The organism is Saccharothrix sp. BKS2 (assembly GCF_047689505.1).
Taxonomy (GTDB): domain Bacteria; phylum Actinomycetota; class Actinomycetes; order Mycobacteriales; family Pseudonocardiaceae; genus Actinosynnema; species Actinosynnema lopnurensis.
The window spans coordinates 285874-515131 of sequence record NZ_JAUQOL010000002.1 but is presented as its reverse complement, the minus strand read 5'-3'; the positions used below and the strand labels follow the sequence as shown (position 1 = coordinate 515131).

Genomic DNA, 229258 nt, shown 5'->3' with positions numbered 1-229258 from the left:
GAGCCGCGTCCCCGGGAAGCGATCCAGAGCGGCAGCCCGGAGCAGGACGGGGTCCACCCGCGCGGCAGCGGGTGGACCCCGTTCTCGGTCGGTGGGGTGGAACTGTGAACCCGCTTTGAACCCGGGGGCGGAACTCCCGTGGTTGGGGGTTCAGCAGGGCTCCAGCCCAGCCAGGAACCCCACCCAGCTCTCCGCCAGTTCGACCAGGTCCTCCTCCGCCGGAGGCCGCCCCTCATCAGCTTCTTCGTGGTCCCAGAACCACACGGTTCCGCGGTCGCCCGACCTCAGCGAGATGGCGTAGAGGTTGCCCGCGCCATCATCGGCGACCGGCAACAGCCACGAGGGCACCCGGTCCCGGTAGATCTCCAGGACTTCCCACGTGCTCGTCTGATCGGGCACCGGGCCCAAACCGAAAACCGAATCAACCCCGCGGTCGTTCTCCTCCAGCTGACCGCCGTCCTGCTCCAGCAGGTAGTCGCGGTACTCGTCCGGCAGGGCGTGACCGATTCGTTCTTCCAGCCGTGCGAGCAACCCGGGCTCAACCGGGGGCTCGCGGCGAAGGTACTCGACCGGCATGGCTGACCACTTCCCCTTCTTCACCGGGCTCGCACCCCGGAGTGCCGAACCGTCGAGGAGCGGACCGCGACCACAGAGCCACCAAACGCCAGAGCCCCGGTTGCCGTGATCGGCAACCGGGGCTCTGAGCAGCGGTGGCGGTGGGATTTGAACCCACGGAGGCTTTCACCTCACACGCTTTCGAGGTCTGCGACCGTCCGTCCGCCACCATTCCTCAGAGTTCGTGTCCGCAGGTCAGAGCCTATTGGTACCTGATCCAGGGAGCTCAGCGAACGGCGCTGAACAGAGCTGGACGCACGACAACTGAGACGACCCGTCACCACTACTGTCCATTATGGACATCCTGCTTGCTGTACTTCTCGCTCGTGCGGCCGGCCTGGAAGTTGGTAACAGTAGCGCCAGCCGACTTCGGTCACCCTACCTGCAACCCTCCACTCGCTACCTCAACTGGTAGCCCGTTTGGACCGCCGGGTTCCCACACTTGGCCACCGAGACGTGACCCGGGCCTTGAGAGACCCACGCGCCGTAGTGATGGTCCCCGTTGGGGCACAGGTTCACCGCACGGAACTCGGTGCCGGGCATGTCCGCTGTGCAGCGCCATGTCCATGTCGCCCCTTGCCAACTAGGGGTCCCCTCGCAGGACGCCATCGGAGACACTTCGCCGGCCACCGCCGACGCCGAAGCCGTTCCAGTACCCAGCAATGCCGCAGCCGCGACAAGTGGAAGCACGGTCAACAAAGCTAAACGAGCCATCACTGTTCCCCGTTTCAGCGCCCGCACCGTGCAGGCAGCAGTAACCACTTTCCACTATTTTCGCGCTAATTCCAGAAATCTGAACGATCTCTACCCAATCGGCTCAGTCGGTCCCGAAAGTTTGCAACGGACGGTAGAACCGTGTCCCGGTAACTGCGGCAACCGTGCAGGTCAAAGGATTACCTTTGATCACGAGGTTACCGATCGAAACGGTACAGAGGTTGAATTCGCGTTGGCGGGCGGAACTGGCCCCGTGACGTTTCTTGATCGTCGCGGTATGCCGAGTGGATGAGGTATGCGCAGGGTGGTGGCCTGACGCCCCGTGAGCAGCGGGCGCGGGAGCGGATACGGCTTCAGGCCGGTGAGTGGTTCGCCCAGGGGAAGAGGACCGCGGTGGTCGCCGCGGAGTTGCGGGTCGGGGTGCGACAGGTGGAGAAGTGGCGCCGGTCCTGGCGCGAGGGCGGCCTGGAGGCGCTGCGCTCGGCGGGGCCGATGTCGGTGGAGCGGCTCTCCCCTGCCCAGTGGGAGCGGCTGGTGCGGGAGTTGACGCAGGGTCCGTTGGCGCACGGTTGGGACGAGGGCGGGGGTTGGACCCTGGGCCGGGTCAGGACGGTGATCGGCCGGTTGTTCCGGATCGGCTACACCGTGCAGGGTGTCTGGCGGCTGTTACGGCGGCACGGCTGGTCGGTGCAGGTCCCCGCGCATCGGGCGATCGAGCGTGACGACGGGGCGGTCGGGGTCTGGCACGAAGAGGTGTGGCCCTGGGTAAAGACTCGCGGCGGACCTGGGCGCCGTCATCTGCTTCGAGGACGAAGCGGGCCAGGGGCTGAGACCGCCGAAGGACGCAGCTGGGCGCCACGCGGTCGGACCCCGGTGTTCACGGTGCGCGGCCGTCGTGCGGGTTGGGTGTCGATCGCCGGGGTGCTGTGCTTCACGCCCGACGCCAGGCCGCGTCTGCTCTACCGGCTGCGTCTGTGGCACGGGCGCAAGGGCGAGCGGCGCGGCTTCACCTGGAGCGAGTACCGCGACCTGATCGTGGCCACCCACAATCAACTCCACGCCCCGATGGTGTGGATCTGGGACAATCTCAACGTCCACAAGACACACGAGCTGACCGAGTTCATCGACGCGAACCGGGACTGGTTGCACGTGGTGCACCTGCCCTCCTGCGCGCCGGAGTTGAACCCGACCGAAGGGGTGTGGTCGCTGCTCAAGCGGTCACTGACCGACTTCGCCGCCGCCGACCTCGACCACCTGGTCCGCGTGGTCAAACGCAAACTCAAGAAGATCCACTACCGGCCCGACGTACTCGACGGCTGCCTCGCCCAGACCGGCCTGATCCTCACGACAACAGCATGATCACACCAACCGCCATCGCTCTTTTAACCTCTGTATCGACGGGTTCTACAATACCGAACGCATCCAGAAGGACCTCGGCCGGCTCAGTCCCGACGAGTACGAAGCCGCCTGGCACGCCGCCCAAACAGAGCCAACTACCATCCCGGCATCACCGACCCGATCCAGGTAACAACCACCTCGGGTTATCGGGGGAAGCTCAGCTGTTGCCGCTCGGAGTCCCGGACCGGACGGTCATGGGCATTATGGGCTGGTCCAACACCGCGATGGCTGCGCGTTACCAGCACATCACCGCTGCCATCCGTCGGGATGTAGCTCAGCACGTTGGAGGGCTGCTATGGAAGCCCGCCGATGCAGACGGTGAGTCGGACAGTAGCGGGCGTGCAGACAAAGCCCTAGGACAGTAGGCCATATGGCGTAACACACAGACACTTGTCTACGACGGACAGGTCGTGAGCATCAGCGTCAGAAACACCGGCACCAGTGTCCCGGACGTCTACGAGAGCGGGCACAAGATCAAGGTTCACGATGGGCAGTTGCAGGTGTACGACGGCGACAGCACCGTCATCGCGATCTACGCCCAGGGGCACTGGCGTGCTGCGGCACAGGACGACAGCACAGCGAACTGAGACTACAACTGAGACGAGACGTCAGAGCCCCGGTTGCCGTGATCGGCAACCGGGGCTCTGAGCAGCGGTGGCGGTGGGATTTGAACCCACGGAGGCTTTCACCTCACACGCTTTCGAGGCGTGCTCCTTCGGCCGCTCGGACACGCCACCGCCGAGAACAATACAAGACCGGCCGGGGGTGATCCAAATAGGGGTCGGTTCGCATCGGAGGTGCTGGTCAGAGGGGTGGAGCGGAGGTCAGGAGGCACGGAGCGGGGGCAGAAGGGCGGGGCGGGGACAGAGGTGTGGAGCGGGAGCGGAGGTCAGAGGTTGCGGAAGAAGGACTCCATCAGGGCCGCGCACCTGGCCTCCAGGACGCCACCCACCACCTCGGGTCGGTGGTTGAGCCTTCGGTCGCGGACCACGTCCCACAGGGAGCTGACGGCGCCCGTGCGGGGTTCCCAGGCTCCGAAGACCAGCCGGTCGACCCTCGACAGGACCAGGGCGCCGGCGCACATGGTGCAGGGTTCGACGGTGACCGCCAGGGTGCAGCCGGTCAGGCGCCAGCCGTCGCCGTGTGCGGCGGCGGCGGCTCTCAGGGCCAGCACCTCGGCGTGGGCGGTCGGGTCGCCCAGGGCCTCGCGGGCGTTGCAGGCCCTGGCCAGCTCCCGGCCGTCCGGGCCGTAGACGACCGCGCCGATGGGGATGTCGCCGGTCTCCGGAGCCCGGGCGGCGACCTCCAGCGCGGCCTCGACCATGGCCTCGTACGGCTTGCCGGTGGTCACGCCTGGATGGTGTCCAGGACCTTGGTGAACTCGTCGGCGAAGCCGCACCGCTGGGCGACCATCTGGAGCTGCTCGTCCGGGTACAGCTCGACCTCGTCGACGATCACCTGCAACTCGTGCTGCGGCATCCCGACGTCGGCCAGGACGGCGAGGTCGCCCTCCGGCCACAGCTCGTCGTCCTCCTCGTCGGGCGGGTCCACCCGGAGCAGGTCGAGGACGTCGGCGGCGATGTCGTAGTCCAGCGCCGCGGCGGCGTCGGACAGCAGCAGCGCCACGCCGCCCGGGACCGGGCGCAGGATGATGAAGAACTCGTCGTCCACCGCCAGCATCCCGAAGACGGCACCCGTCGAGCGCAGTTGGCGCAGTTCCGTGATGGCCGCGTCGAGTTCTGACAGCGCGGAGCTGTCCATCTTGCTGCACCGCCAACGACCGTCCTCGCGGACCACCGCGACAGCGAAGCCGTTGACCGGCTCCTGGTGTGCCATGTGCACACCGTAGGGCCACGGCCACCACGTAGGTAGCACGGGGGCCGCAGGCGCGGGCGACCGGGGCCGAGCGGTGCCACTATCGTGGGATGAGCACAACTCTGCCGCACACCTCGACGACCGCTCCCGAGCCCAGGTTCACAGGGCTGGTGGAGGCCGCCCGAGCCCTCCAGCCGAGGACCGTGGCGCTGCGCCGACAGGTGCACCGGCACCCCGAGCAGGGCTTGGACCTGCCCGCGACCCAGGCCGCGATCCAGCACTCGCTGTCCGGCCTGCCGCTGGAGGTGACCACCGGCAGCTCCAGCACCTCGGTCACCGCCGTGCTGCGCGGGGCCAGGCCGGGGCCGACCGTGCTGCTGCGGGGCGACATGGACGCCCTGCCGCTCCAGGAGGAGACGGGCCTGGCCTACTCCTCCGAGGTCGACGGCACCATGCACGCCTGCGGCCACGACACGCACGTCGCCATGCTGGCGTCGGCCGCGCGCCTGCTGTCCTCGCGGCGCGAGGCCCTGTCCGGTCAGGTCGTGTTCATGTTCCAGCCGGGCGAGGAGGGCCAGCACGGCGCCCGGCACATGCTCGACGAGGGCGTGCTGGACGCGGCGGGCACGCCGGTGGAGAAGGCGTTCGCCCTGCACATCACCTCGACGCTCCAGTCCGGCGTCGTCATCAGCCGCCCCGGCCCCACGATGGCCTCGGCCGACACCTTCCACGTCACCGTCACCGGCCGCGGCGGGCACGGCGGGATGCCGCACGACGCGGTCGACCCCGTGCCGCCCGCCGCCGCCCTGGTCGGGGCGCTCCAGACGATGGTCGCCCGGCGGGTCAGCGTGCACCAGCCGGCGGTGGTCACGGTCGGCCGGATCGCCGCGGGCACGACCACCAACATCATCCCGGAGACCGCGCTCGTGGAGGGCACGATCCGGACCCTGTCGGAGGAGACCAGGGACCTGGTGCACCGCGAGCTGCCGAAGGTCGTCGAGCACGTGGCCGCCGCGCACGGCTGCACCGCCGAGGTGACGATCGTGCCCGGCTACCCCGTCACGGTGAACGACGACGAGGTCGGCCGGCACGTGGTGGACGTGACGGCGTCCGCCCTCGGCGCGCGGTGGGCGGCGCCCATGGAGGACCCGCTGATGGGCGCGGAGGACTTCTCCTACGTGTTGCAGCGGGTGCCGGGCGCGATGGCGTTCCTGGGCGCCTGCCCGCGCGGGGTGGACCTGGCGCGGGCGGAGCCGAACCACTCCAGCCGGGTGCTGTTCGACGAGGCCGCCATGGAGCACGGCGTGGTCGTCTACACCGCTTTCGCGCTGGACGCCCTGCGGTGACGGGGCGAGCGGTGGGCGGGCGCCGACGCTGAGGAGACCGGCGCTGGGGAGACCGGCGCTGGGGAGACCGGCGCTGGGGAGACCGGCGCTGGGGAGACCGGCGCTGGGGGAACCGGCGCCGAAGGGACCGGCACTGAGGAGACCGGCGAGCGGCGCGGTCGGGGTCGTGGTCATGGCTCCGACCGTGCCGGCGGCCGGGTGGGGGTGCGAGCGGCGATCCGCGATCTGTGGACAACTGCCCGGGGCTCGGACGAGTAGGGCTCGGGCGGCGTCGCCGGCAGGATGTGGGTCGTGCGAAGCGTGTGCGTGGTCGGGCTGGGGTTGATCGGCGGTTCGGTGCTGCGCGCGGCGGCCGCGGCGGGTGCCGTGACCTGGGGCGCGACCGCCTCGGACGAGGACGCGGAGGCCGCGCGCCGGGACGGTCACGACGTCCTGGACCTCGCCGCGGCCCTCGAACGCGCGGTTGTGCAGGACGCGCTCGTCGTCGTGGCGGTTCCGCTGCCGGCTGTGGAGAACGTGCTGCGGGCCCTCCCGGGGGGCGTCCGCCTCACCGACGTCGTCAGCGTCAAGGGCCCCGTCGCCGACCTCGTCGCGCGCCTCGCCCCGCACGCCCGCTACGTCGGCGGCCACCCCATGGCGGGCACGTCCCGGTCCGGCTGGGACGCGGGCCGCGCCGACCTGTTCCACGACGCCGCCTGGGTCGTCACCGCCGAGGACGGCACCGACCTCGACGTCCTCGCCGACGTCGTCGGCCTGGCCCTCGCCGCGGGCGCCCACGTCGTACCCACCACCGCCGCCGAGCACGACGCCGCGGTGGCCCGCATCTCCCACCTCCCGCACCTGCTCGCCGCCGTGCTGGCCAGCGTCGGCGCGGACGGCGGCCCGCTCGCCCTCGCCCTGGCCGCGGGCTCGTTCGGCGACGGCACGCGCGTCGCGGGCAGCCGCCCCGAGCTGGTCCTGGCGATGTGCCAGGGCAACCGCGCCGCGCTGCTGGGCGCCGTGGACGACGCGCTAGGCCGGCTCGGCGCGGCCCGCGGCTCGCTCGCCTCGACCGGTGGCCTGGCCAAGACCGTGGAGGCGGGCCACGCCGCCCGCCTGGCCCTGGAGAACGGCCCCGAGCTGACGGGCACCACCATCGACCTGACGTCCCCGGACGCCCTGGAAGCCTTGCGCGACCTGGGTTCCCGCGGCGGTCGCGTGGTTGGGCTGAACGGCTCAACCGCGCGCGTACTCACACCGCGAGCACACGACCGGCCATAAAGTCGGCCCGTGGAGCGCCGCGAGCTCATCGCCCTGGTCGGCGGTATCGCCCTGCTCGGCGGCACGGTCGCCCTCCTGCGCGACGAGTCCGCTCCACCGCCCCCACCGGTCTTCGAGCGCTTCCTCGCCGACGGCGTCGAGCACGTCCCGGACGCGCACGAGCCGGGCGCGCCCACCGACCTGGAGCTGACCGCCCTCGACCGCACCAGCCTGCGCGCGAGCTGGACCGCCACCGGGGGCCTCGGCCACGGCGGTTTCGAGGTCCGCTGGAACGGCGGCACGCGCCTGGTCCAGGGCACCGAGACCGAGCTGACCGATCTGGACGTGAACGCCGACGTCGCCGTGGAGGTCCGCGCGGTCGACGGGCTGGGCAACCGCTCCGGACCCGCCACCGCGACCGCCGTGCCGCGCCTGGCGCACGACGCGGCCCCGGAGGACGGCCTGTTCGAACCGGTCGACCGGTTCGACGGCCCGGAGTCCCTCTCGCCGCGCCGCTGGCGCGTCCTGCCCGCCACCATGCCCTACGACACCCGCGGCGCGAGCACCGACTGCCTCGGCCGGCGCCCGTTCAACGGCGGGCGGCTGGAGGTGGCCTGCGACCTGCTGGAGCTCCAGTCGAACGTGCCGCTGGCGCTGGGCGAGCCCCACCCCGGGGACGGCGCGGTCGGCAGGGCCGTCCTCACCACCGACGGTCCGCTGACCTCCGACGGCGAGGTGTCGATCGCCCTGCTGCCCGAGCCGTTCCAGGACCTGGCCGCGCTGGGGGACAGCCTGCCGCCGGGTGCGGTCGTCCTGCGCGTCACGTCCACCGCCGTGCGCTTCGACGTCGGCGCGGGGGTGCCCGCGACCGGCGGGGTGGTGCCCGCGGCGGGCACGTTCACGCTGCCCTCCTCGGGCGTGCGGCACCGCTGGGAGCTGCGCGTGCTGCCCGACGCCGTGGTGGCGCTGCGCGACGGCGTGGCGCTGGCCGGCGCGCCGGTCGCGGTGCCCTGGCGGGTCGCCCACCCGCGCCTGGTGTTCCGGGAGTCCCGCGGCACCCTGCTGGACTCGTTCGGCACGGGCGGCGTCCCGGCGGGCCCGCGGCCCGCCTCGGTGGTGGCGCTCGGCCGCAGTCGCGTGGACCTGGGCATCGCGACCCCGGCGCAGCTGGCGGGCGGCACCTCGGTGCGCGTGGTCGCCACCCTGTTCGCCGGTTCGGGCCCGCCGGCGACGCTGGAGTTCGGCTCGCTCTCCGCGCCCGCGACGCCCATGCCGCCCGAGGACGCCTGGTCTCACGAGACCGTGGTCTACGCCGACTTCCCGCTGGAGGAGAGCGACGAGCTCCGGAGCGTGCGGCTGCCGACGGGCAACATCGGGTACCTGGCCGGCGCCCACCTCGTGGTCGCGGACGGCCTGGACGCGCGCCGCCCCCTGCCCCGGGTCACCGATCGCCCGTCGCCCGCGCCGGAGGTCCCCGCGCCGACGGTCACCGTGGTGCGCGAGGGCGACGTCGCCCGGGTGGTCGTCGAGCTGGCCGACCCGACCGCGCGCGAGGTGGCCGCGGTGAAGGGCGTCGAGGTCGACTTCGACGGCGAGCGGATCGCCACGCTGCCCACGAACGGGTCGGCCGGCGGGCGGCACGAGTTCGCGCTGCGGCTGGACGACGTGCCCACCGGCGGCCACGACGTCGTGGCGCGGGTGCTCCCGGTGGACGGGCGCGGCGAGGTGCGCCGGGCGCAGCACAGCTTCCAGATCCGACCGCTGTAGGTCTCGGCTCCGCAACGACGTGGTGACCGGCGTCACGCGGGCACCTAGCTTTGCGCCATGGACCGTCGCCGGATCGCGCTGATCGCCGCGGGCGTGGTGCTGTTCGGCGGGGTCGTCGGGGTCCTGCGGACCGCCGGCGCCGGCGAGCCGGGCCCGCCCACCCCCACCTCCGCGCCACCACCCACGTCGCTCGCGCCGTTCGCGGCCGAGGGCGTGCTGGTGCCGACCGCGGGCGCGCCACCGGAGGCGCCGCACGACCTGGTCGTGACGGCCGGGTCGCGGCGGTTGCAGCTGCGCTGGGCGGGCGGCGCGCCCGGCTACGAGGTGCGCTGGGGCGTCGACCGCGCCGACCGGTCGAGGCTGGTCACGCGGTCCGCGATCCAGCTCGACGGCCTGGAGGACGAGCGGTCGCACGTGGTCGAGGTGTACGCGGTGGACGCGTTCGGGCAGCGCTCCGCGCCCGCGAGGTCCTCGGGCACCCCGCACGACCGGCCGCTGGGCGGCTACGCGTCGGTCGACCGGTTCGACCGGGACGACTCGCCCGACCCGACGCGGTGGCGGCTGGTGTCCCGGCCGAACTGCGCCCGCGTCACGCCCGGCCGCGACGACGACGGCCGGCGGCTGGTGCTCAACAGCAATTGCGCGGCGGCGCCGGCCACTCTGCGCGCGCGCACGCCGTTCGCGCTCCGGGACGCCGACGAGCTGGGCCGGTTCGCGGTGGAGACCGACGCGCCCGGCTCCGACGGCGAGCTGGCGCTGGACCTGGTGCCCGGACCGGTGTCGGTGGTCGGCGGGGACGGGCTGCCGCCGGGGACGGTGCGGCTGCTGGTCGAGACCGGCAACGGGACCACGTCGGTGCGGGTGCGGACGTCGGCGGACGTGCCGACCGAGGCGGTGCGCGAGGTGCCCGCGCTCGACCCCGGTTTCACCCACCGGTGGGAACTGGTGCTGCGGCGCGACGGGGCGCGGGTGCTGCTCGACGGCGAACTGGTGGCGACCAGCCCGGTCGTGCCGACCTGGTCGGAGGCGACCGCGCTGGTGTCCGTCTCCGGGCCGACCGGGCAGCGGGTGGCGTTCGACCTGGTCGCGGTCGACGCGGCGCCCGCCTCGCCGCCGCCGCTGGTGCCCGCGCCCGCGGTCGAGGCCGCGGTGGCCGCCCAACCCCGGCGCGGCGGGGCGGGCGAGCCGCCGCTGCCCGGGGTGACCGGCGGGCAGCTGCGGATGGCCCTGCTGCACACCGACGCGGCGCCGGAGGCCCCCGCGCTGACCGCCTGGGTGGCCGGGGTGGAGGTGCCGCTGCGACCGGCCGTGCCCGGGACGCCGTGGCGGGCCGGCGTGGCCTACCCGGTGGTGGCGGACCTGCCCGTGGAGGCGTTGAGGACGATGTCGGGCGACCTCGTCGTGACGGTGCTGAGCGGGCTGCGGATGCAGGTGACGCACGCGGAGCTGGAGCTGCGCGGGACACCGCCCCCGGTGGCGCGGACCACCGCGGCGGGGCCGGGCGCGCCGGGGCCGGAGCTGGCCCGCGTCGACGGGGCCGTGCTGGACGCGGGCGGGCGGGCCGTGGCGCCCGGCGCCGCCGTGCGACCCGGGCGGCTGGTGTTCGACCTGACCCTGAACGGCCGGTCCGGCGCGCCCGTGGCCGGGTTGGCGGGGTTCAGCGTGCGGGTCGACGACCGGCAGGTGGCGGTGGTGCCGACCGACCGGGGCGGGCCGGGCATCGCCGGGCGGTACCGGTTGGCGCTGAACACCTCGGGGTTCTCGGCCGGGCCGCACATGATCGAGGTCCGGCTGTTCGGCACCTCGGGTGAGACTCGACCCACCTCGGCGTTCATCCCCTTCTTCATCGGCCGGTGAGAGGATGGGGTCATGCCACGGCCCCTCATCCTCGACGCCGCCCGCACCCCGTTCGGCCGCTACCGCGGTGGGCTGTCCGGGGTGCGCGTGGACGACCTGGCCGCACTGCCGATCACCGAGCTGCTGCGCCGGCACCCCGCGCTGGACCCGGCGCGGATCGACGACGTGCTGCTGGGCAACACCAACGGGGCGGGTGAGGAGAACCGGAACGTCGGGCGGATGGCCGCGCTGCTGGCCGGGCTGCCGACCTCGGTACCCGGGGTGACGGTCAACCGGCTGTGCGCGTCGGGCGGCGAGGCGATCGTGCAGGCCGCGCGGGCGCTGGCGATGGGCGACGCGTCGCTGCTGCTGGCCGGGGGCGTGGAGGGCATGACGCGGGCGCCGTTCGTGGTGCCGCGGCCGGACCGGGCGTTCGCCGACCGGCTGGAGACGGTGTCCACGGCGCTGGGGTGGCGGCTGGTGAACCCGCGCATGAAGGCCGAGTGGACCACGCCGCTGGGGCGGGCGGCCGAGGACGTCGCCGTGGAGCTGGGCATCACGCGGGAGCGGATGGACGCGTTCGCGCTGCGGTCGCACCGGCGGGCGTCGGCGGCGTGGGACGCCGGTGTGCACGACGGGTTCGCGTTCCCGGTGCTGCTGCCGGACGGCTCGCCGGTGCGGCGGGACGAGTCCGTGCGGCCGGAGACCTCGCTGGAGAAGCTGGCGAAGCTGAAGCCCGCGTTCTCCGGGGACGGCCCGGTGACGGCCGGCAACGCCTCGCCGCTCAACGACGGCGCGGCGGCGGTGCTGATGGGCGACGAGGTCGTGGCGGCGGAGCTGGGGATCACCCCGCTGGCGGAGTTCCTGGGCTCGGCGGTGGCGGCGGGCGACCCGGGGCGGTTCACCCTGGCGCCGGTCCCGGCGATCCGGAAGCTGCTGGCCAGGCTGGGCGTGGGCGCCGCCGACGTCGACCTGTGGGAGATCAACGAGGCGTTCGCGGCGATGGCGCTGTCGGTGCTGCACCACCTGCCGGAGGTGGAGCCGGAGAAGGTGAACGTGCACGGCGGCGCGATCGCCTACGGGCACCCGCTGGGCGCCTCGCTGCCGCGCGTGGTGGTGGACCTGTGCCGGCACCTGCGGGCGCGGGGCGGCGGCCTGGGCGTCGCGGCGGCCTGCGTGGGCGTCGGGCAGGGGATGGCGATCGCCGTCCGGGTGTGAAGATCCCCCGATCGGGCGAAGCCCTGGCCGACCCGCCGAACGGCGGGAGCCAGGGCTCCGTGCTCCTGCGGACGCCTTTCGGCGCCGTCAGATGCGGTAGGCGATGCGCGGGTAGTCGACCACCAGGCCGGTCCGGTCGACCGTGATGTCCTGCTGGAACTCCCCGTGCGTGAAGGAGACCACCGAGCGCTCCGCGCCCAGCGAGACCGTGCGGTAGCGCTGGCGCACCAGCTGCACGGACAGGTCCGGCAGGGTCACGTAGACCATCGGGACCTCGTGGTCGCCCTCCTCCAGGTGCAGGTTGAGCCGGCGCACCGGGATGGAGTTGAACAGGACCGCGAACTGCACGTCCACGTCCTGCGCACCCTCGAAGTCGGCCCGTTCCGCACCCTGGCCGTGGTCGACCAGCCACGCGCCCTCGGACGAGCGGGTGATCGACACGTGCCGCTCCTCCGACAGCGTCGCGGTGCGCAGCAGGACCCTCTTGACCGCGCCGGTCTCACCGACCGACACCTCGTACGAGCCGCTGAACTGCTCGGCCGGACCCGCCGTCACCAGTCGGCCGGACGCGCGCATCTTGCACTCCGGCAGCAGCAGCCGCACCTGCTCCAACCTGGGCACGTCGTAGCCCTGCCAGGTCACCATCTGCGCGGCCGGGGAGCGGGTCTCACCCGCCGGCGGCGCCTGCTCGGCCGTGCTCACCGTCCACCCGGGAGGATGTCCTTGGCCAGTTCGGCCACCGACCTGACCTGGTCCTCGTGCCCGAACCGGCCGGCGACGAACCCGGCGGCCCGGTCGATGCCGGCGTCCACCTTCTCGTGGTTCTGCTCCAGCAGCCCGGACGCCTTGTCCTTGATCTCATCGAAGTTCATGGTGCTCCTTCGCACTCCCCCGGGCAGGCTACCCGAACCGCCCGGTCACCCCCAGGCGCAAACGGCGAAGGCCCCCTCGGCATTCCCGAGGGGGCCTTCGCTCAGCGACCAGGTGTCACGCGGTGCGCTTGCGGCGCACGATCAGCAGGGCGGCCGCGCCGGCGCCCAGCAGGCCGAGGCCCACCAGGAGCGGCACGAAGATCGACGCGCCGGTGTTGGCCAGGTCGTCGGTGTCGCCGCCCGAGGCCACGACCGCGGTGGTGGTCGTCGTCGGGGCCGCGGTGGTGGTGCTCGTCGGCGTGGTGGAGGAGGTCTGGGACGGGGTGGTCGTCGTGGTCTCGACCGCGGCCTCGGTCCACTTGGCCTTCGCCTTGGCGGTCACGTTCGACGCCTCGGAGGAGGCGATGACCAGCGACTGGACCTGCTGGCCCCGCTTGGCCGACACGAACAGGCGACCGGTGCGCAGCTCGGCGCTGGCGGAGGCGGTGAACTCGACCTCGCCGGGCGCGGTGTCCCGGTCGACCTGGACCCAGAACTCGCTGATCCGCTGCTGCGGGGCGGCGCTGCGCGCGTTCGCCTGCGCGATCTGGAGGGCCTTGCCGTCCTTGTCCACGAGGGTGACGCCGGCCGGCAGGTCGGCGGTCAGCGCGAACTCGGTGGCCGTGGTGGAGACGGTGAACGGGCCGATCTTCTTGCCGGCCTGGCCGGACAGCTCGACCGGGTCGATCCCCAGCGTCGGCTTCGGCTCGTCGAGGTCCTGCGCGTTGTCGATCAGGTACTTGTACGCCTTATAGACCTGCTCGTCGACGTGGCCGCCGGGGAGGTTCTCGTCCTCGACGGTCGAGTCCTGCTCGCGCAGCACGGCGCCGTCGCTGAAGTGCCAGATCGCGGCCTGGGCGGCGACGACCACGGCGCTCTTCTTGGTGCCGCCGATGCCGTAGAGCTCACCGGCCTCGGCCACGGACAGCGCCGGGTAGCTGTTCTGGAGGATCCAGTTGATCCGGCCGGCGTTGTCCTTGAACTTGGTGCCGGGGTTGGGGTGCTTGTCCCAGTCGACCTCTTCGAGCTCCTTGCCGTGGTCCAGCGAGGTCGGCAGCTCGACGCAGTACGCCTTGGCGGTCTGGGCGCCGTCCCCCGTGGTGATCTTCAGGCCGAGCAGGCCGGCGTGGTGGGCCTGGACGCCGTCCTTCCACTTGTCGCCGTCGAGCAGCTTGCCGGAGCCGTCCTCCAGCCAGATGCCCATGCCCCTCTCGCCCTCGTTGTCGAGGGCCTCGTCGAAGCGCTCGACCTTCGGCTTCTCGGCGGCGGCGGCCGGCAGCACCGGCAGCAGGACGAGGCCGGCGCCGAGGATCGCGGCGCCGAGGCGCTTCACAGTCGACCGGGATGCCATGTGTCTCCTTGAGGCTCGCGAAAAGTAGCCCGTGGTGTGGTGCAAGGCGGCGGTCTGCCGAGGACGGTGGAACGCCTGCGTGGGTTCGACACCGGATCGACAGGATCGGGCGAACCTTATCCGATCCGGCGTCACCCGATCCGGCAAGCCCGAGGACACCTTGAAATCGGCCTTGATCAGCGAAAATGTGGCGCTCCAGTCCACTGTGGATGATCCAGCGGATCGACGCCGCGTCGAGAACCGCCCGCGGAAGTCCGTTTCGGGGCAAGGCGAACCGGCGGGCCGACCCCTGTGGACAACTCGGTTTCCGCAGTTCAGCGGCTCGGTCCACAGAAGACACGTATTACCCTGGATCTCCGCTTCGAGACCACACCGTTGTGGAACGGTTACCTAGGCGACCAAAGCGGACGGTGCGACCGGCCGGATGTCCCCCACCCGCAACGAGGTGCCGGGCAGGCACAGGTCCTTCGCCGTCGGCGCCTGGCCGGTCAGCACCCACCGCACCAGCGCCGCCAGCTGGAACGAGATCAGCGGCGGCACCGCGTCGCCCAGGTGCCGGTAGGCGTTGCCGATCACCGACACGTCGAACCGGAACCGGCGCGGGAAACCCTGGAGCAGCGCCATCTCCCGCACCGTGCACAGCCGGTGCTGCTCGGGGTGCGCGTACCGCCCGTTGCCGACGTGGCCGCACTCCCGCTTGATGGTGCGCGCGGGCTCGTCCCACCACATCCGCCCGTACACGTCGGGGTGCGAGCCCCACTTGCCCTCTTGGATGATCTTGCGCTGCGCCGGGTTCAGCAGCAGCTCCGACGCCGACCCCACCAGGTCGCCCCACGACCCGCCGTCGGCCGGGATGGCCCGCATCCGCTCCAGCGACCGGTCCCGCCGGAACGACGGCGACACGTGCATCGCGTCCTCCCCGTGGGCCTCGCCCGCCTCGACGAGCGGCAGCCGGCCGATCGCCCGCCGCACGGTCGTCGCGCCCGGCTTGACCTCCCAGCCGGCCCACACGTCGTCCAGCGTGCGCAGCGGCACGCCCGAGTCGACCGCCACCACCATGGCCCGCTCGCGCAGCTGCGGCAGGCCGAAGCGGGAGAACACGTGCGTCGAGGCGTCCACCTCGTAGCCCAGCTCCAGCAGCTGGTCGGCCAACCCCTCGAGGTGGTGCCGCTGCTTGCCCTTGACCAGCTCGCGCGCGTTCTCCAGCACCATCACCCGGGGCCGGAACTCCGCCACGTAGGCGGCGACCCGGCCCACCAGCGAGTTGCGCGGGTCGTCGCGCAGGTGGTTGTTGGGCGAGATCCGGGTGAACCCGGAGCACGGCGGGCACGCCACCAGCACGTCCAGCTCGCCCCGCTCCAGGCCCCACACCTGCCGCAGCACCGCCGGGTCGAGCCGGCCCAGGTCCACCTGGAGCGGGTCGACGCCGATGTTGTCCCGGTAGATGCCGTTGCAGCGCAGGGACCCCAGCCGGGAGGACGGCTTGCCGATCTGGGCGTCGGCCGCGCCGACGACGGTGAAGTCCCGGTGCGCTTGGAAGCCCAGGCTCATGCCACCGGCACCGGAGAACAGGTCGACGACCTTGAAGTGGGGTCCGCGCACGGCGCGATCGTACGGCCGGCCGGCCGTTCCGCTGACGAGTGATCCCACCGGTACCGGTTCGCCGAATCGCGTAGCTTGCGCGGCATGGAGCTCCCACCTGCATGGCAGAGGCCCGACCCGTTGCGCGGCTTGGAGGACGTGCCCTGGTCGGTCCTCTCCCGCGGGACGGGTGTGGACGACCTGCTGCGGGACGCCGCGCACCACGACCGCGCGGTGCGCGAGGCCGCCTGCGTCGAGCTGGCCGGCCGGCTGCTGGACGACGACACCGTGTCCGAGGCCAGCGCGCGGGCGGTGCCGTTCCTGGTGGAGCTGGGGGCGAGCTACCGGGTGCCCGCCGACACACGCGATCGGATGATTTTCCTGCTGGCCGCGATGGCGTTGGCGGGCGCGGGTTTCACCGACGACGGCAGGCGCACCCGGCGCCGGTGGAACGCGCTCGGCCGCGAGCTGCCCCGGCAGCCGCCGGACTGGATCACCCAGACCCGGTACGACGTCGCCAAGGGCGCGCCGAAGGTGTTCGAGACGCTGGCCGGCGCCGAGGTGGCGTGCTCGATGGCGCTGGCCATCGCGGTGCCCGAGGTGGTGCCGCCGCACGTCTCGGACGTGGCCGAGGCCATCGCCGCCGACGACCACTCGCCCCGGCTGCTGGCGCAGGCCGCCCGGGTGGCGCGCCACCTGGTGGGCGGCGCGCCGACCACGCCCCTGCTGCTGCGCACCACCGCGCAGGGCCACCCCGAGCTGCTGCGCGCGTACCGGGGCAAGCGGTACCCGGTCAACCAGCCGCCCGAGGTGACCCTCCAGCTGATGGGCTACCGGTACGCCTACCTGGCCGCGTACGGCGACCAGGAGTGCTTCACGCCGTGACGGCGGCCGGCTCCACCACGGGGGCGAGCAGCTCGTCGTCGACCGGGACGGCCGGTTCCAGGGGGCCCAGCGACGTGCCCCAGTCCTGGTCGGCCAGCGCGAACGCGGCCACGGTCAGCGCCACCACGGGCCGGCCGTGGGGCAGCTGGTCGGCCACGAGCTCCAGCTCCAGCCGGGCGCCCAGCGGTGACGGGCGCAGCCGCAGCACGGCGTGCGGCGCCTCCTCCGGGTGGGCCCACCGGCACGACCACTCGGTGAACACGACCGGGCGTTCCACCATCTCGATCGGGTGAACCGTGCGCACGTTCGCACCGACCGACCCGTGCCGGTAGCTGTCCGCCGCCGAGACCAGCAGCTCCTCGAACTCGATCGACGACACGCCCAGGTCGTGCCCGGCGACCAGGGCGACCTGCACGAGCGCCAGCGGCAGCTGCGGCAGGGCGTCCTCGAAGCACACCATCGCGCCGCCGTAGCGGGTGTTGATCTCGGTGGGCAGGAAGCCGTCGGCGGTGGCGATGCCGTCCAGGGTGAAGGTGCCCCGGTAGTCGACGGTCTCGCGCAGCCGCTCCCCGACCCGGCGGGCCAGGTTGCGCATCTGCTCGCGGATGCGGGTGGGCGGGTCGTAGTGCGAGGCGCAGCCCGCGTACAGGAACCGGGCCTGGCCCGCGCGGCGCGGCACGACCATCTCGATCGGCCGCAGCACCGCCGTGCCGTCCGGGAACACGATCCCGTGCACGCTCACCGGGATGCCCTCCAGGAACGGCATCACCCGGATGAACTCGCACTTGGGCGCGAGCACGTCGAACGCCTCGCGCGCCTCGGCCCGGTCTCGGACCCGGCGCACGAAGTTCGCGCCGCCGTTGATCGCGGGGCCGTCGCCGGACCACACCGCGCCCGCGCCCCGGTCGAGCCGCAGGCTCGCGTCCCACAGCGCGTCGAAGTCCATGCCCAGCACGACCGCCGGCGCGCGCGGCGCGGACAGCTCGTCCCACAGCGCGTCGATGGTGGTCTTGTTCTCCAGCTCCACCCACTCGGGGCGGCGGGCGTTGAGCACGGGCCGGCCCGCGAACTCCGGGACTTGCGCGTACGGGGTGCTGATCACCAGCGCCTCGCCGTGCGGGTCGAAGTCGGCCAGCACCTCGCGGACCGCCCGGTTGGGCGAGGTCAGCAGCCTGGTGAGCCGGTTCTGCTCGGTGGCGACGAAGCCGCCGATGCCCAGCGGCACCCAGCGGGCGATCTCCGAGTCGTGCAGCGGAGCGTGGTCGTCCGTCGAGAGCACGAGCGTGCGACGGGCCCCCGACTGGTGGAGCTCGCTCACGCGACTGCTCAACCGGGTGCCGCCCGCGAGCACGACCAGCCGGTCGCCGAAAAGGGTGCACAGGCGCGCTTGAAGCGCGCGGAAGACGTGATCCATCGCCGAGAACTCGCTTTATGAGAAGCAGACGAGACAACCGGCGAGCGCCGGGTGCCACGCACTGTAGAGGCAGGCGATGGACGTGGCCCAGCACGGTCGGGCAACGACCGGATGAAAGTTGCCGACGGGCTCGGCGGTGGGCTCAGCCGCGGGTTCGGCGGTGGCTCAGCGGTGGGCGCGCGAGATCATCGGGCGGCCTCGCGGAGCACCTGGTCAACCCGGCTGAGGAAGGCCCTGGCGCCCCGGGGACCGGGGAAGGGCAGGGTCAGGAGGCCCAGCAGCGTGTCGTCGACCGACGGCGGCGCGGCGGCCACGATCGCCGCCGCCGTCTCCAGGAAGCGCTGCCGCTTGGCCTCGTGCACGGCGTGCTCCGCGAGCACGACCTCGATGCTCGTGCGCATGACTGGGTGCGGGTAACTCACTCGGGTTGTATCGGTCCCGTTGGTCTCCACCTTTAGGGTCAATTTTTCCGGATCGCCCGCTCGCCGCCCGGCCGGGCCGTGCTGGGATGTCGACCATGCGCGTGCTGGTCAGCGGGGCCTCGGGGTACATCGGTCGGGTGGTCGTCGCCGAACTGGCGACCGCCGGTCACACCGCCGTCCCCCTGGTGGGTGATGTGCGGACGTGCGGGGCGGTCCGGGACGTGGACGCGGTGGTGCACCTGGCGGGCCTCGGACGCGTGCGCGAGTCGTTCGAGGACCCTGTGCGGTACTACGACGTGAACGTGGGCGGCACGGTGAACCTGCTGCGGTCCGCGCCGCCGCGCTTCGTGCTGGCCTCCACCGCCGGGGTGTACGGCGCGCCGCCCTCCGGCCCGGTCGCCGAGGACCGGCCGCGGGCGCCGGTCAACCCGTACGCGGCCTCGAAGGCCGCCGCGGAGGACGTGGTCGAGTGGGCCGCTCGGGCGGGGCTGGTGTCGGGGGTGGCGCTGCGGCTGTTCAACGTGGCGGGCGGCGGGGACCGGGACGACACCCGGATCGTCACCCGGGCCTGCGGCGCGGTGGCCGGGCGGCTGCCCGCGGTGGAGGTGTTCGGCGACGGGTCGGCGGTGCGGGACTTCGTGCACGTGCGGGACGTGGCGCGGGCGTTCGTGACGGCGGTCGAGCGGTCGGTGACGGGGTACGAGGTGCTCAACGTGGGCTCGACGCCCGCGTCCGTGGCCGACGTGCTGGCCTCGGTGGAGCGGGTGACCGGGCGGGAGGTGCCCGTGGTGCGGCGGCCCGCGCACCCCGGCGAGGCGCGCGAGCTGCGCGCGGACACCGGCCGGCTGCGCGCCCTGGGCTGGGCGCCGCGGCACTCGGACCTCGACGACGTGGTGCGCGACCAGTGGGCCGTCGAGGTGTCGGCGGGGACGTGACCGGTCAGGCGTCCGGCTCGTCGTCCCAGGGGATCCAGGCCCGCCACTCGCCGTTCAAGCCCTCCCCGGCGGCGCCCTCCCGGTGCGTCGGCGCGATGGCGCGGACGCGCTGCTCGCGCTCCAGGAACGGCTCGCGCTGCGCGGCCGCCGTCTCGGCCAGGACGCGGACCCACCCCGCGTTGCCCGGCGCGGGCTCGTCGAACTCGCGGAACGCGCGCGGGAGGGGGCCGTCATCGGCGTGCTCGGGCTCAGGGGCCCGCGGCAGGTCCACGGCGCTCACCCACCTCGACGGCTCCCCCTCGGCGGCACCGGCGCCCGGCCCGCCCGCCAGTGGGCGATCACGAGGGCCGCCTGCTCGACGACCAGCTTGTCCGTCGTGCCCTTGCCGTGGTCGGTCGGCTCGAGTGCGGCCGGCACCGCCAGGCGCTCACCCCGGGTGCGGCACCGGTTCAGCTCGGCGTCACGCGGCGCGTTGAACGCGTGGAGGAGCAGCTTGCGGTCACGCCGCGAAAGCCCGACCTCGGTGACCGCCTCCTGGACCTGCCGCTCGCCACGAACCGGACCGCCCTGCTGAGCCTGCTGCTCGGCCTCGCCACCGCGGTGGGGATCGCCACCGGCGCGCTGTTGCTGCTCGGTGACGTGGAGGTGGAGTTCCGGGAGTTCGCCGTCGAGCACCGGGTCGCGCCGACCCTCCTGCTCACCTGCGTTTCGGCATGACCACCCGGTCCAGGTCGGCGGCCACCACCAGCTCGCCGTCGAACACCTCGGCCGCCTCGGCGCGGAACGCCTCCGGGTCCGGGTAGCGCTGCGAGAAGTGCGTGAGCACGAGCTTGCGCACACCGCTCTCGGCCGCCACCCGCGCGGCCTGGCGGGCGGTCAGGTGGCCGTGCTCGGCGGCCAGGCGCTCGTCGGCGTGCAGGAAGGTCGACTCGATCACCAGCAGGTCCGCGCCCTCGGCCAGCTCGTACGCCCCGTCGCACAGCCGGGTGTCCATGACGAAGGCGAACCGCTGGCCCCGGCGCGGCACGCTGACCTCGTCCAGCAGCGGCGGTTCGAGGTCGCGGACCGCGGGGCCGCCGATGCCGCGCGCCGCCAGCAGCTCGGGGACCACGGTGCGGCCGTCCGGCTCGACCACCCGGTAGCCGTAGGCGGGCACCGGGTGGTCCAGGCGGCGCGCCTCCAGCACGCCGAACGCGCCCTCGGCGATCACGCCCGGCCCGGTGACCGGGTGCTCGCGGACGTCCGCCACGTCGTGGAACGAGGTGGCGTGCCGGAGCCGGTCGAAGAAGTGGGCGCCCTCGGCCGGGAAGTGGGCGTGCACGGGGTGCGGCACCCGGTCGAGGGACAGGCGCTGCACGATCCCGGCCACGCCCAGGCAGTGGTCGCCGTGGAAGTGCGTGACGAGCAGCCGGGTGATGCCGCTCGCCGCGACACCCGCCAGCAGCATCTGGCGCTGCGCCCCCTCGCCCGGGTCGAACAGGAAGCCCTCGGCGTCCCAGCGCAGCAGGTAGCCGTTGTGGTTGCGGGTGCGCGTCGGCACCTGGCCGGCGGTGCCCAGGACGACGAGCTCTCGGGGTGACACGTGGCAGAGTCTGCGGCATGGAGAGCTTGCGGGTGGTGTCGTCCTGGCCGGTGAGCACCGCGGCGGCGGCGGTGGTGCGCGCGGACGGGGAGGTGCTCGGCACGCACGGCCCGGTCGACCACCGGTTCCCCCTGGCGTCGGTGACCAAGCCGCTGGCCGCGTACGCGGTGCTGGTGGCGGTGGAGGAGGGCGCGGTCGAGTGGGACCGGCCCGCCGGACCCGCGACGATCAGGCACCTGGTCGCGCACGCGTCCGGGCTGGCGTTCGACTCCGACGACGTGCTGGCCGCGCCCGGCCGGAGCCGGATCTACTCCAACACCGGGTTCGAGGTGCTGGCGGGCGCGGTGGAGGAGGCGACGGGGATCCCGTTCGCGGAGTACCTGCGCCAGGCGGTGTTCGAGCCGCTGGGCATGACCTCGTCCTCCCTGGACGGCTCGGCGGCCGCCGCCGCCACGTCGACGGTGTCGGACCTGGTGCGGTTCGCGGCCGAGGTGCAGGCGCCGAAGCTGGTGTCGGCCGAGCTGGTGGCGGAGGCGACCTCGGTGGTGTTCCCGGGGCTGCGCGGGGTGCTGCCCGGCTTCGGGTCGCAGGAGCACAACGACTGGGGCCTGGGGTTCGAGGTCAAGGCGGACAAGTCGCCGCACTGGACGGGGGCGTCGTGCTCGCCGCGCACGTTCGGGCACTTCGGGCAGAAGGGGACGTTCCTGTGGGTCGACCCGGACCCCGGGGTGGCGTGCGTGGTCCTGACCGACCGGAACTTCAGCCAGTGGGCGGTCGAGGCGTGGCCGCCGTTCAGCGACGGGGTGCTGGCGGAGGTGGCCGGGGCCTGAGAGGTGCCCCCTCCCGCAAATAGTCGACAAGAGCACGAAAAAACTTGGCAGAACCTTGTGACGGGGGCCACAGCGCGCCTAAGGTCGGCTCGCCCGCCCGCCGACAGGAACGAGGTCGCCCGATGATGCGGATCGCCCGAGCGAGGTGGGTCGCGGTCGTCGCGGCCGCCATCTGCCTCGGCGTGGCTCCGGCGCCGGTCGCCGGAGCCGCGCCCGCGCCCGTCGTCACCCGAGCCGCGCTGGACCCGGCGCTCGTCGCCGGTCGCGGGGCCGACGTGCCGTTCCTGGAGCAGGAGGCGGAGCACGCGCGCACGACCGGCGCCGTCATCGGCCCCGACCGGACCGCCTACACGCTGCCGTCCGAGGCGTCCGGCCGGCGGGCCGTGCGGCTGCTGCCCGGTCAGCACGTCGAGTTCACCCTGCCCGCCGCGGCCAACGCGATCACGGTCCGCTACAGCATCCCGGACGCGGAGACCGGCGGCGGCATCACCGCGCCGCTGGAGGTGACCGTCAACGGCCGCCACCGCCGGACCATGACGCTCACCTCGCAGTACTCCTGGCTCTACAACCAGTACCCGTTCACCAACGACCCGGGCGCCGACCTGCTGCACCCCGACTGGTGGATCACGGAGTGCCAGTGCGTGCCGGCGCAGACCTCGCCCGCGCCGGTCGTCCCGAAGCCGTTCCGGCCGCACCACTTCTACGACGAGCAGCGGCTGCTGCTCGACCGGGCGCACCGGGCGGGCGACGTCGTCCGGCTCACCGCGCCGAGGGGCACCGACGCCGCGTGGACCGTGATCGACCTGCTCGACTCGGAGCTGGTGGCCCCGCCGCGGGTGTCGCTGATCGCGGCCAACGTGCTGCTGTTCGGCGCGGACCCGACCGGGCGGCGCGACTCGGCGGACGCGTTCGACCGCGCCATCGCCTTCGCCCGGCGGCACCGGCTGGAGGTCTACGTCCCGCCGGGCACCTTCCAGGTCAACCGTCACGTCGTCGTCGACGACGTGACCATCCAGGGCGCGGGCAGCTGGCACACGATCGTCAAGGGGCGCCAGGTCACCCTGCCCGCGCCGCTGCCCGACGGCTCCGTCCACACCGGGGTCGGCTTCTACGGCAAGCCGGCCGCCGAGGGCGGCAGCCGCAACGTGCACCTGCGCGGGTTCGCCATCGAGGGCGACGTGCGCGAGCGCGTCGACACCGACCAGGTCAACGGCATCGGCGGCGCCCTGTCCGACTCCTCCGTGGACGGCCTGTACATCCACCGCACCAAGGTGGGGCTGTGGCTGGACGGGCCGATGTCCGGGCTCTCGGTCACGAACAACGTGATCGTCGACCAGGTCGCCGACGCGCTGAACTTCCACAGCGGGGTGACCGACTCGGTGGTGCGCGGCAACTTCGTGCGCAACACCGGGGACGACGGCCTGGCCATGTGGTCGCAGCACGCGCAGAACGCGCGCAACCGGTTCGAGCGGAACACCGTGCAGTCGCCCGTGCTCGCCAACGGGGTCGCGCTGTACGGCGGCACGGACAACGCGGTCGAGGGGAACCTCATCGCCGACCCGGTGCGCGAGGGCAGCGGCATCCAGCTCGGGTCCCGGTTCGGCGCGCTGCCGTTCACCGGCCACGTGCGGATCACCGACAACACCACGGTGCGGGCGGGCACCTTCGAGCTGAACTGGCGGATCGGCCTGGGCGCCATCTGGTTCTACGCCCTGGAGCGGGACCTCGACGCGGAGGTCCGCGTGGTCGGCAACCACTTCCTGGACAACACCTACAACGCGATCATGCTGGTCAGCGAGTGGTCGGTGAAGGACCTGCACTCGATCACGAACGTGCACTTCGCGGACACCAGGGTCGACGGCACGGGCACGTCGGTGGTCAGCGCCCGCGCCGCCGGGTGGGCGACGTTCGAGGGCGTGACCGCCCGCAACACGGGCGCGGTGCCGGTGAACAACTGCGGCTCGTTCGGCTTCCCCGCGTCGGGCTCGGAGTTCTCGCTGACCGACCTCGGCGGCAACGGCGACTGGCTCGCCCCCTGGCTGCTGCCGAACACGATCACCTGCGACGACCGGCCGCAGGTGGTGCCGCCGCCACCGCCGTCGGCCTGGTGAGGGGCGGGTCCGGGGTCAGGGCGTCACGACGGCGTGGCCCCGGACCCGCCCGCGCCGCACGTCCTCGACGGCGGTGGCGAGGTCGGCGAGGGGGTAGGTCCGGTCCAGCACGGGCCTCAGCCGCCCCGCCTCGACCAGGTCGCGCAGGAGCACCAGGTCCTCCAGCCGGTCCCGGTGCACCAGCGGTCTCGCCCGGAACCCCAGGAAGGGCGCGGCCACCAGCGCGCGCAGCCAGCGGTCGGTGCCCATGAACCAGCGGCCGCCCGTGCCGCCGACGAACACCACCACGCCACCCCGGCGCACCAGCCGCCGGCACGCCCGCAGCGTCGGGTTGCCGTAGAGGTCGACCAGCACGTCGAACCCGCCGGGCGGCTCGCCGGTCGCGTAGTCGTGCACGTGGTCGGCGCCCAGCTCGCGGGCCAGGTCGGCCTTCGCCGCCCCGCACACCGCCGTGACCTCGGCCCCGAACGCCTTGGCCAGCTGCACCGCGTACGTGCCCACGCAGCCGGTCGCGCCGGTGACCAGCACCCGGGTCCCCGGTCCGACCCGGCCCCGGTCGCGCACGGCCTGGAGCGCGGTGAACCCGGCGATCGGCACCGCCGCGGCCTGCTCCGGCGTCAGGTTGGCCGGCTTGCGGGTCACCTGGCCCTCGGGCACCGCGACCAGCTCCCCGAACGCGCCGGAGCACCAGCCGAACACCTCGTCGCCGACGTCGAGGGAACCGACCCCGGGCCCGACCCGCTCGACGACGCCCGCCAGCTCCAGGCCGGGCACCCGGTTGCGGGGCCGGCGCAGGCCGGTGATCGGGCGGGAGAGGTAGGGCAGCCCGCGCATCAGGTGCCAGTCGCTGCCGTTGACCGGCGCGGCCCGGACGCGCACCAGCACCTCGCCGGCACCGGGGGCGGGGTCCGCCACGTCCTCCAGGCGCAGGACCTGGTCGAGCTCGCCGTAACCGTCCTGGACGATCGCCTTCACGAGTCCTCCTCGGGACCTTCGGGGTACTGGAAGACCTCGCCGAGCGGCACCCCGAACACCCCGGCGATGAGGAAGGCCATCTCCAGCGAGGGCGAGTACCGGCCCTGCTCGACGGCGATGATCGTCTGCCGGGTGACGTTCACCCGGCGGGCCAGCTCGGCCTGGGTCATCTCCCCGTGCGCGAAGCGCAGCGCCCGGATCGAGTTGGTGATCCTCGTCGGCCGGCCCACTCAGAACCCCCGCCGGTAGGCGACGAGCTTGACCGAGGCGCCGACCACGGCCCACAGCGCGAACACGGCGTAGATGGCGTTGGCGATCCAGAAGTGGGGCGCCCCGGCCATCGTCAGCGCGAACGGGAGCACCATGCCCACGCCCAGCACGCCGGCGGCCACCTGCTCGCCGTGCCGGTCGATGCCCCGGTCGCGCTCGTCGGCCCGGTGCCCGTCGCTGGGGCGGGCCGCCTCGACCCCGATCCGGACCACGACCGCGAGTACGACCGACGCCCCGATCGACCACAGCATCGGCGCCACGTAGGGCGTCGCGGCCAGGTCTCCCCCGGCCCGCGCCGCCATCACGACCACGTACCCGAGGTACGTCGCGGCCGTGACCACCAGGTAGACCCAGGTGCCCTTCTCCTCGTACGTCACCACTCACCCCCGATGTAAAGCGAACTTGACATCGCTAGTGTCAGGGCAGTTTGACTCGATGTCAAGAAGTTTTGACATGATCGGCACCCCCTAGACTGCGCGGGATGAGTTGGGTGATCGTTCGCCAGTTCCGCTGGACGACCCGGACCGGCGCGGACGACTACCCGCGCGTCGAGGAGGTCCACCCGCTCAGCGGGCGCAAGAGGCTGCCGGTGAACGTGGCCGAGGTCGTCCACGTCAACGCCGTGGCCCCGGCCGGTTCGGCGCGGGTCAGGTTCGACACGCGGCTCGACGAGCTGCGGCTGCTGGCGAACTACCTGGGCGTGCGGCCCGGTCGGCCCGTGACGCTGCGCCAGGACGGGTTCCGGGCGAGTTCGCCGCACGTCCGGCGGTTCGTCAGCGAGTCGTTCGGCCTGGGCATGCTCACCGCCGCGGTCCAGGCGGCCTACGAGTGGAACGACGGCGACCCGGCCGACTTCAGCGCGCTGCCGATGACGCTCGCCGCGTCGTCGGCCAAGCGGGGCGTGCGGCCGGACCTGCTGTTCCAGGCGCCGGGCCTGCTGCTCGCGGGCGAGGCCCGGGGTCGGTCCGGCAAGCCGCCGGGCTCGACGAGGCTGCCGCGCGAGCGCCTGGACCGGCTGCTGCCGTGGGCGCACGTGCACCGCCATCCGCTGGTCATGACGTGGGCCTACCTGGACGGCGACGGCGTGGTGGTCGACTTCTTCGCCCCGGCGGACGGGGTCGAGTGGCTGAGCGGCGCCATCGGCGTCCCGGACCCGGCCGCGGCGCTGCGCCTGCCGCGGGCGGAGCAGGTGGCGCTGCGCGAGGTGGACCCGGCGCCGGCGCAGCAGGAGCTGTTCCCCCGGCCGCGGCCGGACCAGCTGTCGCCGTTGAGCCTGTTCGAGGTCGGCACGGGCGCGCTGGGGGCGGTCGAGGAGCAGCTGTTCGACACCGCCCCGCCGGCGCCGGTGACCCTGGCCGGGCGGACCGCGCGCGGCCGGTGGGCGCCGGTGGACCCGGTCACCGGCGCCCGCGGCTCGGTGCTGCTGGCCGTCCTGGACGAACCGCTGCCGCCCGCCGAGGCGGCGGAGGTGGCCCGCGGGTGGCGGCGCGCGGCGGCCGGCGGCGGCGCGGCCGGCGGGCTCGGCGACGACGTGGAAGACCGCTCGGACGACGGCGCGGACGACCGCTTCGCGGCCGGCGACCTGTCGGTGACCGTCCACGGCCGGACCGTCGTGGCCCTGACCCCCACCCGCGACGGCCAGCCGTGGGACGTGCTGGCCGACTGACGCCGGCCGTCGCGGGGGATTTCGCCGCTACCGGGGCGCCGGTGCTCCGCCGGCGGTCCCCGGTTCCCGGATCAGCGCCCGGCGGCCTCCGGAGAGTCGGCGCACCGGGCCCCGACGGGCAGGCCGGCGTACTCGTCCCCGACGAAGTAGACGGCGCTGGACCACAGGTCGCCGCTGTCCTCGTCGGCGTCGTCGACCTGGAGCCAGACGTCGTTGGTGATGCCCGCGTCCGTCACCGGCTCGCCGCGCACCCAGCACTCGACCTTCCTGCGCTGGCCCGCCACCAGCGAACCCACCTTCCGGCAAGCCGACGAAGGACAGGTCCGGATGTTCACCTCGTGCCAGGTCGTGACGGTGTAGAGCGCGCCCCGCGTGCCGACCTCGGCCTGAGCCGTCGCCGCCGTGGTGCTGCCCACCACCACCGCGGCCACCAGCGCCACGACGGCGGTCGGCTTGACGATCCCCATGTGCCCTCCCGGTGATCAGGGTTGATCACCGGTTGTACGCCGCGGACCACCCCCGGCGTTGCCTCGCGGCCGTTCGGCGGTCCGGTTCACCGGCGGCGGAGGTCGAGCAGCCCTCCCCGAGCAGGCAACCCCTGCCGAACCCGCCGGTGTCGGCGACGAGGACGGCGGGTCGACAGGACCTGTGACGCACCGCACGAGAATGCGCAGCGGAACACCCGAGGGACAACCGATGACAATGCGGTGGGAAACGCCCAGGAGCAGCTCCGACCGTTCACCCACAAACCGAGGCCGGCAGGACGGCCGGTTCCCGACTTCCCACGAACCCGTCCCGGAGAGCCGCTACCCGTGTCACGCGGATACCCGGCCACCGCTGCGGGGCCGCAGCCGACCACACGACCGTCTGCGGCCGGCAGTCGGGCTCCCTGGTCCCAGGGCTTCACGGCGTATGACGCACCACACGGTGAGCGGGCTCCCGGTCGCCTGTACTCCACAGTTGCGCATGACTCACGCCTTACGCGCGCTGGCGTGATGTTCAACGCCACCGGGAAGTGACAACTGTCCCTGGTGGGCCCCTACCCGCTCGGCGAAGCGAGCGTCGTCAGTCATCCGACCGCTCGGAGCCACCCGGCTCGCGCCGACGACGGAGCCCGACTACCACTGCGGCAGTAGTGACCAGCAGGTTAACGACGGTAACCACGTGTACCGCGGCTTCGATGGCGTTCACTGTTGCATCCTTCCGACATGGACCGACACAACTGGTGTAGATGTGGGCGGAGCCGATCTGAGGTGATCGCGAACGTTCGCCGAACAACGCGGAGCGGTCCGGTAAGGGGGCGGAGTGGTACGGCAGTTGGCACCGATCGAAACAGCAGGTCCCCGCGAGGTGCAGGCGTTGGCCGAGAGGCTGCGCGAGTGCATGATCAAAGCTGGCTACTCTGGTGTTCGCGAACTGGCTGGCGCCGCGAAGTTGGCGCCCTCCACCGTGTCCGACGCGCTCAGCGGTGCCAGAACCCCCTCGTGGAAAACGGTGTCGTCGTTGCTGCGCGCCTGCGACGTACCGGCCACTAGCGGGTGGGTCAGGTTGCGGGACGACGCCAAGACGGCCGAGCAGCGGTGGCGCCAAACCGCGTCGTCCGAGGAGCTGACGCCTCGCCCCGCCCTGCCGGAGATCTATTCGATCCGACCACCCACCGGTGACCTGCCTCCGCGGGTCCGCGGCCGTGACCCCCTGCTCAGTGCCCTCGGTGACCTGCGGTCGGAAGCCGAACCGCACGTCCGGGTCCTCCACGGTCTCGGCGGCTGCGGGAAGACGACCATCGCCCTCGAACTGGCGCGGACCGCTGGAAGGAACGGTCACCAGGTCTTCTGGGTCTCCGCCCACCAGCACGAACGCCTGATCACCGGCATGCGGGTGATCGCACGGGAACTGGGTGTTCCGGAGAACGAGGTTGAAGACGCCTGGTCGGGCCACGGCAGTGCGCCGGATCTGCTCTGGCACCACTTGGACCAAGCGCGCAGGCGTTGGCTACTCGTGATCGACAACGCTGACAAGCCGGATTTCCTGGCGGTGGCCGACGGGAGTCCGGGCGATGGCACGGGCTGGGTGCGCGCGAGCCCGGCCGGTACCACCGTCATCACCACCCGCGTCGGCAACCCGCAGGTGTGGGGCAATCAGGCCGAGTTGTACCCGGTCGACGTGCTCGCGGTCGACGACGCCGCCGACGTCCTGATCGACATAGCCGGTCACGCCGGCGACCATGAGGACGCGCGAGCCCTGGCCGACCGCCTGGGCGGGCTTCCCCTGGCGCTGGTGTCCGCCGGGCGCTACCTTGCCAGGACCGCTCGCGGAGGCGGGCTGCTCAAGCGCGGACCCGGTTCCGATCGGCTCCGCATCACGACCTTCGATGACTACCGTCGCGCCCTCGGCGACATCGGCACGGATTTGCTCGACCAAGGGCTCGACCACACCCCGGACACCACGAGCCTGGAGCGGCTGCACCGCAAGCTCGTTGGCCGGACCTGGGAGATGAGCCTCGATCTCCTCGACGCTCAGGGGATCGGCCACGCACGCCGCCTGATGCGGTTGATCTCCTGCTTCGCGCCCTCGCCTTTACCCGCGGAACTGATCGACCCCCTTGCACTGGAAGGCAGCGACGCGACGCTGGCGGCCCTGGACGACCCGGACCGGGCGCTTATGGCGCTGGTCGACCTTCACCTGCTTAACATCACCGAGAGCGGTGAGCTGTCCGCGGTCCCCGAGGGGTTCCCTGAACCGCCGCTGCCCTGCCTGGTGGCGCACCGGCTGGTGCTCGAAGCCACCGCGTTCAGGGTGCGATCCCTCCGTCGGGCGGAGCAGGACGCGGTGTGGCGGGCGGCGGCGCACGTCCTGTGGACCGCCGCAGCGCCCGAACCCGAAGAGCACCCGAACTGGGATTGGTGGCAACTCGTCACACCACACGTCAAGGCGGCTGTCGGTGTGGTGCCCGACGACGACCCGGAGACCCTGGCCCGCGTCGCCGAGGCGGGCCTACGCTGCTTCGCCTACCTCGTCTTCGCCAGCCGGTACGACGAGGCCGTGCCCTTGGCCGCATCGCTCCTGGCGCGGACCTCCATCCTGCCGGATGACGACCCGACGCGATTGGCGATCCGGCACCGGCACGCGTTCACCGCCGGTCCGCCAGCCCCCGAGGCTCTGGAAGCGGAATACCGGGACATCCTTGATCGCCAGAGGAAGGTGCTCGGACCGGAACACCCCGAAACCCTGATAACCCACTACAACTGGGCGGTCGCATTGACCCACAGCAGGGACCAAGCTGCAGCGGAAGTGGAACTTCGGTGGGTGGCGAAGACCCGAGTCCGCGTTCTCGGGCCCACCAACCCGTACAGCCTGATCTCACGGCACGCATGGGCCGAGTCGCTGAGCGCCCTGGGGCTCGACGGAGAAGCCGAGGCCGAGATGCGCTCCGTGGTCGCCGACTGCCGGCGCGAGCGGGGCGACCTGGACCACCACACCATCATGCAGCGCTCCTCCCTGGCGGGTTTCATGACCGCGCACGGCCACGGGGAGCAGGCCAACGCCGAGTTCAGTGACATCGTCGAGCACTACGGCTCACCCGCATTGTCCGACGGCACGCACTTCTCCGCCTACACGCGGCATCAGATGGCGCACGCCCTCGACCGGGCGAAGAGGTACGCCGACGCGGAGGTCGAGTACCGGGCCGCGTTGGAGGACATGTCGGCGAACGGCCTCACTGAGCAATCCGACTACCGCCACCTTGCTCAGTGGTTGGGCAAGAACCTGCGCGCCCAGGAGCGGCATGATGACTCTCTCGCGCACTTCGAGGCGTTGATCGCTGACTGCTCGGACCTGCCAAACCACGACGCGTTCCTGCTGAACCTGCGCCACGACTACGGCGACGGGTTGCGCCGTGCCCAGCGCTCCGAAGAGGCGTTGAGCGTAATTGACGACGTCCTGACCTTACGGGAGGGCAAAGGCGAGGGTGAGAGTCTCGACACCATGCGCGAGCGACACTGCCGAGCACACACCCTTCAACGACTGGACCGGTCCGAGGAAGCCCTCGAAGAACTGCGGGTGGTCTCCACGGCCCTTGTCGACCTGCTCGGAGTCGAGTCGCCGGAAGCGCGACGCGTGATGTGGTGCCACGCGATGGCGCTGCACCGCGCCCAGCGCCTCGGCGAGGCGCTGGAACGCCTGGAGGCATGTCACTCGGCGGAAGTGAGCGCGCTGGGAAGTGAGAGCTACGACGCGCTCGTGTCCTCGCGGTACATCACGGAGACGCGGTTTCGGCTTGGTCTGGTGAGCGCTGCGGAGACCCTGGCGGAGGTCGAGGCGCTCCTGCCCAAACTGGTGCAGCAGGACGGGCAGGATGGGAAGTACGTCGCCGCGGTGCTCGCTCTTCGGAGCGAGGTGGAAGGCCGTCAGAGGTGAGTCCTAGAGGTGCTCGGGTTGCGGTGGGACGAGGACGTGGACTTCGGCACATTCGCCAAGGTGTGCGGCAGGCACGAGGTGAAGTGGTGCGTGGACTGCTACGTCGAGGGCGCGGCCACGGTGTACGTCCAGCAGGCCCGGGTTTTGGTCGAGGGCAAGGTGTTGATCGTCCCGCCCAAGTCGGAGAACGGGTTCCGCAAGCTCCCGCTCGACCTCGCGGCGGCGTCAGCCCTGCACACGTTCAAGGTCAAGCAGGCCGAGGAGAAGCTGTCGGTCGGCGAGGGCTACCGGCAGAGCGGCTACGTCGTCGCGGACGAGGCTGGTGAGCCCGTCCACCCCGAGTGGTACTCGGACGAGTTCGGCCGGTTGTCTAAGCGAGCCGGCGTGAAGCGGATCGTCCTGCACGAAGGGCGGCACACGGCGCTGAGCCTGATGGGAAAGGCCGGGGTGCCGATCTCGATCGTCAGCAAGTGGGCCGGGCACTACGACACCGCGTTCACGTACTCGACCTACGTCCACGCGAGTGATGAGGATCTCCACACGGGCACCGAGGCGCTCGGCAAGCTCTACGGCTGAGCAGCAGTACGGGGCAGGTTCAGGCGGTGGAAGCATCCGCTTCGAGGAGTTCGGTGAATACCTCGCTGGGTTTTCTCCAGTCGTGGATTTTACGGGGTCGGTCGTTGATCTCGGCGGCGATGGCGGCCAGGTAGCGGGGGTCGGAGGGGATGTCGACGCCCTTGGGCAGGAACTCGCGCACGATCCGGTTGAGGTTCTCGTTGCTGCCGCGTTCCCACGGTGAGTGGGGGTGGGCGAAGAACACCGGCAACCCGGTGGCGGTGACCGCTTCGTGCAGGGCCATCTCGGAGCCGCAGTCCCAGGTCAGGGAGCGTTTGACCGAGGCAGGGAGGTCGCCGACGGCGGCGATGATCGCGTCGGTGACCGTGAGCGAGTCGCGTCCGCGCAGCGGGACCAGGACCAGGAAGCGGCTGGTGCGCTCGACCAGGGTGGCCACCGCGCTGCGGCCGCCCTTGCCGATGACCAGGTCGCCCTCCCAGTGACCGGGCACGGCCCGGTCGTCGGCCTCGGCGGGACGTTCGTCGAGGTAGCGGGGCTCGCGAATGCGGGGCGCGGGTGCCGGGCGTGGCCCGCGGCGGGCCGTGCGGCCGGTCCGCAGCGCGATCAACTCCCGGTTCAGCGTCGCGACAGGCTGGGCGTAGACCCACTGGTAGACGGCCTCGTGGCTCACCCGCACAGCGTCCTCGCCGTTCTCACCCCGTGCCAACCGGCCCGCGATCGACGCCGGTGACCAGCCCCCGCGCAACTGTTCGACCACCCGTGCCCGAACAGCCGGGTCCCGGTCGACCGCCAACGACTTCGGCCTCGACCGGGCCGCGCCCGCGGCCTGTTCGGCCACCACGGCCCGACAACCCCCGCGACCACCGTGGCGACCGACCTCACGAGAGACCACCGAGGCATCACGACCGATTCGAACCGCGATCTCCTTGTACTCCAACGACTCGGCCAGCCCTCGGGAGATCTCCTCCCGATCGGCCAAGGTCAGCATCCGACGCACGGCGGGCAATCCTTCCCCACCGAACACCACGATCACATGCTACGACCGTCTGAACCTGCCCGGGCGTTCGTGTGAAGATGTGAGACAGCAGCCCCCCACACAACAAATCAGGACCCCGTTCCGTTAACCGAAACAAGGCCCTGACCTGGGCTTACTCTTGCGCGCTCGGCAGGATTCGAACCTGCAACCTTCTGATCCGTAGTCAGATGCTCTATCCGTTGAGCTACGAGCGCATCGTTCTTCAGTTGTCACCCTACCGTAGCAGGGTGTTGCGGAGGCTCCGGGATTTGAACCCGGGATGGGGGTGAACCCAAACCGCATTAGCAGTGCGGCGCCATAGACCAGACTAGGCGAAGCCTCCCGGAGCCCTCGGCTACGACGCATAGATTACACATGCCCCCGAGCGCTTAGCAAAACGCCCCCCTCCTTACCGGATCACCGCAGGTCAGAGCGGGTCTCCGGCAGGTGGGGGGCGTTCACCGCCCGTTCAGCCTGCGGGCGGGGCGGCGAGGTCGAGGAAAGGTCGCAGGGACTCCGGGTTGCGCAGGGCGTCCCGGCTCACGGCCCGCTCGGGCGGGGTGCCGGCCAGGATCTTCTTGACCGGGACCTCGCACTTCTTGCCGTTGAGGGTCCTGGGGATCTCCTCGACCACGATGAACCTGTTCGGGACGTGGCGGGGTGAGAGGTTGGTCCTCAGGTCGGCGCGGAGGACCGGTTCGAGCTCTGTGAAGTTCGTCTCCCCGTCCAGCACCAGGAAGCACAGGAGTTCGCCGTCGGTGCGGCCCGCGCCGGACGTGTCGATCACCAGCGAGTCGAGGACGCCGGGTGTGCTCTCCACCACCCGGTAGAACTCGCTGGTGCCCATGCGAACCCCGCCGCGGTTGAGGGTGGAGTCGCTGCGGCCGTAGATGACCGCCGAGCCCCGCTCCGTGACGCGGATCCAGTCGCCGTGCCGCCAGACGCCCTCGAAGGTGGCGAAGTAGGCGTCGTGCAGCTTGGTCCCGTCCTCGTCGCCCCAGAAGAACACCGGCATGGACGGCATGGGCCTGGTGATCACCAGTTCCCCCACCTCGTCGACGACCGGGGTCCCGGCCTCGGAGTAGGACTCGACGGCGGCGCCCAGGGCCCGGCAGGACAGCTCGCCCAACCAGACCGGCACGTCGGGGGCCGCGGCCACGAACGCGGTGCACAGGTCGGTGCCGCCGGACACCGAGGCGATCTGGACGTGGTCGCCCACCTCGGCGGCGATCCAGCGGAAGCCCTCGGGGGTCAGCGGCGCGCCGGTGGAGCCCACGGCCCGCAGGGACGACAGGTCGTGCGCCGCCGCGGGCTCCAGGCCCTCCTTGAGGCACGACTGGATGTAGGGGGCCGACGTGCCGAAGTACGTCACCCGGTGCTCCTCGGCCAGCCGCCACAGCACGTCGAGGTCGGGGTGCGCGGGGCTGCCGTCGAACAGCACGACGGTCGAGCCGACCAGCAGGCCGGAGACGAGGTAGTTCCACATCATCCAACCGGTGGTGGTGAACCAGAAGAAGCGGTCCTCCGGCCCCAGGTCGCTGTGCAGGGCCAGCATCTTCAGGTGCTCCAGCACGATGCCGCCGTGCCCCTGGACGATGCCCTTGGGCAGCCCCGTCGTGCCCGACGAGTACAGCACCCACAGCGGGTGGTCGAACGGCACCGGGTCGAAGGCGAGCTCGGCCCCGTCGTGGTCGGCGAGCAGGGAGTCCCAGGTCACCGCGTCGGGCAGCGGGGTGCCGCCGACGTAGTCGACCGCCACCACGGCCCGCAGGGACGGGATCGCCGCCGCCAGCTCCGCCACGACCGGCCGCACGTCGAAGGCCCGCCCGCCGTACCGGTAGCCGTCGACCGCGACCAGGACCTTGGGCTCGACCTGGGCGAACCGGTCGGTCACCGCCCGGACGCCGAAGTCCGGCGAGCACGACGACCAGGTCGCGCCGAGGGACGCCGCCGCCAGGAACGCGATCAGCGCCTCCGGCGAGTTCGGCACCAGGGCCACCACGCGGTCTCCCACGCCGACGCCGAGCGACGCGAACCCGGCCCGCACGGCCGCCACGCGCCGCCTCAACTCGCCGCGGGTCAGCTCCGCGGTCACCCCGTCCTCCCGGTGGAAGACGACCGCCAGGGCGTCCTCAGGGCCGCGCAGGGCGTGTTCGGCGTAGTTCAGGGTCGCGCCGGGGAACCAGGTCGCCCCGGGCATCACCTCGACCGGCAGCACCCGGTCGTACCCGTGGTGGAACACCACCCCGAAGAACTCGGCCACGGCGCCCCAGAACGCCTCCAGGTCGGAGGTGGACCACTGCCGCAGCGACTCGTAGTCGGGCAGGTCGAGGTCGTGGCGATCGGCCACGAAGGAGCGGAACGCGGTCATCCGGCTCGCCGCGACCCGGTCGGGGTCCGGCCGCCACAGGACTTCCGCCTCGCCGGCGGCGGTGCCGGCACGCATCTCGGTCATACCTGGAGTTCCTAGCCGAAGAACCGCCCCGGAACCACAGCGACCGACCACACACCGGGTCAGACCCGGGCGGGGGTGGACAACAACCGCTCGACCGCGGAGGTCAGCCTGGGGGCGTCGGTGGGGGCCACCACGAGCCACCCGTCGTCGCGGCGCACCAGGTAGCGGCCCTCGGCCGTGTCCAGCCACGACACCACCGCGCCGGTCGGGTGCAGGTACCCGGCGCGGTTGCGGGCGATCACGCCGACCTGCCCGCCGCCGCTGCGCGTGGTCACCGCGCGCATCAGGGTGTTCGCCTCCGGCTCGCGCAGGCCGACGCCGCGCAGCACGTCCAGGAAGCCCTCCGAGCCGTCGACCTCGCCGGCCCGGCCCGCGGCCAGGTAGTCGTCCCACCGCACGTTCACCGACCGGCCGCCGCCGGGTGGCGCGGGCGGCAGGGTGTTGACCGTGGTGGCGGCGAGCGCGGTCGGCCGGAACCCGGTGACCTGCACCTGGTCGCCGAGCCGGCCCGCGAACGCGCCGTGCCACGCGGCGGTGGCCAGGCCGCGCGCCTGCGCGCCGCGCAGGGTGAAGAAGACCTCCAGGCCCACCTCGAACTCGGCCAGGCCGCGCAGCAGCCCGTACAGCTCGCCGTCCGGGCGCGGCACGGTGCCGAGGCCCCGCGCCGCGAGCGCGCGGGACGTCGTCTCGACCAGGCGCTCGCGCTCCTCCCGGGTGTGCCCGAAGTGCCTGGTGCCCAGCGGCACCGGTTGGGCGTCCCCGTGGACCGACCGCCAGAGCAGGAAGAACTCCAGTTCGCTGAGCCGGAAGACGCGCTCGGTCACAGTCCGATCACCGGTGGTGCGGCCTTGCGGTCGGCGGCGAACAGGTTGTCGTCGTCCTCCAGGTAACCCGGTCGGTTGTGGTCCCGCTCGGTGCTCCCGCCCGCGCCGGCGACGGGCGGCGGCGCGGCGATCGGCGCGGCGCCGATCATGCCCGCCTGCGGCGTCACCGACTTGGGCGCCTGGAACTGGCTGGTCACGCTGCCCGGGTTGGCGGGGGCGCCGCGGTCGCCGAGCGCGCCGCTGACCACGCCGGGGCTGCTCGGGCCGGCGCTGCCGCCACCGCCACCCGCGACCACGGGCGACGGCACGCCGCCACCACCGCCACCGCGGCCGCCGCCGTAACCGCCCCGGCCGCCCGCGAAGCCGCCGCGGCCGAACGGGGTGGGCGCCGCGGGCGCGCCGCCGGGCCGCTGGTTGTTCTGCTGCTGCTGGGACGCGGTGTTGTTCACCACGACCGGGTTGCCGTCCGCGCCCGTCGTCGGCGCCGTGGGCGGGATCATCGTCACCGGGGGCGGCGTGGGCGGCGCGACCGGGTTGGTCGGCGGGCTGAACGACGGCACGGTCCGGTCGACCGCGTAGGAGTTCTGCTGGAACATCGCCATGACCTCGGCGGCCTGGCGGTGCGTCGCGTCGGCGACCACCACGGACTCGACCGCGGGCGCGGCGATGGTGTCGATGCCGGCGAACGCGCTCCGCCCGGTCGGGACGCCGTGCCCGGTCGTGGTCGCGTGGTGCCCGGCAGAGGTCCCGAGGACGGGGCCGGCCGAGTCGACCGAGGTCGGCGACCCGTACGCCAGGCCGCCCGCCAGACCACCCGAGGCGCCCCCGGCGACCAGCGGCGACCGGGGCGTGGCGGCGATCGGGGCCGGCGTGCCGGCCACCTCGCCGACCGGGGTGACCACCGGCGGCGCGGGCGCGGGCGGCGGCATCATCTCGCGCGCCGTCTGCACGTGCTCGATCTCGGTGCCGATGCACTTGGCCACGTTCTCGGCGTGCTCGCTCGTGTTGAGCGCCCACTTCTCCACCGACTCCAGCGCCTCGCGGGCGCGGTCGGCCGTGCCGCCCTCCCACGCCTGGGAGGAGCGGGTGATCGCGGTGGCCAGCAGGTCGCGCACCTCGGCCAGCGCCTGGCCGACCGCGGTCCAGTCGGCCTGGGCGGTGCCGGCGGCCCGGAGGTCCACGCCGGTGTTGATCATGTTCCACAGCGCCTGGTGGGAGTAGGTCATCCAGTCGACCGGCTTGCCGAGGTCGCTGGGCTTCTCCTGGCCGGCGCCCTGGTTGCCGCCCTGACCGCTGCCCTGGTTGCCGCCCTGGCCGCCGTTGTGGTGGCCGTGACCGCCGTTGTGGTGGCCGCCGCCCCGGTGACCACCGTGGTTGTTGTCGCCCATCAGCCCCTGGCCTCCCCGGCGGAACCGAAGGTGTCGGCCGCCTCGTCGTCGGCTTCCTGGAGGTTGCGCGCCGCCTTGCGGATGGTCTCCTCCACCTCGAACAGCACCTTCATGAAGTCACCGATCACGTTGACCGCCGACGACTCGTCGCCCACCGCGACCTCGCGCAGCCGGCGGCTGATCGCCTCGCTCACCCAGTTGTTGCCGAACTTCAGCTCGATGTCGAGGTTGCTGACCGCCTTGGCGTGCACGCCGTCGACCAGGTTGCGCGCCTGCGAGACCAGCTTGAGCAGGTCCTCGACGCCCTGCCGGTCCAGGTCCAGCTGCACGGCCTGCTTGTCCACCGCGTCCAGCGCGACGTTCGCCTTGTCCAGGTCGGTCTTGGCCGCCCCGGCGAAGGTGTCCGCGAGCACGGGCGGGGCGGGCTCGGCCGTCGCGGGGCCGGCCAGCGCGGGGCCGGCCGTCACCGGGCCGGCGGTCACCGGATCGGCCGCCACCGGCGGGGCCGCCGCGGGCTCGGGCGCCGGGGCGCTCGCCGGCGCGCTCGTGCCCGGCGCGGCCGCGACCGGCGCGGACAGCGTCACGGTCGTCGCGCCGATCGGGTCGGGCGGTGGCACCGCGCCCGGCTGCGGCGCCGCGGACGGCGTGAAGCCGGACGGGACCTGCACCGTGGGTGCTCCCGCCGTCGAAGGAACCGTGTTCCCGTCGCTCATCACTTACCCCCTGCACTGCGATTCGCCGCGGCGGCTCCGCGCGTTAGCCGACCGCGACCGAACCGGGCGTTCCGGACGCTCTCCTTAGATGTACCGGGAAGGCCGTCCGGTTCCAAGACCCGACGAGAGGCTCAACGCAGGTGCGAGTCGAACCAGTTCAGCGCCCGCTGCCACGCCTCCGCGCTGACGCCCGGATCGGTGTCGAAGCGGTGCCCGGTGTCGGCGAACACGACCACGTCGGTGGCGACCGGCGCCGCGGCCGCCGCGTCGCGCAGCTTCTCCACGTCGCTGAGGGGGATGGCGGGGTCGTCGTCGCCGTAGAGCCCCAGCCAGGGGCAGGTCAGCTCCTCCGCGACCTCCACCAGCGACGGCAGCCCGCCGGCCAGCGGTTCGACGATCCCACCACCACCGACGGTGACCGCGGCGCCGATGGTTCGGCTTCCCGCAACGACCATCGCGACCGCCCCGCCGAGGTCGAAGCCCATGACGCCGACGCGGTCCCGCCCCACGCCGCGCTGCTCCAACCAGACGAACGCCACGTCCGTGTCGGCCAGCACCTCTTCCCCCGACAGGGCGCTCACCACGGCGGGCGCCTCCTCGCCGGACACCTCCTCGTAGAGGTGCGGCGCCACCGCGAGCCACCCCTCGGCGGCGAGCCCGGCCACCAGACCGCGGACGGTGTCGGTCACGCCGCGCGCCTCGTGGAGCACGACCAGGCCGCCGCGGACGGCGTTCTCCGGCTCGGCGACGGTCAGCGTCAGCTCGCGGCCGTCGGTGAGGGAGATCGTCTCGGTGCGGGTAGGTGTCATGGCCCAACCCTTCCACGAGGGGGTGAACGCGAGTCAACGTGAGCAACCAGACCGCGATGTGCCCGTTCGGCGCGGCGGGGGGATAACGTCCAGCTCAGAATCCCGAAGGGAGCCCTTGGATGACCGTGCGAACCCGCGCCGACCTCGGTGCCCTGCCCAGCTACGTGCCCGGCCGGAGCGTGCCCGGCGCCGTCAAGCTGGCCAGCAACGAGGTGTCGGCCGGACCGCTGCCCAGCGTGGTGCGGGCGATCGCGGACGCGGCCACCGCCGTGAACCGCTACCCCGACACCGCCGCCACCGACCTCGTGGCGCGCCTGGGCGACAGGCTGGGCGTGCCCACCGACCAGCTGGCCGTCGGCTGCGGCTCGGTGACGCTGTGCCAGCAGCTCGTGCAGGCGACGTGCACCGAGGCCGACGAGGTGGTGTTCCCCTGGCGCTCGTTCGAGGCGTACCCGATCATCACCGCGGTGGTCGGGGCGGGGCAGACCAGGGTGCCGCTGACCGCGGGCCACGGCCTGGACCTCGACGCGATGGCCGGGGCGGTCACCGACCGGACGCGGCTGGTGTTCGTGTGCAACCCGAACAACCCCACCGGCACCGCGCTCACGACGGCCGAGCTGGAGCGGTTCGTCGACCGCGTGCCCACCGACGTGCTGGTGGTGGTCGACGAGGCGTACAAGGAGTTCGTCGACGACCCGGACGTGCCGGACGGCGTGGAGTTCGCCAAGGCCCAGTGGGCGGCCGGGCGGGACAACGTGGCCGTGCTGCGCACCTTCTCCAAGGCGTACGGGCTGGCCGGGCTGCGCGTCGGCTACGCGGCGGCCTCGCCGGCGGTGGCCGAGGCGCTGCGCAAGGTCTACGTGCCGTTCAGCGTGAACGCGCTGGCCCAGGTCGCGGCAGTGGCCTCGCTGGACGCCGAGGACGAGCTGATGGCGCGCTGCCGCGCGGTGGTGGCCGAGCGGGGCCGGGTGCGGGCGGAGCTGCTGGCCGCCGGGTTCGAGGTGCCGGTGTCGCAGGCGAACTTCGTCTGGCTGCCGCTGGGCGAGCGGACCGCCGCGTTCAACGAGCACTGCCTGGCGCACAAGGTGGTCGTGCGGGCGTTCGCCGGCGACGGCGCGCGCGTGACGGTCGGCGAGGTCGAGGAGAACGAGGCGTTCCTGGCGGCGGCCCGGTCCTTCACCGGGTGAGCAGCTGGACGATGGCCACGACTCCCACCACCACGATGACCGCGCGCAGCGCGGCCGGTGGGAGTCGGCGGCCGACCTTCGCGCCGATCTGGCCGCCCACCACCGAGCCGACCGCGAGCAGCAGCACGGCGAGCCACGCCACGTCCGCGATGAAGATGAACAGCACGCCCGCGACCAGGTTCACGAACGCGGTCAGCACGTTCTTCAGGGCGTTCATCCGCTGGATGTGCTCGTCCACCAGCACGCCCATCAGGCCCATCACCAGCACGCCCTGGGCCGCGCCGAAGTAGCCGCCGTAGATGCCCGCGAGGAACACTCCGACCCACAGCGCGAGGCCGCCGTGCTCCTGGCGCTCGCGCTCGGCCAGCTTGCGGTTGAGCCAGGGCTGGAACACCACCAGCACCAGCGCGATCGCGATCAGCACCGGGACGATCGCGGAGAACGCGTCCTCCGGCAGCACCACCAGCAGGACCGCGCCGAGCACGCCGCCGAGCACCGAGGCGGGCAGCAGCCGCTTCACCCGGCCGGCCTGGCCGACCAGCTCGCGCCGGTAGCCCCAGGCGCCGCTGAGCGAGCCGGGCACCAGGCCGAGGCTGTTGGACACGTTCGCCACCACGGGCGGGTAGCCGACCGCGAGCAGCACCGGGAACGTCACCAGGGTGCCGGAGCCGACCACGGTGTTGATGCCGCCGGCGAACACCCCGGCCAGGACGACGAGGACCGCCTCCAGCGTCGTCACGGCTGCTCCCCCTGTCGCGCGGTGGTCCGATCAGCGGACGCTAACACCGCGCCGGGTGGTGCGCGGTGTGGCACTTCCTACACCGCGCACCACCCGGTCGGGGGTCCGCGCCGGTCGCCCCGCGCTCAGCCCAGGTTGTCCGTGTCGAAGGTGTCGCAGCGCGCCGGGTCGCCCGTCTCGTAGCCGGTCGTGTACCACTTCTGGCGCTGCGCCGACGAGCCGTGGGTGAACTGGGTCGTGTCGACGTGGCCGCCGCCCAGCTCGCTCTGGATGTAGTCGTCGCCGATGCGGGCCGCCGCGTCGAGCGCCGCGTTCACGTCGTCCTGCGTCACGCCGGTGATCAGCGGCCGGCCGGACCCGGTGGGCACGGTCTGCGCGTGGTTGGCCCAGGCGCCCGCGTAGCAGTCGGCCTGGAGCTCCAGCCGCACGGAGCCGGAGGTGGCACCCGCCTCCTGGCCGACCCGGTCGGAGGTGCCGAGCAGGTTCTGCACGTGGTGGCCGTACTCGTGGGCGAGGATGTACGCCTCCACGAACGGGCCGCCGGTCGCGCCGAACTTCTGCTCCAGCTCCTGGTAGAAGGTGAGGTCGATGTAGACCTGCCCGTCGGCCGGGCAGTAGAACGGCCCGACCGCGGAGGTGGCGTTGCCGCAGCGGGTCTGCACACCGCCGGAGAAGAAGTTGGTCTGCGCGCGCTCGTAGGTGCGGCTCGAACGGGCGAACTGGTCGCTCCAGAACGCCTGGATCGAGTTGATGAACGCGACCGCCCGGCAGTCGGTCTCGCGGTTGGCGTCCGCGCCGGTCCGGCACTTGTCCGCGATGGCCTGGGAATCGACCTGCTGGTCCCGGCCCACGTCGCCGAAGCCCGAGCCCGAGGGCAGCTGCGCGCCGCCGCCGAGCTGGGACAGCACGAAGTAGATGATCAGGCCGACGATGCCGAGGCCACCGCCGCCGAGCGCGACCCGGCCCCCCACCCCGCGCTGGTCGGTGACCTGCGACGTGTCGAGCTCGGCGTTCTCGTTGAACTGCACCGCGTCCTCCAAGCAGGCCGATCGGGCTGGGCACGGCAAAGCCCGGGTGCGGAGCCCGACGTCGGGGCACCGCACCCGGGTTTTCCAGTTGTGGAGGTGGCGAAACCGTTCGGCACGAGGTCGGCGTGGACCTCGGTCGGCGCCGCCTGGACGACGACGCCCTGAGGCAACCGGGTCAACAGCGTCAAGCGCGGCGAGATCACCAGTGGTGCTGCGCGCTCGAAACCCCGTGTTCACCGCTCACGGTCGCGGAGGGACGGGCTGAGGCCGTGCCGTCCGCGAGATGCGCGGTCGAACGCGGTTCGTCACCGCGTGGTCTTGACCGCACCGCACCACCCGACCCTTTCCGGACGTGCCCCGGTGGTTCGCTCGGGCTGTCCACCGCCGGCAGGTCCTCCTTCGAGGATGCGCCTGATCGGCCCGGGTCGCAAGCCCTCGACAGGGCCCTGAACTGGTGAAACAGGATGCGCGGTGGTTGCGAAGGGTGAGCGGCCCGGCGGACCGGGCCGCTCACCCCGGTGTCACGGCGTGGTGGTGATGCGGCCGAGCGCCGGCGGTGCGGCGTTCGGGTTCGCGGTCAGGTACGCGGTGAAGGCGTCGAGGTCGATGCCGCCGCCGGTGATGTCCGTGCCGCCGGTGAAGGTGCCGAAGCCGTCGCCGCCGGCCTGGAGGAAGCTGTTGATCGTGACCCGGTAGCTCGCGGCCGGGTCGAGCGGCGTGCCGTCGAGGACGATGTTCGAGACCTTCGAGCCGATCGGCGCGGACGCCGACCAGGAGTAGGTCAGGCCCGCGGACGGCTGGAGCACGATCTGCCGCTGCGCGCCGTTGACGACCTGCCACTGCTGCTCCAGCGCCGCCTTGAGCTGGGCGCCGGTCAGCGTGACCGTCTGGAGGATGTTGCCGAACGGCTGCACGGTGAACGCCTCGCCGTAGGTCACCACGCCGTCGCCCTCACCCGCGGGCGAGGAGGCGTAGGACAGGTCCGCGCGCACGCCGCCGGGGTTCATCAGCGCGAGCACCGCGCCGTTGCCGCGGGTGGCGGCCAGCTGGGAGTCCGCGATCAGGTTGCCCAGCGGGGACTCGCCCGCCGCGTTCTGCGCCCGCGGGACGTCCTGCGCGATGGTGCCGATCCGGCGGTTGGCGATCGGGCCGGACTTCGACTTGGCCAGGTCGATGATCGACTGGACCGCGGGGTCCGGGGTGACGTCCTTGGTGACCACGTGGTTGCGCGCGACCGTGGCGGAGCGGACGACCTCGCGGGTCCTCTTGTCGATCTTCAGGTCGACCACGGACAGCTCGCGGCCGAACGCCAGGCCCTCGATGAACGGGCGCGGGTTGCCCGCCGGGTCGGTGACCGTGCAGTTGTAGTGCTGGTGGCTGTGGCCGGAGAAGACCGCGTCGATCTTCGGGCTGACCTGCTCGGCGATCCGGCGGCCGGGGCCGCCCTCGACCGTGCGGCAGTCGTCGGGGCCGCCGCCCGAGGTGTTGTCGCCCTGGTGGATCAGCAGGACGATCGACTTGACGCCCATCCAGTTCAGCAGGTCGGCGTAGCGGTTGGCGGCGGCGACCTCGTCGCCGAACTTGAGCTCCTTGATGCCGTTCGGGTCGACCAGGATCGGCACGTCCTTCAGCGGCATCCCGATGAAGCCGATCGGGACGCCGTCGCGGAACTCCACCCAGAACGGCGGCAGCGCGGGCAGGTCGTGCTTGTTGGCCAGGGTCACGTTCGCGCCGAGGACCGGGAAGTCCGCGCCCTCGTAGCGGGGCCGGAACTGGCAGCCGTCGGCCGGGTGGCAGCCGCCGTGCTGCATGCGCAGCAGCTCGCGGTAGCCCTCGTCGAACTCGTGGTTGCCGGCGGCCGTGGTGTCCATGCCGACCTGGTTGAGGACCTCGACGGTCGGCTCGTCGTGGAACAGCGCGGAGATGATCGGCGAGGCGCCGATCAGGTCGCCCTGGCCGACGACGACCGAGTTCCGGGCCTGGGCCCGGAGGTTCTTGATGTGGGTGGCGTTGTAGGCCGCGCCGCCGGCGTCGACGGTGGTGCCGTCGGCCAGCGTGACGCGCCCGGAGGAGCCCGTCGGCGGTTCGATGTTGCCGTGCAGGTCGTTGATGCCGATCAACCGGACGTCCACCGTCCGTGACGGCTTGTCGTCGGCCTGGGCTGGGGTCTGCGCGACGGTCACCGCGAGTGCCGCGGCGGCCGTGGCCGCGAGCGCGGCGACGCGCCGGTTGAACGAGGTCATGTGGGGGTCCTCCCTGGCCGCGCCCCGGTAGGAGGGCGCACTACGGCGGAGGAGTTTGCCTCCCGGAGCTGACGCGCACCAGACATCCGCGTGGATCGTCCGTTAACGGAGATGTGCGGCATAGCCTGTGGAGGTGACTGAGCAGGAGCCGCGCTGGTTGGACGCCGCGGAGATGCGCGCCTGGCGCAACTACGTGGTCGGGGCGTCGATGTTGGAGGACCGCCTGCACCGCGAGCTGCAGGAGAGGCACGGTGTGTCGCTGGCCGACTACGAGGTGCTGGTGCGGCTCTCCGAACGCCGGGGGCGGCGGATGCGGATGTCGCAGCTGGCGGACGAGGTGGCGTCGTCCAAGAGCCGGGTGTCGCACCAGGTGGCCCGGATGGAGCGGGAGGGCCTGCTGCGGCGGCGCGAGTGCCCGGAGGACGGGCGCGGGGTGTTCGCCGAGTTGACCGACCAGGGGATGGCGGTGCTGGAGGGCTCCGCGCCGACGCACGTCGAGGGGGTGCGGGAGCACATGATCGACCTGCTGTCGCGGGAGGAGCAGGAGGTGCTGGCGAAGGTGTTCGACCGGGTCATCGCGCACCTGCGCGGGGTGGACGGGTAGCCTGCTGCCGGCACATCGGGAAGCGTGGCAGAGCGGCCGAATGCACCCGCCTTGAAAGCGGGAGACGGGCAACCGTCCGGGGGTTCAAATCCCTCCGCTTCCGCAGGTCGGAGGAGGTGTGACCGCCCTCTGAGTGGCGGTCAACCCCTCTGTGTAGCAATGTATGTAGCAACACCCTCAGCCCAGCTCGTCCGTGAGTTTCTTCAGCGCCTCCCGCCGGGCCGCCCTGCGGGGTCGTGAAGACCAGGCCCGGCCCTCCTGGGTCACCGCGGACTTGCCGGGCACGGCGATCGACGCCCGCCGACGCCCCGCGCCGGCGGCCAACGGGGAGCCGGATGTTGCCGGACCGTCTATTCGCTCGGTTCGAACACCCCGCACACCCAAGACTGGGGCGGTGCCACGCTCTGCCCACACCCACGCACTGCTGCGCGCCCGCGTCCTCGGCGTGGTCAGCCGGTGGGACCCGGAAGGGCTGCTCGCCGTGGGGGCACCCGTCGACGAGTACGAGCCCGAAGCCAGGTCGTTCGCAGCGCTGCTCGACCAAGGCGTCACCATCACACCCGAGATCGTGCGGCAGGTGTGGGAGGAGTGGTTCGGGCCGGACTCCGGCTTCGTCCGCCTGTCGACCCGCGAGGTGTGGGCGGAGTTCGCCGCGGAGCTGAACCAAGCCGTCGCCGCAACCGAGGGGGCCGAACAGGTGTAGCCACCGGTACGGCGACGGAGTCGTGCTGGTGTGGCCTGGTTCGGCCGATCGCAAGTCCGTAAGCTGCGAGAACGGCGTGGACCGAACGGCTCGGAACAGCCCGGTACGGCCTTGGGGGCGGGGGAACACCGGTGGCGGACGTGGCACTGCGGCTGATCGACGATTCCGATCTCGACGCGCTGTTCGAGCAGGTGCGCGACCCCGAGTCGGTGCGGATGGCCGCTTTCACCGCCGCCGACCCGGACGACCGCGACGCGTTCGACCGGCACATGTCGAGGTTGAGGGCCTCGCCCGACATCACCCTGCGCGCGGTGACCCACCGGGGGCGCCTGGTCGGCACCATCTCCAGCTTCGTCGTGGAGGGCGACACCGAGGTCACCTACTGGATCGACCGCTCCGCCTGGGGCCGGGGCGTCGCGAGCGCGGCCCTCGCCCTCCTGCTCGACCTGGTCCCGGTCCGACCCCTGCACGCCCGCGCCGCCAGCGACAACGTGGGATCGCTCAAGGTCCTGCGGAAGGCGGGCTTCCGGGTCGTCGGCACGGAGGTCTCGTACGCGAACGCGCGGAACACCGAGATCGAGGAAACGGTCCTGCGCCTCGACTAGCCGCGGCGCCCTGCGGATCCCGGGCAGCCTTCGACCGCGCACGGGTTCGCGGCGGCGCGCGGTTCCGGTCAGCGGTCGAGTTCCTCCATCACCGCCGTCGCCGCTTTCGCGACCTCGACGCACGGGTCCGCCTCGAAGGGGCGCGTCGGCGGGTTGTCGTCCGAGAGCAGTCCGACCGCCACGGTGACGAGGCCCTCCGAGCCCTCCTCGGCGCGGTTGCGCTGGTACCAGACCAGGGAGCAGTTCTGCCGCTCGTTCCCGTGGTGGTCCACGCTCACCGGGCGACCCAACAGGGTCGAGTCGGGGGCGAACGGGGATCTGTCGTCTCCCTCGTAGCGGACCGCCACCTTGCCCAGGGGGCCGACGGCCTCGCACAGGTCGATCGTCTGCCACCAATGGGGATCACGGCGGTTCTGCCGGTTCGCCTCGCCGCCGCCGACCAGGTCGGTGAGCGCCGGCACCGCCGCGCACGGGTCCGCCAACGCCCCCTCGGGGCCGCGGGGCAGCTCGCGCAGCGCCGGCTCCAACTGCCGGAGCAGGTCGGGCACCGCCGCGCAGAGGTGCTCGTCCACCCACTCCTGCGGCGGCGGGGTGTGGGTGCCGCCTATGGCCCAGAACCTGAACCGAAGGCCGTGCCCTTCGACCAGGGGGACGTCGAAGGTCCGCCCGTACGGGGTGCACTCGTCCACGTGGGCCACCAGGTCGTCGCCCAGGTCGAGGATCGCGCACTGGTCGAGGTCGCGGAAAGTCCGCCAGCGGGTCCGAGGGCACCGTGCACGCCGCCAGCAGCAGGACCGGCAGCAGCGGGAGCAGGCGTCGCATGATCCCAAGCTGCGCACGAAAAGGGGTGGGGCCGGTCCGCCGAGGACCGGCCCCACCCCGTTCAGTTCGTCACGCCACGTCGGCGTGCGTGTGGTGCTCCTCGACGTGCATGGACCGCGCCGCGGCGGCGCGGGTCTCGGCCCGCTTGGCCCGCGGCGGGACGCCGTTGACGTCCTCGGTGCTGATCGCGTACGACGCGGTCACCCACGCGAGCGCGTCGGAGTTGCGGTCCAGCGCCTTGCGGTCGACGTTGCCCAGGTTGTCGCCCGCGCCGTGGTAGTTCGGGTCGTACGCGACGCCCGCGGTGCCGCCCCACTTGGCCGCCTGGGCCGCCGTCTTGACGCCCTCGGCGCCGGTGAACAGGCCGCCGGCCGGGATGCCGTTGAGGATGAACTCGCCGTAGTCGGAGCGGCCGGTGAAGTCCGTGCCCTCGGTCTGCACGCCCTTCTCGGTCTCCAGGTAGTCGACGAACGCCTGCTCGATCTGGCCCGAGCCGTAGGGGCCGGCGCCCGCGCCGACCGCGTCGGAGTCGTCGCCGTCGTAGACGAAGTACCCCGCGTTCGGCGAGCCGATCATGTCGAAGTTCAGGTACAGGGCGATGTCGAGCTGCTGCTCGAACGTCAGCGACTGCACGTACTTCTCCGAGCCGACCAGGCCCAGCTCCTCGGCGCCCCACCAGGCGAAGCGCACCGCGTTGTTCACCTTCGGCGAGCCGCCGAGCTGGAGGGCGGTCTCCAGCAGGCCGGCCGAGCCGGTGCCGTTGTCGTTGATGCCCGCGCCGACCTCGACGCTGTCGAGGTGGGCGCCCGCCACGACCACGTTGTTCTTGCGGCCGGTCTTGGTCTGCGCGACGACGTTGCGCGAGACGCGGTCCTCTTGGTGGTAGCGCAGGTCGACCGTGACGGCCTCGCCCGCCCGCGCGGCCAGCGCGGCGCCGTCGGCGCGGGTCACGCCGCCGGTCGGCACGACGCCGGGTGCGCCGAGCGTGACGCCGGACAGGTTGCCCTCGGCGTTGTTGGAGATGACCACGGCGACCGCGCCCGCCGCCGCGGCGTTGCGGTGCTTGATGTCGAACGTGCAGGAACCGCGCGGGACCAGGGCGATCGCGCCGGTGAAGTCCTGGCCCGCGAAGTCGGTCGCCTCGCAGCCCGGGGTGGCGTCGCTGGTGGGGATCACGCGGAGCGGGCCGGTGACGCCGCCGACGGGCGTCTGCGGCGAGAACTCCAGCGGGATGTTCTCGTAGGTCGTGGTGCCGACCTTCGCGACGGCCGCGTCGGTGATCTGGACCGGGTAGGTGAACTCCGGCGTCGTGACGTCGAACCCGGCGCCGCGCAGCTTGCCCGCGACGTAGTCGACGCTGGCGTCGTAGCCCGGCGTACCGGCCGCGCGCGAGCCGCCCGTGCGGTCGGCGATGCGCTGGAAGGCGATCAGGTGGCGGTTGACCCCTTCCAGGGTCACGCTCTTGGTGAGCTTCTTGGCCAGCTGCGGCCCGTCGGACTTCGCGGGCGCCGCGTTGCCGGTCGGGACGGCGACCAGGACGAGGGAAGCTGACGCCGCGAGGATCGCCGCGCGTCGAATCCCGGATCTTGCTGACATGATCGAGTTCCCCTTCACTCGGATGCCGAACCCTCACAAGCCGAGCGGGTGAAATCAATCCGTCAGTCGGTGGGTTGTCAGCCCGTGAGCAGCGGCAAGCACGGCGTGACGCCGCTGACCGACAGTTCCCAGTCGGGTCGGCGGAACGTCTCAGGGGTCACCAGCAGCCGCGTCTGCGTGGCCCGCTCACCGCGCCTGACCTGCACGAACCCGCCGTCCGGCAGGTAGCCGAGCTTCCGGCTGACGCCCAGCGACGGCAGGTTGTCGTCGAACGCGCTCGACCGCGCGGCGAGCGCCCCGAGGTGGTCGAACGCGAACAGGAGCACCGCCGCCCGCATCTCCGTGCCGAGGCCCCGGCCCTGGTGCGCCAGCCCGAGCCACGACCCGCTGGTGACCTCGCGCAGCACGGCGAAGTCCTCGGCGCCGAGCCCCTGCGAGCCGACGACCTCCCCGTCCAGCCGGACCAGGAAGTTCAGCGTCCAGCTCGCCGGCGACAGGGCCGCGCGCAGGCGCCAGTGGTGCTGGAGCGTGTTGCGGGCCACCCGGTCCCGGGGCTCGTCGGTCCAGGCCACGCCGAACGGGGTCCAGTCGGGCCGGTGGACGCCGGCGAGCGCCAGGTCGGCCAGCTCGGCCAGGCCCCCGTCGTCGTCGGGGCGCAGTTCCAGGCGGGGTGTGCGGAGCACCAGGTCGTGGAAGGGCCAGTGGTTCATGCGCTCAATGGTGGCGACCGCGCGGCGGCCGGGCCGGCGGATTACCGTCGGGCCCATGCGAGCGATCACCACTCGGGAACCCGGCGGGCCGGACGTGCTGGCGTGGACGGAGGTGCGGGACCCCGAACCGGGGCCCGGTGAGGTGCTGGTCCGGGTGGCGGCGACCGCCGTGAACCGGGCCGACCTGCTCCAGCGCCAGGGCCACTACCCGCCGCCGAAGGGCACCACGGACGTGCCGGGACTGGAGTGCTCGGGCACGGTGGCGGCGCTGGGGCCCGGGGTCACCGGGTGGGAGGTCGGCGACGAGGTGTGCGCGCTGCTGGCCGGCGGCGGGTACGCGGAGCTGGTCGCGGTGCCGGCCGCGCAGCTGCTGCCCCTGCCCGGCGGGGTGGACCTGGTGACGGCGGCCTCGCTGCCGGAGGTCGCGTGCACGGTGTGGTCGAACGTGGTGCTGCTGGCGCGGCTGTCGGCCGGTGAGACGTTCCTGGTGCACGGCGGCGCGGGCGGCATCGGCACGCACGCGATCCAGGTGGCGAAGGCCCTGGGCGCGCGGGTCGCGGTGACGGCGGGGTCGGCGCGGCGGCTGGCGCGGTGCGCCGAGCTGGGCGCGGACGTCCTGGTGAACTACCGCGAGCAGGACTTCGTGGCCGAGGTCGGGCGGGCGGACGTGGTGCTGGACAACATGGGCGCGGCCTACCTCGACCGGAACGTGGACGTGCTCGCCCCGGACGGGCGGCTGGTGATCATCGGGATGCAGGGCGGGGTGAAGGCCGAGCTGAACATCGGGAAGCTGCTGGCGAAGCGGGCGTCGGTGAGCGCGACCGGGCTGCGCTTCCGGCCGGTGGACGGGCCGAGCGGGAAGGGGCGCGTCGTCGCGGAGGTGCGGGAGCACCTGTGGCCGATGGTGGCGGACGGGCGGGTGAAGCCGGTGGTGGACCGGGTGCTGCCGATCCGGGAGGCCGCCGAGGCGCACCGGGCGCTGGAGGGCGGCGACGTGTTCGGCAAGGTGGTGCTGGCGGTCTGAGGGCGGGTCAGTCGAGCGCGGGTCAGTCGAGCGCGGGTCAGTCGAGCGCGGGTCAGTCGAGCGCGGGTCAGTCGAGCGCGGTCGCGGAGGCCAGGAACGTGCGCGGGGTGGCGCGGAAGCGCAGGGCGAACTCGTCGGCCCACCGCACCAGCACCGTCTGCTCGCCGGGGCGTTCGGCGTCGTCCACCAGGACCGCCGCGCCGGGCGCCAGCACGCCCCGGAAGACCGGCAGCGCCGGGTAGCGCGCGTCGCCCAGCAGGGGGCCGTCCACGAGGAGCAGGTCCACCAGGCCGTAGCGCTCGACGAAGGCCGACACCTCGTCGTGCACCAGCTGCGGGTGGTACCACTGCGCGTTGCCCAGGGCCGCCGGGTGGGGTGCCAGCGGGGCGTGGACGACCCGGGCCACGTGGCCGAGCCCCTCGCGCCGCAGCTGGCTGGCCACGAACGCCGCGGTGCGCTCGTCGTGCTCGATCGACAGCAGGTGCCCGAAGCCGCGGCGGGCCAGCAGCCGCGCCAGGACCACCGAGGACGCGCCGCAGCCGCACTCCACCGCCACCGTGCGCGAGCCGAGCAGCACCTCGTCGACCACGGCGGCCAGCGCGGCGGGCCGCAGCTCGTGCGCCGTGTTCGGCAGGTACTCCGACATCAGCGGCGCGAGGCGGTGCAGTGCGGCCAGGTCGGCGATCTCCCGAGACAGCAGGTCGTCCACCCAGCCCCGCCCCTCACCCCAGCTCGGCGACCGCCCGCACGAGCTCGTCGACTTCGACCGCGTTCGTGTAGTGGGCGAGCCCGACGCGGATGGCCCCGCCGACCTCACCCACCCCCAGCACCGAGAACACCCCGTGCTGCCCCGAGTCGGCGAACGCGCACACGCCGCGCTCGGACAGGTGCTCGACGCCGTCGGTGGCCTTCACGCCGGCAACCGTGAACGCCAGGGCGGGGACCCGCCGCATGGCGTCGCCGATCACCATGACGTGACGGAGCGATCGCAGTTCGTTGATGAGATTAGCCAGCAAACCCGCCTGGTACGCCTTCACGGACCGCAGTGACGTGAGCAGCCTCTCCCGCCGGGGGCCGACAGCCGCGTCGTCGAGGCCCGCCAGGTACTCCACCGAGGCGACCAGGCCGGCCAGCAGCGGGTAGGCGTGGGGGCCCAGCTCCAGGCGCTCCGGGCCGCGCGCGCCGGGCTCGACGGCGACCGAGGGCAGCAGGTCGAGCATGGACGGGTCGCGGAACACCAGCGCGCCCACCGGCGGGCCGCCCCAGTTGTTCGCCGAGACCGCCACCACGTCGGCGTCCATCGAGGTGACGTCCAGCGGCACGAACGGCGCGGCGGAGGAGGCGTCCACGACCACCAGGGCGTCCGTGCGGCGGGCCGCCTCGGCGATCTTGCGCAGGTCGGGGCGGGTGCCGACGGAGCCGGACGCGGCGGTGACGGCGACCAGCTTGCACCGGGGCGTGATCAGCTCGTCGTACTGCCACGCGGGCAGCTCGCAGGTCTCGATGTCGACCTCGGCCCACCGCACCACGCTGCCGGTGCGCTGGGCGGCCCGCTGCCACGGCGCGATGTTCGCCGGGTGGTCCAGGCGCGACACCACGACCTCGTCGCCGAGGAACCAGGTGTCGGACAGCGCGTCGGACAGCCGTTGCAGCAGCACCGCGGAGCTGGGCCCGAGCACGACCCCGGCGGGATCGGCGCCCACCAGGTCCGCGACGGCCCGCCGAGCCGCGTCGACGATGGCCTCGGCGCGTTGCGAGGCAGGGAATATGCCACCCGGCCCGGAGACGGGTGCGCGCAGCGCGGTGGAGACGGCCGTGGCCACCTGTTCGGGTACTTGCATCCCCGCAGGAGCGTCGAGATGAACCCAGCCGTCGCCGAGCGCGGGGAACAGGCCGCGGACTCGTGCGACGTCGAACGCCATGCCGCACACCGTACGGACGAGGTCCGCCGCACCGACAGCAGGGGCTGCGGGTTTGCCACCCGATCCGTGACCCGGTTCGCCCCACCGGGCCCCATCGAGCCAGGATGGACGGCATGAGCGAGCAGGAGAACGAGCGGCACGTGGTCGTGGTCGGCCCGGACGGGACGCCCGTGGGCGCCACGCGGTTGCCGGCCGGCGCCGGTGACGACGCGGGCGGCCAGGACGTGACCGACCTGGTCGAGCAGCCGGCGAAGGTCATGCGGATCGGCACGATGATCAAGCAGCTGCTGGAGGAGGTCAGGTCCGCGCCCCTGGACGAGGCCAGCCGGAACCGGCTCAAGGAGATCCACAAGCGGTCGATCGACGAGCTGGAGGACGGCCTGGCGCCGGAGCTGCGGGACGAGTTGGAGCGGCTGTCGCTGCCGTTCACGGAGGAGGGCACGCCGTCGGACTCGGAGCTGCGGGTCGCGCAGGCCCAGCTGGTGGGCTGGCTGGAGGGCCTGTTCCACGGCATCCAGACGGCGCTGTTCGCCCAGCAGATGGCGGCGCGGGTGCAGCTGGAGCAGATGCGGGGCCGGGCGCTGCCCGCCGGGCCGGGTGGGGCGGTCGAGAACCGGGAGGGCCCGCACCTGCGGGGCACCGGCCAGTACCTCTGAGGACGACGGGCCGGGCTGCCGGGCCGGGCTGCGGCGGGGGGCCGGGCGGCGGGTCAGGGCTGCGGCAGGGCCTGGCCGCGGGTCAGGGCTGCGGCGAGACCGGGCCGCGGGTCAGAGCCGCCGAGCCGGGCCGCAGCGGGGCCGGGCTGCCCGGAACCGCCCCCGGTGCCCCAGGCGGTCCGACCGCCCGCGGACACCGGGGCCGCCCCTGCGCGGCCCGACCCGGCGCAACCCGACCCGACCCCGCCCAGCGCGCCCCGCTCAGCTCAACGCGCCCCACAGGGACGCCATGCCGCGCAGCCCGCGCGGCTTGCTCCCGTTGCCCTCGACGACCGGCGCGGGCGGCTCCTCGGCGGGCGGCTCGGGCTCCGGCCGCACCGGCGGGGTGTAGATCCGGCGGGCCAGTTCGAGCTTCGTCTCCCGGTACTTCGCGAGCAGCTCGGGCGCGTAGCCGCCGCCGGTGGGCGCCTCGGGCACGTCGGTCACGTCCGTGGTCATCGTCCAGGACGAGCCGAGGTCGATCAGCGACCGGTGCTTGGTCGCGTAGTAGTCCGGTCGGACGCTCACCGCGACCCCGCTCGCCCCGGCCGACGCGGCGACCATGTGCAGGTGGAAGCGGGTGGACAGCCACTTCTGGCCGGCCCTGACCGGCAGCCCGTCGCGCCAGATGTCCGAGAACGGGAAGAAGCGCACGTCGGGCAGCTCGTGCTCGATCAGGCCGTAGACCTCGCGGTCCACCCTCGGGATGCCCTCGACGAAGCCGATGTTGTCCGGGGTCGCCCCCCAGGACCGCAGGGTGTCCAGGACCAGCGAGGCCAGCGCGGGCTTCGGCACCTCGATCAGGTCGGACTGGATGCACAGCATGAACTCGGGCAGGTCCTCCTCCTTGCTGTGGAGGTGCGTGCCGAGCCCCAGGAAGGCGTCGTCGACGGTCTTGCCCACGTTCTCCACCCCGGCGGCGTCGAGCAGCTCCGCCGACGGCTCGTCGCGGACGTCGACCACGTCGAACCGCTCGGAGAGCTTGCGCAGCAGCGACGCCGCCTGCGGGGCCGCCGGGTGCAGGCCCTGGCCGGTCATCACGGCCCGACCGCCCGAGCGCCGCACCGCCGCCGCGGCGCCCGCGACGAGCCCGACGTGCCGTGGCCAGATGGCGTTGACGTACCCGCCGCCGATCACGTGCACGATGTCCGCGCTGCTCAGGAGCTCGATGGCCTGCACCCACCGCGGCGCGTGGCCGGGGAACCGCACGGCGTGCTGAACCCACGAGGCGACCTCCCACGGGTCGTCGGAGGGCGCCTCCCAGCACAGCCGCCACAGCGTGTCGACGAACCGCACCCGCGGGTGCAGGCCGCCGAGCAGCACGGTCGCGGGGCCGGGGCTCGCGCAGTCCACCCACACGTCCGCCTCGGGCGCCACGGTGGCGAGGTAGCGCAACCACGTCGCGGTGATCAGCTCGTCGCCGTAGTTGGGGAACCCGGAAGTCCCGACGAGGTAGATGGTCGCTCCGGCCCACGGGGAGGAGGACATCCTCGGGGTTTCAGTCACGCGCTGATGGTAGAGATGCGGTCCGATGATCCCAACAAGGTCACGCACTCGGGCTGCGGTGCCTCCCCGTGACGGGATACGCGCTACCGCCGGTAGTCTCACACATCGTGCAACCCACGAGTACGGTCGATCGACCAGCGGCTCCCCCTGCACCCAACTCGCGCACCTTCGCGCGGGCGTTCGGCGACGTGCGCGACGCATGGCGCCAGCGTGAGCTGTGGGCGCACCTGGGCTGGCAGGACATCAAGCAGCGCTACCGCCGTTCGGTGATCGGTCCGCTGTGGATCACCATTTCGATGGGGACCACGGCGCTCGCGCTCGGGCTGCTGTACTCCCAGCTGTTCGGCCAGACGCTGTCCACCTTCCTCCCGTACGTCACCGCGGGCTTCATCATCTGGAACTTCATCCTCGGTGTCATCACCGAGGGCACCGAGGTGTTCATCGCCAACGAGGGGCTGATCAAGCACCTGCCGGCGCCGGTCACCGTGCACGTGCTGCGCATGGTGTGGCGCCAGGTGCTGTTCTTCCTGCACAACCTCGTCGTCTACGTCATCGTGATGGCCATCTTCTTCCCGGACCTCACGGCGCCGTACCGGATGGAGGGCGACGACTTCCTGCACCCGGGCCTGTCCTGGACGGCCCTGCTGGCGATCCCCGGCTTCGTGCTGATCGCCGTCAACGCCGTGTGGGTCGCGCTGCTGTTCGGCATCATCAGCACCCGGTTCCGGGACATCCCGCCGGTCATCCACAGCTTCATCAACCTCGTCTTCTTCATGACGCCGATCGTGTGGCACGTGGGCGTGCTCAACCGGGTCACCGGTGGGGAAGGCGGGGACGGCGGCGACTGGCGCGTGCTGATCGCCGAGCTGAACCCCATCTACCACTTCGTGGAGATCGTCCGGGCGCCGATGCTGGGCCACGCCCAGGACTGGCACCACTGGGTCGTGGTGGGCGGGTTCACCCTCATCGGGTGGACACTGGCGTTGGTCGCCATGCGCAACTACCGTGCCCGCGTCTCCTACTGGGTCTGAGTGAGGCCACGAATACACCATGGTCAGCATCGACGTCTGGAACGCCTCGGTCGACTTCCCGATCTTCGACGCCAAGTCGAGGTCGCTGAAGAAGCTCGCCCTGGGCAAGGTCGGCGGCAAGATCGGCGCGGAGGGTCGCGTCCCGATCATCGAGGCGCTGCACGACATCAACATCTCGCTCCAACACGGTGACCGCGTCGGCCTGGTCGGCCACAACGGCGCGGGCAAGTCCACCCTGTTGCGGCTGCTCGCGGGCATCTACGAACCCACGCGGGGCAGCTCGCGGATCGTGGGCAAGGTCGCGCCGGTCTTCGACCTCGGCGTGGGCATGGACCCGGAGATCTCCGGGTACGAGAACATCATGATCCGCGGCCTGTTCCTCGGCATGGGCCGCAAGGAGATGGAGAAGCGGGTCGACGACATCGCCGAGTTCACCGAACTGGGCGACTACCTGTCCATGCCGCTGCGCACCTACTCGACCGGTATGCGGGTGCGGCTGGCGCTGGGCGTGGTGACCTCGATCGACCCGGAGATCCTGCTGCTCGACGAGGGCATCGGCGCGGTGGACGCGGCGTTCCTGGAGAAGGCCCGGGACCGGCTGAACGACCTGGTCAAGCGGTCGGGCATCCTGGTGTTCGCCTCCCACTCCGACGACTTCCTGGTCGAGCTGTGCACCACGGCGATCTGGATGGAGGAGGGGCAGGTCAAGTCGCAGGGTTCGCTGCGCGAGGTGATCACCTCCTACAAGGGGCGTGACCCGTTCGAGCACCTGAGCCAGGAGACGCTGGATCGGATCGGTCAGCCGAGGGCTTTGAGCCGGAACGGTGGCGAGTAGGTGAGCGTGGAGAGGGCCCTGCCCCAGGGCGCGGTGGTGGGGGTCGTGGTGACCCGCCACCGGCGGGAGCTGCTGGCCGACTCGCTGAAGGTGCTGGCGTCGCAGACGCGGCCCCTGGACCACCTGGTGGTCGTGGACAACGGGCCGGACCAGCCGGTCGACGACCTCGTCGCGCAGTGCCCGATTCCCACGACGTACCTGGCGTCGCACCGCAACCTCGGCGGCGCCGGCGGCTTCGCCCTGGGGATGCTGCACGCGCTGTCGCTGGGCGCGGACTGGCTGTGGCTGGCGGACGACGACGGCCGGCCCGCGGACGAGACCGTGCTCGCGGTGCTGCTGGAGGAGGCGTCCCGGCGCGACCTGGCCGCCGTCTCGCCGGTGGTGACGAACATCGACCGGCCGGAGAAGCTGGCGTTCCCGCTGCGGCGGGGGCTGACCTGGAAGCGGAACGCGTCCGAGCTCGGCCGCGACTTCCTGCCGGGCATCGCGTCCCTGTTCAACGGCGCGCTGTTCAAGGCGTCGACGGTCGACGTGATCGGCGTGCCGGACTACCGGCTGTTCTTCCGCGGCGACGAGGTGGAGATCCACCGCAGGCTGGTGCGCAGCGGGCTGCGGTTCGGCACGTCCCTGCGGGTCGCCTACCTGCACCCGGACGGGTCGGACGAGTTCAAGCCGATGCTCGGCGGGCGGTTCCACGCGCAGGACCCGGAGAACGAGGTCAAGCGGTACTACACCTACCGCAACCGGGGGTACCTGCTCTCGCAGCCGGGGATGCGCAAGCTGGGGCTGCTGGAGGCGTTCCGGTTCGGGCTGTACTTCATCGGCGTGCGGCGGGACCCGAAGGCGTTCCTGGAGTGGCTGCGGCTGGTGCGGCTGGGTCAGCGGGAGCGGTTCTTCCGCAAGTGAGGTCCGGCCGGGGCCGGGTGGCGGGGTTCAGCCGGCGGCGGAATCGCCGTTGGCGAACCTTCCTTGCCTGGTCGGCGGGGTGCTGGTGAGCTGTGCGCATGGTTTCCGAAGCGCGTAGGACGGCCCTGGTGCTGCACCTGGCCGCGAACCCGAACCCGATTTCCATCAAGGTGCCGGAGGAGACGGTCGCCGACCTCGCGCCGCGCCTGATCCAGGTCGTGCGCAACGGCCACACGCAGGCGATCCCCACCGGGGACGGCAAGGAGTTCGTGGTGAACTTCAGCCACGTGGTGGCCGCGCACTTCGAGTGAGCGCGGGTTGTCGGCGGTTGGGCTTGCGGGCTGCCGGTTGGGCGTGCGGACTGCCGGCTGAACGCACGAACCGCCGGTTGGGCTTGCGGGCCGGCGGTCGAACGCACGGACCGCCGGCTGAACGCACGGGTCACCGGTCGAGCGGGAGCCCGACCGAACGCCTGCCGCCTCCGCTGTCCACAGGCGAACTCCGGCGACCCGAAATCGTCGTACCCCGCCGGCACAATAAAAGCAGGGGTCCCCTGGCGGGGACCCCTGCGGAGCGTTCACCGGCGCGCGGCCGGCCACCGGCTCACCGGTTCTCGAACACCTTGCGCCACGACTCCACCGAGGTCATCTCGGGCAGCGCGTCCCGGTAGGTCTTCTTCATCCGCGGCCACTCCTGGCCCAGCCGGCGGTAGTTGCGCACCACCCGCGCCATCAGCTGGCGGAACTCCTTCGGGTCCCGCTTGCGGAACGCCACGCCGCTGCCGTCGGCGTTGGACACCGTCGCGCTGTCCAGGTTGCCGAGCAGGAACCAGCGGGCGTTGGTGGCCGGCACGTTGATCTGCGGGCGCTCCTCGGTGTGCTTCTCCGGGGTGCGCAGGTTGTGCAGCAGGGCCTTCGACGCCTTCGCCGCGATCACCGCGGGGTTCACCGGCGGCTTGAGCATGGACTCGGCCCGCACCATGTCGAACGTGGGCGGCGGGAACTCGCGGGCCGACGGGAGCACCTGGGCGTCGCTGTAGGTCTTGCGCAGCCGCTGGATGTCCGGCAGGGCCGTGCGCAGGGAGTCGAACAGCCGGCCCGGACCCTCCAGGAAGTCCTCGATGGCCTTCTGCTGCACGGCCACCGTCGAGTACTCCATCGACAGCAGGTGCCGCAGCGACAGCTTCATGCCCTGCTTGACCAGGGTGGAGCGGATGTCGTACGGGCTGTGCAGCGCGGCCATGATGAGCCGGTTGCGGGTGTGGAAGTACGCCTGCCAGTCGGTGGCGTCGTTCTTGTCGGTCCACGGCATGTGCCACACCGCGGAACCGGGCAGCGAGATGGTCGGGTAGCCGTTCTCCAGCGCCCGCAGCGAGTACTCCGCGTCGTCCCACTTGATGAACAGCGGCAGCGGGTAGCCGGTGCGCTGCACGACCTCGCGCGGGAACAGGCACATCCACCAGCCGTTGTAGGTGGAGTTGATGCGCAGGTGGAGCTTGCCGGTCTCGCGCAGCGACTCCTCGCCGAAGTCGTGGTCGGTGACCGCGCCCGGCGCCGCCCGCCAGAAGCAGCTGGCCAGGTCCACGACCTCGCCCATGCTGTGCAGGCGGGCGCGGGCCTGGAGGTTGAGCATGTGGCTGCCGACGATGACCGGCTGGGCGGCGGCGCGGGCGAACGCGTTGGAGCGCAGCACCGCGTCCGGCTCCAGCCGGATGTCGTCGTCCATGAGCATGATCTGGTCGACGTCGGTGTGCTCGATCGCCTCGTACAGGCCGCGGGTGAAGCCGCCCGAGCCGCCGAGGTTGTCCTGCTCGATGACCTCGAGCTTGTCACCCAGCAGGGCGACGGCCTCGGCGTAGCCCTCGGTGTCCCGGACCTTCACCGCGCCCTGGTCGGCGACGAACACCTTCTGCACGACCGCGAGCACCTGGGGGTCCTCGCCCAGCGCGCGCAGGGCGATGACGGCGTCGACCGGGCGCATGGTGGTCATGCCGATGGCGACCTGCTGCTCCGGCAGCACCTGGTCGGTGGTCCAGGCGGCCTCGCCGATCTCCAGCGTGCTGTCGTCGGTGAACACGTCGAACCAGATCCAGCCGCCGTCCTCGAACGGCTTGAGGCTGACCCGGAACTCGACGTCCTCCCACTGCCCGCCGATGCGGACCGGGCGGCCGTCGAGGTGGATGGGGTCGCCGTTGGGCTTGGAGCGGTAGACGTCGAGGCGGCCGGCGCCGCGGACCCGCAGCCGCAGCACGACCTCCTCCACGACCGTCCAGCGCTTCCAGTAGCTGGCCGGGAACGCGTTGAAGTACGACGCGAACGAGACCTTCGCCGACGCCGGGACCGTCACCGAGCGCCGGGACGACACGTGCGCGTGCACGTTCTCCGGTTCGTCCAGGTACAGCGGGCGGACGTCAAGCGGGTCCTCTTCCCGGGGCAAGATCACGCGCTGGAGCACGTGCTTGGGATCGAGGGGGCTCTGCTCGGTCACTGGTTCCCTCCGGACGAACCGCGCGCACGGGCGGTTCGGGTGAGCTGCGGGTGAAGTCCGGCCACCTGGACGAGGTGGCCACGGTGGCACCGACGATACTCCGTCGCACGGCCCGCGCCGGCGACGGAGTACCGGCCCCGATCAGTCCAGGTTGCCGTCGAGCGGCGTGCCGTCGACCAGGTGGGGGGCGATGCGGTTGTCGAACGCGGTGAGCGCCGAGCCGATGGCCATGTGCATGTCGAGGTACTTGTAGGTGCCCAGCCGGCCGCCGAAGAGCACGTTGCGCTCGGCCGCCTCCTGCTTCGCCAGCTCCCGGTACCGCTCCAGCTTGGCGCGGTCCTCGGCGGTGTTGATCGGGTAGTACGGCTCGTCTTCCTTCTCCGCCGAGCGGGAGAACTCGCGGACGATGACCGTCTTGTCCGACGGGTACTCGCGCTCCGGGTGGAAGTGCCGGAACTCGTGGATGCGGGTGTAGGGCACGTCCGCGTCGTTGTAGTTCATCACCGGGGTGCCCTGGAAGTCACCGACCGGCAGGACCTCCTGCTCGAAGTCCAGCGTGCGCCAGCCGAGCCAGCCCTCGCTGTAGTCGAAGTACCGGTCCAGGGGACCCGTGTACACGATCGGGGTGCCGGCCGGGATCTCCTCGCGCACGTCGAAGAAGTCGGTGCTCAGCCGTACCTCGATGTTCGGGTGATCGGCCATCTTCTTCAACCACGCGGTGTAGCCGTCGACGGGCAGGCCCTCGTAGGTGTCGTTGAAGTACCGGTTGTCGAAGGTGTAGCGGACCGGGAGGCGGCTGATGACCGCGGCCGGCAGCTCCTTCGGGTCGGTCTGCCACTGCTTGGCGGTGTAGTCGCGGACGAACGCCTCGTACAGCGGGCGGCCGATCAGCGAGATCGCCTTCTCCTCCAGGTTCTTCGCGTCCTTGGAGTCGATCTCGGAGGCGTGCTCGGCGACCCACGCGCGGGCCTCCTCCGGGCCCAGGTAGCGCCCGACGAACTGCGCGATCAGGCCGAGGCCCATCGGGAACTGGTACGCCTGCCCGGCGTGCATCGCGAACACGCGGTGCTGGTAGCCGGTGAACTCGGTGAACTGGTTGACGTACTCCCAGACCCTCTTGTTCGAGGTGTGGAAGAGGTGCGCGCCGTACCGGTGCACCTCGATACCGGTCTCCGGCTCGGCCTCCGAGTACGCGTTGCCGCCGATGTGCTCCCGGCGTTCGAGCACCAGCACCCGCTTGCCCAGCTGGGAGGCGGCGCGTTCGGCAACGGTGAGGCCGTAGAAGCCCGATCCCACCACGATCAGGTCAAAACCCGCGAAATCCACGGGGTCGAGGTTACCGGTCTGGTAGGTCACGGCTCACCGACCCCCCTGGCGCTTCCAGCGGCGCCCGAACAGGGCCAGGACCAGCGCGCCGACCAGGCCGGCGGCGCCCGCGGCGAGGCCCGCGGCGAAGCCCGGGGGCGTCCACTCCAGGGTCAGCTCGCCCTCGTCGACGCCCTCCGGCAGGTCCACCTGGAGCAGCCCGGCGGGCCCGGTCGTGACGGGCACCTCGCGGCCGTCGACCAGCGCGGTGTAGCCGGGCCAGTTGAGCCGGGCGAAGGTGAGCCGGGCGGGCTCGGCGTCGTCGGTCACGCGGAAGCGCACGGCCTCGGCGGTCTCCTCGGGCGAGGTGTCGGAGAGCACCTCGACGCCCGGGGAGACGGCGCCGAGCCGGCCGTCCGGCCACGCGTGCGGTTCCTCGCGGGCGAGCACGGTCACGGCGTCGTCGCGCTCCCGCACCCGCCACCCGGGCGGGGCGGCGACCTCGTCGAGGAGGCCGCGGTCGACCACGACGGTGTCCAGGCGCATCATCTCGGCGAGCGTGGTGCCCCGGTCGTCCCTCGGCTGCCAGAGGTTCCGGTAGCCGGCCTCGCAGGACTCGCCGATGAAGCTCATGCAGAACGTCTCGGAGAAGTCCTTGAAGCCCATGCCGGTGTAGGTGTTCACCGCGTTGACGCCGGCCGCCCGGTAGGCGGTGCCGAACAGGACGTGCTCCCACGCGCCGTCGGGGCCGCGGCCCAGCCGGTCGACCGCGCGGCGGTCGGCGAACTGCATGGTGGCGCCCTGGTAGCCCGCGAACGAGTCGCGCAGGACCTGCACCGAGTGCGGGTAGTAGTACGGGTTGACGTTGAAGTTGCCGACGAAGGCGGTGGTCTGGAGCAGCAGCACGGCGGCGGTGCCCAGGTGCAGGCCGATGGCCAGCTCGGCGGTGCCGCGCTTGGCGGCCCGCACGGCCAGGGCGGTCAGGGCCGCGACCACGACCAGGGCGACGAGGTGCCAGTTGCGGTGCTGCGGCGTGCCCGCCCACGACAGGTAGGTGGAGAACAGCAGCAGCGCGCCGGAGGCGACCGCGCGGGCCCTGGCCCGGTCGGTGCGCAGGCCCTCGGACAGCACGACCGCGACGAGCACGGCCAGGCCGAGGTAGACCGACTCGATCAGGCGCAGCGGCCAGCGGAACATCCACAGCTGCGACGGGCTCAGCGTCAGCAGCAGGTAGGCGACGACGACCACGCCCACGCCGGCCAGCTCGCGCCGGCGGTCGCGCAGCACGCCCCAGCGCAGCCACGGCACCAGCGGCACCACGAACCAGGCGAAGTAGGCGACCGGGCTGTGCATGGTCGCCTGCCAGTTGCTGATCTGCGGCAGGTAGGTGGGCGCGCTGAGGTTGAGCAGGTCGCCCAGGCCGGGGACCAGCATCCCGTCGTTCCAGATGCCCTGCCCGCTGCGCCACGTCACGGACGAGCTGCCCAGCAGCGCGAAGAACACCAGGGGCACGACCGCGCCGACGCACAGACCGACCAGCACGAGCCGGACCAGGACCGCGCGGCGGCCGCGCACCAGGTTCTCGACCATCAGGCCGACCAGCACGATGCAGATGCCGAGCACGCCGTACGGGTTGCCGCCGGTCACGATGAGGGCGCCGACGAGGAAGACCCAGAACGGGTTCATCCGCCCGTCGGCCATCCGGCGCGCGGCCCACCACAGCAGGGGCACCATCGAGAACGACATCAGGCCCGAGGCCCAGCCGGCGGTGTCGAAGTAGAGGGTGAAGCCGCTGAACGGCAGCGCCACGGCCACCGCGGAGGAGGCCCACCGGGCGGCGCCGTAGTCGCGGGCGACCAGGTAGGTGCCCAGCGCCAGCAGGACCATGAACTGCGCCTTGACCAGCAGCGCGGAGACCGCGAGGTCGGGCAGCAGGGACACCAGGACGTAGTTGGCGACGTAGAGCGGGTTGTAGATGCCGAACAGCGCCTCGGCCGCGTAGTTGCCGCCCATCCAGGCGTCCACGTCGAGCAGCGGCGGCCACTGGCCGTCCCTGATCAGGGTGCCCAGGTGGTGCCAGGTGGGCAGGAACTGGGCGGCGCTGTCGTCCCAGTAGTAGAAGATCCGGTTGTTGACGAGCGGGACCAGCGCCAGCAGCGCGACCAGGGCGCAGGTGGCCAGCGGCCAGACCAGGCCGCCCCGGTCGCCCCTCGTCGCCTCGGGCGCCCGGTCGGCGTCGACCGCGGTCGCCCCGTCGTGGAGCAGGCTCACGCCGTGGCCTCCTGCGGGGAGTCGCTCTTCTTCAGGTCACCGGGCACGTTCCCGCGGAATATCAGCTGGGTGACCAGGAAGGTGATGGGGATGGCGACGACGGCGGCCACGAGGGGCGCGACCGTCTGGTTCATGTGCGCGTGCTCCACCAGCGCCCACAGGCCCGCGGACTGGATCACGAAGTTGGCCAGGGTGGACAGCGGGAACAGCAGGAAGCTCTTCCACGACGGCTTCACCCGGAAGGTGAAGTAGCAGTTGAGGAAGTACGACCCGATCATGCTGAGCACGAACGCCAGCACGTGCGCCGCGAAGTAGGGCAGGAAGGTGGTGAGGCCGACGTAGCAGAGGAAGTACGTCCCCGTGTTCACCACGCCCACGGCGCCGAACCGGACGATGCGGCCCAGGTTCACAGCTTCGCCCCGGTGGTCGGGCGCACCTCGTGCTCCAGGGTGTGCTGGAGCAGTTCCTGGCGGTCGAGACCCGGGCCGAGCGGCACGCTCACCGGGGCGTCGGAGTCACCGCTGACCTCCTTGAGCAGGAAGTGCGGCCGGCGCTTGGTCTCGTAGTAGATGCGGCCCAGGTACTCGCCCATCACGCCGAGGAACAGCAGCTGGAGGCCGCCGATGCCGAGGATGGCGGTGACCAGGGTGACGTAGCCCGGCACGTCCACGCCGCGGATCAGCGCGTCGGCCAGGATCCAGACGATGTAGCCGAACGCGAGGGCGGTGAAGAACCCGCCGAGGTAGACCGCCAGGCGCAGCGGCTGGTTGTTGAACGAGATGACGCCGTCGATGCCGTAGTTCAGCAGCTTGCGGAAGGTCCACTTGCTACCGCCCACCTCGCGGGTCACGTTCTCGTAGTCGACCACGACGGTGTCGAAGCCGATCCACGAGAACAGGCCCTTGGAGAAGCGGTTGTACTCGCCCAGCGACAGCAGCGCCCGCACCGCGCGCTGGCTGAGCACGCGGAAGTCGCCGACGCCGTCCTCCAGCTCGACGTCGACCAGGCGGTTCATCATCTTGTAGTACATCTTCGAGATCAGCGACCGGACCTTTCCGTCACCCTTCCGGGTGCGGCGGGCGACGACCTGGTCGTAGCCCTGGTCCAGCAGCGGTAGCATCCGGGCCAGCAGCTCCGGCGGGTGCTGGAGGTCGGCGTCGAGGATCGCGACGGCCTCGCCCCGGGCCTGGCTGAGGCCCGCGAGCATCGCGGCCTCCTTGCCGAAGTTGCGGCTCAGCGCCAGGTAGCGGAAGCGCGGGTCCTCACCGGAGATGCGGCGCATGACCTCCAGCGTGCGGTCCTTGCTGCCGTCGTCGACCAGGAGCACCTCGAATTCCGGGACGATCGCACTCAGCTCCTTGGTCAGCGCCTCTTTCAGCCTGACCAGACCCTGCTCCTCGTTGAAGCAGGGGATGACCACGGAAAGCATGAGTACTCCTGTGTTTGCCGCTGCGCTGTGAAAAGTGGTGACGTCATCAGGGCGTGGCCCACGGTGTGAGAGCCGGGCTACCAGTCGCGCCGCACGCTAGCACGGTTGACACCGGGCACTTCCGGCGTGGGTACCCCGGATGACCTCCCCGTACCCATCACCGGACGGGGGATCAGAACCACCGCTCCAGGACCAGCGCGACCCCGTCCTCGGAGTTCGCCGCGGTGATCTCGTCGGCCGCCTCGCGGGCCGCCGGGTGCGCGTTGGCCATGGCCACGCCGTGGCCCGCCCACGTCAGCATCGGCACGTCGTTGGGCATGTCCCCGAAGGCCAGCACCCCGCTCGCGGGCACGCCCAGCCGCTCGGCCACGGCGGCCAGGCCGGACGCCTTGGTGACGCCGGGCGCGGCGAACTCCAGCAGGCCCTCGTCGGTGGAGTAGGTCATGGTCACCGAGTCGCCGACCAGCGGCCCCACCGCCCGCGCCATCTCCTCCGAGGTCATGTTCGGGTGCCTGACCAGCAGTTTCACCGCGTCCCGGCCGAGCAGCTCGGCCCGCGCGTGGCCAGGCAGCGGCTGCGAGCCCTCCGGCCACGGGTGGAGGTAGTGCGCGTCGGAGACGAACTCGGCCTCGGCCGGGCGGCGGGCGCTCCCGCCGACCCGCTCGGAGGCCAGCGCGCAGCCCGGCAGCGCCTCGTCGAGCAGGGCGGCCAGGTCGGTCAGCTGCACCGGGGACAGCAGCTCGGCGGCGACCACGCGGTCGGCGGCCAGGTCGTGGAGCACGGCCCCGTTCGAGCACACCGCGTAGCCGGTGAGGCCGGCGGCGTCGGCGATCTCGGGCACCCACCGCGGCGGGCGGCCGGTGGCCAGCACGAACGGGACGCCCGCGGCGAGCACGCGGCCGATCGTGGCGGTGGTGCGGGGGCTGAGCCGGCCCAGCGGGCCGAGGAGGGTGCCGTCGACGTCGGACGCCACGAGGGAAGGTCTCTGCACACCCCCATGGTGCCTGGTCGGATACCGTCGCCGGGTGCGCACTGGGATTGTGATCCTCCCCGAACACCGCTGGTGGATGGCCGAACACAAGTGGAAGGCCGCCGAGGAGTACGGCTTCCACCACGCCTGGACCTACGACCACGTGGGGTGGCGGTCCCTGGTGGACGGTCCCTGGTTCGGGGCGGTCCCGACGCTCACCGCCGCGGCCGCGGTCACGCAGCGCATCCGGCTGGGGACGCTGGTGGCCTCGCCGAACTTCCGCCACCCGGTGCCGTTCGCCCGGGAGCTGCTGGCGCTGGACGACATCAGCGACGGCCGCTTCACGCTCGGCGTCGGCGCCGGTGGCCGGGGCCACGACGCGCAGGTCATGGGCGGTCCGCCGGCCGGCAGCAGGCAGGGCCGGTTCGAGGAGTTCGTGGCGGCGCTCGACCTGCTGCTGACGCGGCCGCGCACGAACTTCGACGGGGAGCACTTCCGGGTCCGGGACGCGCGGAGCGCGCCGGGGTGCGTGCAGCAGCCGCGGCTGCCGTTCGTGGTCGCCGCGAACGGGCCGAGGGCGATGGCGGTCGCGGCGAAGTACGGCACCGGCTGGATCACCACCGGGCCGGAGGCCGACGACGAGGGCGCGTGGTGGCGCGGCGTGGCCGAGCTCACGGACCGGTTCCGGGAGGAGCTGGCCCGGATCGGGCGGGCGGAGGGCACCGTCGACCTCCACCTCAACGCCGACTCGTGCCCGGTGTACTCGCTGACCGGCGTGGAGCACTTCCGGGACGTGGCCGGGCGGGCCCGGGAGCTGGGGTTCACCGACCTGGCCGTGCACTGGCCGCGCGCCGACGGCGTGTTCGCGGGCAGCGAGGCCGTGCTGGAGCGGGTGGCGGCCGACGTGCTGCCCGAGCTGGTCAGGGGCTGACGGCGTGCGACGGGTGGTGGTGGTCGGCGGCGGCATCGTCGGCCTGGCGACCGCGCGGGAGCTGGTGCGGCGCGGGCACGCGGTGACGGTCCTGGAGAAGGAGGCGCGCTGGGGCGCGCACCAGAGCGGCCACAACAGCAACGTGGTGCACGCGGGCCTCTACTACCGGCCGGGGTCGCTGAAGGCGCGCATGTCGGTGGCCGGCAACGCCTCGATCGTGGCGTTCGCCCGGGAGCACGGGGTGCCGGTCGAGGTCTGCGGCAAGCTGGTCGTCGCCACCTCGCGCGACGAGCTGCCGCGCCTGGAGGCGCTGGCCGGGCGGGCGGAGGCCAACGGCGTGCCGGTGCGCCGGGTCACCGCCGAGGAGGCGCGCGAGCACGAGCCCGAGGTGGCGGCGGTCGCGGCGCTGCGGGTGGAGAGCACCGGGATCATCGACTTCCCGGCGGTGTGCCGGGCGCTGGTGGACGAGCTGGAGGGCCACGACCTGCGGTTGGGCACCCCCGCGCTGGCGATCCGGCGGGCGCTCGCCGGCGGCGGCGTCGAGGTGGCCACGCCGGACGGGGTGGTGCGGGCGGACGCCCTGGTCAACTGCGCCGGCCTGCACAGCGACCGGGTGGCCAGGCTGGCGGGCGTGGCGCCGTCGGCGGCGATCGTGCCGTTCCGGGGCGAGTACTACGAGCTGCGGCCCGACCGGCGGCACCTGGTGCGCGGGCTGATCTACCCGGTGCCGGACCCGGAGCTGCCGTTCCTGGGCGTGCACCTGACCCGGATGCTCGACGGCAGCGTGCACGCGGGCCCGAACGCGGTGCTCGCGCTGCGCCGCGAGGGGTACGCGTGGCGCGACTTCTCGGCCGCCGACGTGGTGGACGTGGCCCGGTTCCCCGGCACGTGGCGGCTGGCGCGCCGGTTCGCCCGCACCGGCGCCGAGGAGGTGCTGCGGTCGTTCTCGCGGAAGCGGTTCGCGGCGAGCCTGGCCCGCCTGGTGCCCGCGGTCGGGCCGGACGACCTGGTCCGGGCCGAGGCGGGCGTGCGGGCGCAGGCCCTGCGCGCCGACGGCTCGCTGGTCGACGACTTCCTGGTCGACACCGCGCCGCGGCAGGTGCACGTGCTGAACGCGCCCTCGCCGGCGGCGACCTCGTCGCTGGAGATCGGCAGGCACGTGGCGGGCGAGGTGGAGCGCAGCTGGGCCTGAGGCGCGGCCGGCGTGGAAGGCGGCTGGCGCGGGCGGGCTGGCGCAGGCGGACTGGAACGCGGCCAGCGTGGGCAGGCTGGACGCGGCCGGCGTGGAGCAGGGCCGGGCGCGGGGCGGGCTGGAGCGCGGGGCGGGGCTGGACGCGGCCGGCGTGGAGCAGGGCCGGGCGCGGGGCGGGCTGGAGCGCGGGGCGGGGCTGGAGCGCGGGCGGCGTGGAGCAGGCCGGGCGCGGGCGGGGCCGGCGCGGGCTGGAACGCGCCCGGGGCGGAGCACGGCCCGACCCGGAGCGCCCCCGGCCGCGCGGCCGGGGGTGCGGGGCGCCCTAGTTGGGCTTGAGCACGTCCAGGCCGAGGAACGGCCGCAGCGCCTCCGGCACCACCACCGAGCCGTCGGCCTGCTGGTGGTTCTCCAGGATGGCCACGATCCACCGGGTGGTGGCCAGGGTGCCGTTGAGCGTGGCGGCGATCTGCGGCTTGCCGTTCTCGTCGCGGTGGCGCACGTTCAGCCGGCGGGCCTGGAACGTGGTGCAGTTCGAGGTCGAGGTCAGCTCCCGGTACGCCTGCTGGGTGGGGATCCACGCCTCGCAGTCGAACTTGCGGGCCGCGCTGGTGCCGAGGTCGCCCGCCGCGGTGTCGATGACCCGGTAGGGCACCTCGACCTTGGCCAGCATCTCCTCCTCCCAGGCCAGCAGCCTGGCGTGCTCGGCCTCCGCGTCCTCGGGGCGCACGTAGGAGAACATCTCGACCTTGTTGAACTGGTGCACGCGGATGATCCCGCGGGTGTCCTTGCCGTAGGAGCCGGCCTCCCGGCGGTAGCACGACGACCAGCCCGCGTACCGCTTCTCGCCGTCCAGGATCTCGTCGGCGTGGTAGCCCGCCAGCGGCACCTCCGAGGTGCCCACCAGGTACAGGTCGTCGGCTTCGAGGCGGTAGACCTCGCTCGCGTGCGCGCCCAGGAACCCGGTGCCGGCCATGATCTCCGGGCGGACCAGCGTGGGCGTGATCATCAGGTCGAACCCGGCCGCGGTGGCCTGGGCGACGGCCATGTTGAGCAGCGCCAGCTCCAGCCGCGCGCCCACCCCGGTGAGGAAGTAGAACCGCGAGCCGGAGACCTTCGCGCCGCGCTCCATGTCGATCGCGCCGAGCCGGGTGCCCAGGTCCAGGTGGTCCCGGGGCTCGAAGTCGAACTCGCGCGCCGTGCCCACGTGCTTGAGCACCGCGTAGTCGTCCTCGCCGCCCTCGGGCGCGTCGGGGTGGACCACGTTCGGGATGGCGCGGTGCAGCTCGGCCAGCTCCGCCTCGGCGGCGGACTGCTCGGCCTCGGCGGCCTTGACCTCGGCGGACAGCTCCTTGCCCCGGGCGAGCAGCGCCTCGCGCTCCTCGCCCCGGGCCCGGCCCACCTGCTTGCCGAACGCCTTCTGCTCGCCGCGCAGCGCGTCGGCGCGGGCCACCGCGGCCCGGCGGCGCTCGTCGGCGGACAGCAGCGCGTCGACCACGGCCTCGTCCTCGCCACGCGCGCGCTGCGACGCGCGGACGGCCTCCGGGTTGTCGCGCAGAGCCTTGAGGTCAATCACGCGGAGCAGCGTAGTACCTGGCCGCCGCGCCGACGATCGGGATTGTCGGTGCCGTCGGGCAGGATGCCCGCGTGGCTGATCGAACGGACGACACCCCCGACCTGCCCGCCGACGTGCTGGCGGAGGTCGAGGAGCACGCGCGCGACGTCGTGCACGGCGGTTTCACCTCGTTGGCGGACGCCGTGGCGGACGTGACCGACTACTTCGACGACGAGGGCCGGGTGCCCCCGGCGGCCGCGCGGGCGGTCGTGGAGCGGGTGTGGCGGGAGCGCGTCGCCGAGCAGGAGGGGTGGCCGGGGACGACGGACGTGGACCGGCTGCTCTCCGTGTTCGAGGACCTGGAGGCGGGCGGCGTGGTGGCCCGCGCCGACTTCACCTGCTGCCAGACGTGCGGGCACGCCGAGATCGGCGACGAGGCGGCGGAGGGCGCGCACGGCTACGTGTTCTTCCACCGGCAGGACACCGAGGGCGCGGTGCACGGCGGCGGGGTGTGGCTCGCCTTCGGCTCGCTGGTCGACGGCGGTGACCCGGTGGCGGCGGACACGGCCGTGGCGCGGGAGGTCGTCGAGGCGCTCACCGCGGGCGGGCTGCCGGTCGAGTGGGACGGGTCGGTCCGCACCCGCGTCAGGGTCGGGCCGCTGGACTGGCGGAAGCGCCTGCCGGTCGGCTGAGGCGCGCCGGGGGGCGCACCCGGGCCGGGTGCGCCCCGGGTGCTACGAGATGGCGACGGCGACCACGAGGCCGAGCGCGACGTGCGCGGCCGCGACCACGGCGCTGGCCGGGGCGAACCGGTCGGACTGGATCAGCGAGCCGATGTCGAGCCGGGTCACCCACTCCAGCAGCCGGACCGCGAGCACCTGCACGACGATGCCGACCAGGCCGAAGATCAGCGCCGACAGCAGGCCCTCGGCCAGCTTGCCCTCCGAGCTGTAGATGGCCACGACCACGATCAGCGCCATGCTGACCAGGCCCGCGGAGGTGACGATGACCGCGTTCGGGTGGCCGTCGCGCACCAGCGTGCTGAGCTTGCCCGGCGTGGTCCAGTCGATCGCGTAGAAGCCGAAGACCATCAGCAGCAGGCCCACGATGGCGTAGAGCGCGATGGCGCCGACGCCCTGGCCGATCGAACTGCCGAAACCGGGGTCCAACGCGAGGTTGGTGATCACTGACCCTCCAGGGGGTGCGGGTTGGGGATGTGCGCCGCCGGTGAAGGAGCCGGTGACGGGATCGGTTCGCCGGGGGACGTGCCCATCAGGCGATCCGGTGCGGCACGAACGTCGCGCCGTCGTCGGTGACGAGGCCGACGGTCTCGCGGATGCCGAGGCCCGCCGAGGCGTCGCCCACGACCCACGCGCCGAGCGCCGGCCGGTAGCCGTCGAACTCGGGCAGCGGGTCGAACAGCTGGTAGACGAAGCCCTCCTTGCCGTAGACCCCGGTGGTCTGGGTCTCGTAGCCGGGGGCGACGATCTGGATGTTGGCGCCCTCCCGGCCCAACCGCGGCTTGCGCACGTACTCGGTCAGCAGACCGGGGTCGTCCAGGAACGCGGGCAGCAGGTTGGGGTGGCCGGGGTACATCTCCCACAGGACCGCGAGCAGCGCCTTGTTCGACAGCAGCATCTTCCACAGCGGCTCGACCCACAGGGTCGCGGGCAGGCTCTCCACGGCGAAGCGGCCGAACTGCTCCTCGGTCACCCACTCCCACGGGTAGAGCTTCACCACCGTGCCCATCGGGGCCTCTTCGAGGTCGACGAACCGCTTGAGCGCCGGGTCCCAGCCGATCTCCTCGATCGCCAGGCCCACGGTGTCCATGCCCGCCTCGGCCGCGGTCTCCTGGAGGTAGGCCACGGTGACGTGGTCCTCGCCCGAGGGCTCGGAGCCGGACCAGGTGAAGTGCACCTCGTTGGACGGCAGCCGCGAGGTGATCTCCGCCCAGCGCTCGACCAGCTTCTCGTGGATCGAGTTCCACTGGTCGTCGTCCGGGTGGGTGTCGGTCTTCCAGTTCCACTGGACGACCGACGCCTCCAGCAGCGACGTGGGCGTGTCGGCGTTGTACTCCAGCAGCTTGGCCGGGCCGCCGCCGTCGTAGCGCAGGTCGAACCGCCCGTAGACGTGCGGGTCGCGGCGCCTCCACGACTCGGCGATCGCCGGCCACAGCCACTCGCCGATGCCGAAGTCGCGGTAGCGCTCGGTGAGCACGACGTTGTCGACGGCCTCCAGGCACATGCCGTGGAGCAGCTCGACGTCCGCCTCCAGGGACAGGACCTCGCTCATGTCGAACACGTAGTGCGCGGACTCGTCCCAGTAGGGGCGGGGGGTGCCGTCGGTCCGCTTGCCGGGCGCGCCGAACACCAGGCCCTGCTCGGAGACGGTGCGCTGCCAGTTCGGCCGGGGCGAGGAGGACTCGCGACGCAACTCAGCTGCTCCCGCTCTTGCTGCCGCCGGAGACGCCGAAGCCACCCCGCTGGATCACCTTGCCCGAGGACGTGCTGACGCTCGCGCCCTTGGGCAGCGTGTAGCTGCCGCCGCTGACCTTCTGGCCGACCGGCGTGCTCGGACCGCCGTAGTGGTAGCGGTAGGAGTTGCCGCCGATGTAGAAGAAGCCGCCGCTGTGGTAGCCGCCGTGGCTGTTGACGTAGTTGTCGTCGCAGTAGTCGTCGTCCACCACGACGTCGTTCATCGTGCACTGGGCGTCGACCTCGTCGGGGCTGGCGGCGGCGTACCAGATGGCCACCACGCCGACCACGCCGACGACCACGCCGCCGCTGATCAGCAGCCGTTTGCGCAGCTTCTTCTTGCGCTTCTCCTCCGCCTCGCGGGCGAGCTCGGCCTCGCGCTCCTGCTGGGCGAGCCGGGACCGCGCGCGCTGCTCGGCCACCGTCGGCGGCCGGGGCTTGGTCTTGCCCGGCTCCTGGTTGCGCACCTGGCCGCGCCCGCCCGACCGACCGCCCTGCTGCGACGTCGGTGCGGGCACGTACGGCGGCGGCGCGCCACCCGGCGCGGTCGGCACGTTCGGTCCACCCTGGCCCGGCCTGCCCTGGTCGGGCGTGCCGGTGTTCCCGGTGTTGTCGTTCTCAGTCATCAGCCACTCCCGGCGGGGACGGTACCGAGATCGGCCGCCATTTGGGTGACGAGTGTCCAATTAGCAACACTCGGCACCCGGGCGGCGGGCGTCCCGGACGGCACAGGCATCATGGAGTAGATGTCCGCGAGCGCCCGTTGGTTTCGTCGTGGTGACCACATGGTCATGCTCGGCGCGTTCGCGGGCGCGTTCGGCCTGCTCGCGCTGAGCACCTTCACCTCCTGGCCGGTGGGCGCGGGTGGTGGCTCGCTCCAGGGCGGGTCGACCCCGGTCAACCCGGTCCTGGTGGCCCAGGCGGGCGACTGCCTGAACTGGACCAGGAAGGACCTCTCGGACATCGCGAAGGTCGACTGCTCCGCCCAGCACCTGTTCGAGGTGACCGGTGTGGCCGACATCTCCTCCTCGCACGGCCCGCAGGCGCCGTTCCCGGACGACGTCCAGTGGCAGGAGATCAGCCAGGAGTACTGCGCCCGGGCGTCGCTGGAGTACCTGGGCGGCGAGTTCGACCCGTTCGGCAAGTACACCGTGGGCCCGCTCAACGCCGGCTCGCGGCTGTGGGGCGAGGGCGACCGGGCGGTGCGCTGCGGCCTCCAGGTGGCGGGCCCGGCGGGCGGCCTGCTGCCCGCCTACGGCACCGCCCGCACCCAGGACCAGTCCGACGTCTACGACCCGGGCGTGTGCCTGGGCATCACCGAGGCCCGGTCGGTCGGCGACCCGGTGGAGTGCGCCAAGCCGCACACCTACGAGATCGTCGGCGTGGTGCCGCTGGCGCCCGGCGACTACCCGGCGCCGGAGCAGCAGGAGGAGTTCCTGGCGGGCGAGTGCGACCGGATCGCCAAGGAGTACACCGGCGGCGCCGACCTCAGGGCGCGCGACCTCGTGGTCGCGTGGGACACCCGGGCGCCGGAGAGCTGGGCGGCCGGGTCGCGGCTGACCAACTGCAAGGTGGGCGCGATCCCCGAGAACAACCTGCTGGTGGCGTGGGAGGGCAGCGTCCGCAACCCGGACGCGCCGCCGCTGACCACCTCGAACCCGCCGCAGACCACCGCCGTGCAGCAGGACGAGCCGACCGGGGCGCCGCTGCACTCGCAGTCCAACTCGGCCAGTGGCTCGCCCACCCCGACCTCCTCGGGCCCGGAGACCACGGCGAGCACCGGGACGAGCACGACCGAGCCCACCACGACGAGGTGACGACGTGCCGGTGGAGATGTCCCGTCAGCGGTTCGAGGAGCTGGTCTCCGAAGCCCTCGACCTCATCCCGCCGGCCTTCGCCGGCGCGATGGACAACGTGGTGGTCCTGGTCGAGGACCGCCACCCCGACGAGCCGAGCCTGCTCGGCCTCTACCACGGCATCGCGCTGACCGAGCGGACGATGGACTACGGCGGGGTGCTGCCGGACCGCATCACCATCTACCGCGAGGCGATCCTGGACATCTGCCGGGACGAGGACGAGGTGGTGGACGAGATCGCCATCACCGTGGTCCACGAGATCGCGCACCACTTCGGCATCGACGACGACAAGCTGCACGAGCTGGGGTGGGGTTAGCCCGGTCCGTGCGGCGCCGGGGGCGCCCGGGGCCGGACCTCCCGGGCCCCGGAGCGCCGGGCGCCCGGCGCCCTCAGCCCACCAGGTCGCGGTAGAAGACCGCCGGGTCGCCCGCCAGCGACGCCTTCACGTGCGCGCTCCAGTCGTCGACCAGGACCTCCACCGCGCCCGCCTCGACCCCGTCCAGGGCGGCCCGCGCCACGTCCGCCGGCTGGTTGATCGGGTCCAGGCCCGTGCCCGCGATCATGTCGGTGTCGGCGCTGCCCAGGTGCAGCGCGGTGACCAGGGTGCCCTGACCGGCCAGTTCGAGCCGGATGCCGTTGGTCAGGCCCCACTGGGCGGCCTTCGCGGCGGCGTAGGCGCCGGTGCCCGGCGCGGAGAACCACGACAGCGCCGACAGCACGTTGACGATCGCGCCGCCGCCGTTCGCGGCCAGCACCGGGGCGAACGCCCGCACCACGTCGAGCGTGCCGTAGAAGTGGGTGTCCATCTCCAGGCGGATCTTCGCCAGGTCCCCGCCGACCAGGTCCTGCGCGGTGTTGATGCCCGCGTTGTTGACCAGCAGCGCGACGTCCCCGGCGACCTCCGCGGCGGCGGCCACCGAGCCGGGGTCGGTCACGTCCAGGCGCAGCACCTCCACGCCCGGCAGGTCCACGGTCCGGGGGTCGCGGGCCGTCGCGTACACCCTGGCCGCGCCGCGTTCGAGCAGGTGGCGGGCGAAGTGCCGGCCGATGCCGCGGTTGGCGCCGGTGACCAGGGCGGTGGAGCCGTCGATCCTCATAGCGGTAACTCCTGCGAGATCACGTCCACGCCGGTCCACGACGTGCACAGCCAACCCTCGGGGGTGCGTTCCAGGACCACGCGGCCGGTGTTGGGCAGCAGGCCGGAGCGGGCCAGTTCGGGGCCCACGTTGACGGCCAGCGCCAGCGCCGCCATGCGCAGCGAGGCGCCGTGGCTGACCAGCACCGCGGTCTCGCCGTCGCGGTGCCGCGCGGCGAGCCGCTCCACCGCGGCCAGGTAGCGGTCGAGGACCTGCCGGCCGCTCTCGCCGCCGGGCAGCGGCGCGTCCAGCTCGCCGTCGCCCCACCGCTTGGCCACCGCCAGGAACGCCTCGAACGCCTCGCGGTCGTGCCGCCCCTCCAGGTCGCCGCAGAAGACCTCCTGCACGCCCTCGACGACCTCGACCTCCAGGCCGTGGGCGGCGGCGACCGGCGCGGCGGTCTGCTGCGCGCGCACGGCCGTGCTGGCGTAGACGGCGGCCACCGGCTCGTCCGCCAGCGCCTCGGCCAGCGCGGCGGCCTGGGCCACCCCGGCGTCGGTCAGCGGCGGACCGGGCGGCAGCGAGTCCAGGGCCATCCTGACGTTGGAGGCGGTCTCGCCGTGCCGCACCAGGACCAGCTTCACGCGCCCCTCCCCTCTCGCACGGCGGCCACCCACGCGGCGGCCGAGACGAACTCGTCGTTGCCCGCGGGCGTCCCGCCCGGCTCGGCCCTCGGGTAGGAGCCGAGGAACCTCAGGTGCTGGCAGTGCCGGTGCAGGCCGGCCAGCGCGTCACCCACCCTGGGCTCGGCCACGTGGCCGTCCATGTCGATGGAGAAGCGGTACTCGCCCAGCCTGTCCTTGGTGGGGCGCGACTCGATGCGGGTCAGGTTGACGGCGCGCAGCGCCAGCTCCGACAGCAGGTCCGCCAGCACGCCGGGCCGGTCCGCGACCGTGCACACCACGGAGGTGCGGTCCCGGCCGGTCGGCTCGGGCAGCGGGCCCGGCTTGCGCAGCAGCAGGAAGCGGGTCTTGGCGTCGCGCACGTCGGCCACGTCGGCGGCCAGCACCTCCAGCGGGTAGTGCCGGACGGCCACCGGGGCGCTCACCGCGGCGTCGAACTTGCCGTGCAGCACGGCGCGCGCCGCGGCGGCCGTGGACGTGGTGGCGACCACCTCGGCGTCGGGCAGGTGCTCGGCCAGCCAGCGGCGCACCTGGCCCAGCGCGTGCGGGTGGCTGGCGACCGTGCGCACGGGCTCGTCACCCGGCCGCTTGAGCACGCTGAACCGCACCGGCAGCACCGCCTCCGCGACCGCGACCAGCGGCTCGCCCTCGGTCAGCGCGTCCATCGTCGCGGGCACGGCGCCCTCGACGGAGTTCTCCACCGGCACGCAGGCCGCCTCGGTCTCCCCGCGCCGGGTCGCGGCCAGGGCGGCGGGCACCGTGTCGAACGGGACCAGCTCCTGCTGCGGGGTGGCGAAGCCGCGTGCGGCCTGCTCGGTGAAGGTTCCGCTGGGGCCGAAGTAGGCGAGCACGACCGCAACGATACGAGGAGCACGCCAAGTGATCGGCGTTGAGGCGAGGATCACCCGCCCGGCGGGTGCCCGCCCCCGTTCCGCAGCAACGGGTTCTCCTGGAATGCTGGTGTGCGTGTCCGCCGATACGGAGGGTGAGATCAACGCTCCGGTAGCAGTTCCCCGTCTGGTGCTGTGCGCCGTCGACGAACCGCTCGCCCTTGCCTGGGGCGCGGTGGCCGACGGCAGGTCGGGCGTCGAGGTGCACCGGGGCTCGGTGCTCGACATCGTCGCCGAGGCCGTGGTGAGTCCGGCCAACTCCTCCGGCTGGATGCGCGGGGGCATCGACGCGGTCTACGCGCGGGCCTTCCCCCACGTCGAGGACCACGTGCGCAGCGCGGTCCTGGCCCTGCACGGCGGCGAGCTGCCGGTGGGCGAGGCGCTGATCGCGCCGACCGGCGAGCCCGAGCCGGAGTGGCTGATCAGCGCGCCCACCATGCGGCAGCCCGGCGAGCTGCTGCCGGGCGACACCGTGCACCCGTACCTGGCGGCGCGGGCCGTGCTGCGGCTGTGGCTCGACGGGCGGCTGGAGGACGGCAGGCCGGTGCGCGAGGTGGTGCGCACCATCGCCATGCCGGGGCTGGGTACCGGCGTCGGCGGGGTCGCGGCGACCACGTGCGCGCGCCAGGTCGCGGCGGCCTGGGACGAGGTGTTCAGCCCGCTGCCGCGGCGCTGACCTGTGGACAACCCTGTGGACAACGTGGGGATCGGTGTGGACAACTAGCGCGGGGCGACCCATCGTTCCAGGTCCAGCTCGTCGGTGATGGGGATGCCGTAGTCCCCGACGCTGGGGATCTCCGGCTTGAGGCGGCGTGATTCGCGCACCGCGTCCGGGCGCAGCGCGGCGAGCCGGAACCCGCGGCGCTGGTAGAAGCGCAGCGCGTCGAGGTTGTCGTTGGTGGTGGTGAGGCGGACGCGGTTGCAGCCGAGTTGCCGGGCGCGCCGCACGACGGCGTCGACCAGCGAGCTGCCCACGCCCCTGCCTCTTCGCAGCGCGTCGATGGTGACGATCTCCAGGTGCCCGTCGACCGCCGAGTAGGTGAGCAGCCCGACGACCTGGTCCTGCTGCTCGACCAGGAACCCGGGCAGGCTGGCGGGGAAGAACACGTGCCCGTGGGCGACCGCCGTGTGGGAACCCCACAGCTCCAGCACCAGCCGGCCGACGACGATCCGGTCCGCTTCCTCGATCGCGCGTACGAACATGTCCTGCACTGTGTTGGTGACCGGGCGTGGCCGGTACCGGCATTCGCCCTATGGTTGGTTCGTGCCGGTGCGAGTGTTGCTCGTGGACGACCACGAGGTGGTCCGCAGGGGACTGCGCGAGCTGCTGGAGGACGAGGACGACATCTCGGTGGTCGCCGAGGCGGGCGGGGTGGCCGAGGCGCTGGTCCGGGCGTCCGCCACGCGGCCCGACGTGGCCGTGGTCGACATCCGCCTGCCCGACGGCGGCGGGGTCGAGCTGTGCCGGGGCCTGAGGTCCCTGCCGGACGGGCCGCGGTGCCTGGTGCTGACCGCGTTCGACGACGAGGAGGCCCTGGTCGGCGCGATCATGGCGGGCGCGTCGGGGTACCTGCTCAAGCAGGTGCGCGGGCAGGACCTGGTGCACGCGGTGCGCGAGGTGGCGGCGGGCAGGTCCCTGCTGGACCCCCGGACGACGGCCCGCGTGCTGGACCGCCTGCGGCGGCCGGCGCAGGTCGACGTGCTCGACGCGCTGACCGAGCAGGAGCGGCGGGTGCTGGAGCTGATCGGGGAGGGGCTGACGAACCGGCAGATCGCCGAGCGGCTGTTCCTGGCGGAGAAGACGGTGAAGAACTACGTGACGGCGGTGCTGTCGAAGCTGGGGATGGAGCGGCGCACGCAGGCGGCGGCGTGGGTGGCGCGGCGGTCCCGCTGACGGGTGGCGGGTGGCGGGTGGCGCCGCGCCGGCGGTTGGCCGGGCCCTCGCCGGCGCCCGTCGCGGACCTCCTCAGCCGCCCAGCGGCACGTGCCAGTCGATCGTCGTCCCGGTGCGGGGCGACGAGGTGATCTCGCAGCCCCCGCCCGCCGCCAGCGCCCGCTCCTCCAGGTGCCGCAGCCCGCGCTTGGCCACCCCGCGCGGGATGCCGCAGCCGTCGTCGGTCACGGTCAGGTCCAACCGGTCCGGGCCCCGGCGCACGGAGATGCCCACGCGCCGCGCGCCGGAGTGCCGCACCACGTTGGACAGCGCCTCCCGCAGCGCCGCCCGCGCGTGGTCGGCCAGGTCGGCGGGCACGGCGGTCAGGTCGCCCTCGGTCCGCACCTCCGGCTCGCACCCCAGCAGCTCGCCCGCCGTCCGCGCCTCGGCCAGCACGGAGCGCCCCAGGTCGGCGTCCGACGGCCGGCCGGGGTCGGCGCTGCGCAGCGCCCGCACGGTGGCCCGCACCTCCGCCATGGTCTGGTCGAGCTGGTCCACGGCGTCGGCCAGCCGGCGCGCCTCCCGCCCCTCCAGCCTGAGCCGCCGGTCGAGGAGGTCGAGCTGCACGCCCGTGGCGTAGAGCCGCTGGATGATCACGTCGTGCAGGTCGCGGGCGATCCGCTCCCGCTCCTCGTAGACCGCCACCCGCTGCCGCGCCGTCGACCCCTCGGCCAGCACGACCGCCAGCCCGGCCTGCGCGGCGAACGCCGCCAGCACGTCCACGGTGTCGGGCCGGAACGGCGCGGCGCCCTTGCGCCGGTACACCGCCAGCGCCCCGATCCGGCGCTCCCGGGTCCCGAAGGGCGCCACCGCGAACGGCCCGTACCCGCGCAGCGCCCCGGGCACGAACGGCGCGGTGCGCGGGTCGGTGGTGAAGTCGTCGGCCACCACGGGCACGCCGGTCCGCGCGGCCCGCGCCGCCGACGACCGGCTGGACAGCACCACGCCCACCGGGTCGACGTCGCCGGAGGACGCCTCGACGGTGAGCGTGCCGTCGACCGCGGTGATCATGGCCAGCCCGAGGTCCGCGCCGGCCAGCTCGACCGCGTGCCGCACCACGAGCGGCAGCACGGCGTCCGGGTCGTCGCCGGCGAGCGCCGCCGAGGTGATCTCGGTCGACGCGGCGAGCACGCGAGCTGGGTCCACGGGGGTCAACGGTAGGCCCCGGACCGCACCCGCACCCGGCCCCCGTCGACCTCCAGCACCAGGTCGGCGCGCTCCGCCTCCTCCGACCGGTGCGTGATGTGCACGACCGTGCGGCCCTCCAGCACGTCGTCGAGCCGGTCCAGCAGCGCCCGCGCGGTGGGCTCGTCCAGGTGCGCGGTCGGCTCGTCGAGCAGCACCAGGTCCCCGTCCCGCAGCAGCGCCCGCGCCAGCGCCACCCGCTGCGCCTCGCCGCCGGAGAGCAGGGTCGGGCCGATCGCGGTGTCCAGGTCGAGCCGCACCCCGGCGACGTCCAGCGCCCACCGCAGCCGGTCGTCGTCGGCGTGCGCGTCGCCGAGCTTGAGGTTCTCGCGCACGGTGGTGGACACCAGCATCGGCTCCTGGGGGCACCACGCCACCCGCCCCGGTCGCGCGACCGCGCCCCGGGCGGGCCCCACGAACCCCAGCAGCAGCGCGAACAGGCTCGACTTGCCCGCGCCGGACGGCCCGACCACGGCCACCCTCGACCCGGCGGGCACGTGGAACGCCACGTCCTCCAGCACCGGCTCGGCGCTCTCCGGCCAGCGCAGCGCGACCCCGTCGAGCGTGATCCCCCGTGCCTCCGACACCTCGGCCACCGCCGCGGGCGGCTCGACGACCCGCCCGTACGCCTCGCGCAGCGCGGCCCGGTGCTGCGCGGCGGCCGGCAGGGCGCCGAGCACCTCGGCCAGGGCCAGCGGCACCAGGCCCAGCACCGGCACCAGCAGCGGGTCGACGCCGGCGGACAGCCCGACGCACGCCGCGGCGGCCAGCCCGGTGGTCAGGTGCACGACCCCGGTCGCCGCGCCCGCGCCCAGCGCCTGCCGCCGCGCCAGCCGGGCCAGGGCGGCGTCGCGCCGGGCCAGTTCGGCCCGCACCGCCCGGTCCGCGCCGAACGCGATCAGGTCCGGCGCGGCGGTGAGCAGCGTCAGCACCCGCTCGGACACCTCCCGCCGGCCGCGCGCCAGCACCGCCGTGGCCCGGCGCTCGGTCAGCACGGCCACCGCCGGCGCCAGCGTGCCGCCGACCAGCAGCGCCACCGCCAGCGCCACCCCGGCCCGCGGCTCGATCAGCGCGAACAGCAGCACCGCGGCCGCCGCCGCGCCCACGGCCACCAGCGGCGGCTGGAGCACCCTCGGCACCAGGTCGCGCACGGTGTCCACGTCGTCCACGAGCCTGGTCAGGTCGGCCCGCCCCGGCCGCAGGCCCCGCCACAGCCGGACCCGCAGCGCCCCGGCCTGCCGGAACGCGGCGTCGTGCGACACCAGCCGCTCCAGGTACCGCAGCACGCCCTTGGTCAGCGCGAACGTCCGCACGCCCACGACCAGCACGGACAGCGTGAGGATCGGCGGCTGGGTGGCCGCCCTGGCGATCAGGTGGGCCGCCAGCGCGGTCAGCGCCACCCCGCTCAGCGCGGCCGCCGCCCCCAGCGCCGCGCCGGCCAGCAGCCGGGCGGTGGGCCGGGGGGTGCGCGGGGTCGCCGCCCGGCGCGGCAGCCGTTCCACCCGCCGCCCGGCCCCGACCTCCTCGGCCCGCTCGACGGACCGGTGCCTGGCCAGCACGACCGCCGCCCCGCCGGCCGCCGCGCGCTCCACCGCCGCCACGACCTTCGCCGCCGTGGCCGGGTCGAGGTGGGCGGTGGGCTCGTCCAGCAGCAGCACGGACGCGCCGTCCCGCACGCGCGTGAGCGCCCGCGCCACGGCCACCCGCTGCCGCTCGCCGGTCGACAGCTCCGCGATCGGCCGCGCCACCAGGTGGTCGGCCGCCACCGAGGCCAGCACGTCGAGGTCGACGCGCCCGGTGGTCAGCTCCAGCTCGTCGGCGACCGTGCGCCCGGCGAACGCGGGCCGCTGCGGCACCCACGCGATCGCGTCCCGGTCCACCGAGACCGACCCGCCGTCGGGCCGCACGAACCCCAGCAGCACCCCGAACAGCGTCGACTTGCCCGCGCCGCTGGGCGCGTCGAGCCGGTGCACCTCGCCGGGCCGCACCCGGAAGCTCACCCCGTCCGGGGCGAACCGGCCGCGCCGCCGCACCCGCAGGTCGCGCACCTCCACCCCGGGAACGCGCGGCGAACCGGCGGGCGCGGGCGGCTCCGGGATCTCCGCGACCCGCCGCACGGCCTCCACGCCGTCCTCGGACGCGTGGTGCGCCGCGCCCGCCGCGCGCAGCGGCAGGTAGCACTCGGGCGCGAGGATGAGCACGACGAGGCCGACGACCAGCGTCATCTCGCCGGACACCAGCCGCAGCCCGATGCCGACCGCGATCAGCGCCACCGACAGCGACGCCGCGATCTCCAGCACCAGCGCGGACAGGAACGCCACCCGCAGCGTGCCCGTGGTGGCCCGCCGGTAGCGCTCGCCGACCTCGCGCACGGCCCCGGCCTGCGCCGCCGCCCGCCCGAACGCGGTGAGCACCGGCAGCGCCCGCACCAGCTCGGCCAGCCGGCCGGACAGCCGCTCCAGCGCCGACGCCGCCTTGGCCACGCGCGCCGAGGTGAACCTGCCGATCAGGACGGCGAACACCGGGATCAGCGGCAGGGTGACCGCGATGAGGAACGCCGAGGTCGGGTCGGTCCACAAAATCCACGCCCCGACCAGCACCGGCACCACCGCGGTGGTCACCAGCGCGGGCAGGTAGCGGGTGAAGTACGCGTCCAGCGCGTCCAGGCCCCTGGTCGCCACCACGGCCAGCTCGGCGGGCCCGCGCGCGACGATCCACGACGGCCCCAGCCCCAGCGCGCGGTCCAGCACCGCGGCGCGCAGCTCCTCCTTGGCGCCCGCGGCGGCCCGCGCCGCGACCGACTCGGTGGCCCACGCGAGCAGCGCCCGCACCACCACGGCGGCGGCCAGTACCCCGAGCGAACCGCCCGCCACCAGGGCGTCGGCCAGCGCGACGGCCTGCCACACCAGGGCGCCGGACGTGGCCGCGGCCAGGGCCGCGCAGACGGCCAACGCCCGGCGCGCCGAACGCGAGAGCGCGGGCAGCGCGCCGAGCGGGCCTTTCCCCGGCTTCGTGGCGGAAGGGGCTCCGGGGAAGCTCATGACCCCTGGCCGGCGGGGCGGTCGCCCGAGGGGACGACGTGGACGGGCGGGATGTGCCGGGTGCCGATCCGCCGGCGGAACACCCAGTAGGTCCACCCCTGGTAGACCAGGACGGCGGGGGTGCCGAACGCGGCCACCCAGGTGATCACGGTCAGCGTGTAGGGGCTCGACGCCGCGCCGGACACGGTCAGCGACCACGCCGGGTCCAGGGTGGACGGCAGCACGTTCGGGTACAGCGCGCCGAACAGCGCCGCCACGGTCGCCGCCACCGCGACGCCCATCAGCGCGAACGACTGGCCCTCGCGCCCCAGCACCAGCCGCCCCCAGGCGCCCAGGACCGCCAGCGCGACCACGGTCGACGCGGCCCACGTCCACGCGCTGCCGAACCTCAGCTGCACGGTCAGCAGCAGCACCAGCAGCGGCACCAGCGCGACCGGCGCGACCCGCAGCGCCAGCCCGCGGGCGCGGAACCGCACCGGGCCCTCGGTCTTCAGGGCCAGGAACACCGCGCCGTGCACCAGCGAGTACCCGGCGACGGCGACCGCGCCGAGCAGCGTCTCCGGGCGGACCGCGGCGAACGGCGAGCCGACCCGGTCGCCCGCCGCGTCCAGGGGCAGGCCGAACACGGTCGCCGACAGGACCAGGCCGACGCTCAGCGCGGCGGTCCACGAGCCGGTGACGATCACGGCGTCCCAGGCCCGCCGCCACCGCGCCGAGTCGACCTTGCCCCGGTACTCGAACGCCACCCCGCGCCCGATCAGGGCGAGCAGGAACAGCGTCAGCGGCAGGTAGGTGGCGCTGAGCAGCGAGGCGTACCAGTCGGGGAACGCGGCGAACGTCGCGCCCACCGCCACGATCAGCCACACCTCGTTGCCGTCCCACACCGGGCCGATGGTGTTGATCAGCACCCGGCGCTCGGTCTCGTCGCGCCCGAGCACGGGCAGCAGCATCCCGACGCCGAAGTCGAAACCCTCCAGGAAGAGGTAGCCCAGCCACAGCAGGGCGATCACGCAGAACCAGAGCGTCTCCACGGCTCCCCCGCTCTCAGTAGGCGAACGACAGCACGTCGTCGTCCTTCTTCTCCCCGGGCCCGCCCGGGTCCCCGGTCCGGTCCGGGTCCCGGTCCGGCAGCACGCCCGCGACACCCGCGCGGACGTACCGCCGGATCAGGAACCCCTCGACGACCGCCAGCACCCCGTAGACGAGCGTCAAGGAGATCAACGACGTCAACACCTCCCCCGGTGTCGACGACGACACGGCCCGCGCGGTGAACATCCACACCCCGTCCACCCCACCGGGGTTCGGCACCACCACGAACGGCTGCCGGCCCATCTCGGTGAAGATCCAGCCGGAGCTGTTGCCCAGGAACGGCGCGGCCACGCCGCCCAGCGCGAGCCACGGGAACCACCGGCCGCGCGGCACCCGGCCGCCGCGCGTCAGCCACAGGACCAGCACGCCCGCCGCCGCGCCCGCCGCGCCGAACCCGATCATCAGCCGGAAGCCCCAGTAGGTGACCGGCAGGTTGGGCACGTAGTCGATCGGCTGCCCCGACAGCTCGCCCAGCCGCTCGTCCACCGGGTAGTTGGCCCCGTACCGCTCCTGGTACAGCGGCACCAGCTCCTCGATGCCCTTGACCTCGGTGGAGAAGTCGCCGTGCGCGAGGAACGACAGCAGCGCGGGCACCGTGACGCTCTTGACGTCCTCGCAGTCGGGCCGGCTCACGTCGCCCACGGCGAACACCGAGAACGACGCGGGCCGCTCCGTGTGGCACAGCGCCTCGGCCGCGGCCATCTTCATGGGCTGCTGCTCGAACATCAGCTTGCCCTGGAGGTCGCCGCTCACCGCGAGGCCGGCGAACGCGGCCACCCCGACCCACGTGCCGAGCTTCACCGACGCGCGCCAGACCGCTCCCTCCTCATCGGTCCGGCCCTCCTCGGCACGCCGCCACAGGCGCCACGCCGCGATGCCCACCAGGAACGCCCCCGCGACGGCGAACGCCCCGAAGACCGTGTGCGGGAAGGCGGCGAGCACGGTGCTGTTGCCCAGCACGGCCCAGATCGAGGTGAGCCGCGGCCGCCCGTCGGCCATCTCGACGCCGACGGGGTGCTGCATCCACGAGTTCGCGGCCAGGATGAAGTAGGCCGACGCGATCGTGGCCAGCGAGAACGCCCAGACGCAGGCCAGGTGGGCCTTCTTCGGCAGGCGGTCCCAGCCGAAGATCCACAGGCCGAGGAAGGTCGACTCGACGAAGAACGCGACCAGGCCCTCCATGGCCAGCGGGGCGCCGAAGACGTCCCCGACGAACCGCGAGTAGGCGCTCCAGGTCATGCCGAACTGGAACTCCTGCACGATGCCGGTCACCACGCCCATGGCGAAGTTGATCAGCAGCAGCTTGCCCCAGAACTTGGTCATGGCCAGGTACCTGCGGTCGCCCGTGCGGACCCAGGCGGTCTGCATGGTGGCCACGAGCAGCGACAAGCCGATCGTCAGCGGCACCATGAGGAAGTGGTAGACGGTGGTGATGCCGAACTGCCACCGCGCCAGGTCGAGAACGTCCACGGCTCGAAGTTAGGCCCCGGAGCAGCCTGTTCCCAGGTACGTGGGTCCCGTCGGGGACGGGACCTAGGTCCTGTCCCCGGAATGGCCGCTGAGCTGCGGCGATGCGCCAACTGACGTCGTGGGTCCCGGTTCCCCGGCCTCTGGAGGTCCCCCGTGAGACGGAGCCTGCTCGCCCTGTCCTTCGCCGCCCTCGCGTCGGCCGCCCTCGCCCCACCGGCGAACGCCGTCACGTCCGTGGACCTGAACTGCGAGAGCGGCGGCTCGCTGCACCACTGCTTCGCCTACCACGACGCCGTCGCGCCGGCCACGATCAGGTGGTACGTCAACGGCTCCCCCGTCCCCTCGCTGAACGACCGGACGTTCACCGGTCAGCGCACCTGCCCGCGCGGCGCGGTCATCAACGTCCAGGTCGTGGTCACCGACGCGACCGGTTCCGCCACCGCCTCCGGCGGCCCGCAGTGCCACGGCGGCCCCTGGCCGTGAGCCACCCCCGTGGGTGCGCTCACATTCCCCCCGACCCCGCCCCCGGTTACGATGGTGGCGCCAGAGGGGAGTAGTTCCCTCGACCCCGCGCGGGTCGAGGCGAGGCGATCGACAGACTGATCCTCCGGGATCCGGTCCCTCACCCGTCTTCACGAGGGCGAACGAGACCTCCGGCCGGGCAGTGCACCACGCCCGGTCGGGGTCGTGCTGCCTCCGTCCGGGTCATCCCACCCCTCGGAGGTACATCCCGTGGCACCTGAGCTCATCGCGGCCGCGACCGCGTTCGCGATCATCTTCCTGGCCGAGTTGCCGGACAAGACCATGGTCGCCACCCTCGTCCTCACCACCCGCTACCGGGCGTGGCCGGTGTTCGCCGGCGTGACCGCCGCGTTCGCGGTCCAGTGCGTGGTGGCGGCGACGTTCGGCGGCGTGCTGACCCTGCTGCCCGACCGGGTGGTGGCGGGCGTGGTCGCGGTCCTGTTCGGCGTGGGCGCCTTCCTGCTGCTCAAGGAGGGCTTCTCACGCGACGACGACGAGACCGACTCCGCGTCCGGCGGACTGGGGCAGGTGACGTTCCTGCGGGCGGCGCTGACCTCGTTCGGCGTGCTGTTCGCCGCCGAGTGGGGCGACGCGTCCCAGCTGGCGACGGCGGGTCTGGCGGCGCGCTACGGCACGCCGGTGTTCGTGGGGCTGGGCGCGTTCCTGGCGCTGACCACCGTGGCGGCGATCGCGGTGCTGGTGGGCCGCAAGCTCGCGTCCCGCATCCCGACGCGGCTGGTGCAGCGGGTCAGCGGGTTCGTGTTCGCCGGGTTCGCGCTGGTCGCGCTGTGGCAGGCGCTGGTCGCCTGAGGACCCGCCCCTGAGGACCCCGCCCCCGAGGACCCCGCCGGTGCGGCCCCCGGCGCCCGCGGGGCCGGGAGCCGCGCCGGTGTCCGGCGCACCCCGCCGAGCCTCACCGCAACGCGTCGGCGACCTCCTGGGCCGCCCGCAGCACCTGCGGCCCCACCACGTCGCCGTCCAGCTTCTCCAGCGCCACCACGCCCACGCTGGCCCGCAACCCGGGCACGCCGCGCACCGGCGCGGCGACCCCGAACGCCCCCGGCTGCAACTCCCCGGTCGAGTGCACCCACTGCCGCCCCTCCGGCGACAGCCCGATGGCCTTGCCCGCCGCCCCCCGGTGCACCGGGTGGCGCGACCCCACCCGGTAGGCCACGTGGTACGCCGTCCAGGAGGGCTCCACCACGGCCACCGCCTGCGCCTCGGTGCCGTCGGCCACGGTGAGGTGCGCGGTGGCGCCCACCTGCTCGGCCAGGACCCGCAGCGCGGGCTGCGCGGCCAGCCGCAGCTGCGGCAGCACGTTGGACGCCAGCCGCAGCACGCCCAGCCCGAGCCGCACCTTGGAGCCCTCCCGCCGCACCAGCCCGCGCGACTGGAGCGGCACCAGCAGCCGGTACACGGCGGCCCGCGACGCGCCGATGGCCGCGGCCAGCTCGCTGATCGACGGCGCCTCCGACTCGGCGTCGGCCACCGCCTGGAGCAGGGCCAGGCCCCGCTCCAGGGTCAGCGAGCTCTCCTTGGAGGCGGGCGCGGGCAGCCGGCCGCGGGGGTCAGGTCTGACCAACGCCGCGCCCCTCGTCGGCGGGCGCGACCGTGCCGACCACCTCGGCCAGCCCGACGACCGAGCCGCCCTCGCCGGGTGCCGTCGCGGTGAGGCGCACGGTATCGCCGTCCTCCAGGAACGTGCGCTCCCCGTCGCCGACCCGGACCGGTTCCGCGCCGCCCCAGCTCAGCTCCAGGAAGGAGCCGCGCTCGTCGCGGGCCGGGCCGGACACGGTGCCCGAGGCGATCAGGTCGCCCGGCCGGACCGTGGCGCCGTTCACCGACAGGTGCGCGAGCTGCTGCGCGAAGGTCCACGACATCTCGCGGAACGGCGGCCGGGACACCACGGTCCCGTTCCACTCGACCTCGATGGCGATGTCGAGGCCCCAGGAGCGCTCCTCGCGCAGGTAGGGCAGCACGTCGTTGCCCAGGGGCGGCGGTGACACCCGGGCCACCGCGAACGCCTCCAGCGGCGTGATCCACGCCGACACCGAGGTGGCGAACGACTTGCCCAGGAACGGCCCGAGCGGCTGGTACTCCCACGCCTGGATGTCGCGCGCGGACCAGTCGTTGACCAGGGCCACCCCGAACACGTGGTCGGCCGCCCGCGACGGGGTCAGCCGCGAGGCGACCGGCCCGCCGCACACGAACCCGACCTCGGCCTCGATGTCCAGCCGCCCGGAGGGCCCGAACACCGGTCCGGACGACGACCGCCGCTGGCCGTGCGGCCGCACCACGGGCGTCCCGGAGACGACCACCGTGCCCGCGCGGCCGTGGTAGCCGACGGGCAGGTGCGTCCAGTTGGGCAGCAGCGGGTCGCCGTCGGGCCGGAAGATGCGGCCCACGTTCTCCGCGTGGTGGCGCGACGAGTAGAAGTCGACGTAGTCCGCCACGGTGAACGGCAGCACCGCTCCGTCCAGGCCGACCAGCGCCGCGCCGCGCGGCGCGGCCGTGGCGTTGACGACCTCCACCAGCCGCGCCCGCAGCTCGCTCCACGCGGGCCGCCCGGCCGCCAGCAGGGCGTCCAGGGAGTTCCCGGCCACCAGCGGCTCCAGGCGCTCGCCCAGGGCCAGCCCGCGCAGCGGCAGGGCGGAGTCCCCCACCCGCACCGCGACGCCGGCCGGCAGCACGCCGTAGGGCAGGGTCTGCGGCCCGAACGGCCCGTCCGGCGTGAACGCCGGGTCGTCGATCCAGCTCACAGCAGGCCCAGCTCCCCCAGGTCGGTGATCGGCTCGTCGAGCGAGCACGACCCGTAGGAGGCGAACACGCCGCGCACGGCGTGGGCGGCCTGGTCGGACAGCGCCGCGGCCTCCTCGCCGAGCGCCGCCGCGTCCGTGCTGGCCAGCGCCGCGCGCACGTCGCCGCCGGACAGCGACCGCGCGGTGGCCACCAGCAGGTTGAGGAACCCGTGGTGGGTGAAGCCGGTCTTCGGGTCGGTCTGCCGGACGGCGTGGTGCAGGCCGGCGGTCGCCTTGAAGGCCACCCCGCCGCCGCTGACCACGGCCAGGAAGTCGGCGACCTCGTCGACGCCGGGGAAGTTCTCCCGGCTCAGCCCGCCGCAGCGCAGCTTGGGCCAGCTGCCGTGCTCGATGACCCGGCGGACGCCGTCGAGCCAGCCCTCACCGCCCCGGCGCGGCTCGACGACCCGGATGACGTCCTCGGGCACGAATTCCGAGACGCGTTCCAGCCACACCTCGTCCACGTCGGACGGGGCGGGCATCTCGACCATGCGCAGCGCCAGCAGTTCGCTGCGCGATTCGACGATCGACACGGCCTTGGGCACGCCGCCCAGCCCGGTGTCGATCACCAGCGACAGGGCGACCGGTTTCACCGGCTTGACCTTGATCAGCTCGGTGATCAGCTCGGCCAGCCGCGACGCGGGGCACAGGAAGAGCCCCACGGCTCCCGCCCATTCCCCGGCGCGCGCGTCGAGGTGGCCGCGCACGGCGTCGGGCATCGACGCGTTCCCCGGGGGGAACAGGGCGGCGTCGTCTACAAGCCTCGCCAGCAGGGGCGGAGTGCCGCGTGGACCGGGCGCACGGAGTTCGAAGGCGCTTGACACGGCTGACACGCTAGTGGCGACCGGCCAATGAACAAAGATGTCCGATTATCGAACGCGTGGAGTGGACGATGGCGTACTACCGGCAGGTGGGTGAGATCCCCCGAAAGCGCCACACGCAGTTCCGCACCCCGGAGGGCGGGCTGTACGCGGAGGAGCTCATGGGCGTGGAGGGCTTCTCGGCCGACTCGGCGCTGCTCTACCACCGCCACCTGCCCACGGCGATCGTCGACGCGGTGACCGTGGAGGAGCACCGCGGCGCCCTGTCGCCGAACCTCCCGCTCAAGCCGCGCCACTTCAAGACACCCGACCTGACCTGGGACGACGCCACCGACGCGGTTACCGGACGGCGCACCCTGCTCGGCAACGCGGACGTGGTCGTCGGGTTCGTCCGCGCGTCCGCGCCCAGCCCGCTCTACCGCAACGCGGCGGGCGACGAGCTGCTGTACGTGCAGACCGGCTCGGGCGTGGTCGAGACGATCTACGGCGCCCTGCCGGTGGGCGAGGGCGACTACGTGGTGCTGCCGACCTCCTGCACCTACCGGGTGGTGCCCGGGGAGCCGATGGACATCCTCGTGCTGGAGGCGACCGGGCACGTCGGGCCGCCGCGGCGCTACCTGTCGAACAAGGGCCAGTTCCTGGAGCACTCGCCGTACTGCGAGCGCGACGTGCGCGGCCCCGCCGAACCGCTGCTGGTCGACGGCGAGGACGTGGACGTGCTGGTGCGGCACCGCGCCGGCCTGACCCGGTTCACCTACGCCAACCACCCGTTCGACGTGGTCGGCTGGGACGGCTGCCTGTACCCGTGGGCGTTCAACGTCCGCGACTTCGAGCCGATCACGGGCCGCGTGCACCAGCCGCCGCCCGTGCACCAGACCTTCGAGGGTCCGAACTTCGTGGTGTGCTCGTTCGTGCCGCGCAAGGTCGACTACCACCCGCTGGCCGTCCCCGTGCCCTACAACCACGCGAACGTGGACTCGGACGAGCTGATGTTCTACGTGGGCGGCGACTACGAGGCGCGCAAGGGCTCCGGCATCGGCCTCGGCTCCCTGTCGCTGCACCCGTCGGGCTGCACGCACGGGCCGCAGCCGGGCGCGGTGGAGGCGTCGCTGGGCGCGGAGCGGTTCGACGAGACCGCGGTCATGGTGGACACCTTCCGCCCGCTGGAGCTGGGCGAGGCCGCGCTGGCCACCGAGGACCCGGGGTACGCCTGGTCCTGGGCCCGCCGGGGGCCTGACCTGGATTGATCCACCTTTGTCGGTGGGTGGCCCTAACGTCTGCCGGCATGGACGCGCGTGCGGTGCTGGAGCTGGCGCCGGACAGCCGGGTGGCGAGCAGCGCCACCCGGCTGGCCGGCTCCTCCGGCTGGCGGGGGACGGGTCGCGACGACACGGCCCTGTGGGGCCTGTGCGCGGGCAGCGGCGCGCACCCCTACCAGGTGTCCGTCGACCTGGGCGACCGCGCGTCGAAGTGCTCGTGCCCCTCGCGCAAGTTCCCGTGCAAGCACGCGCTCGCGCTGCAACTGCGGCACGCGCGCGAACCGCTGCCCGTCGCGGAGCCGCCCGGGTGGGTGGCGGAGTGGTTGGCGCGGCGGCGGCGCGCGGAGGTCGCCGCGGCCCCCGCGGACGACTCGCCGGAGGCCGTGGCGCGGCGGGCGCGGGCCAGGGAGAAGACCGCGCTGGCGCGGCGGGACGCGGTGCGCGCGGGCGTGACCGGGCTGGCCGACTGGCTGGCGGACGTGGCGGACGCGGGCATCGCGGGGTTGCCCGCGCGCGACGCGGAGTGGTGGCGCTCGATCGGCGCGCGCATGGTCGACGCGCAGGCCGGGGGGCTGGCCTCCGCCGTCGACGAGGTGCGCCGGCTCGTCGCCGCCGGCGGGCCGGCGTGGGCGCACGACGCCGCCGACCGGCTGGGCGGCCTGCACCTGCTGACCAGGCTGGCGGACTCGCCCGGCCTGGCCGACGTGGTGCGCGGCCGGATCGGGTTCCCGGTGACCGAGGAGGAGGTCCGCGCGGGCGCGGGCTGGTCGGACCACTGGGTGCCGCTGCTGAGGCTCGAATCGGACGACGGCCTGGTGCGCACCGTGCGGCAGTGGGTGTGGGGGCGCGCGCACGGCTGGGTGGTGGCGGTGCGGCACGCGGGGGGCGGGGCGCGACCGGTGGCGCCGCTGGCGCACGGGGTGCGGGTCCGGGGGGTGCTGCACCCCTACCCCGGCGCGCCGCCGCGCCGCGTCGCGGTGGGCGAGGACCTGGTCGAGCGGCCGCCGGGACCGGTGCCCGCGCCGGGGACGTGGCGGGAGGCGCTGGCGGGCCTGGAGGAGCCGCTGAGGGCCGACCCGTGGCAGCGCCTGCACCCGCTGGGCTGCGCCTCGGTGCGGCCGACCCGCGACACCGCGCGGCTGGTCGACGGGGAGGGGCGCGGCGTGCCGGTGCGGGCCGACCTCGGACTGGACCAGGCGCTGGCCGTGACCGGCGGCGGGGTGTTCGACGCCTGGGGGCTGTGGGACGGGCGGGAGCTGCGGCTCGGCGCGGTCGCGCTGCCCGGCGGGGCGCCGGAGGTGGTCGGATGAGCACCCGGGACGCCTGGCAGGAGACCGTGCAGGCCCTCCTGGTCGGCGCGCGGCGGTCCGGCGCCGCGCCCGCCGACCTGCTCGACCGGTGCGCCGAACTGGGCCTGGCCGCCCACGCCGCGCACCTGCCGCCGGTCGTGGACGCGCCGCCGCTGGACCCGGCGCCCGCGTCCGGCGACGTGCCGGTCCACCGGCTCGCGCGGGGCGTGCTGGTGCAGGTCCTGGCCCTGGAGGACCAGGTCCTGCTGACCGAGTGGTGCGGCCTGGCCAAGGCCGCGCACGCGGTGGCCGACCACCGCGAACTGCCCGCCCTGCTCGGCCTCGGCACCGCGCACCCCGGCCTGCGCCCCGCGATCACCGCCGTGCTCGGCGCGCGGGGCCGGTGGCTGGCGGGCCTGCGGCCGGCCTGGGCGTGGGCCGCCACCGACGACGAGGGCGGCGACGTGCCCCTGGCGGAGGTCCTGGACCTGCCGGGCGCCGCCCGGTCGGCCGCGCTGCGCCGCGCCCGCACCCGCGACCCGGCGGGCACCCGGGTGTTCCTGGCCGCGCAGTTCGACCGGCAGCGCCGCGCCACCGACCGCCAGGTGCTGGTCGGCGCCCTGGAGACCAACCTCGGCCCGGACGACGAACCGCTCCTCGAACGCGCCCTGGACGACCGCGCGATCGGCGTGCACGACGAGGCGCTGCGCCTGCTGCGCACCCTGCCCGCGTCGGGGCTCGCCGACCGCGCCGCCGACCGCCTGCACCGGGGCCTGTGGCTGACCGCCGACGGGTTCGACGTGCAGACCGACGAGCTGTGGACCGAGTCCCACCCCGAGCCGGACGAGGCGCGCGACCTGCTCAAGGACGGTTCGGAGACCGGCGTGGCCGGGCGCATCCGGGGCGCGGCGGCGAGCGTGCCGCCGCGGCACTGGACGAACCGCCTGGGCACCGACGACGAGGGCGCGGCCGCGGAGCTGGCGCGCGGGGTGTGGGCGGGCGAACTGCTGCGCGGCGTGGCGCAGAACCTGCGGCTCGCCGAGGACGCCCGGCCGTGGGCCGTCGCGGCCACCCGCGCGCTGACCGGCATGGAGCAGCTGGAGATGCTGGCCGGCCTGCCCGCCGAGCTGGCCGCGCGCACGGTCGTCGAGGTGTCCGGGCAGTGGAACTACGACCTGCTCGACCACGCCTGCTCCCAGCTGCCCTCGCCGTGGAGCCCGCGGGCCACCGCCGACCTGCTCGACCGCTACGCGGCGGCCCGCGCCCCGAAGTGGCGCGCGGGCAGGCCGCCCGCCGTGCTGCTCTCCCGGGGCGACGCCGAGGTGCTCGGCGCGAACTGGGACCGCATCACCGAGCGGTGGCCCGAGCACACCGTCGACCTCGACGTCCTGCGCCTGCGGGTGCAGCTGCGCGAGGCGTTCAACCACCGGGAGGAAAGCCAGTGACCAGCGAGACCGTGCTGCGGCCCGCGGCGGAGCAGCAGTACGCCGCCGAGCTCGCCGCCCTGGCCGCCTCGGACGACCGGCTGCGCCCGCCGCGCTGGCGGCTGTCGCCCCGGGCCGTGGTCACCTACGTGCTCGGCGGCCGCACCCCGGACGGCACCGTGATCACCCCGAAGTACGTCGGCGACCGGCGGCTGGTGGAGGTCGCGGTCGGCACGCTGGTCACCGACCGGGCGCTGCTGCTGGTCGGCGTGCCCGGCACGGCCAAGTCGTGGCTGTCCGAGCACCTGGCGGCGGCCGTGAGCGGAAACTCGACGCTCGTCGTCCAGGGCACCGCGGGCACCGGCGAGGACCAGGTCCGCTACGGCTGGAACTACGCGCGGCTGATCGCCGAGGGGCCGTCCGAGGCGGCGCTGGTGCCGAGCCCGGTGATGACCGCGATGCGCACCGGCGCGGTCGCGCGCATCGAGGAGCTGACCCGGATGCCCGCCGAGGTGCAGGACTCGTTCATCACGGTCCTGTCGGAGAAGATGCTGCCGGTGCCGGAGCTGGGCATCCGGGTGCAGGCCGTGCCCGGGTTCACCGTGATCGCCACGGCGAACGACCGGGACCGGGGCGTGAACCAGATGTCGTCGGCGCTGGCCCGCCGCTTCAACACGGTCGTGCTGCCGCCGCCGGCGACCGAGGACGCGGAGGTCGAGATCGTGTCGGCGCGCGCGACGCAGCTGGGCCGGGCGCTGGAGCTGCCCGCCGAGCCGCCCGCGCTGGAGGAGGTGCGCCGGGTCGTGCGGATCTTCCGCGAACTGCGCAACGGGTCCACGGTGGACGGCCGGACCCAGCTGAAGCGGCCCAGCGGCAGCCTGTCCACGGCCGAGGCGATCTCCGTGGTGACCAGCGGCATGGCCCTGGCCGGCCACTTCGGCGACGGTCGGATCACCGCGGACGAGCTGGCGTCGGGGTTGCTCGGGGCCGTGGTGAAGGACCGCGTGTCGGACACCGCGGCGTGGCAGGAGTACCTGGAGGCGGTGGTCAAGGAGCGGTCCGAGTGGCGCGACCTGTACCGGGCGTGCCGGGACCTGGTGGGCTGATGGCGCGCGAGCAGCCCCTGCCCGAGCGGGTCACCCTGCTCGGCATCCGGCACCACGGTCCGGGGTCGGCGCGGATGGTCGTGGCGGCGCTGGAGGCCGTGCGGCCGGAGGTGGTGCTGATCGAGGGGCCGCCGGAGGGGGACGCCCTGCTGCCGCACGTGCCCCGGCTGACGCCGCCGGTGGCGCTGCTGCTGCACGACGAGGCGGATCCCGCGCGGGCGGCGTTCTGGCCGTTCGCCGGGTTCTCGCCCGAGTGGCGGGCGCTGACGTGGGCCCACGAGCACGACGTCCCGGTCCGCTTCTTCGACCTGCCGGCCGCCGCGTCCCTGGCCGACGGCCCCACCCCTGCCGCTCCCGTCCCTGCCTCTCCCGCTTCACCGGATTCCCTGCCCGCCTCTCCCCTGCCGGCCTCCCCCGCCTCTCCCCTTCCCACCTCTCCCCTTCCCACCTCTGCCCGGCCCGACTCCTCCGACGATGCCCTCGCCCCCGAGTCCCCCCTCCCCGACAGCTCCGCCCTGCCCTCCGATCCGCCCTCCGATCCGCCCTCCGCCCTGCCCGGGGACGTACCCGCCCAGGAAATCCAGCAGGAAATCCAGGCGGCTCTGGATCCCTTGGGCGTCCTGGCCGAGGCAGCGGGCTTCGACGACCCGGAGCGCTGGTGGGAGGACGTGGTCGAGCACCACACCGACCCGGCGGACCTGCCGGGCGCCGTGGCGGAGGCGATGTCCGCGCTGCGCGAGGAGTTCGCCGACCAGGTCGATGCGCGAACCCTGCGCCGCGAGGCCGCGATGCGCCAGAACCTGCGCCAGGCCCTCAAGGACTTCCCGGGCCCGATCGCCGTCGTAGCCGGCGCCTGGCACGTCCCGGCCCTGCGCACGCTCCCACCCGCCGCCGTCGACGTCGCCGCCCTGAAGGGCTTGCCGCGCAAGAAGATCTCGGGCACGTGGGTGCCGTGGAGCCACGGCCGCCTGGCCGCCGCCTCCGGCTACGGCGCGGGCGTGGCCTCACCCGGTTGGTACGCGCACCTGTGGGAGTGCGCCGAACGGGGCGACGCGGTGCCGCGCTGGTTCGCCCGCGCGTGCGCGGTGCTGCGGGCCGAGGACCTCCCGGCGTCGACGGCGAGCGCGGTGGAGGCGGTCCGCTTGGCCGACACCCTCGCGGCCCTGCGCGGCCGCCCGTCCCCCGGCCTGGCCGAGGTGATGGAGGCGGCGCTCGCGGTCCTGTGCGGCGGTGACGAGACCCCGCTGCGCCTGGTCCACGACCAGTTGGTCATCAGCGAACGCCTGGGCGAGGTGGGCGACGGCGTGCCCACCTCCCCCCTGGCCGCCGACCTGACCCGCCTGCGGCGGAAGCTCCGGATGCCGCCCCCGGACACGCGCAAGGCGATCCGCCTGGACCTGCGCAAGGACACCGACCGCGAACGCTCCAAGCTCCTGCGCCGCCTGGACGTCCTGGACGTCCCGTGGGGCACTCCGGACGCCACGCGCACCCTGGGCACGTTCGCCGAGGCGTGGCAGCTCCACTGGCAGCCGGAGTTCGCCGTGTCCCTGGCCGTGGCCGCCCGCCACGGCACCACGGTCGAGTCAGCCGCCCGCCAGGTCCTGACCACGCACGCCGACGAGGCGACCCGCGTGGTCGACGCCGCCGAAGTCCTCAGCCGAGCCGTCGGCTGCGAGATCCCCGAGGCGGTCACCGCGGCACGCCGAGCCCTGGACCGCTGCGCCGCCGCAGCCACCGACGCGCTCGAACTGCTGACCGCCCTCCCGAACCTGGCCACCACGGTCCGCTACGGCTCGGTCCGGGGCACCGACCCCGACCTGCTGCGCGTGGCCCTGCACGGCCTGCTCGCCCGCGGCGCCGTCGGCCTGCCGCTGGCGTGCCGGGGCGTGGACGACAACACGGCCGAACGAGCCCTCAAAGCCATCGACGGCGCGGAAGACGCGGTCCGCCTGGCCGCCGACGACGAACACCGCGACACCTGGCAACGGGCCCTGCGCTCACTGGTCGCGATGCCCGACGCACACGGCCTCCCCACCGGCCGGGCCACCCGGCTGCTGTGGGAGACCGGCGTGCTCGACTCCGACGCGGTCGCCGCACGCCTGCACCGGGCGGTGTCAGCGGGTGCGGCCGGGGCGGGTCGGGGCAGGTGGGCAGACACAGGGGCGGCAGGCTCGGGCTCGACGGGCACGGGCTCGACGGGCACGGGCTCGACGGGCACGGGCTCGGCAGGCACGGGCTCGGCGAAGTCCGGCTCGGCGGGCTCCGGCCCGGCAGGCGCTGGCTCGGGTTCGGGCTCGGCAGGCGCGGGCGCGGCGGGCTCGGGCTTGATCGGCTCGGGCTCGGCGGGCTTGGCCGGCACCGGCACCGGCACCGGCTCGATCAGCTCAGGTTCGGGCTCCGGCTCGACGGGGGCCACGGCGTTCGTGGCGGGCTTCCTGCGCGGCTCGGCGGCGCTGCTCACCGCTGATCCCAGGCTGTTCGGCGTGGTGGACGAGTGGCTGACCGGCCTGCCCGGTGCGGACTTCGAGGCCGCGCTGCCCCTGCTGCGCCGGGCCGTGACCGAGTTCAGCCCGGCGGAGCGGCGGATGCTCGGTGACCGGGTCCGGGGCACGGCGGCCGGGTCGTCCGCTGGTCCGGGTGGCTCGGGTGAGTGGGACGAGGCCCTGGCGGGCCGCCTCGTCGAGCACGTGCGGGTGCTGCTGGCGGAGGTGGGCGGGTGACGTGGGGGGTGGTCGGCGTTCCTCATGTTCCAACCGATGAGCGAGAACACCGTTTCCGTACATTTTCGGCCGATGATCACCCGATCGTGTCCGCCGTGGAGGGCCCGTGAACCACGATATCGCAGGTGAGCGCGAACGTCGCTGGCGTTTGCTCCTCGGCGGCGCGGCGGGCGACCTCGGGGTGCTCGGCGACGACGACCAGCGGCGCGACGGGGCGTTGACCGGCCTCTACGGCGGCGGGGGCGACGCGGCGGAGACCGGTGGCAAGCGCGGGGCCGGGCTCGGGGGCTCGTCCCCCGTCCTGCACCGGTGGCTGGGCGACATCCGCGCCTACTTCCCCTCCTCGGTCGTCCAGGTCATGCAGCGGGACGCGGTGGAGCGGCTCGGGCTGCGCCAACTGCTGCTGGAACCCGAACTGCTGTCGAGCGTCGAGCCGGACGTGAGCCTGGTCGGCACGCTCGTCTCCCTGTCCAGCGCCATCCCGGCGCGCACGCGCGAGACCGCCCGCGCCGTGGTGCGCCGGGTCGTCGAGGACATCGAGCGCCGGTTGGCCGACCGGCTGCTGGAGGCGGTCCGGGGGGCGGTCGACCACTCGCGCCGCACGCGCCGGCCCCGTCTGTCCGATGTGGACTGGAACCGCACGGTCCGGGCCAACCTGCGGCACTACCAGCCCGAGCAGCGCACGGTCGTGGTCCAGGACCTGGTCGGCAACAGCCGGCGCAGTCGGCAGGCTTCGCTGCGGGACGTGGTCCTGCTGGTGGACCAGTCCGGGTCGATGGCGGAGTCCGTCGTCTACTCGGCGGTGCTGGGGGCTTCGCTGGCATCGCTGAAGTCGATCGACACGCGACTGGTCGTGTTCGACACCGAGGTGGTCGACCTGACCGAGGACCTGGACGACCCGGTGGACCTGCTGTTCTCCACCCAGCTGGGCGGCGGCACGGACATCAACCGCGCGGTGGCCTACGGCCAGTCGCTGGTGCGCCGCCCCACGGACACGGTGATGGTGCTGATCAGCGACCTGTACGAGGGGGGCGTGGCGCGCGAGCTGCAACGCCGGGTGCGGGAGCTGGTGAGCAGCGGGGTGACGGTCGTGGTGCTGCTCGCTCTGTCCGACAGCGGCACGCCGGCCTACGACCACGAGCTGGCCGCCCGGCTGTCGGAGCTGGGGGCGCCCGCGTTCGCCTGCACGCCGGACCGGTTCCCGGACCTGCTGGCGACGGCCCTGCGCCGGGAGGACGTGGCGGCCTGGGCCGAGCAGAGCGGGATTCCGGTGGGTCGCTGACCCGACCAGCCGACCTCACCGGCCAGGCCACCAGCCAACCCCACCGGCGAGGCCCGCACGCGAAACCCGAACCACCCCGAGGTTCGTGAACCACCCCCGCGTCAGCGGATGACGACACGCCCCAGGGTCAGGAACGGGGCCCCGCGGGTCAGCACCACCGTCCGCCCCCGCGGATCGGGCCCGGCCAACCACACCTGCCCACCGCGGCGGATGTTCTCGCGCACGCGCTCGGGGATCTCGAACAGCCGCAGGAACGTCCGGTCCGACCCCTCGGTCTCCAGGTACGCGTGCCGCCCCACCCGCGCCCGTCCGGGCACGAAGTTCACCGACACGGCGTGCCTCGGGTAGGTCTCCAGCAACCGCCGCAGGCTGCGGCGCGAGCAGAAGTGCCGCAGGCCGGGCACGGCGAACTCGACGCACAGCGGGGCCAGCACGAACACCCACCGGGACCCGAGCCACTCGGACACCAACCACAGCACGACGAACGCGAGCAGCGCGATGCCGATGAACCCGACGGCACGCCGGTCCGCCTGGGCCAGGCACTTGTGCACCCACGTATCGCTCACTGCCGCTCCCCGCAAGCCAGGATCTCCGACCTGGGGATTTCCGTTCGGCCCGCCGGCGAAACTCACCCGCGCGACACCTTCGCGGGAAACAGCCTGGGCACGCCCCGGAACGTGACGGCGGTGGCGCCGGTCCGGTCGGGGGTCACCACCCAGGCCCGCCGGTGGCGGCCGATGCGGCCGCGGGCGAGCGGTCCGGCGTCGACGTCCAGCACGAGCGGCCGGGGGCCGTGGACGACGAGTCGGCCGCCGCGCCAGTGGACGCGCGCGTAGACCCACGCGCGGTCGCCCAGGAGGTCGGCGCACGACCGGCCCCGGGTGAGGGCCGGGGCGAGCACCGCGGCGGAGAACGCCAGCAGCACGACCGGCAGCGACGAGGACGACCCGCGGGCCAGGACGAGGACGAGGTGGAGCAGGAAGGCGAGCACCGCGAGGACGACCCAGCCGAACGCCCGGCGGCCCGAGGTCTCCAGGCAGTGCCGGGTCCACGGGTCTTCGAGAGCCGCGCCTTCGGTGGACGGCTTGTTCGGCACGACCACGGGTCACCTCCGCCAAGGGGGCGTGACCAGGTTACGGCGGCGGGCCGGGGACGGGAACGGCCAACCGGACCCGGTGACCTCGGCGCTGTGCCGGCGGGCCCGCGGTGGTTACGGTGGCGGACGACCCGGGTGGACGGCGGTGAGCAGTACACCGGTCGTGGGACTTCCCCCACCGGGCCCACCAAGTTAGGCTGCCCTAAGTTGGGAGGTGAGCGGTGAACGAGACGCGTCGACCGCCCGCCCCGCACCCGGCGGAGCGAGCGCGCACCATCGCCGCCCGGGGTGGGCGCGCGGCCCTGTTGCCGTCGGACGGCACGGAGAACCGGGTCACGCCGGTGCTGCACCACGTCCACCCGCGCGGCGACGCGACGGTCCTGCTGCCCGACGGGCACCCGCTGGTCGAGGCCGCGCGGCGGGCCGAGACGACCGCGGTGCTGGAGGTCGCCGACCACGCGCCGGTGCCGTTGCGGGAGCCCGTGCGGGGCCTGCTGTGGATCACGGGCTGGCTGCGCACGCTCGACCCGCGGGAGGCCCGGGAGGCCGGCCTGGAGGTCGCCGAGGACCGCCCGGACCCGCGCCTGCTCGACGTCGGGCACGGGGTGAGCGTGCTCCGGCTGACCCCGGCCTCGCTGGTGGTGGCCGACGCCGAGAGCACCACCTCGCTGCGCCTGGACCTGTTCGCGCAGGCCGAGCCCGACCCGTTCGCCACGCACGAGGACCACTGGCTGCGGCACCTGGAGCTGTCGCACCGGGACGTGGTGGGCCTGCTCGCCCAGCACCTGCCGGAGCACCTGCGGGGCGGTCACGTCCGCCCGCTGGGCCTGGACCGCTTCGGCCTGCGGCTGCGGGTGGAGATGTCCGACGAGGACCACGACGTGCGGATCGCGTTCTCCCGGTCGGTCGGCACCTCGCAGGAGCTGGCGGTCGAGCTGCGCCGGCTGATGGGCTGCCCGTTCCTCGCCCAGCGCCGTTAACGTACGCGGGTGATCGAACCACTGGACGTCCGGGAGCGCCGCGGCTACCAGGTCGAACTGCTGCTGGTCTTCGCGATGACGCTCGGCCTGTCCGGGCTGCGCAGCCTGGTCCGGCTGCTGGACAGCCTGCTCAACCCGGTGCCGCTGAACGAGCAGAAGGTCGCGATCAACGTCCCGCAGGCCCGGTTCGACCTGCTGGACCTGATCGCGCAGCTGCTCGGCGTGCTCCAGCTGGCGGCGTGGGGCGGGCTGGGCCTGTACCTGCTGTGGCGGGGCGGCATCAGGCTGGGCGCGCTCGGCCTCGACCGCACCCGGATCGGCCCGGACGCCCTGGGCAGCCTCGGCCTGGCCGCCGTCATCGGCATCCCCGGCCTGGTGTTCTACCTGGTCGCGTGGAACCTCGGGCTCAACCTGGCGGTGCAGCCGTCGACGCTGGACGAGGCGTGGTGGCGCAGCGTCGTGCTGGTGCTGTCCGCCATCGGCAACGCGTGGGCCGAGGAGGTGCTGGTCGTCGGGTACCTGCTGACCCGGCTGCGGCAGCTCGGCTGGGGCGAGCACACCGCCCTGCTGGCCAGCGCCGTCCTGCGCGGCTCGTACCACCTCTACCAGGGCTTCGGCGGGTTCCTGGGCAACGTGGTGATGGGCCTGGTGTTCGGCAAGGTGTGGCAGCGGACGAACCGGCTGTGGGTGCTGGTCGTCGCGCACACCCTGCTCGACGTGGTCGCGTTCGTGGGCTACTCGCTGCTGCGCGGGCACGTCTCCTGGCTGCCGTAGGCACCCCGGGAACGCGTCGGGCCCCCGGAAAATGCGTTGCCCGGCGGCGGGCCCGGTGAACATCATGGCGACCATGGATCGATGACCGGTGACACCCGGGGATGACGGCTCCCGTTTTCCCCGGGACATGCCCGTGGAAGCCGCGCCCGGAATCGGTGCGGACTTCCCGCACGCGACGTGGACGTGCTGCCACGTCGTGCCGGCCGGTGTGCCCCGTTCCAGGGGCCCGGCCTCCGTCACCGGATCAGGGGGCGACGCGTGGCGCGGTGAACCCGCCGCCCGGCGCCTCCGCGCGAGTTCTGGAGTTCGCCGAAACCATGAGCGATCCCCGCGGCAACCACGTGCCCGTCGACGGCGACGCGGCCGGCATCGACCGGAAAGCCCTGTGGGTGGTCAGGGAGCTGGGCCTGCCCGCCGTCGTCAAGACCTGCGTGGCGTGCCGGTCCACGCGCCACCACCCCACCGGCAAGTTCCGGGTGAACGCCAACGGCAAGCTCCTCGACGTGTGGGTGCTGATCGGCTGCGCCGGGTGCGGCCGCACGTCGAAGCTCCCCGTCCACGAGCGCGTCCACGTGCGGGCGCTCGACCACGAGCGGCTGGTGCGGTTCGAGCGCAACGACCCGGCCGCGGTGCGGGAGCTGGCCGTGGACGCGGCGCTCGCAGGGAGGGCCGGGTACCGGCTGGACTGGAGCGGCACGTGGGAGCTGGAGACCGACACGCCGTTCCGCGAACCCGCGGACCCGGCGCCGCTGGAGGTGGTCGTCCGGTTCGAGCTCCCGGTGCCCGTCCAGGTCGAGAAGCTGCTCAGGGCCGGGTTCGGCCTGAGCCGGTCCGCGATGAAGGGGCTGGTCGACTCCGGGCGGATCCGGCTACCGGCGGCCCTCGACGCGAAGGCCCGCGAGGACTTCACCTTCCTCGTGCTGGCCCCGCCGCCCGAAGCCGGCTGAGCGCCCCCGCCCGCGCGGTCCCGGGAAGCCCGGGGCCCGCGCGGGCGGGGACGACAGCACGAACCGACCGGACTCCCGCCAGTAGCCCGGGGCCCGCGCGCGGGCGGAGGCACCGTCAGGCGACCAGCAGGAAGCGGCACGCGGTGCGGGCCGCCGCGTCCACCACGACCCGCGCCACACCCGCCGAGTCCAGCAGGGACGGGTCCAGGTCCGCCGGGGTGACGGCGGCGTTGCGCGCGATCCGCTCGGCGGGCTCGGCCAGCGCGACCGCGAACGCCCGCCAGCCCGCCACCTCCTCCTCGGTCCCGGTCGCCTCGGCCGCCAGCTGCGCGCCGATGCCGGCGAGGCCGACGCCGCCGCCCCGGACCACGCCCTCGGTGGTCGCGCTGCGCACCGCGCGCACCGCCCGCTCGACCCGCTCGACGTGCCCGGCGCCCGCCCGGACCAGGCCCGCCGGGTGCTTCGCCGAGGTCCGCCCGGTGAACAGCACCGTCTCGCCCGGGGTCACCACGGCCTTCTCCACGCGCCCGAGCGACCGCGCGCTGGCCCCCGCCAGCAGGTCGTGGTCGAGGACCACGCCCTTCACCAGGTCGTGCACCCGGCGGAGCTCGACCGGGTCGACGACCACGGCGACGACCGGTCCACCGCCCAGCCGCAGCAGCTCCACCAGCACCGCGTGCGACAGCCCCTCGCACACCACGAGCAGGGCGTGGCCCTCCCGCAGCTCGTCCACCACCGCCGGACCGGCCTGGAGGGTCCCGGCGAACAGCAGCACCCGCGCCTCCACGAGCACCGCCTCGCGCCGCTCCGGGTCGGTGACGAACTGGCCGGAGGCGTACCCGGCGGGGATCCGCAGCCCCCGGCCGAACTCGTGCTCCAGGTCGAAGCCCTTGCCCTCCTCGACCAGGATCGGCCCGTCCTCGCCGATGACCGCGGCGACGTGGCCGATGACCTCGCCGACCGCCCGGTCCCCCGCGGCGGTCGCGGCGAGCGCGCCCACGTCCCGCGGCCGCAGCGGTTCGGCCGCCTCCGCGATCAGCTCGCCCGCCCGCCGCGCCGCCGCCGTCACGCCGCGCAGCAGGCGCACCGGGTCGTGGCCCTCGCGCATCGCGTCGACCAGCCCCGCGAGCGCGCCGCGGGCCACCGCCACCGCCGACGCGGCCCCGTCGCCCGCCTCCCGCCGCACCTGCCCGACCAGCTCGCGCACGTACGACGCGCCCAGCGAGTCGCGCGGGTCGTCGGGCTGGTAGGCCGCCGCGATGGCGGAGGAGTCCGCCAGCTCCACCGGCCGCCGGTCCACGAACACCACGGCCCGCCGGCCCATCGGCCCCAGCGTCCGGCACACCGGTTCGGCGGCCGCCCGGAAACCGCGCGCCACCAGCAGCTGGCCGGGCGTGTAGGAGGCGGTGCGCCGCGGCCCGCGCTCCGGGGACCCGCCGGCCCGCGCGAGGCGCAGCGGGGCGGACGCGCCGTGCGCGAAGAACTGCGGCGTCTGGTCCGGGCGGCGGACGCGCACCCCGGCCCGCGCGTAGGCGAACAGCTCGGCGGCGTCGATCCACCCGTCGCCGTCGAGGTCGGCCCCGCCGCCCGCCAGGCCCTCGATCAGCACGTCGGTGAACAGCGAGGCCACCGGCGCGTCCAGGGACAGCGAGTCCTGCTCGAAGGCGTACTCGTAGGCGTTGGACGCGGTCATCACCACGTAGCCCTCGCCGACGTCGTCCAGGCCGGCGACGTCCAGTCCCAGGAGGGTCGGCACCGTCCCGGCGGCGGCCTTGAACCCCTCGACGAACGCGCCGCTGAAGCAGCAGTCGAGGACCAGCACCCGACCGGCGGCGCGGCAGTCCTCCAGCTGCTCGTTGAGGAACGACCTGGGGATCGCGGTGCCCGCGGGCCGGTCCTGCACGGTGTCGGCCGCGGCGAAGTACAGCCGCCCGGAGGGCGAGACCAGGCCGTGGCAGGAGAAGTACAGCAGCACGAGGTCGTCGGGCGCGCGGGGCGCGAGCAGGTCCTCCACCGCGCGCCGCACGTCGGCCCCGGGCCGGTCCCGCAGCACCTCGACGGAGGTGAACCCGCCGACCTCGGGGTCCTCCAGCACGGCGGCGAGCCGTTCCACGTCCTGCTCGGGCGCGCGCAGCCGGCTCAGCCGCGCGTCGTCGTACTCCCCGGTGGCGACCAGGAGCGCGTGCCGGCCCACCCTAGCCCTCGCGCTCCCGCAGCCACGCCTCCAGCAGCGCTCTTTGGGACCCGGCGTCCAGGCCCTCGACGGTGATCTCGTCCTCGCCGGTCCTGATGGTCACCTTGCGCGCGCTGCCCCGCTGCACGAACGCGGTGACCACCGACGCCACGGCGCCCGCCGCGGCCGCGCTGAGCGTGCCGTTGAGGACGAGTTCGGCGATGGTCGCGCCCGCGCCGCTCTTGGCGCCCTCCGGCAGGTCGGCGGGCGCGGGCCGCGCGTCCACGCGGGCGCCCCGGACCAGCTCCCGGAGCAGCAGGTTCGTCGCGGCCGCCGCCCCCGCGGGCGCGTCGACCGTCATCCGCAAATCCGTCACCGGGCCTCCCCCTCGTAGATCTCCGATCATCCTCCAGGCCGCCCGGTGATCCGCCGCCGCACCTGCCTGAGCAACGTTCCCCCGGTCAGATGAGCCCGTTGCGCAACACATCGCCGTTTGAGCGCCGATCCACGTTCAATCCCGCCGGAACTGGCCGCGTTGAGCTGCTGTTACCGCCACACCCGGGTTACCCTCGGAAGCGTGACTGCGCACATCGCCCAGACCCAGACCCAGCCCGGGGCCGACCCCGCACCGGCGCCCCGGGTCGACAGCGAGGTAGGCCCCCTGCGCACGGTGCTGCTGCACCGACCCGGGGCCGAGCTCAAGCGGCTGACCCCGCGCAACAACGACCAGCTGCTGTTCGACGGCGTGCCGTGGGTGGACCGCGCCCAGGAGGAGCACGACGCGTTCGCCGAGGTGCTGCGCGGTCGCGGGGCCGAGGTGCTGCTGCTGTCGGACCTGCTGGTCAGCGCCCTGCACGACGACCGGGCGCGGATCGCGGGCATCCACAGCGCGGTCGACGAGCGGCGGCTGGGCATCGACCTGGCCGACGCGCTGCGCTCCCACCTGGCCTCCATCGGCCCGGAGCCGCTGGCGACCGCGCTGATGACCGGCATGACGTTCGAGGAGCTGCCCGCGGCCGAGGGCGCGTCGCTGGTGCGCAAGATGCACCACCCGCACGACTTCGCGGTGGCCCCGCTGCCGAACCTGCTGTTCACCCGCGACTCGTCGGTGTGGGTGGGCGACCGGGTGGCGATCACCTCGCTGGCGCTGCCCGCGCGCGACCGGGAGACCGCGCTGACCGACCTGATCTACGCCTACCACCCGCGGTTCCGCAAGACCGGCCGCGCCTACGGGGCGCACTCCGCGCCGGTCGAGGGCGGCGACGTGCTGCTGCTCGCGCCGGGCGTGCTGGCGATCGGCGTCGGCGAGCGCACCACGCCCGCGGGCGCCGAGTCGTTCGCCCGGTCCGCGCTGGCCGACGGTCTGGCGCACACCGTGCTGGCGGTGCCGATCACGCAGGAGCGGGCGACCATGCACCTGGACACGGTGTGCACGATGGTCGACCGGGACGCCGTGGTGATGTACCCGGCGGTGCGCGACACCCTGGACGCCTACCCGGTGCGGCCGGACGGCGCGGGCGGCGTGGTGGTGCAGGACCGGCGACCGTTCCTGGACGCGGCGGCCGAGGCGATGGGCATCGAGCGGCTGCGCGTCATCGACACCGGCCTGGACCCGGTCACCGCGGAGCGCGAGCAGTGGGACGACGGCAACAACACCCTCGCCGTCGCGCCCGGCCTGGTGGTGGCCTACGAGCGCAACGTGGAGACCAACGCGCGCCTGGAGGACGCGGGCGTGGAGGTGCTCCGGATCAGCGGTTCCGAGCTGGGCTCCGGCCGCGGCGGGCCGCGCTGCATGTCCTGCCCGATCGATCGCGCGCCACTCGTGTGAAATGCACTCCAGAAGGGTTGCCTAAGCTTTCTTCGGCAACCCTTCCCTTATTTTGGCAAGCCTTTCCTTGAATGCAGGGAAAAGCATCGCGGGCTATTCTTCGAGTATGGCACTCAACTTGACGAAGATCTCTTCCGCACGCGAGTCGAAGTTCCACGACCTGCTCCGGGCGCAGGTCCGCAACGAGTTGACCGCCGCGCAGCAGTACCTGGCCATCGCGGTCTGGTACGACGGCCACGACCTGCCGAGGCTGGCCGCGCACTTCTACGGGCAGTCCCGCGAGGAGCGCAACCACGCGATGATGATCGTGCAGTACCTCATGGACCTCGGGCTGCCGGTGGCGGTGCCCGGGGTGGACGAGGTGCGCAACGACTTCGCCGCGCCGCGCGAGCCGGTCGCGCTCGCGCTGGAGCAGGAGCGGACCGTCACCGAGCAGGTCGTGGCGCTGGCCAAGACCGCCCGCGACGAGGGCGACTACCTGGGCGAGCAGTTCCTCCAGTGGTTCCTCAAGGAGCAGGTCGAGGAGGTCGCCTCGATGACCACGCTGCTCACCGTGGTCGACCGGGCCGAGGGCAACCTGTTCCACGTGGAGAACTTCCTGGCCCGCGAGACCGGGGGCGGCGACGCCGACCCGACCGCGCCGCGGGTGGCGGGCGGCGCGCTCTAGGCGGCGGCGCCGCCGCTCTTCACCGCGCCGCTCTTCACCGCGCCGCTCTTCACCGCGCCGGTTTCACAGCGCCGGTTTCACAGCGCCGGCTTCACAGCACCGGCGAGGGCCGGAACGCGCCGTCGGTGTCCGGGGTGAACTCGTGCACGGCCACCACGTGGTCGACCGGCACCGGCCCGTAGACGTGCGGGAACCACGGCCCGGACTCGTCGCCGTCACCCGGCTCCCACAGCACCGGCAGGCCCTCGGGGTCGACCACCAGCAGCACCAGGTCGTGCCTGCCCGCGAACAGCCGGTTCGCGGGCAGGTGCACCGTGCCGGGGTCCGAGCAGTGCACGAACCCGTCCGGGTCGAGCGGGACCGCGCCCGCCTCGCGGTCGCGCGCCCAGTCCTGCCTGGTGCTGATCCGCAGGATCACGCGGCCTCCTGGGTTGTCCACAGGCACCTGTGGACAGGTTGGGTGGAGCCTGTGGACAGCCGGGTCAGCGCAGGGTGATCTGCCGGCCGCGCAGACCGTCGCGGGAACGCCGCTCGGCCTCGCTGAGCGGCTCGGCGTCCAGGCCGGCCAGGGCCTCGTCCAGGCGCTCGCCCAGAGCGCCGGCGCCCGGCGCCCACTCGCTGGAGTGCAGCTCGCGGTCCAGGTCCCAGACCGGCACGAGCAGGCCGTGGGCGCGGAACGAGCCCGCGTACCGGGAGCCCTCGCCGAGGTCCAGCTCGCCGCGCACGGACAGCCGGGCGAGCGCTGCGAGCAGCGCCTCCTCCGGCTCGGGGCGGACCCAGCGCAGGTGCGCCTTGTCGCCCGCGTCGACCCAGTACGCGGCCCGCACGCCCGGCGCGTCCAGGCGCTCGGTCGGCAGGATCGCGGCGTTGGCGCGCTCCAGGGACAGGGCGACGTCGCCGCCGGCCTCGGTCTCCGGCGGCAGCCACCACGCGAAGTCCGGGTGCAGCTCGGGGCTGAGGGTGGCCTCCGGGTCCAGCAGGTCCTGGAGCCGGCCGGGCTCCTCGCCGGTGTCGGGGCCGACCACGGCCAGCGCGTCGCCGGTCTCGGCGGTCAGCGCCCACCGCACGGCGCGCGCCAGGTCGCGGCTCAGGTCGCCGGAGCGGACCTGCACCTGGAGGCCGACGAACGCGGTCCCGTCGGCGCGGACCAGGCCCGCGGCGGCCATCGGCAGCACGGTGGCCAGCACGATCTCCCGCGCCGCGTCCTTGACCGGCAGCTTCGCCGTGGCCGAGGGCACGAACTCGCGCAGCGCGATCAGCTCGGCCTCGGCGGCCAGGCCCTCGAACGGGCGGGAGACGATCACGTCCGCCGCGCCGCCGGCCGCGCCGTGGCACGCCTTGTAGCGCTTGCCGGAGCCGCACGGGCACGGCTGGCGGGGGTTGACCCCGTCCACCGGCTTGTTCTTCACGGCCGTCCGCTTCGCCACCGCGCCTCCTCGTGGTCAGGGCTGGTCGGGCGTCAAGTTATCCGCAGGGCGCTCGCGCGTCTCCCCCGGGTTGTCGGTGGCGGCGAACCGGAGCCCGCGCTCCCGGCCCGACGCCGGGTCGGCAGGGTCGACGGCGGTCCGCGCGCGGGCATCCCGACCCCGATCCGGGTGACGCCTGAGCAGGTGAACTCCGGAACCCGTGCCGTCACCCGTCCGGGAGGCCACCCGGTCGTGGCCGCGGACCGGGGGCCATCCCGGGTCAGCGGCACGCCGCTGATGCTTCCGGTGGAGCGCGGGTTGGGTCATCCCGACCACGCGATGTCACGGCTCCCTGAACGTTTGCCGGAACAAGCACCGTCGGATGGACTTGAAACGAGGTCACGACCTACCGTCCGTGACCGTGACCTCGTTCGACCAGCGCGATCCGGCCTTCATCGCGGACCCGTACCCCGTCTTCGCCGCCCTGCGCGCGGAGGGCGAGGTGCACCGGCACGCGGAGGCGGACCTCGCCGTGGCGGTGTCCCACGCGGCCGCCTCGGCGGTGCTGCGGCACCGGTCCCTCGGGCGGATCTGGTCGGACGCCGAGCCGGTCGCGCGGTTCACCGCGTTCAACCTGCTGCACCGCAACTCGCTGCTGGAGAACGAGCCGCCCACGCACACCCGCCTGCGCCGGCTCGTGGCCGCCGCGTTCGGCCGGGGGCACGTGGAGCGCCTGCGGCCGTGGGTCGAGGAGCTGGCCGACCGGCTGGTGGACGAGCTGGTGGCCAAGGTCGGGTCGGAGGGGTCGGCCGACCTGCTGTCCGCCGTGGCCGCGCCGCTGCCGGTCGAGGTGATCGCCCAGCTGCTGGGCGTGCCCGCGGCGGACCGGCCGCTGCTGCAACCGTGGTCCAACGCCATCGTGAAGATGTACGAGTACGACCTGCCGGACGGGAAGCGGGCCGCGGCCGAGCGGGCGGCCGCCGAGTTCGTCGGGTACCTGCGCGAGCTGATCGCGCTGCGCCGGGTGACGCCGGGCGACGACCTCGTGTCGGACCTGGTGGCGGTCACCGACACCGACGGCGCGAAGCTGACCGAGGACGAGCTGGTCGCCACCGCCGTGCTGCTGCTCATGGCCGGGCACGAGGCCACGGTGAACGTCATCGGCAACGGCGTGCTGGCGCTGATGGAGCACCCCGCGCAGTGGCGGCGGCTGGTCGCCTCCCCGGAGCTGCTGCCGACCGCGGTGGAGGAGCTGATCCGCTACGACTCGCCGTTGCAGCTGTTCGAGCGCACGGCGACGGAACCGGTGGAGATCGCGGGGCACCGGCTGGAGCCGGGGCAGAAGATCGCCGCCCTGCTCGGGGCCGCGGCGCGCGACCCGCTGGTGTTCGCCGAGCCGGACGTGCTGGACATCGGGCGCGACCCCAACCCGCACCTGGGGTTCGGGGCCGGCATCCACTACTGCCTGGGCGCGCCGCTGGCGCGGATCGAGGTGCGGGCGGCGCTGTCGGCGCTGACCCGGAAGCTGCCCGGGGCGTGCCTGGCGGCCGAGCCGCGGCGGAAGGCGGAGTTCGTCATGCGGGGGTTGCACGAACTGCCGCTCGCGGACGGCTGACCGCCCGGCGGGCGCGTCAGCGCGCCCGGTACGACCTGGGCAGCTCGAAGCCGCGCTCGGCCATGACCTCGCGCAGGCGGTCCGGGTAGTCGGTGATGATGCCGTCCACGCCGTCGTCGATGAGCTTGTTCATGGTCGGCTTGTCGTCGACCGTCCAGGGGATGACCTCGAGACCGTGCGCGTGGGCCTCGTCGACCAGGGCCTTGGTGGTGAACGGGACGTAGTCCGGGTCGGTGACCACGCCGTTCTGCGGGTTGCCGTGCACCGGGGAGAGGGCGGACGCGCCGAAGCTCTTGACGGCCCTGACCACGCTGCCGCCGAAGTCGGCCAGTTCCAGGCCGCCCGTCCACGGGGAGCCGGGGCGCAGGAACTCGGGCTGGGTCAGGGCGACGAGCGGGATGCGGCGGTCCTTCCGGCGCCACAGCATCAGGGTGCCCCAGTCGAAGGACTGGACCGTGACGTTGCGGCGGAAGCCTGATTTGAGGATCTCGCGGTGCGTGACCTCGACGAACTGCTCGCGCGGCGCGGTCTCGTGCGGGGCGGCGGCCTCGACCTTGGTCTCGATGTTGAAGCGGACGCCGTGCGCGCGGTGGTGGCGGGCCAGCGCGAAGACCTCGGCCAGGGTGGGCATCCGGGCACCCGGCGAGAGCTCCTGGCCCGGGTGCTGGGGCAGGCGGCGGGAACCGCAGTCCAGGGTGCGGACCTGCGCGAACGTCAGGTCCTTGACGTACCTGCCCGCGTAGGGGAACGCCGGGTCGCCGGGGAACGCGGGCGCGGTGTCGACGCACTTGGCCGGGTTGGTCCTGCGGTCGTGCGTGACGACCTCGCGGCCGTCCCTGGTGATCTGGACGTCCAGTTCGAGGGTGGTGACGCCGAGCCGGAGGGCCTTGGCGAAGGCGGCGAGGGTGCCCTCGACGGTCAGGCCGAGGCCGCCGCGGTGGGCCTGGAGGTCGAACCGCTCGCGGCCGTGGGCGTGCACGACGCCGGGGAGCAGGAGCGACAGGACCAGTGCCACCGCGAGTGCCCTCATGGTGACACGGTGGCACGCGCGGGACGGGCGTCCAACCGCCGGCGGGGGAACTGCCCCTGAACGGCGGGCAACGCCCCTCCCGGGCTCGGGTGGTCACCCTCTTCGGCGGTGGACGTCGCCCGGCCTGGCTGCCCGAGAGGTCCTGAACGTTGAACTCGGGGGTCCTGAACGTACGACACGCGGGGTCTGAGCGTTCGACTCGCGCGGTTTGTCGGGTTTGGGGGGTTAGCGGGGAGAGCCGGACGGGCGGAACGGGCGCAGGGTGGGCGCGGGGGCGTCCTTGAGGCCCACCACGCGCATCCGGCGGATGGCGGCCGGGTCCACCGGGAGCAGCAGGGTGGTGATGCGGCGGACCACGACGGCGGTCAGCACGGCCGCGGCGGCGGCCAGCAGGTCCGCGACCGCGTGCAGCAGCACGCCGTCGGCCATGGCCTGCACGCTGGAGCGGAACGACCAGGCGACGGTGAACGCCGAGAACAGGGCCGCACCCGCCCACACGCCCCACCACCAGCGCAGCAGCGTCGAGGGGCGGGGTCGGGCGTCGGGCGGTTGGCGCAGGGCCGCGTGCTCCAGCTCGGCCAGCACCGAACCGGGCACGAACAGGTTCACGCCGGGGACGACCAGGCCCGCCAGCACCCGGGTGTCCGGGCGCGGCGGCCCGTAGCCGGCGGCCGACGCCGCCGCCTCCCGGGCCCGGCGCAGCCACAGCAGGGTGAACACCAGGCCCAGGACCCCGGCCACGACGGCGACCACGGCGGAGGCCACGACCATGGCGTCCGAGACGCCGACCGTGGTCGCCGAGAGCGCGCCGTAGCGGCTGAGCAGCAGCAGCGCGTAGCGCCAGATCTCGCTGCCCGCCGCCCACAGCGAGGTCAGCGCGGCCAGGCCGAGGGCGTGGGACGCGGTGCGGGCCAGGCGCTGGACCTGGTCGACCGCGTCGGCGGGCCGCTCGTCGTCGGTGGCCACCGACGTGGGCCACCGCCACGCCAGCAGCGGGAAGCCCCAGCGCGGCGGCACCGGGTAGGACGGGGGCCCGGCGTAGGGGCGGGGCGGCGCGCCCAGCCTGCGGTGCGGGTAGGCGCCCGGCGGCGGGGTCGCCACCCAGTCCACGTGCATCGGCCGCAGTGCCACGTCAGATGACCTCGGGCTCCGCGCCGTCGGCCTCGGCGACCATCGGGCGGCCGTGCGCGGCCCACACCCGCATCCCGCCGTCGACGTTGGCGGCGTCCCAGCCGTGGGCGTTCAGGTACTGCGTCACCAGCGCGGACCGCTCGCCCACGCGGCACAGGACGTAGATCTCGCGGTCGCCGGGCAGCTCGTCGAGCCGGCCCACCAGCTCGCTCATCGGGATGTGCAGGGCGCCCGGCACGTGGCCCGCCGCCCACTCGTCGCCCTCGCGCACGTCGAGCAGGACCACGCCGTCCGGGAGCCGCGCGGGCACCTCGGAGACGGCAACGCTGGGAACGGTCACGGGGACCATGCTGCCACGACCGCCGCAAATCGCGGTGAAGAGCGCGCCGGCCGCCACCCCCGCGGGGGTGGCGGCCGGCGTGACCGGGCGCTGCGCCCGGTCAGTGCGAGACGGCCTTCTCGGCGCCGACGCCGGTGAGCGCCCGCACCTCCATCTCCGCGTACTTCTCCTTGTTCTGCTCCTTCGACAGCACCGTGCCCAGGTAGCCGAGCACGAACGCCACCGGGATCGACACGATGCCCGGGTTGGACAGCGGGAACAGGTCGAAGTCGGCGTCCGGGAACATCGACGTCGGCTTGCCCGAGACCGCGGGCGACAGGATGATCAGCGTGATCGTCACCGCGAGGCCGCCGTAGATGCTCCACAGGGCGCCGGAGGTGTTGAACCGCTTCCAGAACAGCGAGTACAGGATGGTCGGCAGGTTCGCCGACGCCGCCACCGCGAACGCCAGGGCCACCAGGAACGCGATGTTCTGGCCGTTGGCCGCGATGCCGCCGAGGATCGACACGACGCCGATCACGATCGCCGTGCGGCGGGCGACCTTGACCTCCGCGTCCTTGTCCTCCACCTGGCCCTTCTTGATGATGTTGGCGTAGATGTCGTGCGCGAACGACGCGGACGCGGTGATCGTCAGACCCGCCACCACCGCCAGGATCGTCGCGAACGCGACCGCCGCGATCAGGCCGAGCAGCAGCGGCCCACCCAGCGCCTCGGCGAGCAGCGGAGCCGCCGAGTTCGCCCCACCCGGCGCCGCCCGGATCTTGTCGGGGCCGACGAGCGCCGCCGCGCCGTAGCCCAGGACCAGCGTGAACAGGTAGAACAGGCCGATCAGCCAGATCGCCCAGACCACCGAGCGGCGGGCCTCCTTGGCCGTCGGCACGGTGTAGAAGCGCATCAGGATGTGCGGCAGGCCGGCCGTGCCCAGGACCAGCGCGAGGGCCAGCGACAGGAAGTCCAGCTTCGAGGTGCCGGTCGCGCCGTACTGGAGACCCGGGCCGAGCAGCTTCTCGCCGGCCTTCGGGGCGTTGTCCACGGCCGCGCCGAGCAGGCTGGACAGGTTCAGGCCGAACTTGGCCAGCACCCACACCGTCATCACGCCGGCGCCGATGATCAGCAGCACCGCCTTGATGATCTGCACCCAGGTGGTGCCCTTCATGCCGCCGATGAGGACGTAGGTGATCATCAGGGCGCCGACGACCACGATCACGACCGCCTGGCCGAGCTTGCCGGTGATGCCGAGCAGCAGGGCGACCAGGCCGCCCGCGCCCGCCATCTGGGCCAGCAGGTAGAAGAACGACACGGCCATGGTCGACGTCGCCGCGGCGGCGCGCACCGGGCGCTGGCGCATCCGGAAGCTGAGGACGTCGCCCATCGTGTACTTGCCGGTGTTGCGCAGCAGCTCGGCCACCAGCAGCAGGGCGACCAGCCACGCGACCAGGAAGCCGATGGAGTACAGGAAGCCGTCGTAGCCGTTGAGCGCGATCGCGCCCGCGATGCCCAGGAAGGACGCGGCCGACAGGTAGTCACCCGCGATCGCCACGCCGTTCTGGGGACCGGTGAACGCGCGCCCGGCGGCCAGGTAGTCGGCCGCGGTCTTGGTGTTGCGGCTGGCGCGGATCACCACCACCAGGGTGGCGATGACGAAGATGCCGAAGATGCCGATGTTCAGCAGGGCGTTGTTGCTCACGCGCGACCCCCTTCCAGCTCTTCGCGGATCTTCTCCGCGGTGGGGTCGAGGTTCTTGTTGGCGTGCCGGACGTAGAGCGTGGTGATGGCGAACGTCGACACGAACTGGAGCAGGCCGAGGATCAGGCCCACGTTGATGTTGCCGAGGACCTTCGTCGACATGAAGCCGTGGGCGTAGTCGGCGAGGAGCACGTAGAGCAGGTACCAGGCCAGGAAGAGGCCGGCCATGGGGAACACGAAGTTGCGCAGCCGCTTGCGGAGCTGCCGGAAGTCCGGGCTGTCCTGGACCTCGACCCAGTTGTGAGCGCCCTGGGTGTTGGCGGGGTTGTGCTGCTCAGAGGTGCCCACGGTCCCCTCCTCGCGTGCTTGACGACGGTGTGAACGGCACGTAAGCCTCCTGGTCCGTTCCTGGTTCGCCGTGCACCGTAGGGAGACGTGGGTCACGCCTGAAAGACCTGCGGCGTGGACTTGCGCTCAACAGTCGAGTGATGCGATGAGCGGTAGGACTGCTGAGACGAAGTGCCACTCGGGTGATCGAAGTCGCCGGTAACCGGATAGGTGGGTCTTTCTTCACCCGTTCGAGACCTGCAACAACTCCCTGCTCCCCCTGCTCAGACCAGCCGAGAGGTCCGCGGGTCACCCGGCGGAGAATCGTGGTGGCGCCGGGTGAACCCGCGTCGATCGCCTGCCGACCGGGCGGTCGGCAGGCGTTCCGGGGGGTCAGTAGGCGTTGCCCCGGGCCACCCGGGCGGCCTCGCTGAGCGTCGGGCCCTCGCCGGAGGCCCACGGCCCCGACCCGCAGTTCAGCGTCACCCGGTAGCCGGCGGGCACGGCGACGTTGCCGGCCGTGGAGCAGACCCGGCCGGTGGCCAGCGAGTTGATGGCCAGCACCCGCGACTCGGACGCCGCGTCGGTGAGCGTGGTGCCGACCGCGAGGACCCGGAGGGACCCGGTGAACGTGCGGCACTCCAGGTCGGACTGGAAGCCGCCGGCGGTGGCGAGGCTCGACCGGCTGCTGCACGGCCGCCCGCTCGCCAGCGCGTCCACGGCCAGGGCGCGGGCGAAGAGGGCCGCCTCGGTGAGCGTCGTGCCCCGGCCGATGAGCCAGTCCAGGCCGGTGCACTCGATCGCGGCCAGGTAGCCGCCGGGCGTGGTGTTGGTCGTCCCGGTGCTGCACACCTTGCCGGAGGACATCGCGTCGGAGGCTTGGAGGTGCGCCAGGTAGGCGGCGTCGGTGAGCGTCGTGCCCTTGCCGAACACCCACGGCAGCCCGCCGCACTCCACCACGGCGAGGTAGCCGCCGGTGGTGGTGTTGACCGCGCCCGTCGTGCAGGCGCGCCCGGTGGCGGCGGAGGTGTTGGCCAGCGCCCGCGCGCGGGTGTCGGCGTCGGCGGCCGTCGTGCCCGCCCCGCTGACGTAGCCCACGCCGGGGCAGTGCAGCAGGACCCGGTAGCCGCCGGTGGTGGCGACCGGGACGCCCGTGCCGCAGGTGACCGCGGCTCGCGGCGCCTCGGCTGCCGGTGCTGGTGCCGCCGCCGCCGGACCTGCCGCCATCCCCGCCGCCGCCACGGCCACAGCCAGCGCGCACACCAGTTTCCGCACGTCACACCCCGGTTTCGGACAGTCCTGAACGATTGGTCACCGATGAGTTTGCCGGGCCGCGGGTCGCTCGGGGCAAGGCTTGGGTCGACGGGGGTGCGGGACGGGTGCCGGCCACCTGCGGGGTGCTGCGGCGGGCAACGACGGGTAGGGCGACCGGGCGCGGCAGCGGGCGGCGAGCAGGGCGGGCGGTGGCGGGTGGCGAGCCGCGGCCTCAGCGGCGAGGTGAGGGCGTCGGCCCGTCCCGGTGCTTGCCCTCCTCCAGCCGCGCCTTCTCCTCCGCCGTCCCGAAGCGCTGGACGTCGCGGTCGCGCATGAAGCCCAGCGGGTCCGGGGCGTGGAACCGCAGCAGGATCTGGTTCACGTCCTCCGGCCTCCGCCGCGCCGTCAGCTTGCTGATCATCACCATCGCCAGGAACGCCACCGGCACCGTCACCAGCGCCGGCTGCGACAGCACCGACGGCGCCCAGTGCCCCGTGTACGAACTCACCACGGTCACCACCTGCGAGCCGATCACCAGCCCACCGCCGACGACCATCCCCGCCAGCGCGCCCACCCACGTCAGCCCGCGCCACCAGATGCCCAGCAGCAGCAGTGGGCAGAACGTGGACGCCGCCAGCGCGAACGACATCGCCACCGTCAGCGACACGTCCGACCGGGGCAGCAGCACCGCCAGCCCGATCGCGACCGTCCCGGTCAGCACCGTCGCCCACCGGAAGTCCCGCACCTTGCCCGGCAGGATGTCCGTCGACACCACCCCGGCGACCGACACCACCAGCCCCGACGACGTGGACAGGAACGCCGCGAACGCCCCCGCCGCCACGATCGCGCCCAGCACCTGCCCCAGCACGTTCGGCTGCATGGTCGTCGGCAGCAGCAGCACCGCCGCGTCCGTCTTGCCGGTCACCAGCAGCTGCGGCAGGTACTGGCGCGAGATCACCCCGAGCACCGTCGGGAACAGGTAGAACAGCCCCAGCAGGTACAGCACGTGCAGCGCGGTCCGTCGCGCCGCCCGGCCGTCGGGGTTGGTGTAGAACCGCACCAGCACGTGCGGCAGCCCCATGGTCCCCAGGAACGTGGCGAAGATCAGCGAGTACGTCTCGAACAGGCCCGTCAAACCCGTGGTCTGGGGCCGCAGCCAGTCGGCGTTCTCGCCGGGCGAGCCCTCGACCACCGGCACCGGCGAGCCGGCCGTGAACCGCAGCTCGGTCTCCGCCCCGATCGCGTACAGGCCGGGCGTCCAGTACACCTCGCCGTCGGCGCGCGCGCCGTCGACCTCGCCGGTCGCGGACAGCTCCACCGCCTGGTCCACGCGCACCCGCACCGGGTCGACCGTGGTCACCGCGACGTCCTCGTGGAACCGCAGCACGCCGTCCTCGTCGACCGGCTGCGCGCCGTTGCCGGGCCCGCCCAGGAACAGCGTGAACAGCACGAAGGCGGGCGCGGCGATGGCGAACAGCTTGCCCCAGTACTGGAACGCCTGCACCAGCGTGATCGCCCGCATCCCCCCGCCGAGGACGTTGACCACCACGATCGCCGTCACCAGCGCGCCGCCGAGCCACGCGGGCAGGCCGGTGATCGTGTTGAGGGTCAGCCCGGCGGACTGGAGCTGGGGCACCAGGTAGAGCACGCCGATGCAGATGACGAAGAACGTGCAGAACTTGCGCAGCCGCAGCGACCCGAGCCGCACCTCGGCGAAGTCCGGCAGCGTGTACGCGCCCGACCGGCGCAGCGGCGCGGCGACGAACAGCATCATCGCCAGGTACCCGGCGGTGAAGCCGATCGGGTACCACAGGGCGTCGATGCCGTCCTTGAGCACGAGCCCGGCGACGCCGAGGAACGAGGCGGCGGACAGGTACTCGCCGGAGATCGCGGCGGCGTTGCGGGTGGCGGGCACGGCGCGGCGCGCCACCAGGAAGTCCGGGGTGGTGTTGGCCCGGCGGGAGCCGACGTAGCCCAGCAGGAAGGTCAGCGTCGCCACCACGACGACGAGGACCAGGCTCCACGGGTTCTGGATCACCGGTCCACCGAGTTCACGAAGTCCTGCTCGTGCCGCTCGGCGAACCTGCGGTACACGTAGCCCACGCCGTAGCACAGCGGGAACGGCAGCAGACCCAGCAGCAGCCACGGCAGGCGCACGCCCAGCAGCTGCACCTCCGACAGCGCGGGGACCGCGTAGAACACCACCGGCAGCAGCGCCAGGAACAGCAGCGTGCCGCCGCCCAGCGCCAACCCGGTGCGCAGCTGCTGCCGGATGAGGTCGCGGATCAGCTTCTCGCCGACGCTGGTCTGCTCCTCCAGCTCGATGATCGTGCGCAGCACCCGGCCACGACCGCGCGGGTCGGCCAGCACGACGCGCCGGCGGCGGTTCTTGCGCAGCGGCGTGGACTGCGGGGCGTCCCGCCCGGCGGGCTGCGGCTGGTCCGGTTGGCCGGGCGGGCCGGAGTGCCTGCTCATCACCAACCGCTCTTGGGCGGCCGCACGATCCGTTCCTTCAGGTCGCGCGTGTGCCGCCGGCTGACCGGCAGCTCCTTGGCACCCTCGCCGGAGCCGATCACCACCGCGTACCCGTTCGACGTCATCCGCAGCTCGGTCACCAGCGGCAGCGCCACCAGGAACGAGCGGTGGATGCGCACGAACCCGGCGCTCTCCCAGCGCTCCTCCAGCTGCGCCAGGGGGATGCGCACGAGGTGGCTGGAGCCGTCGCTGGTGTGCAGGCGGACGTAGTCGCCCTGCGCCTCCACGTAGCGCACGGTGGCCCGGGGCACCAGCTTGATGGTGCCGCCCAGCTCGACCGGGATGACCTCGTCGTCCTGCGGCTCGGCCGCGAGGGGCTCGGGGGTGAGCGCGGGGGTCGCCGCGACGCGCTCGACCACGCGCGAGATCGCCTTGTTCACCCGGTCCTCGTTGATCGGCTTGGTGACGAAGTCCAGCGCGCCCACCTCGAAGGCCACCACGGCCTCCGAGTGCTCGACGCCCGTGACGAACACCAGCGCCGGGGGCGCTCGGAAAGCGCCGAGTACGCGCGCGAGGTCCGTGCCGCTCAACCCGGGCATGTTGATGTCCGCGAACACCGCGTCGACCGGCGGCAGCCCGGCGTTCTGGCGGTCCATCACCTCGGGGTCGTAGTCCCCCCGCAGGATGCGCAGGGCCTCCGCGGCGTCGAAGGCCGTGAGCACCCGCCGGATGTGCGGACTGCTCTCCAGCAGGTACTTGATCTCGGACAGACCCGGTGCCTCGTCGTCCACCGCCAGAACGAGGAGGCCGGCGTCGCTGGGGTTCTTCGGTGTGCTCACTGTGCCGCGCATCTTGCCGACCGAGCGGGGTCGCTGTCTACGCCGGCGACCGGACCGCGCCGGGGCCGTGACCTCACAAGCCGAATCGCGACCAGCGCGCCCGTTCCTCCAGCGCGGCCAACCCCTCCAGCACGAGATCCCCCGATCGAGTGGTTGCGCCCGCGAGGCCGAGGCGGGACAGGAAGGGGCGGCGGGGTTCGGCGACGGCGATCTCGGCGTCCGGGTAGCGCTGCGCGACGACGCCGCGCAGGGTGCCGATGCCGTCGACGAGGCCGAGTTCGAGGGCCTTCGCGCCGGTCCACACCTCGCCGTTGAACAGCTCGTCGTCGGTGCCCTTGAGCTTGCCGCCGCGCCGCTCCCGCACCCACGCCGCGAACTGCTCGTGCAGCTGCGCCTGGAGCCCCTTGAGCCACTCGACGTCCTCGGCCTTCTCCGGCCGGAACGGGTCGAGGCGGACCTTGTTCGCGCCCGCGGTGTAGACGCGGCGCTCGACGCCGAAGCGCTCGATCAGGCCGTCGAGGCCGAACCCGGAGCTGACCACGCCGATCGAGCCGACCAGGGACGTGCCGTGGGCGTAGATCTCGTCGCCCGCGCACGCCAGCCAGTAGCCGCCGGAGGCCGCGAGGTCCTCGCAGAACGCCAGCACGGGCACCCGCTTCTTCGCCGCCAGCTCCCGGACGCGGTCGGCGACCAGCGCGGACTGGGTGGGCGCGCCGCCCGGCGAGTTGATCAGCAGGGCGACCGCCACCAGGCGCTCGTGCTCGAACGCGCGGGTCAGCGCGGTCTCCACGTTCTGCACGTTGATCGTGTTGCGGGCCATCGGCGTGGGCGTCGGGGTGATGACCCCGTGCAGCCGGACGGCGGCCACCACCGGGCCGCGCTCGGTCCGCTCGCTGACGATCCGGGGCAGCCGGGCCGCGATCTTGTCCGTCACGCTCATGCCCCCGACCTTACGTGTGTCCGGTGGATCGGTGCGCCCGGAAGGCGTGGGCCCGGAAGGCGTGGGCCCGGGGCTAACATCGGCCGGTGACGTTCAACCCGATCCGGTGGCTCGAACGCTACGTCGAGTGGTGGGACGACCGAGGCCGGCAGAACGCGGACGGCCCGAGCCCCATGCACGTCTACTGGATGTGGGTCATCTGGGCGATCTGCGCGGTCATGGTCGTCACGGTGCTGGCCGTGGCCGCCGCCTGAAAACACCTCAGGCGCGGATCGCGGCCTGCTCGGCGGTGTCCTCCAGCCTCGGCGGCACCAGCGGCAGGTTGGTCTGCACGCCCCGGCTGTACTTCGGGATCTTCAGGATGATCTTCATGCCGGCGTCCGGCGCGGTCTCCACGACCAGCGCGTAGTCGTCGCCGAACACCGCCCGCATCCGGTGGTTGATGTTGCCCAGGCCGACGTGCGCGCCGGTCTGGTGGGCGTCCTTCAGGTCCTCGAACAGGCGGTCCGGGTCCATGCCGACGCCGTCGTCCTCGACCGAGATCAGCGCCTCCGCGCCGTTGTCCTCGGCGATCACGGTGAGCAGCCCGCCACCGGGCTTCTTGGCCAGGCCGTGCCGCACGGCGTTCTCCACCAGCGGCTGGAGCACCAGGAACGGCAGCACCACCTGGAGCACCTCGGGCGCGATCTTGAGCCGCACGTTGAGCCGCGACCCGTACCGCGCCTGCTCGATGGTCAGGTAGCGGTGGATGTTGGTCAGCTCGTCGGCGAGCGTGGTGAAGAACCCGTCGGTGCGGAAGGAGTAGCGGGTGAACTCCGCGAACTCCTGGAGCAGCTCCCGCGCGTGCTTGGGGTCGGTGCGGATCAGCGACGAGATGGTGTTGAGCGCGTTGTAGACGAAGTGCGGCGAGATCTGCGCCCGCAGCGCCTTCACCTCGGCCTGCGCCAGGGCCTGCCGGGACTTCTGGAGCACCTCCAGCTCCAGCTGCGTGGAGACGAACCGCGCGGTCTCCTCGGCCATCCGGATCTGCCGCTTGTTCGCCACGCCGCTGACCACGATCAACGTGCCCGCGACGTCGTGCTCCACCTCCAGCGGCACGATCACCGCGGTGTGCATCAGGCACGGGCCGGGCAGCTCGCAGTCCAGCTTGCGGTGCTCGACGTGCTCCTTGTGCCCCCCGCCGATGGCGTGCTCGATGAACGGGCGGAGGAACTCGTAGTGGTCGTTCGCCTCGCCGTCCCAGGACAGCAGCGTGCCCTCGGCGTCGGTGATGCCGACCGCGACGCAGCGCAGCATCTCCCGCAGGTGCGGGGTGGCCTTGTTGGCGGCGTCCTCGTTCAGGCCCTCGCGCAGGTCGGCCGACGCCTTGGACATCCGGTGCAGCATGTCCATCACGGCGTCCTCGACCGACGTGCTGACCCGGCGGGCACGGCACAGCATCACGAAGAGGCCGAGCACGGCCAGCGTCGCGATGAGCCCGAGGACCGCGCGCTCGGTCAGGAGGTCACGCACGGCGTCCATGCTGTGCCGTGGGGGGCCGGTAGGCAAGGGCGGGTGCGGCCGGCGGGGTGCGCAACCGGCGTTTTGACGGCATCAGTGACGCAGCGTATACCCGATCGGGTGACGGCCGGTGGCCAAGGCCACTGAAAGTGGGCGCGTCCCGGACGGGCCGCGCCCCCGCCTCTCAGATGTCGAGGTAGTCGTTCGGCTTCGGGATGTCGAGGTAGTCGTTCGGCTTGGGCACGTAGTGGTTCGGGTTCTCCGGCTTGTACCGGCTCTCGACCGCGCCGCCGCCCCCGTTCGCGGCCGCCGCCTTCGTCGTCGTGGTGGTGGTCTCGGTCGGGTCGTCCTCGTCATCGCACTTGAGGTCGTCGAGGATGTCCGAGAGGTCGACTCCCTCCAGCCCCTCCAGCTCCTCCAGCACGCGGCAGATGACCGCGCGGGTCTCGTCGGCGGGGTCCTGCCGTTCCTCGGCGGGCGCGGCCAGGGCGACGCCCGCCAGGGTCGTCGCGCCCAACGCGGCACCGGCCAGCGCGACGGCGATGCGCTTGTTCATCAGTCCTCCAGGTGGTCGTGCGGACACCGGAGGAGTTCCCGCCGGGGGCGGGGAGCAGCGGCGCCCGGGTCAAGCCCACCCGGTCGTGTGACCTACTTGAGCAGCCGCGACAGGCGCCGGTCGGCCAGCGGCCGGCCACCCGTCTGGCACGTCGCGCAGTACTGGAAAGCCTTGTCCGCGAAGGAGACCTCGCGCACCGCGTCACCGCACACCGGGCACGGCAGACCGGTCCGCCCGTGCACCCGCAGCCCCGACCGCTTCTCACCCTTCAGGGTCGCCGCCGACTGCCCCACCGACCGCGTCACCGCGTCGGTGAGCACGGTCGTGACCGCCTCGTGCAGCCGGTCGAGGGCCTCCTCGGGCAGCCTGCCCGCGGTCGCGTACGGCGACAGCCGGGCCACGTGCATGACCTCGTCGGAGTAGGCGTTGCCGATGCCGGCGAGCAGGGTCTGGTCGGTCAGCGCGGTCTTGAGCCGCTCGGTCCGGCCGGCGAGCAGGTCCTCCAGCTGCGCGCGGGTCACCGACAGCGCGTCCGGGCCCAGGCGCGCGATGCTCGGCACCTCCGCCGGGTCGCGCACCACCCAGGCCGCCAGGCCCTTCCTGGTGCCCGCCTCGGTCAGGTCGAACCCGGGCCCCTCCCCCGGCGGGCCCAGGTGCACGCGCAGCGCCAGCGGCCCCCGGCCGGGCTTCGGCGGCGCGACCGCCAGGGTCGTCAGCCAGCGCAACCACCCGGCGCGGGCCAGGTGGACCACCAGGTGCAGGCCGCCGCAGTCCAGGTCCAGGTGCTTGCCGAACCGGGCCGCGCCGGTCACCTCCCGACCCCGGAGGTCGGTCCACGGCGGCGCGACCGTCTTGAGCACCTGCAACGACGCGACGTCCACCCGGTGCACGCGCAGTCCGACCGCGTGCTCGCGCAGGTGGTGGGCGAGCGCCTCGACCTCGGGCAGTTCCGGCACCCGACCAGTGTCGCCCGGGAACGGCGATCAGTCGACCACCCCAGGACCCGCGCGCCGGACCCGCGCGCCCGGACCCGGGGCCCGGACCTGCGAGCCAGACCCGCGAGTCAGGACCCTGGAGCCCGGACCTGCGAGCCCGGCTCCGCGCCTAGTCGACCGGCTGGAGCGGGCCGTCCAGGTCGGGCAGCGAGTACATCTCGATCTTGCGGGCCACGTTGCGCACCTCGTCGCGCACGGTCAGGAACCCGCGCACGGTGCCGACCCACCGCTCCGGCGGCAGCTCCTCGGTCTTCTTCGACTCCGCCGCGACCACCCACGGCCGCCGCACCACCCAGCGCGCCGGGAAGAACAGGAACACCAGCACCAGGGCGACCACCAGCCACGCCGGCACGACGACGTCCGCCGGCGTCCAGGCCACCAGCACCACGGACATCACCACGACGATGGCCAGCATCAGCACGCCGGGCCCGGCGCCACCGCTCACGTCGTGCTCGAAGTCCGCGTCGGCCGCCGGGTTGCGCCACTGCACCTGGCTGCGCACCGTCCACATCCGGCCGTCCGCGCCGCGCACCAGCCGCGTCATCACCGTCTCCCTACGAGGCGTCGAGCGATCACCGAGCGCGTTCCACGCTACCGGCAAAGTCTTGCACCTCGCGGGTGAAAACCCCCAGTCATGCGGGTTCGAGCCGGTCGGGTGTCACCGCGACGCCGACCGCGGGCGACTCGGCGGCGGGTGGTTCGGCCGCGGGTGGTTCGGCGGCGGTCTTCGTGGGCGCGCCGGTGGTGGTGACCCCGGTGGTCGTCGCGCCGGTGGTGGTCGTCCCGGTCGTGGTGGCGACGGACTGCTCGGGCTCGGTCCTGACCGTCTCCACCGGGGTCGTGGACGTCGGGTCGGACGGGTCGGTGGCGGCGGAGACCTCGGCCGAGGTGCCGGTGAGCACCAGCGACCGCTCCCCGGCGGGGACCTCGGCCCCGGCGTCGACCGGGACCACCGGGGGCGCCTCGTCGGCCGTGGTGGTCGGCGCGGGCCCGGTCGGCCGCACCGTCCGCGGCGCGGTCCCGGTGCGCACGGCCCGCTGCGCGGCGACGGGCGAGGGCGTGCTGGTCGCCGTGCCGGTCGCGGTCACCTCGGGCGTGCACAGGGCCAGCACGTTCCCGCCGGGCGCGCCGTCCGGGCCGGGCTGGAGCAGCGCGGGCCCGGGGGCGCCGGTGAAGGTGCCCGCCAGCACCCCGAACAGCCCCACCGCGGCGGCCGACGCGGCGGCGGCCAGCACCAGCTTCACCCGGCCGGCCAGCAGCGCCGCCTTGCCCAGCACCGCGGGCGCGACCAGACCGGGCGTGACCAGACCGGAGGTGACCAGCGCCGGCGCGGCCAGCGCCACCGCGGCCACCGGCACGGCGGTGCTCGCCGCGTGGGCCCGCAGCGTCGAGCACACCTCGGTCAGCTCGGCGTGCAGGGAGTTGCAGGAGGAGCACGTCTGGAGGTGCTTGCGGATGCGCCGGTGCTCCGCGCCCTGCACGCCGCCCGCGACGTACGTGCCGAGCTTGGCCACCACCGAGCTGCACGCCCGCGGCCCGGTGTCCTCGGCCAGGTGCGCCTGGAGGTAGGCCGCGCGCAGGCCCTCCCGAGCGCGGCGGGCCAGCGCCGCCATCGCGTTGGGGCTCAGGCCGAAGCTCGGCGCGACCGCCGCCGGCCGCGCGCCCTCCACCTCGACCTGCCACAGCACGGTGCGCCACCGCTCCGGCAGGCTGGTGAACGCGCGGGAGATCAGGACGTGCTCCGGCCGGTTCGCGGTGACGTCCGGGAACGGCTCGACGCGCCTGCTCAGCTCCTCGTCCTCCACCGGCACGTCGCGCCGCCTGCCGCTCCACTCCCACGCCACCCGGCGCGCGACGGTCAGCAGGTAGGTGCGGACGTGGTCGGTCGGGCCGGAGCCCCGGCGGATCGCCTGGAGCACACGGAAGAACGCCTCCGCGGTCAGGTCGTCGGCCTCGGCGTGCTCCCGCACGTGCCGGAGGGCGAACCGGCGGACGGCGTCGGCGTGCTGGGTGAACAGCTCGCCGAACGCGGCGTCGTCGCCGGCGCGCACCCTGGCGAGCAGTTCCCGGTCGAAATCGGCATCTCCGGCCATCCCGCCCGGCACCTCCCGCCCGCCCTGTGCTCCGTTGGTCAAGATGCCACAACCGGTGGTGGCGCGCCCGAAGTGATAGCGACCCGAGACCGAAGACCCCCCGCCGGTGTGGGCCGTTCGGCCCACGCGGCACGCCTGCCTTTCGCGCACACCGCGTTCGCGGTCGGTGACGGGGCGGTCACGGGTGGGCGTCAGGTGGTGGGCGACCCCGTGGCCCGGGACGGCACGGCGGGTAACCTCCTGCCGCGTGGTCGACTGGCGCACGAGGGCTTCCGCCCTCTTCCCCGAACTGAGCGCCGTCGTCGAGCGGGAGTCGTGGTCGTGCCACGTGTTCCTGTCCGAGCTGTGGCAGCTCGCCCTGGAGGCGCACCGGGACGACGACCGCGAGGTGCTGCACCGGGTCTACGGGTTCGCGCACTGGTGCCTCCGGCAGCCCGAGCGGTTCCTGTCGGACGCCTCGGTGGTCAGCTTCTACGAGCACGTGTTCGACGAGTGGGAGCTGCGGGACGAGGTCGCGCCGTGGCTGCCCGCCGAGGTGGTCGAGCGGGTCCGGCCGCTGTGGGAGTGGCGGTGGTCCCAGGAGCGGTTGACCGAGGTCGACCGCCTGCTGGCCGATTCGGTGCCCCCCGGTTCGAACCCCGGTTGAGGGATGGTCTATAGTTCTTCGTGTCAGGCGGATGTAGCGCAGTTGGTAGCGCATCACCTTGCCAAGGTGAGGGTCGCGAGTTCGAGTCTCGTCATCCGCTCTTCGAAAAGGCCCCCGGTGTCCGCACCGGGGGCCTTTTTTTCGCGTTCTCGATCACGCCGGCGGCGGTTTCCGGACCTGACCACTAGGTTGGTGCCGAAGGGTTTCCCTCGTCGAAGACGGAGTTTCTGACATGGCCACCACCCGCAAGGCGACCACGCACTGGGAAGGCAACCTGCTCCAGGGCAACGGCACCGTTGCCCTGGAGTCGTCGGGCATCGGCAGCTACGACGTCAGCTGGCCCTCCCGCGCGGAGGAGGCCAACGGCAAGACCAGCCCGGAGGAGCTGATCGCGGCCGCGCACTCGTCCTGCTTCTCGATGGCCCTGTCGCACGGCCTGGCCCAGGCGGGCACCCCGCCGGAGACGGTCGACACGTCCGCCGAGGTGACGTTCCAGCCGGGCAAGGGCATCACCGGCATCCACCTGACCGTCACCGCGGTCGTGCCGGGGCTGGACGCGGACGGCTTCACCGCCGCCGCCGAGGACGCCAAGAAGAACTGCCCGGTCAGCCAGGCGCTGGCGGGCACCGAGATCACGTTGACCGCCACCCTGGGCTGAGCGGCACACCGCTGGTACCGGCCTGATACCCGAAGTGTTGGGCCGGTGCCAGTTGTCGCACTCGATTTGACCCGCTCGGGTGATGCCCGGTAGTCGTGGTGGATGCTCACCGAGTTGGGCGGCCCCGGGCGGCTCGCCCTGGGCGCGCTGGTCGGTTCGGCGCTCGCGGCCCTCGTCGGCTTCTCGACGGCCGCCGCTCCCGCGCCCCCACGACCGGGCCCGTCCGACATGGGGCACATCGTGGTGGTGAAGGGCAGCGACCAGCCCAGCCGGACCGCCACCGGACCCGACACCACCGCGTCGAGCGCCTCGGACACCGCGGCGTCCTCCACGCCGGCCTCCTCCTCCAGCCAGACCTCGTCGGGCTCGGCCTCGTCCTCCGCCTCGACCACTTCGGTGACGAGCGCCACTTCGAGCATCCCCAGCACGTCCCGCACGTCCACCACTCGGCCCACCACGACGACCAGACCGACCACCACCTCGCGCCGACCGACCACCACGACCACGACGACGACCACCCGCCGGCAGTGCGGGCTGATCTTCTGCTGACCCTGCTGACCACCTGTCGATTGCCCACGAAAGGGTGACCAAGCGTGTTTTGGCAAGATCGGGCCGTGACGTCCAGCCAGGTGCCCACCCAGCCCCAGCGAAGCAACGACACCCCCACGATGCGCATCCAGCCCGTCCCCGTCGGCGAGCCCGCGTGGCCGACCGCCGAACCGATGACCGCGAGGGACCTCACGCCCGTGGCGGCGGTCACCACCAAGCTCCAGCGGATCTCCGCGCCGCCGATCGGTCAGGGGATGTCCGGCCTGCTGCCGACCGCGCCCGAGCGGCCCGCGCCGGCCGTCGCCCCGGGTGCTCCCGCGGGCTTCGGCGTCCCCGCCCCCGTCGCGACCCCCGCGCCCACCGTGGTCGCGCCGGCCGTCCCCGCGCCGCTCGTGCCCGCACCCACCGTGGTCGCGCCGCACGTGCCCGCACCCACCGTGCCCGCACCCACCGTGGTCGCGCCGCCGCCCGCGTCCGCTCCCGCGCAGCCCGCGGTCGACGTGTCGGCCGCACCCACCGTGGTCGCCGCGCCCGTCACGCCCGCCGTGCACCCCGCCCCCGCCGCCTCTGCGTCCGCCGTCACCGCCGCGAAGCCGGCGACCGCGGCGGCCACCACGTCGCGCAACCGGTGGCGCCGCATCGCCCGCAAGATCGTCGGACCCACGCTGCTCACGAAGAAGGGCTGACCCCCGGGGTGGGCCGGTCCCGGAGCGGACCGGCCCACCCCGGGCCTACGCGGACCGGGCCTGGGCCGCGTAGAGCCCGCCCGTGCGGAGCAGTTCGTCGTGGGAGCCGACCTCCGCGATCCGCCCGTCGTCCATCACCACGATGCGGTCGGCGTTGCGGATCGTGGACAGCCGGTGCGCCACGACGAACACCGTCCGCCCGCGCACCAGCCGGGCCAGCGCCTGCCGCACCAGCCCCTCGGACCGGTTGTCCAGCGCCGACGTCGCCTCGTCCAGCACGAGCACCCGTGGGTCGCGGACGAGGGCCCGCGCGATGGCCAGCCGCTGCTTCTGCCCGCCCGACAGGCGGGCGCCGCGCTCGCCGACCACGGTGTCCAGGCCGTCCGGCAGCCGGTCGATGAACTCCAGCGCGTTGGCGTCGGCCAGGGCGCGGCGCAGGACCTCGTCGGGCACGTCCTCCAGGCCGTAGGTGACGTTGTCCCGGATCGTGCCCTCGAACAGGACCGACTCCTGCGGCACCACCGACACGAACCGGCGGTAGCTGCGCAGGTCCAGCTCCTCCAGGTCCACGCCGTCGAGCAGGATCCGGCCCCCGGTCGGCCGGAGGAAGCCGATGACCAGGTTCAGCGCCGTCGACTTGCCCGCGCCGGACGCGCCGACCAGGGCGATCACCTCGCCGGGCCGCACGTCCAGGGTGAAGTCGTCGACGGAGTCGCGCGTCGCGTCGGGGTAGGCGAAGCGGACCCCCTCGAACCGGATGCCGCCCGCGACCTCGCGGACCTGCGCCTTGCCCTCGTTGTGCTCGACGTCGGGCGCCTCCAGCACCTCCCCGAGCGACCGCACGGACTCCAGGCCCTTGCTGATCAGCGGGGTGAGGCTCATCAGGGTGGTGACCGCGCCGGTCAGCGAGGCGAAGTAGGCGCTGAGCATGACCACGTCACCGGGCGTCACCCCGAGCCGGCCGTGGTAGGCGGCCAGCGCCGCGCCCGCGAGGCAGCCGACGCCCAGGGCGTTGAGCAGGATCCAGGCCAGGGCGCCGAAGCGGACGTTCAGGCCGTCCAGCCTCATGCCCGCGTGGAAGACCCGGCGCAGCGTGCCGTCCATGCGGGTGAGGGCGGTGTCCTCCAGGCCGTGCGCGCGGGTGATCGGGATGAGCGTGGTCATCTCGCCGACCCGGGAGGACAGCCGCTCGACCTCCTGGCGGAACGACTCGTTGTACGCGCGCAGCCGGCCGCGCAGCCACATCACCAGCACCGAGGCGGCGGGCACCACGAGCAGGAAGACCGGCAGGAACGCGGGCGCGCCGACCGCGATCACGACCAGCGCGCCGCTGAGCGTGGCCAGGGCCGAGAGCCCCTGGTCACCGACCTGCTGGGTGGAGGTCTCGATGCTCTCCACGTCCCGGATGACCTTCGTCTGGAGCACCCCCGCGCTGACCCGCGCGTGGTAGCCGATGGAGAGCTGCTGCATCCGGCGGCTGAGCGCCGACCGCATCCGCATCCCCGTGCGGCGGGCGCTGCCGTACCACCAGCGGGTGTAGAGGATGGCGAACGGGTAGTTGAGGGCCAGCATGAGCAGCAGCACGCCCGCGCCGACCCACACGCCGACCAGCGGCCGGTGCTCCACCACGACGTCGACGACGTGGGCGGTGACGACGGGGGTCAGCCAGGTGGGGCTGTGCTTGACGAAGAAGGCGGCGGCGCCGAGGGCGAGGCGGGTCCGGTCCTCGCGGTAGAGGTAGAGGAGGGTGCGGACGGGGTGCTCGCCGCGGTAGCGGTGGTCGAGGGGACCGTGGGACATGCGGGGGCTCCTCGGGGGGTGGGCAGCTGACGCCCACACCGCGCCGTGTGGGGGAGCGCTCTCACATCCTAGGTGCCCCGGGGTGGGGGTTCATCGCGTTTTCGCAGGCCGGGCGGGTGCCGCGGCAGTACCCGCCCGGTGGTTCAGGCGGCGGGGACGGGTTCGACGTACTCCAGTTCGTACATGCCCTGGAGGGGTTCGTCGGCGCCCTCGATCTCCACGGCCACGAACACGAGCGGACCGATGCCGAAGTCGGAGGTGCGCACCACCTCGCCCTCGTGCATGCTGCCGCCGAAGGGGACGCGGACCCTTTCGCCGAGCTTGGGCATCTTCTTCACGTGCCCTCCTCTCACCACGGTGCCTTGTTCAGCAGTTGTCGCAAGCTTTCGTTGACCACATGGTCCATGCCCCTGGCCAGGCCGTCCAGGCCACTGCGCCACCGCTTGACGGACGGGAGCGTCAGGGGCCAATCGGCCGCGACCACGTCGGCGATCTTCTTCTTGTCGTCGTGCGCGATGCCGTTGCGGGCCTTGTTCAGCATTTCGAGCCTGCGGCGCCATTCAGAGGACTTCGTCGGGTAGTGCGCGTGCAGGTTCGGCCACAGGTCCACGTTGAAGAGGCTGAAGTCGTTGCCCAGCGCACCGGGTTCGGCGTTGCCCCGGTCCAGCCTGCGGGCGGCGAGGAACGAGAACGTGAGCACCCGGCGCACCTCCGGGTCGGCGGAAGCGGTGGAGTGCACCACGAACTGGATCGCCTCGTCGTGCAGGTCGCGGCAGTAACCCTGGAACTCGCTGGCGAGTCTCAGGATGATCGCGTGGTTCAGTTCTTCGGTGGCCCAGCGGCGGCCGGCTTTCGAGCCGCCGACGGCCAGGTGGGCTTTGAGCAGGTTGTCGAGCTTCGCCTTGCGGCTCGACTGCCATTGGAGCAGTGCTGCGGAAACCACGCGGGCACGGTACGTCACCACATGTGACGTTGCGTGCGCGCCATCACGGAACCCGGTGACCGGGTAACGATCCGGTCGTCTTCACCGTGCCGGGTACCTTTGTGCGTTCTCATAACCCCGCACGGAGGTTCGGCACGGAATGGTGATGGTGAACAGGTGGCAGTAGAGGTCTTGGCCGAACGACGGGCCGAGCGGCCCCCGCGCCGCCGCGGACGCGCCGCCCCGCTGTCGCTCCACCTGCTGGCCGCCGTCCCGTTCGTGCTCGCCGTGGTGGAGGCGTTCCGCTCCCCCAGGTTGAACTACGGCGACTTCTGGCTGCTGCTGGGCCGCGTCACCACCCCGACCGGCGAGCTGCGGCCCGCCGAGCTGTTCGTGCTGCACAACGACCACCCGGCGGTCCTGGTCTCGCTGCTCTTCTGGCTCGACGCGAAGCTGTTCGACGGCCAGAACTGGCCGCTGAGCCTGTTCAGCGTGCTCATGGCGCTGGCGATCTTCGGCTGCCTGGTGAGCATGTTGCCGCCCGCCCTCACGGGTACCAAGCGCGCCGCCGTCGTCGCCGCGCTGTCGGCCCTCACCTTCTCCTCCGCCGCCACCGAGTACTTCGGCATCGGCATGAGCGGCGCGCACTGGCTGCTCGGCCTCACGCCGGCCGTGGTCGCGATCGCGCTCGCGCACCGGGGGCGCACGCTGCCCGCCGCGGCGCTGGGTGCGATCGCCTGCCTGGGGCACGGCGCGGGCTTCCCGGTGTGGGCGGCGCTGGCGCTGGTCGCCTGGTTGCGCCGGGACCGGCTGTGGCGCGTGGTGCTGCCCGTGCCGCTGGGCGCGGTCGTGCTGGTGGTCTGGTACCTGGCCGGTCGGGGTCCGGGGTACCCGGGTCCGTTCATCTCGGGGCCCGACACCTACCTCAGCGCCGCGCTGACCACGCTCGGCCAGGTGTGGGCGGCGGCGTCGGCGGACTTCGCGCTGGCGGGCGGGACGCTGACGGCGGGGCTGCTCGCGGTGCTGCTCGCGGTCGCGGTGCGGGAGCGCCTGGACCGGGAGCAGCCGGGCCGCGAGTACCCGGGTCCGGAGCGTCCGGGCCTGGAGCGTCCCGACCGGGAGCGTCCCGGCTTGGAGCGCCTCGACCGGGAACGCCTGGACCAGGGAACCGCGTCGGGCGACCCCATGCTCACCGTGCCCGCGCTGGAACCGGTGCGCGACGACCGGGGGCGCGCGTCGGCCGGCTGGCACGGCCTGGCGGCGCACATGGTCCTCGCCGCCACGATGATCGGCCTCGGCCGCGGCCGGTACGGCGCGGCGGAGGGCCTGGCCCCCCGGTACGCGGGCATCGCCCTGCTCGCGCTGGCCGCGCTCGTGGTCCTGCTGGCGGCGCGGGCGCACGCCCAGTCCGCCACCCGCGTCGTGGCGGCCGTGCTCACCGCGGCCGTCGCCACCTACGCGATCGGCGCGACGTGGGCGGTCACCACGCGCAACAAGTACCCGCTCCAACCGGTGCTGGCGGTCGCGATGCGCCTCCAGGCCGACTCCGTGATCCTGAAGAACTTCGCCTACCCGCAGTTCACACCGGTGCTGCGGGCGATGGGCGTCTACCCGTTCACCGACGACTTCACCCTCGGCTGCGGCGGCCCGGAACTCGGTTCCCGGATCGACCTGGCGAACGCGGCCGAACTGCCCCCGCCGGGCCAGGACCAGCAGACCTCCGGCGCCGTCGAGTCCGGCGCGGTGACCGGCGGCACCGAGGTCAACGGCTGGGCGATGGTCGGCGGCCGGACGCCGGACTGCGTCCTGATCACCGACCGGGGTGGGACGGTGGTGGGGGGCGGCGCGGTCGGCCTGCCCCGCCGCGACGTCCTCCAGGTCGTCAACGGGACGGGTCGGGCCGGCTGGCGGGCGGTCGCCGGGCCCGGCACCGAGGACGGCGTGGTCCTCGTCGCGTCCGGTGGGCGGCTCTACCGGATCACCACGGTCCTCGGCGGCTGATCAAGGGGACCGCACGACCGGAGGCGCACGCGGGGAGCGCTCTCGCGTACGTCACAATGACCTTTGCCTGAGCAGCACTGGAGGGGCCCACGATGTCCTGGCAAGACGATCTTCGGCAGTTGGACAGCGCCTTGGCCGAAGGCCGGATCTCGGCTGAAGACTACCGCCGTCGCAGGGATGAGCTGCTCGCGAGCGCCACGCCCGCGGCACCCCAGAACCAGCCGCAGACCCCGTTCGGCCAGCCGTTCCGCTGGGACGCCCAGCAGCAACAGCAGCAACCGCAGCAGCCCCAGCAGGGCGCCGCCGCCTCCCCGGACGCGACCCAGGTCGTCAGCGGCGCCAACAAGGCCGACGCCACCCAGGTCGTCAGCCAGTCCGGCAAGGACTCCGAGCGCACCCAGTACGTGCGCCCCGTGACGCCGCCGCCCGGCATGGAGCAGCCGCCGGTGGGGTGGCAGGCCAACCAGCCGCAGATGGGCGCGACCCCGCCGTGGGGCGGCCCGAACGACCCCTACCGCCCGATGGACCAGCCGTCGTGGATCGCGCAGGGGCCGGAGGTGTTCGACGACTCCTCCTCCGGTTCCAAGGGCAAGAAGATCGCCGTCATCGCCGGCGTGGTGGTGCTGCTGGCCGCCATCGCGGGCGGTGTGTGGTTCTTCACCCGGGGCAGCGGCGACACGCAGGGCGGCGGTGACACGACGACCAGCGCGCAGACGACCACGTCGCCGACGCCGACCGACCCGAACGAGATCCTGCTGGCGCAGATCCCGGAGCTCAACGCCAAGAAGGACGTCGACGGCGGCGTGCTCACCCCGCAGGACCTGCCCACCGACGAGGTCCTGTCCGCGGACGAGGCCGAGGTGCTGGTGCAGGCCCGGGTCGAGAACGTGGCCTGGCGCGGCGCGACCAAGAGCCCGGTGGCCGACGGCAAGGGCGCGGAGAAGTTCTCGGTGCTGGTGATCCCGGCCGAGGACGAGACGGCCGCCTCGGAGCTGGCCGAGCAGCTGGCGCTCGCGCAGCGCGCCGAGAGCTTCATCAACATCAAGGACCCGCTGCCCGGGATGCCCGCGTCGCTGGTGTTCGACAAGCGCGTCACGCCCGAGGTGGGCCGCTACCGGGGCATGTACCTGTCGGGCAGCAACGTCGTGCTCGTCGACATCACGCAGACCCCCCTGGTGCAGGAGGCGGCGCTCAGCGGCAGCTTCCAGGACCAGGTCAAGGCGGTGTTGAAGCAGTTCCCCGCGGTCCAGTGACCACCTCACCCGCCACTCCGCTGCGCGGGCTGCACCCCGAGGGGCGCTGCCCGGTGCTCGGTGGTCCCCCCGCCGTCTCGTACCTGGACGGCGGGGAGGAGATGGTCGCGGCGATCGTCGACGAGGCCGCCGATCTCGGGTCGCTGAGCGACGAGCTGCACTACGCCGGCCGCACCTGGGCCGAGCGGTACCACCTCGACCGGGGGCGCGCGAACGTGCTGCGCGCCCTCGACCTGCCCGCCGACGCGGTGGTGCTGGAGGTCGGGGCCGGGTGCGGCGCGATCACCCGGTACCTGGGCGAGCGGGTCGCCGCGGTCGACGCCGTGGAGCCCGTGCCGGCCCGCGCGGAGGTGGCGGCCGGGCGCACCGCGGACCTGCCGGGTGTGCGGGTGTTCGTCGGGCTGGTCGACGACGTGCCCGACGAGCCCGCCTACGACCTGGTCCTCGTCGTCGGGGTGCTGGAGTACGTCGGCGCGGGCGACCGGTCGGACGCGCCGTACGAGGAGTTCCTGCGGTCGGCCCGGCGCAGGCTTCGACCCGGTGGTGCGCTGGTGCTCGCGATCGAGAACCAGCTGGGCGTGAAGTACCTGGCGGGCGGCCACGAGGACCACAGCGGCAAGCGCTGGGACGGCGTGCAGGGCTACCCGGGCGGCGCGCCGGCGCGCACGTTCGCCCGCAAGCCGCTGGAGGACCTGCTGGCCCGGTCCGGGTACCGGGTGGCGCGCACGCTCGGCTGCTTCCCGGACTACAAGATCACCCGCGCGGTCCTGGACGACGGGCTGGTGCGCGCGCACCCGGAGCTGGCGTGCGGCATCCCGAGGTTCCCCAGCCCGGACTGGGGCCACGACGAGCCGCGCCCGGTGGACGAGGCCGCGGTGTGGCGCGAGTTCGTCGCGGCCGGCCTGGGCGACCAGGTCTGGAACAGCTTCCTGGTCGTGGCCGCCCGCGACGACGGCCCCGGTGACGACGGCGCGGCACCGCCGCTGTGGCCCGAGCGGCGCCTCGCGGTGTACTTCAACACCGAGCGCGCGGCGCGCTGGTGCACCAGGGCCGAGGTGGTCGACGGCGAGGTGCGGCGCACCCCGCTGCTGCCGCAGGGCGACGACCTGGTCTCGGTGCGCGCCTACGCCGAGCCGGTGCACGAGGGCAGGCCGCTGCTGTCGACCGTGCTGGACGAGCCGTGGCGGGTCGAGGACGCGCTGTGCGGCTGGCGGGACCTGCTGCGCGCCGAGGCGGACGCGCTGGGCCCGGCGATCTGGGACCTGGTGCCGCACAACCTCGTGGTCACCGCGGGCGGTCTGCGCGCGATCGACCTGGAGTGGCAGGTCGCGGGCGTGACCGTGGCCGAGGTGGAGCAGCGCGGCGTGCTGCTGACCGCCGACCAGCTGGCGGGCGCCGGGTGGCGCGGCGCGGGCGAGTGCACGACGGTCCGCGACCTCGCGGGGTGGCTGGGCGTGCTGCTCGGCCACGCGCCGAACTTCGTCGAGGAGGCGGCCGAGCGCGAGGCGCGCTTCCAGGCGACGCGGATCAGCGGCGCCTCGGCCGGGGCCGGGCTGCGGCGCGAGCAGGACTACTTGAGAGCGGCGTGGCGGACGCGGTTGGGCGAAACCGTCGCCGGGTGTTGAGGGGGAACGGTGATCGGGTACGTCGAGCTGCCGGACGGGCCGGTGGGGCACCGGTTCGAGGTGCGCGGCTGGGTGTCGGGCGTGGGGTCGGTCTCCGACCTGGTGGTGCACCTGGCGGGCCGGCCCGCGGCCGTGCGCGAGGTCGGGTTCCCCGGCGCGCCGCGCGGTGCGCTGGGCTGGGCCGCGGCCGCCGTCGAGGCGCTGCCGAACGGGGCGCACCCGATCAGCGTGCACGGGCCGGGCGGTGAGCCGCTGGCGGCCGAGGTGGTCGTGGTCGGCTCGCCCGACGGCGGGCAGCCGCTGCTGCTGGCCGACCTGGACGGCCCGGCCGCCGACTCGACCGTGAGCGGCGACCTGGTGCTGGTCAGCGGCTGGGCGATGCTGAACAGCCAGGTGCCGAGCCTGGTCGAGGTGTTCGTGGAGGGCAGCCCGGCGGTGCGGGCGCGCACGCGGCTGCCGCGGCCGGACGTCGCCGCGGCGTTCCCCGAGTTCACCGAGGCGGGCATCAGCGGGTTCGAGGCGCGCGTGCCGGTGGCGGTGCCGCCCGGCGGCGAGCGGCGGGTGTCGGTCCGGGTGCGGATGGTCACGGAGGGCGTGGGCGAGGCGTACACGCCGACCCGGTTCGCGACCGTGCGCAACCCGGCCGGCGACGCGTCCGACGACCTGCTCGCCGAGCTGCTGGAGCGGCAGAGCACCGACCTGCTGGCGCGCGTCACCCCGCGCACCGACCCCCGGCACGTCCTGGTGTTCACGCACAGCCTCGCCATCGGCGGCGGCCAGCTGTGGCTCCAGGAGCTGCTGACCGGCCTGGTCAAGAAGCACGACTGGGCCGCCACCGTGGTGACCCCGATCGACGGCCCGCTGCGCGAGGACTGCGCCGCGCTGGGCATCCCGGTGCACCTGACCTCGCACTACCGGACCGGCGACCTGGCCGCCTACGAGGGCCACGTGTCGGAGCTGGCGCTGCTGGCCGCCGCGTCCGGCGCGGGCGTCGCGCTGGTCAACACGCTGGGCGCGTTCAGCGCGGCCGACGCGGCCAAGCGGGCCGGGCTGCCGACCGCCTGGGTGGTGCACGAGAGCTTCGAGCTGGCGGACTTCTCCTTCCTCAACTGGGGCCCCGCCGGCCTGGCGCCCGCGGTGAAGCGGCGCTGGGAGCACAGCCTGGGCGAGGTGGACCGGCTGCTGTTCGTCGCCGACGCCACCAAGGAGATGTTCGCCCGCTACTCCGAGCCCCAGCGGTGCCGCACGATCCGCTACGGCACGCCGATGGTCCGGTTCGGCGGCCGGATCAGCGAGCGCAGGCGCGCCGAGGCGCGCCGGGCGCTGGGCGTGCCGGACGACGCGCTGCTGCTGCTCAACGTGGGCGTGGTCGAGCCGCGCAAGGGCCAGGCCGCGCTGATCTCCGCGGTGGAGCGGATCCGGCCGATGTTCCCGGACCTGCGGCTGGCGGTCGTCGGCCAGCACCCGACGCCCTACGGCCTGGCGCTGGACGCGCTGGTCGAGCGCCACGGGCTGGACGGCTCCGTGCGGCTCGTGCCGATCCAGCGCGACCCGACCCCGTGGTTCCACGCCGCCGACCTGTTCGTCAACAGCTCGGACGTCGAGTCGCTGCCCCGGTCGATCCTGGAGGCCGTGTGCTGCGGCCTGCCGGTCGTGGCCAGCGACGTGTTCGGCGCGCGCGAGATGATCGACGACGGGGTCACCGGCTGGCTGTTCGAGCCGAACGACGTGGACGCGCTGACCGTGGCGCTGCTGCGGGCCGTGGAGACGCCCGCGGCCCGGCGCGCCGAGGTCGCCGCCGGCGCGTTCGACCGGCTGCGCGGCTGGCTCGACCCGACCGGCTACGCCGACGAGTACTCCGAGGTGCTCAGCACCATCGCCGAACAGGGGGACGTGGCATGACCGACGAGGACCTGACCGACCTGCCCGGCCCCGTGCGCGCCGAGCTGACCAGGCTGCGGGCCGAGCGCGTGGTCTTCGTCTCCGAGCGGGAGAGGCTGCTCGAGCAGCTGCGCGAGGCCGACGAGACGACGCGCGGGCTGATGGCCGACCGCGACCGGCTCGCCGAGCAGGTCTCGGAGCTGGGCGACCGGCTCCGGACGGGCTCGGACCGCGAGGACCGGGACGAGGCGCTGAGCGCCGAGCTGGCCGGCGCGCACCAGGACCGGGAGGCGCTGCGCGCCGAGCTGACCCGGACCCGCGCGGAACGCGACCGGCTGCGGCTGCGGCTGCTGGACGCCGAGCTCGCGCTGGCCGGCACGGGCGGCGTGGAGACCGCCGGACCCGCGCCGACCACGCCCGCGGGCGAGCGGGACCGGGTGGCCGCGGCCGAGGCGCGGGCCGCGCACCTGGCCCGCGAGCTGGCCGCGACCAGGGCGACGGTGAGCTGGCGGGTGACCGCGCCGCTGCGGGCCGTGCGCCGCCGCGGGCGCCAGCCGTGAGCCCCGACCTGTGCCTGGTGTCCGCCGCCGGCGGCTCGGCGTTCATGGAGGAGCTGTTCGAGGTCGTCGCGGACGCCGTGCGGCGCGCGGGAGGTCGGGCGCGCACCGCGGTCGGCCGGTTCCCCGCGCCGGCCGACGACACCGTCTACCTCGTCGTGCCGCACGAGTACTTCTACGTGACGCCGGTGGCGGACCGGCCGTCCGCCGCGCTGCGCGCCCGGACCATCGCGTTCTGCGTCGAGCACCCCGGCACGATGACCTTCGAGCGCACCGCGGGCCTGATCCCGTCGCTGGCCGGCGCGGTGGACATCAACCTCGACTCCATCGCGGAGCTGCGCCGCCGCGGCGTCGCGGTGGAGCACTTCCAGCTCGGGTACACGCCGCTGTGGGACCGCTGGGGCGGCGACCCCGACTCCGAGCGGCACGTGGACGTGACCTACCTGGGCACCGCCGAGCGGCGCCGGTCGGTGCTGCTCAACTCGTTCTCGGCCGACCTGGACGACCTGCGGGTGCGGCTGCTGACCCCGCCGCACGAGCCGATGGGCGGGCGGCGGGTCGACTTCCTGCCCGGTGAGGAGAAGTTCCGGCACCTCGCCGACTCCCGGGTGCTGATCAACCTGCACCGCGAGCAGTCGAAGGCGCTGGAGTGGGTGCGGGTGCTGGAGGCGCTGACCAATGGCTGCGTGGTGGTCACCGAGCCCTCGTCCGACATCGAGCCGCTGGTCCCGGGCGAGCACCTGGTGGTGGCCCGCGCCCGCTCGCTGGGCGCGGTCGCGGCGGCGCTGACCGCCCGGCCGGACCGGGAGCGCGAGCTGCGGCTGGCGGGCTACGACTTCGTCCGCGACCGGCTCGACATGCTCGGCTCGGCCCGCGCGCTGGTGGACCTGGCCGCCACCGTGCTGGCCGGTCCCGGGACGCCCGCGCCGCTGCCCGCGCTGCCCACGCCGCAGGCCGAGTCGGCGCAGCCGCCGCTGGCGGTGGACACGCCGTCGTGGGACCCGAGGTTCGGCGGGGTGCCGTCGCTGGGCCGCGAGGTGCTGGACCTGGAGGTGACCGCCGCGGCGCTGGCGGTGGAGCGGACCTCGTTCGCGCAGCGGGTGTCCGGCCGCGGCTGGCACGAGCACCCGTCGACGCGCTCCGGCACGGCCGACGTGGACGTGCTGGTGGTGCACCGGCCCGGCGAGCCCGACCCGGACGAGCTGCTGCTGGACCTGCTCGGCGGCACGGTGCGGCCCGAGCGGCTGCTGGTCTGCGTCGACGGCACGTCCCCGCCCGCGCGCGGGCACGCCACCGCCGTGCTCCAGCACGAGACGCCGCTGGGGCGCGGGGTCGCGCGGAACGGGCTGCTGGAGCGGTCCGGCGCCGAGTGGCTGCTGGTGGTGGACGCGGGCCTGCGCGCCTCGCGCCACCTGCTGGAGCGGCTGCTCGCGACGGCCGCGGACGTCGCGCACTGCCCGGTCGGCGACCCGGTGGAGGGCCTGGTCGGCGCGCTGCCGCCGGAGGAGCGCAGGCTGCGCCTGCTGCCCTACCTGGGCTCCGGCTACCTGGTGCGGCGGTCGGTGGTCGACGCGTTCGGCGGGTGGACCGAGGACCCGCTGCTGGACGGCCTGGAGGACCACGTCTTCTGGTTGCGGGTGGCGACCGGGGAGGTGCCCTCGGAGCTGGTCCAGCAGGTGCTGCTGCACCGGCACCGGCCCGACGTCCCGCTCCGGCCGCTGGACCTGCACCCGCACCGCACCTGGCAGCGGTCGCTGAGCGCGTGACCGGCGCGGCCGGGCTCGGGGGTCGGGGGCGGCGGCCGGGCCCGGGGGTCGGCGGGGTCGGCGGGGTCAGCGGGGGCGCTTGGCCAGCTCGCCGACGATCGCGTCGACCGCGCCGGGGGCCAGCAGGGTGTTGATGCCGGCCACCAGGCTGCGCTCGACCGCCTCGACCACCACCACGTCCTGCTCGGCCAGCATCCGGCCGACCTTGGCGGGGTCGGTGCCGACCAGGTCGCTGTGCACCATGGACAGGTCCGCGAACCCGCCGACCAGGTAGCTGCTCATGGTGAAGGCGAAGGAGTCCCCGATCAGGCCGACCTTCGACGTCACCCCGCCCGACCCCCGCGGCTGGGTGAAGCGCTTGGGCTCCCGCAGGTCGTCCCGGACCGGGCGGCTGCGCACCGTCCCGCCGTCCGGGGCGAGGTCGTAGACCTGCACCGGGCGCTTCTGGGTGCGGCCGACCAGGGTTGGCAGGTCGCCGGCCACCTGGGACACCTGCGCCTCGGTCTGCCGCCAGCGGGTGGTGGAGCCGGGCTGCACCGCCTCAGCGACCGCGCGGACCATCACCAGGCCGCCCTCGTGCGTCCAGTGCGTGTCGATCTTGTCGTAGACGGGGCGGCCGAGCCGCTCCCCCTCCGCCCGCAGCCCGGCGCGCAGGTCGAGGGCCCCGGTGTCGGGCACGAGCCGGCGCCAGAACTCGTCCCGCGCCGCGTCGTGGCACTTGCTGCCGAGGTAGCTCCCGGGCAGGTGCTCGGGCACCGCGGTCGCCTTGTTGGGCGCGACGACCAGCACGAACCGCCTGCCGGACGCCTCGACGCCCGCGCGCAGCGCGTTCAGCCCGCCGAACACCTCGTCCAGGGACTTGTTCGGCTGGCAGGCGGCCTGGACGTCGTAGCCGAGGTAGAGCCAGTTGTCCCGCCCCTCGACCACGACCGGGAACCCGCTGGCCCGGGGGATCTCCACGCCGGTGAGCGGCACGTCCTCGGCCTCCTGGTCCGGCACCAGGCCGAGGACCGGGCCCGTGTCGTGCTTCTCCCCGAACGGGTAGGGCTCGCCGAAGACGCCCCGGCTGACCCCGTCCGCGGCGGCCACGGCCCGGTCCCGCAGCGGGAGGTGGTCGGCCGCCCAGGAGTTGAGGCCGGTGAAGAAGCCCCAGCCGGCGGTGACCGAGGGGAACGGGGCCAGCTTCCGGTTCTCGAACTCGGCCGGGCGGACGCCGACCACGAGCAGCAGCAGGGGCACGCAGAAGAACGCGGTCGCCGCGATCAGCGCGCCGCGCTGGCGGTGGCTGTGGCGCGGTCGGTAGAAGACGTGCTCGCGGGGCAGGAACGACTCGGGCACGGCGGGGAGGCCCTTGGTCCGCTCACTGCTCATGCCCGGCAGGGTAGCCGGCCGCCGGTTCGCTCGTTCGGGGGTTGGCGGCACCGGCGCGTCCCGGGCGGGTGATCCGGGCAACCCCGCGGTGGTGCCCGACGTCCACCAACGGGTTCCGCGGGCGCCACGGGATCGCCCACCCGCGGCCCGAGCCCGTGGCGCACCCGCGCGCGGGCGGCGCGACGGACCGGTGGCCGGAGGAGCGGTGGAGAACGCTGTGACCCTCGTCACCCGGTACAAGCGCATATTCGGCGTGGACCGTTCCCTCCCAGCGCCGCCCGAGCAAAAGCGGGGCGGCGGATGTCCGCATTGAAGCCGCCCCACCGGCCTAGTCCCTATGGCGGATTGTCCGCTTGCCGTACGATCATTTTCACGTTGTACGGGCTGTGCCTGCTAGGGGGCCTCGGAACAAGAGGTAGGTGCGTCATGGATCTCGCTCTGAGCAAGGTGATCGAACTGCGCGAGAGCGGGTTCCAGTTCCTCCACCTCCGGGACGAGGACGGCCAGCTCGACCGCATCATGGCGTTCAAGCAGCGCCGCGGCTTCATCGACTCCATCCTGTTCTGGTCGGAGACCGAGGCCCGCGCCGGCCGGTTGCCCGCCGTCCGGGACAGCAAGCGCGCCGCTCAGGCCGTCTGGATCTACGAGGGCCCGTTGGTCGAGGCCGTCGACCGGTTGCTCGACCTGCCGGAGCCCGGCGCGCGGAACGCGCCCTCGCTGATGCGCAAGACGGCGTCGGACCTCGCGGTCGTGACCACGCTGCCGTTCAAGCTGAAGCTGCCCCCCGGCGCGATCGCCTAGTTCACCCTTCGTTAACGTCACCCGCCGCACACAAAATGCGGCGGGTAGTTGCTTTTCCGTTACGTTCCGTGATTATTGCGCAATTGCGTGGACTTTTCCTGGGCAATACCCGGCGGTCCGCGAGGATGGCCGGCGCGGTGCGCGAGGGGGTGCGCGCGGCGGGGGCACAAGGAATATTCACCCTCGTCGCGGCGAGACCAATCCCGATTCGTAAGCGAGCACCACGAGTTGCGCGCGGTCGCGAGCGGCCAGTTTCGTCATCACCCGGCTGACGTGCGTGCGGGCGGTCGCCGGGCTGATTCCCAACTGCCCGGCGATCTCGTCGTTGGCCAGGCCGGCGGCCACCAGGGTCAGCACCTCCCGCTCCCGCGCGGTCAGCTCGCGCAGCGCCCGGGGGTCGGGGCGGCGGTGCTCCGGGCGGCTCGCGAACTCCTCGATCAGCCTCCGGGTGACGCTCGGCGCGAGCAGCGCCTCGCCGGCCGCCACCACCCGCAGGGCGCGCAGCAGCTCCACCGGCTCGGTGTCCTTGAGCAGGAACCCGGACGCCCCGGCGCGCAACGCCTCGAACACGTACTCGTCGACGTCGAAGGTGGTCAGCACCAGGACCCGGACCCCGGGCAGCTCGGCGCAGACCCGCCTGGTCGCGGCGAGCCCGTCCGTGCCGGGCATCCGGACGTCCATGACCACGACGTCCGGGCGGTGCTCGTGGGCCAGGCGCACGGCCTCCGCCCCGTCACCGGCCTCGCCGACGACCTCGAAGCCGTCCTCGGTGTCCAGCAGCAGGCGGAAGCCCGCCCGCACCAGCGCCTGGTCGTCCGCCAGGACCACCCTGATCACCACGAACCCCCCACGGTAGGACCGCCCGCACGGCGAACCCGGTGGCCGTCGGACCGGCCTCCAGCGTGCCGCCGAGCGCTTCGACGCGTTCGGCCATGCCCCGCAGCCCCGCGCCCGCGCCCTGCGCCGGCCGGTCCGCGCCCCCGGCGCCGTCGTCGGTGACGGTCAGCTCCAGGGCCCGCTCGGTGCGCCGGAACCCGACCACGACGGCGGTGGCGCCCGGCGCGTACCGCACCGCGTTGGTCAGCGCCTCCTGCACCACCCGGTACGCCGCCGCGCCCACGGAGGCGGGCACCTCGCCCGGGTCGCCCCGGACCACCGCCTTCGGCACGGGCGCCACCAGCTCGTCGAGCCGGTCGAGGCCGGGCACCGGGGCGGCGTCCCCGCCGGCGCGCAGGACGCCCAGGGTGGCGCGGAGGTCGTCCAGGGCGTGCCCGCTGGCCTCCTTGATGGCGCGGAGGGCCTTGACCGCCTCCTCGGGCCGGCGGTCGGCCACGTGCGCGGCGACGCCGGCCTGCACGTTGATCATGGCGAGGCTGTGCGCGACCACGTCGTGGACCTCGCGGGCGATGCGCAGCCGCTCCTCCTCCACCTGGCGGCCGCGCTGCTCGGCCAGGCGGGTCCGGCCCAGCGAGAGGACCGCGGCGGCGGGGGCGGCGATCAGCGGGCCCCAGTGGCCGGTGACGTAGAACAGCCACGTGGACGCCCCGGTGACCGCGACGACCGCGACCGGGAAGCGCCTGCGCCACAGCAGCGGCGCGAACGTCGCCGCGAACCAGACCCACGCAGGCCATGACATGGGCCGAAGGTACGGGACCGCGGGGTCGCCCGGCATCGGTCGGGAGGCGGCTCCCGCGGGTACGACGACCGTCGTAGGCCACCGGAGCGGGTGAACAAATCCACCTGGAGGGATTGCCGAGCTTGAACCGGTGCCCCGCATTGCGAAACTTTCCCGCCATGAACCTCAGGAAGACCATCGCGGGGGTCACGGTCGCCCTCGGCAGCACCGCTGTCGTGCTCGGCCTGGGCGGCACGGCGCAGGCGGCCGACCTCGGCCTGGAGACGCGGCCGGACGTCGACGCCGAGCCGGGCAGGCTGGTGCGCGTGGGCGACGTGCTCCGCGTCGACACGAACGAACTGGCCGGGCACGTGCGGACGATCACGCCGCGCGACATCGGCCCGGAGGGCATCGGCGAGCACGTCCGCGAGGTCGTCCCGCCGCTGGCCGAGAAGGCCAGGCGCGGCCTGCCGGTCGAGCTCCAGGTGGACCTGGGCCGCTGACCGGCGCGCCCGCCGGCGCGCACCGCCGGCGGGCCGACCACGAGCCGGAACGGTCCCGGCCCCCTCCCCCTCGGGTCGGGACCGTTCCAACCCCGTTCGACCCGACGGCGAGCGGCCCAGCCCCTAGCGACCCACCGCGTAGCCCTGGCCACCGCGCGGGTTGGCGGCGGCGCGCAGCAGACCGTCACGGGCGTCCCTCGCCACCGCCGACATGCGACCCAGCGCCCAGGGCCCCGCGTCCACCACGACGTGCCCGCGCTCGCGCAGCTCATCGGCCCCGGCGAACCGCGACTCCACCACGACCTCGCCCGGCGTCCACGACCGCGGGTAGAACGAGCTGGGGAACGCGTTGGTGTGCCACATCGGCGAGTCGATCGCGGCCTGGAGGTTCATCCCGCCCGTGGTGTGCGCGAGCCAGAAGCCCAGCTGCCACTGGTCCTGCTGGTCGCCGCCGGGGGTGCCGAACGCCATCGAGGGCAGGCCGTCGCGCAGGGCCAGCGACGGGGACAGCGTGATCCGGGGCCGCTTGTTCGGGGCCAGCGAGTTCGGCAGCCCCTCGTCCAGCCAGAACATCTGCGCCCGGCTGCCCAGGCAGAAGCCCAGCGACGGGATGGCCGGGGACGACTGGAGCCACCCGCCGGACGGGGTGGCCGAGACGAGGTTGCCCCAGCGGTCGACCACGTCGACGTGCACGGTGTCGCCCTTGACCGACCCGGTGCGGGAGACGGTCGGCTCCCCGAGCGCACCGCCCTGCTCGCCGTCCGGGGCCACCGGGCCGCGCCGCACGTGCGCCGGGAGCAGCGGCGGCGCGCCGAGGGGTGAGCCGGGGCGCAGGTCGAGCGACGCCTCCCCGGTGACGAGCGCGCGCCGCGCGTCCGCGTACTCGCGGGACAGCAGCACGTCCAGCGGCACCTCGCCGTCCCCGTACCAGGCTTCCCGGTCCGCGAACGCCAGCTTCGCGCACTCCACCGCCAGGTGCACGGTCTCCGCGGTGGGCGCGCCGTCGGCGTAGGCCAGGCGGTCCGCGAAGCCCTCCAGCAGCAGCAACTGCTGGAGCAGCACGGGCCCCTGCGTCCACGCGCCGGGCTTCGCCACGGTCCACCGGCCGAACTCCACCGTCACCGCGTCCTCGTAGGACGCCTCCCACGTGGCCATGTCCTCGCCGGTCAGCACCCCGGCGTGGTCCGCGCCCGAGTCGTCGCGGAAGGCGGTCCGGCAGAACTCGTCCACGCGCGCCGCGACGAACCCCTGCGACCACGCCCGCCGCGCGGCCTCGATCTGCGCCTCCCGGTCCGACCCGGCGGCCTCGGCGGCGGCCAGCAGCCGCTCCCAGGTGTCGGCCAGCGCGGGGTTGCGGAACCGCGAGCCGGCCACGGGCGGCTTGCCGCCGGGCAGCCACAGCTCGGCGGAGGGGGCCCAGTGCTCGCGGAACAGGTCGGCGACCGTCGAGACGGTGAACGACACGCGCTCCAGCACCGGGAACCCGTCGCGCGCGTAGCCGATGGCGTGGCCGAGCACGTCGCGCAGCGTCTTGGTGCCGTAGTCGCGCAGCAGCGTCAGCCAGCCGTCCCACGCGCCGGGCACGGTGGCGGCGAGCAGGCCGCTGCCGGGCACGAGGTCCAGGCCGAGGCCCCGGTAGTGGGCGGTGGTGGCCCCGGCGGGCGCCACGCCCTGCCCGCACAGCACCCGCGGCGACGTCTCGCCGGCCGCGGCGAACACCACCGGCACCTCGCCGCCGGGTCCGTTGAGGTGCGGTTCGACCACCTGGAGCACGAAGCCGGCGGCGACCGCGGCGTCGAAGGCGTTGCCGCCGTCCTCCAGGACGGCCATGCCCGCGCCGGAGGCGAGCCAGTGCGTGGACGCGACCATGCCGTGCGTGCCCACGAGTTCAGGGCGGGTGGTGAACATGGCCGCCAACGTACGTCGAGCGCCTCGCTTTTGTTACCCCCGCTAAGGAGATTGTCTGCTGAAGATCTACTGAAGTCGATGGTCGCTCATGCTTCGGCCGATGCGCGCCGCCGGCCCGGGTCGACCTGTGGTCGTATGCGGAGAGTGAGCCGGGTAGTCCCCCGGGTGTACCCGGGAACACCCCTCGCGGCGGACGCGGGCCCGCCGGGATCGGGGCACTGTCTTCGGCATGGAACTCGTCGTGATCCCGCTGCTGTTCGTGGGGCTGGCGCTGCTCGCGGCCGTGCCCCTGGTCGCCTTGCTGCACCTCTCGGAGGACCGGGGGCTGAACGACCGTTAACCTCCTCCCGTCGGTGGACAGGGAGGATGCATGGAGATCTCGGGTACCGCGGCGATCGTCACGGGCGGCGCGTCCGGGTTGGGCGCGGCGACGGCACGGGCGCTGGCCGCGCGCGGTGCGGCCGTGTACGCGCTCGACCTGTCGGTGGAGGCCGCGCCGGTCGTCGAGGGCGTGACCTACCTGACGGCGGACGTCACCTCGGAGGAGGACGTCCAGGCCGCCGTCGACGCGGCCGCCGGGTCCGGCGCGCCGCTGCGGGTGGTGGTGAACTGCGCGGGCATCGCGCCGTCGGCGCGGACCGCGGGCAAGGCGGGCCCGCACCCGCTGGACCTGTACCGCAGGGTGATCGACGTCAACCTGGTGGGGACGTTCAACGTGCTGCGGCTCGCGGCCGCGGCGATGGCGAAGACCGGGCCGCTGGCGGACGGGCAGCGCGGCGTGGTGGTCAACACCGCGTCGGTCGCGGCGTTCGACGGGCAGATCGGGCAGGTCGCGTACGCGGCGTCCAAGGCGGCGGTGGCGGGCATGACGCTCCCGGCGGCGCGGGACCTGTCGTCGGTGGGCGTGCGGGTGATGACCATCGCGCCGGGCATCGTGGACACGCCGATGCTGGCGACCGTGTCGGAGGAGTTCCGGGCCGGGCTGGCGGCCGGGGTGCCGTTCCCGAAGCGGCTGGCGCTGCCGGAGGAGTACGCCGCGCTGGTCCTGTCGATCGTCGGGCACGACTACCTGAACGGCGAGGTCATCCGGATGGACGGGGCGCTGCGGATGGCGCCGCGCTGAACCCGGCTCCTCCGACCGGGTCGCTCCCGCTGCCTCAGAGGTCGCCCGCGAAGGGCAGGTCGTCCATGGCGTCCGAGGTCATCCACACCCGCAGGGCGTGGGTGGCCCGGACGTCGTCCTCGTTGTAGACCAGCAGGCGGTCGCGCTGCACGGGGTTCGGCGGGTGGCCGTCCATGCCCACCGCGTCGCGGTACCAGCGCATCGAGTTCTCGCCGCCCGCCTCCGGGTCGCGCCAGGTGAAGCCGGCCGCCGGGGCGATCGTCTTCAGGCCCTTGCCGTGGGCGCACAGGAACTGGTCCTGGACGATGCCGAACAGGTCGACCCAGGCGTCGGACTGGATGAACTCCTTCACCTGGGCGGTGGTCGGGATGCCGGGGCGGCCCTTGAACCGGGCGGCCGAGCCGAGCAGCCAGCGGTTCTCGGCCAGCTCGTTGTAGCAGTAGGCGCGGAAGGTCAGGCCCCGGGCGCGGGCGCGCAGCCGGACGTCGGTGAGCCAGCCCCAGAACTCGGCGAACGAGCGGGCCTCGTCGTCGCACGGCAGCGGTTCCCAGGTGGCGAACGCCCGGTAGCCGTGCGCCACGCCCACGTCCGCGCCGGACAGCAGGCAGCCCCACATGTAGGCGCCGAGGTCGCCGAAGCTCTCCATGTCGACGTCCACCTCCACGTCGGCGCGGGGGACGTCCATCCGCGACACGCGGCGCACCACGGTCAGGTCGCGCTGCCAGGCGCGGGCCAGGATCACCGCGTCCTCGTGGAGCATCCCGACCAGCGGGGTGACCGGGGTGCCCGGGTCCAGCTCGGCCAGCCGGTCGACCGTGGTGACGCCGACCTTGCGCAGGGCGGCGGCGTCCTCGCCGCGCACGACGAGGCTGACGTCCCCGGCCCGGCGCAGGTCCTCCTCGCACACCGGCCACCACGGGCAGCTGCGGCACTCGACGATGCGCGACGGCCTGGCCAGGGGCTCGGCGCCGGTGGCCGCCGCGGCGGCCACGGCCAGGCGGTCGGCGAAGCGCGAGTCGTACTCCGACAGGGCGGTGCGGCTGTTGGGCCAGTTCGGCGCCTCCAGGTCGTGCCAGACGACGACGTCGGCGTCCATGCCGACCACGCCGCCGGTCGCGCGGCCGCGCGCGGCGAACCCGGCCGCCTGGAGCTGGCGCTGGGCGTGGGCGAGGCGGAGCTGGTCGCGCGGCTGCGGGCGCACCTTGCGCAGCGGGTCGTGCCGGGAGCCGCCGGGCAGCGGGTGGGACAGCGGCGAGGTGCGGGCGCCCTGGCCGGGGTCGCTGACCTTGTGCCGGACCACGAGGACCGGCACGTAGCCGGTGGCCTCCCGGACCAGCAGGTCGATGCCGCCGCGCCGGCCGCCCACCGGGTCGCGCGGCAGGGCGGCGCCCCAGATGAACGGCACGCCCGCCGCCATCGCGGCGGCGGTCGCCCGCTCGCGGTCCGCCGCGGGGACGTCCTGCGGGACCTCCACCAGGTCGGAGCCGACGAACCGGCCCAGGGCCGCGGCCACCGCGCGGCGGTGCTCGCCGGCGTCGGCCCGGCGCTGTTGGCCGGTCGGGTCGGGCGGCGATTTCGGCGCGTCGCGCAGCGCGGGGTCGTGTTCGAGGTGCACCCGCCGCCGGCAACGAGTGACCACTCCGGCGTCGAGCTGCACCTGGGGAGTCACTGTTGCAGGGTAGGCCGCCGGGCACGTCCCCGTGCCGGCACCTCTCGGAGTCGAGTCGATCTTTTGCCCCGGCGGCTCTACTGTTTGCGGTGAGGAGGTGCCGCCATGGCGCGCGCGAAGGGCAAGGGGTTCACCCCGAGCAGGGCGAGGAACCTCGTGGGCGTGGCCAAGGTGCTGGCGCCCGCGCTGATCCCGGTGGTCATGCCGATCGCCGTCCGCACCGCCGCCCTGGTCAGCGACCGCTACGACCACTACCGGGCCTCCCGGCTGGGCGTGCCGGTCGACCAGCTGACCAGGTACTCGGGCCGCGGCGCGGCGCTGCACGCCCGGATCACGGGCTTCGACGAGGCCCTGGAGCAGGTGCGGGGAAGCGACCGGGGCTACGTGGAGACCACCGAGCGGCGGCTGGGCCAGCTGCTGGCGGCCGTGCGCGCCTCGGAGCGGATGCCCCCGGCACGGCGCCGGGCCGCGCACCGCGCCGTGTCGGCCGACCTGGACGGGTTGGAGGCCGAGCTGCTCAAACGCCTCGGCGTATGAGCCGCTTGACCAGGCGCAGGGCCTTCTCCTCCGGGTCCTGCGGCTGGAGCACCTCCTCGATGACCTCGGCGACCCGGGCCTCGCGCCGGATCAGCGGGTCGCTGCGCAGGTCGCGGGCCAGGGCCACGCACAGGCCGATCATCACCACCAGGAACGGCAGCGCGGCGATGATGGTCAGGTTCTGGAGGCCGGTGAGCCCGTTCGAGCCGCCGACCAGGAGCATCACCGCGGCCACCGCGCCGGTCAGCACGCCCCAGAAGACCACGACCGCCTTGGCCGGGCGGATCGAGCCGCGCTGGGAGAGCGTGCCCATCACGACCGAGGCGGCGTCCGCGCCGGAGATGAAGAAGATCGCCACCAGCACGATGACCACCACGCTCGCCGCGGTGGCCAGCGGGAAGCCGTCGAGCAGGGCGAACAGCTGCCCCTCCGGGGTGGCGGCGCCCACCAGGCCGGCGCCCTCGCGCTCGGCGAAGATGGCGGTGCCGCCGAACACGCAGAACCACATCAGGCTGACCAGGCTCGGCACGCCGACGACGCCGGTCACGAACTGGCGGATCGTGCGGCCCCGGCTGATCCGGGCGATGAACACGCCGACGAACGGCGTCCACGAGATCCACCAGGCCCAGTAGAAGATCGTCCACCCGGCCAGCCACTCCTGGGTGGCGTCGCCGCCGACCGCGGCCGTGCGGCTCGCCATGTCGGCCAGGTCTCGGAAGTAGTCGCCGATCGCGGCGGGCACCAGGTTGAGCACGAACACCGTCGGGCCGACGACGAACACGAACACCGCGAGCACCACGGCCAGCACCATGTTGGTGTTCGACAGCCACTGGATGCCCCTGGCCACGCCCGACACCGCCGAGGCGACGAACGCCGCGGTCAGCACCGCGATCACGCCCACCAGGACCGCGTTGCCCGCGCCGCCCAGCCAGCCCGCGGCGCGCAGGCCGCTGCCGATCTGGAGCGCGCCGAGCCCGAGCGAGGCCGCCGACCCGAACAGCGTCGCGAAGATCGCCAGCACGTCGATGGCCCGGCCCGCACCGCCCGCGGCGCGCCTGCCCAGCAGCGGCGCGAACGCCGCGCTGATCAGCTGGCTGCGTCCCCGCCGGAAGCTGCCGTAGGCGATGGCCAGGCCGACCACCGCGTAGATCGCCCACGGGTGCAGGGTCCAGTGGAACAGCGTGGTCGCCATCGCGGTCTGGACGGCCTCGTCCGTGCCACCCGGGACGGTGCCCGGCGGCGGCGACGCGAAGTGCGTCAGCGGTTCGTTGACCCCGTAGAACATCAGGCCGATGCCCATGCCCGCGCTGAACATCATGGCCACCCACGAGACGGTCCGGAACTCCGGCTCCTCGTCGTCGCGGCCGAGCGGGATGCGGCCGTAGCGGCTCACCGCCAACCACAGCGCGAACACCACGAACCCGGACGCGGAGAGCACGAAGGCCCACCCCAGGTTGCCGATCACCCAGTCCAGGACCGACCGCGCCACCCGGCCGAGGGACTCGGTGGCGAACACGCCCCACCCGATGAACGCGAGCGCGATGGCGGCGGCCACCCCGAAGACCACGCGGTCGGTCTGCCCGACGCGGTCGGCCGCGGGCGGGGTCTGCCGAACCGGTTCGACTGGGGCTGCCACGTCGGACTGCTACCCCGTCCGGCCCAGTTCAAACCACCCTTCGGCGGCATGGGCTCACGCCGGCGGGCCCCGACCTCCTAGGCTCTGGGGCGTGACCAGACGGCCGGCCCCGACCCGCTTCGCGCGGGCCGTGCTGCTGGCCGTCACCTCCGCGGCGCTGAGCGTCACCGCGCACGGCGCCGCGGGCGGCGAGTTCACCGAGTTCGCGGGCGCGCTGCCGCTGACGCTGCTCATCGCGTTCGCGGGCACGGCCCTCGCCGAGCGGGGCCGCACCCCGTGGACGATCCTGGCCACGCTGGGTCTCGCCCAGCTCGCGCAGCACGCGTTGATCAACCTCGGCCACCAGGCCCACGACCGGTCCGGCCCCGGGTTCGACCCGGTGGCGATGACCGCCGCGCACGTGGTCGCCGTGCTGCTGACCGGCCTGCTGCTGGCCCGCGCCGACGCCACGCTGCGCGCGCTGGCCACGGCCGCGGCCAGGCTGCTGCCGGTGCTGCCCGCCGTGCTCGCACCGGTGGAGCCGCCCCGGCCGCCGGCCCCCGTCCCGGTGCCGGACCGGCTGGTGTCGGTGCTGCTCAGGCGCGTGCACGGCCGCCGCGGACCACCACCGCTCCTGATTCCCCGAGTCCCCTGACCCTCCGGTCCTCCAGGAGCAACAACTCCATGTCGACAAATCGTTCCGCGTTCGCGAAGGCGGGCGCGGCGCTCGCCACCGCCGGTTTCCTCGCGCTCTGCACCGCCGGTGTCGCCTCCGCGCACGTCACGGCGTCCACGCCCGCGCCCGCCAAGCAGGGCGGCTACAGCAAGGTGACCCTGCGGGTGCCCAACGAGCGCCCCGACGCGGGCACCGTGAAGCTCGAACTGACCCTGCCCGCCGAGTACCCGCTGGCCTCGGTCAGCACCAGGCCCGTCCCGGGCTGGAAGGTCGAGGCGGTCAAGGAGAAGCTGGCCACGCCGGTGGAGAGCCACGGCCGCCAGGTGACCGAGGCCGTCCGCACGGTGGTCTGGACCGCCGAGCCGGGCACCCGCATCGAGCCCGGCCAGTTCAACGAGTTCGACCTGTCCGTCGGCCCGCTGCCGGACAACACCGAGCAGCTCCTGCTGCCGACCAAGCAGACCTACGACAGCGGCGAGGTCGTGGACTGGAACGCCCCGCCGCCCGCCGAGGGCGGCGAGGAGCCGGAGCGCCCCGCGCCGGTGCTGAACCTGGTCGCGTCCGACGGCGACGACCACGGCGCCGCCACCACGGCCGCCGAGGCGTCCTCGGAGGAGGGCGGCCACGCCACCGCCGCCGGCGCGACCGACGACACCGCCCGCTGGCTGGGCGGCGCGGGTCTCGCGGTCGGCGCGCTCGGCCTCGGGTTCGGCGCGGGCGCCGTGCTGCGGTCCCGCCGCTCGGGCAAGCCGACGGCATGAGGCGCGTCGTCTCGCTGCTGCTGACCGGCCTGGTCGCGGGCGCGGTGGTGCTCGGCACCGCCACGCCCGCGCTCGCCCACAACGTGCTGATCAGCAGCGACCCGAAGGACGGGTCGTCGGTGGAGGCCGGTCCGGCCGCGATCACGCTGACCTTCGACCAGCCGGTGACCGGCGGGGAGGGGTTCAACACGATCAGCGTCACCGGACCGGAGGGCACGCGCTGGGAGGCGGACGGCGAGCCGACGGTCAAGGACACCTCGGTCACGTTCCCGCTGCGCCCGCTGGGTCCGGCCGCCGAGTACGCGGTCAGCTACCGGATCCTGTCCGCCGACGGGCACCCGGTCAGCGGCTCGCTCAGGTTCACCCTGAGCAAGGCCGGTGACGGCACCCCCGCGCCCGCCGCCACCGGGTCCGCGCAGAGTTCGGCGTCGGAGTCCGGTGGCGGTGGCGGCCTGCCCATCTGGGTGTGGATCGCGGGTGCCGTGGTGCTGCTCGCGGGCGGGGTGTTCTTCGCCCTGCGGGGCGGTGGCGAGCAGCGATGACGGTGAACCGGACCACCGCTCCCCCCACCAGGTACTGGGTCGTCGGCGGGCTGCTCGCGGGCGGCGTCGCCGGCGTGCTGCTGGGCCTGGGCCTGTCGACCACCCCCGAGGTGGTCGGCGTCGCCGAGCCGGGAGCGGTGGTCCGGTTCGGCCACCCGGTCGTCCGGGTGCTGCTGGACCTGGCCGCCACGATCGTCGTCGGGCTGTCGCTGCTGCCGAAGCTGCTGGGCTTCAGCCGGCCCGCCATGACCGAGCCGGTGATGCGCCTGGCCCGGCCGGCCGCCGTGGTCGCGGCGGCGGTGTGGGCGTTCACCGCGCTGCTGTCGATCGTCATCAGGGCCCACGAGACCAGGCCGGACGTCGAGCTGACCATGACCGTGGTCGTGGACTACGTGCGGCGGGTCGGCGCCGGGCAGGGGCTGCTGTTCAGCGCGGTGTGCGCGCTGGTCTACCTGTGGATCGGCGTGCTGGCGGTGCGCAAGGGCGAGTCGGTGCCCGCCGAGCTGCGGATCCTGATCGCCATGTTCGGCCTGCTGCCGCTGCCGGTGACCGGCCACGCGTCGAACTGGAAGTACCACGACTACTCCATGATCTCGATGGAGCTGCACATCCTGGGCGCGGCCGCGTGGACCGGCGGGTTGGCGGCGCTGGTGGTCCTGGTGGCGCACCGGCGCGGGCTGCTGGCCGAGGCGCTGCCGAAGTTCTCCAGGCTGGCGACGGTGTCGCTGGTGCTGGTGTCGGTGACCGGGTTGTTCAACGGGGTGCTGGAGCTGGCGCTCAACCCGGTGATCACGCTGCCGGGCTCGCTGTTCACCACGTCGTACGGGTTGGTGCTGGTGGGCAAGGTGGTGTGCGCGGCGGGGCTGGCGGTGCTGGGCGCCCGCATCCGGTGGCGGCTGCTGCCCCACATCGCCCAGCACAAGCCGACCGCCGTGGTGGGGTGGGCGGCGTTCGAGCTGGTGGTGATGGGGGTGGCGTTCGGGTTGGCGGTGGTGTTGTCGCGGGCGCCGGTGGCGTGAGCGGGGCTGGTCGCCACCGCCTTTTCCCCGTGGTACCCAAAAACCCCGGAATGCCCGGACGCGGCGCACCTGTGGCATTTCACCCCACATGCGGATCGCCCTCTCGGTCACATGGCCCAGTCCTGTCCCACGAAGCGAAGTGACGGCCCGCAGTCGGCTCCTCGTGGTTCACCAAGAACCTCCTCCGCGTAGCGCTCGGGTTCGAAGAACCACGCACCCCGCTCCAACTCCGCCTGGGCACCGGACAGGCCGTCGAGGCTGGTGGGGAGGTGTTTCAGCACCCGGTGGCCGATCGACGCAAGCGATTGCGTCTCACGCGGGCCGCGTGGCGGGACGAGCTTGCCGTCGATCACCGTGTCGACGCGACCGGGCACCGGTTCCCGCAGCACGCCGCTGCTTTCGAGGAGGTGCTTGAACAACACCTCCGGGTCCACGTCCGCTATACCGGGCAGTTTGCGGGAAATGTGCTCCAGCGCCTCCTCCGACCGGAACTCGACCTTGCCGGCCGGGGTCAACCGCCAGGCCGGGTCGCGCGGCAGGACGCGTTTCCCGGTGTCGCCCGGCAAACCGGCGATCCCGCGTTCGGCGTCGCGCAGGTGCAGCAGCATGGTCAACGCCTTGGCGTAGAGGTCCACGCGGTTGCGCGGCGATTCCGAGCGGTAGGACAGGTTCAGCGCGCACAACATCGCGCACAGCAACGGGTTGCCGTGAGTTCGCGGAGGTGCGGACGTTCGAGTTGACCGCGCATCCGGCGTTCCGCCGCACCGCCGGGCAACCCGGCCGCCTCGTGCCGGCGCTCTCGGACCACGGTGGTTCAGTCGGCCCATGGCCGGTCGACCGATCCTCGTACCGGGCGCCACCGGCTCCACGGGCCGGCGGGTGTCCGCCCACCTCACCTCGCCGGGCCACCCGGTCCGCCGGGCCTCGCGGCACGGCGACGCGCGCTTCGCCTGGACCGACCGCGAGACCTGGGCACCCGCGCTGGAGGGCGTCGAGCGCGTCACCGGCCGGCCGCCGAAGGGCTTCCGGCGGTACGTCGAGCAGGCGTGGGAAGGGGGCGCGTGGCGGGAGGGGCGTCGGTGAGTGGCCTGTTCAGCGCGCCGAGCTGCGTTCGGCGCCCTAGTCGGCGATCAGTCGCCGTGAAGGATCGGTGCGCAGTTTGGTGAGCTCGGTCACTGCTCGGCGGCCGCGCCGGTCCAGTTCGGCGGCGTCGATCCAGCCGTTGGCGAAGTAGCGGTAGTCCTGGGCGAGCTTGACCAGTTCGGCCAGGTAGTCGGCGGAGCGGCGGCGGCGCTGCTCGTCGAACGAGGCGAGCAGCGGCAGCTGGGTGTCGACGACCTCGTCGATCAGGCGGGCGGCCTTGAGGGCTCGCCTCGCGCGCCGGCGCTTCACACCCGGCAGGTTTCCGACCACGTCGCCCCCCGTCCCGCAATCCCGTCGTTGCCTTGGTCGCACCACGGGCCGCGAGCGTTACCGGTTCGTTCCCCCACGCCCCCGCCTTCAGCGGTATGGCGTCCAGGGCGTCGTGGTGTCGCCCGCGCGCAACGCCTTGAGCCGGGCCTTCAGCTCCGGGCCCACGTCGGGGTGGCTGCGCATGATCGGCAGCACGCTGGTGGTCAGCTTCAGCTCCCTGACCTCGCGCAACACCTCGAACCCGGCCCACCGGACGACGTCGAAGCCGTACTCGTCGGCCAGCTGCCGGTACCACTCGCCGGAGTGCCCGAAGCGGGCGACGCCGACCGGCAGGGTGCTCAGGTCCCACTCGCGCGGGCCGATGCTGGTGGAGTCGAAGTCGCAGATCACCGGCCCGGACGGGCTGGGGATGAGGTTGCCCAGGTGCGCGTCGCCGTGCAGCACGCCCTGGGGCAGCGCCGTCCGCAGGTCGACCAGGCGGTGCTCCAGCTCCACGACCCGGTCCTCCAGGAACCGGCGGTCGTCGTCGGCCAGCTCCTCGGCGTCGGCGATGCGCCTGCGCACGTCGTCCAGCGGCGCCCACCGGGGCAGGGCGAACCCGGGTTCGGGCAGCGCGTGCACCTGGCGCAGCACCCGCCCCAGGTCGCGGCCGTCGACGGGAGGGCCGGACGCGGGCACGGTGTGCCAGACGGTGGCCAGGTGCCCGTCCACGGCCAGCGGCTGGAGGACGTCCTCGACCAGCCGCACCGCGGGCACGTCGTGGGCCGCGAGCCACCGCGCGACCTCGACCACCTTGCGCGCCCGGTGGCGCAGGTTCATCGACCCGACGATCCGCACCACGACCCGGTCACCGGGCAGCTCGAACACGGCGTTGCTGGTGAACTTGACCAGCCGCGCGCCCCGGTGCGACAGGCCCAGCCGGTCGCACAGCCGCCGCAGCACGCCGGTCAGCGCGGCGTGGGTGAACCTGCCGTCCAGGTCCGCGCGCCGCGGCTCAGGCAGCGCTGTCGCTGCCGGTGAACCTGGCGACGCGTTCGGCCAGTTCGCGGGCATTGGGGTTGTTCCGGCGCTTCTCGGCCTCGTGCAGGAGCGGCTTCATCCGGTCCTTCGTCCGCACGGACTTGAGCCCCTCGGACAGGTCGATGGCCTGCCGCCCGAGGCGGGCGCCGTGGTCGATGTCGCCGTCGAGCAGGTGGTTGATCGACAGCGAGGTGAGGTTGAACGACCGGCTGCGGCTCATGTCCTCGCCGTAGCCGCTGATCGCCTTGGTCAGGGCGGGGATCGCGGTGCGCGTGTACTTCTTCGCGTCGACCATCTGCGCCAGTTCGGTGTGGACCGTGCCGATCATCGCGGACAGGTCGTTGGAGTCGAAGAACTTGGCCCAGGCCGGCGCCTCGCCGATGTTGGCGCGGGCGAACTCGTCGCGCGCCCGGCCGAGCAGCTTGAGCGCCTGGTCGTCGGAGCCCATCTTCGCGTAGGCCCACGCCTCGTTGGCGCACAGGATGCCCACCGCGAGCTCCGAACCGGAGTTCTGCGCGGCCAGCTGGCCCAGCTGGAACACCTTCAGCGCGTCGTCCGGCGCGTCCTGGTGCAGGTAGACGCGGCCCATCCGGTAGAGGATGTTGGCGACCAGCTCTTCCTTCTTGCCCTGCTTCGCGAGCCCGAGCGCCTGGCCGAAGTGGTTGCGGGCCGAGTCGTACAGGCCGGTGTCGAAGGACGTCCAGCCGGCGAGGTTGTGCAGGTCGGCGAGGGCGACGTAGAGGCGCTCCTTGACCAGCTCGCTGGCGTTGGCGCCGAGCATCTGCTGGCCCCACGAGAGCTGGGCGACCACGGCGTCGCGGCACGAGCCGCCGCCGTACTGGTAGTCGAGCGTGCGCAGGGCCCGCGTGGCGGCCTCCACCTGCCGGACGTCGGTCATGCCGATGCGTCCGGGGGCCGGTGTCTGCGCGGGCGATGAAGCCCAAGACCCGGAGTCCGTACCGAACACGGCCGCGCCCACGGTGATGGCGGCGGCGTGCGCGAGGAACTTCCTTCGCTTCACCGACTCGTCCTCCTCAGAATGGGGTGCCTCCGCCGTGGCGGCCACCCGCACTGCCGTGGCCTCGTCGTAGGCGAGGCCCATGTATCCCCTGGGGACACCCAAGCCCTGGGCGATCCGCGCGAGGACGTCGTAGGCCATGACCTGGCGTCCCTTGAGGATCTCCGAGACCTCGGACTGCGACTGGCCCGTCAGCGCCGCGATCTGGCGCTGCGACACGCCGTGCCGGCGGAGCAGCCGGTAGACCGTGCTGATCTCGCGCCTGGCCAGCGCGTCCCGCATCTCCTGCTGGTCCCAGACGTCTGGTGTAACAGGAGAGCTCGGCGAACCGATGGTGTTCAATTGCGCCCCCTCACAGTCCTTTGGGCGTCAACGGCAGAGTAGGGGACTCCCCCAACCCCGAGAAGTACCGATCGGTGAGGCTGATCGGCCCTGCCGAACTCCGCTGACCGTTCACCGTGGATCGACCACCGGCCAGCGCTGTGACGTCCCGCTCCGACCCCAATCATCGCAATCTGGGTTCCGGTGAGCGAACGAGCACGGAGAGGAAACGTCGTGGAGCTGTTCGAGCGGGCGATGACCACCACGGGTCGATCCGCGCGTGCCGCCACCACGTCCGCTCCGGCCCCGGCCCCGGTGTCCACGCGGGGGCCGGCCGACGTCGGCTCCGGGTGGCGCGGCACGACCGGGCAGCGCCACTGGTGGCGGGTTCGATGCAGTGACGTGGTCGACCGGGAGCGCTGCCTCACCGTGCTGGTCGACCGGGACCGCGTGGTCCTGGTCGGTCCGCCCGGCGAGACGGCGGTGCTGTCCGCCGATCAGCTCGTACAGCTCAGGGCCGCGCTACGCGAGGCCGCCGAACAGGCGGAAAGGTGACGGTGACGTTTCGGTGGACGAGATCCTCGGACAAGTTCTTCGCAACGCGGTGTGGGAACGCCTGGACCTGCTCACCGAGCTGGCCAACGAGGCCGACGCCCCGTCCCTGCTGTCGGTGGCCCGCTCCGAGCTCCCCCGGCTGACCGAGGGGTGGCGGGCCCTGCTCGCCGCGCACGAGCCGGACGAGAAGGGCAACTGCCCCGAGTGCTCCGGGCGGTGGCGGCAGCAGAAGAGCCCCTGCTCGGTGTGGCGCGCCGCGTACGAACACCTGGTCGCGGGCGGTTTGGCCCCGCGCCCGGCTCGGCACCTCCGCTCGGCGCCGGTGACGCCTCCCGTCACCCGGTCGCGCCGCGGGGTGATCGCCCGAGCCCACTGACGGGCGGACCCGACCTCGTCGTTCCCCCGACGCGACCAGGTCGAGCACCCGCCTACTGGCCGGCGGTCCGGGACGTGCGAACCCCCGACCGCGACGAACGGACCGCCGGCCGGCCGAAAAACCACACAACTCAACAGACATCCGCGGGCCGGTGTTGTGCTCACCTTCCCTCCCCGACCGGCACTGGTCCGCGGGCACCACATCGGCCCCGATGTCCGCACCTCCCGCGCGGACATCGGGGCCGGTTCCACGTCCGGCCGGTTCGCCCGTGGGCGAAGTTGTGGTTTCGGTGCGACGAGCGACCGTTTTCGAGCGACGGGCGGTCGCGGCGTCCCGCGATGCGGGAGCGCTAGCGGTGGGTCCCGGTGCGCCAGGTCAGGTACGAGGTCAGGCGGGGGAACAGCCGACCGCCCACCTCGAACGCCTTCAGCTGCCACGGGAAGACCACCTCGTCGCGCTCCCGCTCGACCGCCCCCGCGATCCGCGCCGCCACCTGCTCGGGTGACACGGTCGGGATGAGCCGGGCGACGACCGGGATGCGCTCCTCCGCGCCGGGGTTGTTGGCGAAGTACCGGCTGCTCACCTTGCCCGGGATCACCTCGGTCACGCCCACGCCCGTGCCGCGCAGGTCGAGCCGGAGCGCGGCGGTGAGCCCGCGCAGGGCGTAGCGGGAGGCGGCGTAGCCGGTGGCGCCGGGGATCGGCAGCCGGGACACCGGCGAGTTCACCACGACCACCCGCCCGCTGCCGCGCGCCCGCATGCCGGGCAGGAGGGCCCTGGTCAGGTGCAGCGCCGCGCCGAACGGGAGGGCGATCATGCCGGCCAGCTCCGCGGCCGGGGTGTCGTCGAGGAACAGCCAGCGGCCGACGCCCGCGTTGTTGACCAGCACGTCCGGCGGCCCGTACTCGCGCAGGACCCGGGCGGCGAGCGCGGCGACCTGGTCGACGTCCGCGAGGTCGGCGGGCAGCGCGGCGGCGCGGCCGCCGGTCGCGGTGATCCGCTCGACCTGCTCGTCGAGCGCCGCCGCGCCGCGGGCCACGAGCAGCACGACCGCGCCGCGGTCCGCGAGCGCCCGCGCGGTCGCCAGTCCGATGCCCTGCGACGCGCCCGTCACCAGGACGGTCCTGCCGGTCACCCTCACGCCTGTCCCCCTCACGCCACCGAGCGAACCCTGGTCACGAACGCGGCCGCGCACAGCGTGGCGGCCGCCGAGGCGGCGAACAAGCCGCGGTAGCCGCCGAGCGCGCCGAGCAGCGCGGTGGCCAGCAGCGGGGCCACGACCTGCGGCAGCGAGTTCGCGATGTTGAGCACGCCCAGGTCCTTGGCGCGGTCCGACGCGGCCGGCAGCACCTGGGTCAGCAGGGCCAGCGCGACCGCCCAGTAGCCGCCGAACCCGAGGCCGAGCAGCGGGGCGGCGACCAGCGCCGCCACCCACGTCGGCCAGGCGACCAGCAGCAGCGCCGCCACCACCATCACGCCGGCCGACGCCAGCACGTAGGGCCGGCGGCGGCCGGTGCGGTCCGAGTGCGCGCCGAACCACCACGCGCTCGCGGCCAGCGCGACGCCGTAGAGCAGCATCAGCACCAGCAGGCCGTCCTCGGGTGACGGGTGGCGCACCACGTCGTCGAGGAAGTACAGCAGGTACAGGGTGCCGAACGCGTTCCCGAGGTTGATCATGAAGTGCGTGCCCCACGCCCAGGCGAAGTCCGGGTGCGCGCGCGGCGAGACCCACAGCTCGCGCCACCGCAGCGGGGGCCGGTGGGCCACCGGCAGCCGCGCGTCCGGCGTGACCAGCACGAACACCAGCGCGCCGACCAGCACGACCGCGGCGCACGCCAGGTAGCCCGCGCCCAGGCCGGTGACCAGCACGGTCACCACGACCGCGCCCAGCACGGTGCCGAGCATCTGCGAGACGCCGACCAGCCCACCGACCCTGGCCCGCTGCCGCACCGGCACCCGGTCGGGCACCGCGGAGGTCAGCGAGGCGAGCATCCCGTTCAGGCCGGCCTGCACCAGGCACCACCCGAGCGCCACCGCCGCGACCGACTCCGCCGAGGCCAGCACGACCAGGCCGGCCGCGCCGACCAGCGCGCCGGCCAGGGTCCACGGGTGCCGCCTGCCGAACCGGGAGGTGGTGCGGTCCGAGGCCAGGCCGACCAGCGGGTTCGCCAGCAGCGCCACCACCGCGCCCACCCCGGTGACCAGCCCGAACACCGCCTCCTTGGCCCCGGCGTCGAGCAGTTCGGCCTGGCGCGGCAGCAGCACCTGGATGGGCGCGTAGACGGCGAGCCACAGCCCGAGGTTGGCCAGGAACAGCCATGCCGCCCAGGACCGGCGGACCGGGGTGACCGGCTCGGCCAGCGCCTCGGTGCTCACCGCCGGACCCGATCGCGGTACCACCCGAAAGAGGCGCGCGGGGTGCGCTCCAGGGTCTCGTAGTCGACGTGGACCAGGCCGAACCGCTGCGAGTACCCGGAGTCCCACTCGAAGTTGTCCATCAGGGACCACACGAAGTAGCCGCGCGCGCCGGCCTCCAGCGCGGCGTCCGCGTGCGCGGCCAGGTACCCGATCCGCTCGGTGTCCTCCGGCGAGTGCTCGTAGCTGCACCCGCTCTCGGTCACGTAGACGGGCGGCAAGTCGACAAAGCGATTCCGCAACATGGAGATCATCTCGGTCAGCCCGGCGGGCACCACCGGCCACCCGAACCCGGTCCGCGGGTACTCGGGGATGTCGACCAGCTCGAACGGCAGCGGGTTGCCCGGCGAGGGGGCGCGCACCCGCGTCGGGTTGTAGTAGTTCACCCCGTAGAAGTCGAGCGGCGCGGACGTCACCGCCAGGTCCCCGTCCCGCACGGGCATCCGCTCGGCGAGCCGGTCGGGGTAGCGGCCGGCCAGCAGCGGGTCGGCGAACAGCCAGTTGTGCAGGTCGGCGTAGGCGTCGGCCGCCTCCGGGTCCCCGTCCGCCCAGACGGGCGTGTGGTTGTTCGCGGTCCCCACGGCACGCGCCCCGGCCGCGCGCAGCGCCCCCACCGCGAGCCCGTGCCCGAGGTTGAGGTGGTGCGCGGCGGGCAGCGCGTCGAACAGCAGCGACCGGCCCGGGGCGTGCTGCCCGATCGCGTGACCCAGCAGGGTGATGATGGCCGGCTCGTTGACCGGTATCCACATCGCCACCCGGTCGACCAGCCGGTCCGCCGCGGTGGTCGCGTAGTCGGCGAAGCGCCGCGCGGTGTCCCGCTCCAGCCAGCCGCCCGCCTCCTCGACCTCGACCGGGGTGTCCCAGTGGTACAGCGTGACGACGGGCGCGATGCCCGCGGCCAGCAGCTCGTCCACCAGCCGGTCGTAGAACCCCAGGTCACCGGCCAGCACGCGGGGCCAGGAGATCGAGAACCGGTAGGCGCCCACGCCGAGCGAGCGCAGGAGGGCGACGTCCTCGCGGTAGCGGTGGTAGTGGTCGCAGGCGACCGAGGCGTCCTGGCCCCCGAGCGCGGGGAACGCGTCCCACACCGACGGTCGTCGGCCCGCCGCGGTGAACGCGCCCTCGACCTGGAACGCCGACGTCGACACACCCCACAGGAACCCGTCGGGCAGGGTCACGCGCGCCTCCAAACATGAAAGTGATTCGGATCGTAGGCGTGTTGCGCCGCGAAGTGAAGTGCGGAAGCCCGTGAACGGGCACTATGGAAGCCCGCAGTCCAGCCCGCAGGAGTCGCCGTGACCAGTACGACCCCGCTGCGCCGCCAGCCGGTGCAGCAGCGCAGCGCCAAGCGCGTCGAGCGGATGCTCGAAGCCTGCGCCCAGCTCATCGAGGAGGTCGGCTACGACGGGGTGACCACGACACTGATCGCCGAACGCGCGGGCGTGGCGGTCGGCTCGCTGTACCAGTTCTTCCCGGACAAGCGGGCCGTCGTGCAGGCGCTGACCCTGCGCAACCTGGAGAAGTTCATCCAGACGGTGGACGGCAGGTTCGGCTCGGCCACCCTGGAGCACTGGTGGGACGCCGTCGACTCGATCTTCGACGTCTACGTCCAGATGCACCGCGAGGTGCCCGCGTTCTCCCGGCTGCACTTCGGCGACGTGGTCGACATGCGGCTGCTGGACGACCGCCGCGACAACAACACCGTCATCTCCGACCGCATCTCCGAGATGATCTCGACCAAGTTCGACATCCCGCTCGACGAGATCCAGCTGCCGATCTCGATCGCGGTCGAGGCCGCGGACGGCGTGCTGAACCTGGCCTTCCGCCGGGACGCCGCGGGCGACCCGAGGATCCTGGACGAGGCCAAGGTCCTGGTCCGGGGCTACCTGTCCACCCGGATGCCCGACCAGCCGGACACCCGACCGGCCTGATGCGCCCGACCAGCCGGACGCGCCCGACTAGCCGAAGCACCGCCCTTCGCCCCGGTAGGTGGGCACGGTCCGCTCGACCACGTCACCGCGCACGAGGTGGTAGTGGGTGAACCGCTCGGCCAGCTCCCCCGCCTTGGCGTGCCGGAGCCACACCCGGTCGCCGGGGCGCAGCGAGTCCGCCGCCCGGCCGACGACCGGGGTCTGCACCTCGCCCGCGCCCTCCAGCGGCAGCAGCCTCAGCCCCACCGGCAGGTAGGGGGTGGGCTGCCGGTCGGCGGTCGCCGTGCCCGACGCGACGTACCCGCCCGCGAACAGCGTGGCCACCCCGGAGGCCGGCCGGCGCACCACGGGCAGCGCGAACAGCGCCGCGGGCCTGGGCCGGAACCCGCGGTAGCCGTCGAACAGCGTCGGCCCGACCAGCCCCGACCCGGCGGCCAGCTCGGTCACCGAGGGGTCCGCGGCCGTGACCTCCAGGCTGCCCGTGCCGCCGCCGTTGACGAACTCCAGCTCGGCGACCCGGCGCACCGCGCGCACCGCCGCCGCGCGCCGCTCGACCAGCTCGTCCCCCGAGTGCCGCTGCATCCAGCGCAGCACCGCGCCGCGCAGCGGCCGGCCCGGCGGCCGGTCGCCCAGCCCGGCGATCTGCCCCTCGTAGGCCATCACGCCGACCAGCCGGAACCCCGGCCGCCGGACGATCTCCGCGGCCAGCCGGCCCGCGTCGCGCGCGGTGTGCACGGGCGAGCGCCGGGGCCCCACGTGCAGGCCGGGCACCGGGCGCCAGGACACGTCCAGCTCCAGGCAGACCCGGATCTCGGGGTGGCCCGCGCCCAGCGCGGCCCGCACCACGTCGAGGTGCTCGACCGAGTCCACCACCACGCTGACCCGCGCCCGCGCCCGGTCGTCCGCGGCCAGCCGGCGCAGCGCCTCGGCGTCCACGGTCGGGTAGGCCACCAGCAGGTCGTCGGCCAGGTCCTCGTCCGACAGCCACAGCGCCTCGGGCAGCGAGTAGCACATCACCCCGGCGTACCCGGGCCGCGCGAGCACCCGCTCCAGCAGCGCCCGCACCCGCACGGACTTGCTGGCCACCCGGATGGGGCGGCCGCCGGCGCGGCGCACGAGGTCGTCCGCGTTGTGGTCGAAGGCGTCCAGGTCCACGACCGCGAACGGCGGGTCGAACCCCTTGGTCGCGGCATCAAAGGACGTGCGCATGGCCTTACGGTACTTGAAAGGTGAAAGCCATTCACCTACGGTGACACCCCGGAGGTGGGCATTGGGGACCCCGTGGACCAACTGGGCGCGCACGGCGTCCGCGAACCCGCACCGCGTGGAACGCCCGGCGAGCCGGGACGAGCTGGCCGAGGTGGTCGCGGGGGCGTCCGCCGTGCGCCCCCGCGGCAGCGGGCACTCGTTCACCGCCATCGCCGCGGCGCCCGGCGTCGCCGTCGACCTGGTCGACTGGACCGGCGTCACCGAGGTGGCCGGCACGCTGGTCACGGTCCGCTCGGGCACCACGTTGCGGCAGCTCAACGCCCTGCTCGACGCCCTCGGCCTGGCCCTGCCCAACCTCGGCGACATCGACGCCCAGACCGTCTCGGGCGCCATCTCCACCGGCACCCACGGCACCGGCGCGCGGCTGGGCGGCCTGGCCACCCAGGTCGCCGCGCTCGAACTCGTCCTCGCCGACGGCACGGTCACCCGCTGCTCCCCGGAACAGGACCCCGACCTCTTCGCCGCCGCGCGCGTCGGCCTGGGCGCGCTGGGCGTGATCAGCACGATCACCCTCCGGTGCGTGCCCGCCTTCGTGCTCCACGCCCGCGAGTCACCCGCGCGCCTCGACGCCGTCCTGGAGGAGTTCGACCACCTCACGGCCACCGAGGACCACGTGGAGTTCCACTGGTTCCCGCACGCCGACCGGGTGATCCTCAAGCGCAACAACCGCACCGGCGAACCGGCGGCGCCCCTCTCGGCGGCCCGCCGCTTCTACGAGTACGAGGTGGTGGAGAACGGCGCGTTCGGCCTGGTCTGCCGCCTGGCCAGGGCCGTGCCGGCGACCACCCGGGCGCTCAACCGCGTCTGCGGCGCGCTGGTCTCCGAACGCGTCTACCGCGACGTCTCCCACCGCGTGTTCGTCACGCCGCGCCGCGTCCGCTTCGTCGAGACCGAGTACGCCGTGCCCCGGGCCGCCCTGCACGACGTGCTGCGCGAGCTGCGGGCCGTCGTCCCCCGGCTGGACCACGGGGTGATCGTGCCGGTCGAGGTCCGGGTCGCCGGGGCCGACGACATCTGGCTGTCCACCGCGCACGAGCGCGACACCGCCTACGTCGCCGTCCACCAGTACCTGGGGATGCCGTACCGGCGGTACTTCGACGCGTTCGAGAGGATCGCGAACTCCGTCGGCGGCCGCCCCCACTGGGGCAAGATGCACTCGCTCACCGCCGACACCCTGCGCGAGCGCTACCCGCGCTTCGACGACTTCCGCCGCGTCCGGGACCGGCTGGACCCCACGCGCAAGTTCGCCAACGACCACCTGGCCCGGGTGCTGGGCTGAGGGCCCGGGGCCGAGGGCTCGGGAGTTCGCGGGGGCTAGAACGCGTCCTCGACCGGGACGTCCCCGGAGATCAGCTCGTAGGTGCGCCGCACCGTGCCCGGCCGGTCCAGCAGCGCCACCACCACGGCGGCCACGTCGCCGCGCGGCACCGACCCCCGCAGGGGCTCCTCGGCCAGCCGCACCAACCCGGTGGGCTCCTCGTCCGTCAGCCGGCCGGGGCGCAGGACCGTCCAGTCGAGGTCCCGCTCCCGCAGGTCGTCCTCGGCGGCGCCCTTCGCCCTCAGGTAGGCGTCGAACCCCTCGTCCCCCGTGGTCCGCCCGATACCGGAGCTGCTGATCTGCACGAACCGCCGCACACCGGCCCGCTCCGCGGCGTCGGCCAGCAACGCCGAGGCGCCCCGGTCGACGGTGTCCTTGCGCTCCGGCCCGCTGCCCGGCCCGGCGCCGGCGGCGAACAGCACCGCGTCCGCGCCCGCCAGGTGCCCGGCGACCGAAGCGGCGTCCGCCGCCTCCAGGTCGCACAGCACCGGATCCCCACCCGCGGCCCGCACGTCGGCGAAGTGCCCGGGGTTGCGCACCAGCGCCACGGCGCCGTCACCCCGCGCCGCCAACAGCCGCTGCGCCAACAACGCGATCTTGCCGTGCCCGCCCGCGATCACCACCAGCATGGGAACGACGGTAGATCAGGACGCGGTCGCCAGCACCTGCTCGTAGACCAGTTCATTCACCCAACGGGTGGTGGCGGTGTCCTCGACCGGCACGGTCTCGTTGCGGCCGGCCACGTCCGTGGACAGGGTCAGGTCCTCGTCGGCCAGCAGGACCGACACCCCGTAGCGCCGCACCCGCGGCAGGCAGTTGGCCAGGTAGTCGTGGGTGAACGCGACCGAGGCGGGCAGCACCGCGGCGGCGTTGCCGAACCGCGCGAACGGCACCGCCGAGGCCAGCGCGGTCCGCCAGTGGCGGGCCACCGCCAGCACGCCCACGATCCGCACCGCCGTCGGCGGCACCCGGCCGTCCATCTCCGGCCACACCCAGGTGGACACCGTGGTGCGGTCGGGCTCGGGCCCGGCGCCCACGCACACCCGCTCGGCGTGCGCGTCGGCCAGCAGCTCGGCCACCACGATCACGCGGCGACCCATGAGGACCATCTCCGGCAGCACCACGCCGTGCCAGCCGAGGCGGACCGCCGCCGCGGCGGCCAGCTCCTCGGCGGAGCCGGGCAGTTCGGGAACGGGGATCGCGGTGGCCGACAGCGCCCGTGCTTCACCGGTGTCCGCGATCCGTGCTGGGGTGCTGCTCACGCCAGGGCCTCCTCGGCAACCACGGCGGGACTCCCCGCCGCGTTTCGACTCGTGCTCTGGACAAGGCGTACCAGGTCACCCCTACCCCGCTCGCGGCTCGACGGCGCTCCTGCGATCGGCGGCGTCGAGCGGTCGGTAACCGGTCGCCGGGCGTCCGGCCGACTTCGGTCCGGCGGTGCTGCCGTCTGGGTGACCCCCCGGACCCCGGCACCCGCGAACCGGTGCTCAGAGTGTGCGTGCGACGCCTGGAACGCCCTCCGGAACGGGCGCCGGACCGGCGCCGCGAACCGCATCGCCGACCGCTCGCCGCACCAGAACGACCGACCAACCCCGCTCCAGGCACGGCCGCGACCAGCGGTTGTGTCCCGGCTCACACGGTTCGGCCCGTGCCGGCACGACCGATGCCGGACCGCCCCGTCCGACGCCCGGCGCGGCCTCCGCGCAGATGCTCGGGAGTACCCCCGGCAGCCCGACCCACACCGGACCCGCCCCCGGCGCGGCCCGCCCCGGAGTACCCCCGAGGGCTCGACCAATGCCGGACGCGCCCGCCCGGAAGTACCCCCTGCCGACCCCGCCCAACACCGGACCCGCCCTCGCCGAGAGCACCCGGGAACGCCGCCGACGGACCGGCCGGCCGGGGTCGGGCGGGCGATTGCGCCATCCCGAAGTGGAGTAAGGCGCGTCACACACTCCGCGATCCCCGGGGGTGGACCGCCGGTCCCGCCACGGACGGACGCCGCGAACCGGGTGAACTCACTGGGCCAAGCGAGTGATGTAGCTCACCGCCGACGCGGGGCCCGGGGAATGATGGTGGAAAAGCAGCAGGGCCCCGCGGGTGAACCACGGGGCCCTGCTGCTGGTGGGCGAGGGGGGAGTTGAACCCCCACGTCCTTTCGGACACACGGACCTGAACCGTGCGCGTCTGCCATTCCGCCACTCGCCCTGGCGACGAGAGGAACCCTAGCACGGCCTCCGACCGAGTTACCAATCGCCCCGTGTACGGGTACCCCACCCCGGATACGATCGGTAGTAGAAGTCGACCGAGTCGGAGGGTTGCCGTGGGCCTCGTACAGCGCTTCGAGCGCCGTCTCGAAGGCATGGTGGGCAATACCTTCGCGCGCGTGTTCGGCGGCAACGTCGTCCCGCAGGAAGTGGCCCAGGCACTACAGCGGGAGGCGGAGGGCAACATCCGCGAGTTGGCGGGTGGCAGGTTGCTCGCACCGAACCACTTCCAGGTCCTGCTGGGTCCGCAGGACCACGATCGGCTTGCCGGGGACGGCCAAGATGAACTACGCATCACCCAGCTTCTCGGGGACTCCATCCGGGAGCACCTGGAGGAGAGCGGATGGGATACCTATGGTGACGTCGTAGTCTCCCTGGAGCGCTCCGACGCGCTGCACACCGGACAGTTCCGAACCAGCTCGTCCGTCGACCCCGACGTGAAAGTTGCCAGCCGACGGTCAGCACCACCTCGCACTGCAGGAGACGGATCCATGAGCCAGCCTCCCGGCTACGGACAAGGACAGGGCCAGCCCGGCTACGACCCCTACGCGCAGGGCGGCTACGGCCAGCAGGGCTACGACCAGCAGCAGGGTTACGGCCAGCAACCGGGCTACGACCAGCAGCAGGGTTACGGCCAGCCCGGCTACGACCAGCAGGGCTACACCGGCCAGCAGCAGCCCGGCTACGACCAGGGCTACGGCCAGCAGCCGGGCTACGACCAGGGCTACGGCGGGCAGCAGCCGGGTTACGGCCAGCAGCCCGGCTACGACCAGGGCTACGGCCAGCAGGGCTACGACCAGGGCTACACCGGCCAGCAGCAGCCCGGCTACGACCAGGGCTACGGCCAGCAGCCGGGCTACGGTCAGCCGGGCTACGACCAGGGCTACGGCGGCCAGCAGGGCTACGGCGACCCGTCGCAGGGCTACGCCCCGCCGGCGGTCCAGTCGGGCCCGCGCCAGCTGAGCGCCACGCTGCACCTGGACGACGGCTCGAACCGCACCTACAACCTCAAGCAGGGCGGCAACGTGGTCGGCCGCGGCCAGGAAGCCGACTTCCGGCTGCCCGACACCGGGGTCTCCAGGAGGCACCTGGAGATCACCTGGGACGGGCACAGTGCCATGCTCGCTGATCTCGGTTCGACAAACGGCACCACGGTGAACGGCACACCGGTGCAGACTTGGCAGCTCGCGGAAGGCGACGTCGTCCGCATCGGCCACTCCTCGCTGGTCTTCCGCACCCAGGGCTGACCGGCCGACCCCGACCGGCCAGAGCCGACCGGCCGGGGTTGTTCGACCGGGGGCGTTCGGCCCGGGTCCGACCGACCCGGGATGATCACCCGGGAGCCGACGGGTCGATCCGAGCACGTCTCGGGTTCCGACGTGGCGTGACGGCACTCAAGGCACTCAAGTCAGGAGCGGTTACAACCGGTGCCAGAGCTGGTGATGCAGCTGACCAGAGCGGGTTTCCTCATCCTGCTCTGGTTGTTCGTGTTTGCTGCGCTTCGAGTGGTCCGCTCCGACCTGTACACGGCGTCGGGGCTGCGCGTCCCGACGCCGAAGTTCGGCAGGGGCGAGAAGAAGGGCGCCAAGGGCGCGAAGGCCGCCCGGCAGCTCGTCGTGACGCACGGCGCGCTGGCGGGCACCCGGATCTCCCTGGACGGCAGGCCGATCATGATCGGCCGCGCCGACGACTCCACGCTGGTGCTGGACGACGACTTCGCGTCGACCAGGCACGCGCGGCTGTCCACGCGCGGCACCGACTGGTTCGTGGAGGACCTGGGGTCCACGAACGGCACCTACCTCGACCGGGCGAAAGTCACGGCCCCGACGCGGGTCCCGCTCGGCTCCCCGATCCGGATCGGCAAAACGGTGATCGAGCTGCGCTCATGACCCTCGTCCTTCGATACGCGGCCCGCAGCGACCGTGGCCTGGTGCGCTCGAACAACCAGGACTCCGTGTACGCCGGCCCCCGCCTGCTCGCGCTCGCCGACGGCATGGGCGGCCACGCCGCCGGCGAGGTGGCCAGCAAGGTGGTCATCGCCGCCCTGGCCCCGCTCGACGACGACGAGCCCGGCGACGACCTGCTCGGCCAGCTCCGCGACGCGGTGATCGCCGGCAACGGCGCGATCTCCGAGCTCGTGCAGAGCGACCCCGACCTGGACGGCATGGGCACCACGCTCACCGCCGTGCTGTTCGCGGGCACCCGGCTGGGCATGGTGCACATCGGCGACTCCCGCGCGTACATGCTGCGCAACGGGGCGTTCGCGCAGATCACGCACGACGACACGTTCGTCCAGTCGCTGATCGACGAGGGCCGGATCACCGAGGAGGAGGCGGCCACGCACCCGCAGCGCTCGCTGCTGCTGCGCGCGCTGACCGGCCACGAGGTGGAGCCCAGGCTGATGGTGCGGGAGGCCCGGCCGGGCGACCGCTACCTGCTGTGCTCCGACGGCCTGTCCGGCGTGGTCACGCTGGAGACGCTGGAGGAGGCCATCCGCATCCCGGACCCGCAGGCTTGCGCGGACCGGATGATCGAGCTGGCGCTCAAGGGCGGCGGGCCCGACAACGTGACGGTCGTGATCGCCGACGTGGTCGACGTCGACTTCGGGGACAACGCCCCGATAGTGGGCGGCGCGGCCGGGGACGGCAGCGAGGACCCGCCACCCCCCGACTCCCCCGCCTCGCGGGCGAGCTCCATCACCGGGCCGAGGCCCGTGCCGCAGCGGGTGGACCCGCCGCCGGCGCAGCAGCCGGACCCGCGCCGGTCGCGCGGGACCAAGCTCAAGGCGCTGGCGCTCGTGGTGTTCCTGCTGCTGATGCTGGCCGCGGCCGGCCTGGCGACCCGCTGGTACGTGCTGCGCCAGTACTACGTCGGCGTGGGCGACAACAGCGAGGTCTCGGTCTTCCAGGGCGTCACCGGCAGCGTGTTCGGGTTCGACCTGCACCGGCTGGTGGAGGGCTCGTGCCCGCCCGGCGCGCAGGCGTGCGAGGCGATCACCGTCGACGACCTGAAGGTCTCCGCCCGCGACGTGGTGCGCAACGGCATCACCGACGTGGACGGCCTGGACGGCGCGCGCGAGGCGATCCGCCGGCTGCGGACCGAGCAGACGCTCCAGCTCTGCCCGCCGGAGAGCACCGCGACCACCGGCGCCACCCCGACCACCACCACCCCGACGACGACCACCCCGTCCGCCGGCACGACGACCGCCAACCCGGACCAGTCGGCGACCCAGGCGGCGCCGCCCACGTCCACCACCCCGGAGGGCACGCCCCTCGCCACGCCCGCGCCGAGGCCGGGTACGGACTGCCGGAAGGGTCAGTAGTCTCATGGGTTCGCCGGTTCCCGGCACGGAGGGCACACCGCTCACGGCGAGCACGAGCACCACGGCGGCGAACAGCACGTCGCCCGGGTTGCGGCCGCCCACGAGGCGGGGCACCGAGATCTTCATGCTCGCGTTCGCCGCCACGATCGTGACCGGCGCCCTGATCCTGGTCGAGGCCAACCAGGAGAAGGAACTGACCATGCGCATCGTGTGGTTGGGCCTGGCCTACCTGGGCCTGCTGACCGTCGCGCACCTCGCCGTGCGCCGGTGGGCGCCGTACGCGGACCCGGTGATCCTGCCGTGCGTGGCGCTGCTCAACGGCCTGGGCCTGGTCATGATCCACCGGATCGACCTGGCCATGGCGGACGTGAAGCTGCCGGGCGGCGCGACGTGGGACCCGGCGGCGTCGAAGCAGGTGCTCTGGACGGCCATCGCGGTCGTGCTGTTCTGCACCGTGCTCAAGGTGCTGTCCGACCACCGCACGCTGGCCCGCTACGGCTACACGTTCGGCTTCGCCGGCCTGGTCGCGCTGCTGCTGCCCGGTGTGCTGCCCAGCGTCATCGCGCCCGAGATCAACGGCGCGAAGATCTGGCTGAGCTTCGGCGCGTTCTCCATCCAGCCCGGTGAGTTCGCCAAGATCCTGCTGATGGTGTTCTTCGCGGCGTTCCTGGTCTCCAAGCGCGACCTGTTCACCATCGCCGGCCGCCGGGTGATCGGCCTGGACCTGCCGCGCGCCCGCGACCTGGGCCCGCTGCTGGCGGCGTGGGCCGTCGTGGTGAGCATCATGGTGCTCCAGAAGGACCTGGGCTCGTCGCTGCTGTTCTTCGGCATCGTGCTGGTGCTGCTGTACGTGGCGACCGAGCGGGCCGCGTGGGTCGTGCTGGGCGTGGTGATGTTCTCCGGCGCGGCGGTCCTGGCGTGGCGGATCTTCGGCCACGTGCAGATCCGCGTGCAGAACTGGCTGGACCCGTTCGTCGACCCGTACGGCGCGGGCCACCAGATCCTCCAGTCGCTGTTCGGCATGGGCACCGGCGGCCTGTTCGGCGCGGGCCTGGGCGGCGGGCGGCCGGACGAGATCCCCGAGGCCAACACCGACTTCATCACCGCCGTGATCGGCGAGGAGCTGGGCTTCGTCGGCCTGTCCGCGGTGCTGCTGCTCTACACCGTGTTCGCGCTGCGCGGCCTGCGCAACGCCCTCGCCGTGCGGGACACGTTCGGCAAGCTGCTCGGCGGCGGCCTGGCGTTCGCGGTGGCGTTCCAGATCTTCATCGTCGTCGGCGGCGTGACCAAGCTGATCCCGATGACCGGCATCACCGCGCCGTTCCTGTCCAAGGGCGGTTCGTCGCTGCTGGCCAACTACATCCTGGTGGCGCTGCTGCTGCGCATCTCCAACGCGGCGCGCGGGCCGAAGACCGGGCCGAAGCCGCGACCGCAGCAGCCGGCCATCGCCGACCAGTTCACTGTGATGGTGGAGCGTCCCCGATGAACACACCGCTCCGCCGGGTCGGCGTCGCCATGATGGCGATGATCCTGCTGCTGTTGGGCAACGCCACGTACGTGCAGGTCATCAAGGCCGACGACTACCGCAAGAACCCGCTGAACCAGCGGGTGGTGCTGGACCAGTACTCGCGCGAGCGCGGTCAGATCATCGCCTCCGACGGCACCCCGCTGGCCTCGGTGCAGCGCACCGACGACCGGCTGGAGTACCTGCGGACCTACGCCAACGGCCCGGTGTACGCGCCGGTCACCGGGTACTTCTCGTTCATCTACGGCACGGGCGGCCTGGAGCGCGCCGAGGACGACCTGCTCAACGGCTCGGACGACCGCCTGTTCGCGCGCCGGGTGTCGGACCTGATCACCGGCCGCGACCCCAAGGGCGGCAGCGTCCAGCTGACCATCGACGCCAAGCTCCAGCAGGTGGCGTTCGACCAGCTGTCGAGCCAGGGCCTGACCGGCACGGTGGTCGCGATGCGACCGCAGACCGGCGAGATCCTGGCCATGGCCAGCACCCCGTCCTACGACCCGAACCTGCTCGCCAGCCACGACGCGGACGCGCAGGAGACGTCGTGGCTGGAGCTGACCCAGGACGAGTCCGAGCCGATGCTCAACCGCGGCGTGCACCAGATCTACCCGCCCGGGTCGACGTTCAAGCTGGTGGTGGCCGCCGCGGCGCTGGCCGACGGCAAGACCAAGGACAGCGAGGTCGACGGCCGGCCGACGATCACGCTGCCCGGCACGAACACCCCGCTGCCGAACTTCAACGACACCATCTGCGGCAACGGCACCACGGCCACCCTCCAGGAGGCGCTGGCCAAGTCGTGCAACACGGCGTTCGCGGTGCTGGCCAACGAGCTGGGCGCGGACGTGCTGCGCGAGCAGGCGGCCAAGTTCGGCATCGGCGAGCAGGACCTGACCATCCCGCTGTCGGTGGTGCCGTCCACGCTGGGCCCGATCTCGGACACGCCGTCGCTCTACCAGACGGGCATCGGCCAGAAGGACGTCCGGGTGACGCCGCTGGCCAACGCGGTGATGGCGGCGACCATCGCCAACGGCGGCGTGCGGATGCAGCCGCACCTGGTGAGCAAGATCCTGGCCGCCGACCTCCAGGCCATCAGCGAGACCGACCCGGACGAGGTCGACGAGGCCATGGAGGCCGACCAGGCCCGCGCGCTGCGCGACATGATGATCGAGTCCGAGAAGAACACCTCGGGCGGCGGCAAGCTCAACGGCGTGACCATCGCGTCCAAGACGGGCACCGCCGAGCACGGCGAGGACGTGCGGGCCACCCGGCCGCACGCCTGGTACGTCGCGTTCGCGCCCGCCGAGGAGCCGGAGATCGCGATCGCGGTGATCGTGGAGAACGGCGGCCAGGCGGGTCAGCTCGCCACCGGTGGCCGGGTGGCCGCGCCGATCGGGCGCGCGGTCATCGGCGCCTACCTCGGGGGACGCTGATGCTGACCTCCGGCCAGCTGCTCGCCGAGCGGTACCGCCTGACCAGGCGGATCGCGGTCGGCGGCATGGGCGAGGTCTGGGAGGGCGACGACACCCGGCTGGACCGCCGGGTCGCGGTGAAGGTGCTGAAGGCGGAGCTGAGCGGCGACCCGCAGTTCCTGGAGCGGTTCCGCATCGAGGCGCGCACCACCGCCTCGCTGAACCACCCGGGGATCGCCGCGGTGCACGACTACGGCGAGACCGCGTCGATCCCGGACGGGCCGGAGGACACCGCCTACCTGGTGATGGAACTGGTGGAGGGCGAGCCGCTGGCCGCCGTCATCGCCCGCGGCAGGCTGGGCGCGGACCGGACGCTCGACGTGCTGGAGCAGGCGGGCAACGCGCTCCAGGCGGCGCACGAGCGCGGCCTGGTGCACCGGGACGTGAAGCCGGGGAACATCCTGGTGACGCCCGAGGGCAAGGTGAAGATCACCGACTTCGGCATCGCGAAGGCGGCGGACGCGGCCCCGGTGACGAACAACGGCATGGTGATGGGCACCGCCCACTACATCGCGCCCGAGCAGGCGCTGGGCCACGCCGCCGAGCCCGCCTCCGACGTGTACGCGCTGGCCGTGTGCGGTTACGAGTGCCTGACCGGGCACCGGCCGTTCCTGTCGGAGAACGCGGTGACGGTGGCGATGATGCACATCCGCGACCTCGCGCCGCCGCTGCCGCCGGACGTGCCGCCGGGCCCGCGGGCGCTGATCGAGGCGACCCTGGTGAAGGACCCCCGGCAGCGCTACCGCAACGGCGGCGAGTTCGCCGCCGCGGTGGGCGCGGTCCGGGCCGGGCAGCCGCTGCCCGCGCCGTCCGGCCTGGCCATGGCGGTGGGCAGCGGTCCGCTGCCCCAGCAGGGCCCTCCACCGCCGCCGCAGCCGATGAGCCCGCCGAGGGGTCAGCACGTCCACCCGGGCGTGCCGATGACCCATCCGGGCTCACGTCCGGGGATGCAACCGGTCCCACCAGCGGTGAACAGTCCGCACACGGGCGCTTTCGGTCCGTTGCCGCCCGGTGCGGGCCCACCGGGGCGCAACCGAGCCGTGCTGTGGGTTATGGTCGCTGTGCTGGTGGTCGCGCTGCTGGTGCTCGGCGTGGTCCTCCTGCGCTGGGCGTTGCGCGACGAACAGGTGCCCGGCGGGGCGAGCCAGGGCTCCACGACCGCCCGCGGGCTCGACGACTCCACCGATCGGCTCCCCGGCACACCGAAGGTGACGATCACGAAGTCGGACTACGTCGGCCTGCCGGTGGGCGAGGTCGCCGAGCGGCTCACCGGCCGCGGCCTGGAGACCGAGGCGCACTCCTCCGACGGGGGCGTGCCGCGGGACCGGGACCGGTGCCTGGTGTCGGACGTGGCGCCGACCGGCGAGGTGGCGATCGGCTCGCGGGTCACGGTGACGTGCGTGCCGACATGAACGCGGAACGGCAGGAGCGGCACGAACGGTGCCGACGGTGTGAAGGCAAGGCTTGAAGGCTTGATGGTGAGACCGTTGACGAGGAGCGGGACGAAGCACTGATGAGCACTCCGCGACTGCTCTCCAACCGCTACGAACTGGGTGAGACGCTCGGCTACGGCGGTATGTCGGAGGTGCACAAGGGCCGGGACGTCCGGCTCGGCCGCGACGTGGCCATCAAGGTGCTGCGTGCCGACCTCGCCCGCGACGCCCAGTTCCAGGAGCGGTTCCGCCGGGAGGCGCAGAACTCGGCGGCCCTGAACCACCCCGCCATCGTCGCGGTCTACGACACCGGCGAGACCCAGACCGAGTACGGCCCCCTGCCCTACATCGTCATGGAGTTCGTCGACGGCCGCACGCTGCGCGACATCGTCAAGACGCAGGGGCCGCTGACCGGCAAGCGGGCCATGGAGGTCATGGCCGACGTCTCGGCGGCGCTGGACTTCAGCCACCGGCACGGCATCGTGCACCGGGACGTCAAGCCCGCGAACGTGATGATCACCCGCTCGGGCGCGGTGAAGGTGATGGACTTCGGCATCGCGCGCGCGGTGCACGACGGCCAGGCCGCCGTGACCCAGACCGCCGCGGTGATCGGCACGGCGCAGTACCTGTCGCCGGAGCAGGCCCGCGGCGAGGCCGTCGACGGCCGCTCCGACGTGTACGCGTCGGGGTGCGTGCTGTTCGAGCTGCTGACCGGCGAGCCGCCGTTCACCGGCGACTCGCCGGTGGCCGTGGCCTACCAGCACGTGCGGGAGGACCCGAAGTCGCCGTCGGCGCTGAACCCGAAGGTGACGCCGGCGCTCGACGCGATCGTGCTCAAGGCGATGGCCAAGGGCCCGGCCAACCGGTACCAGTCGGCCGCCGAGCTGCGCGCGGACCTGGTGCGCGTGCTGTCCGGGCAGCGCCCGTCCGCGCCCGCCGTGATGACGGCCGAGGACCGCACCGCGGTGCTGAACCAGTCGCAGCGCACCGAGGTCGCGGCCGGCGGCGGCGGTCGGCACCGGTCGCAGCCGTCGCGGGACGACCCCTCCGACGACTACGACCCGCTGGCCGAGGAGGACGAGGAGCGGCGCGCCCGGCGCAAGAAGGCGCTGATGATCACCCTGGTGGTCCTGCTGTGCGTCGCCGTGCTCGCGCTCGCGGTCTGGATCACCACGACCCTGCTCGGCGGCGGCGGCAAGGACGAGGACCCGGGCGGCAACGCGGCGCCGCAGGAGATCGACGTGCCCGCCGTGCTGGGCATGACGCAGTCGGCGGCCCACAGCGCGCTCCAGGAGGCGGGGCTCGACTCGAAGGTCGAGCAGACGCCGTGCCAGCCCGGCAGCGAGCCCGCCTGCACCGACGCCGACATCGGCAAGGTCGTGGCCACCGACCCGCCCGTGGGCAGCCCGGTCGACAAGGGCGCCAAGATCACCATCCTGGTGGGCAAGAGCGCCGAGCAGATCGAGGTGCCCAGCGTCCGGAACCTGACGCCGCTGGAGGCGCAGAAGAAGCTGGAAGCCGACCGGTGGGGCTTCGAGCAGGCCACCGACACCGTCGAGGTCGAGGACGGCTCGCTGGTCGGCAAGGTGGTCGAGCAGGTGCCCCAGGCGGGCACCACGGCGGCCAAGGGCAGCACCATCACCGTGAAGATCGGTCGGGCGCCGGACACCGTGCAGCTGCCGGACGTGACCGGGCAGACCGTGGAGAACGCCCGCCGGACGCTGGAGGGCAACGGCTTCAAGGTCCAGACCAAGGACGTCGACAGCCCCGAGGACCAGGGCCAGGTCATCGCCCAGAACCCGGACCCGGGCCGGGCGGAGAAGGGCACGCTGGTCACGCTGAGCGTGTCGAAGAACAACCAGTTCCTCATGCCCGACCTGCGCGGGTTGAGCGAGAACCAGGCCCGCAGCAAGCTCAACCAGGCCGGGTGGACCGGCGGCGACCTGGTGGTGTCCGAGGAGCCGACCACGGACATCACGCAGCGGGACAAGATCATCCAGCAGGAGATCCAGCCGAACACGCCGACGAACAAGAACACCCGGGTCAACGTGACCAAGGCGGAGTTCAGCGTCGGCGGCGGACCGACGACGACGAGGTAGCTCGAACACCAGGGGGCCCTCCCGGACGTGGTTCGTCCGGGAGGGCCCCCTGGTTCGCCCTGGTGTTCGACGTGGTCGACCCGGCTCGGCCGGGGGGCTCAGATCCGGTTGGCGGCGGCGGCGAGCTGCCGCATCCCGCTCTCCAGCTGCGCGACGGTCGTCTCGGGCACCTCGTGGCCGCACACCCGCAGCCAGTTGGCGAGCATCCGGTGGCCGCCCTCGGTGAGCACGGACTCGGGGTGGAACTGGACGCCCTCCACCGGCAGCTCGCGGTGCCGCATGGCCATCACCACGCCGCTCTCGGTGAGGCCGGTGACCTCGAACTCGGCCGGCAGGGTGTCGGGCAGCACGGTCAGCGAGTGGTAGCGGGTGGCGGTGAACGGGCTGGGCAGGCCGTTGAGCACGCCGACCCCCCGGTGGTGCACCACGCTGGTCTTGCCGTGCAGCAGCTCGGGGGCGAGGTCGACCGTGCCGCCCCACACCGCGCCGATGGCCTGGTGGCCGAGGCACACGCCGAGCACGGGGACGCCGGTGTCCGCGCAGCGGCGGATGACGTCCATGCTCCGGCCGGCCCGGTCCGGCGTGCTGGGACCCGGGCTGACGAGGACGCCGTCGACCTGGCCCACCTCGGCCGGCTCGACGGCGTCGTTGCGCCTGACCACGCACTCGACGCCGAGCTGGGCCAGGTACTGGACCAGGTTGTAGACGAAGCTGTCGTAGTTGTCGACCACCAGGACGCGCATACCGCCAGCGTAGCCGTGACGAAGCTCTCCGGATAAGTGAGATTAGCCTAACCTAATCTGGAGCCATGAGTCGTTCCCTGCGCGTCGCCGTCGTCGGCGCCGGTCCCGCCGGCATCTACGCCGCCGACGCCCTGCTCAAGTCCGACGCGGACGTCTCCGTCGACCTGTTCGACCGGCTGCCCGCGCCGTACGGCCTGATCAGGTACGGCGTCGCGCCGGACCACCCCCGCATCAAGGGCATCATCACCGCGCTCCAGCGCGTGCTCGACCGGCCCGAGGTGCGGTTCTTCGGCAACGTCGACTACGGCGTGGACGTGAAGCTCGACGAGCTGCGGCAGTTCTACGACGCGGTGGTCTTCGCCACCGGCGCCGACCGGGACCGGCCGCTGGACGTGCCCGGGATCGACCTGGACGGCTCGTACGGGGCGGCCGACTTCGTCTCCTGGTACGACGGGCACCCCGACGTGCCGCGCTCCTGGCCGCTGCGGGCCCGCGAGGTGGCCGTGCTCGGCGTCGGCAACGTCGCGCTCGACGTGGCCCGCGTGCTGGCCAAGACCGCCGACGAGCTGCTGACCACCGAGATCCCCGACAGCGTGCACCGGGACCTGGCCGCGAGCCCGGTCACCGACGTGCACGTGTTCGGCCGCCGCGGCCCGGCCCAGGCCAGGTTCACGCCGCTGGAGCTGCGCGAGCTGGACCACTCCCCCAACGTCGAGGTCGTCGTGCACCCCGAGGGCATCGACTTCGACGCGGCGAGCGTGGAGCTGATCCGGTCCAACAAGCAGGTCGAGATGGTGGTCAGGACGCTCCAGGAGTGGGCGCTCCGGGACGTCGGCACCCGGCCGCGGCGGCTGCACCTGCACTTCCTCCAGGCGCCGGTCGAGGTGCTGGGCGCCGGGGGCGCGGTGAGCGGGCTGCGCACCGAGCGCATGGAGCTCGACGGCTGCGGCGGGGTGCGCGGCACCGGCGAGCACACCGACTGGCCGGTGCAGGCCGTGTACCGGGCGGTGGGCTACCTGTCCACGCACCTGGCCGACCTGCCGTTCGACCACGCCTCCGGCACCGTGCCGCACCAGGCGGGCCGGGTGCTCGACCTGGACGAGCAGCCGATGACCGGCGTCTACGTCACCGGGTGGGTCAAGCGCGGGCCGGTCGGGCTCATCGGGCACACCAGGGGTGACGCGCTGGAGACGGTGACCAGCCTGCTCGCCGACGCGCCGCTGCTGCCGGCCGCGCCGACGCCCCGGCCGGGGGCCGTGGTGCGGTTCCTGGAGGAGCGGGCCGTGCCGTTCACCACGAACGAGGGCTGGCTGCGGCTCGACGCGCACGAGCTGGCGCTGGGCGCGGAGCGGGGGCGGGAGCGGGTCAAGGTCGTGGGGCGCGACGAGATGACCGGCATCTGCCGGGGCTGAGCGCGGTGGGCCCCGGTCGTCCACCCGGGGCTCCCGCGGGGTCGGAACTACTGCGGGGTCGTGACGTTGTTGAACGGCAGCTTCGGCTCCGCCCACGGGAACACCACGAACATCAGCAGCGCCACCACCCCGGTCACCAGCACCAGCGCCTCCAGGACCCGCACCGGCAGCGGGCCGGGCAGGTGGCGCCAGATCCAGCCGTACATCAGCTCTCCTTCATCGCGTCGGGCACGAAGTCGGGCGCCTTCGGGTAGCTGTCGGCCAGCACCGCGTGCACGATCAGGCGCTGCTTGTCCGAGAAGCGCGGGTGGCAGGTCGTCAGCGTCATCAGCGACGCCTGCTGCGCCGCGGGCAGCTCGCCCTCGAAGTAGGGCACCGGGGCGATGACCTCGCCCTGCGTGGGCAGCACGATCTCCTGGCCGAAGGTCTTGTCGTAGGGCGCGCCCAGCGGCGAGACCTTCTGGCACTTCGGGTCGACCTGCCGCCCGGCCCAGGCGCCGAGCTCGTCGGTCATCGGCAGCACCCGGTAGACGAACCACTGGGTCTGCGTCTCGACCACGATGGCGTCGCACGAGCTGAGCAGGTCCAGGTCGTTGAACGGGGCGCCCTTGCCGACGCGGTGGCCGGCCACGGAGAAGTTGCCCGGCTCGCCCGGCAGCGCGGTGTCCTTGTAGTGGCCGGGACCGATCTCCAGGTCCTTGTCGGTGGTGCCCTCCACCACGGAGAACTTGTAGTCCGGGCCGAAGACCGGGATGTACAGCTTGGCGAACGCCTGGCCGTCGAGCAGGTCGTACTTGGCCTCGCGCTGCTGGTCGGGGGCCTCGACGGTGTTGGCGTTCCACTGGTCGTCGAGCGCCTGGGTGGCGTTGTCCTGCTTGCCGGCGGAGATGAGGTCGGTGACGTAGACCTCGTAGACCACGAACAGCAGGATGACCAGGCCCAGGGTGATCAACGTCTCACCGAAGGCGCGGACGGCCTTGCGGCCGGGGGTGTCGGGGAGCAGGGCGGGGCGGTCGTCCCGGTCGTCCTCGTGGTCCCGGTCGTCCAGGTCCGCGTCCTCGTGGGCCTCCTCGTGGTGCCCGTCGTCCTCGTGGTCGTCGTCCTCGACGGTCGGGATGACCTCCGTGGGCGGGTCCGCGGGGCGCGGGCGGCGCGGCGGGAGGGGGGCGCCGGGGAGGGGGGCACCGGGACGCGGGGCCTGCGGGTGCGGGGCCTGCGGGTGCGGCGGCTGGGCCTGGGGCTGCGGCGGGAACGCCCGGGGGCGCGGCGCGGCGGCCGGTTGGAGGCTGCCCGAGAAGGCGTTGGTGTAGGTGGTGTCCGCGTCCGGCTGGACCGGGGCCGCGTAGCGGGTGGCCTCGGGGTCCGGCGCGGGACGGGGACGCCTGCCGTGGGGCGGTGGACCGCCCAGGCGGGCGCCGAGGTCGGTTCGGGGCCGGTGCTCCGGCGGGAAGCCCCCTGCGGGGACCTGAGGGGCGCTCACAGGCGTCTGGGGGGCCTCGGGGGCGCGGCGGCGGCCGGGGTGCGGCGCGTCGGCAGCGCGGCGAGCACCGGACCGGGGGTCGTCGAGCGCACGCCGACCACCGGACTGCGGATCGTCGAGCGCACGCGGACCACCGGGCTGAGGGGCCTCGACCGCACGCCGACCACCGGGCTGCGGATCGTCGAGCGCACGCCGGCCACCGGGCTCGGGCTCCTCGCCGGCGCGGCGACGGCCCGGCCCCGCGTCCTCGGGGGCCCGGCGACGGCCGCCGGGTTCCGGGTGCTCCGGGGCGCGGCGGCGACCGCCGGGCTCGACGTCCTCCGGCGCGCGTCGACCGGCGGCCTGGTCCTCGAACGGCCGGCGGCCGGCGGGCTCGGCGTCCTCCCGGAGCGCGCGCCTCCCGGACGGCTGGTCCGCGCGGGGCGGCCGTCCGGCGCCGGTTCCCGACGCACCCGGGGCAAGATCACCCGGTCGGCCGAATCCGGGCGGCGGGGTCGCGGGACGCTCGGGCCCGCCCCCCGCGGGGGCGGGTCGGTCGACGCCGCCGGGCGGGGTGGCCGGGCGTGGACCGCCGCCCGGGACCTCGCCGGAGCGGTCGGGGACGCCGGGCGGTCGGAAGAAGCCGCCGGGGCGGTCGAAGCCACCCGGCGGGGACGCCGGGGGAAGGAAAGTGCCTGGTGGCGGGGCCATCCGGGGCACGCCGGCCGGTGGCGTGGGCGGTCGGTCGGCGGGGCGCCGGCCGGGTCCGGGGCGGTCGGGACCGGTGGTCGGCCGGGAGTCCGGCGGGGCCTGTTCCCCCGGTGCCTGCGGCGGCTGCGGTCCGGGTCGTGGCGGCCGGCCCGACGGGCCGCCTTGCGGCGGAGGCGGGTCGTAGCTCACCGGGTGACCTCCCAAGCCGAACGTTCCAGGACTACACAGCGCTTTAGCGGCCTGCTTGGTTACGTTAACGTGTTCATCCAGCAGTGGACGTGAACTCACGCCGCTGAAGACCTACCCACCCGTCAGGCGAGGACGTCATGCCCAAGTCCAAGGTCCGCAAGAAGGCCGTCTACACGGCGCCTGCCGATCGCCGCACCCCGGTGAAGGTCAAGGCCGCGGGGCCGTCGCACCCCGTCTACGTAGCCGTGATGCTCGGCATGATGCTGTTGGGGCTGGCGTGGCTGGTGGTCAACTACATCGCGGGCGAGCAGGTCCCCGTCATGATGGACCTCGGCCCCTGGAACTTCGCCATCGGGTTCGCCCTGATGATCGTGGGCCTGTTGATGACCATGAAGTGGCGCTGACCGCGCTACGCCACGTGGCCGACGGCCCGGACGTGCACCACGTCCGGGCCGTTCCGCGTTACCCGGTAGTTCACCGGGTTCACCTCCCCGTCACCGAAGCACAGCGTTGTAAGTCATCCCCAATGGGGACAACTCCTGTGGACAACTTTGCGACAAAAGGCACAAGCGCCGGTCCGGGGCTCCAGTTGTCCACAACCACGGGAGGCTCGACGGCGTGAACCACCCCCGCTCCTGGTCGCCGCAACCCGGCATGGTCGGTCTCGCCTGGAGCCTGGCCGCGGCGTCGCTGCTGGTCACGGTCCTGAGCTCGGAAACCACCAGCCGGCTGCTGCTGGGCCTGGCCACGCTGCTGCTGGCTGCCCTGGGCGCCTACGGCGCGCTCGTGCGGCCCAGGCTGGTCGTGGACGAGGAGGGCCTGACCGTGCGCACGCTGGGCGGCGCCCGGTCGCTGCCGTGGCACGAGGTGAAGGTCCGCCTGGCCCACACCCGCCGGCTGGGGCGCGAGAGCGTGGCGCTGGAGCTGGACTGGCAGCGCGGCGAGGACGAGGAGCTGTTCGTGCTGACCCAGCTCGACCTGGGCACCGACCCCCGTGACGTGGCCGACGTCCTGCACGCCCTGCGGCCCTAGCCCGGCCGGGGTCACCACCCGACCGGGTCACGACAGGACCGGGTCACCGCGCGACCGGGCTCACAGGAGCTGCGCGGTGCGCACGACGGTCAGCACCACCAGCAGCACGACCGCGGTGACCACCGTCGCGGTCTGGTAGGCGTCCCGCTTCGCCTGGGGCGCGTAGACCAGGCCCGCGGTCACGGCGGCGCCCACCGCCAGGCCGCCCAGGTGCCCGAGCAGCGAGATGCCCGGCAGGGTGAAGCTGAGCACCACGTTCAGCACGATCACGCCCAGCGCCGGTCCCGCGTTGATCCGGAACCGCAGGTAGGCCACGAGCAGCGCGCCCATCAGGCCGTACACCGCGCCCGACGCACCCGCCACCAGCGTGTTGAGCGAGCCGAACAGGTACACCGCGACGCTGCCGCCGAGCAGGGAGATCAGGTACACGGCGGTGTAGCGCAGCCGCCCGAACGCCGGTTCCAGGTCACGGCCCAGCACGTACAGCGCGATCATGTTCAGGCCGAGGTGGGCGGGTCCGTAGTGCAGGAACCCGGAGGTCAGCAGCCGCCACCACTCGTCGTAGGCGGCGACGCCCGGCGTCCACATCACCAGGTCGCCGAACAGCCGCGAGCCGCTGTTGCCCGCCAGGCTGCCCGCCTGCCACGCGGTGAGCAGGTACATCAGCACGTTGAGCGCGATCAGCACCGGGGTGACCACGGGCCTGCGGGCGGCGAGCTCCGCGCCGGCGAACGTGCGGGGCGGGCGCACGGTGCGCCGGCCCTCGTCCACGCAGTCGACGCACTGGTAGCCGACGGACGCCTCGCGCAGGCACTCCGGGCACGCCGGCCGGTCGCAGCGGGTGCACCGCAGGCCGGTGGCCCGGTCGGGGTGGCGCACGCAGGTCCGAGGTCCTGGCTGCGCCCCGACCGGGTCACCGGGCGGCGGGGTGAGGGGGGAGTCGGCCACTCAGGCCCTCTCCACCGAGACCTTCTGGACGACCACGTCGGTGACCGGGCGGTCGCCGGCGCCGGTCGGGGCGCTGCCGATGGCGTCCACGACGTTGCGCGACTCCTGGTCGGCCACCTCGCCGAAGATCGTGTGCTTGAAGTTCAGCCACGTGGTCGGGGCGACCGTGATGAAGAACTGCGAGCCGTTGGTGTTGGGGCCGGAGTTGGCCATGGCCAGCAGGTACGGCCTGTTGAACTGGAGCTCCGGGTGGAACTCGTCGCCGAACTTGTAGCCGGGGCCGCCGCGGCCGGTGCCGGTCGGGTCGCCGCCCTGGAGCATGAAGCCGGGGATCACCCGGTGGAAGATCGCCCCGTCGTAGAACGGGCCGGACGACTCACCCTTCGCGTTCGGCTCGGTGTAGTTCCTGGTGCCCTCCGCCAGACCGACGAAGTTGGCCACCGTCTTGGGGGCGTGGTCGGGGAACAGGTTGATGCGGATGTCGCCCTGCGACGTGTGCAGGGTCGCCGTCACCTTGGTCCCGACGAACGATTCGTTGCTGTCAGCCACGCACCCATCGTGCCATCACCGGGCGAGGTGGTTGGGGAAGGGGCAGGATGGGTATTGCCTCAAGCGGGAACTGACCGACAGCTTCTGGAGCGCGATATGGATGAGGTGGACGCCATGACCCGGGCAGGGGAGCGAGCCGGGGAGTCGGTCGGCAAGGCGGTGCGCGCGGTGCGACGCAACGCCGTCCGCGCAGGTCATGCCGGTGCGGGCGCTGCCGTCCAACTCGCCGAGCGCGCCGAGGGCAAGCTGGCCGAGCACGGGGTGACCCGGGACTACGTCCGCGGTGTCGTCGTCGACAAGGCCGGTGTGCTGGTGGAGAAGGCGGAGGAGGTCGAGAAGTCGACCCGCCGCAGCCGCAAGCAGCTCGCCAAGCGCGCCAAGGTCGTCCGCAAGGACCTCGCCAAGGCGACCGAGCGGGCCCGCAAGGAGGCCAAGGTGCGCGCGAAGGACGTGCGCAAGGCCGCCGAGCAGGCGCGCAGGGAGCTGGCCGCGGCCAACGCGCCCAAGCGGCGCCGCTGGCCGTGGGTGCTGGGCGTGCTGGCCGCCGCCGCGGTGGCGGGCTACCTCGCCCTGACCAAGCGCCCGGAGGAGGTGCACCTGGAGGAGGAGGTCGTGGAGCCCACGACCGACACCACCAAGGCCACCCCCGCCGAGCCCGTGCAGCCGCACGCGAGCCGCAACGGCCAGGTCACCGACCACAGCCGCAGCTGACCGACCGCGGTCCTCGCGCCCGTCCCACCACGGGGCGGGCGCGGAGCCGTGCCTAGAGGCCGAGGTTCGCCACGACCTGCTTGACGACCTCGCGCGCCTTGATCGTCTGCTTCTGGTTGCTGGTCACGACCACCGCGCTGCCGCCCTTGGCCACCGCGTAGACCGCTCCCCCGTCGTTCGTGAGCGACCCGCCCTCCCAGCCGGCGGGTTCCGTCGCGGGGTTGGAGTCCGACACCGGCGCGGCGCGGTCGACCACGGCCTCCGCCGCCCCCGGTTCGCCCTCGAACACCCAGACCGACAGCTGCACCTCGGTCGCGTTCGCGTAGAAGAAGCACGCCGGGTTGGGTTGGTCGGCGGACAACCGCACCTTCCGCACCAGCTGCCCGTTCGCCTCCTGCACGAAGGAGGACCCCAGGTAGGGGCACTGGCCGTCGACGGCCGGCTCCGGCGCGGGCGGCGGGCCCGCGGGCGCGTTCGCGCTGGTCGACGCGGTGCTCGTGGTGGTCGGCGCGGCCGCGGGCTCGTCCGTGCCGCAGGCGGCGACCGCGCCGAGGACCAGCAGGGACGGCAGGATGGTGAGCAGCAGTCGGTTCATAGGGCCGCAAGTCAACCAGATGGGCCCTAATGGAATCGACAGGGTGACCACCTAGGCACGCACCGTTATCCTGGTTAGCGTGTGAATACCCTGCCGGCCGCCCCTGCTGTGAAGGACTGAGTTCGCATGAACGTTCTTCTTGACCGCGGTCGCGACCACGCCATCGCCGTCTTCCGGATCGTCGTCGGCGTGTTGTTCATGTGCCACGGAGCCCAAAAGTTGTTCGGCGTGCTGGGGTCCAAGGGTGCCGTGTCGATCCTCGACTGGCCGTCCGGTCCGGCCGCGTTGATCGAGTTCGTCGGTGGCGCGCTGATCGTCATCGGCCTCGGCACCAGGGTCGCCGCGCTGATCGCTTCGGGCGCCATGGCCTACGCGTACTTCGTGGTGCACCAGCCCGCCGGGCTCCTGCCCATCCAGAACAAGGGTGAGCTGGCCGCCGTGTACTCGTGGGTGTTCCTCCTGCTGGCGTTCACCGGTCCCGGCTCCTGGGCCGTCGACAACGTGATCGCCGGGCGCAGGCAGGAACAGGCAACGCTCGTGGGCGCGAACGCATAAGCAGAGGCACGACAAGACGAGGGCCCGCACCCAGCGGCATTGGGTGCGGGCCCTCACCCCGTCCGCACCCACCACCCGAGCGTCCAAGGAGTGGGAGGAGAACCGGGGTCACCTCCAGTAAAACACGACGAACCCACGTGATCCCCCTCACCCACCAAACGACCCAAGCCACATACACCCAAAGCGAAGCGAGGGTGCAAAGCCGACCCACGTCGGGGGGTCCGGGGGGCGAAGCCCTCCCGGGCGGGGTGCGGGGGTTGCACCCCCGCAAACACGACGAGCGAGGCGGGTCCGCGCAGTCCGCGGACACACCTCGCCCAGAGCGAGTGGAGACGAGGGGAATCGAACCCCTAACCCCCGCCTTGCAAAGGCGGTGCTCTGCCAATTGAGCTACGTCCCCCTCACGAGGGGCGGCAGATCGACCGCCCTCGCGGGTCAGTTGGTGGGAGCGGTGGCCTCGCGCCACAGGTCCGCGTCAGCCTTGGCCGAGCGGGTCCGCTTGACGAAGAACAAGACCGCACCGGCAACCGCAACAAGCGCGATGATCTTCTTCACGGCGATTCCCCTCTGCATGCCTGACACTTCCTGTGGGCCTAGGAGGACTCGAACCTCCGACCTCTTCGTTATCAGCGAAGCGCTCTAACCGTCTGAGCTATAGGCCCTTGGAGCAACGACGAGAACCTTACCGCACCTCCCGTCGCGGCTCCAAAACGGGGGTCACTCCCGTTCGGAGAGGGTGACCTCCAGTCCGCCGGCCAGGTCGGCGGACACGTTGTAGACGAACGAACCGACCGTCGCCAGGGCCGTGAGCAGCACGATGTTCACCGCGCCCACGATCGCCGCCACGCCGAACACGCGCCCGGCACTGATCAACGGGTCACCGCTGGGCTCGTTGCCCTGGAGCAGGTCGTTCGCCGTGTTGTTGATCTTGTCCCACACGCCCATGCCGTTCAGCACGCCGTACAGCACGCCGACCGCCACCAGCCACACGAAGAACAGCGCCACGCTCAGCACCAGCGCCAGCTTCAGCACCGACCACGGGTCCACCCGCTTCACCTGGAGGCTCGCCCGCCGCGGCCCCCGACCCGGCCGGCGCGCCGACGAGGCCGGCGCCTGCGGCCGACCGCTCGCCCCGCCCAGGTTCACCTGGGTGCGCGGCGCCGCCGCACCGGGCGCCACCGGCCGCGCCACGGACACCGTGTCCGGGTCCGTCGCCGGGTACGCGGGCTGCGACCCCGAGCCCCCCGGCAACCGCACCGACACCGTCGGCTGGTCGTCCGCACCGGCCACCAGGTCCGCGGGCCCCACCTGCTGCGCCTCGCCGTACTGGTTCTCGCTCGTCACCCGCTGCCACGGCGGCGGCGCGGCCGTGTGGTGGTCGTCCTTCCCACCGGCCTTCTCCCCGGCGTCCCCGACCGGGGCGGGCTGCTCGGACGCCCCCGAGGCGTCGGCCGCCGGCTTCTCGCCGCCGTCCGCCGGTGTCGACCCGTCATCCGGACGGGTGATCACCGCGGTTTTGTCCTCTTGCTTCTCGGGTGGAGTCACGAGCAGTCCTCAACCTCTCGTTCGCGCGCGCTAGTTGGCGGGTTCGGCCTGGTCACCCTCGGTGGAACCGAGCACCGGACCGTCGTCACCAGTGGTGACGTCGGTGGGCTCGTCCGCGTTGCGCGCCACCGCGATCAGGGTGGTTCCCTCACCCAGGTTCATCAACCGGACGCCCTTCGTCTGCCGGCCCGCCTTGCGCACCTCCTTCGCGCTGGTCCTGATGACCCCGCCCGAAGAGGTGATCGCATACAGCTCGTCGTCGACGTCGACGATGAGCGCGCCCACAAGCCTCCCACGCCTGCGGTCGTGCTGGATGGTGAGCACACCCTTCCCACCACGACCCTGAACGGGGTAGTCCTCGATCGGCGTGCGCTTGGCGTACCCGCCGTCGGTCGCCACCAAAACAAACCGACCCTCTTGGACGACACCCATCGACAGCAGCTCGTCACCGCTGTTGAAGCGCATCCCCAGCACACCCGAGGTCGCCCGCCCCATCGGCCGCAGCGCCTCGTCGCTCGCGTGGAACCGGATCGACTGGCCGTCCGCCGAGATCAGCTGGAGGTCGTCGTCGGCCGAGCACATCACCGCGCCCACCAGCTCGTCGTCGTCGCGCAGGTTGATGCCGATCAGACCACCGGACCGGTTCGAGTCGAAGTCCGACAGCTTCGACTTCTTCACCAGGCCCTTCTTCGTCGCCAGCACCAGGTAGGGCGCCACCTGGTAGTTCTTGATCTGGATGACCTGGGCGATCTCCTCCTCCGGCTGGAACGCCAGGAGGTTGGCCACGTGCTGGCCGCGCGCGTTGCGGTTGGCCTCGGGCAGCTCGTACGCCTTGGCCCGGTACACCCGCCCCTTGTTCGTGAAGAACAGGATCCAGTCGTGCGTCGAGCACACGAAGAAGTGCTGCACGATGTCGTCCTGCTTCAGCTGCGCGCCCTGCACCCCCTTGCCGCCGCGCTTCTGCGAGCGGTACAGGTCGGTCTTCGTCCGCTTCGCGTACCCCGTGCGGGTGATCGTCACGACGACGTCCTCGACCGCGATCAGGTCCTCCAGCGACACGTCGCCGTCGAACGGCACGATCTTGGTGCGCCGGTCGTCACCGTGCTTCTCCACGATCGCCAGCAGCTCCGCGCGCACGATCGAGCGCTGCCGCTCCGGCTTGTCGAGGATGTCCTTCAGGTCCGCGATCTCGGCCTCGATCTCGACCAGCTGGTCGACGATCTTCTGCCGCTCCATCGCGGCCAGGCGCCGCAGCTGCATCTCCAGGATCGCGTTGGCCTGGATGTCGTCGACGTCCAGCAGCTCCACCAGCCCGGTGCGCGCCGCCTCCGGCGTGGGCGACCGGCGGATCAGCGCGATCACCTCGTCGAGCTGGTCGAGCGCCTTGACCAGGCCGCGCAGCACGTGGGCCCGCTCCTCGGCCTTGCGCAGCCGGAACCGCGTGCGCCGGACGATGACCTCGATCTGGTGCTTCACGTAGTGCCGGATCATCTGGTCCAGCCGCAGCGTGCGCGGCACGCCGTCGACCAGGGACAGCATGTTCACGCCGAACGAGTACTGGAGCTGGGTGTGCTTGTAGAGGTTGTTCAGCACCACCTTGGCCACCGCGTCGCGCTTGAGCGTGATCACGATGCGCATGCCGATGCGGCGGTTCGACTCGTCCGCGATGTTCGAGATGCCGGTCAGCTTCTGGTCCCGGACCAGGGTGGCGATGTTCTCCACCAGGTTGTCCGGGTTCACCTGGTAGGGCAGCTCGGAGACGACCAGGATCGTCCGCCCCTTGGTGTCCTCGTCCACGTCCACGACCGCGCGCATCTTCACCGAGCCGCGACCCGTGCGGTAGGCGTCGTCGATGCCCGAGTTGCCCAGGATCTGACCGTAGGTCGGGAAGTCGGGGCCCTTGATCCGCTCGATCAGCGCCTCCAGCGTCTCCTCGTCGGACGCCTCGGGGTTGTCCAGCGCCCACACCACGCCGTCCGCGACCTCGCGCAGGTTGTGCGGCGGGATGTTGGTCGCCATGCCGACCGCGATGCCGGAGCTGCCGTTGATCAGCAGGTTCGGGATGCGCGACGGCAGGACCGTCGGCTCCTGGATGCGGCCGTCGTAGTTGTCGCGGAAGTCGACGGTGTCTTCCTCGATGTCGGCCAGCATCTGCATGGCCAGCGGCGTGAGCCGGCACTCGGTGTTGTGGCTGACGAAGCCGTCGGTGATGAACGCGTGGTCCTCGGTGTCGACCCGCAGGCTGAACACCGGCTGGACACCCGCGTCGGTCACCGACTCGACCGGGGCGTAGTAGAACCGGCCGTCCACCAGCGGCTCGACCACGTCCAGCACCTCGCGGTCGGTGATCCGCGCGGTGATCTCGTCGTAGTCGCGCTCCCACCGCTCCACGCGGTCCACGTTGTGGCGCCGCAGCCAGTCGCGCTCGGTCCACCGGCTCGCGCCGTGGGCCCGGATGTAGTCGCCCACGAACGGCACGTGGTCACTGCTCATGGCGCGGCTCGCCACCGGGACCGCGTCCAGGACCGCGTCCAGCTTCTCCTGCTTCACGCCGAGGAAGCCCACGTTGCGGGCGAACAGCCGCGCGTCGCGCCGGTTGGTGATGATGACCTTGATCTCGCCGTTGTCGTAGTTCACCAGCGTGCTGACCACGCCGAACTCCAGCAGCAGCTGCTGGACCTCGCGGGCGAGCCGCGCGCTGCGCGTGGAGTACGAGACCTGCACGGTGTTGCGCGGCAGGGCCGAGGCCGAGCCGTCACCGGTGAACAGCGAGGCCAGGAAGGCTCGCTTGATCGACTCGCCGCCACCCCACACGAAGTCGGGCACGTGCTTGGCGGCGCTGCGCTGCCCCACCATCCCGCCCAGCACGCTCCCCCGGAGCCGAACCAGGTTCTGGACGTCGAGTTCGTGCAGCACCGAGCCGGACTTGATGGTGCGCGAGTACACGTACCGGGGGCCGCCGACCACCGTGTCGTACGCCTCGACCACGCGCCGGAAGTACTCCTGGTCGACGTTGTTGAAGCCGGCGCGGTCCTGGGAGACGAAGCCCTCGCTGACGAAGGCGCCGGCCAGGACGGCCGCCGCGAGGTCCTCCGCCGCAGGCGACCCGTCGCCGTCGCGGGGGGTGCGCTGCATGACCACGCGGTCGCCGGGCTGGATCTCCTCCAGCAGCTTCCACAGCAGGGTCGGCACGCCGAGGACGCCGACCAGGCACAGCACCGGGTGGTTGCGGGTGCCGGTCAGCTCGTAGCCGTTGCGGGTGCGCAGCGTCAGCGTCGGGTGCTCACCGGAGTGGAACAGCATGTCGGCGCGCACCGGGTTGCCGTTGCGGTCGAGCACCTTGAGGTCGATCGGGTTGTCGCTGTTCGGCTGGGCACCGGGCACGATGTCGCCGATGCGCGGGGTCGAACCGTCCGCCAACCGGACCCGGGTGTCCGGTGACACGCAGTATCGCATCGCGGCTGCCGGGTCGTTGCCCTGCGAGCCGAAGTTGCCCTGGCCGTCGATCAGCGGGTAGCGCAGCGCCCACGGCTGGGCGAGGCGGACCAGCGCGTCGTAGATCGCGGAGTCGCCGTGCGGGTGGTAGTTGCCCATCACGTCGCCGACGACGCGGGCGCACTTGTTGTACGAGCGCTCGGGGCGGAAGCCGGAGTCGAACATCGAGTACAGCACGCGCACGTGCACGGGCTTGAGGCCGTCGCGCACGTCGGGCAGGGCCCGGCCGACGATCACGCTCATCGCGTAGTCGATGTACGAGTTCTGCATCTCGTGCTGGATGTCGACCGGCTCGGTGCGGTCTCCACCGGCCGGGGGCAACGTCGTCTCGCTCACAGTTCTTCTTCCTTCAGGGCGGCCGGGGAGGTGGTCAGACGTCGAGGAACCGCACGCCCTTGGCGTTGCGGGTGATGAACGAGCGGCGTGCCTCCACGTCCTCGCCCATGAGCACGCTGAACAGCTCGTCGGCGGTCGCCGCGTCGTCCATGGTCACCTGGCGCAGCACCCGGTTGGCCGGGTCCATGGTCGTCTCCCACAGCTCGGAGGCGTTCATCTCGCCCAGGCCCTTGTAGCGCTGGATGTTGTCGTCCTTGCCGATCCGCTTGCCGGCGGCGAGGCCCTGCTGGATCAGGCCGTCGCGCTCGCGGTCGGAGTAGGCGTACTCCGGCTCCTGCCGCTGCCACTTGATCTTGTAGAGCGGCGGCGAGGCGAGGTAGACGTGGCCGTGCTCGATGAGGGGGCGCATGAAGCGGAACAGCAGGGTGAGCAGCAGGGTGCGGATGTGCTGGCCGTCGACGTCGGCGTCGGCCATCAGCACGATCTTGTGGTAGCGCAGCTTGGAGACGTCGAAGTCCTCGTGGATGCCGGTGCCGAACGCGGTGATCAGCGACTGGACCTCGGTGTTCTTGAGGACGCGGTCGATGCGCGCCTTCTCCACGTTGATGATCTTGCCGCGGATGGGCAGGATCGCCTGGAACTCCGAGTCGCGCCCCTCCTTGGCCGAGCCGCCCGCGGAGTCGCCCTCCACGATGTAGATCTCGCACTTCTCCGGGTCGGTGGAGCGGCAGTCCTTGAGCTTGCCGGGCAGGCCGCCGATGTCGAGGGCGCCCTTGCGGCGGACGAGCTCGCGGGCCTTGCGGGCGGCGATGCGGGCCTGCGCCGAGGACACCGCCTTGGTGACGATGGTCCTGGCCTCGTTCGGGTGGCGCTCGAACCAGTCGGCCAGGTGCTCGTTGGTCGACTTCTGCACGAACGACTTGGCCTCGCTGTTGCCCAGCTTGGTCTTGGTCTGGCCCTCGAACTGGGGCTCCTTGAGCTTGACCGAGATGATCGCGGCCAGGCCCTCGCGGATGTCGTCGCCGGTGAGGTTGGAGTCCTTCTCCTTGAGCAGCTTCTTCTCGCGCGCGTACTCGTTGACCACGCGGGTCAGCGCGGCGCGGAAGCCCTCCTCGTGGGTGCCGCCCTCGTGGGTGTTGATGGTGTTGGCGAAGGTGTAGACCGACGGCGTGTAGCCGGTGTTCCACTGCATCGCGACCTCGACCTCGAGGTCCTCGCCCTTGGCCTCGAACGCGACCACCTTCTGGTGGACGGGCTCGCGGGTGTGGTTGATGTGGCGGACGAAGTCCTCCAGGCCACCCGGGTAGTGGAAGGTGCGCTCGCGCACGGCCACCACGTGGCCCTCGGCGTCGGCCTCCTCGTCGGACTCCTGCACGCGCTCGTCGCGCAGGATGATCGTCAGGCCCTTGTTGAGGAAGGCCATCTCCTGGAGGCGGCGGGAGATCGTCTCGATGTTGAACTCGGTGGTCTCGAAGATCCCCGGGTCCGCCCAGAAGGTGATCGCGGTGCCGGTCTCGTCGGTCGGCTCGCCCCGGGTCAGCTCGTGCGCGGGCTTGGTGCCCTCGAAGCGCTGGTTCCACGTGAAACCCTGGCGCTTGACCTCGACGTCGACGGCGGTGGACAGCGCGTTCACCACCGAGATGCCGACGCCGTGCAGGCCGCCGGACACCGCGTAGGAGTCGCTGTCGAACTTGCCGCCGGCGTGCAGCGTGGTGAGCACGACCTCCAGCGTGGGCCGCTTCTCGACGGGGTGCATGTCGATCGGGATGCCGCGACCGTCGTCGATGACCCGGACGCCGCCGTTGGCCAGCAGCGTCACGCCGACCACGCTCGCGTAGCCGGCCATCGCCTCGTCGACGGAGTTGTCCACGACCTCCTGGATCAGGTGGTGCAGACCGCGCTCGCCGGTCGAGCCGATGTACATGCCGGGTCGCTTGCGGACTGCTTCCAAGCCCTCAAGGACGGTGATCGAGGACGCGCTGTACTCATTCTTGGCTGCCACGGGCCTGGTGTCTCCTCAAGACTTCAAAGCGACTTAAGACCGTCGCCGGGGCGAACGCAGTGCTTGCGCTACCCCTTGATTCTACCGGGGAGGGCCGACAAAAACGCGTCGAGGACACCCCTGGCTTCCTCACAGAGGGCCCGAACCGGACGCCCGGGAGGCGGACCGGCGGGCGGTGGGGTGAAAATCGGCTGGTGAGCGCTCACCGCGCCACAGGATCGCCGCTGCGGCCCCGGCGGCGGTCACCCGTAGGTGTCACGTGGTCCGCGGCCGGGCACGTGCCTGGGGCCGAAGCGCCAGTTGGGCGCCGCCGGGCCCTGCACCTTCAGCTTCTTCACCACGCCGTCGCCGACACCCGCGGCGATGCGCTTGAGCAGCTCGCGCTGGAGCAGCCGCAACTGGGTGGCCCACGCGGTGGAGTCGGCCTGGACGGTCAGCTCGCCGTCCTCGAAGGCCACCGGTCGGGCGTGCTCGGCGACGTCCTCGCCGACGAGCTTGGCCCACCGGCCGAACACCTGGCCGGCGGCGAGCCGCTCGGCCCAGCCGCGGTCGGAGGCGAGCCGGGACGCCAGCCGGCCCAGCGGCTGGGGGTCGCGGTCGTCCGGCCCGGCACCCGACCAGCGGCGCCGGCGCCGGGCGGCGGGGTTCCGGGTGCCCTTGCGGACGCCGCGCACGCCGCGCTCCTTGGCGGAGGCGCGGGCGGCCTCCAGGGCCGCGCGGGCCAGGTCGGACCCCGTCAATCCACCCTCTTGAGGGACGGAGCCTGTGGATATGTCCGATTCCACGTCAGAGTTATCCACACCATCCACAGGTTTGTCCCCAGATGTGTACCCACTCACATCCATTCGGGTGACATCGTCAGGCACGATGCACCTCCCCGTGTCCGACGACGAAGCGGATGCCCTCCAGCTCCTCGGGCACATCCTCCTCGACCGCCGCGGTGATGAACACCTGCTCCGCCGCGGCGGCCACCTTCGCCAGCTGCCGCCGCCGGCCGCGGTCCAGCTCGGCGAACACGTCGTCCAGCACCAGCACCGGCTCGGCGCCCTCGGCGCGCAGCAGCTCGTACCCGCCCAGCCGCAGCGCCAGCGCGAACGACCACGACTCGCCGTGGCTCGCGTAGCCCTTCGCGGGCAGGTCGCCGAGCACCAGCTCCAGGTCGTCGCGGTGCGGCCCGACCAGGCAGACGCCCCGCTCCACCTCCTGCGACCGCACCCGGTGCAGCTCCGCCAGCAGCGCGTCCTCCAGCACGTCCCGGTCGTGGGTGCCGGGGAACGCCTCCCCCAGGCTCGACCGGTAGGTGATCCGCGCGGGCCGCGACTCCGGCGCCACCTCCGCGTAGGCCGCGGCCACGTGCGGGCCGATGTCCGCCACCAGCGCCAGCCGCGCGGCCAGCAGCTCCGCGCCGTGCCGGGCCAGGTGCCCGTCCCACACGTCCAGCGTGCTGCCGTCCGCGCCGCGCGCCGCGCGCATGCTCTTGAGCAGCGCGCCCCGCTGCTTGAGCACCCGCTCGTAGTCGCCGCGCACCCCGGCGTAGCGCGGTGCCCGGCTGGTCAGCAGCTCGTCCAGGAACCGCCGCCGCTCACCGGGGTCGCCGCGCACCAGCGCCAGGTCCTCCGGCGCGAACAGCACCGTGCGCAGGATCCCCAGCACGTCGCGCGGGCGCGGCACCGGGCCGCGGTTGATCCGCGCCCGGTTGGCACGCCCCGGCGTGACCTCCAGCTCGACCAGCAGCTCGCGCCCCTCGTTGACCACCGCCGTCCGCACCACCGCGCGGGACGCGCCGTGCCGGACCAGCGGCGCGTCCGTGGCCACCCGGTGCGAACCCAGGGTGGCCACGTAGCCCAACGCCTCGACCAGGTTCGTCTTGCCCTGGCCGTTGCGCCCGACCAGCACGCTCACGCCCGGCTCGAACGCCAGGTCCGCGTGCTCCCAGGACCTGAAGTCGGTGACCTGGAGGTGCCGGACGTACAACGGGTCAGCCCTGGGTGGAGCCGGAACCGGAGGAGGGGCCGGCGACCTGCACGGAGTGCCCGCCGAACTGGTTGCGCAGCGCCGCCACGGCCCGCATCGCGGGCGAGTCGTCCTGGCGCGACGCGAACCGGGCGAACAGCGCGGCCGAGATCACCGGCGCGGGCACCGCGTGGTTGATCGCCTCCTCCACCGTCCACCGGCCCTCGCCGGAGTCCTCGACGTGACCGCGCAGGTCGTCCAGCTCCGGGTCGGACTCCAGCGCCCGGACCAGCAGGTCCAGCAGCCAGGAGCGCACGACCGTGCCGCGCTGCCACGCCTTGATCGTGGCCGGCACGTCCTGCACCAGCTCGGACGCCTCCAGCAGCTCGAAGCCCTCCGCGTACGCCTGCATCAGGCCGTACTCGATGCCGTTGTGCACCATCTTCGCGAAGTGGCCCGCGCCGACCGGGCCCGCGTGCGCGAAGCCCTGCTCGCGGGGACCCTCGGGGCGCAGCGCGTCGAAGATCGGCACGGCCCGCTCCACGTGCTCGGGCTCACCGCCGACCATCAGGCCGTAGCCGTTCTCCAGGCCCCACACGCCACCGGACACGCCGCAGTCCAGGTAGCCGATGCCCTTGGCGCCGAGCGCCTCGGCGTTGTGCTTGTCGTCGGTGAACCGCGAGTTGCCGCCGTCGATCACCAGGTCGCCCGCCTCCAGCAGGTCGCCGAGGTCGGCGATGGTCTGCCGGGTGATGTCACCGGCGGGCACCATGACCCACACCACGCGCGGCGCGCTGAGCCTGCCGACCATGTCGGCGAGCGAGTCGGCGTCGGTGACTTCGGGGTTGCGGTCGTAGCCGACGACCTCGTGCCCGGCGCGGCGGATCCGCTCGCGCATGTTGAAGCCCATCTTGCCGAGGCCCACGAGTCCGAGCTGCACGGTCGTTGTCTCCCCTACGTCTGTGTGGTGGTCAGCCGGGCAGGCGCACGGGCATCAGCAGGTAGAGGTAGCCGGGCGCCACGTTCCCATCTTCGTCCACCGGCTTGAGGAGCGCGGGGCGACTGGGTGTGGTGAAGGACAAGTGCGCCCGCGGGGTGCGCACCGCCTGGAGGCCCTCCAGCAGGTAGGAGGGGTTGAACGCGATGGTCACGGGGTCGCCGGTGTACTCGACCGGCAGCTCCTCCTCGGCGCTGCCCTCGTCGTCGCCGCCCGCGGACAGGCGCAGGCCCGCGTCCACGAACTCCAGCCGGACCTGCGTGCCGCGCTCGGCGACCAGCGACACGCGCTTGATCGCCTGCACCAGCGCGTCGACCCCGATCACGGCGGCGGCCGAGTGCTCGGTGGGCAGCAGCTGGCGGTACTTGGGGAAGTCGGCGTCGAGCAGCCGGGTGGTGGTGCGGCGGGTCGCGCCGGACAGACCCAGCAGCCCGTCGTTGCCCAGCGACAGCTCCACCTTCGCGCCGGACGCGCCCAGCGTCTTCGCGGCGTCGTTGAGCGTCTTGGCCGGGACCAGGACGGAGACCTCGCCCAGCGTCTCGTTCGGCTCCCAGGGGAACTCGCGCATGGCCAGCCGGAAGCGGTCGGTGGCGACCAGGGTCAGCTTGCCCTCGCCGATCTCCAGGCGGACGCCGGTGAGCATCGGCAGCGTGTCGTCCTTGCCCGCCGCGACCGCGACCTGGGTGACCGCCTCGCCGAACACCTCGCCCGGCAGCTCGCCCGCGAGCTGGGGCATGGTCGGCAGCTGGGGGTAGTCCTCGACCGGCATGGTCGGCAGGGAGAAGCGGGCGCTGCCGCACGAGATCGTCATCCGCGAGCCGTCCACCGCGATCTCCACCGGGTGGTTCGGCAGCGCCTTGGTGATGTCGGCCAGGAGCCGACCGGACACGAGCGCCTTGCCCCCGTCGGCGATGGTGGCCGGGACACCGCACTGCGCGGACACCTCGTAGTCGAACCCGGAGACGGTCAGCGCGTCCCCCGAGCCGTCCTCCGCGCCGGCGTCGAGCAGCACGCCACCGAGCACCGGCACAGGCGGCCGTGACGGCAGGCTGCGGGCGACCCAGGCGACGGCGTCGGCCAGCCCGTCCCGCTCGACGCGGATCTTCATGGGGCGTCCTTCCTCAGGTCGGCATGAGCGGCAACAGAGTGCGTTGCGGTGGGGGTTTGGGAGCCGCGTCCCTCTCGGGTCGGTGCCGAACCGGTCCGACCCTCGGTGCGGAGGTCCCACCGTAGAGCGTCGAGGCGTCGTTCGTCATCTCGGGTCCGCCCCGGGGCGGAGGCGGTGTCCCCGGGGCCTGTTTTTCTTTTGCTCTCTCCTTCAAGGGAAGACAACAGCAACAGCAGTAGGGGCTGTGGATTGTGTGGACAACCTCTGTTCTGCCTGCTCGTCGCCCACTTGGAGGTGTGGACGAACACGGGTGGTCACCCGGGGACAAGTCGGTGTCCCCGGGGAGAACTACGGAGGTGCTCCGTTCGGTCCACAGGAAGGCCGAGTTGTCCCCGGGTTCATCCCCGGGTGTGGGCCGAGTTCTCCCCGGGTGCTGCACAGGGTGATCGTGGCGCGGATCTCGCCCGTCGGTACCCACCACCAGCCCTGTGGACAACTCGAACCCGCTGGTTCCCGCGCTGGTGGCGGCCCCGGCCCCGGGTGCCGACCTGGGGCGACGGACTCGAGGGAGTTGCCCGGTGGGCCGGTCGGGCTCGATCGGGTGGTCTCGCCGGATCGGCCCGCGAACGCCCGGATCACCCGGGTGCGGCGGGCGTCGGGAGGGGGTTCAGGCGCCCGCACCCGGGTGCGGCGGCGCGCCGGCGGTCGGTTCCGCGCGCCCCCGGGTGCGGGCCGGCGGTTCCCCGGGTGCGGCGGGCGGCACCCGGGGGCGACGGCGCCCGGGTGCGGGGAGGTTCGCCGGGTGCGCGCGGCGGTGGGCGGGGTGGGGTGGGAGGCGGCGGAGTGCCCGGGGCTCGGGGGCGGGCGATGACGCGGGCGGGTGCGGCGGCGCGGACGCGGACGGCGGACGCGGGGGTGGGGGTGGGGGTGGCGACGCGGCGGGGGCACAGGCGGGGGCATGAGCCGGGGGCAGTGCCGCGGGCGCGGGCGCGGCGGAGGCGAGGCACGGCATGGCACGGGCGAGGCGGAGGCACGGCGCGGGCATGGCGGAGGCACGGCGCGGGCACGGGCCAGGGGCGCGGCCCACGCCCGTGGGCAGAGGGCGTGGGGCGTGGGCAGGGGGGCGTGGGCAGGGGGGCGCGTGGGTGTGGGCAGGGCGCGGGCGGGGTGGCTTGCCGGGAGGTCGGGTGGCAAAACTCGGCCTGGGCAGCGGGCGTGGGGGCCGCGCCGGTGCGGGAGGTGCCCAACAAGAGGAGCGCTCACGAGCGAAGAGCCCGCCGTCGCCGGCGGGCTCAGTCGGGCTCAGGGGGCGGGGACCCGCGTCAGGGGGTGTGGCGCGCCCGCTGCTTGATGCGCGAGGTCAGCTCCTGCACCTGCTCGTACACGCGCCGCCGCTCGGCCATCTCCTTGCGGATCTTCTTGTCCGCGTGCATGACCGTCGTGTGGTCGCGGCCGCCGAACGTCTGGCCGATCTTCGGCAGCGACAGGTCCGTCAGCTCCCGGCACAGGTACATGGAGATCTGCCGCGCCTGCGCCAGCACCTTGGTCTTGCCCGGCCCGCACAGGTCGTCGATGCTCACGCTGAAGAACTCGGCGGTGACCGCCATGATCGTCGGCGCGGTGATCTCCGGCGCGTGCGAGTCCGGGATCAGGTCGCGGAGCACTATCTCGGCCAGCTGCACGTCCACCGGCTGCCGGTTGAGGGAGGCGAACGCCGTGACCCGGATCAGCGCGCCCTCCAGCTCCCGGATGTTGCGCTCTATGCGCGCGGCGATGAACTCCAGCACCTCGGCGGGCGCGGCGAGCCGGTCCTGGGCGGCCTTCTTGCGCAGGATCGCGATCCGGGTCTCCAGCTCGGGCGGCTGGATGTCGGTGATCAGGCCCCACTCGAACCGGGTGCGCAGCCGGTCCTCCAGGGTCTCCAGCCGCTTCGGCGGCCGGTCGGAGGACACCACGATCTGCTTGTTGGAGTTGTGCAGCGTGTTGAACGTGTGGAAGAACTCCTCCTGCGTGCCTTCCTTGCCCTCCAGGAACTGGATGTCGTCGACCAGGAGCACGTCGATGTCCCGGTAGCGGCGCTGGAAGGCGACCTTGCGGTCGTCGCGCAGGGAGTTGATGAAGTCGTTGGTGAACTCCTCCGTCGACACGTACCGCACGCGCATGCCGGGGAACAGCCGCTGCGCGTAGTGCCCGACGGCGTGCAGCAGGTGCGTCTTGCCCAGCCCGGACTCGCCCCAGATGAACAGCGGGTTGTACGCGCGGGCGGGCGCCTCGGCCACGGCCACCGCCGCCGCGTGGGCGAAGCGGTTGGACGCGCCGATGACGAAGGTGTCGAAGTTGTACTTCTCGTTCAGCCGGGTCTGCGAGGCCACCGGGTTGGCGGGCCGGGTGTAGGGGGTGCCGCTCGGCGCCGCCGGGTGGCCGCCGCCGAACGTGGGCCAGATCTCGTTGGCCGCGGCCAACGCCTCGGCCTGCTCGTCGACCTCCTCGCCCTCGCCCTCCTGCTCGCCGTCGGCCTCGCCCTCGGCGGTCGACGGCACGCCGACCAGCGGGGCGCCGACCGCGAGGGGCGCCGGTCCGGGCTTCACGGGCGGACCGGGCACCGCGCCCAGGCCCGGCACCGCGCTCAGGCCGGGCCTGATCCCCGGCACCACGCCGGACAGGCGGGACGGGGTGTGCACGGGGATCGGCGCGGTCAGCGGCTCCGGCGAGTCGACCTTCACCGCCAGCGACACGGCCCGCCCGAGGCGGCGGGACAGGGCGGCGGTGATGGGCTCGCGCAGCGCGCGCTCGATCGCCTCCTTGGCGAAGTCGCTCGGCGCGGCCAGCAGCGCGGTGCCGTCGAGCAGCCCGATCGGTCTGGTCACGCGCATCCAGGCGCGTTGCTGGGGGGACAGCGTGCTGGCGGCCAACTCCTGCACGACCTGTTCCCACACGAGACCCAGGTCGGTCTGGTGGTCGGACACCTCCGCGCTCCCCTCCCCTCGATGACTGCTCCGCGGTCAGTCCCCCGGGACTTCCACGACGTGGACACGGAGAATAGAGGCATCCACAGAGTTATCCACAACTGTGCACGAACGCGCGTCGGAGCGCAGCGGCTCCCCCCGTTGCTTCCCGAGCACCTTGGTGGTGTGCGGTGGCCTTCGCGCCGGCCCGCACCTCCCAGCGAAGGCAGCACGCTAACAAGGGTGCCGCCCCTGCCACAAGACGCACTGCGGCGCAAGCGTTTTACGTGCCGGTTCGGGTCCCGGCCGCCCTCCGCCCCGGCGGCGCCGCGTCCCCGGGGGTGACCCCGATTTGGACCGGGCCCGGTGGCCTGCGTACCCTCGTAACGTCTCCCTCTCGCGCGGAGCGCTGCTTCGCGCGCCTCGAAGATCAGGTAGGGGACGACCACAGACCTGCTTGGCAGTTAAGCACCGGGAGTCCGACCGTGAGCAAGGGTAAGCGCACCTTCCAGCCCAACAACCGCCGCCGTGCCAAGACCCACGGCTTCCGGCTGCGCATGCGCACCCGTGCCGGTCGCGCCATCCTGGCCGCGCGCCGCAGCAAGGGCCGCAAGCAGCTGTCCGCCTGATCGCCGCAGCGCCGTGCTTCCCGCGGCCAACCGGCTGACCCGCAGCCAGGACTTCGGCCTGGTGGTCCGCCGGGGCCGCCGGGCCGGCCGGTCCCGGCTGGTGGTGCACGTCCTGACACCGGTCGAGGCCACGGCGAGCACGGCCACGTCGGCGCAGCCCACCTTGGAAGCCTCCAAGGTGGGCTTCGTCGTGAGCAAGGCCGTGGGCAACTCCGTGGTGCGGCACCGGGTCAGCCGCCGGCTGCGCCACGTGGTGCGCGATCGGCTGAACTCCCTGCCGCCCGGAACTTCGCTGGTGGTCCGCGCGTTGGCACCGTCGGCCGACGCGGACAGCGCCGAGCTCGGCCGCGACCTCGACGCGGCGCTGCGCAAGGTGCTGCGATGACGACCTCCCAGGCGGGCCCCGCGGCGCGGGCCCTGCTGCTCCCGGTGCGCTTCTACCGGAAGTTCATCTCGCCCGCGCTGCCTCCGACCTGCCGTTTCCACCCCAGTTGCAGCACGTACGCGGTGGAGGCGTTGACCGTCCACGGTGCGCTGCGCGGTTCCTGGTTGACCCTGCGCCGACTGGGCCGCTGCGGCCCCTGGCACCCTGGTGGCCTGGACCCGGTTCCGCCCAAGCGGGACGCGGTCCCCGACCTTCCTGCCGAGGAGTAGCTAGTGCTCAACTTCATCTACTACCCGGTGTCCTTCATCCTGTGGTGTTGGCACTGGGTGTTCGGCCACGTCTTCGGCGAGTCGAGCGGGTTCGCGTGGGCGCTGGCCGTGGTGTTCCTCGTCTTCACGCTGCGCGCCCTGCTGTTCAAGCCGTTCGTCGGCCAGGTGCGGTCGATGCGGAAGATGCAGGAGTTCGCGCCCGAGCTCCAGAAGATCAAGAAGAAGTACGGCAACGACCGGCAGCGCCAGGCCCAGGAGATGCAGAAGCTCCAGGCCGAGCACGGCGTGAACCCGCTGGGCGGCTGCCTGCCGATGCTGGTGCAGATCCCGGTGTTCATCGGTCTGTTCCACGTGCTGCGCTCGTTCCGGCCCGGCTGGGGCGAGGTCTACTTCTTCGACGCGGACGGCGTGAAGTCCTTCGTCGAGGCCAAGCTGTTCGGCGCGAACCTGTCGACCTTCATCACGATGCCGGCCGACGAGCTGGCGAAGTTCGCGACCGAGCGCAACGCGGTCATGCTGGTCTCGATCCCGTTGATGATCATCGCGTCGATCGCCACGCACTTCACCGCGCGGCACTCGGTGGCGCGGCAGACGCAGGCGGCGGCGGACAACCCGCAGACCGCCATCATGAACAAGCTGACGCTCTACATCTTCCCGCTGGGTGTGCTGGTCGGCGGTCTGTTCTTCCCCGTCGCGATCCTGCTGTACTGGCTGAGCAACAACGCGTGGACGCTGGGCCAGCAGTACGTGGTCTACCACAGCATCGACCGCGAGGAAGAGGCCAAGAAGGTCGAGGCGACCGCGCAGCGCCAGGCGCTCGCCCCCAAGCCGGGGCAGAAGCCGAAGCCCGGCGCCAAGCCGCAGCCGGGCGCCAAGCCGGTGACCGGTGCCAAGCCGCAGCCGCAGCCGCCGGGCGAGCAGGCCGACACCGAGCCGCCGGCCAAGCCGGACGCGCCGGGCGGGTCCACCGGGACGGCCAAGCCGTCCACCGAAGTTCCCGGTCTGAGCCCAGGCCGATCCGCGGGCAAGAAGCAGGGCAACAAGAAGCGTCGTTGACCCTGGAGAGGAGACATCGTGTCGGAGACGTTGCAGGCGGCCGACGTGGACGCGCCGGAGGCCGGGCAAGCACCGGCGGCGCGGTCGGGGAACTCGGAGGACCTGCTCGTCCAGGAGGGCGACATCGCCGGGGACTACCTGGAGCGGCTGCTCGACCTGCTCGACTACGACGGTGACATCGACCTCGACGTCGAGGCCGGTCGGGCGGTCGTCAGCATCGACGGCGGTGAGGACCTGGAGAAGCTGGTCGGTCCCCGCGGCACCGTGCTGGAGTCGTTGCAGGAGCTGACCCGGCTGGCCGTGCAGCAGGAGACCGGTGTGCGCAGCCGGCTCATGCTGGACATCGCCGGGTGGCGCGCGGGTCGCCGGGCCGAGCTGGCCGAGCTGGGGCGCACCACGGCCGAGAAGGTGGTGGCGACCGGCGAGAAGGTGCGGTTGCAGCCGATGACGCCGTTCGAGCGCAAGGTGGTGCACGACGCCGTCGCCGCGGTGGCGGGCGTGCACAGCGAGAGCGAGGGCGAGGAGCCGCAGCGCCGCGTGGTGGTGCTGCTGAAGTCCTGAGCGGGCGGACGCGCGTGCGGAAGGCCCTGGTTCCCGGTCGGGAACCGGGGCCTTTTGCGTTGGGGGGCGCGAGCGGCGCTTCACCTGCCGGTGGGGTTTCGCGTCCCCTGTCGGTGGTGCTCCCGGGGCCGGCGGGTCAACGCGCGATCACCGGGTACCGCTCGTCCGCCACCTCCCCGCCCCGCAGCGCGGGGTCGGTCAACCGCCGCACCTCAAGGTCCAGCCGCGCCGGCTCGTCCGGCGTCAGCGCGCACACGACCGCCGCCACCCCGGAGCCGCCACCCCGGAGTCGCCACCCCGGAGCCGCCACCCCGGAGCCGGCCGGCCCGGAGCCGCCACCCCGGAGCCGGCCGGCCCGGAGCCGCCACCCCGGAGCCGGCCGGCCCGGAGCCGCCAGGCCCGGAGCCGCCAGGCCCGGAGCCGCCAGGCCCGGAGCCGCCAGGCCCGGAGCCGCCAGGCCGTAATCGCCAGGCCGTAATCGCCAGACCCGGAGTCGGCCGGCCCGGAGTCGGCCACCTCGAAGTCGGCCGGCCCGCTGGGGTGCCGGAGATCGCGCGGGTGCCCCATCGTGCTCAGCGCCCCCGACCGGATCGCGTACACCGCAGCCCCCTTCCCCTCCTCGCGTTTCACGTGAAACGGTCGCGGCATGAGCGAGATCATCAGCCGCCTCCGCGTCGCCGCCTACGCCGTGATCATCGACGACGACCGCATCCTGCTGTCGCGCTGGCTCGGCCCGACCGGACCCCGGTGGATCCTGCCCGGCGGTGGGCTCGACCACGGCGAGGACCCGTACGACGCGGTGATCCGGGAGGTGTTCGAGGAGACCGGCTACCACGCGGCGGTGGATCGGCTGCTGGGCATCCAGAACGTCCACGGCCCGCTGCGGCACAACGAGGTCGAGTACGACTACCACCGCATCCGGATCATGTACGAGGCGCACGTGGTCGGCGGCGAGCTCACCTTCGAGGTGGGCGGCTCGACGGACCAGGCCGCGTGGTTCCCGCTCGACGAGGTGCCGGAACTCGACCCGGTCGAGTCGGTCCACTACGCCCTCGCCCTGCTGCGGTCCTCCCCTGCCGACGGCCGGATCGCCGGTTCCACGTGAAACCGGGGGACGTTTCACGTGGAACACGCGATTCGCTCGCGGGTTTCACGTGAAACGCGTCGGACTCGCCGTGGCGTTTGGCGTGTCGGCGGGGTGATCCGTCATAGTGGGCACCGGCACATCTCGCCGGGCGCACAGCCCGCCGACGAGAGGTCGACCCCCATCAACCGCACCGACGACGCGTGCGGTTTCACGTGGAACGTCCCGGACGGAGTCATGGCCGAAGAGGTGGAAGACCGTGCGAAGCGGGTGTTCGGCGACCGCTACGAGAAGGCCGTCGCCTTCGCGGACCTGCTCACCGAGCACGGCGTCGAACGCGGCCTGATCGGTCCCCGCGAGGTCGACCGCCTCTGGGAGCGCCACCTGCTCAACTCGGCCGTCATCGCGGAGCTGTTCCCCGAGGGCAGCCGCGTCGTGGACGTGGGCTCGGGCGCGGGACTGCCGGGAATTCCCCTGGCGATCGCGCGCCCGGACCTCGACCTCACCCTCCTGGAACCGATGGCCCGCCGGGTGGCGTGGCTGACCGAGTGCGTCGGGGTGCTCGGTCTGGACGTCACCGTGCTCCGGGGACGGGCCGAGGAGGGGCCGGTGCTCGACCGGCTGGCCGGCTGCGACGTCGTGACGGCCCGCGCGGTGGCCCCGCTCGACCGGCTCACCCGGTGGTGCCTGCCGCTGCTGCGGCCCGGCGGCCGCCTGGTGGCACTCAAGGGCGAGAGCGCCGAGGAGGAACTGGCCCGCGACGCCGAGGCGGTGCGCAGGGCCGGCGGCGTCCGGGCCCGCGTCACCACCTGTGGTGGCGAGGTGCTCGAACCGCCGACGACAGTGGTACTCGTGGAGCGCGAAGACCAGGCGAGCGGCCGTGACGGCGCGCGGCGCAGAAGGAAGGATCGGTGAACGTGTACCCCGACCCCCGTCAACCGGTGTTCCGAGCGGCCGGTGTTCCACGTGGAACCACGCCGCGCGACACGGTGGGGGCAGGCGAAGTGCTCCGCTCTGCGAGCAACGTGAACCCGGTAAACAACGTGGACCCGGCAGGAGACAGCACCGTGTGGACTCCCATCGCGGAAGAAGCGGCACGCGCGACTCGCGTCCTCCACCCCGACTCGCTCCAACTCCCCCGCCCAGCGCGTCGCCGCGTCTTCACCGTCGCCAACCAGAAGGGCGGCGTGGGCAAGACCACCAGCACGGTGAACGTGGCGGCGGCGCTCGCCATCCACGGGCTCAAGGTCCTCGTCATCGACCTCGACCCGCAGGGCAACGCGAGCACCGCGCTGGCCATCGAGCACCGCTCCGGCACGCCGTCGGTGTACGAGGTGCTGATCGGTGAGATCTCCGTCGCCGAGGCGGCCCAGGTCAGCAACCAGTCCCCCAACCTCTACTGCGTGCCCGCTACGATCGACCTCGCCGGCGCGGAGATCGAACTGGTCTCGATGGTGGCCCGCGAGTCCCGCCTGAAGGAGGCCCTGAGCCCCGAGGCGCTGGACACGATCCAACCGGACTACGTGTTCATCGACTGCCCGCCGTCGCTCGGCCTGCTGACCGTCAACGCGATGGTGGCCGCGCAGGAGGTGCTGATCCCGATCCAGTGCGAGTACTACGCGCTGGAGGGGCTCGGGCAGCTGCTGCGCAACATCGAGCTGGTGCAGGCGCACCTGAACCCGACCCTGAACGTGTCCACCATCCTGCTCACCATGTACGACGGCCGCACGAAACTGGCCGACCAGGTGACCAGCGAGGTGCGCGGCCACTTCGGCGACACGGTCCTCAGGACGGTCATCCCGCGCAGCGTGAAGGTGTCCGAGGCGCCGGGCTTCGGTCAGACGGTGCTCACCTACGATCCCGGTTCACGGGGTGCGATGAGCTACCTCGACGCGGCACGCGAGATCGCCGAGTACGGCGCGCGGATGGGGTCGGCATGACGGAACAGCGCAGGGGTGGCCTCGGTCGTGGTCTCGCGGCCCTGATCCCGAGCGGTCCCCCGCCGGGCGCGCCGGCGCCCGTCAGGGTGGCGTCGAACGGCGGGTCGTCCGCCCCCGTGCTGGACACCAACTGGCACACCACGACCTCCTCCCCCACCGGGGAGGTGGCCGGTGCGGTGTACCAGGAGCTGCCGGTCACGTCGATCCGCACGAACCCGAAGCAGCCGCGGCAGGTCTTCGACGACGAGGCGCTGCGCGAGCTGGAGCACTCGATCCGCGAGTTCGGGCTCATGCAGCCGATCGTGGTGCGCTCCACCGGGCCCGACTCCTACGAGCTCGTCATGGGCGAGCGGCGGTGGCGGGCGACCCAGCTGGCGGGGCTGAAGACGATCCCGGCGATCGTCCGGCAGACCGCCGACGACGTGATGCTGCGCGACGCGCTGCTGGAGAACATCCACCGCGTCCAGCTGAACCCGCTCGAAGAGGCGGCGGCCTACCAGCAGCTGTTGCAGGAGTTCGGCGTCACGCACGAGGAGCTGGCCGACCGCATCGGCCGCAGCCGCCCGGTGGTCACCAACACCATCCGGCTGCTGAAGCTCCCCCTCCCCGTGCAGCGGCGGGTGGCGGCCGGTGTGCTGTCCGCCGGGCACGCCCGCGCGCTGCTCGGCCTGGACGACCCGGGCGTGCAGGAGGAGCTGGCGACCCGGATCGTGGCGGAGGGCATGTCGGTCCGGGCGACCGAGGAGGCGGTGACCCTCGCCAAGGGCGCCGAGCCGGCCAAGGCGAAGCAGGCGCGGCGCAAGCCGATGCAGGCGCCGGGTCTCCAGGAGTTGGCCGAGCGGCTGTCGGACGACTTCGACACGCGGGTGAAGGTCGAACTCGGGCAGCGGAAGGGCCGGATCGTGGTCGAGTTCGGTTCCGTGGACGATCTTGAGCGGATCATCTCGATCATGTCGCCGGAAGCGACAAATCGGACACGATCGGGCGACTAGGGATCACACCGGGGACTTATGTCACGGTTACGATTGCGGCCCGTGTCCGAGTGGACACGGGCCGCAATCGGCTTTCCGGGGTCGTCAGCGAGCCACCGCGCGCTCGACCAGACCGGCGTAGATCTCCCCGAGGGACCGGCCGGCCGCCTCGACCGCCATCGGCAGCAGCGAGGTCTCGGTCAAGCCGGGCGAGACGTTCACCTCCAGGAAGTGGACCGTGCCGTCGGGCGCCACGACGGCGTCCGTCCGCGACACGTCGCGCAGACCCAGCAGCCGGTGCGCCGACACCGCCAGCTCCCCGACCGCCTGCGCGGTCTTCTCGTCCAGTCGCGCCGGCGCGTGGAAGTCGGTCAGGCCCGCGGTGTACCGGGCGGTGTAGTCGTAGACGCCGCTCTCCGGCACGACCTCCACCGGCGGCAGGGCGCAGGGCCCGTCCGGGCCGTCCACGACCGCCACGGCCACCTCGACGCCCTCCACGTACCGCTCCGCCAGCACCGTGTCGCCGTAGGCGAGGCAGCCGACCATCGCGGCGGGCAGCTCGGCGGCGTCCCGCACCACCCGGGCGCCCAGCGCCGACCCGCCCTGGTCGGGCTTGAGCATCAGCGGCAGCCCGAGCCGGTCGACCATCGCGTCCAGCACGGGCTGCGCGCCCAGCTCCCGGAACGTCGCGTGCGGCAGCACGGCCCACTCCGGCGTGACCAGGCCCGCACGGGCCACCTCGCCCTTGGCGGTCGGCTTGTCCCACGCCCGGCGGCACGCGCGGGGGTCCGTGCCGACGAACGGCACGCCGAGGAGTTCCAGGATCGTCTGCACCGACCCGTTCTCCCCCTCGCCGCCGTGCAGCGCCACGACCACGGCGTCCGGCCGGTGCTCCTTCAGCCGGGTGAGCAGGTTCGCGTCGGCGTCCCACTCCTCCACGACCAGACCGACCGAGCGCAGCGCCGCGGAGAGCCTGCGACCGGACCGCAGGGACACCTCCCGCTCGTGCGAAAGGCCACCGGACAGCACTGCGACCCAGCGGTTGGACAACGTCTCTTCTCCTGATCAGGCGGTGTCGGGCGACGGGGTCTGGGGACCCCCGGAAGAACGCGACTCGACGGCGCGGTTCGGCGACGTCGGGCCGAACGTCTCGTGCAGCTCCACCTCGTCCTTGATGACGTTCGCCAGCCGCCGCACGCCCTCGCGGATGCGCTCCGGCGTCGGGTAGCAGTACGAGATGCGCAGCTGGCGGCTGCCCAGGCCGTCGGCGTAGAAGCCGGTGCCCGACGCGTACGCGACGCGCTGGGTGACGGCCCGCGGCAGCATGGCCTTGGTGTCGATGCCCTCGGGCACGGTGATCCACACGTAGAACCCGCCGCTGGGTTTGTTCCACGTGGAACCGAGCGGCATGTGCTGCTCCAACGCGGAGATCGCCGCGTCGCGCCGCTCGCGGTACGCCTCGCGGTAGGTCTTGATCTGGCCCTTCCAGTCCTGGGTGGCCAGGTAGCGGGACACGATCATCTGGTTGAGCGTGGGCGGGCACAGCGTGGCCGACTCGGCCGCCAGCACCAGCTTCTCCCGCACGGCGTGCGGCGCGAGCACCCAGCCGACCCGCAGGCCGGCGGCGAAGGTCTTGGAGAACGAGCCGAGGTAGACCACGTTGTCCGGGTCGGTCGACCGCAGCGCCGGGTAGGTGACCCCGTCGAAGCCCAGCAGGCCGTACGGGTTGTCCTCGACCACCAGGATGCCGTGGGCGCGGCAGATCTCCAGGATTTCCGCCCGGCGCTGGACGGCGAGCGTCACGCCGGCGGGGTTGTGGAAGTTCGGGATCGTGTAGAGGAACTTGATCCGCCGGCCGGCCCGCCCGACCGCCGCGATCGCCTCGCGCAGGTTCTCCGGCACCAGGCCGTCCGCGTCCATGGCCACGTGCACGACCTGCGCCTGGTAGGCGGCGAACGAGCCGAGCGCGCCCACGTAGGACGGGCCCTCGGCCAGCACCACGTCACCCGGGTCGCAGAAGATGCGGGTGACCATGTCCAGGCCCATCTGGGAGCCCACGGTGACCACGACGTCGTCCGGGTGGGCCTTGATGCCCTCCAGGGCCATGACCTCGCAGATCTGCTCGCGCAGCTCGGGCACGCCGTGCGCGCTGCCGTACTGGAGGGCCACCAGGCCCTCGGTGGCGATCAGGTCGCCCACCTCGGCGCTCAGCGAGTCGAGCGGGAGCGCCGCCAGGTGGGGCATCCCTCCCGCCAGGGACACCACCTCCGGCCGGCTCGCCACCGCGAACAGCGCCCGGATCTCCGATGCCGTCATGCCCGCCGTCCGCGCCGCGTATCGGCGCAGGTGGGGGTCGAGACTTCTGGCACCCTGCTTCGGGGGCTGATCGGGTAGGTTCACGGGGAACTCCGTTTGGTGGATTTACCGGCGGGTATGTTCCCGCCCGAGTGTAACGGCCGTCCCGTTCGGGGCATCTGTCTTCCGGGCCGGGGTCACAACCGCATATCCTCGTACGGGGTGTCCGCCGGGGGCTTGGAGGTCGGGGTGTCGCGTCGTGTTGTGGGCGTCACCTTGGACAACCTGGAGCACCTGGCCAAGCACAGCCGCACGTGCGTCTTCTGGGAGCTCGCGCCCCACCTGAAGGAGCAGGCCGAGGAGTTCGGCGACACCGAGTTCGAGAAGGAGGCCTGGGTCTCCAGCGTTCTGCTCGAATGGGGTTCGTGCGGTCGGATCATCTACTGCGACGGCATCCCGGCGGGCTCGGTGTTCTACGCGCCCCCCGCGGCCGTGCCCCGCTCGCTGGCCTTCCCCACCTCCCCCGCCAGCCCCGACGCGGTGCTGATGACCGGCCTGGAGGTGCTGCCCGAGTTCCGCGGTGGCGGCCTCGGCCGGGTGCTGGTGCAGACCGTGGCGAAGGACCTGACCCGGCGCGGCGTGAAGGCGATCGAGGCGTTCGGCGACAACCGCCCGGACGAGGGCCAGAGCTGCGTGACGCCGGCCGACTTCCTGCTCCAGGTGGGCTTCAAGACCGTGCGGCCGCACCCCCGCTGGCCGCGGTTGCGGCTGGAGCTGCGCAGCGCGTCCTCGTGGAAGGAAGACGTCGAGGCGGCGCTGGAGCGGCTGCTCGGCTCCGTGACGGTGTCGACCGCCCCGGTCGCCGAGCCGAGCCTCCGCCCCGCCTGAACTCCCCGCTCCACCCGCGGTTCTCCTCCCGCGCGTTGACGTGCGGGCAGGTGCCCGCACAGCGAGGGGCGGAGGCGGACGTGAGGCCCGGTTCCGCGTACGTGACCTCCGTCGGGAGCACGCCCGGGAGGGTGCGGGAGGCGCCGACCTCTCGGCGGAGTACCGCGCCGCGGGCGTGTGACCCACCTGGCGGACAGCGGGCCCCCGCGTCCTCAATAAGATCGACTTCCGTGGACACCGGGGCGGAGATCCAGCGCGAAGTGCTCGCGGAGGTCGAGGGTCGGCGCGACTTCCAGCGGCTCCAGCGGATGCTGGAGGACTGGCAGGCGCGGGGCGTCCCGGCCGAGCTCCTGGCCGACGAGCTGACCGACCTCATGCTCGACCTGCGGGCCCAGAACCGGGCGGACGACGAGGACGCGGTGGGCCGGGTCCTGGACACCCTCAGCGGCTGGTGAGGCCCGGGGCCGGCGCGCGGGCACCCCTGGGGTTCCCGCCGGCCCCGGGGGGCTCAGCGCGCCTGGCCGAACGCCACCTCGTGCCGCACCAGGTCGTCCAGGGTGAAGGTGCCCGTGGGCTGGTCGTCCTTGCCCAGCAGGTACAGCCGCTTCACCGCGACCAGGATGCCCTCGGCCACCACGTCCCGGAACGACGGGTTCGCCAGCCGCTGCCGGTCGCCGGGGTTGGTCAGGTAGCCGACCTCGATGCGGACCGCCGTGCACCGGGTCATCCGCAGCATGTCCCACGTCTTGGCGTGCGCGCCGCAGTCCGGCAGCCCCGTCCGGGCCACGATCTCGCGCTGGATGATCCCGGCCAGCGCCTCGCCGACGGTGGACGTGGTGCCCGCGCCGCCGGTGCTGCCGAAGTGGAAGGTCGCCACCCCGGAGGCCAGGGGCGAGTGGTTGGCGTCGACGTGCAGCGACAGGATGAGGTCGGCGCCCGCCTCGTTGGCGAACCGGGCCCGCTCGCCCTCGTCGGGGTTGTTGCGCGGACCCCGCGTGAGCAGGGCCTCCATGCCGGTGGCGGCCATCTTGCCCTCCAGCAGCCTGGCCAGGTCCAGCATCAGGTCCGCCTCGGACACGCCGTCGACCACGACACCGCGGTCCTCGCCGCCGTGGCCCGGGTCGATGATGATGCGCTTGCCCGACAGCCTCGGCCCGGCCCGCCGGACCCGCTCCTGCTCGCGCAGGAACACCGGCCGGCCGCCGCGCACCTTGGGCTGGAGCTGGCGCAGCGCGCGCACCGTGTCCGGCCCGCACATGCCGTCGGAGATGAGGCCGTAGTCGCGCTGGAAGTTCTTCAGGGCCTGCTCGGTCTGCTGGCCGAACTCGCCGTTCGCGCGGCCCGCGTCGTAGCCCAGCTCCAGCAGGCGCTCCTGGAGGGCGGAGACGTCGTCACCGGTCACCGGCTGCGCCATCAGGAACGCGAGCGGGCGGTCGCCGAGCCGGTAGGTCGCGTCGCGCAGCGCGCGGTAGGTGGCCGGACCGACGACACCGTCGGTGATGAGACCCCGCTGCTGCTGGAACGCTCGCACGGCGTGCTCGACCGGGAGGTCGAACACCTGCGACGGCTGCGGATCGGACAGCAGGCCGAGCTTGGTCAGCGTGGCCCTGACCTCGGCGACGTCCGGTCCGAAATCCCCGCGGCGGAGTAGCGGCATGCACCCCTCGCTCAACTAGGCGCCGACGGGTGTCGACGCGGAACTTGACGCCTCATTGTGCCTTGCTCAACCGGCGCCCACTCGCGGGGCTACTGCGTGTGGTTACTGCTCCACGAACGAGTGACCCGTCCCTCCTCGGAAGAAGACGGACGGGTCACTCGAACGGGTGCTTCAGAGCACGTCGGACAGGTCCTTGAGCAGCGCGGCCTTCGGCTTGGCGCCCACGATCTGCTTCACCGGGCGACCGCCCTGGAACAGGATCATGGTCGGCACCGACATGATCTGGTAGTCGCGGGCGATCGAGGGGTTCGCGTCGATGTCGAGCTTCGCCACGGTGATCTTCTCGGCGTGCTCGGCGGCGATCTCCTCCAGGACCGGGGCGACCATCTTGCACGGGCCGCACCAGGTCGCCCAGAAGTCGACCAGGACCGGCTTCTCGCTGGTCAGCACGTCCTCGGTGAACGTCTGCGCGGACGTGACCACGGTGGAGCCTGCCATTGTGTTGTTCTCCTCTTCGGCGTGGGGTTCAGCTGGTGGTGACGGGCTCGCCGTAGCCGCCGCCGACGTGCTCGGCGGTGACCGCGGCCTCCGCCTCACCGTGCTCGGCGAGCCAGCGCTCCGCGTCGATCGCGGCGGAGCAGCCCGAGCCGGAGGCGGTGATGGCCTGGCGGTAGGTGTGGTCGACGAGGTCGCCCGCGGCGAACACCCCGTCCAGGTTCGTGTGCGTCGTGCGGCCCCGGACCTGGACGTAGCCCTCGTCGTCCAGCTCGACCTGGTCCGCGACCAGGGAGCTGCGCGGGTCGTGGCCGATGGCGACGAAGAACCCGGTGAACGGGTGCTCGCTCACCTCGCCGGTCCGGGTGTCGCGGACCTTCAGCCCGGACACCGAGTTCTCGCCCAGCACCTCGACGACCTCGGCGTGGAGCAGCCACTTGATCTTCTCGTTGCTCCGCGCCCGCTCCAGCATGATCCGGGAGGACCGGAAGTCCTCGCGGCGGTGGATGATCGTGACCGAACGGGCGAACTTGGTGAGGAAGGTGGCCTCCTCCATCGCCGAGTCGCCGCCGCCGACCACCGCGATGTCCTGGTCGCGGAAGAAGAAGCCGTCGCAGGTGGCGCAGGCCGACACACCGCGGCCGAGCAGCTCCTGCTCACCGGGCACGTTCAGGTAGCGGGCCGCCGCGCCCATGGCCAGCACGACCGCGCGCGCCGAGTAGCGCTTCCCGTTGGCCGTGACGTGCTTGACCGGGCCGTCGAGCTCCAGGGCGTCGACGTCCTCGGCGCGCAGCTCGGCGCCGAAGCGCTTGGCCTGCTCGCGCATCTGCTCCATCAGGTCCGGGCCCATGATGCCGTCGCGGAAGCCCGGGTAGTTCTCGACCTCGGTGGTGGTCATCAGCGCGCCGCCGTACTGGGAGCCCTCGAACACCAGCGGTTCGAGCTGGGCGCGTGCCGCGTAGACCGCCGCGGTGTACCCGGCGGGCCCCGATCCGACGATGATCAGGTTCCGAACGTCCGACACCCTCGACCTCCGTAAGTCGTCCCGGACCGGGGTCACCCGGCCCGGCTCTTCGCTCAACGGATCGTAGGGTGCGGTAATTCCGCACCGGTCGGGTGAGCTGGACTACGGTTCGATGGTGCTGTTGGCGAGCACGCCGTCGGGGTTGTCCGGGCCGCACGTGTCGGGGTCGACCACCACGATCCGGTAGGCCCCGGGCGAGCCACCCGGCAGGATCGCCATCACGGCCGGCTTCTCGTCCAGCGAGATCGGGCTGACGCCGAGCGGCTTGCCCGCCGCGATCCCCGCGCCGGCCAGGCACCCGGCCAGCTGGTCCTGGTTCTCCAGCGGGCCGTAGTTCTGGGCCTTGAGCACGTCGCCGAACACCGGGCCGAAGTTCTCGTCCCGCACCGCCAGGGGCGGCGCGTCACCGGGGCCCCCGCTGGCGGTGACCGGCGAGTTCGAGGGCGTCGCCCCGGCCACGCTGTCGGTGGCGCTGTTGTCCCGAGGCACCGTCAGCACGGCGATGCCGACCGCCGCGGCGGCCGCCACCAGGACGCCCGCGCCCAGGCCGAGGCGCTTGTTGCGCTTGGCGCGGGCCGCGGCGAGGTCGAGCACCGGCGCGGCGGGGCGGAACTCCTCGGCCGCCCGGCGGGCCTCCTGGGCCAGCGCCGCGTCGATCCGCTCGGCCACCTCGCGCGGCATCGGGATCGGCGGCGCGTCACGCAGTCCGCGCAGGTCGTGCAGCGTCGCGTCGAGCGCGGCCAGGATCTCCCGCGCCTCGGGGTCGTCCTCGACCAGGGGGCGCAGCTCGGCTTCGGTGCCCGGGTCCAGGACCCCGGCGTGCAGATCGGCCAGCAGGTCGACGGACCACGGCGGCCCCGAACGCCGCGCATTGCCGGTCATCGTTCCTCCCACTGACGTCCCTGTTGCACCTGCACATCGTTTCCTGGGACGTTCGCATCTGCACCCTGGTTCCGGAGGTGCCCCAGAACTTTGGCCAGCTTCGCCCGCCCGCGGGCGCAGCGCGACTTCACGGTTCCCTCCGCGATGCCGAGCATCCGCGCGGTCTCCGCCACCGAGTACCCCTCCACGTCGACCAGCACGATCGGGGCGCGCTGCTCCTCCGGCAGCTCGTTCAGGGCGTCCCGGATGATCAGCCGGGTCTCCCGCTCGGCCATCGCGTCGCGCGGCGCGACCGGCTCGCCGGGACCGGCCTCGGGCAGCGGTACGGTCGGTCTGGTTTGTCGCCGCCGCATCCGGTCCAGGCAGGCGTTCACCACTATTCGGTGCAGCCACGTCGTGACCTGCGACTCGGCGCGGAAGCTGCCCGCGGCCCGGAAGGCGGAGATGAACGCCTCCTGCAACGCGTCGGCCGCTTCCTCGGGATCGCGCAGGGTGCGCAGGGCGACGGCCCACATCCGGTCCCGGTGCCTGCGCACCAGCTCCGAGAAGGCGTGCGGGTCACCGGCGGCGTGCGCCGCGATCAGGGCTGCGTCCGAGCTGGCTGCGGCGGTCACGCGAAAGAGGGTATCGGTGCTGCCCCGGTGCGGTCCGATCACCCGTGCGGGGAGGCGCGCCCACCGCGGTCGGGCACGCCGGTCAGCGGACCTACTGGGCCCGCGTGTAGACCAGTTCCGCGATCTCCGACTTGTTGTTGCGGCCGCTGCCCGCCAGCTTCGTCACCCACACCAGGACCTGCTGGGCCGGGTCGTGGTCGTTCAGCTGGATCTGAGTCTGCCCCGCCGACAGGGTCGCGGTCCCGATGACCCTCGTCTCCTCCAGCGGCGCGTTCGGCGCCCCGGCCACCCGGATCTCCACCACCGTGCCCTCGCTGGGCGAGGTGATGGTCACCGACGCCAGCTTGACCGGCTCGGCGAAGCCCGCCATCAGCCCGATCCCCGGCTTGAGCGCCGGGAACGGCTGGAAGTAGTTCTCGGTCTGCCACACCGTGGTCGGGTTGCCGTCGGCCGCGCGGCTGGCCCGGTTGGCGTTGTCCGGCTGGTTGGTCACGTCGTACACGCCGACCGACGCGGGCTGCACCGGTCCCGCCGGCCGCGGCGCGGGTGGCGCGGGCTGGCCGCTCTGCCCCGGCTCGGCCGACTGCCCGATCACCACGGTCGGCCCGCCGCCGCCGGTCGGCTCGTCGCTGAAGAAGCTCACGATCTGGAAGCTCAGCCAGGCGATCACGCCGAGCGTGGCCACCGCCAGCACGGCCACGCTGATCATCAGCTTGCGCTTCTGCTCCTTGCCGCGCACCGGCCGCTGCGTGGTCCACACCGCGCCGTCGTCCGCGTCGCCGCCGGGCACCGGGTCGATCATCGCGGTCTGCGCCTCGGACGAGGAGATCTGGTCGAGCACCTGGAGGATCGCCGCGCTGGTCCGGATGCCGCCGACGCTGGTGTCCTCCAGGCTGCGCACCGCCACCGACGACAGCTCGTGCGGCACGTACGGGTGGATCGCGCTCGGCGCGAGCACCGCCCCGTCCGGCCCGGTCGGGGCCACCGGCACGCTCTCCGGGCCGCCCGGCAGCGCCCACTTGCCGGTGAGCAGCAGGTACAGGACCGCGCCGAGGCCCTTCACGTCGTCGCGCGCGATCGCGTCCGGGCGCGGGCCGGGGAACGCCAGCCGCAGCCGGCCGTCCGGCGTGACCCGGATGCGCTGCGGGTGGTCGGCGCCCAGCACCAGGCCCGCGTGGTGCGCGCCCTCGATGGCCGCGCCGAGCGGTTCCAGCAGCCTGGTCGCCGCGCCCGCCTGGAGCGGGCCCTTGGCGATCAGCGCCACGAGCTCCGAGCCCTGGGTCCACTCGGCCACGACGATGCCGAGGATGCCGTCACCGAGCTGAATCCCGGCACCGGGCGTGAGCACGTCGATCACCCGGGCGACGCCCGGGTGGGTGAAGCTGGCCGCGTGCGTGGCGCGTTCGGTGATCCGCTTGGCGCGCGCCACCGAAGCCTGGTCGGCCGGGTTGCCCACCAGGACGGTCAGCGCCACGTCCCGGTTGAGCTGCCCGTCGCGGGCCCGCCACAGCTGCGCGTCGCACCGGCGGTCCACTCCGGACGCTTCCAGCAGCCGGTAGCGGCCGCCACCGATCACCCCGCCGGGGACCAGCGAGGTGTTCTGGATCGGGCCGCTGCTCACGGCCCTGAGAGTACGGGAACGGGGCGCACCGCAGCGGTCACCGACGGCCCACCAAACGACTGATCTTGTCCAGGGCGGGCTTCACCTCGGGCACCTTGAACAGCGCCAGCAGCGCGAAACTCAGCGGCAGGCCCACCGCGCCCTGGATCACGAGCTCCACCCAAGCGCCCGTCACGCGGGATTCGATTCCCAGTCCTTGGACGGCGAGCCAGGCGAGACCGGTGGCCGCGCCGAACGCGATCGCCGACGCCACCACCGTCAGGCAGAGGGTCCACGCCGTGTAGCCCGTGCGCAGCCGGCCCAGCCGGACCCGCAGCCACACCTGGCCGACCAGCGCGCCCACCACGAAGCTCAGCGACATCGCGACCGACACGCCCACGGCCAGCTTGTCCGGCGGCGAGAACTCCAGGAACGCGTAGAGCAGCCCGATCCGCGCCACCACGATGACGGCCTGGATCACCGTGGGCGTCCGGGCGTCCTTCAACGCGTAGAACACGCGCAGCTGGAGCAGCGTGATCGCGTACGGGACCAGGCCGAACGCCGACAGCGCCAGCGCCGTGCCGATCGCCTCGCCGCCCTCGACCCCGGACTCGCCGTGCGCGAACACCGCCAGGCCGATCGACACGCCGGCCACCGTCAGCAGCGCGCTGAACGGCATCAGCAGGATCGCCGACATCCGGTTGCCGAACGACAGGTCGCCGACCAGCGCGCCCGTGTCGTTCGCCGCCGCCGCGCGGCTCATCCGCGGCATCAGCGCGGTCAGCAGCGACACGCCCAGCACGCCGTAGGGCACCTGCGCGATCAACCACTGCATGTTGTAGACGGTGATCGCGCCCTTGTCGTTGGTCGCGACGCGGGTCAGCACGACCATGCTCACGAACCCCAGCGCCACGTACAGCAGCACCCAGAACGCCAGCCCGCCGAACTCGGCCAGCCTGCGGTCCCAGCCCCAGCGCCAGCGGAACCGGAACCCGGTCCGCCGCATCGCGGGCAGCAGGACCAGCGCCTGGAGCGCCACGCCCGCCATCGTGCCCAGACCCAGGACCAGGAGCTTCGGCTGCCCCATCTGGACCGGGTCGAGCGAGATCTCCCCCGGCACCGCCCAGTAGACGGCCAGCGTCACGATCACCACGACGTTGTTCAGCACCGGCGCCCAGGTGGGCAGGCCGAACACGTTCCGGGTGTTGAGGATCGCGCCCAGCAGCGCGGACAGGCCGTAGAACACGATGCCCGGCAGCACCAGGTAGGCGAACGCGGTGACCAGCGCCGGGTTGGCGTCCGACGAGGAGTCGATGAACAGCGCGGTCAGCAGCGGCGCGCAGGCGATCGCGATGGCCGTGCCGATGCCCAGCACCACCGCCGCCATGGTGATCAGCCACTGCGCGTACGACTCGCCGCCGTCGCCGTCCTCCTTCTCGGCGCGCACCAGCAGCGGGATGGCCACGCTGGTCAGCACGCCGCCGAGCAGCAGCTCGTTGATCATCGTGGGCAGCGTGGTCGCGACCTGGTAGGAGTCGTTGAGCACGTTGATGCCGATCACCGAGACCAGCAGCAGCTTGGACAGCAGTCCCGAGGCGCGGCTGACGATCGTGGCGATGGCCATGGAGCCGCCGGCACGGGCCAGCGACGGCGCGTTCTGCTGCTGTTCCTGCTGGGTCACCGTTGTTCCGCTCAACTCGTGCTCGACTTCTCCGGCGTGATGCCGCCGGCGTCGTCCGGCACCCGCACGGCGGCCGTCCGCGCCGCCCGCACCCGGCGGTAGATGCGCCGGGCCGACAGCAGGACCAGCGCGGCGCCCGCCAAGCCGGTGATGACGACGGTGATCGTCCCGTACACCGAGGACGACACCTCCAACCGGGCCCGTTCACCGAGCTCGACCCCGCTGGCCGTGACCAGCCGGACGTGCACCGGGAACCGCCCGGACCGCTGCACCTCCACCTGCACGGGCACCAGCCGGTCGCCGCGCGCGGGCAGCTGGTACACCTGCTCGTCCTGCGCGTCGATGCCCGGTGTGTCCTCGATCACCACCCGCACGGTCACCCGCACGTCCAGCCGGTTCTTCACCGACAGCGGGATCGGGCTGTCCCCCGAGCCGAGCAGGATCGGGCTGTTCGGCTCGGTGACCGTGACCTGGCTCAGCAGCCCGTCGACCTGCTCGCGGCCGACCGCCAGCGCGGTGCGCGCCCCGGCCTCGTTGCCGCGCCACGCCCCGGACACCGCGCGCAGCAGGTCCAGCCGCAGCGGGTCGACCAGGTCGGCGGGCTCGGCCGAGGCCGCGTCCTGCTGGCTCATCGAGTCGGCCAGCAGCCGCACCTCGTCCCAGGAGGCGGCCACCTCGGCGGTCACCGCGGGCGGCACCTCGCGCGCGCCCGACTCGACCGGGTAGCTCAGGGCGGCCGCCTGCTCGGGCGTGCCCGCGAGCAGCGAGCCCAGTCCGACCGGCGTGGCGAAACCGTCGCCGACCAGGGACTCCGTCGTGCGGATGAGGGTCTCCACCTCGCCGGTCGGCGCGTTCCAGCGGCGCGGGGGCGCGAGCACCACGTGCTGGCCGGTGCTCTGGAAGGCGGTCCGGAAGGTCAGCGCGGCCAGCGCGTTCTGCACCGACACCGGGCGCGTCTCGGTCGGGGTGGTCACGCCCGCCACCGGCCGGGTCTCCGCCGCGCCCCGGAGCGCGTCGGACACCATCCCGTCGATGCGCACGGCCTTGACGGTCCGGTCCTCGGCGGCTGCGGTCCCGTCCTCGGGGCTGCCGGGGGCGGGGTCGGCGGCGGGGTCGGTGGTGCCGTCGGCGGGGGCGGCCGGGGTGGTGCCCGGCGTGGTGGCGGGGGTGCTCTCCGGGGTGCCGTCGTCCGGGCTGTTGCCCGGGTCGCCCGCGTCGAGCCGGACCGGCCCGGTGCCGGGCGTGCCCGCCACCGCCGACTGGTCGAGCACGAGCGAGGTGACGCCGCCCGCGACCAGGTCGTCCAGCGCCTGCTGGTCGAGCACGCCGTCCTCGGGCCAGGTCAGGCCCTCCGTCGGCTGCACCTCCAGCACCTCGCGCACGACGTCCGCGCCGGCCAGCGCCAGCCGGCCCAGGTCGGTGAGCCGGGCGCGGGACAGCGCGACCACGTCCGCGCCCGCGTCCGGCAGCGCGATCACGCACCGGCCGCTCGCCGACAGCTTCAGCTGCGACAGCCACAGCTCGGCCTCGCCCTCGCCCCGGCCCGCGCCCTGGCCGCGCACCTCGTAGCCCTCGGCCATGGCGGCGACCGTGCGCAGCAGGTCCGGGTCGACGGCCAGGCACACGCCCTGCCCCAGCCCGCTGTTCAACGCCGACTGGTAGCCCTTGAGCAGGCCCCACAGGCGACCGCGCATGGCCAGCGAGTCCGCCAGCTCGTCGTCGGTGAGCACGGTCGGGTTCGTGCCGGCGATCCGCGGCCGGTCGGCCAGCGGCCACAGCACGGTGATCTTGGCCGGGTTCGCGGGCGGCGCGGGCGCCACGCCGCCGGGCACCGACAGGACCGGCAGCAGCGTGCTCAGCGCGGCCAGCCGGGCCCGGCCGCCGAAGTCGGGGGTGCCGTTGATGTTGGCCAGGATCGGGTAGATGCCCGGCTCCTCGACCTGGAGCGAGGTCCGGCCGGCGCCGCGCAGCGGCACGGTCAGCTCGAACGGCTTGGACTCGTCCCGCTCCAGGCGGTCCACGATCGGGGTGAACGAGGGCTGCACGAACTCCGCGTCGGCGGGTTCCCGCAGCGCCTGGCGGACGTCGGCCTCGTCGGTCAGCGCCTCGCCGCGCTCCAGGCGCAGCTCGATGTCCTCGATGAACCGGTCGCCGACGTTGACGACCTTGCCGCGGATCCGGACCGAGTCCGTGCCCGCCGTGACCACCCGCGGGCTCAGCTCCTCCACGTCCAGGCGCAGGTAGACCTGCGACTGCTGGCCGGGTTGGCCGGTCACCGCCCGGGTGGCCCACACCTGGGTGGCGGGGGCCGGTCGGACCGGCAGCCTGCCGTCCTGGGTCGCCGCGTGCGCGGGTGAGGTGACCATGACCAACCCGGCCACCGCGAGTGCGGCCAGCAGCCGTTTCACGCCGACTCCGCTCCGTCCGTCCGGTACCCGGTCGTGCGGTACCCCGTGTTCTGGTACCCGGCGCCGTCGCACCGGGTGCTGTCGTGCTCGGTGCTGTCGCGCTCGGCGATCAGCTCGGCGGCGCGGCGCACCAGCCGGCGCTCGTCCGCGTAGGCGAGCCGCTCGTCCAGTTCGCCAAGGGGCACCCACGCCACCTCGGTGACCTCCACGTCTTCGTCGGACAGCTCACCGCCCAGCGCCTCCAGCAGGAAGTGGTGGACGGTCTTGTGCACCCGCCGGTCCTCGGCGACGAACCAGTAGTCGATCGAACCGAGCGGCCGGAGCACCCTGCTATGAATACCGGTCTCCTCGGCGACCTCGCGCACCGCGGTCTGCTCCGCGGTCTCACCGGCCTCGATGTGCCCCTTCGGCAGGGACCACAGGAGGCGCCCGCGCCGGTCCAGCCGCCCGATGACGGCGGCCGCGCGCCTCTGGAAGTCCAGCACCAGCCCGCCCGCCGAGGTCTCGTCGACGGTCTTCAGCCGACGACCCCGGCGCCGGTTGCGGCGCCTCGGCTTGGGACCGCCGGAGCGACCGGACGACTGGGGCATGGTCCCGATCGTAATGCGGACCAGCGATTACGGGGCGTGGCGGTCATGTTGCACAGGGTCGCTCACGCTCGGCCCCGCCGGTCGCGGGCACGGATCGGCCCCGGGAGGTCGCGCGGTGGTCGCGCGGTCCCCGGCGCCCGGTGGGCGACGCGAACTCGTTCGGGCGAGGAGCGCGCGCCCAGTACCCTGGCTCCCCGTGTCCGGATCGAACGTCCCCACCGCACCCAGCCCCACCGGGCAGGACAATGCCGTGGTGGAACTGCTGAGCGCCTCACCCGTCGTCGAAGAGCTGGCCGCCCGCTTCGACGCGGCCGGTCACCGCCTCTACCTGGTGGGCGGCAGCGTGCGGGACGCCGTGCTCGGGCGCCTGTCCGGCGACCTCGACTTCACCACCGACGCCCGGCCCGACCGGATCACCGCCCTGCTCAAGGGCTGGGCGGACGCGATCTGGGACACCGGCATCGCGTTCGGCACGGTCGGCGCGACCAAGCACGGGCGGACCGTCGAGGTCACCACGTTCCGCGCCGAGACCTACGACGGCGTCAGCCGCAACCCCGAGGTGACCTTCGGCGACACCGTCGAGGGCGACCTGGTCCGCCGGGACTTCACCGTCAACGCCATGGCCTACGACGTGGTCAACCGCGTGCTCATCGACCCGACCGACGGCCGGGGGGCGCTGCGCGACCGGGTCCTGGACACGCCGGCCACCCCGCAGGAGTCGTTCTCCGACGACCCGCTGCGGATGCTGCGCGCCGCCCGCTTCGTCTCCCAGCTGGGCTTCCGGGTGGCGCCGCGCGTCCGCGAGGCGATGACCGCGATGGCCGGCGAGCTCGGCCGCATCACCGCCGAGCGCGTCCAGGTCGAGGTGTCCAAGCTGCTCACCGGCGAGCACCCGCGCGCGGGCGTGGAGCTCGTGGTCGACACCGGGCTGGCGGACGTCGTGCTGCCCGAGCTGCCCGCGATGAAGCTGGAGATCGACGAGCACCACCAGCACAAGGACGTCTACCACCACTCCCTGGTGGTCCTGGAGCAGGCGATCGACCTGGAGGACGGGCCCGAGCCGGACCTGGTGCTGCGCCTCGCGGCCCTGCTGCACGACATCGGCAAGCCGGGCACGCGGCGGTTCGAGGAGGGCGGCGGGGTCTCGTTCCACCACCACGAGGTGGTCGGCGCGAAGATGGTCCGCAAGCGTTTGCGCGCCCTGAAGTACGCCAAGGACATCAACGAGGACGTCGCCCAGCTGGTGTACCTCCACCTGCGCTTCCACGGCTACGGCACCGGGGAGTGGACCGACTCGGCGGTGCGCCGGTACGTGACCGACGCGGGCCCGGTGCTGTCGCGCCTGCACAAGCTCGTCCGGGCCGACTGCACCACCCGCAACAAGCGCAAGGCCAACGCCCTCCAGCGCACCTACGACGACCTGGAGCGCCGCATCGAGCGGATCGCCGCCGAGGAGGACCTGCGGCGCGTCCGGCCCGACCTGGACGGCAACGAGATCATGCGGCTGCTCGGCCTCCCGCCGGGCCCGCTGGTCGGCCGGGCGTGGAAGTTCCTCAAGGAACTGCGCCTCGACCGGGGGCCGCTCGACCACGACGAGGCCGTCGCGGAGCTGCTCGCGTGGGCGCGGGCGGAGGGCGTGGAGCCGCCAACCGGTTGCCCCTGATGACCTATCCGGGTCGTTTCCCTTGGCCAGTGACAGCCCGTTGCGGGACCATGACTGTGTGCGTCAGACGCGCACTGGGGGTGGTGTCGCATGAACGCTTGGGGATTGTCCGAGGGGGGCACCCGGGTGCAGGGGCCGGAGACGTTGACCGATCGGCAGCGGGCGGTGCTGCGGTGCCTGGCCCGCGGGTTGGCCGATCACGAGATAGCGCGGGTGCTGGCGATCAGCCACATCCAGGTGGGGGTGGTGGTCGTCGAGATCCTGAGAGCGCTGAACCTGCGCGACCGGATGGCCGCGGTGGTCTACGCCCACGAAACGGGGATGATCCGCCTGCCGCTGCCGCGCTGAGCCCGGCGCGGGGACGTCACCCCGGTGCCGTCCCCCGCCTGCTCAGCAGCAGGTAACCGGCGAGACCGAGCAGGTACGCCACCGTCGCGGCGACCACCAGGCCGGCCGACCGGCCGTCCAGGGGCACCACGGCCGCCGCGGCGGTGACGGCGGCCACCTGCATGATGTTGAACAGCGTGTCGTACAGGGCGAACACCCGGCCGCGGACCTCGTCGCCGATGTCGCCCTGCACGGCCGCGTCCACGCACAGCTTCACCACCTGGCCCGCGAAGGTCAGCAGGAACGACGCGGCCAGCGTGGTCGGCAGCAGCATCGGCAGGCCCAGCCCCAGCTGGGTGACCGCGGCCAGCAGCAGCGCGGCGCACACCGCGCCGCGCCGGCCCAGCACGTCCACCAGGCGGTCGGTGACCAGTCCCGCGAGCAGGATGCCCGCGCCGCCCGCGACGGCGACCTCGCCCAGCCCGGCCATGCCCGCCTTGAACGGGCCGAAGTCGGTGAAGGTGTTGCGCATCAGCAGCAGCGTGAGCAGCAGCGACGCGCCGAACGCGGCCCGGTGCGCCAGCAGCGCGAGCAGCGCCGCCGCCACGCTCGGCGTCCGCCAGACCGCCCGCGCGCCGTCCAGCAGGCCCATGGCGACCGCGGTGGCCGTGCGGTTGGGCTCCACCACCTCGTCGGGGCCCAGGGCGCCGGGCCGGAAGCGGGACGCCAGCCACGCGGCCAGCAGCGAGCCCAGCAGGGCGAACGCCGTGGTCGACGCCGAACCGCCGTCGCCCGCGCCGAACAGGCCCCGCAGCGCGACCGCGCAGCCCGCGCCCGTCACGGCGGCCAGCGCGCCGAGCGTGGCGGCGAACGCGTTGGCCTCGACCAGGTGGTCCTGGTCGACCACGTGCGGCAGGGACGCGGACAGGCCCGAGCCGACGAACCGGCTCACCCCGGTGACCAGCAGCGCCGCCGCGTAGAGCGGCACGCCGTCCAGCCCGAGGGCGACGGCGGCGGCGGTGAGCACGACGAACAGGCCGCGGATGAGGTTCGCCGCCACCAGCACCCGGCGGCGGTCCCACCGGTCGAGCAGGGCGCCCGCGAACGGGCCGACCACCGAGTACGGCAGCAGCAGCACGGCGAACCCGGCGGCCACGGCGAGCGGGTCGGCGTGGCGCTCGGGGTTGAACAGCACCGCGCCCGCGAGACCCGCCTGGAACAGGCCGTCGCCCCACTGGGCGGCCAGCCGGGAGGCCAGCAGCCTGCGGAACCGCGCCGCGGCGAGGAGCTTGCGGGTGCCGAGGTGGTGCTGTGCCGCGGTGCTCCCGGCGGTGGTCACGAGTTTGAGCCTCTGCCTCTCGTCGGCCTGGTCCCGGTCGGTCCGCCGGCCCGGTGGCCCGGTGGCAGCGGACCGCGGGGCGGTCGTGGCGCACGACCGCCGGGGAAAACCGCGAAGGCCGGACCCTTTCGGGTCCGGCCCCCCGGTGCCAGGCGCCCGGTCGCCTCTCGGCGCTTCGCGCTGCGCGGCTCCAGCCGGACGGTATTCCGCGAAGGCGGTTTTGAGTGGGCCCGGGGGACTCGATGGCGCCTGACGGGTCGTACAACGACAACGGTAACCCGGATGTTCCCCGCCGAGTGCGTCGCAGCGGATCTGGGATCATGCTCATCGTGCGCCCTGATGTCGACGTCGAACCGGGTTCCCTGCTGGTCGCGGCACCGAGCCTGACCGACTCGAACTTCCGCCGCACGGTGGTCTACGTCATCGACCACCGGGACGGGGGAACCCTCGGCGTCGTGCTGAACCGGCCCAGCGAGGTGGCGGTCGACGACGTGCTGCCCGCGTGGGGGCCCCACGTCACCCGGCCGCAGGCGGTCTACATCGGCGGCCCGGTGGAGCAGAAGACGGCGCTGTGCCTCGCGGCCCTGCGCACCGGCGAGGACATGGGTTCACTCGAAGGCGTGGTTGGCGTGCACGGTCCGGTGGCGCTGGTCGACCTGGACGCGGACCCGGACGCCCTCGCGCCGAAGGTGCGCGGCCTGCGCGTGTTCGTCGGCTACGCGGGCTGGGGCGAGGGCCAGCTGGCGGGCGAGGTCTCCCGCGGCGACTGGATCGTGGTCAAGGGCCTGCCGGACGACGTCCTCACCCCGCCGAACGTCGACCTGTGGGGCCGCGTCCTCCGCCGCCAGGGCCTGCCCAACGCCCTGCTGGCCACCTACCCCACCGACATCCGCCGCAACTGACCCCGCGCGAGTCGTACGTCCAGACCCCGCGAGTCGTACGTCCAGGACCACCGTGTCGTACGTCCAGGACCCCCGAGTTCAACGTTCAGAACCCCGGGAGGGGTCGCGAACACTGAATTCGGGGGTCCTGAACGTACGACTCGCGGGGTCTGTAGGTACGACTCGCGGGGGTTAGGCCTTGGTCAGGACGCTGCAGGCGCCGGCGCAGGCGCAGCCGCCGCACCCGCCGGCCGGCTCCGGCTCGGGCAGCGCCGCGGCCGCCCGGTGACCCGCCAGGCCGCCGGCCACCGCCAGGGCCACGGCGCCGATAAGGCCGATCAGGCTCACGACCAGGGCCGTCGCCGGGGTCGGGGCGAACAGCACGACCAGGCCGCACACCAGCGCGACCGCGCCCGCACCTGCGTTCGGCACCCCGGCGACCCGGTTGGCCAGCGCGAACGCCTCGTCGTCGCGCAGCGCCGCCTTCGTGCGCACGCCGACGAGGGGGTTGCGGCGCAGCCGCCCGCGCAGGCCCAGGGAGCCGATCGCGGCGAAGGCGACACCGACCAGACCGAGCACCACAGCCAGCAGGATGTTCACCCTGACGAGGGTAGGCCGCACCCCCGCCCCCGCCCGAACCAACCCCGACGTGAGGTTCGTTGCAGTTCGCTTGCGCCGCGCTGATACCGTGGGAGTCATGAGCAAGGCCCGCCTGCTCCTTAGTTAGCCGCGCAGACCTCGCAGGGCCAGGTCGGCGCGGCAACCCCTCATGCCCGGAACAGGGCTGGGGGGTTTCGTCATGTCAGGGGCAGGTACCGATGGAGAGGGACATCCCGATGAGCACCGACGCGGCGGACGAGAAGCCCGCCTTCCGCTACACCGCCGAACTGGCCGGCGAGATCGAGCAGCGGTGGCAGCAGCGCTGGGAGGAGCAGGGCACCTTCCACGCGCCCAACCCGGTCGGTCCGCTCCAGGGCGACGTGCCCGCGGACAAGCTGTTCGTGCAGGACATGTTCCCCTACCCGTCGGGCGCCGGCCTGCACGTGGGCCACCCGCTGGGCTTCATCGGCACGGACGTCTTCGCCCGGTACCACCGGATGAACGGCCGCAACGTGCTGCACACGATGGGCTTCGACGCCTTCGGCCTGCCCGCCGAGCAGTACGCCGTGCAGACCGGCCAGCACCCGCGCAAGACCACCGAGGACAACATCCAGACCTACCTGCGGCAGATCCGCAGGCTGGGCCTGGGCCACGACGAGCGCCGCCGCATCTCCACGATCGACCCGGCCTACTACCGGTGGACCCAGTGGATCTTCCTGCAGATCTACAACTCCTGGTACGACGCGCGGCTGCGCCGGGCCCGGCCGATCGCCGAGCTGGAGGCCGAGTTCGCCTCCGGTGAGCGCGAGACCGGCGGCGCGCCGTGGGCCGACCTGACCGGCGCCGAGCGGCAGAAGCTGCTGGGCCGCCACCGCCTGGCCTACCTGTCCGAGGCGCCGGTGAACTGGTGCCCCGGCCTGGGCACCGTGCTGGCGAACGAGGAGGTCACCTCGGACGGCCGCAGCGAGCGCGGCAACTTCCCGGTGTTCCGCCGCAACCTGCGCCAGTGGATGATGCGGATCACCGCCTACTCCGACCGGCTGATCGACGACCTGGAGCGGCTGGACTGGCCGGAGAAGGTCAAGTCGATGCAGCGGAACTGGATCGGCCGCTCCCACGGCGCGCGCGTGCGCTTCGCGGTCGGCGAGCACGACATCGAGGTCTTCACCACCCGCCCCGACACGCTGTTCGGCGCCACGTACCTGGTGCTGGCCCCGGAGCACCCGCTGGTCGACGTCATCACCGCGCCCGAGCGGGCCGGGGAGATCGCGGACTACCGGCGCGAGGTGGCCCGCAAGTCCGAGCTGGACCGGCAGGAGAACAAGGAGAAGACCGGCGTCTTCACCGGCGCCCACGCCACCAACCCGGCCAACGGCTCCCGCCTGCCCGTGTACGTCGCGGACTACGTGCTGATGGGCTACGGCACCGGCGCGATCATGGCGGTGCCCGGCCAGGACCAGCGCGACTGGGACTTCGCCAAGGCGTTCGACCTGCCGGTCGTCCGCACCGTCCAGCCGCCGGAGGACTTCGAGGGCGAGGCGTTCACCGGCCAGGGCCCGGCGATCAACTCCGGCTTCCTGGACGGCCTGGGCGTGGACGAGGCGAAGCGGCAGGTCATCGCCTGGCTGGAGGGGCAGGGCCGCGGCGAGGGCACCGTGCAGTTCAAGCTGCGCGACTGGCTGTTCTCCCGGCAGCGGTACTGGGGCGAGCCGTTCCCGATCGTCTACGACGAGGACGGCACGCCGATCGCCGTGCCGGAGTCGATGCTGCCGATCGAGCTGCCGGACGTGGACGACTACTCGCCGCGCACGTTCGACCCGGAGGACGCGAACTCCGAGCCGTCACCGCCGCTGTCGCGCGCCGAGGACTGGGTGACCGTCGAGCTGGACCTGGGCGACGGCCCGAAGAGGTACCGCCGGGAGACCAACACCATGCCCAACTGGGCGGGTTCGTGCTGGTACCAGCTGCGGTACGTGGACCCGACCGAGGACCAGCGGTTCGTCAACGCCGAGAACGAGCGGTACTGGCTGGGCCCGCGCGACGCCGAGCACGGGGCGGACGACCCGGGCGGCGTCGACCTGTACATCGGCGGCGTGGAGCACGCGGTGCTGCACCTGCTGTACGCGCGGTTCTGGCAGAAGGTCCTGTTCGACCTGGGCCACGTGTCCGCCGACGAGCCGTACCGGCGGCTGTTCAACCAGGGCTACGTCGAGGCGTACGCGTACCGCGACCCGCGCGGCACCCCCGTGCCCGCCGAGCAGGTGGAGGAGCGCGACGGCAAGTACTTCTTCGAGGGCGAGGAGGTGCGCCGCGAGTACGGCAAGATGGGCAAGAGCCTGAGGAACGTCGTCACGCCGGACGAGATGTGCGACAAGTACGGCGCGGACACGTTCCGGCTGTACGAGATGTCGATGGGCCCGATGGACGTGTCGCGGCCGTGGGCGACGAAGGACGTCGTCGGCGCGCAGCGGTTCCTCCAGCGGCTGTGGCGCAACCTGGTCGACGAGACCACGGGCGAGCTGCGCGTCACCGACGAGGAGCCGGGCGAGGACGCGCTGCGCCTGCTGCACAAGACCATCGCGGGCGTGCACGAGGACTACGCGAACCTGCGCTACAACACGGCGGGCGCGAAGCTGATCGAGCTGAACAACCACGTCACCAAGCACTTCCCGGGTGGGGCGCCGCGCGCGCTGGCCGAGCCGCTGGCGCTGATGCTGGCCCCGCTGAGCCCGCACGTGGCCGAGGAGCTGTGGGCCAGGCTGGGCCACGGCGAGTCGCTGGCGCACGGCCCGTTCCCGGCCGCGGACGAGTCCTACCTGGTCGAGGACACCGTGGAGTACCCGATCCAGGTCAACGGCAAGGTGAAGGCCCGCGTGGTCGTCGCCGCGTCGGCGTCGCAGGACGAGGTCCGGGCGGCGGCGCTGGCCGAGGAGAAGGTGGTCGAGCTGCTGAACGGCGGCGAGCC

General features: G+C 73.1%; 218 protein-coding genes, 9 tRNA genes and 1 pseudogene (1 of these 228 cut by a window edge). 99 read left to right on the top strand and 129 right to left on the bottom strand.

What is annotated here, in order from left to right:
* Window positions 1-150: 150 nt before the first annotated feature.
* Both Q5530_RS05055 and Q5530_RS05050 read right to left on the bottom strand, forming a co-directional pair.
* A complete protein-coding gene (locus Q5530_RS05055; RefSeq protein WP_415361007.1) occupies window positions 151-576 on the bottom strand; it encodes an SMI1/KNR4 family protein in 426 nt (141 codons plus the stop codon).
* A 132-nt stretch (window positions 577-708) separates the two neighbouring features.
* Window positions 709-785: transfer RNA gene (locus tag Q5530_RS05050), tRNA-OTHER, on the bottom strand.
* Between the two features lie 832 nt (window positions 786-1617).
* Here Q5530_RS05050 and Q5530_RS05045 point away from each other — a divergent pair.
* Complete coding sequence (locus Q5530_RS05045; protein ID WP_415361006.1) at window positions 1618-2688, top strand: IS630 family transposase; 1071 nt, start codon at window positions 1618-1620, stop codon at window positions 2686-2688.
* A gap of 449 nt (window positions 2689-3137) precedes the next feature.
* Window positions 3138-3314 (top strand): hypothetical protein, encoded by a 177-nt coding sequence (locus tag Q5530_RS05040; RefSeq protein ID WP_415361005.1) that lies wholly within the window; start codon window positions 3138-3140, stop codon window positions 3312-3314.
* Window positions 3315-3379: 65 nt separating this feature from the next.
* Here the strand turns inward: Q5530_RS05040 and Q5530_RS05035 are convergent.
* From Q5530_RS05035 to Q5530_RS05025, 3 genes are all read right to left on the bottom strand, one after another.
* Window positions 3380-3464 (bottom strand) — tRNA-Ser (locus Q5530_RS05035).
* Between the two features lie 152 nt (window positions 3465-3616).
* Window positions 3617-4051 carry a nucleoside deaminase gene (locus Q5530_RS05030; protein ID WP_415361173.1) on the bottom strand — a complete coding sequence of 145 codons (435 nt, stop codon included), beginning with the start codon at window positions 4049-4051 and terminating at the stop codon, window positions 3617-3619.
* A 23-nt stretch (window positions 4052-4074) separates the two neighbouring features.
* The gene (locus Q5530_RS05025) at window positions 4075-4563 is read right to left on the bottom strand and encodes a tRNA adenosine deaminase-associated protein (RefSeq protein WP_415361004.1); all 489 of its coding nucleotides are present in this window, start codon (window positions 4561-4563) and stop codon (window positions 4075-4077) included.
* A gap of 89 nt (window positions 4564-4652) precedes the next feature.
* On the opposite strand from Q5530_RS05025, the gene Q5530_RS05020 reads away from it, so the two are divergent.
* From Q5530_RS05020 to Q5530_RS05000, 5 genes are all read left to right on the top strand, one after another.
* Window positions 4653-5888, top strand: a complete 1236-nt coding sequence (locus tag Q5530_RS05020) for a M20 metallopeptidase family protein (RefSeq protein WP_415361003.1) — start codon at window positions 4653-4655, stop codon at window positions 5886-5888.
* Window positions 5889-6179: 291 nt separating this feature from the next.
* On the top strand, window positions 6180-7148 hold the full coding sequence (locus Q5530_RS05015) for a prephenate dehydrogenase (RefSeq protein WP_415361002.1): 969 nt from the start codon (window positions 6180-6182) through the stop codon (window positions 7146-7148).
* Between the two features lie 9 nt (window positions 7149-7157).
* Window positions 7158-8894: a hypothetical protein gene (locus tag Q5530_RS05010; RefSeq protein WP_415361001.1), complete on the top strand. Its 1737-nt coding sequence runs from the start codon at window positions 7158-7160 to the stop codon at window positions 8892-8894.
* Window positions 8895-8951: 57 nt separating this feature from the next.
* Entirely contained in the window at window positions 8952-10751 is a 1800-nt protein-coding gene (locus tag Q5530_RS05005; protein WP_415361000.1) for a fibronectin type III domain-containing protein, read from the top strand.
* Between the two features lie 12 nt (window positions 10752-10763).
* The gene (locus tag Q5530_RS05000) at window positions 10764-11948 is read left to right on the top strand and encodes a thiolase family protein (RefSeq protein ID WP_415360999.1); all 1185 of its coding nucleotides are present in this window, start codon (window positions 10764-10766) and stop codon (window positions 11946-11948) included.
* An 87-nt stretch (window positions 11949-12035) separates the two neighbouring features.
* Here Q5530_RS05000 and Q5530_RS04995 read toward each other — a convergent pair whose 3' ends face one another.
* The 4 genes from Q5530_RS04995 to Q5530_RS04980 all read right to left on the bottom strand — a co-directional run bounded on the left by Q5530_RS04995 (window position 12036) and on the right by Q5530_RS04980 (window position 15812).
* Complete coding sequence (locus Q5530_RS04995) at window positions 12036-12650, bottom strand: putative glycolipid-binding domain-containing protein (RefSeq protein ID WP_380632394.1); 615 nt, start codon at window positions 12648-12650, stop codon at window positions 12036-12038.
* Window positions 12647-12820 (bottom strand): antitoxin, encoded by a 174-nt coding sequence (locus tag Q5530_RS04990; protein WP_380632396.1) that lies wholly within the window; start codon window positions 12818-12820, stop codon window positions 12647-12649. Before Q5530_RS04990 ends, Q5530_RS04995 begins: the two co-directional genes overlap by 4 nt.
* Before the next feature lie 115 nt (window positions 12821-12935).
* A complete protein-coding gene (locus Q5530_RS04985) occupies window positions 12936-14210 on the bottom strand; it encodes a thioester domain-containing protein (RefSeq protein WP_415360998.1) in 1275 nt (424 codons plus the stop codon).
* A gap of 390 nt (window positions 14211-14600) precedes the next feature.
* Window positions 14601-15812 (bottom strand): DNA cytosine methyltransferase, encoded by a 1212-nt coding sequence (locus tag Q5530_RS04980; RefSeq protein ID WP_415360996.1) that lies wholly within the window; start codon window positions 15810-15812, stop codon window positions 14601-14603.
* A gap of 84 nt (window positions 15813-15896) precedes the next feature.
* Between Q5530_RS04980 and Q5530_RS04975 the strand changes: the two genes are divergently transcribed.
* Window positions 15897-16676: a hypothetical protein gene (locus tag Q5530_RS04975; RefSeq protein ID WP_380632403.1), complete on the top strand. Its 780-nt coding sequence runs from the start codon at window positions 15897-15899 to the stop codon at window positions 16674-16676.
* On the opposite strand, the gene Q5530_RS04970 is transcribed toward Q5530_RS04975, so the two are convergent.
* Window positions 16666-17994 carry a hypothetical protein gene (locus Q5530_RS04970; protein WP_415360994.1) on the bottom strand — a complete coding sequence of 443 codons (1329 nt, stop codon included), beginning with the start codon at window positions 17992-17994 and terminating at the stop codon, window positions 16666-16668. The genes Q5530_RS04975 and Q5530_RS04970 overlap by 11 nt on opposite strands.
* 281 nt (window positions 17995-18275) lie before the next feature.
* Window positions 18276-18491 (bottom strand): hypothetical protein, encoded by a 216-nt coding sequence (locus Q5530_RS04965; protein WP_415360992.1) that lies wholly within the window; start codon window positions 18489-18491, stop codon window positions 18276-18278.
* A gap of 107 nt (window positions 18492-18598) precedes the next feature.
* Between Q5530_RS04965 and Q5530_RS04960 the strand changes: the two genes are divergently transcribed.
* Entirely contained in the window at window positions 18599-19447 is an 849-nt protein-coding gene (locus Q5530_RS04960; RefSeq protein ID WP_415360991.1) for an NAD-dependent epimerase/dehydratase family protein, read from the top strand.
* 4 nt (window positions 19448-19451) lie between these two features.
* Here Q5530_RS04960 and Q5530_RS04955 read toward each other — a convergent pair whose 3' ends face one another.
* Both Q5530_RS04955 and Q5530_RS04950 read right to left on the bottom strand, forming a co-directional pair.
* Window positions 19452-19727: a hypothetical protein gene (locus Q5530_RS04955; protein WP_415360990.1), complete on the bottom strand. Its 276-nt coding sequence runs from the start codon at window positions 19725-19727 to the stop codon at window positions 19452-19454.
* Complete coding sequence (locus Q5530_RS04950) at window positions 19724-19864, bottom strand: hypothetical protein (RefSeq protein ID WP_415360989.1); 141 nt, start codon at window positions 19862-19864, stop codon at window positions 19724-19726. Before Q5530_RS04950 ends, Q5530_RS04955 begins: the two co-directional genes overlap by 4 nt.
* Window positions 19865-19927: 63 nt before the next feature.
* Here Q5530_RS04950 and Q5530_RS04945 point away from each other — a divergent pair, with 63 nt between their 5' ends.
* Window positions 19928-20164, top strand: a complete 237-nt coding sequence (locus tag Q5530_RS04945) for a hypothetical protein (RefSeq protein ID WP_415360988.1) — start codon at window positions 19928-19930, stop codon at window positions 20162-20164.
* On the opposite strand, the gene Q5530_RS04940 is transcribed toward Q5530_RS04945, so the two are convergent.
* A complete protein-coding gene (locus Q5530_RS04940; protein WP_415360987.1) occupies window positions 20145-21029 on the bottom strand; it encodes a ribonuclease Z in 885 nt (294 codons plus the stop codon). The two genes, Q5530_RS04945 and Q5530_RS04940, sit on opposite strands and share 20 nt — an antisense overlap.
* Before the next feature lie 17 nt (window positions 21030-21046).
* Between Q5530_RS04940 and Q5530_RS04935 the strand changes: the two genes are divergently transcribed.
* Entirely contained in the window at window positions 21047-21859 is an 813-nt protein-coding gene (locus Q5530_RS04935) for a serine hydrolase domain-containing protein (RefSeq protein WP_415360986.1), read from the top strand.
* Window positions 21860-21984: 125 nt separating this feature from the next.
* Window positions 21985-23970: a glycosyl hydrolase family 28-related protein gene (locus tag Q5530_RS04930; protein ID WP_415360985.1), complete on the top strand. Its 1986-nt coding sequence runs from the start codon at window positions 21985-21987 to the stop codon at window positions 23968-23970.
* Window positions 23971-23985: 15 nt separating this feature from the next.
* Here Q5530_RS04930 and Q5530_RS04925 read toward each other — a convergent pair whose 3' ends face one another.
* Genes Q5530_RS04925 through Q5530_RS04915 form a run of 3 tightly spaced genes read right to left on the bottom strand, consistent with a single transcriptional unit; the run spans window position 23986 to window position 25592 of the window.
* On the bottom strand, window positions 23986-24945 hold the full coding sequence (locus tag Q5530_RS04925; protein WP_415360984.1) for an NAD(P)-dependent alcohol dehydrogenase: 960 nt from the start codon (window positions 24943-24945) through the stop codon (window positions 23986-23988).
* Window positions 24942-25175: a helix-turn-helix transcriptional regulator gene (locus Q5530_RS04920; protein WP_415360983.1), complete on the bottom strand. Its 234-nt coding sequence runs from the start codon at window positions 25173-25175 to the stop codon at window positions 24942-24944. Before Q5530_RS04920 ends, Q5530_RS04925 begins: the two co-directional genes overlap by 4 nt.
* Window positions 25176-25592, bottom strand: coding sequence for a hypothetical protein (locus Q5530_RS04915; protein ID WP_415360982.1), 417 nt, complete (start codon window positions 25590-25592; stop codon window positions 25176-25178).
* A 104-nt stretch (window positions 25593-25696) separates the two neighbouring features.
* Here Q5530_RS04915 and Q5530_RS04910 point away from each other — a divergent pair, with 104 nt between their 5' ends.
* On the top strand, window positions 25697-26881 hold the full coding sequence (locus tag Q5530_RS04910; RefSeq protein WP_415360980.1) for a hypothetical protein: 1185 nt from the start codon (window positions 25697-25699) through the stop codon (window positions 26879-26881).
* 71 nt (window positions 26882-26952) lie between these two features.
* On the opposite strand, the gene Q5530_RS04905 is transcribed toward Q5530_RS04910, so the two are convergent.
* The gene (locus Q5530_RS04905) at window positions 26953-27348 is read right to left on the bottom strand and encodes a hypothetical protein (RefSeq protein WP_415360979.1); all 396 of its coding nucleotides are present in this window, start codon (window positions 27346-27348) and stop codon (window positions 26953-26955) included.
* An 892-nt stretch (window positions 27349-28240) separates the two neighbouring features.
* Between Q5530_RS04905 and Q5530_RS04900 the strand changes: the two genes are divergently transcribed.
* Window positions 28241-31297 carry an NB-ARC domain-containing protein gene (locus Q5530_RS04900; protein WP_415360978.1) on the top strand — a complete coding sequence of 1019 codons (3057 nt, stop codon included), beginning with the start codon at window positions 28241-28243 and terminating at the stop codon, window positions 31295-31297.
* 9 nt (window positions 31298-31306) lie between these two features.
* The gene (locus Q5530_RS04895; protein ID WP_415360976.1) at window positions 31307-31873 is read left to right on the top strand and encodes a tyrosine-type recombinase/integrase; all 567 of its coding nucleotides are present in this window, start codon (window positions 31307-31309) and stop codon (window positions 31871-31873) included.
* Window positions 31874-31892: 19 nt separating this feature from the next.
* On the opposite strand, the gene Q5530_RS04890 is transcribed toward Q5530_RS04895, so the two are convergent.
* The 8 genes from Q5530_RS04890 to Q5530_RS04855 form a co-directional block, all read right to left on the bottom strand.
* Window positions 31893-32861, bottom strand: a complete 969-nt coding sequence (locus Q5530_RS04890; RefSeq protein ID WP_415360975.1) for an IS30 family transposase — start codon at window positions 32859-32861, stop codon at window positions 31893-31895.
* 169 nt (window positions 32862-33030) lie between these two features.
* Window positions 33031-33103: transfer RNA gene (locus Q5530_RS04885), tRNA-Arg, on the bottom strand.
* Window positions 33104-33142: 39 nt separating this feature from the next.
* Window positions 33143-33231: transfer RNA gene (locus Q5530_RS04880), tRNA-Ser, on the bottom strand.
* Between the two features lie 126 nt (window positions 33232-33357).
* Window positions 33358-35343 (bottom strand): acetoacetate--CoA ligase, encoded by a 1986-nt coding sequence (locus Q5530_RS04875; RefSeq protein WP_415360974.1) that lies wholly within the window; start codon window positions 35341-35343, stop codon window positions 33358-33360.
* A gap of 59 nt (window positions 35344-35402) precedes the next feature.
* Window positions 35403-36167, bottom strand: coding sequence for an ESX secretion-associated protein EspG (locus Q5530_RS04870; protein ID WP_380632484.1), 765 nt, complete (start codon window positions 36165-36167; stop codon window positions 35403-35405).
* Window positions 36164-37555 (bottom strand): hypothetical protein, encoded by a 1392-nt coding sequence (locus Q5530_RS04865; RefSeq protein WP_415360972.1) that lies wholly within the window; start codon window positions 37553-37555, stop codon window positions 36164-36166. The genes Q5530_RS04870 and Q5530_RS04865 overlap by 4 nt, the downstream gene beginning before the upstream one ends.
* Window positions 37555-38223: a hypothetical protein gene (locus Q5530_RS04860; RefSeq protein WP_415360971.1), complete on the bottom strand. Its 669-nt coding sequence runs from the start codon at window positions 38221-38223 to the stop codon at window positions 37555-37557. Before Q5530_RS04860 ends, Q5530_RS04865 begins: the two co-directional genes overlap by 1 nt.
* A gap of 176 nt (window positions 38224-38399) precedes the next feature.
* Window positions 38400-39077: a dienelactone hydrolase family protein gene (locus Q5530_RS04855; protein WP_415360970.1), complete on the bottom strand. Its 678-nt coding sequence runs from the start codon at window positions 39075-39077 to the stop codon at window positions 38400-38402.
* 119 nt (window positions 39078-39196) lie between these two features.
* On the opposite strand from Q5530_RS04855, the gene hisC reads away from it, so the two are divergent.
* Window positions 39197-40264: a histidinol-phosphate transaminase gene (gene hisC / locus Q5530_RS04850; RefSeq protein ID WP_415360969.1), complete on the top strand. Its 1068-nt coding sequence runs from the start codon at window positions 39197-39199 to the stop codon at window positions 40262-40264.
* On the opposite strand, the gene Q5530_RS04845 is transcribed toward hisC, so the two are convergent.
* The 3 genes from Q5530_RS04845 to Q5530_RS04835 all read right to left on the bottom strand — a co-directional run bounded on the left by Q5530_RS04845 (window position 40254) and on the right by Q5530_RS04835 (window position 44274).
* Window positions 40254-41003, bottom strand: coding sequence for a sulfite exporter TauE/SafE family protein (locus tag Q5530_RS04845; protein ID WP_415360968.1), 750 nt, complete (start codon window positions 41001-41003; stop codon window positions 40254-40256). The two genes, hisC and Q5530_RS04845, sit on opposite strands and share 11 nt — an antisense overlap.
* Before the next feature lie 125 nt (window positions 41004-41128).
* On the bottom strand, window positions 41129-42031 hold the full coding sequence (locus Q5530_RS04840; protein WP_415360967.1) for a neutral zinc metallopeptidase: 903 nt from the start codon (window positions 42029-42031) through the stop codon (window positions 41129-41131).
* Window positions 42032-42552: 521 nt separating this feature from the next.
* The gene (locus tag Q5530_RS04835) at window positions 42553-44274 is read right to left on the bottom strand and encodes a bifunctional metallophosphatase/5'-nucleotidase (protein ID WP_415360965.1); all 1722 of its coding nucleotides are present in this window, start codon (window positions 44272-44274) and stop codon (window positions 42553-42555) included.
* Window positions 44275-44407: 133 nt separating this feature from the next.
* On the opposite strand from Q5530_RS04835, the gene Q5530_RS04830 reads away from it, so the two are divergent.
* From Q5530_RS04830 to Q5530_RS04815, 4 genes are all read left to right on the top strand, one after another.
* Window positions 44408-44878: a MarR family winged helix-turn-helix transcriptional regulator gene (locus Q5530_RS04830; RefSeq protein ID WP_380632503.1), complete on the top strand. Its 471-nt coding sequence runs from the start codon at window positions 44408-44410 to the stop codon at window positions 44876-44878.
* An 18-nt stretch (window positions 44879-44896) separates the two neighbouring features.
* Window positions 44897-44981: transfer RNA gene (locus Q5530_RS04825), tRNA-Ser, on the top strand.
* Between the two features lie 291 nt (window positions 44982-45272).
* Window positions 45273-45581 (top strand): hypothetical protein, encoded by a 309-nt coding sequence (locus tag Q5530_RS04820; RefSeq protein ID WP_415360964.1) that lies wholly within the window; start codon window positions 45273-45275, stop codon window positions 45579-45581.
* Between the two features lie 131 nt (window positions 45582-45712).
* Window positions 45713-46186 carry a GNAT family N-acetyltransferase gene (locus Q5530_RS04815; protein ID WP_415360962.1) on the top strand — a complete coding sequence of 158 codons (474 nt, stop codon included), beginning with the start codon at window positions 45713-45715 and terminating at the stop codon, window positions 46184-46186.
* Window positions 46187-46254: 68 nt separating this feature from the next.
* Here the strand turns inward: Q5530_RS04815 and Q5530_RS04810 are convergent, their stop codons facing one another.
* The 3 genes from Q5530_RS04810 to Q5530_RS04800 all read right to left on the bottom strand — a co-directional run bounded on the left by Q5530_RS04810 (window position 46255) and on the right by Q5530_RS04800 (window position 49314).
* Window positions 46255-46875 carry a hypothetical protein gene (locus tag Q5530_RS04810; RefSeq protein WP_415360961.1) on the bottom strand — a complete coding sequence of 207 codons (621 nt, stop codon included), beginning with the start codon at window positions 46873-46875 and terminating at the stop codon, window positions 46255-46257.
* Window positions 46876-47077: 202 nt separating this feature from the next.
* A complete protein-coding gene (locus Q5530_RS04805) occupies window positions 47078-48604 on the bottom strand; it encodes a M28 family metallopeptidase (protein ID WP_415360959.1) in 1527 nt (508 codons plus the stop codon).
* A gap of 77 nt (window positions 48605-48681) precedes the next feature.
* Window positions 48682-49314, bottom strand: a complete 633-nt coding sequence (locus Q5530_RS04800; protein WP_415360957.1) for a GNAT family N-acetyltransferase — start codon at window positions 49312-49314, stop codon at window positions 48682-48684.
* 55 nt (window positions 49315-49369) lie between these two features.
* Here Q5530_RS04800 and Q5530_RS04795 point away from each other — a divergent pair, with 55 nt between their 5' ends.
* Complete coding sequence (locus Q5530_RS04795; protein WP_415360955.1) at window positions 49370-50338, top strand: NAD(P)H-quinone oxidoreductase; 969 nt, start codon at window positions 49370-49372, stop codon at window positions 50336-50338.
* Window positions 50339-50405: 67 nt separating this feature from the next.
* Here the strand turns inward: Q5530_RS04795 and Q5530_RS04790 are convergent, their stop codons facing one another.
* A complete protein-coding gene (locus Q5530_RS04790; protein WP_415360954.1) occupies window positions 50406-51047 on the bottom strand; it encodes a class I SAM-dependent methyltransferase in 642 nt (213 codons plus the stop codon).
* A 13-nt stretch (window positions 51048-51060) separates the two neighbouring features.
* The gene (locus Q5530_RS04785) at window positions 51061-52260 is read right to left on the bottom strand and encodes a cysteine desulfurase-like protein (RefSeq protein WP_380632520.1); all 1200 of its coding nucleotides are present in this window, start codon (window positions 52258-52260) and stop codon (window positions 51061-51063) included.
* 113 nt (window positions 52261-52373) lie between these two features.
* Here Q5530_RS04785 and Q5530_RS04780 point away from each other — a divergent pair, with 113 nt between their 5' ends.
* Window positions 52374-52916, top strand: a complete 543-nt coding sequence (locus Q5530_RS04780) for a bacterial proteasome activator family protein (RefSeq protein WP_415360953.1) — start codon at window positions 52374-52376, stop codon at window positions 52914-52916.
* A 261-nt stretch (window positions 52917-53177) separates the two neighbouring features.
* Here Q5530_RS04780 and Q5530_RS04775 read toward each other — a convergent pair whose 3' ends face one another.
* Window positions 53178-54461 (bottom strand): polysaccharide pyruvyl transferase family protein, encoded by a 1284-nt coding sequence (locus tag Q5530_RS04775; RefSeq protein WP_380632526.1) that lies wholly within the window; start codon window positions 54459-54461, stop codon window positions 53178-53180.
* 107 nt (window positions 54462-54568) lie between these two features.
* Between Q5530_RS04775 and Q5530_RS04770 the strand changes: the two genes are divergently transcribed.
* From Q5530_RS04770 to Q5530_RS04755, 4 genes are all read left to right on the top strand, one after another.
* Window positions 54569-55492 carry an ABC transporter permease gene (locus tag Q5530_RS04770; protein WP_415360951.1) on the top strand — a complete coding sequence of 308 codons (924 nt, stop codon included), beginning with the start codon at window positions 54569-54571 and terminating at the stop codon, window positions 55490-55492.
* Window positions 55493-55511: 19 nt separating this feature from the next.
* Window positions 55512-56327: an ABC transporter ATP-binding protein gene (locus Q5530_RS04765; protein WP_380632532.1), complete on the top strand. Its 816-nt coding sequence runs from the start codon at window positions 55512-55514 to the stop codon at window positions 56325-56327.
* Window positions 56328-57233 carry a glycosyltransferase gene (locus Q5530_RS04760; RefSeq protein ID WP_380632535.1) on the top strand — a complete coding sequence of 302 codons (906 nt, stop codon included), beginning with the start codon at window positions 56328-56330 and terminating at the stop codon, window positions 57231-57233.
* 98 nt (window positions 57234-57331) lie between these two features.
* Window positions 57332-57544, top strand: a complete 213-nt coding sequence (locus Q5530_RS04755; RefSeq protein WP_415360949.1) for a hypothetical protein — start codon at window positions 57332-57334, stop codon at window positions 57542-57544.
* A 292-nt stretch (window positions 57545-57836) separates the two neighbouring features.
* Here the strand turns inward: Q5530_RS04755 and Q5530_RS04750 are convergent, their stop codons facing one another.
* The 6 genes from Q5530_RS04750 to Q5530_RS04725 all read right to left on the bottom strand — a co-directional run bounded on the left by Q5530_RS04750 (window position 57837) and on the right by Q5530_RS04725 (window position 65716).
* Window positions 57837-59720 carry a glycosyltransferase gene (locus Q5530_RS04750; protein ID WP_415360947.1) on the bottom strand — a complete coding sequence of 628 codons (1884 nt, stop codon included), beginning with the start codon at window positions 59718-59720 and terminating at the stop codon, window positions 57837-57839.
* Between the two features lie 141 nt (window positions 59721-59861).
* Window positions 59862-61046, bottom strand: coding sequence for a UDP-galactopyranose mutase (glf, locus tag Q5530_RS04745; protein ID WP_380632543.1), 1185 nt, complete (start codon window positions 61044-61046; stop codon window positions 59862-59864).
* A gap of 33 nt (window positions 61047-61079) precedes the next feature.
* Window positions 61080-63296 (bottom strand): hypothetical protein, encoded by a 2217-nt coding sequence (locus tag Q5530_RS04740; RefSeq protein WP_415360945.1) that lies wholly within the window; start codon window positions 63294-63296, stop codon window positions 61080-61082.
* Complete coding sequence (locus Q5530_RS04735) at window positions 63293-63706, bottom strand: GtrA family protein (protein ID WP_415360944.1); 414 nt, start codon at window positions 63704-63706, stop codon at window positions 63293-63295. The genes Q5530_RS04740 and Q5530_RS04735 overlap by 4 nt, the downstream gene beginning before the upstream one ends.
* On the bottom strand, window positions 63703-64725 hold the full coding sequence (locus Q5530_RS04730; RefSeq protein ID WP_380632551.1) for a glycosyltransferase family 2 protein: 1023 nt from the start codon (window positions 64723-64725) through the stop codon (window positions 63703-63705). The genes Q5530_RS04735 and Q5530_RS04730 overlap by 4 nt, the downstream gene beginning before the upstream one ends.
* A 172-nt stretch (window positions 64726-64897) precedes the next feature.
* The gene (locus tag Q5530_RS04725; RefSeq protein WP_415360943.1) at window positions 64898-65716 is read right to left on the bottom strand and encodes an HAD family hydrolase; all 819 of its coding nucleotides are present in this window, start codon (window positions 65714-65716) and stop codon (window positions 64898-64900) included.
* Window positions 65717-65750: 34 nt separating this feature from the next.
* Here Q5530_RS04725 and Q5530_RS04720 point away from each other — a divergent pair, with 34 nt between their 5' ends.
* Entirely contained in the window at window positions 65751-66626 is an 876-nt protein-coding gene (locus tag Q5530_RS04720; RefSeq protein WP_415360942.1) for an LLM class flavin-dependent oxidoreductase, read from the top strand.
* 4 nt (window positions 66627-66630) lie between these two features.
* The gene (lhgO, locus tag Q5530_RS04715) at window positions 66631-67818 is read left to right on the top strand and encodes an L-2-hydroxyglutarate oxidase (protein WP_415360940.1); all 1188 of its coding nucleotides are present in this window, start codon (window positions 66631-66633) and stop codon (window positions 67816-67818) included.
* A 322-nt stretch (window positions 67819-68140) separates the two neighbouring features.
* On the opposite strand, the gene serS is transcribed toward lhgO, so the two are convergent.
* Window positions 68141-69391, bottom strand: coding sequence for a serine--tRNA ligase (serS, locus tag Q5530_RS04710; protein ID WP_380632559.1), 1251 nt, complete (start codon window positions 69389-69391; stop codon window positions 68141-68143).
* 71 nt (window positions 69392-69462) lie between these two features.
* Between serS and Q5530_RS04705 the strand changes: the two genes are divergently transcribed.
* Window positions 69463-70062 carry a DUF6891 domain-containing protein gene (locus tag Q5530_RS04705; RefSeq protein ID WP_415360938.1) on the top strand — a complete coding sequence of 200 codons (600 nt, stop codon included), beginning with the start codon at window positions 69463-69465 and terminating at the stop codon, window positions 70060-70062.
* Window positions 70063-70104: 42 nt separating this feature from the next.
* Here Q5530_RS04705 and Q5530_RS04700 read toward each other — a convergent pair whose 3' ends face one another.
* The 3 genes from Q5530_RS04700 to Q5530_RS04690 all read right to left on the bottom strand — a co-directional run bounded on the left by Q5530_RS04700 (window position 70105) and on the right by Q5530_RS04690 (window position 72470).
* A complete protein-coding gene (locus Q5530_RS04700; RefSeq protein WP_415360936.1) occupies window positions 70105-70557 on the bottom strand; it encodes a DUF350 domain-containing protein in 453 nt (150 codons plus the stop codon).
* 85 nt (window positions 70558-70642) lie between these two features.
* Window positions 70643-71803: a glutathionylspermidine synthase family protein gene (locus Q5530_RS04695; protein ID WP_415360935.1), complete on the bottom strand. Its 1161-nt coding sequence runs from the start codon at window positions 71801-71803 to the stop codon at window positions 70643-70645.
* A gap of 1 nt (window position 71804) precedes the next feature.
* A complete protein-coding gene (locus Q5530_RS04690) occupies window positions 71805-72470 on the bottom strand; it encodes a hypothetical protein (RefSeq protein WP_415360934.1) in 666 nt (221 codons plus the stop codon).
* 159 nt (window positions 72471-72629) lie between these two features.
* On the opposite strand from Q5530_RS04690, the gene Q5530_RS04685 reads away from it, so the two are divergent.
* Together Q5530_RS04685 and Q5530_RS04680 are read left to right on the top strand one after the other, a co-directional pair.
* Window positions 72630-73661 carry a septum formation family protein gene (locus tag Q5530_RS04685; protein WP_415360933.1) on the top strand — a complete coding sequence of 344 codons (1032 nt, stop codon included), beginning with the start codon at window positions 72630-72632 and terminating at the stop codon, window positions 73659-73661.
* A gap of 4 nt (window positions 73662-73665) precedes the next feature.
* A complete protein-coding gene (locus Q5530_RS04680) occupies window positions 73666-74016 on the top strand; it encodes a metallopeptidase family protein (protein WP_380632572.1) in 351 nt (116 codons plus the stop codon).
* A 73-nt stretch (window positions 74017-74089) separates the two neighbouring features.
* Here Q5530_RS04680 and Q5530_RS04675 read toward each other — a convergent pair whose 3' ends face one another.
* The 3 genes from Q5530_RS04675 to pheA are packed head-to-tail and all read right to left on the bottom strand — an operon-like array spanning window position 74090 to window position 76310.
* Entirely contained in the window at window positions 74090-74797 is a 708-nt protein-coding gene (locus Q5530_RS04675) for an SDR family oxidoreductase (protein WP_415360931.1), read from the bottom strand.
* Window positions 74794-75420 carry a histidine phosphatase family protein gene (locus Q5530_RS04670; protein ID WP_415360929.1) on the bottom strand — a complete coding sequence of 209 codons (627 nt, stop codon included), beginning with the start codon at window positions 75418-75420 and terminating at the stop codon, window positions 74794-74796. Before Q5530_RS04670 ends, Q5530_RS04675 begins: the two co-directional genes overlap by 4 nt.
* On the bottom strand, window positions 75417-76310 hold the full coding sequence (gene pheA / locus Q5530_RS04665) for a prephenate dehydratase (RefSeq protein ID WP_415360928.1): 894 nt from the start codon (window positions 76308-76310) through the stop codon (window positions 75417-75419). The genes Q5530_RS04670 and pheA overlap by 4 nt, the downstream gene beginning before the upstream one ends.
* 103 nt (window positions 76311-76413) lie before the next feature.
* On the opposite strand from pheA, the gene Q5530_RS04660 reads away from it, so the two are divergent.
* Window positions 76414-77025 (top strand): macro domain-containing protein, encoded by a 612-nt coding sequence (locus tag Q5530_RS04660; RefSeq protein ID WP_415360927.1) that lies wholly within the window; start codon window positions 76414-76416, stop codon window positions 77023-77025.
* 44 nt (window positions 77026-77069) lie between these two features.
* On the opposite strand, the gene Q5530_RS04655 is transcribed toward Q5530_RS04660, so the two are convergent.
* Window positions 77070-77552: a GNAT family N-acetyltransferase gene (locus tag Q5530_RS04655; RefSeq protein WP_380632584.1), complete on the bottom strand. Its 483-nt coding sequence runs from the start codon at window positions 77550-77552 to the stop codon at window positions 77070-77072.
* A gap of 61 nt (window positions 77553-77613) precedes the next feature.
* Here Q5530_RS04655 and Q5530_RS04650 point away from each other — a divergent pair, with 61 nt between their 5' ends.
* Complete coding sequence (locus Q5530_RS04650; RefSeq protein ID WP_415360925.1) at window positions 77614-78243, top strand: response regulator; 630 nt, start codon at window positions 77614-77616, stop codon at window positions 78241-78243.
* A 72-nt stretch (window positions 78244-78315) separates the two neighbouring features.
* On the opposite strand, the gene Q5530_RS04645 is transcribed toward Q5530_RS04650, so the two are convergent.
* The 4 genes from Q5530_RS04645 to Q5530_RS04630 are packed head-to-tail and all read right to left on the bottom strand — an operon-like array spanning window position 78316 to window position 85067.
* Entirely contained in the window at window positions 78316-79437 is a 1122-nt protein-coding gene (locus tag Q5530_RS04645) for a GAF domain-containing sensor histidine kinase (RefSeq protein ID WP_415360924.1), read from the bottom strand.
* Complete coding sequence (gene cydC / locus Q5530_RS04640; protein ID WP_415360922.1) at window positions 79434-82508, bottom strand: thiol reductant ABC exporter subunit CydC; 3075 nt, start codon at window positions 82506-82508, stop codon at window positions 79434-79436. The genes Q5530_RS04645 and cydC overlap by 4 nt, the downstream gene beginning before the upstream one ends.
* Window positions 82505-83539: a cytochrome d ubiquinol oxidase subunit II gene (cydB, locus tag Q5530_RS04635; RefSeq protein ID WP_415360920.1), complete on the bottom strand. Its 1035-nt coding sequence runs from the start codon at window positions 83537-83539 to the stop codon at window positions 82505-82507. The genes cydC and cydB overlap by 4 nt, the downstream gene beginning before the upstream one ends.
* A gap of 13 nt (window positions 83540-83552) precedes the next feature.
* The gene (locus Q5530_RS04630; RefSeq protein WP_415360918.1) at window positions 83553-85067 is read right to left on the bottom strand and encodes a cytochrome ubiquinol oxidase subunit I; all 1515 of its coding nucleotides are present in this window, start codon (window positions 85065-85067) and stop codon (window positions 83553-83555) included.
* Window positions 85068-85220: 153 nt separating this feature from the next.
* Between Q5530_RS04630 and Q5530_RS04625 the strand changes: the two genes are divergently transcribed.
* Both Q5530_RS04625 and Q5530_RS04620 read left to right on the top strand, forming a co-directional pair.
* Window positions 85221-85550 carry a hypothetical protein gene (locus Q5530_RS04625; protein ID WP_415360916.1) on the top strand — a complete coding sequence of 110 codons (330 nt, stop codon included), beginning with the start codon at window positions 85221-85223 and terminating at the stop codon, window positions 85548-85550.
* A gap of 249 nt (window positions 85551-85799) precedes the next feature.
* A complete protein-coding gene (locus Q5530_RS04620; protein ID WP_380632605.1) occupies window positions 85800-86399 on the top strand; it encodes a TMEM165/GDT1 family protein in 600 nt (199 codons plus the stop codon).
* 103 nt (window positions 86400-86502) lie between these two features.
* Here Q5530_RS04620 and Q5530_RS04615 read toward each other — a convergent pair whose 3' ends face one another.
* The 3 genes from Q5530_RS04615 to Q5530_RS04605 are packed head-to-tail and all read right to left on the bottom strand — an operon-like array spanning window position 86503 to window position 89211.
* Entirely contained in the window at window positions 86503-87171 is a 669-nt protein-coding gene (locus tag Q5530_RS04615; RefSeq protein ID WP_380632609.1) for an IclR family transcriptional regulator, read from the bottom strand.
* Window positions 87158-88348, bottom strand: a complete 1191-nt coding sequence (locus Q5530_RS04610; RefSeq protein ID WP_415360915.1) for a fumarylacetoacetate hydrolase family protein — start codon at window positions 88346-88348, stop codon at window positions 87158-87160. The genes Q5530_RS04615 and Q5530_RS04610 overlap by 14 nt, the downstream gene beginning before the upstream one ends.
* Complete coding sequence (locus Q5530_RS04605) at window positions 88345-89211, bottom strand: hypothetical protein (RefSeq protein ID WP_380632614.1); 867 nt, start codon at window positions 89209-89211, stop codon at window positions 88345-88347. Before Q5530_RS04605 ends, Q5530_RS04610 begins: the two co-directional genes overlap by 4 nt.
* A gap of 68 nt (window positions 89212-89279) precedes the next feature.
* On the opposite strand from Q5530_RS04605, the gene Q5530_RS04600 reads away from it, so the two are divergent.
* The 6 genes from Q5530_RS04600 to Q5530_RS04575 all read left to right on the top strand — a co-directional run bounded on the left by Q5530_RS04600 (window position 89280) and on the right by Q5530_RS04575 (window position 98288).
* A complete protein-coding gene (locus Q5530_RS04600; protein WP_415361172.1) occupies window positions 89280-90455 on the top strand; it encodes a homogentisate 1,2-dioxygenase in 1176 nt (391 codons plus the stop codon).
* Window positions 90456-90493: 38 nt separating this feature from the next.
* The gene (locus Q5530_RS04595; RefSeq protein ID WP_415360913.1) at window positions 90494-91777 is read left to right on the top strand and encodes an SWIM zinc finger family protein; all 1284 of its coding nucleotides are present in this window, start codon (window positions 90494-90496) and stop codon (window positions 91775-91777) included.
* Window positions 91774-93201 carry a DUF5691 domain-containing protein gene (locus tag Q5530_RS04590; protein ID WP_415360910.1) on the top strand — a complete coding sequence of 476 codons (1428 nt, stop codon included), beginning with the start codon at window positions 91774-91776 and terminating at the stop codon, window positions 93199-93201. The genes Q5530_RS04595 and Q5530_RS04590 overlap by 4 nt, the downstream gene beginning before the upstream one ends.
* Window positions 93198-94286: an ATP-binding protein gene (locus Q5530_RS04585; protein ID WP_415360908.1), complete on the top strand. Its 1089-nt coding sequence runs from the start codon at window positions 93198-93200 to the stop codon at window positions 94284-94286. Before Q5530_RS04590 ends, Q5530_RS04585 begins: the two co-directional genes overlap by 4 nt.
* Window positions 94244-97006 (top strand): DUF5682 family protein, encoded by a 2763-nt coding sequence (locus Q5530_RS04580; RefSeq protein WP_415360906.1) that lies wholly within the window; start codon window positions 94244-94246, stop codon window positions 97004-97006. The genes Q5530_RS04585 and Q5530_RS04580 overlap by 43 nt, the downstream gene beginning before the upstream one ends.
* Window positions 97007-97112: 106 nt before the next feature.
* Window positions 97113-98288 (top strand): VWA domain-containing protein, encoded by a 1176-nt coding sequence (locus Q5530_RS04575; protein WP_415360905.1) that lies wholly within the window; start codon window positions 97113-97115, stop codon window positions 98286-98288.
* A gap of 101 nt (window positions 98289-98389) precedes the next feature.
* Here Q5530_RS04575 and Q5530_RS04570 read toward each other — a convergent pair whose 3' ends face one another.
* Entirely contained in the window at window positions 98390-98854 is a 465-nt protein-coding gene (locus tag Q5530_RS04570) for a hypothetical protein (RefSeq protein ID WP_415360903.1), read from the bottom strand.
* Window positions 98855-98916: 62 nt separating this feature from the next.
* Window positions 98917-99384, bottom strand: coding sequence for a hypothetical protein (locus Q5530_RS04565; RefSeq protein WP_415360902.1), 468 nt, complete (start codon window positions 99382-99384; stop codon window positions 98917-98919).
* A 221-nt stretch (window positions 99385-99605) separates the two neighbouring features.
* On the opposite strand from Q5530_RS04565, the gene Q5530_RS04560 reads away from it, so the two are divergent.
* The 3 genes from Q5530_RS04560 (at window position 99606) to Q5530_RS04550 (ending at window position 102085) form a co-directional block, all read left to right on the top strand.
* Window positions 99606-100364, top strand: a complete 759-nt coding sequence (locus Q5530_RS04560) for a DUF2470 domain-containing protein (RefSeq protein ID WP_415360900.1) — start codon at window positions 99606-99608, stop codon at window positions 100362-100364.
* Between the two features lie 9 nt (window positions 100365-100373).
* Window positions 100374-101138, top strand: coding sequence for a CPBP family intramembrane glutamic endopeptidase (locus Q5530_RS04555; RefSeq protein ID WP_415360898.1), 765 nt, complete (start codon window positions 100374-100376; stop codon window positions 101136-101138).
* 317 nt (window positions 101139-101455) lie between these two features.
* Complete coding sequence (locus Q5530_RS04550; protein ID WP_415360896.1) at window positions 101456-102085, top strand: DUF1062 domain-containing protein; 630 nt, start codon at window positions 101456-101458, stop codon at window positions 102083-102085.
* A gap of 115 nt (window positions 102086-102200) precedes the next feature.
* Here the strand turns inward: Q5530_RS04550 and Q5530_RS04545 are convergent, their stop codons facing one another.
* Together Q5530_RS04545 and Q5530_RS04540 are read right to left on the bottom strand one after the other, a co-directional pair.
* Window positions 102201-104279, bottom strand: coding sequence for a caspase, EACC1-associated type (locus Q5530_RS04545; protein ID WP_415360895.1), 2079 nt, complete (start codon window positions 104277-104279; stop codon window positions 102201-102203).
* A 1-nt stretch (window position 104280) separates the two neighbouring features.
* Window positions 104281-104634 (bottom strand): hypothetical protein, encoded by a 354-nt coding sequence (locus tag Q5530_RS04540; RefSeq protein ID WP_380632639.1) that lies wholly within the window; start codon window positions 104632-104634, stop codon window positions 104281-104283.
* 201 nt (window positions 104635-104835) lie between these two features.
* Between Q5530_RS04540 and Q5530_RS04535 the strand changes: the two genes are divergently transcribed.
* Both Q5530_RS04535 and Q5530_RS04530 read left to right on the top strand, forming a co-directional pair.
* Window positions 104836-106086 (top strand): arginine deiminase, encoded by a 1251-nt coding sequence (locus Q5530_RS04535; protein WP_415360894.1) that lies wholly within the window; start codon window positions 104836-104838, stop codon window positions 106084-106086.
* A 106-nt stretch (window positions 106087-106192) separates the two neighbouring features.
* Window positions 106193-106753 carry a ferritin gene (locus Q5530_RS04530; RefSeq protein WP_415360893.1) on the top strand — a complete coding sequence of 187 codons (561 nt, stop codon included), beginning with the start codon at window positions 106193-106195 and terminating at the stop codon, window positions 106751-106753.
* Between the two features lie 91 nt (window positions 106754-106844).
* On the opposite strand, the gene Q5530_RS04525 is transcribed toward Q5530_RS04530, so the two are convergent.
* Complete coding sequence (locus Q5530_RS04525; protein WP_380632646.1) at window positions 106845-107171, bottom strand: DUF952 domain-containing protein; 327 nt, start codon at window positions 107169-107171, stop codon at window positions 106845-106847.
* 64 nt (window positions 107172-107235) lie between these two features.
* A complete protein-coding gene (locus Q5530_RS04520; protein WP_415360892.1) occupies window positions 107236-108180 on the bottom strand; it encodes a DUF5926 family protein in 945 nt (314 codons plus the stop codon).
* Between the two features lie 361 nt (window positions 108181-108541).
* Here Q5530_RS04520 and Q5530_RS04515 point away from each other — a divergent pair, with 361 nt between their 5' ends.
* Window positions 108542-109774 carry a cytochrome P450 gene (locus Q5530_RS04515; RefSeq protein WP_415360891.1) on the top strand — a complete coding sequence of 411 codons (1233 nt, stop codon included), beginning with the start codon at window positions 108542-108544 and terminating at the stop codon, window positions 109772-109774.
* 16 nt (window positions 109775-109790) lie between these two features.
* Here Q5530_RS04515 and Q5530_RS04510 read toward each other — a convergent pair whose 3' ends face one another.
* The 10 genes from Q5530_RS04510 to Q5530_RS04465 form a co-directional block, all read right to left on the bottom strand.
* Window positions 109791-110804, bottom strand: a complete 1014-nt coding sequence (locus Q5530_RS04510; RefSeq protein ID WP_415360889.1) for a glycerophosphodiester phosphodiesterase — start codon at window positions 110802-110804, stop codon at window positions 109791-109793.
* Between the two features lie 225 nt (window positions 110805-111029).
* Window positions 111030-111935 carry a DUF4328 domain-containing protein gene (locus tag Q5530_RS04505; protein ID WP_415360887.1) on the bottom strand — a complete coding sequence of 302 codons (906 nt, stop codon included), beginning with the start codon at window positions 111933-111935 and terminating at the stop codon, window positions 111030-111032.
* A 1-nt stretch (window position 111936) separates the two neighbouring features.
* Complete coding sequence (locus Q5530_RS04500; protein ID WP_415360886.1) at window positions 111937-112284, bottom strand: rhodanese-like domain-containing protein; 348 nt, start codon at window positions 112282-112284, stop codon at window positions 111937-111939.
* Window positions 112285-112375: 91 nt separating this feature from the next.
* Entirely contained in the window at window positions 112376-113962 is a 1587-nt protein-coding gene (locus Q5530_RS04495; RefSeq protein WP_415360884.1) for a cation acetate symporter, read from the bottom strand.
* The gene (locus Q5530_RS04490; RefSeq protein ID WP_415360883.1) at window positions 113959-114309 is read right to left on the bottom strand and encodes a DUF485 domain-containing protein; all 351 of its coding nucleotides are present in this window, start codon (window positions 114307-114309) and stop codon (window positions 113959-113961) included. Before Q5530_RS04490 ends, Q5530_RS04495 begins: the two co-directional genes overlap by 4 nt.
* Window positions 114310-114681: 372 nt before the next feature.
* Complete coding sequence (locus Q5530_RS04485) at window positions 114682-115563, bottom strand: hypothetical protein (RefSeq protein ID WP_415360881.1); 882 nt, start codon at window positions 115561-115563, stop codon at window positions 114682-114684.
* 211 nt (window positions 115564-115774) lie between these two features.
* Window positions 115775-117580, bottom strand: a complete 1806-nt coding sequence (locus Q5530_RS04480) for a cation acetate symporter (protein WP_415360880.1) — start codon at window positions 117578-117580, stop codon at window positions 115775-115777.
* Complete coding sequence (locus tag Q5530_RS04475; RefSeq protein ID WP_380632670.1) at window positions 117577-118017, bottom strand: hypothetical protein; 441 nt, start codon at window positions 118015-118017, stop codon at window positions 117577-117579. Before Q5530_RS04475 ends, Q5530_RS04480 begins: the two co-directional genes overlap by 4 nt.
* Window positions 118017-118868, bottom strand: coding sequence for a LytR/AlgR family response regulator transcription factor (locus tag Q5530_RS04470; RefSeq protein WP_415360878.1), 852 nt, complete (start codon window positions 118866-118868; stop codon window positions 118017-118019). The genes Q5530_RS04475 and Q5530_RS04470 overlap by 1 nt, the downstream gene beginning before the upstream one ends.
* A gap of 61 nt (window positions 118869-118929) precedes the next feature.
* Window positions 118930-119796, bottom strand: coding sequence for a S49 family peptidase (locus tag Q5530_RS04465; RefSeq protein WP_380632675.1), 867 nt, complete (start codon window positions 119794-119796; stop codon window positions 118930-118932).
* An 86-nt stretch (window positions 119797-119882) separates the two neighbouring features.
* Between Q5530_RS04465 and Q5530_RS04460 the strand changes: the two genes are divergently transcribed.
* Window positions 119883-120050, top strand: coding sequence for a hypothetical protein (locus Q5530_RS04460; protein WP_415360877.1), 168 nt, complete (start codon window positions 119883-119885; stop codon window positions 120048-120050).
* Window positions 120051-120057: 7 nt separating this feature from the next.
* Here Q5530_RS04460 and Q5530_RS04455 read toward each other — a convergent pair whose 3' ends face one another.
* The 5 genes from Q5530_RS04455 to Q5530_RS04435 form a co-directional block, all read right to left on the bottom strand.
* Window positions 120058-121317 carry a sensor histidine kinase gene (locus Q5530_RS04455; protein WP_380632677.1) on the bottom strand — a complete coding sequence of 420 codons (1260 nt, stop codon included), beginning with the start codon at window positions 121315-121317 and terminating at the stop codon, window positions 120058-120060.
* A 163-nt stretch (window positions 121318-121480) separates the two neighbouring features.
* A complete protein-coding gene (locus tag Q5530_RS04450) occupies window positions 121481-121852 on the bottom strand; it encodes a hypothetical protein (RefSeq protein ID WP_415360876.1) in 372 nt (123 codons plus the stop codon).
* Window positions 121853-121944: 92 nt separating this feature from the next.
* Window positions 121945-122808: a DNA-formamidopyrimidine glycosylase family protein gene (locus Q5530_RS04445; RefSeq protein WP_415360875.1), complete on the bottom strand. Its 864-nt coding sequence runs from the start codon at window positions 122806-122808 to the stop codon at window positions 121945-121947.
* A 148-nt stretch (window positions 122809-122956) separates the two neighbouring features.
* A complete protein-coding gene (locus Q5530_RS04440; RefSeq protein WP_380632684.1) occupies window positions 122957-123391 on the bottom strand; it encodes a DUF983 domain-containing protein in 435 nt (144 codons plus the stop codon).
* Between the two features lie 88 nt (window positions 123392-123479).
* Entirely contained in the window at window positions 123480-124982 is a 1503-nt protein-coding gene (locus Q5530_RS04435) for a sigma-70 family RNA polymerase sigma factor (protein WP_415360873.1), read from the bottom strand.
* Between the two features lie 205 nt (window positions 124983-125187).
* Here Q5530_RS04435 and Q5530_RS04430 point away from each other — a divergent pair, with 205 nt between their 5' ends.
* The 5 genes from Q5530_RS04430 to Q5530_RS04410 all read left to right on the top strand — a co-directional run bounded on the left by Q5530_RS04430 (window position 125188) and on the right by Q5530_RS04410 (window position 127479).
* A complete protein-coding gene (locus Q5530_RS04430; RefSeq protein ID WP_380632688.1) occupies window positions 125188-125586 on the top strand; it encodes a hypothetical protein in 399 nt (132 codons plus the stop codon).
* A 27-nt stretch (window positions 125587-125613) separates the two neighbouring features.
* A tRNA-Gly gene (locus tag Q5530_RS04425) sits at window positions 125614-125686 on the top strand.
* Between the two features lie 132 nt (window positions 125687-125818).
* On the top strand, window positions 125819-126244 hold the full coding sequence (locus Q5530_RS04420; RefSeq protein WP_415360872.1) for an OsmC family protein: 426 nt from the start codon (window positions 125819-125821) through the stop codon (window positions 126242-126244).
* Window positions 126245-126346: 102 nt separating this feature from the next.
* Entirely contained in the window at window positions 126347-126793 is a 447-nt protein-coding gene (locus Q5530_RS04415) for a hypothetical protein (RefSeq protein ID WP_415360871.1), read from the top strand.
* A gap of 65 nt (window positions 126794-126858) precedes the next feature.
* A complete protein-coding gene (locus Q5530_RS04410) occupies window positions 126859-127479 on the top strand; it encodes a hypothetical protein (protein ID WP_415360869.1) in 621 nt (206 codons plus the stop codon).
* 45 nt (window positions 127480-127524) lie between these two features.
* On the opposite strand, the gene Q5530_RS04405 is transcribed toward Q5530_RS04410, so the two are convergent.
* The 3 genes from Q5530_RS04405 to Q5530_RS04395 form a co-directional block, all read right to left on the bottom strand.
* Window positions 127525-129279, bottom strand: coding sequence for an ABC transporter ATP-binding protein (locus Q5530_RS04405; RefSeq protein ID WP_415360868.1), 1755 nt, complete (start codon window positions 129277-129279; stop codon window positions 127525-127527).
* Between the two features lie 143 nt (window positions 129280-129422).
* Window positions 129423-129617: a hypothetical protein gene (locus Q5530_RS04400; protein ID WP_415360867.1), complete on the bottom strand. Its 195-nt coding sequence runs from the start codon at window positions 129615-129617 to the stop codon at window positions 129423-129425.
* 11 nt (window positions 129618-129628) lie between these two features.
* Entirely contained in the window at window positions 129629-130222 is a 594-nt protein-coding gene (locus tag Q5530_RS04395; RefSeq protein ID WP_380632701.1) for a hypothetical protein, read from the bottom strand.
* 156 nt (window positions 130223-130378) lie between these two features.
* On the opposite strand from Q5530_RS04395, the gene Q5530_RS04390 reads away from it, so the two are divergent.
* From Q5530_RS04390 to Q5530_RS04365, 6 genes are all read left to right on the top strand, one after another.
* Entirely contained in the window at window positions 130379-132202 is a 1824-nt protein-coding gene (locus tag Q5530_RS04390; RefSeq protein ID WP_415360865.1) for a hypothetical protein, read from the top strand.
* A gap of 92 nt (window positions 132203-132294) precedes the next feature.
* Window positions 132295-133455 carry a hypothetical protein gene (locus Q5530_RS04385; protein ID WP_415360864.1) on the top strand — a complete coding sequence of 387 codons (1161 nt, stop codon included), beginning with the start codon at window positions 132295-132297 and terminating at the stop codon, window positions 133453-133455.
* Window positions 133452-135080, top strand: coding sequence for a class I SAM-dependent methyltransferase (locus tag Q5530_RS04380; protein WP_415360863.1), 1629 nt, complete (start codon window positions 133452-133454; stop codon window positions 135078-135080). The genes Q5530_RS04385 and Q5530_RS04380 overlap by 4 nt, the downstream gene beginning before the upstream one ends.
* A 9-nt stretch (window positions 135081-135089) precedes the next feature.
* Window positions 135090-136982, top strand: coding sequence for a glycosyltransferase family 4 protein (locus tag Q5530_RS04375; protein WP_415360861.1), 1893 nt, complete (start codon window positions 135090-135092; stop codon window positions 136980-136982).
* Entirely contained in the window at window positions 136979-137521 is a 543-nt protein-coding gene (locus Q5530_RS04370; RefSeq protein WP_415360859.1) for a hypothetical protein, read from the top strand. Before Q5530_RS04375 ends, Q5530_RS04370 begins: the two co-directional genes overlap by 4 nt.
* Window positions 137518-139284: a glycosyltransferase gene (locus Q5530_RS04365; RefSeq protein WP_415360857.1), complete on the top strand. Its 1767-nt coding sequence runs from the start codon at window positions 137518-137520 to the stop codon at window positions 139282-139284. Before Q5530_RS04370 ends, Q5530_RS04365 begins: the two co-directional genes overlap by 4 nt.
* A 66-nt stretch (window positions 139285-139350) precedes the next feature.
* Here the strand turns inward: Q5530_RS04365 and Q5530_RS04360 are convergent, their stop codons facing one another.
* Window positions 139351-140655: an alginate O-acetyltransferase AlgX-related protein gene (locus Q5530_RS04360; RefSeq protein WP_415360855.1), complete on the bottom strand. Its 1305-nt coding sequence runs from the start codon at window positions 140653-140655 to the stop codon at window positions 139351-139353.
* Window positions 140656-141081: 426 nt separating this feature from the next.
* On the opposite strand from Q5530_RS04360, the gene Q5530_RS04355 reads away from it, so the two are divergent.
* Window positions 141082-141456, top strand: coding sequence for a hypothetical protein (locus Q5530_RS04355; protein WP_380632722.1), 375 nt, complete (start codon window positions 141082-141084; stop codon window positions 141454-141456).
* A gap of 177 nt (window positions 141457-141633) precedes the next feature.
* Here the strand turns inward: Q5530_RS04355 and Q5530_RS04350 are convergent, their stop codons facing one another.
* Together Q5530_RS04350 and Q5530_RS04345 are read right to left on the bottom strand one after the other, a co-directional pair.
* Window positions 141634-142293, bottom strand: a complete 660-nt coding sequence (locus Q5530_RS04350) for a response regulator (protein WP_415361171.1) — start codon at window positions 142291-142293, stop codon at window positions 141634-141636.
* On the bottom strand, window positions 142190-143092 hold the full coding sequence (locus Q5530_RS04345; RefSeq protein ID WP_415360853.1) for a sensor histidine kinase: 903 nt from the start codon (window positions 143090-143092) through the stop codon (window positions 142190-142192). The genes Q5530_RS04350 and Q5530_RS04345 overlap by 104 nt, the downstream gene beginning before the upstream one ends.
* A gap of 158 nt (window positions 143093-143250) precedes the next feature.
* Between Q5530_RS04345 and Q5530_RS04340 the strand changes: the two genes are divergently transcribed.
* Window positions 143251-143574: a hypothetical protein gene (locus tag Q5530_RS04340; RefSeq protein WP_415360852.1), complete on the top strand. Its 324-nt coding sequence runs from the start codon at window positions 143251-143253 to the stop codon at window positions 143572-143574.
* A 123-nt stretch (window positions 143575-143697) separates the two neighbouring features.
* On the opposite strand, the gene Q5530_RS04335 is transcribed toward Q5530_RS04340, so the two are convergent.
* Window positions 143698-145482, bottom strand: a complete 1785-nt coding sequence (locus Q5530_RS04335) for a gamma-glutamyltransferase family protein (RefSeq protein WP_415360851.1) — start codon at window positions 145480-145482, stop codon at window positions 143698-143700.
* Between the two features lie 370 nt (window positions 145483-145852).
* Here Q5530_RS04335 and Q5530_RS04330 point away from each other — a divergent pair, with 370 nt between their 5' ends.
* Window positions 145853-146605 carry an SDR family NAD(P)-dependent oxidoreductase gene (locus Q5530_RS04330; RefSeq protein WP_415360849.1) on the top strand — a complete coding sequence of 251 codons (753 nt, stop codon included), beginning with the start codon at window positions 145853-145855 and terminating at the stop codon, window positions 146603-146605.
* A 34-nt stretch (window positions 146606-146639) separates the two neighbouring features.
* Here the strand turns inward: Q5530_RS04330 and Q5530_RS04325 are convergent, their stop codons facing one another.
* The gene (locus Q5530_RS04325; protein WP_415360848.1) at window positions 146640-148274 is read right to left on the bottom strand and encodes a TM0106 family RecB-like putative nuclease; all 1635 of its coding nucleotides are present in this window, start codon (window positions 148272-148274) and stop codon (window positions 146640-146642) included.
* A gap of 105 nt (window positions 148275-148379) precedes the next feature.
* On the opposite strand from Q5530_RS04325, the gene Q5530_RS04320 reads away from it, so the two are divergent.
* Complete coding sequence (locus tag Q5530_RS04320; protein ID WP_415360846.1) at window positions 148380-148811, top strand: DUF6474 family protein; 432 nt, start codon at window positions 148380-148382, stop codon at window positions 148809-148811.
* Here the strand turns inward: Q5530_RS04320 and Q5530_RS04315 are convergent.
* The gene (locus tag Q5530_RS04315; RefSeq protein WP_415360844.1) at window positions 148792-150447 is read right to left on the bottom strand and encodes a BCCT family transporter; all 1656 of its coding nucleotides are present in this window, start codon (window positions 150445-150447) and stop codon (window positions 148792-148794) included. The two genes, Q5530_RS04320 and Q5530_RS04315, sit on opposite strands and share 20 nt — an antisense overlap.
* A 91-nt stretch (window positions 150448-150538) precedes the next feature.
* Here Q5530_RS04315 and Q5530_RS04310 point away from each other — a divergent pair, with 91 nt between their 5' ends.
* From Q5530_RS04310 to Q5530_RS04295, 4 genes are read left to right on the top strand one after another with little or no spacing between them, the layout of a single operon-like run.
* Window positions 150539-151081: a hypothetical protein gene (locus Q5530_RS04310; protein ID WP_415360842.1), complete on the top strand. Its 543-nt coding sequence runs from the start codon at window positions 150539-150541 to the stop codon at window positions 151079-151081.
* A gap of 29 nt (window positions 151082-151110) precedes the next feature.
* The gene (locus Q5530_RS04305) at window positions 151111-151863 is read left to right on the top strand and encodes a YcnI family protein (protein WP_415360841.1); all 753 of its coding nucleotides are present in this window, start codon (window positions 151111-151113) and stop codon (window positions 151861-151863) included.
* Complete coding sequence (locus tag Q5530_RS04300; protein WP_415360839.1) at window positions 151860-152405, top strand: copper resistance CopC family protein; 546 nt, start codon at window positions 151860-151862, stop codon at window positions 152403-152405. Before Q5530_RS04305 ends, Q5530_RS04300 begins: the two co-directional genes overlap by 4 nt.
* A complete protein-coding gene (locus Q5530_RS04295) occupies window positions 152402-153424 on the top strand; it encodes a copper resistance D family protein (protein ID WP_415360838.1) in 1023 nt (340 codons plus the stop codon). The genes Q5530_RS04300 and Q5530_RS04295 overlap by 4 nt, the downstream gene beginning before the upstream one ends.
* A gap of 107 nt (window positions 153425-153531) precedes the next feature.
* Here the strand turns inward: Q5530_RS04295 and Q5530_RS04290 are convergent, their stop codons facing one another.
* Window positions 153532-154122 carry a hypothetical protein gene (locus tag Q5530_RS04290; protein ID WP_415360837.1) on the bottom strand — a complete coding sequence of 197 codons (591 nt, stop codon included), beginning with the start codon at window positions 154120-154122 and terminating at the stop codon, window positions 153532-153534.
* A 127-nt stretch (window positions 154123-154249) separates the two neighbouring features.
* Between Q5530_RS04290 and Q5530_RS04285 the strand changes: the two genes are divergently transcribed.
* A complete protein-coding gene (locus Q5530_RS04285; protein ID WP_415360835.1) occupies window positions 154250-154507 on the top strand; it encodes a hypothetical protein in 258 nt (85 codons plus the stop codon).
* 36 nt (window positions 154508-154543) lie between these two features.
* Here Q5530_RS04285 and Q5530_RS04280 read toward each other — a convergent pair whose 3' ends face one another.
* The 3 genes from Q5530_RS04280 to Q5530_RS04270 all read right to left on the bottom strand — a co-directional run bounded on the left by Q5530_RS04280 (window position 154544) and on the right by Q5530_RS04270 (window position 157157).
* The gene (locus Q5530_RS04280; protein WP_415360834.1) at window positions 154544-154816 is read right to left on the bottom strand and encodes a hypothetical protein; all 273 of its coding nucleotides are present in this window, start codon (window positions 154814-154816) and stop codon (window positions 154544-154546) included.
* 108 nt (window positions 154817-154924) lie between these two features.
* Window positions 154925-155815, bottom strand: coding sequence for an aminoglycoside phosphotransferase family protein (locus Q5530_RS04275; protein ID WP_415361170.1), 891 nt, complete (start codon window positions 155813-155815; stop codon window positions 154925-154927).
* Between the two features lie 16 nt (window positions 155816-155831).
* A complete protein-coding gene (locus Q5530_RS04270) occupies window positions 155832-157157 on the bottom strand; it encodes a helix-turn-helix domain-containing protein (protein WP_380632843.1) in 1326 nt (441 codons plus the stop codon).
* 273 nt (window positions 157158-157430) lie between these two features.
* Between Q5530_RS04270 and Q5530_RS04265 the strand changes: the two genes are divergently transcribed.
* Window positions 157431-157751, top strand: a complete 321-nt coding sequence (locus Q5530_RS04265) for a hypothetical protein (RefSeq protein WP_415360832.1) — start codon at window positions 157431-157433, stop codon at window positions 157749-157751.
* A gap of 13 nt (window positions 157752-157764) precedes the next feature.
* Window positions 157765-158127 carry a hypothetical protein gene (locus tag Q5530_RS04260; protein ID WP_380632765.1) on the top strand — a complete coding sequence of 121 codons (363 nt, stop codon included), beginning with the start codon at window positions 157765-157767 and terminating at the stop codon, window positions 158125-158127.
* Window positions 158128-158476: 349 nt separating this feature from the next.
* On the opposite strand, the gene Q5530_RS04255 is transcribed toward Q5530_RS04260, so the two are convergent.
* From Q5530_RS04255 to Q5530_RS04245, 3 genes are read right to left on the bottom strand one after another with little or no spacing between them, the layout of a single operon-like run.
* Window positions 158477-159262, bottom strand: coding sequence for an SDR family NAD(P)-dependent oxidoreductase (locus Q5530_RS04255; RefSeq protein WP_415360830.1), 786 nt, complete (start codon window positions 159260-159262; stop codon window positions 158477-158479).
* Window positions 159263-159279: 17 nt separating this feature from the next.
* Window positions 159280-160503, bottom strand: a complete 1224-nt coding sequence (locus Q5530_RS04250; RefSeq protein WP_415360829.1) for an MFS transporter — start codon at window positions 160501-160503, stop codon at window positions 159280-159282.
* Window positions 160500-161720, bottom strand: coding sequence for a glycoside hydrolase family 1 protein (locus Q5530_RS04245; RefSeq protein WP_415360828.1), 1221 nt, complete (start codon window positions 161718-161720; stop codon window positions 160500-160502). Before Q5530_RS04245 ends, Q5530_RS04250 begins: the two co-directional genes overlap by 4 nt.
* Before the next feature lie 117 nt (window positions 161721-161837).
* Between Q5530_RS04245 and Q5530_RS04240 the strand changes: the two genes are divergently transcribed.
* Complete coding sequence (locus tag Q5530_RS04240; RefSeq protein ID WP_415360827.1) at window positions 161838-162473, top strand: TetR/AcrR family transcriptional regulator; 636 nt, start codon at window positions 161838-161840, stop codon at window positions 162471-162473.
* A gap of 27 nt (window positions 162474-162500) precedes the next feature.
* Here the strand turns inward: Q5530_RS04240 and Q5530_RS04235 are convergent, their stop codons facing one another.
* Complete coding sequence (locus Q5530_RS04235; RefSeq protein WP_415360825.1) at window positions 162501-163682, bottom strand: amino acid deaminase/aldolase; 1182 nt, start codon at window positions 163680-163682, stop codon at window positions 162501-162503.
* 61 nt (window positions 163683-163743) lie between these two features.
* On the opposite strand from Q5530_RS04235, the gene Q5530_RS04230 reads away from it, so the two are divergent.
* A complete protein-coding gene (locus Q5530_RS04230; protein WP_415360824.1) occupies window positions 163744-165021 on the top strand; it encodes a D-arabinono-1,4-lactone oxidase in 1278 nt (425 codons plus the stop codon).
* 35 nt (window positions 165022-165056) lie between these two features.
* On the opposite strand, the gene Q5530_RS04225 is transcribed toward Q5530_RS04230, so the two are convergent.
* From Q5530_RS04225 to Q5530_RS04215, 3 genes are all read right to left on the bottom strand, one after another.
* Window positions 165057-165689, bottom strand: coding sequence for an SDR family oxidoreductase (locus tag Q5530_RS04225; protein ID WP_415360822.1), 633 nt, complete (start codon window positions 165687-165689; stop codon window positions 165057-165059).
* 15 nt (window positions 165690-165704) lie between these two features.
* On the bottom strand, window positions 165705-166322 hold the full coding sequence (locus Q5530_RS04220) for a hypothetical protein (RefSeq protein ID WP_415360821.1): 618 nt from the start codon (window positions 166320-166322) through the stop codon (window positions 165705-165707).
* A gap of 857 nt (window positions 166323-167179) precedes the next feature.
* Window positions 167180-167265 (bottom strand) — tRNA-Leu (locus tag Q5530_RS04215).
* 115 nt (window positions 167266-167380) lie between these two features.
* On the opposite strand from Q5530_RS04215, the gene Q5530_RS04210 reads away from it, so the two are divergent.
* From Q5530_RS04210 to pknB, 7 genes are all read left to right on the top strand, one after another.
* On the top strand, window positions 167381-168571 hold the full coding sequence (locus Q5530_RS04210) for an FhaA domain-containing protein (RefSeq protein WP_415360820.1): 1191 nt from the start codon (window positions 167381-167383) through the stop codon (window positions 168569-168571).
* Between the two features lie 180 nt (window positions 168572-168751).
* Complete coding sequence (locus Q5530_RS04205) at window positions 168752-169213, top strand: FHA domain-containing protein (RefSeq protein ID WP_380632786.1); 462 nt, start codon at window positions 168752-168754, stop codon at window positions 169211-169213.
* Window positions 169210-170646, top strand: a complete 1437-nt coding sequence (locus Q5530_RS04200; RefSeq protein ID WP_415360818.1) for a PP2C family protein-serine/threonine phosphatase — start codon at window positions 169210-169212, stop codon at window positions 170644-170646. The genes Q5530_RS04205 and Q5530_RS04200 overlap by 4 nt, the downstream gene beginning before the upstream one ends.
* Before the next feature lie 4 nt (window positions 170647-170650).
* Window positions 170651-172132, top strand: a complete 1482-nt coding sequence (locus Q5530_RS04195) for an FtsW/RodA/SpoVE family cell cycle protein (protein ID WP_415360817.1) — start codon at window positions 170651-170653, stop codon at window positions 172130-172132.
* The gene (locus tag Q5530_RS04190; RefSeq protein ID WP_415360816.1) at window positions 172129-173598 is read left to right on the top strand and encodes a peptidoglycan D,D-transpeptidase FtsI family protein; all 1470 of its coding nucleotides are present in this window, start codon (window positions 172129-172131) and stop codon (window positions 173596-173598) included. The genes Q5530_RS04195 and Q5530_RS04190 overlap by 4 nt, the downstream gene beginning before the upstream one ends.
* Window positions 173598-175049, top strand: coding sequence for a serine/threonine-protein kinase (locus tag Q5530_RS04185; RefSeq protein WP_415360815.1), 1452 nt, complete (start codon window positions 173598-173600; stop codon window positions 175047-175049). The genes Q5530_RS04190 and Q5530_RS04185 overlap by 1 nt, the downstream gene beginning before the upstream one ends.
* A gap of 101 nt (window positions 175050-175150) precedes the next feature.
* Complete coding sequence (gene pknB / locus Q5530_RS04180; RefSeq protein WP_415360814.1) at window positions 175151-177169, top strand: Stk1 family PASTA domain-containing Ser/Thr kinase; 2019 nt, start codon at window positions 175151-175153, stop codon at window positions 177167-177169.
* A 98-nt stretch (window positions 177170-177267) separates the two neighbouring features.
* On the opposite strand, the gene Q5530_RS04175 is transcribed toward pknB, so the two are convergent.
* Complete coding sequence (locus tag Q5530_RS04175; protein WP_415360812.1) at window positions 177268-177912, bottom strand: aminodeoxychorismate/anthranilate synthase component II; 645 nt, start codon at window positions 177910-177912, stop codon at window positions 177268-177270.
* A 65-nt stretch (window positions 177913-177977) separates the two neighbouring features.
* On the opposite strand from Q5530_RS04175, the gene Q5530_RS04170 reads away from it, so the two are divergent.
* Window positions 177978-179324: an FAD-dependent oxidoreductase gene (locus Q5530_RS04170; protein WP_415360811.1), complete on the top strand. Its 1347-nt coding sequence runs from the start codon at window positions 177978-177980 to the stop codon at window positions 179322-179324.
* Between the two features lie 47 nt (window positions 179325-179371).
* Here the strand turns inward: Q5530_RS04170 and Q5530_RS04165 are convergent, their stop codons facing one another.
* Genes Q5530_RS04165 through Q5530_RS04155 form a run of 3 tightly spaced genes read right to left on the bottom strand, consistent with a single transcriptional unit; the run spans window position 179372 to window position 181004 of the window.
* Window positions 179372-179530 carry a hypothetical protein gene (locus tag Q5530_RS04165; RefSeq protein ID WP_380632807.1) on the bottom strand — a complete coding sequence of 53 codons (159 nt, stop codon included), beginning with the start codon at window positions 179528-179530 and terminating at the stop codon, window positions 179372-179374.
* The gene (locus Q5530_RS04160; protein ID WP_415360810.1) at window positions 179530-180804 is read right to left on the bottom strand and encodes a class E sortase; all 1275 of its coding nucleotides are present in this window, start codon (window positions 180802-180804) and stop codon (window positions 179530-179532) included. The genes Q5530_RS04165 and Q5530_RS04160 overlap by 1 nt, the downstream gene beginning before the upstream one ends.
* Entirely contained in the window at window positions 180801-181004 is a 204-nt protein-coding gene (locus Q5530_RS04155; protein WP_415360809.1) for a hypothetical protein, read from the bottom strand. The genes Q5530_RS04160 and Q5530_RS04155 overlap by 4 nt, the downstream gene beginning before the upstream one ends.
* Before the next feature lie 816 nt (window positions 181005-181820).
* Here Q5530_RS04155 and crgA point away from each other — a divergent pair.
* Both crgA and Q5530_RS04145 read left to right on the top strand, forming a co-directional pair.
* Window positions 181821-182087 carry a cell division protein CrgA gene (gene crgA / locus Q5530_RS04150; RefSeq protein WP_380639402.1) on the top strand — a complete coding sequence of 89 codons (267 nt, stop codon included), beginning with the start codon at window positions 181821-181823 and terminating at the stop codon, window positions 182085-182087.
* A 214-nt stretch (window positions 182088-182301) separates the two neighbouring features.
* On the top strand, window positions 182302-182715 hold the full coding sequence (locus Q5530_RS04145; RefSeq protein ID WP_415360807.1) for a PH domain-containing protein: 414 nt from the start codon (window positions 182302-182304) through the stop codon (window positions 182713-182715).
* Window positions 182716-182775: 60 nt separating this feature from the next.
* On the opposite strand, the gene Q5530_RS04140 is transcribed toward Q5530_RS04145, so the two are convergent.
* Window positions 182776-183594: a rhomboid family intramembrane serine protease gene (locus Q5530_RS04140; RefSeq protein WP_415360805.1), complete on the bottom strand. Its 819-nt coding sequence runs from the start codon at window positions 183592-183594 to the stop codon at window positions 182776-182778.
* Window positions 183595-183663: 69 nt separating this feature from the next.
* Complete coding sequence (locus tag Q5530_RS04135; protein WP_415360803.1) at window positions 183664-184212, bottom strand: peptidylprolyl isomerase; 549 nt, start codon at window positions 184210-184212, stop codon at window positions 183664-183666.
* Window positions 184213-184326: 114 nt separating this feature from the next.
* On the opposite strand from Q5530_RS04135, the gene Q5530_RS04130 reads away from it, so the two are divergent.
* Entirely contained in the window at window positions 184327-184923 is a 597-nt protein-coding gene (locus tag Q5530_RS04130) for a hypothetical protein (protein WP_415360802.1), read from the top strand.
* Window positions 184924-184975: 52 nt separating this feature from the next.
* On the opposite strand, the gene Q5530_RS04125 is transcribed toward Q5530_RS04130, so the two are convergent.
* A complete protein-coding gene (locus Q5530_RS04125) occupies window positions 184976-185518 on the bottom strand; it encodes a DUF2020 domain-containing protein (protein ID WP_415360801.1) in 543 nt (180 codons plus the stop codon).
* 126 nt (window positions 185519-185644) lie between these two features.
* On the opposite strand from Q5530_RS04125, the gene Q5530_RS04120 reads away from it, so the two are divergent.
* Window positions 185645-186073, top strand: coding sequence for a DoxX family protein (locus tag Q5530_RS04120; protein WP_380639414.1), 429 nt, complete (start codon window positions 185645-185647; stop codon window positions 186071-186073).
* Window positions 186074-186400: 327 nt separating this feature from the next.
* On the opposite strand, the gene Q5530_RS04115 is transcribed toward Q5530_RS04120, so the two are convergent.
* The 11 genes and pseudogenes from Q5530_RS04115 to dnaA form a co-directional block, all read right to left on the bottom strand.
* Window positions 186401-186473 (bottom strand) — tRNA-Ala (locus Q5530_RS04115).
* A 41-nt stretch (window positions 186474-186514) separates the two neighbouring features.
* Window positions 186515-186628, bottom strand: a pseudogene (locus tag Q5530_RS04110) (DLW-39 family protein); the annotation flags it as partial.
* A 33-nt stretch (window positions 186629-186661) separates the two neighbouring features.
* Window positions 186662-186735 (bottom strand) — tRNA-Ile (locus Q5530_RS04105).
* Window positions 186736-186790: 55 nt separating this feature from the next.
* The gene (locus tag Q5530_RS04100; protein WP_415360799.1) at window positions 186791-187618 is read right to left on the bottom strand and encodes a DUF3566 domain-containing protein; all 828 of its coding nucleotides are present in this window, start codon (window positions 187616-187618) and stop codon (window positions 186791-186793) included.
* A gap of 30 nt (window positions 187619-187648) precedes the next feature.
* Entirely contained in the window at window positions 187649-191449 is a 3801-nt protein-coding gene (gyrA, locus tag Q5530_RS04095; protein ID WP_415360798.1) for an intein-containing DNA gyrase subunit A, read from the bottom strand.
* 34 nt (window positions 191450-191483) lie between these two features.
* Window positions 191484-193451, bottom strand: a complete 1968-nt coding sequence (gene gyrB / locus Q5530_RS04090) for a DNA topoisomerase (ATP-hydrolyzing) subunit B (protein ID WP_415360797.1) — start codon at window positions 193449-193451, stop codon at window positions 191484-191486.
* A 242-nt stretch (window positions 193452-193693) separates the two neighbouring features.
* The gene (locus Q5530_RS04085) at window positions 193694-194191 is read right to left on the bottom strand and encodes a DUF721 domain-containing protein (RefSeq protein ID WP_380639422.1); all 498 of its coding nucleotides are present in this window, start codon (window positions 194189-194191) and stop codon (window positions 193694-193696) included.
* Between the two features lie 118 nt (window positions 194192-194309).
* Window positions 194310-195425, bottom strand: coding sequence for a DNA replication/repair protein RecF (recF, locus tag Q5530_RS04080; protein ID WP_415360795.1), 1116 nt, complete (start codon window positions 195423-195425; stop codon window positions 194310-194312).
* Window positions 195426-195429: 4 nt separating this feature from the next.
* Entirely contained in the window at window positions 195430-196344 is a 915-nt protein-coding gene (gene gnd / locus Q5530_RS04075; RefSeq protein ID WP_415360794.1) for a phosphogluconate dehydrogenase (NAD(+)-dependent, decarboxylating), read from the bottom strand.
* Between the two features lie 31 nt (window positions 196345-196375).
* Window positions 196376-197509, bottom strand: a complete 1134-nt coding sequence (dnaN, locus tag Q5530_RS04070; RefSeq protein ID WP_415360793.1) for a DNA polymerase III subunit beta — start codon at window positions 197507-197509, stop codon at window positions 196376-196378.
* A 1322-nt stretch (window positions 197510-198831) separates the two neighbouring features.
* Window positions 198832-200475 carry a chromosomal replication initiator protein DnaA gene (gene dnaA, locus Q5530_RS04065; protein ID WP_415360792.1) on the bottom strand — a complete coding sequence of 548 codons (1644 nt, stop codon included), beginning with the start codon at window positions 200473-200475 and terminating at the stop codon, window positions 198832-198834.
* A gap of 464 nt (window positions 200476-200939) precedes the next feature.
* On the opposite strand from dnaA, the gene rpmH reads away from it, so the two are divergent.
* The 5 genes from rpmH to Q5530_RS04040 are packed head-to-tail and all read left to right on the top strand — an operon-like array spanning window position 200940 to window position 203354.
* A complete protein-coding gene (gene rpmH / locus Q5530_RS04060; protein WP_033428178.1) occupies window positions 200940-201083 on the top strand; it encodes a 50S ribosomal protein L34 in 144 nt (47 codons plus the stop codon).
* A 13-nt stretch (window positions 201084-201096) separates the two neighbouring features.
* A complete protein-coding gene (gene rnpA / locus Q5530_RS04055; RefSeq protein ID WP_415360791.1) occupies window positions 201097-201468 on the top strand; it encodes a ribonuclease P protein component in 372 nt (123 codons plus the stop codon).
* The gene (gene yidD, locus Q5530_RS04050) at window positions 201465-201737 is read left to right on the top strand and encodes a membrane protein insertion efficiency factor YidD (RefSeq protein ID WP_380639432.1); all 273 of its coding nucleotides are present in this window, start codon (window positions 201465-201467) and stop codon (window positions 201735-201737) included. Before rnpA ends, yidD begins: the two co-directional genes overlap by 4 nt.
* 3 nt (window positions 201738-201740) lie before the next feature.
* The gene (gene yidC, locus Q5530_RS04045) at window positions 201741-202793 is read left to right on the top strand and encodes a membrane protein insertase YidC (RefSeq protein ID WP_415360789.1); all 1053 of its coding nucleotides are present in this window, start codon (window positions 201741-201743) and stop codon (window positions 202791-202793) included.
* 18 nt (window positions 202794-202811) lie between these two features.
* Window positions 202812-203354 carry a protein jag gene (locus Q5530_RS04040; protein WP_380639436.1) on the top strand — a complete coding sequence of 181 codons (543 nt, stop codon included), beginning with the start codon at window positions 202812-202814 and terminating at the stop codon, window positions 203352-203354.
* Between the two features lie 136 nt (window positions 203355-203490).
* Here Q5530_RS04040 and Q5530_RS04035 read toward each other — a convergent pair whose 3' ends face one another.
* Window positions 203491-203622, bottom strand: coding sequence for a hypothetical protein (locus tag Q5530_RS04035; RefSeq protein ID WP_415360787.1), 132 nt, complete (start codon window positions 203620-203622; stop codon window positions 203491-203493).
* A gap of 378 nt (window positions 203623-204000) precedes the next feature.
* Between Q5530_RS04035 and Q5530_RS04030 the strand changes: the two genes are divergently transcribed.
* The 4 genes from Q5530_RS04030 (at window position 204001) to Q5530_RS04015 (ending at window position 207370) form a co-directional block, all read left to right on the top strand.
* Window positions 204001-204459 (top strand): NUDIX hydrolase, encoded by a 459-nt coding sequence (locus tag Q5530_RS04030; protein WP_415360785.1) that lies wholly within the window; start codon window positions 204001-204003, stop codon window positions 204457-204459.
* A gap of 216 nt (window positions 204460-204675) precedes the next feature.
* Window positions 204676-205353 (top strand): 16S rRNA (guanine(527)-N(7))-methyltransferase RsmG, encoded by a 678-nt coding sequence (gene rsmG / locus Q5530_RS04025; RefSeq protein WP_380639440.1) that lies wholly within the window; start codon window positions 204676-204678, stop codon window positions 205351-205353.
* A gap of 110 nt (window positions 205354-205463) precedes the next feature.
* A complete protein-coding gene (locus Q5530_RS04020; protein ID WP_380639442.1) occupies window positions 205464-206378 on the top strand; it encodes a ParA family protein in 915 nt (304 codons plus the stop codon).
* Window positions 206375-207370, top strand: a complete 996-nt coding sequence (locus tag Q5530_RS04015; RefSeq protein ID WP_415360783.1) for a ParB/RepB/Spo0J family partition protein — start codon at window positions 206375-206377, stop codon at window positions 207368-207370. The genes Q5530_RS04020 and Q5530_RS04015 overlap by 4 nt, the downstream gene beginning before the upstream one ends.
* Before the next feature lie 84 nt (window positions 207371-207454).
* On the opposite strand, the gene Q5530_RS04010 is transcribed toward Q5530_RS04015, so the two are convergent.
* Together Q5530_RS04010 and Q5530_RS04005 are read right to left on the bottom strand one after the other, a co-directional pair.
* The gene (locus Q5530_RS04010; RefSeq protein WP_415360782.1) at window positions 207455-208399 is read right to left on the bottom strand and encodes a D-alanine--D-alanine ligase family protein; all 945 of its coding nucleotides are present in this window, start codon (window positions 208397-208399) and stop codon (window positions 207455-207457) included.
* Window positions 208400-208414: 15 nt separating this feature from the next.
* Window positions 208415-209749: a PLP-dependent aminotransferase family protein gene (locus Q5530_RS04005; protein WP_415360780.1), complete on the bottom strand. Its 1335-nt coding sequence runs from the start codon at window positions 209747-209749 to the stop codon at window positions 208415-208417.
* Window positions 209750-209893: 144 nt separating this feature from the next.
* Between Q5530_RS04005 and Q5530_RS04000 the strand changes: the two genes are divergently transcribed.
* Both Q5530_RS04000 and Q5530_RS03995 read left to right on the top strand, forming a co-directional pair.
* Window positions 209894-210532: a GNAT family N-acetyltransferase gene (locus Q5530_RS04000; protein WP_380639450.1), complete on the top strand. Its 639-nt coding sequence runs from the start codon at window positions 209894-209896 to the stop codon at window positions 210530-210532.
* Window positions 210533-210762: 230 nt separating this feature from the next.
* Window positions 210763-210987: a hypothetical protein gene (locus Q5530_RS03995; RefSeq protein WP_415360779.1), complete on the top strand. Its 225-nt coding sequence runs from the start codon at window positions 210763-210765 to the stop codon at window positions 210985-210987.
* Window positions 210988-211040: 53 nt separating this feature from the next.
* Here the strand turns inward: Q5530_RS03995 and Q5530_RS03990 are convergent, their stop codons facing one another.
* From Q5530_RS03990 to Q5530_RS03950, 9 genes are all read right to left on the bottom strand, one after another.
* Window positions 211041-212189, bottom strand: coding sequence for an N-acetylmuramoyl-L-alanine amidase (locus tag Q5530_RS03990; protein ID WP_415360778.1), 1149 nt, complete (start codon window positions 212187-212189; stop codon window positions 211041-211043).
* 171 nt (window positions 212190-212360) lie between these two features.
* The gene (gene trxA, locus Q5530_RS03985; protein ID WP_415360777.1) at window positions 212361-212687 is read right to left on the bottom strand and encodes a thioredoxin; all 327 of its coding nucleotides are present in this window, start codon (window positions 212685-212687) and stop codon (window positions 212361-212363) included.
* Between the two features lie 28 nt (window positions 212688-212715).
* Window positions 212716-213708, bottom strand: coding sequence for a thioredoxin-disulfide reductase (gene trxB / locus Q5530_RS03980; RefSeq protein ID WP_415360776.1), 993 nt, complete (start codon window positions 213706-213708; stop codon window positions 212716-212718).
* Window positions 213709-213810: 102 nt separating this feature from the next.
* Window positions 213811-214590 (bottom strand): anti-sigma factor family protein, encoded by a 780-nt coding sequence (locus Q5530_RS03975; RefSeq protein ID WP_415360774.1) that lies wholly within the window; start codon window positions 214588-214590, stop codon window positions 213811-213813.
* Entirely contained in the window at window positions 214587-215204 is a 618-nt protein-coding gene (sigM, locus tag Q5530_RS03970) for an RNA polymerase sigma factor SigM (RefSeq protein ID WP_380639462.1), read from the bottom strand. Before sigM ends, Q5530_RS03975 begins: the two co-directional genes overlap by 4 nt.
* Window positions 215205-215295: 91 nt before the next feature.
* Window positions 215296-216825 (bottom strand): protein kinase family protein, encoded by a 1530-nt coding sequence (locus Q5530_RS03965; protein ID WP_415360772.1) that lies wholly within the window; start codon window positions 216823-216825, stop codon window positions 215296-215298.
* A gap of 37 nt (window positions 216826-216862) precedes the next feature.
* Complete coding sequence (gene murJ, locus Q5530_RS03960) at window positions 216863-218485, bottom strand: murein biosynthesis integral membrane protein MurJ (RefSeq protein WP_415360771.1); 1623 nt, start codon at window positions 218483-218485, stop codon at window positions 216863-216865.
* A gap of 11 nt (window positions 218486-218496) precedes the next feature.
* Window positions 218497-220893, bottom strand: a complete 2397-nt coding sequence (locus tag Q5530_RS03955) for a DUF6049 family protein (RefSeq protein ID WP_415360769.1) — start codon at window positions 220891-220893, stop codon at window positions 218497-218499.
* Window positions 220890-221483: an NUDIX hydrolase gene (locus tag Q5530_RS03950; RefSeq protein WP_415360767.1), complete on the bottom strand. Its 594-nt coding sequence runs from the start codon at window positions 221481-221483 to the stop codon at window positions 220890-220892. The genes Q5530_RS03955 and Q5530_RS03950 overlap by 4 nt, the downstream gene beginning before the upstream one ends.
* Window positions 221484-221496: 13 nt before the next feature.
* Between Q5530_RS03950 and Q5530_RS03945 the strand changes: the two genes are divergently transcribed.
* Entirely contained in the window at window positions 221497-223146 is a 1650-nt protein-coding gene (locus tag Q5530_RS03945) for a CCA tRNA nucleotidyltransferase (RefSeq protein ID WP_415361169.1), read from the top strand.
* Window positions 223147-223236: 90 nt separating this feature from the next.
* The gene (locus tag Q5530_RS03940) at window positions 223237-223494 is read left to right on the top strand and encodes a helix-turn-helix domain-containing protein (protein ID WP_380639472.1); all 258 of its coding nucleotides are present in this window, start codon (window positions 223237-223239) and stop codon (window positions 223492-223494) included.
* A gap of 16 nt (window positions 223495-223510) precedes the next feature.
* On the opposite strand, the gene Q5530_RS03935 is transcribed toward Q5530_RS03940, so the two are convergent.
* A complete protein-coding gene (locus Q5530_RS03935; RefSeq protein WP_415360765.1) occupies window positions 223511-224812 on the bottom strand; it encodes an MFS transporter in 1302 nt (433 codons plus the stop codon).
* A 320-nt stretch (window positions 224813-225132) separates the two neighbouring features.
* Between Q5530_RS03935 and Q5530_RS03930 the strand changes: the two genes are divergently transcribed.
* Complete coding sequence (locus Q5530_RS03930; RefSeq protein ID WP_380639476.1) at window positions 225133-225714, top strand: YqgE/AlgH family protein; 582 nt, start codon at window positions 225133-225135, stop codon at window positions 225712-225714.
* Window positions 225715-225885: 171 nt separating this feature from the next.
* Here the strand turns inward: Q5530_RS03930 and Q5530_RS03925 are convergent, their stop codons facing one another.
* Window positions 225886-226293: an SdpI family protein gene (locus Q5530_RS03925; protein WP_415360764.1), complete on the bottom strand. Its 408-nt coding sequence runs from the start codon at window positions 226291-226293 to the stop codon at window positions 225886-225888.
* A 236-nt stretch (window positions 226294-226529) separates the two neighbouring features.
* Between Q5530_RS03925 and leuS the strand changes: the two genes are divergently transcribed.
* On the top strand, window positions 226530-229258 hold the 5' portion of the coding sequence (gene leuS / locus Q5530_RS03920; protein WP_415360762.1) for a leucine--tRNA ligase. It continues 49 nt past the right edge of the window; 2729 of the gene's 2778 nt are visible here — the first part of the coding sequence; the start codon lies at window positions 226530-226532; its stop codon lies beyond the right edge, outside the window.

Coding starts and splice junctions, on each gene's coding strand:
- Q5530_RS05055 (WP_415361007.1), bottom strand. CDS start 576: ATGCCGGTCGAGTACCTTCGCCGCGAGCCCCCGGTTGAGCCCGGGTTG.
- Q5530_RS05045 (WP_415361006.1), top strand. CDS start 1,618: ATGAGGTATGCGCAGGGTGGTGGCCTGACGCCCCGTGAGCAGCGGGCG.
- Q5530_RS05030 (WP_415361173.1), bottom strand. CDS start 4,051: ATGGTCGAGGCCGCGCTGGAGGTCGCCGCCCGGGCTCCGGAGACCGGC.
- Q5530_RS05025 (WP_415361004.1), bottom strand. CDS start 4,563: ATGGCACACCAGGAGCCGGTCAACGGCTTCGCTGTCGCGGTGGTCCGC.
- Q5530_RS05020 (WP_415361003.1), top strand. CDS start 4,653: ATGAGCACAACTCTGCCGCACACCTCGACGACCGCTCCCGAGCCCAGG.
- Q5530_RS05005 (WP_415361000.1), top strand. CDS start 8,952: ATGGACCGTCGCCGGATCGCGCTGATCGCCGCGGGCGTGGTGCTGTTC.
- Q5530_RS05000 (WP_415360999.1), top strand. CDS start 10,764: ATGCCACGGCCCCTCATCCTCGACGCCGCCCGCACCCCGTTCGGCCGC.
- Q5530_RS04990 (WP_380632396.1), bottom strand. CDS start 12,820: ATGAACTTCGATGAGATCAAGGACAAGGCGTCCGGGCTGCTGGAGCAG.
- Q5530_RS04985 (WP_415360998.1), bottom strand. CDS start 14,210: ATGGCATCCCGGTCGACTGTGAAGCGCCTCGGCGCCGCGATCCTCGGC.
- Q5530_RS04975 (WP_380632403.1), top strand. CDS start 15,897: ATGGAGCTCCCACCTGCATGGCAGAGGCCCGACCCGTTGCGCGGCTTG.
- Q5530_RS04965 (WP_415360992.1), bottom strand. CDS start 18,491: ATGCGCACGAGCATCGAGGTCGTGCTCGCGGAGCACGCCGTGCACGAG.
- Q5530_RS04960 (WP_415360991.1), top strand. CDS start 18,599: ATGTCGACCATGCGCGTGCTGGTCAGCGGGGCCTCGGGGTACATCGGT.
- Q5530_RS04935 (WP_415360986.1), top strand. CDS start 21,047: ATGGAGAGCTTGCGGGTGGTGTCGTCCTGGCCGGTGAGCACCGCGGCG.
- Q5530_RS04930 (WP_415360985.1), top strand. CDS start 21,985: ATGCGGATCGCCCGAGCGAGGTGGGTCGCGGTCGTCGCGGCCGCCATC.
- Q5530_RS04910 (WP_415360980.1), top strand. CDS start 25,697: ATGAGTTGGGTGATCGTTCGCCAGTTCCGCTGGACGACCCGGACCGGC.
- Q5530_RS04905 (WP_415360979.1), bottom strand. CDS start 27,348: ATGGGGATCGTCAAGCCGACCGCCGTCGTGGCGCTGGTGGCCGCGGTG.
- Q5530_RS04890 (WP_415360975.1), bottom strand. CDS start 32,861: ATGCTGACCTTGGCCGATCGGGAGGAGATCTCCCGAGGGCTGGCCGAG.
- Q5530_RS04875 (WP_415360974.1), bottom strand. CDS start 35,343: ATGACCGAGATGCGTGCCGGCACCGCCGCCGGCGAGGCGGAAGTCCTG.
- Q5530_RS04865 (WP_415360972.1), bottom strand. CDS start 37,555: ATGGGCGACAACAACCACGGTGGTCACCGGGGCGGCGGCCACCACAAC.
- Q5530_RS04855 (WP_415360970.1), bottom strand. CDS start 39,077: ATGACACCTACCCGCACCGAGACGATCTCCCTCACCGACGGCCGCGAG.
- hisC (WP_415360969.1), top strand. CDS start 39,197: ATGACCGTGCGAACCCGCGCCGACCTCGGTGCCCTGCCCAGCTACGTG.
- Q5530_RS04835 (WP_415360965.1), bottom strand. CDS start 44,274: ATGACCTCGTTCAACCGGCGCGTCGCCGCGCTCGCGGCCACGGCCGCC.
- Q5530_RS04805 (WP_415360959.1), bottom strand. CDS start 48,604: ATGTCAGCAAGATCCGGGATTCGACGCGCGGCGATCCTCGCGGCGTCA.
- Q5530_RS04800 (WP_415360957.1), bottom strand. CDS start 49,314: ATGAACCACTGGCCCTTCCACGACCTGGTGCTCCGCACACCCCGCCTG.
- Q5530_RS04795 (WP_415360955.1), top strand. CDS start 49,370: ATGCGAGCGATCACCACTCGGGAACCCGGCGGGCCGGACGTGCTGGCG.
- Q5530_RS04785 (WP_380632520.1), bottom strand. CDS start 52,260: ATGGCGTTCGACGTCGCACGAGTCCGCGGCCTGTTCCCCGCGCTCGGC.
- Q5530_RS04780 (WP_415360953.1), top strand. CDS start 52,374: ATGAGCGAGCAGGAGAACGAGCGGCACGTGGTCGTGGTCGGCCCGGAC.
- Q5530_RS04765 (WP_380632532.1), top strand. CDS start 55,512: ATGGTCAGCATCGACGTCTGGAACGCCTCGGTCGACTTCCCGATCTTC.
- Q5530_RS04755 (WP_415360949.1), top strand. CDS start 57,332: ATGGTTTCCGAAGCGCGTAGGACGGCCCTGGTGCTGCACCTGGCCGCG.
- Q5530_RS04730 (WP_380632551.1), bottom strand. CDS start 64,725: ATGCTTTCCGTGGTCATCCCCTGCTTCAACGAGGAGCAGGGTCTGGTC.
- Q5530_RS04690 (WP_415360934.1), bottom strand. CDS start 72,470: ATGACTGAGAACGACAACACCGGGAACACCGGCACGCCCGACCAGGGC.
- Q5530_RS04685 (WP_415360933.1), top strand. CDS start 72,630: ATGGTCATGCTCGGCGCGTTCGCGGGCGCGTTCGGCCTGCTCGCGCTG.
- Q5530_RS04675 (WP_415360931.1), bottom strand. CDS start 74,797: ATGAGGATCGACGGCTCCACCGCCCTGGTCACCGGCGCCAACCGCGGC.
- Q5530_RS04660 (WP_415360927.1), top strand. CDS start 76,414: ATGCTGGTGTGCGTGTCCGCCGATACGGAGGGTGAGATCAACGCTCCG.
- Q5530_RS04655 (WP_380632584.1), bottom strand. CDS start 77,552: ATGTTCGTACGCGCGATCGAGGAAGCGGACCGGATCGTCGTCGGCCGG.
- cydC (WP_415360922.1), bottom strand. CDS start 82,508: ATGAGCTTCCCCGGAGCCCCTTCCGCCACGAAGCCGGGGAAAGGCCCG.
- Q5530_RS04600 (WP_415361172.1), top strand. CDS start 89,280: ATGGCGTACTACCGGCAGGTGGGTGAGATCCCCCGAAAGCGCCACACG.
- Q5530_RS04595 (WP_415360913.1), top strand. CDS start 90,494: ATGGACGCGCGTGCGGTGCTGGAGCTGGCGCCGGACAGCCGGGTGGCG.
- Q5530_RS04590 (WP_415360910.1), top strand. CDS start 91,774: ATGAGCACCCGGGACGCCTGGCAGGAGACCGTGCAGGCCCTCCTGGTC.
- Q5530_RS04550 (WP_415360896.1), top strand. CDS start 101,456: ATGAGCGATCCCCGCGGCAACCACGTGCCCGTCGACGGCGACGCGGCC.
- Q5530_RS04530 (WP_415360893.1), top strand. CDS start 106,193: ATGGCACTCAACTTGACGAAGATCTCTTCCGCACGCGAGTCGAAGTTC.
- Q5530_RS04515 (WP_415360891.1), top strand. CDS start 108,542: ATGGACTTGAAACGAGGTCACGACCTACCGTCCGTGACCGTGACCTCG.
- Q5530_RS04510 (WP_415360889.1), bottom strand. CDS start 110,804: ATGAGGGCACTCGCGGTGGCACTGGTCCTGTCGCTCCTGCTCCCCGGC.
- Q5530_RS04500 (WP_415360886.1), bottom strand. CDS start 112,284: ATGGTCCCCGTGACCGTTCCCAGCGTTGCCGTCTCCGAGGTGCCCGCG.
- Q5530_RS04475 (WP_380632670.1), bottom strand. CDS start 118,017: ATGAGCAGGCACTCCGGCCCGCCCGGCCAACCGGACCAGCCGCAGCCC.
- Q5530_RS04470 (WP_415360878.1), bottom strand. CDS start 118,868: ATGCGCGGCACAGTGAGCACACCGAAGAACCCCAGCGACGCCGGCCTC.
- Q5530_RS04465 (WP_380632675.1), bottom strand. CDS start 119,796: ATGAGCGTGACGGACAAGATCGCGGCCCGGCTGCCCCGGATCGTCAGC.
- Q5530_RS04455 (WP_380632677.1), bottom strand. CDS start 121,317: ATGGACGCCGTGCGTGACCTCCTGACCGAGCGCGCGGTCCTCGGGCTC.
- Q5530_RS04450 (WP_415360876.1), bottom strand. CDS start 121,852: ATGAACAAGCGCATCGCCGTCGCGCTGGCCGGTGCCGCGTTGGGCGCG.
- Q5530_RS04440 (WP_380632684.1), bottom strand. CDS start 123,391: ATGACGCGGCTGGTGCGCGGCGCGGACGGCCGGATGTGGACGGTGCGC.
- Q5530_RS04420 (WP_415360872.1), top strand. CDS start 125,819: ATGGCCACCACCCGCAAGGCGACCACGCACTGGGAAGGCAACCTGCTC.
- Q5530_RS04415 (WP_415360871.1), top strand. CDS start 126,347: ATGCTCACCGAGTTGGGCGGCCCCGGGCGGCTCGCCCTGGGCGCGCTG.
- Q5530_RS04405 (WP_415360868.1), bottom strand. CDS start 129,279: ATGTCCCACGGTCCCCTCGACCACCGCTACCGCGGCGAGCACCCCGTC.
- Q5530_RS04385 (WP_415360864.1), top strand. CDS start 132,295: ATGTCCTGGCAAGACGATCTTCGGCAGTTGGACAGCGCCTTGGCCGAA.
- Q5530_RS04370 (WP_415360859.1), top strand. CDS start 136,979: ATGACCGACGAGGACCTGACCGACCTGCCCGGCCCCGTGCGCGCCGAG.
- Q5530_RS04360 (WP_415360855.1), bottom strand. CDS start 140,655: ATGAGCAGTGAGCGGACCAAGGGCCTCCCCGCCGTGCCCGAGTCGTTC.
- Q5530_RS04355 (WP_380632722.1), top strand. CDS start 141,082: ATGGATCTCGCTCTGAGCAAGGTGATCGAACTGCGCGAGAGCGGGTTC.
- Q5530_RS04345 (WP_415360853.1), bottom strand. CDS start 143,092: ATGTCATGGCCTGCGTGGGTCTGGTTCGCGGCGACGTTCGCGCCGCTG.
- Q5530_RS04340 (WP_415360852.1), top strand. CDS start 143,251: ATGAACCTCAGGAAGACCATCGCGGGGGTCACGGTCGCCCTCGGCAGC.
- Q5530_RS04335 (WP_415360851.1), bottom strand. CDS start 145,482: ATGTTCACCACCCGCCCTGAACTCGTGGGCACGCACGGCATGGTCGCG.
- Q5530_RS04330 (WP_415360849.1), top strand. CDS start 145,853: ATGGAGATCTCGGGTACCGCGGCGATCGTCACGGGCGGCGCGTCCGGG.
- Q5530_RS04320 (WP_415360846.1), top strand. CDS start 148,380: ATGGCGCGCGCGAAGGGCAAGGGGTTCACCCCGAGCAGGGCGAGGAAC.
- Q5530_RS04305 (WP_415360841.1), top strand. CDS start 151,111: ATGTCGACAAATCGTTCCGCGTTCGCGAAGGCGGGCGCGGCGCTCGCC.
- Q5530_RS04300 (WP_415360839.1), top strand. CDS start 151,860: ATGAGGCGCGTCGTCTCGCTGCTGCTGACCGGCCTGGTCGCGGGCGCG.
- Q5530_RS04295 (WP_415360838.1), top strand. CDS start 152,402: ATGACGGTGAACCGGACCACCGCTCCCCCCACCAGGTACTGGGTCGTC.
- Q5530_RS04285 (WP_415360835.1), top strand. CDS start 154,250: ATGGCCGGTCGACCGATCCTCGTACCGGGCGCCACCGGCTCCACGGGC.
- Q5530_RS04270 (WP_380632843.1), bottom strand. CDS start 157,157: ATGCGGGACGCGCTGGCCAGGCGCGAGATCAGCACGGTCTACCGGCTG.
- Q5530_RS04235 (WP_415360825.1), bottom strand. CDS start 163,682: ATGCGCACGTCCTTTGATGCCGCGACCAAGGGGTTCGACCCGCCGTTC.
- Q5530_RS04225 (WP_415360822.1), bottom strand. CDS start 165,689: ATGCTGGTGGTGATCGCGGGCGGGCACGGCAAGATCGCGTTGTTGGCG.
- Q5530_RS04200 (WP_415360818.1), top strand. CDS start 169,210: ATGACCCTCGTCCTTCGATACGCGGCCCGCAGCGACCGTGGCCTGGTG.
- Q5530_RS04195 (WP_415360817.1), top strand. CDS start 170,651: ATGGGTTCGCCGGTTCCCGGCACGGAGGGCACACCGCTCACGGCGAGC.
- Q5530_RS04190 (WP_415360816.1), top strand. CDS start 172,129: ATGAACACACCGCTCCGCCGGGTCGGCGTCGCCATGATGGCGATGATC.
- Q5530_RS04185 (WP_415360815.1), top strand. CDS start 173,598: ATGCTGACCTCCGGCCAGCTGCTCGCCGAGCGGTACCGCCTGACCAGG.
- pknB (WP_415360814.1), top strand. CDS start 175,151: ATGAGCACTCCGCGACTGCTCTCCAACCGCTACGAACTGGGTGAGACG.
- Q5530_RS04175 (WP_415360812.1), bottom strand. CDS start 177,912: ATGCGCGTCCTGGTGGTCGACAACTACGACAGCTTCGTCTACAACCTG.
- Q5530_RS04170 (WP_415360811.1), top strand. CDS start 177,978: ATGAGTCGTTCCCTGCGCGTCGCCGTCGTCGGCGCCGGTCCCGCCGGC.
- Q5530_RS04165 (WP_380632807.1), bottom strand. CDS start 179,530: ATGTACGGCTGGATCTGGCGCCACCTGCCCGGCCCGCTGCCGGTGCGG.
- crgA (WP_380639402.1), top strand. CDS start 181,821: ATGCCCAAGTCCAAGGTCCGCAAGAAGGCCGTCTACACGGCGCCTGCC.
- Q5530_RS04130 (WP_415360802.1), top strand. CDS start 184,327: ATGACCCGGGCAGGGGAGCGAGCCGGGGAGTCGGTCGGCAAGGCGGTG.
- Q5530_RS04125 (WP_415360801.1), bottom strand. CDS start 185,518: ATGAACCGACTGCTGCTCACCATCCTGCCGTCCCTGCTGGTCCTCGGC.
- Q5530_RS04120 (WP_380639414.1), top strand. CDS start 185,645: ATGAACGTTCTTCTTGACCGCGGTCGCGACCACGCCATCGCCGTCTTC.
- dnaN (WP_415360793.1), bottom strand. CDS start 197,509: ATGAAGATCCGCGTCGAGCGGGACGGGCTGGCCGACGCCGTCGCCTGG.
- yidD (WP_380639432.1), top strand. CDS start 201,465: ATGACGACCTCCCAGGCGGGCCCCGCGGCGCGGGCCCTGCTGCTCCCG.
- Q5530_RS04030 (WP_415360785.1), top strand. CDS start 204,001: ATGAGCGAGATCATCAGCCGCCTCCGCGTCGCCGCCTACGCCGTGATC.
- rsmG (WP_380639440.1), top strand. CDS start 204,676: ATGGCCGAAGAGGTGGAAGACCGTGCGAAGCGGGTGTTCGGCGACCGC.
- Q5530_RS04015 (WP_415360783.1), top strand. CDS start 206,375: ATGACGGAACAGCGCAGGGGTGGCCTCGGTCGTGGTCTCGCGGCCCTG.
- Q5530_RS03990 (WP_415360778.1), bottom strand. CDS start 212,189: ATGCCGCTACTCCGCCGCGGGGATTTCGGACCGGACGTCGCCGAGGTC.
- trxA (WP_415360777.1), bottom strand. CDS start 212,687: ATGGCAGGCTCCACCGTGGTCACGTCCGCGCAGACGTTCACCGAGGAC.
- Q5530_RS03975 (WP_415360774.1), bottom strand. CDS start 214,590: ATGACCGGCAATGCGCGGCGTTCGGGGCCGCCGTGGTCCGTCGACCTG.
- Q5530_RS03950 (WP_415360767.1), bottom strand. CDS start 221,483: ATGCCCCAGTCGTCCGGTCGCTCCGGCGGTCCCAAGCCGAGGCGCCGC.
- Q5530_RS03945 (WP_415361169.1), top strand. CDS start 221,497: ATGCGGACCAGCGATTACGGGGCGTGGCGGTCATGTTGCACAGGGTCG.
- Q5530_RS03940 (WP_380639472.1), top strand. CDS start 223,237: ATGAACGCTTGGGGATTGTCCGAGGGGGGCACCCGGGTGCAGGGGCCG.
- Q5530_RS03930 (WP_380639476.1), top strand. CDS start 225,133: ATGCTCATCGTGCGCCCTGATGTCGACGTCGAACCGGGTTCCCTGCTG.